General features: G+C 64.4%; 202 protein-coding genes, 5 tRNA genes and 1 pseudogene (1 of these 208 only partly in view). 100 read left to right on the top strand and 108 right to left on the bottom strand.

The genetic code is table 11. The features are described 5' to 3' along the window. A protein-coding gene (gene bkdR / locus F3J45_RS07990; RefSeq protein WP_167059967.1) for a Bkd operon transcriptional regulator BkdR crosses the window boundary here: on the bottom strand, positions 1-40 show its 5' end (the start). It extends 443 nt beyond the left edge of the window; the window shows 40 of its 483 coding nt (coding positions 1-40); its start codon is at positions 38-40; its stop codon lies beyond the left edge, outside the window. Positions 41-237: 197 nt separating this feature from the next. On the opposite strand from bkdR, the gene F3J45_RS07985 reads away from it, so the two are divergent. The 4 genes from F3J45_RS07985 to lpdA are packed head-to-tail and all read left to right on the top strand — an operon-like array spanning position 238 to position 5,175. Beyond that, the gene (locus tag F3J45_RS07985; protein ID WP_167059964.1) at positions 238-1,470 is read left to right on the top strand and encodes a 3-methyl-2-oxobutanoate dehydrogenase (2-methylpropanoyl-transferring) subunit alpha; all 1,233 of its coding nucleotides are present in this window, start codon (positions 238-240) and stop codon (positions 1,468-1,470) included. A 1-nt stretch (position 1,471) separates the two neighbouring features. Beyond that, entirely contained in the window at positions 1,472-2,530 is a 1,059-nt protein-coding gene (locus F3J45_RS07980) for an alpha-ketoacid dehydrogenase subunit beta (protein ID WP_167059960.1), read from the top strand. After that, entirely contained in the window at positions 2,531-3,793 is a 1,263-nt protein-coding gene (locus F3J45_RS07975) for a dihydrolipoamide acetyltransferase family protein (protein ID WP_167059957.1), read from the top strand. A gap of 2 nt (positions 3,794-3,795) precedes the next feature. After that, a complete protein-coding gene (gene lpdA / locus F3J45_RS07970; RefSeq protein ID WP_167059954.1) occupies positions 3,796-5,175 on the top strand; it encodes a dihydrolipoyl dehydrogenase in 1,380 nt (459 codons plus the stop codon). Between the two features lie 94 nt (positions 5,176-5,269). Here lpdA and F3J45_RS07965 read toward each other — a convergent pair whose 3' ends face one another. Continuing rightward, on the bottom strand, positions 5,270-6,268 hold the full coding sequence (locus tag F3J45_RS07965) for a sensor domain-containing diguanylate cyclase (protein ID WP_167059951.1): 999 nt from the start codon (positions 6,266-6,268) through the stop codon (positions 5,270-5,272). Positions 6,269-6,482: 214 nt separating this feature from the next. Between F3J45_RS07965 and F3J45_RS07960 the strand changes: the two genes are divergently transcribed. Further along, entirely contained in the window at positions 6,483-7,055 is a 573-nt protein-coding gene (locus F3J45_RS07960; protein ID WP_167059948.1) for a hypothetical protein, read from the top strand. Positions 7,056-7,089: 34 nt separating this feature from the next. Here F3J45_RS07960 and F3J45_RS07955 read toward each other — a convergent pair whose 3' ends face one another. Further along, entirely contained in the window at positions 7,090-7,968 is an 879-nt protein-coding gene (locus tag F3J45_RS07955) for a LysR family transcriptional regulator (protein WP_167059945.1), read from the bottom strand. 108 nt (positions 7,969-8,076) lie between these two features. Here F3J45_RS07955 and F3J45_RS07950 point away from each other — a divergent pair, with 108 nt between their 5' ends. Both F3J45_RS07950 and F3J45_RS07945 read left to right on the top strand, forming a co-directional pair. Further along, positions 8,077-8,796 carry an AzlC family ABC transporter permease gene (locus F3J45_RS07950; protein WP_167059942.1) on the top strand — a complete coding sequence of 240 codons (720 nt, stop codon included), beginning with the start codon at positions 8,077-8,079 and terminating at the stop codon, positions 8,794-8,796. Then, entirely contained in the window at positions 8,793-9,119 is a 327-nt protein-coding gene (locus tag F3J45_RS07945) for an AzlD domain-containing protein (RefSeq protein WP_167059939.1), read from the top strand. The genes F3J45_RS07950 and F3J45_RS07945 overlap by 4 nt, the downstream gene beginning before the upstream one ends. Here F3J45_RS07945 and F3J45_RS07940 read toward each other — a convergent pair. Then, positions 9,116-10,957, bottom strand: coding sequence for a diguanylate cyclase domain-containing protein (locus F3J45_RS07940; RefSeq protein WP_167059936.1), 1,842 nt, complete (start codon positions 10,955-10,957; stop codon positions 9,116-9,118). The two genes, F3J45_RS07945 and F3J45_RS07940, sit on opposite strands and share 4 nt — an antisense overlap. Before the next feature lie 130 nt (positions 10,958-11,087). Between F3J45_RS07940 and F3J45_RS07935 the strand changes: the two genes are divergently transcribed. From F3J45_RS07935 to surE, 3 genes are all read left to right on the top strand, one after another. Next, on the top strand, positions 11,088-12,032 hold the full coding sequence (locus tag F3J45_RS07935) for an endonuclease (RefSeq protein WP_167059921.1): 945 nt from the start codon (positions 11,088-11,090) through the stop codon (positions 12,030-12,032). Positions 12,033-12,346: 314 nt separating this feature from the next. Next, a complete protein-coding gene (locus F3J45_RS07930) occupies positions 12,347-12,655 on the top strand; it encodes a hypothetical protein (RefSeq protein WP_167059918.1) in 309 nt (102 codons plus the stop codon). Positions 12,656-12,682: 27 nt separating this feature from the next. Beyond that, positions 12,683-13,456 (top strand): 5'/3'-nucleotidase SurE, encoded by a 774-nt coding sequence (gene surE, locus F3J45_RS07925; protein WP_167059915.1) that lies wholly within the window; start codon positions 12,683-12,685, stop codon positions 13,454-13,456. A gap of 3 nt (positions 13,457-13,459) precedes the next feature. Here the strand turns inward: surE and F3J45_RS07920 are convergent, their stop codons facing one another. After that, positions 13,460-13,840, bottom strand: coding sequence for an NUDIX domain-containing protein (locus tag F3J45_RS07920; RefSeq protein WP_205300123.1), 381 nt, complete (start codon positions 13,838-13,840; stop codon positions 13,460-13,462). Positions 13,841-14,062: 222 nt separating this feature from the next. Between F3J45_RS07920 and F3J45_RS29830 the strand changes: the two genes are divergently transcribed. Beyond that, positions 14,063-14,323: a hypothetical protein gene (locus tag F3J45_RS29830; RefSeq protein WP_205300440.1), complete on the top strand. Its 261-nt coding sequence runs from the start codon at positions 14,063-14,065 to the stop codon at positions 14,321-14,323. Positions 14,324-14,690: 367 nt separating this feature from the next. Here F3J45_RS29830 and F3J45_RS07910 read toward each other — a convergent pair. Both F3J45_RS07910 and phnN read right to left on the bottom strand, forming a co-directional pair. After that, positions 14,691-14,767: transfer RNA gene (locus F3J45_RS07910), tRNA-Arg, on the bottom strand. A 113-nt stretch (positions 14,768-14,880) separates the two neighbouring features. Beyond that, positions 14,881-15,468 (bottom strand): phosphonate metabolism protein/1,5-bisphosphokinase (PRPP-forming) PhnN, encoded by a 588-nt coding sequence (gene phnN / locus F3J45_RS07905; RefSeq protein WP_167059909.1) that lies wholly within the window; start codon positions 15,466-15,468, stop codon positions 14,881-14,883. Positions 15,469-15,813: 345 nt separating this feature from the next. Between phnN and F3J45_RS07900 the strand changes: the two genes are divergently transcribed. After that, positions 15,814-16,140: an Arc family DNA-binding protein gene (locus tag F3J45_RS07900; protein ID WP_003254499.1), complete on the top strand. Its 327-nt coding sequence runs from the start codon at positions 15,814-15,816 to the stop codon at positions 16,138-16,140. Between the two features lie 205 nt (positions 16,141-16,345). Here the strand turns inward: F3J45_RS07900 and mgtE are convergent, their stop codons facing one another. The 21 genes from mgtE to acs form a co-directional block, all read right to left on the bottom strand. Beyond that, positions 16,346-17,788: a magnesium transporter gene (mgtE, locus tag F3J45_RS07895; protein ID WP_167059906.1), complete on the bottom strand. Its 1,443-nt coding sequence runs from the start codon at positions 17,786-17,788 to the stop codon at positions 16,346-16,348. A gap of 437 nt (positions 17,789-18,225) precedes the next feature. Next, positions 18,226-18,302: transfer RNA gene (locus F3J45_RS07890), tRNA-Arg, on the bottom strand. A 74-nt stretch (positions 18,303-18,376) separates the two neighbouring features. After that, positions 18,377-18,453: transfer RNA gene (locus F3J45_RS07885), tRNA-Arg, on the bottom strand. A gap of 73 nt (positions 18,454-18,526) precedes the next feature. After that, positions 18,527-18,603: transfer RNA gene (locus F3J45_RS07880), tRNA-Arg, on the bottom strand. A 106-nt stretch (positions 18,604-18,709) separates the two neighbouring features. Further along, positions 18,710-18,800, bottom strand: a tRNA-Ser gene (locus F3J45_RS07875). Positions 18,801-18,872: 72 nt separating this feature from the next. Then, positions 18,873-19,061, bottom strand: coding sequence for a carbon storage regulator CsrA (gene csrA, locus F3J45_RS07870; RefSeq protein WP_003254503.1), 189 nt, complete (start codon positions 19,059-19,061; stop codon positions 18,873-18,875). Between the two features lie 164 nt (positions 19,062-19,225). Then, the gene (locus tag F3J45_RS07865; RefSeq protein WP_167059903.1) at positions 19,226-20,461 is read right to left on the bottom strand and encodes an aspartate kinase; all 1,236 of its coding nucleotides are present in this window, start codon (positions 20,459-20,461) and stop codon (positions 19,226-19,228) included. An 85-nt stretch (positions 20,462-20,546) separates the two neighbouring features. Further along, positions 20,547-23,171 (bottom strand): alanine--tRNA ligase, encoded by a 2,625-nt coding sequence (alaS, locus tag F3J45_RS07860; protein WP_167059901.1) that lies wholly within the window; start codon positions 23,169-23,171, stop codon positions 20,547-20,549. Positions 23,172-23,494: 323 nt separating this feature from the next. After that, the gene (gene astE / locus F3J45_RS07855) at positions 23,495-24,502 is read right to left on the bottom strand and encodes a succinylglutamate desuccinylase (RefSeq protein WP_167059898.1); all 1,008 of its coding nucleotides are present in this window, start codon (positions 24,500-24,502) and stop codon (positions 23,495-23,497) included. Between the two features lie 10 nt (positions 24,503-24,512). Then, a complete protein-coding gene (locus F3J45_RS07850) occupies positions 24,513-24,803 on the bottom strand; it encodes a topoisomerase II (RefSeq protein ID WP_167059895.1) in 291 nt (96 codons plus the stop codon). 14 nt (positions 24,804-24,817) lie between these two features. Next, a complete protein-coding gene (gene astB / locus F3J45_RS07845; protein WP_167059892.1) occupies positions 24,818-26,167 on the bottom strand; it encodes an N-succinylarginine dihydrolase in 1,350 nt (449 codons plus the stop codon). Between the two features lie 23 nt (positions 26,168-26,190). Next, a complete protein-coding gene (gene astD, locus F3J45_RS07840; RefSeq protein ID WP_167059889.1) occupies positions 26,191-27,654 on the bottom strand; it encodes a succinylglutamate-semialdehyde dehydrogenase in 1,464 nt (487 codons plus the stop codon). Next, positions 27,655-28,683 carry an arginine N-succinyltransferase gene (gene astA, locus F3J45_RS07835; protein ID WP_167059886.1) on the bottom strand — a complete coding sequence of 343 codons (1,029 nt, stop codon included), beginning with the start codon at positions 28,681-28,683 and terminating at the stop codon, positions 27,655-27,657. Positions 28,684-28,762: 79 nt separating this feature from the next. Next, complete coding sequence (aruF, locus tag F3J45_RS07830; RefSeq protein ID WP_167059883.1) at positions 28,763-29,782, bottom strand: arginine/ornithine succinyltransferase subunit alpha; 1,020 nt, start codon at positions 29,780-29,782, stop codon at positions 28,763-28,765. A 138-nt stretch (positions 29,783-29,920) separates the two neighbouring features. Beyond that, positions 29,921-31,141: an aspartate aminotransferase family protein gene (locus F3J45_RS07825; protein ID WP_167059880.1), complete on the bottom strand. Its 1,221-nt coding sequence runs from the start codon at positions 31,139-31,141 to the stop codon at positions 29,921-29,923. Positions 31,142-31,484: 343 nt separating this feature from the next. Continuing rightward, positions 31,485-32,465, bottom strand: a complete 981-nt coding sequence (gene argR / locus F3J45_RS07820) for a transcriptional regulator ArgR (RefSeq protein WP_167059877.1) — start codon at positions 32,463-32,465, stop codon at positions 31,485-31,487. Between the two features lie 101 nt (positions 32,466-32,566). Beyond that, complete coding sequence (locus F3J45_RS07815) at positions 32,567-33,331, bottom strand: ABC transporter ATP-binding protein (RefSeq protein WP_167059874.1); 765 nt, start codon at positions 33,329-33,331, stop codon at positions 32,567-32,569. Between the two features lie 22 nt (positions 33,332-33,353). Beyond that, positions 33,354-34,052, bottom strand: a complete 699-nt coding sequence (locus F3J45_RS07810; RefSeq protein ID WP_167059870.1) for an ABC transporter permease — start codon at positions 34,050-34,052, stop codon at positions 33,354-33,356. Continuing rightward, positions 34,049-34,738 (bottom strand): ABC transporter permease, encoded by a 690-nt coding sequence (locus F3J45_RS07805; protein ID WP_167059867.1) that lies wholly within the window; start codon positions 34,736-34,738, stop codon positions 34,049-34,051. The genes F3J45_RS07810 and F3J45_RS07805 overlap by 4 nt, the downstream gene beginning before the upstream one ends. Positions 34,739-34,829: 91 nt before the next feature. Continuing rightward, entirely contained in the window at positions 34,830-35,615 is a 786-nt protein-coding gene (locus F3J45_RS07800) for an ABC transporter substrate-binding protein (RefSeq protein WP_167059864.1), read from the bottom strand. A gap of 544 nt (positions 35,616-36,159) precedes the next feature. After that, entirely contained in the window at positions 36,160-38,121 is a 1,962-nt protein-coding gene (gene acs, locus F3J45_RS07795; protein ID WP_167059861.1) for an acetate--CoA ligase, read from the bottom strand. Between the two features lie 419 nt (positions 38,122-38,540). Here acs and F3J45_RS07790 point away from each other — a divergent pair, with 419 nt between their 5' ends. Beyond that, on the top strand, positions 38,541-38,795 hold the full coding sequence (locus F3J45_RS07790) for a DUF2790 domain-containing protein (protein ID WP_167059858.1): 255 nt from the start codon (positions 38,541-38,543) through the stop codon (positions 38,793-38,795). A gap of 139 nt (positions 38,796-38,934) precedes the next feature. On the opposite strand, the gene F3J45_RS07785 is transcribed toward F3J45_RS07790, so the two are convergent. Continuing rightward, entirely contained in the window at positions 38,935-40,494 is a 1,560-nt protein-coding gene (locus tag F3J45_RS07785) for a sigma-54-dependent transcriptional regulator (RefSeq protein WP_167059855.1), read from the bottom strand. Positions 40,495-40,749: 255 nt separating this feature from the next. On the opposite strand from F3J45_RS07785, the gene phhA reads away from it, so the two are divergent. The 4 genes from phhA to F3J45_RS07765 all read left to right on the top strand — a co-directional run bounded on the left by phhA (position 40,750) and on the right by F3J45_RS07765 (position 47,955). After that, positions 40,750-41,538 carry a phenylalanine 4-monooxygenase gene (gene phhA / locus F3J45_RS07780; protein ID WP_167059852.1) on the top strand — a complete coding sequence of 263 codons (789 nt, stop codon included), beginning with the start codon at positions 40,750-40,752 and terminating at the stop codon, positions 41,536-41,538. 38 nt (positions 41,539-41,576) lie between these two features. Further along, positions 41,577-41,933, top strand: a complete 357-nt coding sequence (locus tag F3J45_RS07775; protein WP_167059849.1) for a 4a-hydroxytetrahydrobiopterin dehydratase — start codon at positions 41,577-41,579, stop codon at positions 41,931-41,933. Positions 41,934-42,478: 545 nt separating this feature from the next. Then, complete coding sequence (locus F3J45_RS07770; protein ID WP_167059846.1) at positions 42,479-46,666, top strand: deaminase domain-containing protein; 4,188 nt, start codon at positions 42,479-42,481, stop codon at positions 46,664-46,666. A 92-nt stretch (positions 46,667-46,758) separates the two neighbouring features. Continuing rightward, positions 46,759-47,955, top strand: a complete 1,197-nt coding sequence (locus F3J45_RS07765) for an MFS transporter (protein ID WP_167059843.1) — start codon at positions 46,759-46,761, stop codon at positions 47,953-47,955. 94 nt (positions 47,956-48,049) lie between these two features. Here F3J45_RS07765 and F3J45_RS07760 read toward each other — a convergent pair whose 3' ends face one another. Continuing rightward, positions 48,050-51,070 (bottom strand): FAD-binding and (Fe-S)-binding domain-containing protein, encoded by a 3,021-nt coding sequence (locus F3J45_RS07760; protein ID WP_167059840.1) that lies wholly within the window; start codon positions 51,068-51,070, stop codon positions 48,050-48,052. A gap of 151 nt (positions 51,071-51,221) precedes the next feature. Here F3J45_RS07760 and F3J45_RS07755 point away from each other — a divergent pair, with 151 nt between their 5' ends. Continuing rightward, positions 51,222-52,106 carry a LysR substrate-binding domain-containing protein gene (locus tag F3J45_RS07755; RefSeq protein ID WP_167059837.1) on the top strand — a complete coding sequence of 295 codons (885 nt, stop codon included), beginning with the start codon at positions 51,222-51,224 and terminating at the stop codon, positions 52,104-52,106. 154 nt (positions 52,107-52,260) lie between these two features. Here F3J45_RS07755 and F3J45_RS07750 read toward each other — a convergent pair whose 3' ends face one another. The 6 genes from F3J45_RS07750 to F3J45_RS07725 form a co-directional block, all read right to left on the bottom strand. After that, on the bottom strand, positions 52,261-53,679 hold the full coding sequence (locus F3J45_RS07750; protein WP_240158490.1) for an amino acid permease: 1,419 nt from the start codon (positions 53,677-53,679) through the stop codon (positions 52,261-52,263). Between the two features lie 667 nt (positions 53,680-54,346). Continuing rightward, on the bottom strand, positions 54,347-55,411 hold the full coding sequence (gene rluB / locus F3J45_RS07745; RefSeq protein ID WP_167059834.1) for a 23S rRNA pseudouridine(2605) synthase RluB: 1,065 nt from the start codon (positions 55,409-55,411) through the stop codon (positions 54,347-54,349). Between the two features lie 208 nt (positions 55,412-55,619). Then, complete coding sequence (gene scpB / locus F3J45_RS07740) at positions 55,620-56,360, bottom strand: SMC-Scp complex subunit ScpB (RefSeq protein ID WP_167059831.1); 741 nt, start codon at positions 56,358-56,360, stop codon at positions 55,620-55,622. Then, on the bottom strand, positions 56,347-57,192 hold the full coding sequence (locus F3J45_RS07735) for a ScpA family protein (RefSeq protein ID WP_240164565.1): 846 nt from the start codon (positions 57,190-57,192) through the stop codon (positions 56,347-56,349). Before F3J45_RS07735 ends, scpB begins: the two co-directional genes overlap by 14 nt. A 5-nt stretch (positions 57,193-57,197) precedes the next feature. Next, entirely contained in the window at positions 57,198-57,827 is a 630-nt protein-coding gene (locus tag F3J45_RS07730; RefSeq protein WP_167059825.1) for an L-threonylcarbamoyladenylate synthase, read from the bottom strand. Positions 57,828-57,840: 13 nt separating this feature from the next. After that, positions 57,841-58,701, bottom strand: a complete 861-nt coding sequence (locus F3J45_RS07725) for a PHP domain-containing protein (protein ID WP_167059822.1) — start codon at positions 58,699-58,701, stop codon at positions 57,841-57,843. Between the two features lie 67 nt (positions 58,702-58,768). On the opposite strand from F3J45_RS07725, the gene F3J45_RS07720 reads away from it, so the two are divergent. From F3J45_RS07720 to F3J45_RS07700, 5 genes are all read left to right on the top strand, one after another. Further along, positions 58,769-59,362, top strand: coding sequence for a septation protein A (locus tag F3J45_RS07720; RefSeq protein WP_167059819.1), 594 nt, complete (start codon positions 58,769-58,771; stop codon positions 59,360-59,362). Between the two features lies 1 nt (position 59,363). Continuing rightward, positions 59,364-59,663: a YciI family protein gene (locus F3J45_RS07715; RefSeq protein ID WP_008091826.1), complete on the top strand. Its 300-nt coding sequence runs from the start codon at positions 59,364-59,366 to the stop codon at positions 59,661-59,663. Between the two features lie 130 nt (positions 59,664-59,793). Further along, positions 59,794-60,471, top strand: a complete 678-nt coding sequence (locus F3J45_RS07710) for a response regulator transcription factor (RefSeq protein ID WP_167059816.1) — start codon at positions 59,794-59,796, stop codon at positions 60,469-60,471. 250 nt (positions 60,472-60,721) lie between these two features. Continuing rightward, the gene (locus tag F3J45_RS07705) at positions 60,722-61,138 is read left to right on the top strand and encodes a Spy/CpxP family protein refolding chaperone (RefSeq protein WP_167059813.1); all 417 of its coding nucleotides are present in this window, start codon (positions 60,722-60,724) and stop codon (positions 61,136-61,138) included. Positions 61,139-61,204: 66 nt separating this feature from the next. After that, the gene (locus F3J45_RS07700) at positions 61,205-62,539 is read left to right on the top strand and encodes a HAMP domain-containing sensor histidine kinase (protein ID WP_205300091.1); all 1,335 of its coding nucleotides are present in this window, start codon (positions 61,205-61,207) and stop codon (positions 62,537-62,539) included. A 91-nt stretch (positions 62,540-62,630) separates the two neighbouring features. Here F3J45_RS07700 and F3J45_RS07695 read toward each other — a convergent pair whose 3' ends face one another. Then, entirely contained in the window at positions 62,631-63,188 is a 558-nt protein-coding gene (locus F3J45_RS07695) for an NAD(P)H nitroreductase (protein WP_167059807.1), read from the bottom strand. Positions 63,189-63,290: 102 nt separating this feature from the next. On the opposite strand from F3J45_RS07695, the gene F3J45_RS07690 reads away from it, so the two are divergent. Next, positions 63,291-64,745, top strand: coding sequence for a TrkH family potassium uptake protein (locus F3J45_RS07690; protein ID WP_167059804.1), 1,455 nt, complete (start codon positions 63,291-63,293; stop codon positions 64,743-64,745). Here the strand turns inward: F3J45_RS07690 and F3J45_RS07685 are convergent. Next, positions 64,702-65,766 carry an AraC family transcriptional regulator gene (locus tag F3J45_RS07685; protein WP_167059801.1) on the bottom strand — a complete coding sequence of 355 codons (1,065 nt, stop codon included), beginning with the start codon at positions 65,764-65,766 and terminating at the stop codon, positions 64,702-64,704. The two genes, F3J45_RS07690 and F3J45_RS07685, sit on opposite strands and share 44 nt — an antisense overlap. 155 nt (positions 65,767-65,921) lie before the next feature. On the opposite strand from F3J45_RS07685, the gene F3J45_RS07680 reads away from it, so the two are divergent. After that, the gene (locus F3J45_RS07680) at positions 65,922-66,233 is read left to right on the top strand and encodes a DUF962 domain-containing protein (RefSeq protein WP_167059798.1); all 312 of its coding nucleotides are present in this window, start codon (positions 65,922-65,924) and stop codon (positions 66,231-66,233) included. Between the two features lie 18 nt (positions 66,234-66,251). On the opposite strand, the gene F3J45_RS07675 is transcribed toward F3J45_RS07680, so the two are convergent. Further along, positions 66,252-67,064: a UDP-2,3-diacylglucosamine diphosphatase gene (locus F3J45_RS07675; RefSeq protein ID WP_167059795.1), complete on the bottom strand. Its 813-nt coding sequence runs from the start codon at positions 67,062-67,064 to the stop codon at positions 66,252-66,254. 125 nt (positions 67,065-67,189) lie between these two features. Between F3J45_RS07675 and F3J45_RS07670 the strand changes: the two genes are divergently transcribed. Together F3J45_RS07670 and F3J45_RS07665 are read left to right on the top strand one after the other, a co-directional pair. Next, positions 67,190-67,954, top strand: coding sequence for an AraC family transcriptional regulator (locus tag F3J45_RS07670; RefSeq protein ID WP_167059792.1), 765 nt, complete (start codon positions 67,190-67,192; stop codon positions 67,952-67,954). A gap of 75 nt (positions 67,955-68,029) precedes the next feature. Further along, positions 68,030-68,914: a DMT family transporter gene (locus tag F3J45_RS07665; protein ID WP_167059789.1), complete on the top strand. Its 885-nt coding sequence runs from the start codon at positions 68,030-68,032 to the stop codon at positions 68,912-68,914. On the opposite strand, the gene F3J45_RS07660 is transcribed toward F3J45_RS07665, so the two are convergent. Next, positions 68,915-69,196, bottom strand: a complete 282-nt coding sequence (locus F3J45_RS07660; RefSeq protein ID WP_167059786.1) for a SelT/SelW/SelH family protein — start codon at positions 69,194-69,196, stop codon at positions 68,915-68,917. A 68-nt stretch (positions 69,197-69,264) separates the two neighbouring features. On the opposite strand from F3J45_RS07660, the gene F3J45_RS07655 reads away from it, so the two are divergent. Beyond that, positions 69,265-71,451, top strand: coding sequence for a patatin-like phospholipase family protein (locus F3J45_RS07655; RefSeq protein ID WP_167059783.1), 2,187 nt, complete (start codon positions 69,265-69,267; stop codon positions 71,449-71,451). 179 nt (positions 71,452-71,630) lie between these two features. On the opposite strand, the gene F3J45_RS07650 is transcribed toward F3J45_RS07655, so the two are convergent. Both F3J45_RS07650 and recQ read right to left on the bottom strand, forming a co-directional pair. Then, positions 71,631-72,068 (bottom strand): MarR family transcriptional regulator, encoded by a 438-nt coding sequence (locus tag F3J45_RS07650; protein ID WP_167059759.1) that lies wholly within the window; start codon positions 72,066-72,068, stop codon positions 71,631-71,633. A gap of 139 nt (positions 72,069-72,207) precedes the next feature. After that, positions 72,208-74,355 (bottom strand): DNA helicase RecQ, encoded by a 2,148-nt coding sequence (gene recQ, locus F3J45_RS07645; RefSeq protein ID WP_167059752.1) that lies wholly within the window; start codon positions 74,353-74,355, stop codon positions 72,208-72,210. A gap of 245 nt (positions 74,356-74,600) precedes the next feature. On the opposite strand from recQ, the gene F3J45_RS07640 reads away from it, so the two are divergent. Continuing rightward, positions 74,601-75,188 carry a YecA family protein gene (locus F3J45_RS07640; protein WP_167059747.1) on the top strand — a complete coding sequence of 196 codons (588 nt, stop codon included), beginning with the start codon at positions 74,601-74,603 and terminating at the stop codon, positions 75,186-75,188. A gap of 7 nt (positions 75,189-75,195) precedes the next feature. Further along, on the top strand, positions 75,196-75,561 hold the full coding sequence (locus F3J45_RS07635; protein ID WP_167059743.1) for a YbaN family protein: 366 nt from the start codon (positions 75,196-75,198) through the stop codon (positions 75,559-75,561). 173 nt (positions 75,562-75,734) lie between these two features. On the opposite strand, the gene F3J45_RS07630 is transcribed toward F3J45_RS07635, so the two are convergent. After that, on the bottom strand, positions 75,735-82,838 hold the full coding sequence (locus F3J45_RS07630) for a retention module-containing protein (RefSeq protein WP_167059734.1): 7,104 nt from the start codon (positions 82,836-82,838) through the stop codon (positions 75,735-75,737). Between the two features lie 469 nt (positions 82,839-83,307). Between F3J45_RS07630 and F3J45_RS07625 the strand changes: the two genes are divergently transcribed. From F3J45_RS07625 to F3J45_RS07615, 3 genes are all read left to right on the top strand, one after another. Next, the gene (locus F3J45_RS07625; protein ID WP_167059731.1) at positions 83,308-84,681 is read left to right on the top strand and encodes a TolC family outer membrane protein; all 1,374 of its coding nucleotides are present in this window, start codon (positions 83,308-83,310) and stop codon (positions 84,679-84,681) included. 76 nt (positions 84,682-84,757) lie between these two features. Next, entirely contained in the window at positions 84,758-86,893 is a 2,136-nt protein-coding gene (locus F3J45_RS07620; protein ID WP_167060107.1) for a type I secretion system permease/ATPase, read from the top strand. An 82-nt stretch (positions 86,894-86,975) separates the two neighbouring features. Further along, positions 86,976-88,328: an HlyD family type I secretion periplasmic adaptor subunit gene (locus F3J45_RS07615; RefSeq protein WP_167059728.1), complete on the top strand. Its 1,353-nt coding sequence runs from the start codon at positions 86,976-86,978 to the stop codon at positions 88,326-88,328. 126 nt (positions 88,329-88,454) lie between these two features. Here the strand turns inward: F3J45_RS07615 and F3J45_RS07610 are convergent, their stop codons facing one another. From F3J45_RS07610 to F3J45_RS07600, 3 genes are all read right to left on the bottom strand, one after another. After that, on the bottom strand, positions 88,455-89,054 hold the full coding sequence (locus F3J45_RS07610; RefSeq protein ID WP_167059725.1) for a tRNA-uridine aminocarboxypropyltransferase: 600 nt from the start codon (positions 89,052-89,054) through the stop codon (positions 88,455-88,457). A gap of 245 nt (positions 89,055-89,299) precedes the next feature. Further along, positions 89,300-90,859 (bottom strand): PAS domain-containing methyl-accepting chemotaxis protein, encoded by a 1,560-nt coding sequence (locus F3J45_RS07605; RefSeq protein WP_205300439.1) that lies wholly within the window; start codon positions 90,857-90,859, stop codon positions 89,300-89,302. A gap of 133 nt (positions 90,860-90,992) precedes the next feature. After that, positions 90,993-91,886, bottom strand: a complete 894-nt coding sequence (locus tag F3J45_RS07600) for a LysR family transcriptional regulator (RefSeq protein WP_167059719.1) — start codon at positions 91,884-91,886, stop codon at positions 90,993-90,995. A 227-nt stretch (positions 91,887-92,113) separates the two neighbouring features. Between F3J45_RS07600 and speB the strand changes: the two genes are divergently transcribed. Beyond that, the gene (gene speB, locus F3J45_RS07595) at positions 92,114-93,064 is read left to right on the top strand and encodes an agmatinase (protein WP_167059716.1); all 951 of its coding nucleotides are present in this window, start codon (positions 92,114-92,116) and stop codon (positions 93,062-93,064) included. 146 nt (positions 93,065-93,210) lie between these two features. Then, on the top strand, positions 93,211-94,590 hold the full coding sequence (locus tag F3J45_RS07590) for a sodium:solute symporter (RefSeq protein ID WP_167059713.1): 1,380 nt from the start codon (positions 93,211-93,213) through the stop codon (positions 94,588-94,590). Positions 94,591-94,756: 166 nt separating this feature from the next. Here F3J45_RS07590 and F3J45_RS30285 read toward each other — a convergent pair whose 3' ends face one another. Further along, entirely contained in the window at positions 94,757-94,885 is a 129-nt protein-coding gene (locus F3J45_RS30285; protein WP_255431996.1) for a PA1414 family protein, read from the bottom strand. A 124-nt stretch (positions 94,886-95,009) separates the two neighbouring features. Beyond that, positions 95,010-95,903 carry a LysR family transcriptional regulator gene (locus F3J45_RS07585; protein WP_167059710.1) on the bottom strand — a complete coding sequence of 298 codons (894 nt, stop codon included), beginning with the start codon at positions 95,901-95,903 and terminating at the stop codon, positions 95,010-95,012. Between the two features lie 111 nt (positions 95,904-96,014). Here F3J45_RS07585 and F3J45_RS07580 point away from each other — a divergent pair, with 111 nt between their 5' ends. Further along, positions 96,015-97,184 (top strand): YbfB/YjiJ family MFS transporter, encoded by a 1,170-nt coding sequence (locus tag F3J45_RS07580; RefSeq protein WP_167059707.1) that lies wholly within the window; start codon positions 96,015-96,017, stop codon positions 97,182-97,184. A 52-nt stretch (positions 97,185-97,236) separates the two neighbouring features. On the opposite strand, the gene F3J45_RS07575 is transcribed toward F3J45_RS07580, so the two are convergent. Both F3J45_RS07575 and F3J45_RS07570 read right to left on the bottom strand, forming a co-directional pair. After that, on the bottom strand, positions 97,237-98,163 hold the full coding sequence (locus tag F3J45_RS07575) for a DMT family transporter (RefSeq protein WP_167059705.1): 927 nt from the start codon (positions 98,161-98,163) through the stop codon (positions 97,237-97,239). Positions 98,164-98,269: 106 nt separating this feature from the next. After that, on the bottom strand, positions 98,270-98,665 hold the full coding sequence (locus F3J45_RS07570; RefSeq protein ID WP_167059702.1) for a transcriptional regulator: 396 nt from the start codon (positions 98,663-98,665) through the stop codon (positions 98,270-98,272). Between the two features lie 226 nt (positions 98,666-98,891). Between F3J45_RS07570 and F3J45_RS07565 the strand changes: the two genes are divergently transcribed. Next, the gene (locus F3J45_RS07565) at positions 98,892-99,194 is read left to right on the top strand and encodes a type II toxin-antitoxin system RelE/ParE family toxin (protein ID WP_304623189.1); all 303 of its coding nucleotides are present in this window, start codon (positions 98,892-98,894) and stop codon (positions 99,192-99,194) included. After that, positions 99,187-99,480 (top strand): addiction module antidote protein, encoded by a 294-nt coding sequence (locus F3J45_RS07560; protein ID WP_167059698.1) that lies wholly within the window; start codon positions 99,187-99,189, stop codon positions 99,478-99,480. Before F3J45_RS07565 ends, F3J45_RS07560 begins: the two co-directional genes overlap by 8 nt. 4 nt (positions 99,481-99,484) lie before the next feature. On the opposite strand, the gene F3J45_RS07555 is transcribed toward F3J45_RS07560, so the two are convergent. The 4 genes from F3J45_RS07555 to F3J45_RS07540 form a co-directional block, all read right to left on the bottom strand. Next, positions 99,485-100,288: a LuxR family transcriptional regulator gene (locus tag F3J45_RS07555; RefSeq protein ID WP_167059695.1), complete on the bottom strand. Its 804-nt coding sequence runs from the start codon at positions 100,286-100,288 to the stop codon at positions 99,485-99,487. Positions 100,289-100,374: 86 nt separating this feature from the next. Beyond that, positions 100,375-101,607: an ethanolamine utilization protein EutH gene (eutH, locus tag F3J45_RS07550; RefSeq protein ID WP_167059692.1), complete on the bottom strand. Its 1,233-nt coding sequence runs from the start codon at positions 101,605-101,607 to the stop codon at positions 100,375-100,377. 96 nt (positions 101,608-101,703) lie between these two features. Continuing rightward, positions 101,704-102,468, bottom strand: coding sequence for an SDR family NAD(P)-dependent oxidoreductase (locus tag F3J45_RS07545; protein WP_167059689.1), 765 nt, complete (start codon positions 102,466-102,468; stop codon positions 101,704-101,706). A gap of 241 nt (positions 102,469-102,709) precedes the next feature. Continuing rightward, the gene (locus tag F3J45_RS07540) at positions 102,710-104,032 is read right to left on the bottom strand and encodes a DEAD/DEAH box helicase (protein ID WP_370526358.1); all 1,323 of its coding nucleotides are present in this window, start codon (positions 104,030-104,032) and stop codon (positions 102,710-102,712) included. Positions 104,033-104,177: 145 nt separating this feature from the next. On the opposite strand from F3J45_RS07540, the gene F3J45_RS07535 reads away from it, so the two are divergent. Next, positions 104,178-105,476, top strand: coding sequence for a mechanosensitive ion channel family protein (locus F3J45_RS07535; RefSeq protein ID WP_167059686.1), 1,299 nt, complete (start codon positions 104,178-104,180; stop codon positions 105,474-105,476). Between the two features lie 813 nt (positions 105,477-106,289). Here F3J45_RS07535 and F3J45_RS07530 read toward each other — a convergent pair. From F3J45_RS07530 to F3J45_RS07515, 4 genes are all read right to left on the bottom strand, one after another. Next, positions 106,290-107,225: an AEC family transporter gene (locus F3J45_RS07530; protein ID WP_167059683.1), complete on the bottom strand. Its 936-nt coding sequence runs from the start codon at positions 107,223-107,225 to the stop codon at positions 106,290-106,292. A gap of 1 nt (position 107,226) precedes the next feature. Continuing rightward, complete coding sequence (locus tag F3J45_RS07525; RefSeq protein ID WP_167059680.1) at positions 107,227-108,102, bottom strand: carboxylate/amino acid/amine transporter; 876 nt, start codon at positions 108,100-108,102, stop codon at positions 107,227-107,229. 267 nt (positions 108,103-108,369) lie between these two features. Further along, entirely contained in the window at positions 108,370-108,969 is a 600-nt protein-coding gene (locus tag F3J45_RS07520) for an FMN-dependent NADH-azoreductase (protein WP_167059676.1), read from the bottom strand. A 110-nt stretch (positions 108,970-109,079) separates the two neighbouring features. Further along, the gene (locus F3J45_RS07515; RefSeq protein ID WP_167059674.1) at positions 109,080-109,394 is read right to left on the bottom strand and encodes a 3-phosphoglycerate kinase; all 315 of its coding nucleotides are present in this window, start codon (positions 109,392-109,394) and stop codon (positions 109,080-109,082) included. Between the two features lie 48 nt (positions 109,395-109,442). Between F3J45_RS07515 and F3J45_RS07510 the strand changes: the two genes are divergently transcribed. The 4 genes from F3J45_RS07510 to F3J45_RS07495 all read left to right on the top strand — a co-directional run bounded on the left by F3J45_RS07510 (position 109,443) and on the right by F3J45_RS07495 (position 113,639). Continuing rightward, entirely contained in the window at positions 109,443-110,366 is a 924-nt protein-coding gene (locus F3J45_RS07510) for a LysR family transcriptional regulator (protein WP_167059671.1), read from the top strand. Positions 110,367-110,379: 13 nt separating this feature from the next. Continuing rightward, complete coding sequence (locus F3J45_RS07505) at positions 110,380-111,192, top strand: alpha/beta fold hydrolase (RefSeq protein WP_167059668.1); 813 nt, start codon at positions 110,380-110,382, stop codon at positions 111,190-111,192. Beyond that, positions 111,186-111,743 (top strand): peptidylprolyl isomerase, encoded by a 558-nt coding sequence (locus F3J45_RS07500; protein WP_167059665.1) that lies wholly within the window; start codon positions 111,186-111,188, stop codon positions 111,741-111,743. Before F3J45_RS07505 ends, F3J45_RS07500 begins: the two co-directional genes overlap by 7 nt. Before the next feature lie 63 nt (positions 111,744-111,806). Continuing rightward, positions 111,807-113,639, top strand: coding sequence for an ABC transporter ATP-binding protein (locus F3J45_RS07495; protein WP_167059662.1), 1,833 nt, complete (start codon positions 111,807-111,809; stop codon positions 113,637-113,639). Positions 113,640-113,717: 78 nt separating this feature from the next. Here F3J45_RS07495 and F3J45_RS07490 read toward each other — a convergent pair whose 3' ends face one another. Continuing rightward, positions 113,718-114,845: a GNAT family N-acetyltransferase gene (locus F3J45_RS07490; RefSeq protein ID WP_167059658.1), complete on the bottom strand. Its 1,128-nt coding sequence runs from the start codon at positions 114,843-114,845 to the stop codon at positions 113,718-113,720. Positions 114,846-115,108: 263 nt separating this feature from the next. On the opposite strand from F3J45_RS07490, the gene F3J45_RS07485 reads away from it, so the two are divergent. Next, positions 115,109-116,353 (top strand): putative porin, encoded by a 1,245-nt coding sequence (locus tag F3J45_RS07485; protein WP_167059656.1) that lies wholly within the window; start codon positions 115,109-115,111, stop codon positions 116,351-116,353. 163 nt (positions 116,354-116,516) lie between these two features. On the opposite strand, the gene F3J45_RS07480 is transcribed toward F3J45_RS07485, so the two are convergent. Together F3J45_RS07480 and hrpA are read right to left on the bottom strand one after the other, a co-directional pair. Beyond that, the gene (locus F3J45_RS07480; RefSeq protein WP_167059653.1) at positions 116,517-117,638 is read right to left on the bottom strand and encodes a beta-ketoacyl-ACP synthase III; all 1,122 of its coding nucleotides are present in this window, start codon (positions 117,636-117,638) and stop codon (positions 116,517-116,519) included. Between the two features lie 177 nt (positions 117,639-117,815). Then, positions 117,816-121,721 (bottom strand): ATP-dependent RNA helicase HrpA, encoded by a 3,906-nt coding sequence (gene hrpA / locus F3J45_RS07475; protein ID WP_167059650.1) that lies wholly within the window; start codon positions 121,719-121,721, stop codon positions 117,816-117,818. Between the two features lie 498 nt (positions 121,722-122,219). On the opposite strand from hrpA, the gene F3J45_RS07470 reads away from it, so the two are divergent. Both F3J45_RS07470 and F3J45_RS07465 read left to right on the top strand, forming a co-directional pair. Then, positions 122,220-123,599: a glutamine synthetase family protein gene (locus F3J45_RS07470; RefSeq protein ID WP_205300437.1), complete on the top strand. Its 1,380-nt coding sequence runs from the start codon at positions 122,220-122,222 to the stop codon at positions 123,597-123,599. Between the two features lie 30 nt (positions 123,600-123,629). Continuing rightward, the gene (locus F3J45_RS07465) at positions 123,630-124,937 is read left to right on the top strand and encodes an FAD-binding oxidoreductase (RefSeq protein ID WP_167059647.1); all 1,308 of its coding nucleotides are present in this window, start codon (positions 123,630-123,632) and stop codon (positions 124,935-124,937) included. A 75-nt stretch (positions 124,938-125,012) separates the two neighbouring features. Here F3J45_RS07465 and fadD1 read toward each other — a convergent pair whose 3' ends face one another. Beyond that, positions 125,013-126,707: a long-chain-fatty-acid--CoA ligase FadD1 gene (gene fadD1 / locus F3J45_RS07460; protein ID WP_370526356.1), complete on the bottom strand. Its 1,695-nt coding sequence runs from the start codon at positions 126,705-126,707 to the stop codon at positions 125,013-125,015. 328 nt (positions 126,708-127,035) lie between these two features. Next, positions 127,036-128,724, bottom strand: a complete 1,689-nt coding sequence (gene fadD2, locus F3J45_RS07455) for a long-chain-fatty-acid--CoA ligase FadD2 (protein WP_167059641.1) — start codon at positions 128,722-128,724, stop codon at positions 127,036-127,038. Positions 128,725-128,935: 211 nt separating this feature from the next. On the opposite strand from fadD2, the gene F3J45_RS07450 reads away from it, so the two are divergent. Both F3J45_RS07450 and F3J45_RS07445 read left to right on the top strand, forming a co-directional pair. Beyond that, positions 128,936-129,880, top strand: a complete 945-nt coding sequence (locus F3J45_RS07450) for an alpha/beta hydrolase (protein ID WP_167059638.1) — start codon at positions 128,936-128,938, stop codon at positions 129,878-129,880. 34 nt (positions 129,881-129,914) lie between these two features. Continuing rightward, positions 129,915-130,385, top strand: coding sequence for a MaoC family dehydratase (locus tag F3J45_RS07445; RefSeq protein ID WP_167059635.1), 471 nt, complete (start codon positions 129,915-129,917; stop codon positions 130,383-130,385). Positions 130,386-130,520: 135 nt separating this feature from the next. On the opposite strand, the gene F3J45_RS07440 is transcribed toward F3J45_RS07445, so the two are convergent. From F3J45_RS07440 to F3J45_RS07415, 6 genes are all read right to left on the bottom strand, one after another. Beyond that, positions 130,521-131,759: an RNA polymerase sigma factor gene (locus F3J45_RS07440; protein ID WP_167059632.1), complete on the bottom strand. Its 1,239-nt coding sequence runs from the start codon at positions 131,757-131,759 to the stop codon at positions 130,521-130,523. Further along, entirely contained in the window at positions 131,759-132,244 is a 486-nt protein-coding gene (locus tag F3J45_RS07435; RefSeq protein ID WP_167059629.1) for an SRPBCC family protein, read from the bottom strand. The genes F3J45_RS07440 and F3J45_RS07435 overlap by 1 nt, the downstream gene beginning before the upstream one ends. Positions 132,245-132,265: 21 nt before the next feature. Further along, positions 132,266-132,610 (bottom strand): YciI family protein, encoded by a 345-nt coding sequence (locus tag F3J45_RS07430; protein WP_167059626.1) that lies wholly within the window; start codon positions 132,608-132,610, stop codon positions 132,266-132,268. A 43-nt stretch (positions 132,611-132,653) separates the two neighbouring features. After that, the gene (locus F3J45_RS07425) at positions 132,654-133,079 is read right to left on the bottom strand and encodes a nuclear transport factor 2 family protein (protein WP_167059623.1); all 426 of its coding nucleotides are present in this window, start codon (positions 133,077-133,079) and stop codon (positions 132,654-132,656) included. Between the two features lie 398 nt (positions 133,080-133,477). Further along, a complete protein-coding gene (locus tag F3J45_RS07420; protein ID WP_167059620.1) occupies positions 133,478-134,437 on the bottom strand; it encodes a threonine dehydratase in 960 nt (319 codons plus the stop codon). Between the two features lie 111 nt (positions 134,438-134,548). Further along, positions 134,549-134,806: a DUF2790 domain-containing protein gene (locus tag F3J45_RS07415; protein ID WP_167059617.1), complete on the bottom strand. Its 258-nt coding sequence runs from the start codon at positions 134,804-134,806 to the stop codon at positions 134,549-134,551. Between the two features lie 277 nt (positions 134,807-135,083). Here F3J45_RS07415 and F3J45_RS07410 point away from each other — a divergent pair, with 277 nt between their 5' ends. Beyond that, positions 135,084-135,533, top strand: a complete 450-nt coding sequence (locus F3J45_RS07410) for a GNAT family N-acetyltransferase (RefSeq protein WP_205300436.1) — start codon at positions 135,084-135,086, stop codon at positions 135,531-135,533. On the opposite strand, the gene def is transcribed toward F3J45_RS07410, so the two are convergent. The 3 genes from def to F3J45_RS07395 form a co-directional block, all read right to left on the bottom strand. Continuing rightward, a complete protein-coding gene (def, locus tag F3J45_RS07405) occupies positions 135,488-136,024 on the bottom strand; it encodes a peptide deformylase (RefSeq protein WP_167059614.1) in 537 nt (178 codons plus the stop codon). The genes F3J45_RS07410 and def overlap by 46 nt on opposite strands. Next, the gene (locus tag F3J45_RS07400; protein WP_167059611.1) at positions 136,021-136,974 is read right to left on the bottom strand and encodes a YihY/virulence factor BrkB family protein; all 954 of its coding nucleotides are present in this window, start codon (positions 136,972-136,974) and stop codon (positions 136,021-136,023) included. The genes def and F3J45_RS07400 overlap by 4 nt, the downstream gene beginning before the upstream one ends. A gap of 164 nt (positions 136,975-137,138) precedes the next feature. Beyond that, positions 137,139-137,315: a CsbD family protein gene (locus tag F3J45_RS07395; RefSeq protein ID WP_167059609.1), complete on the bottom strand. Its 177-nt coding sequence runs from the start codon at positions 137,313-137,315 to the stop codon at positions 137,139-137,141. A 223-nt stretch (positions 137,316-137,538) separates the two neighbouring features. Here F3J45_RS07395 and F3J45_RS07390 point away from each other — a divergent pair, with 223 nt between their 5' ends. Further along, the gene (locus F3J45_RS07390; RefSeq protein WP_167059606.1) at positions 137,539-139,008 is read left to right on the top strand and encodes a nitrous oxide reductase family maturation protein NosD; all 1,470 of its coding nucleotides are present in this window, start codon (positions 137,539-137,541) and stop codon (positions 139,006-139,008) included. 159 nt (positions 139,009-139,167) lie between these two features. Further along, positions 139,168-139,548, top strand: a complete 381-nt coding sequence (locus tag F3J45_RS07385) for a hypothetical protein (RefSeq protein ID WP_060510375.1) — start codon at positions 139,168-139,170, stop codon at positions 139,546-139,548. Here the strand turns inward: F3J45_RS07385 and F3J45_RS07380 are convergent, their stop codons facing one another. Continuing rightward, positions 139,549-140,385, bottom strand: coding sequence for a S1 RNA-binding domain-containing protein (locus tag F3J45_RS07380; RefSeq protein ID WP_167059603.1), 837 nt, complete (start codon positions 140,383-140,385; stop codon positions 139,549-139,551). Positions 140,386-140,523: 138 nt separating this feature from the next. Here F3J45_RS07380 and F3J45_RS07375 point away from each other — a divergent pair, with 138 nt between their 5' ends. The 3 genes from F3J45_RS07375 to F3J45_RS07365 all read left to right on the top strand — a co-directional run bounded on the left by F3J45_RS07375 (position 140,524) and on the right by F3J45_RS07365 (position 144,546). Next, a complete protein-coding gene (locus F3J45_RS07375; protein WP_167059600.1) occupies positions 140,524-141,057 on the top strand; it encodes a sigma-70 family RNA polymerase sigma factor in 534 nt (177 codons plus the stop codon). Beyond that, positions 141,054-142,019: a FecR domain-containing protein gene (locus F3J45_RS07370; protein ID WP_167059597.1), complete on the top strand. Its 966-nt coding sequence runs from the start codon at positions 141,054-141,056 to the stop codon at positions 142,017-142,019. Before F3J45_RS07375 ends, F3J45_RS07370 begins: the two co-directional genes overlap by 4 nt. Before the next feature lie 97 nt (positions 142,020-142,116). Then, on the top strand, positions 142,117-144,546 hold the full coding sequence (locus F3J45_RS07365; protein ID WP_167059594.1) for a TonB-dependent receptor: 2,430 nt from the start codon (positions 142,117-142,119) through the stop codon (positions 144,544-144,546). A 51-nt stretch (positions 144,547-144,597) separates the two neighbouring features. Here F3J45_RS07365 and F3J45_RS07360 read toward each other — a convergent pair whose 3' ends face one another. The 3 genes and pseudogenes from F3J45_RS07360 to F3J45_RS07350 all read right to left on the bottom strand — a co-directional run bounded on the left by F3J45_RS07360 (position 144,598) and on the right by F3J45_RS07350 (position 148,724). Next, positions 144,598-147,048: a TonB-dependent receptor gene (locus F3J45_RS07360; RefSeq protein WP_167059591.1), complete on the bottom strand. Its 2,451-nt coding sequence runs from the start codon at positions 147,046-147,048 to the stop codon at positions 144,598-144,600. A 612-nt stretch (positions 147,049-147,660) separates the two neighbouring features. Further along, a pseudogene (locus tag F3J45_RS30475) lies at positions 147,661-148,242 on the bottom strand (FecR domain-containing protein); the annotation flags it as partial. After that, on the bottom strand, positions 148,239-148,724 hold the full coding sequence (locus F3J45_RS07350) for a sigma-70 family RNA polymerase sigma factor (protein WP_167060097.1): 486 nt from the start codon (positions 148,722-148,724) through the stop codon (positions 148,239-148,241). The pseudogene F3J45_RS30475 and the gene F3J45_RS07350, both read right to left, overlap by 4 nt. A gap of 179 nt (positions 148,725-148,903) precedes the next feature. Between F3J45_RS07350 and F3J45_RS07345 the strand changes: the two genes are divergently transcribed. Further along, positions 148,904-149,764, top strand: coding sequence for a DUF6279 family lipoprotein (locus tag F3J45_RS07345; protein ID WP_167059585.1), 861 nt, complete (start codon positions 148,904-148,906; stop codon positions 149,762-149,764). Between the two features lie 105 nt (positions 149,765-149,869). Here F3J45_RS07345 and aceK read toward each other — a convergent pair whose 3' ends face one another. Beyond that, on the bottom strand, positions 149,870-151,585 hold the full coding sequence (gene aceK, locus F3J45_RS07340; RefSeq protein ID WP_167059582.1) for a bifunctional isocitrate dehydrogenase kinase/phosphatase: 1,716 nt from the start codon (positions 151,583-151,585) through the stop codon (positions 149,870-149,872). Between the two features lie 199 nt (positions 151,586-151,784). Here aceK and F3J45_RS07335 point away from each other — a divergent pair, with 199 nt between their 5' ends. The 18 genes from F3J45_RS07335 to F3J45_RS07250 all read left to right on the top strand — a co-directional run bounded on the left by F3J45_RS07335 (position 151,785) and on the right by F3J45_RS07250 (position 169,056). Continuing rightward, on the top strand, positions 151,785-152,660 hold the full coding sequence (locus F3J45_RS07335) for a DMT family transporter (protein ID WP_167059579.1): 876 nt from the start codon (positions 151,785-151,787) through the stop codon (positions 152,658-152,660). A gap of 412 nt (positions 152,661-153,072) precedes the next feature. Further along, positions 153,073-153,924 (top strand): ABC transporter ATP-binding protein, encoded by an 852-nt coding sequence (locus F3J45_RS07330; RefSeq protein WP_167059576.1) that lies wholly within the window; start codon positions 153,073-153,075, stop codon positions 153,922-153,924. A 29-nt stretch (positions 153,925-153,953) separates the two neighbouring features. After that, a complete protein-coding gene (locus F3J45_RS07325) occupies positions 153,954-154,946 on the top strand; it encodes an ABC transporter substrate-binding protein (protein WP_167059573.1) in 993 nt (330 codons plus the stop codon). 27 nt (positions 154,947-154,973) lie between these two features. Further along, positions 154,974-155,750, top strand: a complete 777-nt coding sequence (locus tag F3J45_RS07320; RefSeq protein WP_167059570.1) for an ABC transporter permease — start codon at positions 154,974-154,976, stop codon at positions 155,748-155,750. Then, positions 155,750-156,511, top strand: coding sequence for an SDR family oxidoreductase (locus F3J45_RS07315; protein WP_167059567.1), 762 nt, complete (start codon positions 155,750-155,752; stop codon positions 156,509-156,511). The genes F3J45_RS07320 and F3J45_RS07315 overlap by 1 nt, the downstream gene beginning before the upstream one ends. A gap of 15 nt (positions 156,512-156,526) precedes the next feature. Next, the gene (locus F3J45_RS07310; RefSeq protein WP_167059564.1) at positions 156,527-157,066 is read left to right on the top strand and encodes a cupin domain-containing protein; all 540 of its coding nucleotides are present in this window, start codon (positions 156,527-156,529) and stop codon (positions 157,064-157,066) included. Between the two features lie 4 nt (positions 157,067-157,070). Then, positions 157,071-157,922 carry an alpha/beta fold hydrolase gene (locus F3J45_RS07305; protein WP_167059561.1) on the top strand — a complete coding sequence of 284 codons (852 nt, stop codon included), beginning with the start codon at positions 157,071-157,073 and terminating at the stop codon, positions 157,920-157,922. Continuing rightward, on the top strand, positions 157,919-158,740 hold the full coding sequence (locus F3J45_RS07300) for an IclR family transcriptional regulator (protein WP_167059558.1): 822 nt from the start codon (positions 157,919-157,921) through the stop codon (positions 158,738-158,740). The genes F3J45_RS07305 and F3J45_RS07300 overlap by 4 nt, the downstream gene beginning before the upstream one ends. 2 nt (positions 158,741-158,742) lie before the next feature. Then, positions 158,743-159,540, top strand: a complete 798-nt coding sequence (locus F3J45_RS07295) for an SDR family oxidoreductase (protein ID WP_167059555.1) — start codon at positions 158,743-158,745, stop codon at positions 159,538-159,540. Then, positions 159,533-161,218 carry a thiamine pyrophosphate-binding protein gene (locus F3J45_RS07290; protein WP_167059552.1) on the top strand — a complete coding sequence of 562 codons (1,686 nt, stop codon included), beginning with the start codon at positions 159,533-159,535 and terminating at the stop codon, positions 161,216-161,218. Before F3J45_RS07295 ends, F3J45_RS07290 begins: the two co-directional genes overlap by 8 nt. Before the next feature lie 10 nt (positions 161,219-161,228). After that, a complete protein-coding gene (locus tag F3J45_RS07285; protein ID WP_167059549.1) occupies positions 161,229-162,032 on the top strand; it encodes an aspartate dehydrogenase in 804 nt (267 codons plus the stop codon). Positions 162,033-162,041: 9 nt separating this feature from the next. Continuing rightward, positions 162,042-163,532 (top strand): aldehyde dehydrogenase, encoded by a 1,491-nt coding sequence (locus F3J45_RS07280; protein ID WP_167059545.1) that lies wholly within the window; start codon positions 162,042-162,044, stop codon positions 163,530-163,532. Next, positions 163,529-164,497, top strand: coding sequence for a VOC family protein (locus F3J45_RS07275; RefSeq protein ID WP_167059542.1), 969 nt, complete (start codon positions 163,529-163,531; stop codon positions 164,495-164,497). Before F3J45_RS07280 ends, F3J45_RS07275 begins: the two co-directional genes overlap by 4 nt. Before the next feature lie 10 nt (positions 164,498-164,507). Then, positions 164,508-164,735, top strand: coding sequence for a recombinase-like helix-turn-helix domain-containing protein (locus F3J45_RS07270; RefSeq protein WP_167059539.1), 228 nt, complete (start codon positions 164,508-164,510; stop codon positions 164,733-164,735). A 20-nt stretch (positions 164,736-164,755) separates the two neighbouring features. After that, positions 164,756-165,790 carry an aromatic ring-hydroxylating dioxygenase subunit alpha gene (locus F3J45_RS07265; RefSeq protein ID WP_167059536.1) on the top strand — a complete coding sequence of 345 codons (1,035 nt, stop codon included), beginning with the start codon at positions 164,756-164,758 and terminating at the stop codon, positions 165,788-165,790. 8 nt (positions 165,791-165,798) lie between these two features. After that, positions 165,799-166,758, top strand: coding sequence for a PDR/VanB family oxidoreductase (locus tag F3J45_RS07260; protein WP_167059533.1), 960 nt, complete (start codon positions 165,799-165,801; stop codon positions 166,756-166,758). A gap of 226 nt (positions 166,759-166,984) precedes the next feature. Beyond that, complete coding sequence (locus F3J45_RS07255) at positions 166,985-168,214, top strand: hypothetical protein (protein WP_167059531.1); 1,230 nt, start codon at positions 166,985-166,987, stop codon at positions 168,212-168,214. A gap of 371 nt (positions 168,215-168,585) precedes the next feature. Beyond that, a complete protein-coding gene (locus tag F3J45_RS07250) occupies positions 168,586-169,056 on the top strand; it encodes a DUF4265 domain-containing protein (RefSeq protein ID WP_167059527.1) in 471 nt (156 codons plus the stop codon). Between the two features lie 3 nt (positions 169,057-169,059). On the opposite strand, the gene F3J45_RS07245 is transcribed toward F3J45_RS07250, so the two are convergent. The 3 genes from F3J45_RS07245 to cysK form a co-directional block, all read right to left on the bottom strand. Beyond that, positions 169,060-169,941, bottom strand: coding sequence for a DMT family transporter (locus F3J45_RS07245; RefSeq protein ID WP_167059524.1), 882 nt, complete (start codon positions 169,939-169,941; stop codon positions 169,060-169,062). Positions 169,942-170,372: 431 nt separating this feature from the next. Then, on the bottom strand, positions 170,373-171,308 hold the full coding sequence (locus tag F3J45_RS07240) for an aspartyl/asparaginyl beta-hydroxylase domain-containing protein (protein WP_167059520.1): 936 nt from the start codon (positions 171,306-171,308) through the stop codon (positions 170,373-170,375). Between the two features lie 171 nt (positions 171,309-171,479). Next, the gene (cysK, locus tag F3J45_RS07235) at positions 171,480-172,454 is read right to left on the bottom strand and encodes a cysteine synthase A (protein ID WP_167059516.1); all 975 of its coding nucleotides are present in this window, start codon (positions 172,452-172,454) and stop codon (positions 171,480-171,482) included. Between the two features lie 135 nt (positions 172,455-172,589). Here cysK and F3J45_RS07230 point away from each other — a divergent pair, with 135 nt between their 5' ends. The 3 genes from F3J45_RS07230 to F3J45_RS07220 all read left to right on the top strand — a co-directional run bounded on the left by F3J45_RS07230 (position 172,590) and on the right by F3J45_RS07220 (position 175,914). Next, a complete protein-coding gene (locus F3J45_RS07230) occupies positions 172,590-173,663 on the top strand; it encodes a DUF748 domain-containing protein (protein ID WP_167059511.1) in 1,074 nt (357 codons plus the stop codon). Between the two features lie 213 nt (positions 173,664-173,876). Next, a complete protein-coding gene (locus F3J45_RS07225) occupies positions 173,877-174,722 on the top strand; it encodes a MoxR family ATPase (protein WP_016488585.1) in 846 nt (281 codons plus the stop codon). Between the two features lie 13 nt (positions 174,723-174,735). Then, a complete protein-coding gene (locus tag F3J45_RS07220; protein ID WP_167059508.1) occupies positions 174,736-175,914 on the top strand; it encodes a VWA domain-containing protein in 1,179 nt (392 codons plus the stop codon). 64 nt (positions 175,915-175,978) lie between these two features. Here the strand turns inward: F3J45_RS07220 and F3J45_RS07215 are convergent, their stop codons facing one another. Genes F3J45_RS07215 through F3J45_RS07190 form a run of 6 tightly spaced genes read right to left on the bottom strand, consistent with a single transcriptional unit; the run spans position 175,979 to position 180,208 of the window. Continuing rightward, on the bottom strand, positions 175,979-176,896 hold the full coding sequence (locus F3J45_RS07215) for a biotin-dependent carboxyltransferase family protein (protein WP_167059505.1): 918 nt from the start codon (positions 176,894-176,896) through the stop codon (positions 175,979-175,981). Next, on the bottom strand, positions 176,893-177,579 hold the full coding sequence (gene pxpB / locus F3J45_RS07210; protein ID WP_167059501.1) for a 5-oxoprolinase subunit PxpB: 687 nt from the start codon (positions 177,577-177,579) through the stop codon (positions 176,893-176,895). Before pxpB ends, F3J45_RS07215 begins: the two co-directional genes overlap by 4 nt. Next, positions 177,576-178,349 (bottom strand): 5-oxoprolinase subunit PxpA, encoded by a 774-nt coding sequence (locus F3J45_RS07205; protein WP_205300071.1) that lies wholly within the window; start codon positions 178,347-178,349, stop codon positions 177,576-177,578. The genes pxpB and F3J45_RS07205 overlap by 4 nt, the downstream gene beginning before the upstream one ends. 40 nt (positions 178,350-178,389) lie before the next feature. Continuing rightward, entirely contained in the window at positions 178,390-178,911 is a 522-nt protein-coding gene (locus F3J45_RS07200; RefSeq protein WP_167059498.1) for a DUF2937 family protein, read from the bottom strand. 9 nt (positions 178,912-178,920) lie between these two features. Further along, positions 178,921-179,694, bottom strand: coding sequence for a class II glutamine amidotransferase (locus F3J45_RS07195; RefSeq protein ID WP_167059495.1), 774 nt, complete (start codon positions 179,692-179,694; stop codon positions 178,921-178,923). A 13-nt stretch (positions 179,695-179,707) separates the two neighbouring features. Beyond that, complete coding sequence (locus F3J45_RS07190) at positions 179,708-180,208, bottom strand: MFS transporter (protein ID WP_167059492.1); 501 nt, start codon at positions 180,206-180,208, stop codon at positions 179,708-179,710. Positions 180,209-180,400: 192 nt separating this feature from the next. Between F3J45_RS07190 and F3J45_RS07185 the strand changes: the two genes are divergently transcribed. Beyond that, positions 180,401-182,443 (top strand): S9 family peptidase, encoded by a 2,043-nt coding sequence (locus F3J45_RS07185; RefSeq protein ID WP_167059489.1) that lies wholly within the window; start codon positions 180,401-180,403, stop codon positions 182,441-182,443. A 108-nt stretch (positions 182,444-182,551) separates the two neighbouring features. Here the strand turns inward: F3J45_RS07185 and F3J45_RS07180 are convergent, their stop codons facing one another. Then, positions 182,552-182,830, bottom strand: coding sequence for a hypothetical protein (locus tag F3J45_RS07180; protein WP_167059486.1), 279 nt, complete (start codon positions 182,828-182,830; stop codon positions 182,552-182,554). A 132-nt stretch (positions 182,831-182,962) separates the two neighbouring features. Between F3J45_RS07180 and F3J45_RS07175 the strand changes: the two genes are divergently transcribed. Both F3J45_RS07175 and F3J45_RS07170 read left to right on the top strand, forming a co-directional pair. Beyond that, the gene (locus F3J45_RS07175; protein WP_016391897.1) at positions 182,963-183,334 is read left to right on the top strand and encodes a YajD family HNH nuclease; all 372 of its coding nucleotides are present in this window, start codon (positions 182,963-182,965) and stop codon (positions 183,332-183,334) included. Between the two features lie 74 nt (positions 183,335-183,408). Next, positions 183,409-183,879, top strand: coding sequence for an RNA methyltransferase (locus F3J45_RS07170; protein ID WP_167059483.1), 471 nt, complete (start codon positions 183,409-183,411; stop codon positions 183,877-183,879). A gap of 165 nt (positions 183,880-184,044) precedes the next feature. Here F3J45_RS07170 and F3J45_RS07165 read toward each other — a convergent pair whose 3' ends face one another. The 8 genes from F3J45_RS07165 to F3J45_RS07130 all read right to left on the bottom strand — a co-directional run bounded on the left by F3J45_RS07165 (position 184,045) and on the right by F3J45_RS07130 (position 193,842). Further along, positions 184,045-185,535 carry an aldehyde dehydrogenase gene (locus tag F3J45_RS07165; RefSeq protein WP_167059480.1) on the bottom strand — a complete coding sequence of 497 codons (1,491 nt, stop codon included), beginning with the start codon at positions 185,533-185,535 and terminating at the stop codon, positions 184,045-184,047. 13 nt (positions 185,536-185,548) lie between these two features. Continuing rightward, positions 185,549-186,442, bottom strand: coding sequence for a dihydrodipicolinate synthase family protein (locus tag F3J45_RS07160; protein WP_167059477.1), 894 nt, complete (start codon positions 186,440-186,442; stop codon positions 185,549-185,551). Positions 186,443-186,517: 75 nt separating this feature from the next. Then, positions 186,518-187,846 (bottom strand): MFS transporter, encoded by a 1,329-nt coding sequence (locus F3J45_RS07155; protein ID WP_167059474.1) that lies wholly within the window; start codon positions 187,844-187,846, stop codon positions 186,518-186,520. Positions 187,847-188,029: 183 nt separating this feature from the next. After that, positions 188,030-189,349 (bottom strand): FAD-binding oxidoreductase, encoded by a 1,320-nt coding sequence (locus F3J45_RS07150; protein ID WP_167059471.1) that lies wholly within the window; start codon positions 189,347-189,349, stop codon positions 188,030-188,032. A gap of 60 nt (positions 189,350-189,409) precedes the next feature. Beyond that, on the bottom strand, positions 189,410-190,126 hold the full coding sequence (locus tag F3J45_RS07145; RefSeq protein WP_167059468.1) for a GntR family transcriptional regulator: 717 nt from the start codon (positions 190,124-190,126) through the stop codon (positions 189,410-189,412). Positions 190,127-190,491: 365 nt separating this feature from the next. Next, positions 190,492-191,889 (bottom strand): GABA permease, encoded by a 1,398-nt coding sequence (gene gabP, locus F3J45_RS07140; protein WP_167059465.1) that lies wholly within the window; start codon positions 191,887-191,889, stop codon positions 190,492-190,494. Positions 191,890-192,140: 251 nt separating this feature from the next. Continuing rightward, positions 192,141-193,349: a hypothetical protein gene (locus tag F3J45_RS07135; protein WP_167059462.1), complete on the bottom strand. Its 1,209-nt coding sequence runs from the start codon at positions 193,347-193,349 to the stop codon at positions 192,141-192,143. A 43-nt stretch (positions 193,350-193,392) separates the two neighbouring features. After that, positions 193,393-193,842 carry a YcgN family cysteine cluster protein gene (locus F3J45_RS07130; protein ID WP_167059459.1) on the bottom strand — a complete coding sequence of 150 codons (450 nt, stop codon included), beginning with the start codon at positions 193,840-193,842 and terminating at the stop codon, positions 193,393-193,395. A gap of 146 nt (positions 193,843-193,988) precedes the next feature. Between F3J45_RS07130 and F3J45_RS07125 the strand changes: the two genes are divergently transcribed. Further along, positions 193,989-194,582, top strand: coding sequence for a nitroreductase family protein (locus F3J45_RS07125; protein WP_167059456.1), 594 nt, complete (start codon positions 193,989-193,991; stop codon positions 194,580-194,582). A gap of 112 nt (positions 194,583-194,694) precedes the next feature. Here the strand turns inward: F3J45_RS07125 and F3J45_RS07120 are convergent, their stop codons facing one another. The 4 genes from F3J45_RS07120 to F3J45_RS07105 form a co-directional block, all read right to left on the bottom strand. Next, positions 194,695-195,627, bottom strand: coding sequence for a D-2-hydroxyacid dehydrogenase (locus F3J45_RS07120; RefSeq protein WP_167059453.1), 933 nt, complete (start codon positions 195,625-195,627; stop codon positions 194,695-194,697). A gap of 2 nt (positions 195,628-195,629) precedes the next feature. Then, the gene (locus F3J45_RS07115) at positions 195,630-195,923 is read right to left on the bottom strand and encodes a YcgL domain-containing protein (protein ID WP_167059450.1); all 294 of its coding nucleotides are present in this window, start codon (positions 195,921-195,923) and stop codon (positions 195,630-195,632) included. Continuing rightward, complete coding sequence (gene rnd, locus F3J45_RS07110) at positions 195,920-197,053, bottom strand: ribonuclease D (protein ID WP_167059447.1); 1,134 nt, start codon at positions 197,051-197,053, stop codon at positions 195,920-195,922. Before rnd ends, F3J45_RS07115 begins: the two co-directional genes overlap by 4 nt. An 88-nt stretch (positions 197,054-197,141) precedes the next feature. Further along, positions 197,142-198,779: a phosphoethanolamine transferase gene (locus F3J45_RS07105; protein WP_167059444.1), complete on the bottom strand. Its 1,638-nt coding sequence runs from the start codon at positions 198,777-198,779 to the stop codon at positions 197,142-197,144. A gap of 244 nt (positions 198,780-199,023) precedes the next feature. Here F3J45_RS07105 and F3J45_RS07100 point away from each other — a divergent pair, with 244 nt between their 5' ends. After that, entirely contained in the window at positions 199,024-199,260 is a 237-nt protein-coding gene (locus F3J45_RS07100) for a YdcH family protein (protein WP_027918648.1), read from the top strand. 107 nt (positions 199,261-199,367) lie between these two features. Here the strand turns inward: F3J45_RS07100 and F3J45_RS07095 are convergent, their stop codons facing one another. Beyond that, on the bottom strand, positions 199,368-200,540 hold the full coding sequence (locus tag F3J45_RS07095; RefSeq protein ID WP_205300435.1) for a PLP-dependent aspartate aminotransferase family protein: 1,173 nt from the start codon (positions 200,538-200,540) through the stop codon (positions 199,368-199,370). A 136-nt stretch (positions 200,541-200,676) separates the two neighbouring features. On the opposite strand from F3J45_RS07095, the gene F3J45_RS07090 reads away from it, so the two are divergent. Beyond that, a complete protein-coding gene (locus F3J45_RS07090) occupies positions 200,677-201,138 on the top strand; it encodes an Lrp/AsnC family transcriptional regulator (protein WP_167059440.1) in 462 nt (153 codons plus the stop codon). A gap of 102 nt (positions 201,139-201,240) precedes the next feature. On the opposite strand, the gene F3J45_RS07085 is transcribed toward F3J45_RS07090, so the two are convergent. Continuing rightward, positions 201,241-203,571 (bottom strand): FdhF/YdeP family oxidoreductase, encoded by a 2,331-nt coding sequence (locus F3J45_RS07085; protein ID WP_167059437.1) that lies wholly within the window; start codon positions 203,569-203,571, stop codon positions 201,241-201,243. 296 nt (positions 203,572-203,867) lie between these two features. Between F3J45_RS07085 and moaA the strand changes: the two genes are divergently transcribed. Further along, complete coding sequence (gene moaA, locus F3J45_RS07080) at positions 203,868-204,872, top strand: GTP 3',8-cyclase MoaA (protein ID WP_167059434.1); 1,005 nt, start codon at positions 203,868-203,870, stop codon at positions 204,870-204,872. A 20-nt stretch (positions 204,873-204,892) separates the two neighbouring features. Next, positions 204,893-205,792, top strand: a complete 900-nt coding sequence (locus F3J45_RS07075) for a bestrophin family protein (protein WP_167059431.1) — start codon at positions 204,893-204,895, stop codon at positions 205,790-205,792. A 105-nt stretch (positions 205,793-205,897) separates the two neighbouring features. On the opposite strand, the gene moaB is transcribed toward F3J45_RS07075, so the two are convergent. Continuing rightward, entirely contained in the window at positions 205,898-206,437 is a 540-nt protein-coding gene (gene moaB / locus F3J45_RS07070; protein ID WP_167059428.1) for a molybdenum cofactor biosynthesis protein B, read from the bottom strand. 140 nt (positions 206,438-206,577) lie between these two features. Here moaB and F3J45_RS07065 point away from each other — a divergent pair, with 140 nt between their 5' ends. Beyond that, positions 206,578-207,465 (top strand): LysR family transcriptional regulator, encoded by an 888-nt coding sequence (locus F3J45_RS07065; protein WP_167059425.1) that lies wholly within the window; start codon positions 206,578-206,580, stop codon positions 207,463-207,465. Here F3J45_RS07065 and F3J45_RS07060 read toward each other — a convergent pair. Further along, on the bottom strand, positions 207,453-208,235 hold the full coding sequence (locus F3J45_RS07060; RefSeq protein ID WP_167059422.1) for an AraC family transcriptional regulator: 783 nt from the start codon (positions 208,233-208,235) through the stop codon (positions 207,453-207,455). The two genes, F3J45_RS07065 and F3J45_RS07060, sit on opposite strands and share 13 nt — an antisense overlap. Positions 208,236-208,613: 378 nt before the next feature. On the opposite strand from F3J45_RS07060, the gene F3J45_RS07055 reads away from it, so the two are divergent. From F3J45_RS07055 to F3J45_RS07035, 5 genes are all read left to right on the top strand, one after another. Continuing rightward, the gene (locus F3J45_RS07055) at positions 208,614-210,227 is read left to right on the top strand and encodes an APC family permease (RefSeq protein WP_167059418.1); all 1,614 of its coding nucleotides are present in this window, start codon (positions 208,614-208,616) and stop codon (positions 210,225-210,227) included. A 22-nt stretch (positions 210,228-210,249) separates the two neighbouring features. Next, a complete protein-coding gene (locus F3J45_RS07050; RefSeq protein WP_167059415.1) occupies positions 210,250-211,176 on the top strand; it encodes a 4-hydroxyproline epimerase in 927 nt (308 codons plus the stop codon). A gap of 44 nt (positions 211,177-211,220) precedes the next feature. After that, positions 211,221-212,168, top strand: coding sequence for a dihydrodipicolinate synthase family protein (locus tag F3J45_RS07045; protein WP_167059412.1), 948 nt, complete (start codon positions 211,221-211,223; stop codon positions 212,166-212,168). Positions 212,169-212,303: 135 nt separating this feature from the next. Then, positions 212,304-213,881, top strand: coding sequence for an aldehyde dehydrogenase (NADP(+)) (locus tag F3J45_RS07040; protein WP_167059409.1), 1,578 nt, complete (start codon positions 212,304-212,306; stop codon positions 213,879-213,881). A gap of 2 nt (positions 213,882-213,883) precedes the next feature. After that, a complete protein-coding gene (locus tag F3J45_RS07035; RefSeq protein ID WP_167059406.1) occupies positions 213,884-215,131 on the top strand; it encodes an FAD-binding oxidoreductase in 1,248 nt (415 codons plus the stop codon). Between the two features lie 230 nt (positions 215,132-215,361). Here F3J45_RS07035 and F3J45_RS07030 read toward each other — a convergent pair whose 3' ends face one another. Both F3J45_RS07030 and xenA read right to left on the bottom strand, forming a co-directional pair. Next, positions 215,362-215,664: a hypothetical protein gene (locus tag F3J45_RS07030; RefSeq protein WP_167059403.1), complete on the bottom strand. Its 303-nt coding sequence runs from the start codon at positions 215,662-215,664 to the stop codon at positions 215,362-215,364. Between the two features lie 445 nt (positions 215,665-216,109). Continuing rightward, positions 216,110-217,201 (bottom strand): xenobiotic reductase XenA, encoded by a 1,092-nt coding sequence (xenA, locus tag F3J45_RS07025; RefSeq protein WP_167059400.1) that lies wholly within the window; start codon positions 217,199-217,201, stop codon positions 216,110-216,112. A gap of 77 nt (positions 217,202-217,278) precedes the next feature. Here xenA and F3J45_RS07020 point away from each other — a divergent pair, with 77 nt between their 5' ends. Continuing rightward, positions 217,279-217,587: a helix-turn-helix transcriptional regulator gene (locus F3J45_RS07020; RefSeq protein WP_167276281.1), complete on the top strand. Its 309-nt coding sequence runs from the start codon at positions 217,279-217,281 to the stop codon at positions 217,585-217,587. Positions 217,588-217,680: 93 nt separating this feature from the next. Here the strand turns inward: F3J45_RS07020 and F3J45_RS07015 are convergent, their stop codons facing one another. Then, on the bottom strand, positions 217,681-218,550 hold the full coding sequence (locus F3J45_RS07015) for a LysR family transcriptional regulator (RefSeq protein WP_167059394.1): 870 nt from the start codon (positions 218,548-218,550) through the stop codon (positions 217,681-217,683). A gap of 204 nt (positions 218,551-218,754) precedes the next feature. Here F3J45_RS07015 and F3J45_RS07010 point away from each other — a divergent pair, with 204 nt between their 5' ends. The 5 genes from F3J45_RS07010 to F3J45_RS06990 are packed head-to-tail and all read left to right on the top strand — an operon-like array spanning position 218,755 to position 221,409. Then, the gene (locus F3J45_RS07010) at positions 218,755-219,501 is read left to right on the top strand and encodes a 2OG-Fe dioxygenase family protein (RefSeq protein WP_167059391.1); all 747 of its coding nucleotides are present in this window, start codon (positions 218,755-218,757) and stop codon (positions 219,499-219,501) included. Continuing rightward, on the top strand, positions 219,485-219,967 hold the full coding sequence (locus F3J45_RS07005) for a GNAT family N-acetyltransferase (protein WP_167059388.1): 483 nt from the start codon (positions 219,485-219,487) through the stop codon (positions 219,965-219,967). Before F3J45_RS07010 ends, F3J45_RS07005 begins: the two co-directional genes overlap by 17 nt. Continuing rightward, positions 219,964-220,665 (top strand): AzlC family ABC transporter permease, encoded by a 702-nt coding sequence (locus F3J45_RS07000; RefSeq protein ID WP_370526326.1) that lies wholly within the window; start codon positions 219,964-219,966, stop codon positions 220,663-220,665. The genes F3J45_RS07005 and F3J45_RS07000 overlap by 4 nt, the downstream gene beginning before the upstream one ends. Next, positions 220,644-220,964, top strand: coding sequence for an AzlD domain-containing protein (locus F3J45_RS06995; RefSeq protein WP_167059384.1), 321 nt, complete (start codon positions 220,644-220,646; stop codon positions 220,962-220,964). Before F3J45_RS07000 ends, F3J45_RS06995 begins: the two co-directional genes overlap by 22 nt. Positions 220,965-220,995: 31 nt before the next feature. After that, positions 220,996-221,409 carry a hypothetical protein gene (locus F3J45_RS06990; protein ID WP_167059381.1) on the top strand — a complete coding sequence of 138 codons (414 nt, stop codon included), beginning with the start codon at positions 220,996-220,998 and terminating at the stop codon, positions 221,407-221,409. 58 nt (positions 221,410-221,467) lie between these two features. Here F3J45_RS06990 and mqo read toward each other — a convergent pair whose 3' ends face one another. Further along, positions 221,468-223,105: a malate dehydrogenase (quinone) gene (gene mqo, locus F3J45_RS06985; protein WP_167059378.1), complete on the bottom strand. Its 1,638-nt coding sequence runs from the start codon at positions 223,103-223,105 to the stop codon at positions 221,468-221,470. 63 nt (positions 223,106-223,168) lie between these two features. Further along, entirely contained in the window at positions 223,169-223,396 is a 228-nt protein-coding gene (locus F3J45_RS06980; protein WP_167059375.1) for a hypothetical protein, read from the bottom strand. Positions 223,397-223,436: 40 nt separating this feature from the next. Here F3J45_RS06980 and F3J45_RS06975 point away from each other — a divergent pair, with 40 nt between their 5' ends. The 4 genes from F3J45_RS06975 to F3J45_RS06960 all read left to right on the top strand — a co-directional run bounded on the left by F3J45_RS06975 (position 223,437) and on the right by F3J45_RS06960 (position 228,211). Beyond that, positions 223,437-223,967: a sigma-70 family RNA polymerase sigma factor gene (locus F3J45_RS06975; RefSeq protein WP_167059372.1), complete on the top strand. Its 531-nt coding sequence runs from the start codon at positions 223,437-223,439 to the stop codon at positions 223,965-223,967. 4 nt (positions 223,968-223,971) lie between these two features. Next, positions 223,972-224,937 carry a FecR domain-containing protein gene (locus tag F3J45_RS06970; protein ID WP_167059369.1) on the top strand — a complete coding sequence of 322 codons (966 nt, stop codon included), beginning with the start codon at positions 223,972-223,974 and terminating at the stop codon, positions 224,935-224,937. A gap of 222 nt (positions 224,938-225,159) precedes the next feature. Beyond that, on the top strand, positions 225,160-227,601 hold the full coding sequence (locus F3J45_RS06965; RefSeq protein ID WP_167059366.1) for a TonB-dependent siderophore receptor: 2,442 nt from the start codon (positions 225,160-225,162) through the stop codon (positions 227,599-227,601). 265 nt (positions 227,602-227,866) lie between these two features. Then, a complete protein-coding gene (locus F3J45_RS06960; RefSeq protein ID WP_167059363.1) occupies positions 227,867-228,211 on the top strand; it encodes a calmodulin in 345 nt (114 codons plus the stop codon). Positions 228,212-228,408: the final 197 nt, after the last annotated feature.

Raw genomic sequence — 228,408 nt, 5'->3', positions numbered from 1 at the left:
TGTTGAGAATGCCGATATCGGTACGATCGAGCTTGCGCATGAGACAAATTCACCGGTTTCTTGTGTTTATACGGAATGTTTATCTTCCCAGCCCGGCAAAGGCAATCAACTAGAGAGAAAAATTCTCCCGCCCTGCCACTAAGATGTAGGTGACGCTGACCTGCCAGTCACAAGCCGGTGGCCAGCGGCGGCCGCTTCAGAGCTCACAAAAACAACATCCGAGCGAGCGTAAAAAGCATGAACGAGTACGCCCCCCTGCGTTTGCATGTGCCCGAGCCCACCGGCCGGCCAGGCTGCCAGACCGATTTTTCCTACCTGCGCCTGAACGACGCAGGGCAAGTCCGTAAACCGCCCATCGATGTAGACGCCGCCGACACCGCCGACCTGTCCAACAGCCTGGTCCGCGTGCTCGACGCCCACGGTAATGCCCTTGGCCCGTGGGCCGAGGACATCGACCCGCAGGTGCTGCGCCAGGGCATGCGCGCCATGCTCAAGACGCGCATTTTCGACAGCCGCATGGTGGTTGCCCAGCGCCAGAAGAAGATGTCGTTCTACATGCAGAGCCTGGGCGAGGAAGCCATCGGCAGCGCCCAGGCGCTGGCGCTGAACCGCACCGACATGTGCTTCCCCACCTACCGCCAGCAGAGCATCCTGATGGCCCGCGAGGTATCGCTGGTGGAGATGATCTGCCAGTTGCTGTCCAACGAACGCGACCCCCTCAAGGGGCGCCAACTGCCGATCATGTATTCGGTGCGCGAGGCCGGCTTCTTCACCATCAGCGGCAACCTGGCGACGCAGTTCGTACAGGCCGTAGGCTGGGCCATGGCCTCGGCGATCAAGGGCGATACCAAGATCGCCTCGGCCTGGATCGGCGACGGCGCCACGGCCGAATCGGACTTCCACACCGCCCTCACCTTTGCCCACGTGTACCGCGCCCCGGTGATTCTCAACGTGGTCAACAACCAGTGGGCGATCTCCACCTTCCAGGCCATCGCCGGCGGCGAGCAAACCACCTTCGCCGGGCGCGGCGTGGGTTGCGGCATCGCCTCGCTGCGGGTGGACGGCAACGACTTCGTCGCCGTGTACGCCGCCTCGCGCTGGGCCGCCGAACGTGCCCGCCGTGGCCTTGGCCCATCGCTGATCGAGTGGGTCACCTACCGCGCTGGCCCCCACTCCACCTCCGACGACCCATCCAAGTACCGCCCGGCCGACGACTGGAGCCACTTCCCGCTGGGCGACCCGATCGCCCGCCTGAAGCAGCACCTGATCGCCATCGGCCAGTGGTCCGAGGACGAACACCAGGCCACCACCGCCGAGTTCGAGGCCGCCGTGATCGCCGCGCAGAAGGAGGCCGAGCAGTACGGCACCCTGGCCAACGGCCATATCCCAAGCGCCGCGTCGATGTTCGAGGACGTGTACAAGGACATGCCCGACCACCTGCGCCGCCAGCGCCAGGAACTGGGGGTTTGAAATGAACGACCACAACAGCAGCATCAACCCGGAAACCGCCATGGCCACCAGCACCCTGACCATGATCCAGGCCCTGCGCTCGGCCATGGATGTCATGCTAGAGCGCGATGACAATGTGGTGATCTACGGCCAGGACGTCGGCTACTTCGGCGGCGTGTTCCGTTGCACCGAGGGCCTGCAGGCCAAGTACGGCAAGTCGCGCGTGTTCGATGCGCCCATCTCGGAAAGCGGCATCGTCGGCACCGCCGTGGGCATGGGCGCCTACGGCTTGCGCCCGGTGGTGGAAATTCAGTTCGCCGACTACTTCTACCCGGCCTCCGACCAGATCGTCTCGGAGATGGCACGCCTGCGCTACCGCTCTGCCGGCGAGTTCATTTCCCCGCTGACCCTGCGCATGCCCTGCGGCGGCGGCATCTACGGCGGCCAAACCCACAGCCAGAGCCCGGAGGCGATGTTCACCCAGGTTTGTGGCCTGCGCACGGTGATGCCTTCCAACCCCTATGACGCCAAGGGCTTGCTGATTGCCTCGATCGAGTGCGACGACCCGGTGATCTTCCTGGAGCCCAAGCGCCTGTACAACGGCCCGTTCGACGGCCACCACGACCGCCCGGTAACGCCCTGGTCAAAACACCCGCAAAGCGCCGTGCCGGATGGCTACTACACGGTGCCGCTGGACAAGGCCGCCATCACCCGCCCCGGCAACGATGTCACCGTGCTGACCTACGGCACCACGGTGTACGTGGCCCAGGTGGCCGCCGAGGAAACCGGCGTGGACGCCGAGGTGATCGACCTGCGCAGCCTCTGGCCGCTGGACCTGGACACCATCGTCGAGTCGGTGAAGAAGACCGGCCGCTGCGTGGTGGTGCATGAAGCCACCCGCACCTGCGGCTTCGGTGCCGAACTGGTGGCACTGGTGCAGGAGCATTGCTTCCATCACCTCGAAGCGCCGATCGAGCGCGTCACCGGCTGGGACACCCCCTACCCCCACGCACAGGAATGGGCCTATTTCCCCGGCCCTTCGCGGGTAGGCGCGGCATTGAAACGGGTCATGGAGGTCTGAATGGGCACGCACGTCATCAAGATGCCGGACATTGGCGAAGGCATCGCGCAGGTCGAGTTGGTGGAATGGTTCGTCAAGGTCGGCGATGTGATTGCCGAGGACCAGGTAGTGGCCGATGTCATGACCGACAAGGCCACCGTGGAAATCCCCTCGCCGGTCAGCGGCAAGGTGTTGGCCCTGGGCGGCCAGCCAGGTGAAGTGATGGCGGTGGGCAGCGAGCTGATCCGCATCGAGGTGGAAGGCGGCGGCAACCATGTGGACGTGCCGCAGCCAAAGGCCATTGAAGCCCCCGTGGCAGCCAAGCCAGTGCCGCCAGCCGAACCGCAGCCCACGGCCTACACGGCGCCGGTGGTGCATGAGGCCGCGCCAATCGTGCCGCGCCAGCCGGGCGACAAGCCGCTGGCCTCGCCGGCCGTGCGCAAACGCGCCCTGGATGCCGGCATCGAGCTGCGCTACGTGCACGGCAGCGGCCCGGCCGGGCGCATCCTGCACGAAGACCTCGACGCCTTCATCAGCAAGCCCCACAGCGCGGCCGGCCAGGCCCCAGGCGGCTACGGCAAGCGCACCGACAGCGAGCAGGTGCCGGTGATCGGCCTGCGCCGCAAGATCGCCCAGCGCATGCAGGACGCCAAGCGCCGCGTCGCCCACTTCAGTTACGTGGAAGAAATCGACGTCACTGCCCTGGAGGCCCTGCGCCAGCAGCTGAACGCCAAGCATGGCGACAGCCGCGGCAAGCTGACCCTGCTGCCGTTCCTGGTACGCGCCCTGGTCGTGGCCCTGCGCGACTTCCCGCAGATCAACGCCACCTACGATGACGAGGCCCAGGTCATTACCCGTCATGGCGCGGTGCACCTGGGCATCGCCACCCAGGGTGACAATGGCCTGATGGTGCCGGTGCTGCGCCACGCCGAGGCCGGCAGCCTGTGGGCCAACGCCGGCGAGATCTCGCGCCTGGCCAACGCCGCGCGCAGCAACAAAGCCAGCCGCGAGGAACTGAGCGGCTCGACCATCACCCTGACCAGCCTCGGCGCCCTGGGCGGCATCGTCAGCACCCCGGTGGTCAATACCCCGGAAGTGGCGATCGTGGGGGTGAACCGCATGGTCGAGCGGCCGGTGGTGATCGACGGCCAGATCGTCGTGCGCAAGATGATGAACCTGTCCAGCTCGTTCGACCACCGGGTGGTCGATGGCATGGATGCCGCACTGTTCATTCAGGCCGTGCGCGGCCTGCTTGAACAACCTGCCTGTCTGTTCGTGGAGTGAGCATGGCCCAGATCATCGATACAACCCTGCTGATCATCGGCGGCGGCCCCGGCGGCTACGTGGCCGCCATCCGCGCCGGGCAACTGGGCATTCCCACCGTGCTGGTCGAGGGCCAGGCCCTGGGCGGCACCTGCCTGAACATCGGTTGCATCCCGTCCAAGGCACTGATCCACGTGGCCGAGCAGTTCCACCAGGCCTCGGGCTTTGCGGGCCAGTCGGCGCTGGGCATCAAGGTCGACGCCCCGCGCCTGGAGATTGGCCAGAGCGTGGCCTGGAAGGACGGCATCGTCGACCGGCTGACCACCGGGGTTGCCGCCCTGTTGAAGAAACATGGGGTCAAGGTGATCCACGGCTGGGCGCAGATCGTCGACGGCAAGCATGTGGATGTCGACGGCCAGCGCATCCGCTGCGAGCACCTGCTGCTGGCCACCGGCTCAAGCAGCGTGGAGCTGCCAATGCTGCCATTCGGCGGGCCGATCATTTCCTCCACCGAAGCGCTGGCGCCAAGCACCCTGCCCAAGCACCTGGTGGTGGTCGGCGGCGGCTATATCGGCCTGGAGCTGGGCATCGCCTACCGCAAGCTGGGCGCGCAGGTCAGCGTGGTGGAAGCGCGCGAGCGCATCCTGCCGACCTACGACAGCGAACTGACCGCGCCAGTGGCCGAGGCGCTGAGGAAGCTGGGCATCGCCCTGCACCTGGGCCACAGCGTGGAAGGCTTTGAGCATGGCTGCCTGCTGGCCGGCGACGGCAAGGGCGGGCAACTGCGCCTTGAGGCCGACCGAGTGCTGGTGGCCGTGGGCCGGCGCCCGCGCAGCCAGGGCTTCAACCTGCAATGCCTGGACTTGAAGATGAACGGCGCGGCCATCGCCATCGACGAGCGCTGCCAGACCAGCATGCGCAACGTCTGGGCCATCGGCGACGTGGCGGGCGAACCGATGCTCGCCCACCGGGCCATGGCGCAGGGCGAGATGGTGGCTGAAATCATCGCGGGCAAGGCTCGGCGCTTCGAGCCTGCGGCGATTGCCGCGGTGTGCTTTACCGACCCGGAAGTGGTGGTGGCCGGCAAAACGCCGGAGCAAGCCAGCCAGCAAGGGCTGGACTGCATCGTCGCGCAGTTCCCCTTTGCGGCCAACGGCCGGGCCATGAGCCTGGAGTCCAAGAGCGGTTTCGTGCGCGTGGTGGCAAGGCGTGACAACCACCTGATCGTCGGCTGGCAGGCGGTGGGGGTGGCGGTTTCCGAGCTGTCCACGGCGTTTGCCCAGTCGCTGGAGATGGGCGCACGGCTGGAGGATGTGGCGGGCACCATTCATGCCCACCCGACCTTGGGCGAGGCAGTGCAGGAAGCGGCACTGCGGGCGCTGGGGCATGCGCTGCATATCTGATAAGGCCTGCGGCGTATCGCGAGCTGCGCTCGCTCCTACGGGACCGTCACCGGCCTGGTAGGAGCGAGCGTAGCTCGCGATGGGCCCTGCGGGCCTACTCGGAAATGGCGTTCTTGCCGCAATCCTTGGCCCGGTACAGGGCCTTGTCGGCCCGGGCCAACAGCGCCTGGGCATCCTCTGCGTCCTGGCGCTGGACCACGCCATAGCTCATGGTCAACCGGCAATCCCCCTCCGGCGCGACCTGCGCCATCAAGTGACGCAACCGCCCCGCCACCTCCAGCGCCTCGCCCAGGGCCGTGTGCGGCAGCACCATCACGAACTCATCGCCGCCCCAGCGCGCCAGCAGGTCCTGCTCGCGCAGGCTGGCGCGCAGGGTGTCCACCACCCGCAGCAGCGCCGCATCGCCACGGGCATGGCCATAGCGGTCGTTGATCGGCTTGAAGTCGTCCAGGTCCATGGCGATTACCGCCAGCGGCTGGCGGAAGCGCTGGGCGCGCTCGCACTCCTCGCGCAAGGTTTTCTCCAGCCGGTAGCGGTTGGCGATGCGCGTCAACGTATCACGCTCGGCCAGTTCGCGGTTCTCGTCCAGCTGGCGCTGCAACTGCTGGTTGACCCACGACAGCTCGCGGGTACGCTCGGCAACCTGGGTTTCCAGCGACTGGGTTTTCTGCTCCAGCTGTGCCACCAGGCGCTTGCCGGCATCGATGTTGCGGTGGGCACCAAGCATCCGTGCCACCGAGCCGTCTTCGTTGCGGGCGATGACATGGCCGCTGTCCTCGACCCACAGGTAGCTGCCATCGGCGCAGCGGCAGCGGTATTCGACACGGTAGCGCTCATTGCGCTGGTTGATATAGGCCTCGAAGTGCGCCATCACCCGCGGGTAGTCCTCCGGGTGAATCACGCTCTCCCAGGTGAGCACGCTGTTGGCCAGGGAATGGCTGGCATAGCCGAGCATGGCGTACCAGCCGGGGTTGCGATAGACGTAGCCGCTATTGGCGTTCCAGTCCCAGATGCCATCACTGATCAGCTCGAACAACAGCTGCAACTGCTGCTCGCTGAAGCCGGCGGGGACTGGCCGTGGTTCATGACTCATTGACGCTCCCTCTGCTGGCCAGCAACTGCGCCCGGGTTCAGGGCTGCCGACAACGGTCGTTTTGCCGAAGGCGGCAACATGCTGCCTCCAGCGGGCAAGCATATGCCTGCACAACGGCCACCGGAATAGTCGCCATGCCCTATTTTCGCGGCCCGCACCGCTGGCATGGGTTTTGCCCTTCTACCCAGGCTTTGCAACGCCCATGGAGGAGCATATGGCAATTACCCTCAACGGCCTCGGTTGGCAGGCCTCCGTGCAACAACAGCAACGCATCAACCACGAACAGGCCCAGGCCGCGCTGGTGCCGGTGCGCGCGCCCCTGGCCACCAGCAACACCGCCAGCCAGCAGAACAGCCAGGGCAGCACATCCCAGCAGAAGGCCGACGACGCCCGCGAGGAGGCCTTCGCCAAACTCAAGGTGCTGCTGCAAAACCCGGATGCCGCGGCTCGCCTGCAGGCCAGCGCCAGCGACAGCACCGCGGAAAGCGGCAATGCGACCCAGCAATTCAAGGACTACATGGCCAAGTCGCCCGAGGAGAAGATCAAGGAGAAGTTCCTGCAGGAACTGGGCATGACCGAGGACGAGTACAACGCCCTGCCGCCTGAGCAGCAGGCCAAGGTCGATGAACAGATTGCCAAGCGCATGCAGGAAGACGTCCAGATGAAAACCCAGGCGAAGGTCGCCGAGCAGCAATTGCGCGCCGAACAGGCCCGCAATGGCACCGACATCGCCGCTTCGCAAGGCACGGACGAGCGCGAGAAAGCGCTGCAAGCCGGCCAGGTCTGAGCCCAGGGGGTGGCCGGTGCAATGCCGGCTTCCCTTACGCCAGCTGGCTGAGCGCCTCTTCCACCGCCACCACCCGCGGGTTGCTGCCTGCGCTGGGCAGCCGCCAGGCGGCAATGGTCAGCCCCAGGGGCACCGAGCGGCCCATGGGGGCGACCAGTTCGCCGCTGTCCAGGAAGGGCCGTACCAGGGTTCGGCGCCCGATCAGCACCCCGGCGCCGAGCAAGGCCTGCTGCACGGCAATCGAATACAGCGAAAACCCTGGCCCCCGGGCGGCGAAAGGCGCGTCGGGCATGGCCGCCGCCGACCAGACGTCCCAGTCCTGCCACCCCACATCCTGGATGCAGCACGCGCCGGCCAGGTCCTGCGGGCTGCTGACCTGCGCCGCCAGGGCCGGGCTGCACACCGGCAATATGTCCTCATCGGCCAGCTTGCGCTGGCCGCGTTCAAGCCTGTCGACATAGAACAGGCACAGGTCGAAGGGGCTGCGCTTGAGGTTGGGCGGCTCGTCCATGGCCGTCACGGAAATTTCGATGGGCGCCAGCAGCTGGGTCAGGCGTGGCAGGCGCGGGCCCAGCCACAGTTGCGCCAGTGCCGGCGAAGTGACGACATGCACCCGCTGCGGCGCAGCCAGCCGGCGCAGGGTGCGCGCGGCTTCCTCGACCGCATCGAAGGCTTCGGTGAACTGCGCCTTCACACTGTCGCCAAGCGGGGTAAGGCGCACACCCTTGGCGTGGCGTTCGAACAACGCGGCGCCGCACTGGGTTTCCAGGGTCTTGATCAGTGCGGCGATGGCCCCAGGGGTGACCTTCAGCTCATGGGCGGCGCGGGCGAAACCGCCTAGCCGCGCCGAGGCCTCGAAGGCGCGCAGGGCATTGAGCTGCAGGGTGTGGCGAGTGGGCGTATCGATTGGCATGGTTTCAGGCCTATTTTTTTTAGGCCTACTATTTCAGAAATCTGCGTTGTGACCAAGCCTTGGCGGTTTTAACGTGAGCTGGCCAGTCAACCATTGCAAGGAATTCACATGCATTACACCAGCGCGAAGCACGCCTTCAGCGACGGTGCCCGCGCCGTTCTGCCGCTGACCACCGGGGTGGTGCCATTCGGCCTGATTACCGGCGTCACCGCGGTCAGCATGGGCATGTCGCCGCTCGACACCCTGGGCATGACCCTGTTGTTCTACTCGGGTTCAGCGCAGATGGTGGTGCTGCAGTTGCTGCAAAACGGCGCACTGCCACTGACCATGGTCGCCACCGCGCTGGTCATCAACCTGCGCTTTCTGATGTACAGCGCCGCCCTGGCGCCGCACCTGCACGGCCTGCCCCGGCGTGGCAGTTGGCCGCTGGCGTACCTGCTGTCGGACCAGTCATTCGCCCTTTGCAGCCTGAAATTCGGCGCAGGTGGGCTGGGGCGCTTTGCCTTTCCCTACTACATCGGCACGGCCGTGCCGATGTGGCTGGGCTGGAACCTGGCCGTGATGGCCGGCGTGTACCTGGGCACTGGCATTCCGGAGTCCTGGTCGCTGGGCTTCGCCATTCCCTTGTCGTTCCTTGCCTTGCTGGTGCCAGGCATCCGCAACCCGGCGACCCTCGGTGCGGCCATCGCCGGCGGCACCCTGGCCGTGCTGGCCCATGGTTTGCCGTATAACCTGGGGCTGTTGGTCGCGTCCGTGGGCGGCGTGAGCGCCGGCCTTGCCATCGAGCAACTGCGCAAAGGCGCGAACCTGGCAGCGGAGGCCCCATGACCGACATGAGCCAATGGATCACCTTCGTCCTGGTCGGGCTGGGCACCTTCGCCATCCGCCTGTCGTTCATCGAGTTCTACGGCGCCTTGCGCATTCCACCGTTGCTGCGCCGTGCGCTGGTGTACGTGCCGGCCAGCGTGCTGGCTGCCCTGGTATTGCCCGCGGTGATGTTCCAGAGCGGCCAGGCGGCCATCGACTGGAGCAACCCACAGATCCCGGCAGCCGTAGTGGCAGGCCTGGTTGCCTGGCGTACCCGTAGCACCCTGCTGACCCTGGCGGTGGGCATGGGCGTGTTGTGGGGGCTGCGGCACTGGGGCTTCTAGTGCTCGGGCACCATGCAGAACTGGTTGCGGCCGCTGCGCTTGGCCTCGTACATGGCCTTGTCGGCCAGGGCCAAGGCATCGTCGGCGGTCTGCGGGTCGTGCCCGCCGAGGTTGAGGTAAACCCCGATGCTGGCGCCCACCGCCACCTGCACGCCCTCCACCTCCAAGGGCGCTGACAACACGTCGCACAGCTTGCGCGCGATGTCCTGGGCCGAAGCCTGGTTGGCCACGGCCTGGGCCACCACCACGAACTCGTCACCGGCAAGGCGCGCAACGATATCGTCGGCGCGCATGATCGCCAGCATGCGCCCTGCCGCGGTCTGCAGCACCTGGTCGCCGGTTTCATGGCCGTACTGGTCGTTGACCTGCTTGAAGCCATCCAGGTCGATGAAGAACAGCGCGAAGGCCGCCCGCTGCTGCAGCGAGTAACCCAGTTCCTGGTGCAACGCCACGCGGTTGGGCAAGCCGGTCAGGGCATCCAGGGTGGCCTGGTCGAGCAGGTTCTTTTCCTTGCGCTTGCGCTCGGTCACATCCAGCGACATGACGAAAAAGCCCTCGACCTTGCCGTTACGGATGTCCGGCACGTAGGAGGCATGCCAGATCCGCGTATCGTCCGGGCTGTAGCGCACGTTGTCGGCCTCCACCCGCTCGCCGGCCAGCGCCCGGCGAAAACACGGCAGCAGTTGCCGATAGACGTCCGCCGGCAGTACGTCCTGCACCTTGCGGCCCTTGAGCTGGGTAGGCTCCATGCCGAAAATCTGCCGGTACACGGCGTTGTTGAAGCGGTACTCCAGTTCGGTGCCGATATGGGCGATCAATACCGGGATGTTGTCGGCGATGGCCTGCAGGGTTTCCTGGCTGCGCGCCAGCTCCTCGGTGCGCTGCGCCACTTGCTGCTCCAAGGTGGCCTGGTAGCGCTGCAACTGCTGCTGGCGGCGCTTGCGTTCGCTGATGTCGCGCACGAATACCACCAACTGCTCGGCATGCCCGCGCTCGTTGCGCAGGGCCGACAGGCTGAGCTCGGTCCATAGCGCCGGGTTGCCCGGGGTAACCAGGCGCACTTCGGTGACCAGCGACTCCTGGGCGCCGCTGACCACCGCCTGCCAGGGCACGCTGACGTTACCCAGGTCCTGGGCATCGATCAGTTCGCCCAGCGGCATCAGCACCAGCCATTCCCGGGTTTTGCCCACCAGCTGGCAGAACTCGCGGTTCGGCTCCTGGATGCGCCCGTCCAGCCCGAGCAGCGCCTTGCTGGTGGGGCTGTTGTCGAACACCCGCTGAAAACGCGCCTCGGAAGACAGCAGCGCACTGTGCCCGGCGTCCTGCACCGCACTGCCCGAATCGATCGCCAGGCTGCGGTGCAGCATCTCGCGCTCGACGATGCGCGCCAGGTCGCGCAAGTGCGCCAGGTGGGTTTCGCTGACCTGGCGGGGTTTGCTATCGAGCACGCACAAGGTGCCCACCGTCAGTTCGCCGGCAAAGCGCAGCGGCACCCCGGCATAGAAGCGGATGCCCGGCCCGCCGGTAACCAGCGGGTTGTCCTTGAAGCGCGGGTCGGCGGTGGCATCGGGGATCACCAGGATGTCCTCGGCGTGCAGGGCGTGGGCGCAGAACGCCAGGTCCCGCGGCGTTTCGGTCGCATCCAGGCCTTGGCGCGACTTGAACCACTGGCGGTTCATGTCGACCAGCGACACCAGCGCCATGGGCACATCGAGCAGCACGCAGGCCAACCGGGTAAGGCGGTCGAAGGTTTCCTCGGCTGGGGTGTCGAGAATGTTCAGGCTCTCGAGGAAACACAGCCGGGCAGCTTCGTTGAGGGGGGACGGTGCGCTTTGCATGACGACTCGCTCGACAAAATCCTAACCGGCAACGATAGCGCTGCCATGCTCAAGCGCAAGCCTTGGCACGCTTCAATCGCGTTCGACAAGCTGTACAATCGGTTTTTTTGCAAGCCGAAGATGTTCTTTCATGAAGAAATTGCTTTACGTCGTCGCCCTCACCTTCGCCGCCCTCCCCGCCGCCTTCGCCACCCCACCCGCCACCTTCACCGAAGCCAAGGTGGTGGCCAAGCAGAAGATCTACAACGACCAGGCCAGCAGCGCCATGGGCGAGCTCTACTGTGGCTGCAAGTGGACCTGGGCGGGCAAGTCGGGCGGGCGCGTCGACCTCAAGTCGTGCGGCTACCAGGCACGCAAGCTGCAAACCCGCGCCGAGCGCACCGAGTGGGAACACATCGTGCCGGCCTGGACCTTTGGCCACCAACGCCAGTGCTGGCAGAACGGCGGGCGTGAGCAATGCGTGGACAGCGACCCGACCTTCCGCGCCATGGAAGCCAACCTGTTCAACCTTTACCCGTCCGTGGGCGAGGTCAACGGTGACCGCAGCAACTTCAACTACGGCATGGTGTCGGGCGTGGCGCCGCAGTATGGGCAGTGCACCACCAAGATCGACTTCCAGCAGAAAGTCGCCGAACCGCGCGACGAAGTGAAAGGCCTGGTGGCGCGCACCACGTTCTACATGTTCGATCGCTACAAGCTGAACATGTCGCGCCAGCAGCAACAGGTGCTGATGGCCTGGGACAAACAGCACCCGGTGACCGCCTGGGAGAAGCAGCGGGAACAGCGCATTGCCGCGATCATGGGGCACGACAACCCGTTCGTGACCGGCGAGCGCAAATGGACCTTGGGTTATACGCCGCAAGGCGCGGGCAGCGCGCCCGTGGCCACGGCCACGCCGCCTTTGGCCAGCGCCACGCAAACAGGCGCGGTACTGGGCAACAAGAACAGCCACGTGTACCACCTGGCCAGCGGCTGCCCGGGTTATGCGCAGGTGTCGCAGAAGAACCAGGTCGCGTTTGCCAGTGAAACGGAGGCCCAGGCTGCGGGGTATCGCAAGGCCGGGAATTGTAAATAACACGCAGGGCGAACGCTTTGGGGTACGCGGGTGTTCGCCGGTGGGGATGCAGCGCCTTCGAGATCGAGCGCCGCCTGCGCGGCGCTTCGCGAGCTGCGCTCGCTCCTACAAAGGGCAGGCCGCGTGCGGTGGCTACATGAACATTGGCCCGAAAAACGTAGGAGCGAGCAAAGCTCGCGAAGCGCCGTGCAGGCGGCGCTCGATCTCAAAGGCACTACAAATCCCAAACCCAGCCCCCAATCCCCTCCCCAAACCGGCGAACCCAGCGAAACGGGCTAGGCTCTTCTGATTGGAGTTTCGATCAGGAGGCAAGGATGCGACATCGAGGCGAGGTATTCTGGGCGTGGGCCGACCCTAACCTAAAGCACCACTCCCACCAGGAAGTGCTGGCCGACGGTGCACGGCTGGACATTCAGGTACGCCTGTCGCGCACTGGCGACGTGCAACTGTTCATCGGCATCTACGAACCCTCCGGCCTTGCCCGGCTGGAAGAAGCCTACGCCAAGCGGCCCGGCGAAACGATGACCCGGGCCCTTGCCTGGGGTGCCGGGCGCGGCCGCGAGCTTGCCCGCACCCAAGCCACCGGCCTGGCGAAACCTGGCAAACACCACTCCCTGAACTAACCGCCCTGCACCAGGAGATGCCTGCGCATGACCCAGCCCACGCACCGCTTCGAACGGATTCTTCTCACCAACGACGACGGCATCGATGCCCCCGGCCTCAAGGCCTTGGAACAGGTGGCCGCGCAGCTGGCCGACGAGGTCTGGGTGGTGGCCCCGCGCGACGACCAGAGCGGCACCTCGCATTCCCTCAGCCTGCACGCACCGCTGCGTATCAGCCAGCATGGAAACCGGCGCTTCGCCGTCACCGGCACGCCGGGCGACTGCGTGATCATGGGGGTGCAGCACCTGCTCAAGGATGCCAGGCCCCAGCTGATTCTTTCCGGCATCAACCGTGGCGCCAACCTGGGCATGGAAACCGTGTTCTCCGGCACCGTGGGCGCGGCCATGACCGGTATGTTGCTGGGCATTCGTTCAATCGCCCTGAGCCAGGCCTACATCGACCGGGCAAATGCGCCCTGGGACACCGCACTGGCCCAGGCCCCTGGCGTTCTGCAACAACTGCTGAGCATGGACTGGCCCACCGACGTGTGCCTGAACGTCAACTTTCCCAGCTGCAGCGCCCAGGCCGCCCTGCCCCTCACGATCACCCGCCAGGGCGCCGGCCCCTTGAGCAGCATGTCGGTGCGCAAGGAGGTGGACCCACGCGGGTTCGATTATCACTGGATCAAGCTGGACAACGCGCGCGACGCGGACGCGCCCGGCACCGAAATGGCGGAACTCAAGGCCGGCCACATCACCGTCACCCCGCTGCAGTTCGAACGCACCCACCTGGCGGCGTTCAACGACGCCACCGGGCGCTAACCATCAGGCGCAGCGTTTGAGGATGGTCTTGATCGGGCGCCGCACGCGGCGCTTGGACACATGCCGGGGCTTGATCCAACGGCAGGCCTCGATCTCGTTGCAGGGGCGAGGCCGCGACGAGGTTTTCCGGGCTTCGAACAGGTAGTGAATGACCTTGTCCTCACGAAACTCGGAAATGTAGCGCAGCTCATCGAAGGCCAGCCCGGTTTCCTCGGCCATTTCCCGGCGTGCGGCCTGCAGAGGCGTTTCATCGCGCTCCACGGTGCCGCCAGGCAGGTTCCACTTCGAATTGCGCTTGCGCACGAACAGCACCTCGCCATCCTTGCGGTAGATCACCGTGGCGCGAAGCTTGATACCTTTTCTTCTGGCTGTTGCAGTGTCCATTGCCTTCATGAATTATCCCGAATCGACTGAACGGACCGGAGCACAGGGACATCTCCGGTATCGAGCTTATAGTGGTCATGTGTCGGTTGAATGACCGTGTCGGGTGGGGGATGGTTCGGATTGAATTGGCGCCAGGCTGGCGTTGGGGTGTGATCCTCAATGAGTAACTCACCACAATGCAATCTCATAGGTCAGATACCTGCCAATGCCCAAGGAGAATCCATGATGGCCGCCCAAGTCCGAAACTCACCTGCCCTCACCACCGTTTACCTGTCCGGCCCACTGATTCGTAAATTCTTCCGAAAGAAGGATTACCTGCTGGATAGTCAAAACACCTGGGAGGTATTCCGAGCCTTGAAGGCAACGCTGGAAGGCTTCGAACAGGAGATCACGCTCAATCAAGCGCTCAGAAGCGAACTACCTGCTGAGCATTGCGGAGTCATTGACCTACACCCAGCTATGCATACTCGGGCTTTGCTCTGAAAAGCAAAAGCGACAGTACAAGCTTCGGGAAAGGTGCTGGGTTATTGGAGAAGAGGTTTCGCCAGAAACCGAGAGCTTGGCCGTCCAGGCTGGGGATCTCAATCTACGACAGCTGTTCTTTAAGCGCCCGCCATCCCCCTTTGATAAAAAGTTCAAGGACACCGTCACGCTCCCAAGGTACACAAGCCTTTCCACTGTGGGTGAGCGCCTGGCAAACCTGATGGAGCTTCACAACATCGAGAATGAAGTGCTTAAAGCTGTTGCAGACACCTGGTGAGGGGGCGAAACGAAACAGCAACTGCACCCACTCTGCACCCATGGTTTAGTTTGCTTAGGTATCAGGTCTAGCTACAAGCAGCAGAATATGTGGCGTCCCAGGCAGGAATTGAACCTGCAACCTTCCCCTTAGGAGGGGGATGCTCTATCCAATTGAGCTACTGAGACGAGAAGAACGGGCAACGGGCGTTGCACGGCTGGATGGCGAGCATGTTAACCAGCGCACTGCCGTTTGTCATGCTTCAATCGGGCTTTTTGCACGTAGGCCATTTCTGAACCCGTTAATGGATCACCCCTTCCCTGCGCAGCAACGCCAGCAGCGCGGCCACCGCCTCGTCCAACGCCCCGGAGTTGTCCAGCCGATGCACCGCCCCGTCGGCTTCGCCCTGGAGCCTGGCATTGCGTGCCAGGCGCTGGTCGACTTCCTGCGGCGTTTCCCGCCCGCGGGCCAACAGCCGCTCACGCAGCACGGCGGTTTCGACTTCCAGGCACACAGCCAACAGGTTGGGATAACGCCGGCGAGCTTCGGGCAGGTAAGCGCGCGAGCCATTGACCAGCACGCTATGGCCTTGGGCAAGCCACTGGTCGACCTGGGCCAGGATGCCATAGTCCAGGCCATTGGCCCGCCAATGCATGGCAAAGGCACCCTCTGCGCGCAGCTGCTCGAAGCCCTGCGCCGTAACGCCGTGGGCCGCTTCGCCCTTGGCTTCGGCAGAGCGGGTAATCACACGCCGGGCAATTTCCACCCCCGCCTCGGCCAATGGCCCACGGGCGGCATCGATCAGGGAATCTTTTCCCGAACCGGACGGTCCTATCAGGAATACCAGGCGACCAGCGGTGTCGCCTCCAGTGCTTGCGTCATGTTGCATAGCCACTATGCTCTATGAAAGGAAACCCGCGCATTCTAGGTGTTTTCTTAGCGCTTTGCTGCGTTTTACAGGTTTTTGACGGCAAAGGTCTGACGGTGAAAATGGTGTGACTGGAGTAAAACTTTTCAAACCAGTGCTCATTTCTGATAATTGGTACTGGCAAAAAGCCTTTATCCCACTCACTATTTGTCACAGAATTGACGCCAAGGAAACGGCGACCTGAGGCAAGATGACACCAATATTTTGATGACGGTTGAACATTTTGTCGTCGCCACGGTCGTAGCTCCATCCCGTGCGGCCAATTTGAGAACCGCTTTCCCCTGAACCAAAAACCGGTCAATTTATATGCGCCCAATGAAACAGGCTATTTATTCCAGCCGCACCGCAGACAAATTCGTCGTCCGCCTGCCAGACGGAATGCGTGAGCGCATTGCCGAGGTAGCGCGCAACCACCACCGCAGCATGAACTCCGAAATCATCGCACGCCTGGAGCAGAGCCTTATCCAGGAAGGCGCGCTGGGTGACGAGCTGAGCATGCGCCTGGACAGCCCGGAGCTGTCACTGCACGAGCGCGAGCTGCTGCAGCGCTTCCGCCAACTGTCCCACCGCCAGCAGAACGCGCTGGTGGCCCTCATCGCTCACGATGTGGAAATGGCCGCCGACGCCTCCTGAGGTCGGTAGCAAGCAAACACGAAAAAGCCAGCGTAAGCTGGCTTTTTTCGTTGCGCTGATCCAGGCCCTCTGTAGGAGCGGGCTTGCCCCGCGAACACCGGCGTAGCCGGTGCCATGCACCGCGGTGCCTGCTTCGCGGGGCAAGCCCGCTCCTACAGAAATATCATTTAAGCCAGATAGTTATATTCCATAGGAGCGTGGCGTATCAGAGCAGGAACAGCGTCGCCAGCCCCAGGAAGATGAAGAAGCCGCCGCTGTCGGTCACCGCGGTAATCATCACGCTCGAGCCCATGGCCGGGTCGCGGCCAAGGCGCATCAGCGTCATCGGGATGAATACGCCCATGAACGCGGCCAACAGCAGGTTCAAGGTCATCGCCGCGGTCATGACCACACCCAGCGACCAGCTGCCGTACAGCAGGTACGCCACAATACCGATCACACCGCCCCAGATCAGGCCATTGAGCAGCGAAACCGCCAACTCCTTGCGCATCAGCCGGCTGGTGTTGCCTGGCGACACTTGGTCCAGCGCCATGGCGCGAACGATCATGGTGATGGTCTGGTTGCCGGAGTTGCCGCCAATGCCCGCCACGATCGGCATCAGCGCCGCCAGGGCCACCAGCTTCTCGATCGAGCCTTCGAACAGGCCAATCACCCGCGACGCCACGAAGGCGGTAATCAGGTTGATGGCCAGCCACGCCCAACGGTTGCGCAGCGAACGCCAGACCGAGGCGAAAATATCTTCCTCCTCGCGCAGGCCCGCCATGTTGAGCACTTCGCTCTCGCTCTCCTCACGGATCAGGTCGACCATCTCGTCAATGGTCAAACGGCCGATCAGGCGCTCGCTCTTGTCCACTACCGGCGCCGATACCAGGTCGTAACGCTCGAACGCCTGGGCCGCGTCGTAGGCATCTTCCTCGGGGTGGAAGGACACAGGGTCGGTCGCCATGACCTCTGCCACCTTCTTCTCCGGGTCGTTGACCAACAGGCGCTTGATCGGCAGCACACCTTTGAGGATGCCGCCGTAGTCGACCACGAACAGCTTGTCGGTGTGGTTGGGCAGCTCCTTGAGGCGGCGCAGGTAGCGCAAGACCACTTCCAGGCTGACATCCTCGCGGATGGTCACCATCTCGAAGTCCATCAATGCACCCACTTGCTCCTCGTCGTAGCTCAGCGCCGAGCGCACGCGCTCACGCTGCTGGGCATCGAGGCTTTCCATCAGCTCGTGGACAACGTCTCGCGGCAGCTCGGGGGCCAGGTCAGCAAGTTCGTCGGCGTCCATTTCCTTGGCGGCGGCCAGCAGCTCGTGATCGTCCATGTCGGCAATCAGCGACTGGCGCACAGCGTCGGAAACTTCGAGGAGGATGTCGCCGTCGCGGTCCGAGCGCACCAGCTGCCAGACCGTCAGGCGGTCTTCCAGGGGCAAGGCTTCGAGGATGTAGGCGATGTCGGCGGGGTGCAGGTCATCGAGCTTGCGTTGCAGCTCGACGAGGTTCTGCCGGTGGACCAGGTTTTCCACCAGGTCGTTGTGCTGCCCTTCCTGACGGTGCGTCAGGTCTTCCACCACACGTTGACGCTGCAGCAGTTCGACCACCTGGGCCAGGCGATCCTGCAGGCTGTCTTGGGCTTTCTTTACTTCTACTTCGGTCATAGGCGTACTCCACTCCCAGCAGCGGAGCACGCCGGGAGAATCAATCGGTCAGATCTGGCTGTATGAATCTTGTTAGGGAGTAACTACTGGGTAAGTCCATGGTGGTATTCCACAAGCCCCGGCGGGGCTGACGGGCGCAATCATACACTGCCTAAGCTGTCAGATCGCTTAAAATTTTGGCCAGAACAAGCGTTTGCGTCATAAAGCTAGGACAACGCTCGAAGCCATCAGTGCGACGGTGCGTTTCGCGTTTGAAGCACATTTGCATGTGCCTGGGTGCATTTGCGGCGCTGGGTTGCTCGCCAGCCGTCTTGCACCCCTTTCGCGACACCCGGCTGCGCCATGGTTCATACAGGAGAGCTTAGATGGACATCGGCAACAATTCAGCGGGCCGAAAAAACAAAAAGCCCGCTCAAATGAGCGGGCTTCTTGATGTATGGCGGACTCAGCAGGATTCGAACCTGCGACCGCTCGGTTCGTAGCCGAGTACTCTATCCAGCTGAGCTATGAGTCCGTGGTTGGTAATTTTAGACCAGGTTACCACTGGTGGGCTTGATGCAGCCTTGCAAGCAAAGCCACTTCAAAAAGTGGCGGACTCAGCAGGATTCGAACCTGCGACCGCTCGGTTCGTAGCCGAGTACTCTATCCAGCTGAGCTATGAGTCCGTGGTTGGTAGTTTTAGACCAGGTTACCACTGGTGGGCTTGAAGCAGCTTTGTAAGCAAAGCCACTTCAAAAGTGGCGGACTCAGCAGGATTCGAACCTGCGACCGCTCGGTTCGTAGCCGAGTACTCTATCCAGCTGAGCTATGAGTCCGTGTCTTGCCGCGCATAATAGACCGCTGAAACATTTTTGCAAGAACTTTTTCGTTTAACTTCAACGACTTAGCGTTCTTACCGTTTACAGCGACCTAAGCAAATAATGGCGGTGAAGGGGGGATTCGAACCCCCGATACCCTTATGAGGTATACTCCCTTAGCAGGGGAGCGCCTTCGGCCACTCGGCCACCTCACCGCAACACGAGGCGAATATTAAAGAAGCTCTTCCTCGTTTGCAACCCTTTTTTTGAAAAAAACTTCAAAAAAATTAAAGGCTTGGCTCCTCGTCCTTCTCTTTCTTGATCCGCAGGTAGATTTCCTCGCGGTGAACGGCCACTTCCTTAGGGGCGCTGACGCCAATACGCACCTGGTTTCCCTTGACGCCAAGCACCGTCACGGTGATCTCGCCGTCTCCAATGATCAGGCTCTCGGCGCACCGGCGAGTCAGAATCAACATAGCTTTCTCCTTACACGAACATTCAGGGGTAACAGTCTTTGGATGACAGCCCTGGGGCGCGGACGACGCCCCAGGGCCCTTGGCCACCCCGCCGACAGGACAGGGCCTGCGTGGCAGCCAGAAACGCGAAGGGCGCGGCCTTGCCGCGCCCTCCTGGCAACGCCTTATTCGCCCTGTCGGGCAGGGGCGTCGAGCTCGAACGCGGTGTGCAGCGCACGCACGGCCAGTTCCAGGTACTTCTCCTCGATCACCACCGAGACCTTGATCTCGGACGTGGAGATCATCTGGATGTTGATGCTCTCCTTGGCCAGGGCTTCGAACATGCGGCTGGCAACACCGGCGTGGGAGCGCATGCCAACGCCGACGATCGACACCTTGGCGATCTTGGTGTCGCCGATCACTTCACGGGCACCGATCTCGCGCGCGGTGTTTTCCAGCACGCTGAACGCCTTCTCGTACTCGTTGCGGTGTACGGTGAAGGTGAAGTCGGTGGTGTTATCGTGCGCGACATTCTGCACGATCATGTCCACTTCGATGTTCGCGGCGCTGATCGGGCCGAGGATCTTGAAGGCAACGCCCGGGGTGTCCGGCACGCCGCGAATGGTCAGCTTGGCTTCATCACGGTTGAAGGCGATACCGGAAATGATCGGCTGTTCCATGGATTCCTCTTCATCAATGGTAATGAGGGTCCCTGGACCCTCTTTGAAGCTGTGCAGCACGCGCAGCGGAACGTTGTACTTGCCGGCGAACTCCACCGAGCGGATCTGCAGCACCTTGGAACCGAGGCTGGCCATTTCCAGCATCTCTTCGAAGGTGATCTTCTCCAGGCGGCGGGCCTGCGGCACAACGCGCGGGTCGGTGGTGTAGACGCCATCGACATCGGTGTAGATCTGGCACTCGTCAGCCTTCAGCGCGGCCGCCAGGGCCACGCCGGTGGTGTCGGAGCCGCCACGGCCAAGGGTGGTGATGCTGCCGTGCTCGTCGACGCCCTGGAAACCGGCAACCACGACCACCCGGCCTTCCTTGAGGTCGGCGCGAATCTTCTGGTCGTCGATTTGCAGGATGCGCGCCTTGTTGTGCGCGCTGTCGGTGAGGATGCGCACCTGGTTACCGGTGTAGGACACCGCTGGCACACCGCGCTTGATCAAGGCCATGGTCAACAGCGCGATGGTGACCTGCTCACCCGTCGACACGATCACATCCAGTTCGCGAGGAACCGGCTGATCGGTAATCTGCTTGGCCAGGTCGATCAGGCGATTGGTTTCACCGCTCATGGCCGACAGCACGATCACCAGGTCGTCGCCCGCCTCACGGTGTTTCTTGACCTTTTCGGCTACCTGCTCGATCCGCTCGATGGAACCGACAGAGGTGCCGCCAAATTTCTGTACGATCAACGCCATTTCAATGGTGCCTCAGCCCATACAGGGCCTCAAAAAAACCATCCAACATGACGGGGCGGATGACTAGACCACCCGCCCCCTCATCTCAAAGTCCCTGCTCTGCGAACGGCACGGCCAGCGCCAGGGCCTGGTCCAGCGCGGCGACGTCGACGCCACCGCCCTGGGCCATGTCCGGACGGCCACCGCCCTTGCCACCCACTGCCGCAGCGGCTTGTTTCATCAGGTCACCAGCCTTGAGTTGGCTGGAGAGGTCCTTGGTCACGCCGGCCACCAGCACGACCTTGCCCTCATGCTCGCTGCCCAGCAGGATCACTGCGTGGCCGAGCTTGTTCTTCAGCTGATCGACCAGGGCCAGCAGGGCCTTGCCATCCTGCCCATCCAGGCGGGCGGCAAGCACCTTGGCACCCTTGACCTCAACGGCCGCGTTGGAGAGATCATCCCCGGCGGCGCTGGCGGCCTTGGCCTGCAGCTGTTCAAGCTGCTTTTCCAGCTGGCGGTTGCGCTCAAGCACAGCCGACAGCTTGTCGATCAGGTTGTCGCGGTTACCCTTGACCAGCTGCGCGGCTTCCTTGACCTGCTCTTCGGCAGCGTTCAGGTAGGCCAGGGCAGCAGCACCGGTGACCGCTTCGATACGGCGCACGCCCGAGGCCACGCCGCCTTCGCTGATGATCTTGAACAGGCTGATATCGCCGGTGCGCTTGGCGTGGATACCGCCGCACAGCTCAACGGAGAAATCACCGCCCATGCTCAGTACGCGCACGGTATCGCCATACTTCTCGCCGAACAGCGCCATGGCGCCCTTGGCCTTGGCGGTTTCGATGTCGGTCAGTTCGGTTTCAACCGGGGTGTTCTTGCGCACTTCACGGTTGACGATGTCTTCCAGGGCCTTGATCTGCTCTGGCTTCACCGCCTCGAAGTGGCTGAAGTCGAAACGCAGGCGCTGGCTGTCGACCAGCGAACCCTTCTGCTGTACGTGCTCGCCCAGCACCTGGCGCAGCGCTTCGTGCAGCAGGTGGGTCGCGGAGTGGTTCAGCGAGGTGGCGTGCTGCACGTCGGCATCGACCTTGGCCTGGACCGGCGAGCCGATCACCAGCGCACCGCTGGCGACCACGCCGTGGTGCAGGAAGGCACCGCCAGTCTTGGTGGTGTCGCGCACGTCGAAGCGCGCAGCGCCCGCCTGCAGGAAACCGGTGTCGCCCACCTGGCCGCCGGACTCGGCGTAGAACGGGGTGCGGTCGAGCACCACCACGCCCTGCTCGCCTTCACCCAGCTGGTCGACGGACTGGCCGTCCTTGTACAGGGCGATGATCTTGCCCTGGCCTTCGGTGGCGTCGTAACCCAGGAATTCGGTGGCGGTGTCGACCTTGACCAGGCTGTTGTAGTCCATGCCGAAGGCGCTGGCGGAACGGGCACGCTCGCGCTGGGCTTCCATTTCACGCTCGAAGCCGGCTTCGTCGATGGTCAGCTCGCGCTCGCGGGCGATGTCGGCAGTCAGGTCCATGGGGAAGCCGTAGGTGTCGTACAGCTTGAACACCACGTCGCCCGGAACCACGTCGCCCTTGAGCTGGGCCAGGTCCTGCTCAAGGATGCGCAGGCCTTGTTCCAGGGTCTTGGCGAACTGCTCTTCCTCGGCCTTGAGCACGCGCTCGATGTGCGCTTGCTGGCTCTTCAGCTCAGGGAAGGCCTCGCCCATCTCGGCGGCCAGGGCGGCGACGATCTGGTGGAAGAAGCTGCCCTTGGCACCCAGCTTGTTGCCGTGGCGGCAAGCGCGGCGAATGATGCGGCGCAGCACGTAGCCACGGCCTTCGTTGGACGGCAGCACGCCGTCGGCAATCAGGAAGCCGCAGGAGCGGATGTGGTCGGCGACCACTTTCAGCGACGCCTGGCCATCATTGCTGCAACCGATGGCCTTGGCCGCGGCGCCCAGCAGGTTCTGGAACAGGTCGATCTCGTAGTTCGAGTGCACGTGCTGCATGACCGCACTGATGCGCTCAAGACCCATGCCGGTGTCCACCGACGGTGCTGGCAGCGGGTGCAGCACGCCGTCGGCAGTACGGTTGAACTGCATGAAGACGTTGTTCCAGATCTCGATGTAGCGGTCGCCGTCTTCTTCCGGCGAGCCGGGTGGGCCGCCCCAGATGTCCGCGCCGTGGTCGTAGAAGATCTCGGTGCAAGGGCCGCATGGGCCGGTGTCACCCATGGTCCAGAAGTTGTCGGAGGCGTACGGGGCGCCTTTGTTGTCACCGATGCGCACCATGCGCTCGGCTGGCACGCCGACTTCCTTGGTCCAGATGTCGTAGGCTTCGTCGTCGCTGGCGTAGACGGTGACCCAGAGCTTTTCCTTGGGCAGGTTCAGCCACTTGTCGGAGGTCAGGAAGGTCCAGGCGAAGGTGATCGCGTCGCGCTTGAAATAGTCGCCGAAGCTGAAGTTGCCCAGCATTTCGAAGAACGTATGGTGGCGCGCGGTGTAGCCGACGTTTTCCAGGTCGTTGTGCTTGCCGCCGGCGCGCACGCACTTCTGGCTGCTGGCGGCACGGGTGTAGGCGCGCTTCTCGGCACCCAGGAAGCAGTCCTTGAACTGGTTCATGCCTGCGTTGGTGAACAGCAGGGTCGGGTCGTTGTTCGGGATCAGCGAACTGGAGGCGACTCGGGTATGTCCCTGCTCTTCGAAGAAGCGAAGGAAGGCTTCACGGATTTCTGCGCTTTTCATAGGTTCTTCCACGGAAACGGCGGCCCTTGGGGGCAAACACGTCGACGAAACGACGGCAAAGGGCCGCATTATATCGGTCCTGCAAGCAAGGTGCAGTGTGTTTATGCGATAGATAGCGTCGTTTGGACGGCTTTTGGGGCGCTTGCAAACGAAAACGACATGAACGGATGCTAAATGCTGCCTTTCGCCACTGGCAAGCCCATTACCGCCCAAGGGAAGGGAAAATGGAACAGACGGTGAATTAAAAGGTTTTCATGGGCGAGCGCCGCGCAGCGGCGCATCGCGAGCTACGCTCGCTCCTACCCGTTCAGCGCGGCTGCTGGCTAGGCCAGGCGCTGGCCTGAATCGGGCACGATCAGGATACCCGCCCGCAAACCATTCTTGACCTTGGGGTTGGGGAAGATGATCCGTGCGCCCTCCTCCTCCACCACCCAGCGCATTTCCGCCAAGTCTTCGGCCAACAGGTAACCCTTGCTCAGCTCGGAGAAGTTCTCGATGTCCGCTGGCAGGTGCAGGTGGAAGCTGTCGCTGTGCTTGATGATCTCGCGGGCCACGCTGAACAGCTTCAAGCCATCGAGCGAGGCTTCGGGCTCGGGCTCGGTGCCCTCGATGATCTGGATCAGGCGCAGCTCCAGGCGGTCGAGGTTGACCTGCTCGTTCTGCCCGAATGGCCGCGCCTTGCCCAGCTCCAGGGTAAAGGCCTCGGCGCCGAGTTGTTCATAGGTGAAGGCACTGAAGGTGATCGATGACTTGCTTTGCAGCAGCACCGCCTCCATGCCGGCCGCCGCCAGGCGTGCCAGCTCACGGCGCGAATGCTGGCGCCCCTCCTTGTAGGGGTACAAGGCGAACTGCTCGATCTTCGAGCCACGGATGGCGGTATGCAGGTCGTAGTGCAGGCGGGTGCGCTCGGGCTTGCTGAAAAACACCCGGGCGAACTGCTCCAGTTCTGCAGCACGCAGCGCCTCGAAACCACTGGACAGCTCGTGGCGGCCATTGAACAGGCGGTTGATGTCCTGCTCGATGTAACGCTCGCCCTTGCGGATCGCTGCCGGGTTGCCGAACAGGAACAGCACCCGCGCCCTGGGCTTGATCTTGCCATTGGCCACGCCGTGCAGCAGCCGTTCGAGCAATTCGATCGGCGCCGTCTCATTGCCATGGATGCCCGCCGACAACAGCAGGTCGAGCCCGCAGTCCTCGGCTTCGGCGGGGCGAACTTCCAGGGCGCCCTCGCCCAGCCAGCGCAGGCGCACGCCCTTGGGTGTCACTTGGGTCTTCTCGGCCGGTTCGTGATCGGTGAGGGTCAGCTCAAGCAATTTGCCAAGGGCGAGCATAGGCGCTTCCTTAGTGGTGGTGGCCGCAGTCGGGGCCGTGGACGTGGTCGTCATCTTCACCGGCTTCGGCCGGTTCCATTTCCAGCTGCAGGCTGACCAGGTTGGTGGCCATCGGGCGCAGCAGCAGGTTGGCGTACTCGGTGTCGTCTTCCTCGACATCCACGCCGATCAGCAGCTGGCCACGGCCGTCCTGCTGAATCCACACTTCCTTGCCTTGCCAAACCACAGCAAAGCGGGTGCAGGAAGTTTCCAGTTGGGTGCCGTCTTCATCTTCCAGGATAAGGCGCAGGGCGTCGGTCATTGCAAAGTCTCTCTTCAAGGTTGGCGTTGGAACGGATAGACCGAACCCAGCTTGAGGATCTGGGTCAACTCATCCAGTGCCGTACGGCACTCCACCAGCAACTGCGGGTCGGCAAGGTCGGCTTCGCCGAGGCGGTCGCGGTAATGCTTGTCGACCCACTGCAGCAGGGTGTCGTACAGCGTGGCGGTCATGATAACGCCTTCGTTGACCGCCGCCAGTTCCGTTTCCTTCAAGGCCACGCGCAAGCGCAGGCAAGCCGGGCCACCGCCGTTCTGCATGCTCTGCTTGAGGTCGAACACCTTGACCTCCTTCACCGCGCCGCCCTGGGCGGTAAGCTGGCCCAGGTACGCCCAGACCCGCTCGTTGTTACGGCACTCTTCCGGCACCACCAGCAACATCGAGCCGTCCTCACGGCTGAGCAACTGGCTGTTGAACAGGTAGGAACGCACGGCGTCCTCTACCGCAACCGCCGCCCGCGGCACGCGAATGGCCTGGAAGTTGCCGCCCTTGCTGGCCAGTTTAGCCTGCAGTTGGCCCAGCACCGTATCGGTGTCGAGGAAGGCATCCTCGTGGTAGAACAGCACCTCGCCATTGCCTACCGAAATCACATCGTTATGGAACACGCCCTGGTCGATTACCGCCGGGTTCTGTTGAGCGTAGACCACGCCCCCCTCGCTCAGCCCGTGCAGCCGGGCAACGGCCTGCGAGGCTTCCAGGGTCTGGCGGGCCGGGTACTTCTGCGGCGCCGGGTAGCGGCTGTCGAAGGCGCTACGGCCATACACGAAGAACTCGACGCCGGGCTCGCCATAGGCGCGGCAAAAGCGCGTGTGGTTGGCCGCGCCCTCGTCACCGAACTGTGCCACAGCTGGCAGCGCCGGGTGATGGGCAAAGTGTTGCTCATTGTTGAACATGGCCGCCAGCACACGGCTGGTGGTCGGGTGCTCGATGCTGCGGTGGTACTTGCAGTTGAGGTTGGCGGCGGTGAAATGCACACGGCCATCGGCGGTGTCGGCACTGGGGCTGACCGTGGCGGCATTGGCCACCCACATGCTCGATGCCGAGCAACTGGCCACCAGCAGCGGCATGGCTTCCCTGGCCGCGCGCTGGATCACCTCGGCGTCGCTGCCGGCAAAGCCCAGGCGGCGCAGGGCGGCCACGTCAGGGCGCTCCTGGGGCGCCAGCACGCCTTGCTTGAAGCCCATGTCGGCCAGCGCTTTCATCTTCGCCAGGCCCTGGCGCGCCGCTTCCCGGGGGTTCGAACCTTGCTGGCTGTTGCTCTGCGATGCCACGTTGCCGTAGGACAGGCCGCCGTAGTTGTGGGTTGGCCCCACCAGGCCATCAAAATTCACTTCATAGGATTTCATCGGCTAGGCTCCGTGACCTGTTGTTATAGGGTGACGCCCGGCGTCAGGGTCGCCGGCAGGGCAAGGCTGGCGGTCTCCAGCGAAGCCACGGGGTACGCGCAGTAGTCAGCGGCGTAGTAGGCGCTGGCGCGGTGGTTGCCACTGGCGCCGACACCGCCAAACGGGGCACTGCTGGCGGCACCGGTGAGTTGCTTGTTCCAGTTGACGATGCCGGCACGGCTGCGCAGCCAGAAGTACTGGTAGCGTGCGCGGGAGTCGGACAACAGGCCGGCAGCCAGGCCGTACTGGGTATTGTTGGCCTCGTCGATGGCGGCATCGAAGTCGGCGTAGCGAATCACCTGCAGCAGCGGGCCGAAGAACTCTTCATCCGGGCGCTCGGCCACCGCCGTCACATCCACGATGCCCGGGGTAAGCAGCGCGGCGTCAGCCTGCGGCTGGGTCATTCCCAGCAGCGTCAGCCCACCCTTGGCAACCAGCTCGGCCTGGGCCGCGAGCAATGCCCGCGCCGCCTGCAGGGAAATCACCGACCCCATGAACGGTGCCGGCTGGGCATCGAAAGCGCCGACCGTGATGGCCTTGCACACCTCGACCAGGCGCGCCAGCAGCGCGTCGCCCCAGGCGCCCTGCGGCACCAGCAGGCGGCGCGCACAGGTGCAGCGCTGGCCGGCGGAAATGAACGCCGACTGGATGATGGTGTACACCGCCGCGTCCAGGTCCTTGACCTCATCCACCAGCAGCGGGTTGTTGCCGCCCATTTCCAGGGCGAGGATTTTGTCCGGGCGGCCCGCGAACTGCTGGTGCAGCAGGTTGCCGGTGCGGCTGGAGCCAGTGAAGAACAGGCCATCGATGCCAGGGTTGGCGGCCAGCGCCACGCCTGTTTCGCGCGCCCCCTGCAGCAGGTTCAGCACGCCTGGCGGCAAGCCGGCGGCAACCCAGCAGTTGACGGTCAGCTCGGCAACCTTGGGGGTCAACTCGCTGGGCTTGAACACGACGCAGTTGCCTGCCAGCAGCGCCGGCACGATATGCCCGTTGGGCAGGTGGCCGGGGAAGTTGTACGGGCCGAACACCGCCACCACACCGTGGGGCTTGTGCCGCAACACAGCGGTAGCGTCGGCCAGCGGGCCACTTTTCTCGCCCGTGCGCTCGCGGTAGGCCTGCACCGAGATCGCCACTTTGTTGACCATGCTGGTCACTTCCGTGGCCGACTCCCACAACGGCTTGCCGGTTTCTTCACCAATGCAGTGGGCCAGCGCCTCGGCATGCTGGCGCAGCTGGTCAGCGAACCGCTCCAGCACGTCGATGCGCGCCTCCAGGCTCAGTTGCGCCCAGGCTGGAAAGGCCTGGCGCGCCGCCTTGACGGCAGCCTCGACCTGGCTGGCATCAGCACCCTGCCCGGCCCACACCACGGCCTGGCTGACCGGATTGAGCGATTCCAGGGCTTCACCCTGGCCGGCCTGCCACTGGCCGCCAATGTAATGCGTGGTCATTTACGAGGCCTCCCGGCTGGCCGACAGCGGCACGGCGCGCACGTTGTCGCCAGCGCCCATGCGCAGGCGCTTGGCGGTCAGCGGGTCGACCACCAGGGTGCCCGCGGCCAGGCGCGCTGGCGCTGCGGTGATGCGGCAGTCGTCACGCTTGCGGTTGTGAATGATGTAAGGGGTGGCGTCATCGCCTGGCGTGCCCACGGCCAGCACCAGGGTCTGGCTGTCGCGCACCGCGCGGATCTTCGAGGTTTCGCACTCGATGGCCGGGCCTGCGTCGAAGATGTCGACGTAGCCCTGGTAGTTGAAGCCTTCCTGCTTGAGCATCGCCAGCGCAGGCTCGGTGTCGGTGTGCACGCGGCCGATGACATTGCGCGCATCCTCGGACAGGAAGCAGGTGTACAGCGGGAACTTGGGCATCAGCTCGGCGATGAACGACTTGTTGCCCACGCCGGTGAGGTAGTCGGCCTGGCTGAACTCCATCTTGAAGAAGTGCCGGCCCAGGCACTCCCAGAACGGCGAGCGGCCGTGCTCGTCGGACATGCCGCGCATCTCGGCGATGATCTTCTTGCCAAACAGCTCGGGGAACTCGGCGATGAACAGCATGCGCGCGCGGGACAGCAGGCGGCCATTGAGCCCGGAGCGGTAGTCGCTGCGCAGGAACAACGAGCACAGCTCGGAGTTGCCGGTCAGGTCATTGGCCAGGAACAGGGTCGGGATCTCGCGGTAGATGTTCAGTTCCTGCGAGGCGCTGACGGTGAGGCCAACCCGGTAGTTGTACCAGGGCTCGCGCAGGCCGACGGCACCCGCGATGGCACTGATGCCCACCACCAGCCCTTCGTCGTTTTCCAGCACGAACAGGTAGTCGGTGTCGCCGCGCTCGGCCTCGCCACGGAAGCTTTTCTCGGCCCAGCCAACACGGTGGCCCAGGCGCTGCTCGTTGGCCGGCAAGGTGGTCAGGCCGGTGGTGCCGGTGCTGCGTGCCAATTCGATCAGCGCGGGTAAATCGCTGCTGCGTACGGGACGGACGATCATGCTATCTCCTTGTGCGGCGGCCAGTGCCGGCCGCATGACTCTCTATACTCGCCAAGCGCTGTTCCTGGCGCGGCGCGGCTCAGGCAGCGACCAGGCGCACGCTGGCGCCTTCGCCAACCCCCAGGGCATCGGCCGCCTGGCTGCTCAGGATGACCGGCTTGCCCGGCACCCAGTCCAACTCCAGCAGCACGGCGCGGTAATCCTGCAACTGGCCGTTGCACACCAGGTACGGGCGCCCGCCCTTGACCGGGGTGTCGTCCACTTTCACCGGCACCACGCGGCTCTGGGCAATCGAGCGAATGCCCGAGGCACGGGCATGCAGGGTTGGCCCGCCATCGAAGATGTCGATGTAGTGCTCGGTCTCGAAGCCTTCGCGCATCAGGATGTCGAACGTGATTTGCGCTCGCGGGTGCACCTGGCCCATGGCCTCCTGGGCCTCGTCGGGCAGCAGGGGCACGTAGATCGGGTAATGCGGCATCAGCTCGGCAAGGAAGGTGCGGCTCTTGAGCCCGCACAGGCGCTCGGCATCGGCGTAGTTGAGGTCGAAGAAGTTGCGGCCGATGGCATCCCAGAACGGCGACTCGCCCTGCTCGTCGCTGAAGCCGACGATTTCGGTCACCACCGAATCGGCAAAGCGCTCGGGGTGCGCGGCCATGAACAGCAGGCGCCCACGCGAGTTGAGCTCGGCCCAGCCGCTGTTGACCAGCTCCGGCAGCACATAGAAGCTGGTGAGCAGGCTGTTGCCGGTGAGGTCATGGCACAGCGACAGCACGTGGATTTTGTTGTGGATCTTCAGCTCGCGCGAGGCGTGCACGAAGGTTTCATTGCGAAAGCTGTAGAACGGCTCGGAATAGCCGGCCGAGGCGACAATGGCCGAGCAGCCAACGAGCTTGCCGGTGTCGCTGTCCTCCAGCACGAAGAAGTAGCTCTCTTCGCCATTGAAGCTGACTTCGGCGGCGAAGGAGGTTTCCGAGGCGGCAATCTTGTCGCCCAGGCGGGCGGCATCGTCCGGCAGCGAGGTGACACCAACGGGGCTGTCGGCAGCCATGCGCTGCACTTCGTTCAGGTCAGCCATTTGCGCGGGGCGCATCACCAGCATGGTGTCACTCCTTTGGAAAAACGGGCCATTCGTGACGGCACGGAAAAACGGCGGGCACGCTGGCGCCCGCACTGGAATTCGGGGTTCACCGGCCGCGCGCCTTGTCCAGGCGCGGCCGGTGAAGGGACCGCAGGCAAATCAGGCCTGGGTCAGTTGCGCCACGGCGCGCTCGAAGCGGTTCAGGCCTTCGTCGATGTCGGCGTCTTCCACCACCAGGCTTGGGGCGAAGCGGACCACATCGGGGCCAGCCTGCAGCACCATCACACCTTCTTTTTCAGCAGCATTGAGCACGTCCTTGGCCTTGCCATGCCAGGCGTCGCTCAGCACACAGCCGATCAGCAGGCCGACGCCACGCACCTGGGTGAACAGGCCATATTGCTGGCCGATCTTTTCCAGGCGGGTTTTGAAGCGCTCGTGCTTGGCCTTGATACCGGCCAGGGTTTCTGGCGTGTTGACCACATCCAGCACCGCGCAGGCAACGGCGCAGCCCAGTGGGTTGCCACCGTAGGTGGTGCCGTGGGTGCCGACTGCCAGGTGCTTGGCCAGCTCGCTGGTGGTCAGCATGGCGCCGATCGGGAAGCCGCCGCCCAGGCTCTTGGCGCTGGTGAGGATGTCGGGGGTTACGCCGAAGTGCTGGTAGGCGTACAGCGAGCCGGTACGGCCAACGCCGGTTTGCACTTCATCGAAGATCAGCAGGGCGTTGTGCGCGTCACACAGCTTGCGCGCGCCTTCCAGGTAGGCCTTGTCGGCCGGCACCACACCGCTCTCGCCCTGGATCGGCTCGATCACCACGGCGCAGGTCTTGTCGGAAATCTGCGCCTTCAGCGCTTCCAGGTCGTTGTACGGCACGTGGCTGATGCCGGTGATCTTCGGGCCGAAGCCGTCGGAATACTTCGGCTGGCCACCGACGCTGACGGTGAACAGGGTACGGCCGTGGAAGCTGTTCACGGTGGCGATGATTTCATGCTTCTCGGGGCCGAAGCGGTCGTGGGCAACGCGGCGGGCCAGCTTGAAGGCGGCCTCGTTGGACTCGGCGCCGGAGTTGCAGAAGAACGCGCGGTCGGCAAAGGTGGCGTCAACCAGCTTGTGGGCCAGGCGCAGGGCCGGCTCGTTGGTGAAGACGTTGGACACGTGCCAGAGGGTGTTGGCCTGTTCGGTCAGGGCCTTGACCAGCGCCGGGTGGCAATGGCCCAGGGCGTTCACCGCGATGCCGCCGGCAAAGTCGATGAGTTCGCGACCGGACTGGTCCCAAACGCGGGAGCCCTCGCCTCGCACAGGAATGAAGGCCGCCGGAGAATAGTTGGGGACCATGACCTGGTCGAAATCGGCACGTTGCACCGGGGCTTGCTCAACGGACATCTGAGTCTCCTGAAGAGGAACGCTGGCCTGGAAATGGCGAGCGATGGGGGGATTGTAAGGACTGATCCACGCCTGTCCTTGCGGCCAAGCGACAACTTGTTACAGCGCAAAACCCAGTTTTACCAAGGCTTTCGGCAATGCGACAAACACTGTCGCAATCGCGCAGTGTACGGGAGAGAGGGGGCTGGGTGAACGGGTGTGCACAAGGATTGAGGGGGATTGGTTAGACGCGGGGGTATGTCGATATTTTTGTGTCGCCTGGGAGATCGAGCGCCGCGCGGGCGGCGCTCGGTATCCGCACCACCATCAATCCCAAGGCATACACCCCGGCCCCAACAGAATCTCAGCCCTTCTCAGCCGGCGCCGAGCTCAACTCGAACGGGCTGCTGCTGCGCCGCTGGTTGCGGTCTTCCCGCGGCGTGGCGCCGAAGAAGTTGCGGTAGGCACTGGAAAAATGCGGCCCAGAGGAGAACCCGCACGACAAGCCGATCTGGATGATCGACTTGCTGGTCTGCATCAGCATCTGCCGCGCCTTGTTCAGCCGCAGCTCCAGGTAATACTGGCTCGGCACGCGGTTCAGGTACTGCTTGAAGATACGCTCCAGTTGCCGGCGCGATACGCACACATGCTGGGCGATCTCGTCGGTGGTCAGCGGCTCCTCGATGTTGGCTTCCATCAACAGCACCGCCTGGGTCAGCTTCGGATGGCTGGAGCCCAGCCGGTTCTGCAACGGAATGCGCTGACGCTCGCCCCCTTCGCGAATCCGCTCGACCACCAGCTCCTCGGACACCGCACCGGCCAGTTCCGCCCCATGGTCACGGGCCAGCACCGCCAGCAACAGGTCGGTGACGGCCATGCCGCCACACGCGGTGAGGCGATCACGGTCCCAGTCGAACAGGTGGCTGGTGGCGATCACCTTGGGGAAGCGCTCGGCGAAGTCGTCCTGCCAACGCCAGTGCACCGCCGCGCGGTAGCCATCGAGCAGGCCGAGCATGGCCAAGGGATACACGCCGGCGGACAGCCCACCGATCATGCAACCGCTGCGCGCCAGCTGCTTGAGCGCCGCCGCCAGCGACGAGCCCACCGCCTGGGGCAGGTCGTCGGCCAGCAGAAACAGCTTGTGGCACCCTTCCAGGCGCCCGCTCCACGGCTCGCCCGGCAGGCGCCAGGCGCCCTCCTCGGCCGGCTCTGCCTGCAGGAAAGCCAGCTCGTAGGCCACCTCGGGATGCACGTGCTGGGCCACCTGCAACACTTCCTCCGCCAGCGCCAGGGTCAAAGGCTTGGTGCTTGGCCAGATGAGAAAACCGATTCGCTGGGTGGTCATAGGGTGCGGTCCGAAACCTTGGGATCGTTCGAGTCTGTGGCGCCAGGGCATGCGGCGCTCGCTGCGCAGCATGCCCTACTTTGGTGCGAAGGTGCAGCCTTTTACTTCAGGCTGCCGGAAAGGAACTGCTTGAGCCGTTCCGATTGCGGGTTGGCCAGCACCTCACGCGGGCAGCCGGTTTCCTCCACCAGGCCCTTGTGCAGGAACACCAGCTGGTTCGACACTTCACGGGCAAAGCCCATTTCGTGGGTTACCACGACCATGGTCCGGCCTTCCTGAGCCAAGGCCTGCATGACCTTGAGCACATCACCCACCAGCTCCGGGTCCAATGCCGACGTCGGTTCGTCGAACAGCATAACCTCTGGCTCCATGGCCAGGGCCCGGGCAATTGCCACACGTTGTTGCTCGCCGCCCGACATATGGCCAGGGAAGGCATCCTTGCGGTGCGCCACGCCCACCTTGTTCAGGTAATGCTCGGCCTTTTCCAGGGCTTCCTTCTTGTTGACGCCCAGCACATGCACCGGTGCCTCGATGATGTTTTCCAGCGCCGTCATGTGCGACCACAGGTTGAAGTGCTGGAACACCATCGACAGGCGCGAACGCATGCGTTGCAGTTGGCGCGGGTCAGCCGCCTTGAGCGCACCGTCCTTGCCAGGCAGCAACTTGAGCTCTTCATTGTTGAGCAGAATCTTGCCTGCGTGCGGCTGCTCCAGCAGGTTGATGCAGCGCAGGAAGGTCGACTTGCCCGAACCGCTGGAGCCGATGATGCTGATCACATCGCCCGCCTTGGCCGCCAGGGACACGCCCTTGAGCACTTCATGGCTGCCATAGCGCTTGTGCAGGTCTTGGACTTCGAGTTTGTACATGCTGTCGGTTCTCACAGAGCGTTCAGTGCTTGCGCGGCGCCAGGTAGCCGAGCCAGCGGCGTTCGGCCATCTTGAACAGGCGCACGAGGATGAAGGTCAGGCACAGGTAGAACACGCCCGCCGTGATATAGGCCTCGAAAGGCAGGTAGTACTGGGCGTTGACCGTGCGTGCGGCACCGGTGATGTCGATCAAGGTGACGATCGACGCCAGGCTGGTGGTCTGCAGCATCATGATCACTTCGTTGCTGTACTGCGGCAGTGCCCGGCGCAAGGCCGACGGCAACAGGATGCGGCGGTACATCTTCATGCGCGACATGCCCATGGCCTTGGCCGCCTCGATCTCGCCATGGGGCGTGGCCTTGAGGCTGCCGGCGATGATTTCCGCGGTGTAGGCACTGGTGTTGATGGCAAAGGCCAGGCAGGCGCAGAAGGTTGCGCTGGACAGCCACGGCCAGAAGATACTTTCGCGCACCACCTCGAACTGGGCCAGGCCGTAGTAGATCAGGAACAGCTGCACCAGCATCGGCGTGCCGCGGATGACGTAGGTGTAGAGCCACGCCGACACGTTCACCAGCGGCCGCTTGGACACGCGCATCAGGCCCAGCGGAATGGCCGCCAGCAGGCCGAACAGCAGCGACAGCGCCAGCAGCTTGAGGGTGGTCAGCAGGCCGCCAAGGTACAGCGGCATGGCCTGCCAGACGACGTTGTAGTCGAAGATCATAGTTCAGCCACCTTGACGCCCACCGAGTAGCGGCGTTCCAGATACTTCAGCGCCAGCAGCGAGATACTGGTCAGCACCAGGTACAGCGCGGCCACTGCCAGGAAGAAGGTGAAGGGTTCGCGGGTGGCGTCGGCGGCCTGCTTGGCCTTGAACATCATGTCCTGCAGGCCGACCACCGAAATCAGTGCCGTGGCCTTGGTCAACACCAGCCAGTTGTTGGTGAAACCCGGGATGGCCAGGCGAATCATCTGCGGCACCTGGATGCGGAAAAACACCTGGCGCGCGCTCATGCCATAGGCCACGCCGGCTTCGGCCTGGCCCTTGGGAATACCGAGGAACGCACCGCGGAAGGTTTCCGACAGGTACGCGCCGAAAATGAAGCCCAGCGTGCCGATACCGGCCACCAGCGGGTTCAGGTCGATGTAGTCGTCATAGCCGAGCAGCGGTGCCACCCGGTTGATGAGGTCCTGGCCGCCGTAGAAGATCAGCAGGATCAGGACCAGGTCGGGGATGCCACGAATCACCGTGGAATACAGATCCCCCAGCCAGGCCAGCCAGCGCACCGGCGACAAGCGCAGCGCCACGCCGATCAGGCCGAGGACAATGGCCAGGGCCATCGACGACAGGGCGAGCTGCAGCGTCAGCCACGCCCCGTCGAGGATGACTGCCCCATAGCCTTTCAACATGATTGGGATTCCTCAGGGCTTGGGAATGAAAAATGGTGCAAACCTCAGAGCTTCTGCTGTTTGCACCATTGCACAGGTGAAACTCGACGTCTTAGTTCGAGTCTGGACCGTAGATGTCGAAGTTGAAGTACTTCTTCTCGATTTCTTTGTACTTGCCGTTGGCGCGGATGGCGTCGATGGCCTTGTTGATGCGCTCGCGGTTGGCGTCGTCGCCCTTGCGCACGGCAATGCCAACGCCGTCACCGAAGTACTTCACGTCGGTGAACGATGGGCCAACGAAGGCGAAGCCCTTGCCGGCGTCGGTTTTCAGGAAACCGTCTTCGAGCAGGGTGGCGTCGGCCACGGTGCCGTCCAGGCGGCCGGCGGCGACATCCAGGTAGATTTCGTTCTGGGTGCCGTAGGGAACGACGGTGGCGCCTTTAGGTGCCAGCACTTCCTTGGCGAAACGGTCGTGGATCGAACCGCGCTGCACACCGATCTTCTTGCCCTTGAGCTCGTCGAGGCTTGCGCTGACGGCGGTACCTTCCTTCATCACCAGGCGCGCCGGGGTCAGGTAGTAGCGCTTGGTGAAGTCGACCGACTTCTTGCGGTCGTCGGTGATCGACATGGACGACAGGATGGCGTCGATCTTGCGCACTTTCAGTGCCGGGATCAGGCCGTCGAACTCCTGCTCCACCCAGGTACACTTGGCCTTCATCTCTTCACACAGGGCATTGCCGATGTCGTAGTCGAAACCGGCGATGCTGCCGTCCGGCTGCTTGAAGGCGAAGGGTGGGTAAGCGGCTTCGATGCCGATTTTCAACGGCTTTTCATCGGCCTGGGATACCAGGGAAAACACGGAAAGCGCCAGGGCGCCAAGCAGTGCGAGCTTCTTCATCAGGTAACTCCATCGGTACGGGGCAATACGAGGCAGGGGTAACAGCTGCCCGATATGCGAATGGGTACAACGCGAGCCGCGCAGGTTCGACCAAGGTCGCAGACCACGAGCGAGTGAGTGGCATTTTAACGACAGCCCGGTAGTCGATATTTCTTCAAAGCGACAACTACTTACAGAAGCGCTTGAAATCGCGGCGGGCGATGTTGACAGCTTTTGCAAAACATGCAAGAGCTCAAGGGAAATAACCTATAGACCTAGCAATTAGCGGGCCTATTATTGGCAAAGCCTTGTAATCCGGCAAGTGTAGCGTGCCGCCTTACAAGAAAAGGTGAAAAATCGCACTGCAATGGCGCAGAACTGTTTCCCTGCGCCCCGACCTTGTGCGTAATCGGTGACAGAACAGTTACCGATGAATGTCGGGTAACAGCCGAGCGCCGCGTATGACGCATCGCGAGCAACGCTCGCTTCTACCAGCCCTGCACAATCCCGGTAGGAGCGAGCAACGCTCGCGATGCGCCGCACGCGGCGCTCATTTGTGCAGCGATCAGGCCGAAGCCAGGTGCATCGCCTTGTGGGTATCGATCAGGTGCTGCACCACCCCTGGGTCGGCCAGGGTCGAGATATCACCCAATGCATCGTACTCGGCCGTGGCGATCTTGCGCAGGATGCGCCGCATGATCTTGCCCGAGCGGGTTTTCGGCAGCCCCGGCGCCCACTGAATCACATCCGGCGAGGCAATCGGGCCGATCTCCTTGCGCACCCAGTTCTTCAACTCAAGGCGCAGTTGCTCGCTCGGCTCGGTGCCGGCATTGAGGGTGACGTACACATAGATACCCTGCCCCTTGATGTCGTGCGGCACACCCACCACGGCCGCCTCGGCCACCTTCGCGTGGGCGACCATGGCGCTCTCGATCTCGGCGGTCCCCATGCGGTGGCCCGACACGTTCAGCACGTCATCCACACGGCCAGTGATCCAGTAGTAGCCGTCTTCGTCGCGGCGCGCACCGTCGCCGGTGAAGTACATGCCACGGAAGGTCTTGAAGTAGGTGTCGACGAAACGGTCGTGGTCGCCGTACAGCGAACGCGACTGGCCTGGCCAGGAGTCGAGGATCACCAGGTTACCCTCGGCGGCGCCTTCGATCAGGTTACCCAGGTTGTCCACCAGCGCAGGCACCACGCCGAAGAACGGGCGGGTCGCCGAGCCTGGCTTGAGCCCGGTGGCGCCCGGCAGCGGGCTGATCAGGATGCCGCCGGTTTCGGTCTGCCACCAGGTGTCGACGATCGGGCAGCGCTCCTTGCCCACGGTCTTGTAGTACCAGTTCCACGCCTCCGGGTTGATCGGCTCGCCCACCGAACCCAGCAGGCGCAGGCTGGAACCGTCGGCGCCTGCGACGGCAGCTTGGCCTTCGGCCATCATCGCGCGGATGGCAGTGGGCGCGGTATAGAGGATATTGACCTTGTGCTTGTCGACGATTTTCGACACACGGGTGATGTCCGGGTAGTTCGGCACGCCTTCGAACAGCACGGTGGTGGCGCCATTGGCCAGCGGGCCGTAGACGATGTAGCTGTGGCCGGTGACCCAACCAACGTCGGCGGTGCACCAGTACACCTCGCCCGGGCGGTAGTCGAAGACGCGCTCATGGGTCAGCGCGGCGTACACCAGGTAGCCGCCGGTGGTGTGCAGCACGCCCTTGGGCTTGCCGGTGGAGCCGGAGGTATAAAGGATGAACAGCGCCTCTTCGGCGCCCATTTCCTTCGGCGCGCAGTGGCTGGAAGCAACCTTCATCAGGTCTTCGTACCAGATGTCGCGGTGCTGGTGCCAGGCGATGTCGCCACCGGTGCGCTTGCACACGATGATCTTCTGCACGCTGTTGGTTTCCGGGTTGGTCAGCGCCAGGTCGACGTTGGCCTTCAGCGGGGTACGGCGCCCGCCTCGCACGCCCTCGTCGGCGGTGATCACCACCTTGGACTTGCAGTCGATGATGCGCCCGGCCAGGGCTTCGGGCGAGAAGCCGCCGAACACCACCGAATGGATCGCGCCGATGCGCGCGCAGGCCAGCATGGCCACCACGGCTTCGGGAATCATCGGCATGTAGATGGTGACCACGTCGCCACGGTGCACGTCCTGGCCACGCAGGGCGTTGGCGAACTTGCAAACCTGCTCGTGCAGCTCGCGGTAGGTGATATTGCGGTGTTCGGAAGGGTCATCGCCTTCCCAGATGATGGCCAGCTGGTCGCCACGTTCTTCCAGGTGACGGTCCAGGCAGTTGGAGGACACGTTCAGGGTGCCGTCCGCGAACCACTTGATGTCGACGTGGTGGTCGTCGAAGGACGTCTGCTTGACCTTGGTGAATGGCTTGATCCAGTCGATGCGCTGGGCCTGCTCGCGCCAGAAGCCGTCCGGGTTGATCACCGATTGCTGGTACATGGCCTTGTAGGTGGCCTCGTCGGTCAGGGTAGTGGCCGCAACCTCGGGACGAACGGGATACAGTGGAGCCGCACTCATCTGTGTTACCTCGGTGTAATAGTTGTTTTTGTATGGAACCGTTTGTAACTGTACCAGAGCGGCAAAAGCCATTCGACGATGGTAGTAGCGCGCGGGGCAAATCTTCACGCAACGCACGGCAAAGGCTCTAACCCGCAGCCGGCGGCGTGGCGAAGGAAAAAGGCAGGGGATTTTGCCGGGGGATTGTTACAGATTCTGGCAAAAGGCGAAAAAACTTTATCAAAACGCAGTCTGTTTCCTTTAGTTGCCCAGGCATAAGATTCACCTCGCCAGCAACGGCAAGGCGATTAACCACTGGAAACAGCCCCCACGAAGGCAAACGTTAATCCCCCTCTTATTTCGCTAGTTGAACTGAAGCTGTACCCGCGGCGCCACAAGCGCCGCGTGCCCCCTCACGACCTTAGACAGGTAAATAGAAAATGAAAGCTTTACTGGTATTGGTACTTGGCGGTCTTTGCAGCGCGGCCATGGCCGCCGAGGCAAACGATGTCGAGCAGATTCCGGTTGAACAGTACAGTTACTCGCAGCACCTGGACATCGCCCGCGTCATTTCCATGAGCGAAGTGCCCAATGTCTGCGAAGTGGTGCCAGCGCGCATGACCTATGAAGACTCCAAGGGTCAGAAGCACATTCTCGAATACCGCGTGATGGGGAACGGCTGCTCCAACGGTTGAGCCCAGTGAACGGGGCCCCCATGGCCCCATTCGCAATGGCAAGCCCGCCCCTACGCAATGGCGTCGCGCTGCACCTGTAGGAGCGGGCTTGCCCCGCGAAGAAGTTCACACCCAACTAACAATTTAAAAACAACCTTACTTAATCCGCCGACTTACCCAGGGAATAATCCCGCAACTTGTTGGCAATGGTAGTATGCGAAACCCCTAATCTTTTCCCCAAGGCCCGGCTACTTGGAAACTCGCCCATCAGGCTTTCCAACACCGCCTTTTCAAAACGCCCAACAATCTGCGCCAAGTCGCCGTCCAGGGAAAACTCGCCCAACGGTTGCCGCACGCCATAATCCGGCAGGCGTATATGTTCGCTTTTCACCACCCCGCCTTCACATAAAGAAACGGCCTGGAACAATACGTTTTCCAGTTGCCGTACATTACCCGGCCAATGGTAGTGGCCAAGTTTGTCCATCGCCGCCGGCGCCAGGCGCGGCAGGGCGCAGCCGATTTGCCGGCTGGCCTGGTCAAGAAAGTGCTGCACCAGGCCTTCAAGGCCGTCCATGCACTCACGCAGCGGCGGTATGTGCAACGACAGCACGTTGAGCCGGTGGTACAGGTCCTGGCGAAACTCGCCACGGGCGCAGAGCTCGGACAGGTCCACCTGGGTGGCGCAGATCACCCGCACATCCAGGTACACCTCTTCATCGCTGCCTACACGGCGAAAGCACCCATCCTGCAGGAAGCGCAGCAATTTCACCTGTAGGCGCGGGCTCATCTCCCCTACGCCGTCGAGGAACAGCGTGCCGCCGGCAGTCAGCTCCAGCAGCCCCAGCTTGCCCTCGGCACGCGCTCCCTCGAATGCACCGGGGCCATAGCCGAACAGTTCGGTTTCCGCCATCGACTCCGGCAGGCCGGCGCAATTGAGCGCCATCAGCGGCGCCTGGCCACGGGGGCTGGCCAGGTGGCAGGCACGGGCCAACAGCTCCTTGCCGGTGCCAGTCTCGCCCTCGATCAGCAAGGGCGCATCCAGCGGCGCCATCCGCCGTGCCTCGCGCACCACCGCAGCCATCACCCGCGAGCTTTGGAAGATGCTGTCGAAGCCGCGCAGCTCCTGCTTGCGCACGTTGTAGATACGCTCACCGATACGGTCGGCGCGGTGCAGGGTCAGTACGGCGCCGGCCAGGGCTTCGCTGTCGTCATGCTCGGACTGCAAGGGCGCGATGTCGGCCAGGAACACATCGCCCTTGACCTTGATGCGCAGGCCGTTGATGCGCGACTTGTTGGCCCGCACCAGCTCCGGCAGGTCGAAGTCTTCCACGTAACGCGCCAGCGGCATGCCCGGCACTTCATCCACCCGCACCCCGAGCAGCTGCGCAGCAGTGCGGTTGGCGGCAACGATGCTGCCGCCCATGTCGATCGACAGCACCGGAAAGTCCAGTGCGCCGAGCAAGGCGTTCAGTTCCATGTGCCGGCGTTCGCTGGGCATCAGCCCTACCCGCTTGACGCCAAACACCCCGGCAATCGCCTCGAACTTGGGCCGCAGCGCCTGGAACTGCAGGTTGATCAGGTTCGGGCAGTGCAGGTAGATGGCGTTGCCATGGTCGCCGCCGACTTCGCCGCGCAGCACGTTGATGCCGTACTCCACCAGCAGGTTGAGGATGTCGCGAAGAATGCCGATGCGGTTCTGGCAGTGCACTTTGATGCGCATGGAAGCTCTCGAAGCGGCGAAGTTTTTCAACTGCCCGCAGAAAAGTCGTAAAGATAAGCTGACAAAAACACAGGTTCTGCCCGCCTGACGAGGCGAATTTTCCGATACTCGGCCGCTTTTGTAAAATTATCGTTACAAAAATACCGAAATCAAGCACCCGGCTACCCTATCACCCCCTGTGCAAATGCTCCCGTGAAGGGCTATTTCTGATGCATGTCGTGGACATAACAAGAAAGCCCTCACCAGGAGAGCCACATGAAACAGACGCAGTACGTGGCACGCGAGCCCGATGCGCATGGTTTTATCGACTACCCGCAGCAAGAGCATGCGGTGTGGAACACGCTGATTACCCGCCAACTGAAGGTCATCGAAGGCCGTGCGTGCCAGGAATACCTCGACGGCATCGACCAGCTCAAGCTGCCCCATGACCGCATCCCGCAGCTGGGCGAGGTGAACAAGGTGCTGGGCGCGACCACGGGCTGGCAAGTCGCCCGGGTGCCGGCGCTGATCCCCTTCCAAACCTTCTTCGAACTGCTCGCCAGCAAGCGCTTCCCGGTCGCGACGTTCATCCGCACCCCAGAAGAACTGGACTACTTGCAGGAACCGGACATCTTCCACGAGATCTTCGGCCACTGCCCACTGCTGACCAACCCGTTCTTCGCCGAATTCACCCACACCTATGGCAAGCTCGGCCTGGCCGCGACCAAGGAACAACGGGTGTACCTGGCGCGTCTGTACTGGATGACCATCGAGTTCGGCCTGATGGAAACCGCCCAGGGGCGCAAGATCTACGGCGGCGGCATCCTCTCCTCGCCGAAGGAAACCGTCTACAGCCTGTCGGCCGCGCCTGAGCACCAGGCCTTCGACCCGGTCGAGGCCATGCGCACGCCGTACCGCATCGATATCCTGCAGCCGGTGTACTTCGTGCTGCCGAACATGAAGCGCCTGTTCGACCTGGCCCACGAAGACATCATGGCCATGGTCCACCAGGCCATGCAGCTGGGGCTGCACGCACCGAAATTTCCACCCAAGGCCGCTGCCTGAGCACCTTGCCGATAACAACTCGAACGGAAAAACCCACCATGAATGCCTTGAACCAAGCCCACTGCGAAGCCTGCCGCGCCGACGCGCCGAAAGTCACCGACGATGAACTGGCCGAGCTGATCCGCGAAATTCCGGACTGGAACATCGAAGTCCGCGACGGCCATATGGAGCTTGAGCGCGTGTTCCTGTTCAAGAACTTCAAGCACGCCCTGGCATTCACCAATGCCATCGGTGAAATCGCCGAGGCCGAAGGCCATCACCCCGGCTTGCTGACCGAATGGGGCAAGGTCACCGTGACCTGGTGGAGCCACTCGATCAAGGGCCTGCACCGCAACGATTTCATCATGTGCGCACGTACCGACAAAGTGGCCGAGGGCGCTGAAGGGCGCAAGTAACTGCATTGTCTGAGCGCACGCATCGCGAGCTGTGCTCGCTCCTACCGGGGGTGTGCGACCCTTTCGTAGGAGCGAGCAAAGCTCGCGATGCACCGCACATGCGGTGCCTCTATGCGTCCGGTATCCGCCCGCAAAACCGACAGGCGACCGGGAAAAAATACAAACTGTCATCCAGACTTGTGTATCCTGCCCGAGCTTTTCGAAGCCCCGAACGCGCCTGGCGCAGACTTTTCACTCACACTTGCGAGGAACGACGAGATGCATGAAATCCCGAATCTTCCCTTCCCAAGCCTGAACCCAGAAGAGCCAACCGTTGCTGCCCACTCCGAACCGACGCCTGGCGTCGAGGATGGCGACGATCAATCCAGCGCTGACCAGGAATAACTGCGCAATCCCTGCGACTGTGTGAAAACGGCTGACCTGCGGGCCACCGCCGTCCTCGCGTTTTCACACCGTCCCGATCAGCGCCTGCGCAACAACCTGCTACCACCTGCGCGGCTCAGCCCTCGACAGACTCATGCCTCCACACATCGAGAGGTTGAGCCATGTCACCCAGCACCGACCCCACCCCACTGTTGGCCCGAATAAAGGCCCTGGACATCGAAAGCGTGCGCCTGCATAGCGCAGTGTCCGGCCCGCTAACCCTGCAAACCTCGCTCAGCCGGCATTTTGACCAAGCGCTGGGTTTGGGCGTCTTGTTCCCCACCGACCTGCGCGATCACACCCTGCGCCAGCAACTGACTGACGCCTTTGCCAGCGAAGCGGCGCGCGAGCATTTCAACCGTATTCTGCAGCGCCCCGTCGATAGCCTGGCGCCCCCAGAACTGGTGGCACGCCTGCACGCCAAGCTGGCCAGTACCGTCATCGCCGCTACCGACAGCACATTGATCGCAGGGCTGGCCGAAGGCCCCACCCTCACCCAGCCCTATGCCAGCTGCAGCCTTGCCCAGTCACTCTGGGCCCGCCAGGCCTGCGCGAGCCGCCGCGACTGCTTCCTGGCCGCTGCCATATTGCTGTACCCGCGCCTGCCCCTGGTCGAGCTGCCACCCCGGGCACCGGCCTCCCCCCTGGCACTGGACGACTACCTGGCACTGCCAACGCTGGTCGCCCACCTTTTGCCTGCCGCCCACGGCGAACACCAGGCCGTGCGGCTGTTCAACACCCTGGGCGCAGATGCCTACGCACAAGGCACGCGCTATCGCCGGCCGACCACGCGGGAACTTCAGGCAGGCGCGACGCCCAACCAGCACGGCAAGGTGTTGCTGCCGGGCGCGGCGTTGAACGCGCCAGCGGCCCAGGCGCTCGATGCCCTGCTGCAGGGGGCTGAGTTCAGCCAATGGGCCAGGCAATTGGCCGACGCCGCAGAATGGGCGGCCGGGTCGGACGTGCTTGCCCTGGCCGAACAGGCGTTGATCGATGTGCTCTACCCGCCCGAAACGCGCCAGCCAGGGTTCATCAAGGACTTCGACCTGTTCAGCCCCGAGCATGCCGGCTTGGCGATCGAGGACATCCGCCTCGACCTGCTCAACAGCCTCCAGGCCAGCCTCGATTGCACCCCCGCGTTGGCGGCACTGGCCGGCGAGCTGCTGATGCGCCGTTTCGCCCCCGAGCTGCTGCTGGCTGATTGCCCAGCCGACTTCACCCTCGAACCCGACCTGCGCTGGATGGCAATCCACCAGGGTGCGCTGATTGTGCAGGCGCGCCAGCAGCCAATGACCTTCGACAACGCAGAGCAAGTGCTGTACTCACTACCCGCAACCGATGACCCGGTTCCCGAGCAGGCGCTGCGCCAGGCCCTTGGCGTATGGGCGCCGCTGCGTGGCGGGTTCGAGCAGTCCCCGCCCTGGTCGGACCAGCAATGGCAACTGGCCCTGCACCGCTACCTGGCAATCAGGGATGTGGCGAGCCTGGACGACCTGCCCGACCGCTTCGAAGAGGCCCGCCGCCAACTGCTCCAGGTCCGCATCGACCCCGACTCTCGCGATGTGGACAACCAGCTGCACCTGCTCAGGTACCTCGACCACGGCGCCGGCTACGCTCACATCGACCGGCTGCCAGACCCAAGCGCCTGGTACGAGTCGGCATTCAGCACCTGGGAAGCACGCGCCATCACCGTCTACCAAACCACCCTGCAGCGCTGCCTGAGCCACCTGCCGCAAGACCTGCACGAACAACTGGGCGATACCGCCTGGACAGCCTACGCGGTAACCTGGCCCGTCTACATCGGCCGGCAAGGGCGACCGGACTATGGCGCCAGCCCCGAAGCCGACTGGCAGCAACAGACGGCCACCCAAGGCTTGGTAATCCATGCCGGCGACACGCTCTACGAGCTGTTCCCGGAGCGCATGGCATGGCGAACCCACACCGTTACCGATACCTCGCCACAGGGCCTGGCCGAGCGCCTGACACTGCGCTACAGCGAATACAACCAAACAGCACTGCCCTGGCTGGCCGCAGACTTTCCCCGCCTGCAGCCCATTGGCGAAGCCCCCACGCAAGACCGCCTTGGCGCCCTTGCCCGGCTTTACGCCAGCGCCATCGCCCTGGGCAACCGCGAGCTGCTGCATGCCCTGGGCAAAGGTGCCACCCCGCATGAGCAATTCCTCGCCGAACGCCAGTCGGTCAGCCTCTGGCGCTACCTGCAGCGCGTGTTCGCCAACCTGATTCCCGGCCTTGACTGCATAGCGCCAGACAGTGAAATCGATGCCGCAGCGTGCATCATGGATATCGCCACTTTGAAAGGGTCGGTCATTTCGCTGGGCGGGCGCCAGTTCAAGGCATTGGCCAGGCTGCCTGGCATCCTCGGCCAAAGCGCCGCCAGCTCGCGCCTGAGTGCCATTCGCGCCGCCCGGCGCTGGAGCAATGTACCGGTACCGACGAGTTTCAACGCGCCGCCCACAAGCCCCAGGCGCTGGCACAGCGCACCTGAATTGGCCCAAGTGACGCCACAGGCCGGGGAACTGACGGTGCAGCGCAAGGCACTGCCGGGCCAGACGCCCGATGCCCTGCTGCTCGAACGGATACCCGGCAATGAAGCATCAGCGGCCTGGAACCTGCCTGGGTCAGCCACGCTGATTCCCCGTGACGACCATACTCTGGACATGATCGTGCAGGGCGCGGCCTATCGCCTCCCGCCTGCGAACAGCACCGGGCTGGCACGCCGCCTGGCCCATGAGCCGCTGCTGGGCCACCCCCCCACCGAGGTGCCAGTGCCCTACCCCAACCTGGAAGCACAGATCGCCTTGAATTTTTCCCCGCCCCCCCATGATGCTGGTACTCCGCGGTCCGGGCAAAAAGTCAGTTACGCCTTCCAGACCGTTCGGATCGAACCCGCTCCGATGCGCTACAGGCCACAGAACACCCGTTTCGATATCTGGGCGCAGGTCATGGTGCGCGAAGGCAAGGTGGTGGTTCACGCACCCAGGACACCCAAAGGCGTGAGGCCTTTGCCAGCCGAGCAAGGCCAGTTGCGCCTGGGCATTCTCTCTCCCCCTGTTTATCACCGGCGCATCGTGGTCGATCCGTCACCTGAACTGCGCTTCGGCCTACCGCTAGACATGCCAGCCGAGTACGTCAGGACAGTCACCGAGCACTGCCCGCCAGTGCGCCTCGGCGGGCTGGCACGCACCATCCCGGATCGCCGCACCCTGCGCGGTGCGTTGATCGATTGGCAAGATGAGCAGTGGCTGGTGGTCGAGGCCGACCTGGGGGTGTTCTATGGCGCGCCTTACCAGCCCTGGGCGTGGCAAATGCGCTTGCTGGACGCCCCGGCACAGCCGCACAGGCTGCCACAACCACCCCGGGCGCTTCGCCGCAGGCTGCAGAGGATTACCGACGAGCACGCCATCGAGAAATACCTGGAGATCAGCGAAACCTACCGCATCGTGGCCGAGCACCCTGACTTGCAGCGCGATATCGACAACCTGGCCCAGTTGCTGCGCGACTGGATCGCCCAGCGGCGGGCATTCGCCCCCTACCTACCCTCGGAGTACCAAGCGTTTTTCGACTCCGTGCAGGACGAACTGATCCCGGATTACGCAGCCAACATCCTGACCCAGAACTCGGCCCAGGACGCCCTGGCCGGGCTTGCCAAGCGGGGCGCCATTGGCTTGAACAAGGAGATCATCCCCGACTGGTGGCAATTCAACGACGCCAGCGCCCCAAGGCGCCAGCGAGTACTGGATATTCTCGACCACTTGCTACCGGCCCAAGGCAGCCACTCGGCCTACACCCCCATGGCCGGGCTGGAGCGACTCGATGACGGCGCCCTTCAGGCCCTGCGCCAGCATCTTTATCCCGCCAACCTGGCCTTCGCCAGCGTCACCCTGAAGGACCAGAGCCGCGTGGTGTTCTTCGCCTTGTCCGGCACCCCTGGCAGGCGCGCATTGGAGATTGCGCCCCAGGCCAGCGCCGCTGGCGCCGTGCGCTATATCGATGCACGCCAGCAGAACCACGGGCTGCCATCAGACCCTCGGTTCAGCGAGCTGACCACCCTGCGCCGTGCGGACTTCCTGTCGATACGCCACCACCAGCGCCACCTCGATGCCGAGCGGCATATCGCGGCCGCGCTGAACCGCAGCCTGCTTGAGCGCCGCGACGAGGTGCAGCGCATCGAGGTATTCACCCTGCTCGATGCCTGCCGCTCGTGTGGGGGCTTCGTCCTGCCGCGCTTGCGGCTGGATTACCCACACGCCAGCTTCAGTGTGACCTGGATGATCGAATATCCGGATTGAGCCATTGCTGAAAAGCTTCACCCGCAAACGGCCATGCTGTGGTTAAGATGGCGGCTCTTACCGCCAGCCTTACCGCAGCAATGGACCCCGCAATGCCAGCACGCACGCCCACCAACCTTGCCATCACCGGGCAAGTCGTCTCCATCGTCCTGTTCACCTTCATCGGCTACCTGAACATCGGCATTCCCCTGGCCGTACTGCCCGGCTACGTGCACAACGACCTGGGCTTCAGTGCCGTGATCGCGGGGCTGGTGATCAGCGTGCAGTACCTGGCCACCCTGCTCAGCCGCCCCACTGCCAGCCGCATCATCGACAACCTCGGCAGCAAGAAGGCGGTGATGTATGGCCTGCTCGGCTGCGGCCTGAGCGGCGTGTTCATGCTGGCCTGCGCCTTCCTCACCCACCTGCCCTGGGTCAGCCTGGCCTGCTTGCTGGTCGGCCGGCTGGTGCTGGGCAGTGCCGAGAGCCTGGTCGGCTCTGGCTCGATCGGCTGGGGCATCGGCCGGGTCGGCGCCGAGCACACGGCCAAGGTCATCTCCTGGAACGGCATCGCCAGCTACGGCGCACTGGCCATCGGCGCCCCGCTGGGAGTGCTGATGGTCAAGGGCCTGGGGCTGTGGAGCATGGGCGTGAGCATCCTGGCGCTGTGTGGCCTGGGGTTGCTGCTGGCCTGGCCGAAACGGGCGGCGCCCATCGTCAGCGGCAAGCGCCTGCCGTTCATGCAGGTATTGGGCAAGGTGTTCCCGCACGGGTCGGGGCTGGCCCTGGGCTCCATCGGCTTCGGCACCATCGCCACCTTCATCACCCTGTACTACGCCAGCCGCGGCTGGGCCAACGCAGCGCTGACCCTGAGCCTGTTCGGCGCCAGTTTCATTTGCGCGCGGCTGTTGTTCGGCAACCTGATAAACCGCATTGGCGGGTTCCGCGTGGCGATTGCCTGCCTGTCGGTGGAAACCGTGGGGCTGCTGATGCTGTGGCTGGCGCCCAATGCCGAACTGGCCCTGGCGGGCGCGGCGCTGAGCGGGTTCGGGTTCTCGTTGGTGTTCCCGGCGCTGGGGGTGGAGGCGGTGAACCAGGTATCGGCGGCCAACCGCGGGGCGGCGGTGGGGGCATACTCGCTGTTCATCGACTTGTCGCTGGGGATCACCGGGCCGCTGGTGGGGGCGGTGGCATCGGGGTTTGGGTTTGCCTCGATATTTCTGTTCGCGGCAGCGGCGGCGTGTTGTGGGTTGGGGTTGAGCCTGTACCTGTATCGGCAGGCTAAGCACCGGCGCAGGCCAACCGAATGATGCGGGGGCTGCACCGGCCTCATCGCGAGCGTTGCTCGCTCCTACGGGGGACTGCGTAACCCTGGTAGGAGCGAGCGAAGCTCGCGATAGGGCTTCAGCGCCTGGCGTACTGCAACACCACTTCCAACGGGTGGCGCATCTGCCGCTCGGTCATGCGCTTGACCTGGCTGCGGCAGGAATAACCGGTCGCCAGCGCCTCACCTTCCTTGTCCAGCTTGGTGGCCCACGACTGCTCGAAGATGGTCCGCGAAGTCGCCTGGTTGCGCGCCTCATGCCCGTAGGTTCCGGACATGCCGCAGCACCCGGTCGCCTCGGTCACCAGCTTCAGGCCCAGGCGGGCGAACACCTGCTCCCACTGCTTGGTGCTGGCCGGCACGTTGGTCTTCTCGGTGCAGTGGGCCATCAGGCGGAAGCTGCCGGATGCAGCAGCGGCCTGCTCGGGCAGCACGTTCATCAGCCATTCCTGGGGCAACTGCACCTGTGGGCAGCCTTCCAGGCCCGGCACCTTCTGGTACTCCTGGCGGTACACCAGGGTCATTGCCGGGTCCAGGCCCACCAGCGGCACGCCGCAGTCGGCCAGGGCCTTGAGCTGGGTAGCGTTGCGAATCGCCGCCTTGGCGAAGGCGCCGAGGAAGCCCTGCACGTGCAGCGGCTTGCCGTTGGCGCTGTAGGGAGCAAGGAATACCCGATGGCCCAGGCGATGGGCCAGCTCGATGAACGCCGCCAACAGCGGCGTTTCGAAGTAGCGGGTAAACGCATCCTGCACCAGCACGATACTGCGCTCGCGCTGGGCCGGGGTCAGCTCGCGCAGGGCCGGCACGCTGGCCACGCCGACGCGGCAGCGGGTCAGGGTGGACTGGAAGTTGAAGCGGCTGATAAGCGGGCTGTCGACCATGCCGACCTTGTCGGCCAGCAACCGGCTGACCCACTTCGAGCCCATCACCGCGTTGTACAGCCCCGGCGCATGGGCCAGGTACGGGATGGTGAACTCCAGCGAGCCAATCAGGTAATCGCGCAGCGGGCGCTGGTAACGACCGTGGTAAAGCTCCAGGAAGCGCGAGCGGAAGTCCGGCACGTTGACCTTGATCGGGCACTGCCCGGCGCACGACTTGCACGCCAGGCAGCCGGCCATGGCGTCGTACACTTCATGGGAGAAATCTTCCTGGCCCTGGCTGCGCGCCCGGTTGTTGCGCAGCCGCGCCGGCAGGCCCTTGAGCCACGACACCTTGTTGCGCGCCGCCGCCAGCACGTCGATATTGGCTTCACCCTGCAGGCGCAGCCATTCGCGCATCAGCGAGGCACGGCCCTTGGGCGAATGCTGGCGCTCGCGGGTGGCCTTCCACGACGGGCACATGGCGTCGTTGGGGTCGTAGTTGTAGCAGGCGCCGTTGCCGTTGCAGTGCACGGCGCTGGGGAAGTCCTGCCACACGCGTTCATCGATGGTGCGGTCAAGGTCGCCGCGCAGGGTCACGCCATCGACCTTGGTCAGGCCTTCGGCGCTGTCTGGCGGGGTGCAGATCTTGCCGGGGTTGAGCTGGTTGTGGGGGTCGAAGGCGCCCTTGAGGCGTTGCAGAGCCGGGTACAGCTCACCGAAGTATTCCGGCACGTATTCCGAACGCAGGCCCTTGCCGTGCTCGCCCCACAGCAGGCCGCCGTAGCTTTTGGTCAGCGCCGCCACGGCGTCGGAAATCGGCTTGACCAACGCGGCCTGGGCCGGGTCTTTCATGTCCAGCGCCGGGCGCACGTGCAGCACGCCGGCATCGACGTGGCCGAACATGCCATAGGCCAGGCCATAACCGTCGAGCAGCGCGCGGAAATCGGCGATGTAGTCGGCCAGCTGCTCAGGCGGCACGGCGGTGTCTTCCACGAACGGCTGCGGGCGCACTTCACCCTCGACGTTGCCCAGCAGGCCCACCGAGCGCTTGCGCATGGTGTAGACGCGGGTCACCGCCTCGGCGCCCTCGGCCAGGGTGTGGCCCAGGCGCTCGACGCTGGTGTCGCGTTGCAGGTGATCGATGAACCCCTGCACCCGCGCATTGACCTCGGCTGGCTCGTCACCGCAGAACTCCACCAGGTTGATGCCCAGGGTCGGGCGCTCGGGGTCGGCCGGGAAGTATTCGGCCACGCTGTGCCAGACGATGTCCTTCATCGCCAGCATCAGCACCTTGGAATCCACCGTCTCGATCGACAGTGGCTTGAGCGCCATCAGTGCGTTGGCATCGCGCAGGGCATCCATGAAGCTGGTGTAGCGCACGTTGACCAGCACCGCGTACTTCGGAATCGGCAGTACATTGAGCTTGGCCTCGACCACGTAGCCCAGCGAGCCCTCGGCGCCGCACAGCACGCTGTTGAGGTTGAAGCGGCCCTGCTCGTCGCGCAGGTGCGCCAGGTCGTAGCCGGTCAGGCAGCGGTTGAGCTTGGGAAAGGTGCTTTCGATCAGCTCGGCCTGGGTTTCCTGAATCTCCCGGGCCATGCGGTACACCTCACCCACCCGGCCAGGGGCGGCGCAGGCCTGCTCCAGCGCGGCATCGTCCACCGGCAGGCTGTGCAGGCGCTCGCCACCGAGCAGCACGCTGTGCAACTCCAGCACGTGGTCGCGGGTTTTGCCGTAGGTGCAGCTGCCCTGGCCGCTGGCGTCGGTGTTGATCATGCCGCCAACGGTGGCGCGGTTGGAGGTGGACAGCTCGGGGGCGAAGAACAGGCCATGGGGCTTGAGCGCGGCGTTGAGCTGGTCCTTGACGGTGCCGGCCTGTACACGCACCCAGCGCTCCTCGACGTTGATTTCGAGGATCTTGTTCATGTGCCGCGACAGGTCGACGACGATGCCGTCGGTCAGCGACTGGCCATTGGTGCCGGTGCCGCCGCCGCGGGGGGTCAGCTTGACCGCCTTGAAGCGGGGCTCGCCCATCAGCGTGGCGACCCGCGCCACATCGTCGGCGTCCAGCGGGAACACCGCGGCCTGGGGCAGGCGCTGGTAGATCGAGTTGTCGGTGGCCAGCACCGTGCGGGTGCCGTAGTCGGCGCTGATCTGGCCGCGGAAGCCGCTGTTGCGCAGGGCTTCGAGGAATTCGGGGTAGTTGGCGCTCGGCGCAAGGGTCGACAGCTGGGCGATCATCGAAGGATGGCCTCTTGATATGGGCTAATTCACGGAAATCCTGTCGCCCCGGCATGGGTAGCTTGCACGGGGGTGACGTGTAGGCCAATGTTCCTGTAGTTTCGCCCCAGGGGCAAACGGATAATCCTGCCGCTATCAATGACTTTTATGAATGAATTACCGCCACCTGACACCGTCCATGTCACTGCTGCTGGCTTTCGAGGCCGCCGCCCGGCATGAAAGCTACACCCGCGCCGCCGCCGAGCTGTCGTTGACCCAGAGCGCGGTCAGCCGCCAGGTGCAGGCGCTGGAGCAGCAACTGGGCCTGACCCTGTTCCGCCGCGAAGGCCGCCAGGTGCAGCTGACCGACGTCGGCCGGCTGTATCAGCGCGAGCTGAGCGAGGCCCTGGGGCGCATCCGCAGCGCCACGCTGCAGGCCCTGGCCTACCAGTCCGGGGTCGGCACCCTGCGCCTGGCCACCCTGCCCACCTTTGGCTCGAAGTGGCTGCTGCCACGCCTGCATGCGTTCTATGGCGCGCACCCGGGAATGCTGGTGCATATTCACTCGCGCATCGAAGCGATCAACTTCGACACCAGCGAGATCGATGCCGCCATCGGTGTGGCCAGCCATGACTTGCCAGGGCTGATCTGCCACCGGTTGCACGCCGAGGAACTGGTGGTGATCTTGCCGCCGCAAGCCAGTGCCGATGCCCAGGGCTGGGCGCCGACGCGCATCAGCGAAGAGGTGCTGCTGAACGTGGCCAACAACCCGCATGCCTGGGGCGAATGGTTTTCCCACCACGGCCTGCCGCACCGGGCCATGCGCCTGGGGCCGAGCTTCGAGTTGACCTCGCACCTGATCCAGGCGGTACGGGCCGGTATCGGCATTGGGCTGGTTCCGAGGATTCTGGTGGAAGAGGAGCTGGCCAAGGGCGAGCTGTTCAGCCCAGGGGCGGCGTTTGCCAGCCAGCGCAGTTATTACTTGATCTATCCGCCGCGCAATGAGGCATTGCCTTCCTTGCGAGCGTTTCGTAGTTGGTTGCTGGAGCAGATTTGACACCTGCGCCGGCCCTTTCGCGGGGCAAGCCCGCTCCTACAGGTTGCGCATCGCGTTTTTTGTAGGAGCGGGCTTGCCCCGCGAAAGGGCCGGCACAGGCAACAAAAAACCCGATGCCAGTTCCCTAGCATCGGGTTTCTCAATCAGCGACGACTTATTTGGCGACAGAACCAGCCGCGCCGTTGGCCTGGGCGCCGCGCTTGCCCTTGAGCCAGTAGGCCACCCACATCGCCACCAGCCACACTGGCATCGCGTACACCGACACCTGGATACCCGGAATCATCAGCATGATGCCCAGGATCAGCACCACGAAGGCCAGTACCAGGTAGTTGCCATAGGGGTACAGCAGCGCCTTGAACAACGGCTTCTGCCCGGTGCGGTCGAGGTGCTGGCGGAATTTCAGGTGCGAGTAGCTGATCATCGCCCAGTTGATCACCAGGGTAGCGACCACCAGCGACATCAACAGCTCCAGCGCATTGGCCGGCATCAGGTAGTTGAGCAGCACCGCGATCAGGGTCACGGCAGCCGATACCAGAATCGAGCGCACCGGCACGCCGCGGCGGTCGACCTTGGCCAACGCGGCCGGGGCATCACCCTGTTCGGCCATGCCCAGCAGCATGCGGGCGTTGCAGTAGGTGCCGCTGTTGTACACCGACAGCGCGGCGGTCAGCACCACAAAGTTCAGCAGGTTGGCGGCCACGTCGCTGCCCAGCAGCGAGAACACCTGAACGAACGGGCTGCTGCCGTAGCTGCCGCCGGAGGCATCGATGCTGGCCACCAGGCTGTCCCACGGGGTCAGCGACAGCAGCACCACCAGGGCGCCCACATAGAAGATCAGGATGCGGTAGATGACCTGGTTGATCGCCTTGGGGATCACGGTTTTCGGCTTGTCGGCCTCGGCAGCGGTGAAACCGAGCATTTCCAGGCCGCCGAAGGAGAACATGATGAATGCCAGGGCCATCACCAGCCCGCTGACGCCGTGGGGGAAGAAGCCGCCGTGGCTCCACAGGTTGCTGATCGAGGCATCCGGGCCGCCGTGGCCGCTGGTCAGCAGGTAGGCGCCCAGGCCGATCATGCCGACCACTGCCGCGACCTTGATGATGGCGAACCAGAACTCGGCCTCACCGAAGAACTTCACGTTCATCAGGTTGATGGCATTGATCAGCAGGAAGAACGCTGCCGCCGTGACCCAGGTAGGGATCTCCGGCCACCAGTAGTGCACGTACTTGCCCACCGCCGACAGCTCCGACATGCCCACCAGGATATACAGCACCCAGCAGTTCCAGCCCGACAGGAAGCCGGCGAAGCCGCCCCAGTACTTGTGCGCGAAGTGGCTGAAGGAGCCGGCCACCGGCTCTTCGACGATCATCTCGCCGAGCTGGCGCATGATCAGGAAGGCGATGAAGCCGCAGATGGCGTAGCCGAGGATCATCGACGGGCCGGCGGATTTCATCACGCCTGCCGAGCCGAGGAACAGGCCGGTACCAATCGCGCCACCGAGGGCGATCAACTGGATATGACGGTTCTTCAAGCCGCGCTTGAGCTCGCCTGAAGGCATGTTTTGTCCACTCATGAACGAAGTCACCTGCATTGTTTTTATCTGTGACGGAATCGGACCCACCGCGCTCGTGGCGCAGCGGAATGGGCAAGGTGGTTACCTTGGGTTTCTTACCAACGGGTGGCGCCGGGGCGGATCAACCGGGAACAGGCAAGAGTGCGCGGTACGCAAGGGGGTCACAGGTAAAACGCGGCGCACTGTATACCCCTGCAAACGCGCAGGCGTCAACGCGTTGCATCGTTTCCTTGGGAAAAAACGCAGCGGTCCTGTGGTAGGTGCCTTTGAAGGCGAGCTGATCGGCGTACATGGCGCCTCCATTTGTTGTTCTGTAGGCCCGGCTCTGCGGTCGGGCTTTTGCACGTGGCAATGGCGGCTATAACACCGTGGTACGGGGGTTTGGGCAAGATGGGGTGGGTGCGGCGGCGGGCGCTGGCGGGCGGCGGGGCGGCAAGTTTTGTTTACGCGAATCGGAAAAAACGGGATTGGCGGGGGAAATCGGGGGCTTGTGTATAAATTTCTTTACAGAGTGGTTCGAGAACTTGCCAGTCGTCCGAAAAATTCTTTTTGTTCAATAGGTTGGGGCCGCGTTGCGGCCCGTTCGCGGCACAAGGCCGCTCCTACAGGGGGGCGGGCATAAAAAAACCAGACCGAAGTCTGGTTTTTTCTGGCTTACGCCGGGCGATCAGCCACGCGGCTTGCCGCGGCCACGGCCTGCCGGCTTGTCACCGTCTGGCTTGGCGGGGCGCTTGCGCATCTCGCTTGGGCGTTCGGCCACGGCGCTGCCACGGCTACCCTTGCGCGGCGCCTCTTCGCGCGGCTGACGCGCCGGGCGCTCGCCAGCACCGGCTTCATGGGCCGGGCGCAGGCTGCGCACGCGCTCGTTGCGCCCCATCGGCCGGGTCGACTTGCGCTGCAGGCGCTCCATCTTGTCCTTGGCCTTGAGGTTCATGGCCGGCAGCGCCACCGGCTGCAAGCCCACCTCAGCGGCCAGGATGTCGATTTCGTTCTGGCTCATTTCGCGCCAGCGGCCCATTGGCAGGTCGGAGTTGAGGAACACCGGGCCGAAACGCACACGCTTCAGGCGGCTGACCACCATGCCCTGGGATTCCCACAGGCGGCGGACTTCGCGGTTACGGCCTTCCATCACCACGCAGTGGTACCAGTGGTTGAAGCCTTCGCCACCGGGCGCCTTCTGGATGTCGGTGAACTTGGCCGGGCCGTCTTCGAGCATCACGCCCTGCTTGAGGCGCTCGATCATCTCGTCATCGACCTCACCGCGTACGCGCACGGCGTATTCACGGTCCATTTCGTAGGACGGGTGCATCAGGCGGTTGGCCAGTTCACCGTCGGTGGTGAACAGCAGCAGGCCAGTGGTGTTGATGTCCAGGCGGCCGATGTTGATCCAGCGGCCTTCCTTCGGGCGTGGCAGGCGGTCGAACACGGTCGGGCGGCCTTCCGGGTCGTCGCGGGTGCAGATTTCGCCGTCGGGCTTGTTGTACATGATTACCCGGCGGGTGGCCTCGGCGGCCTCTTCGCGCTTGATCAGCTTGCCGTCAACGGTGATGGCGTCGTGCAGGTCGACGCGCAGGCCCAGGGTGGCCTCTACGCCGTTGACCTTGATGCGGCCCTGGCTGATCCAGGCCTCGACGTCACGGCGCGAGCCGACGCCGATGCGGGCCAGCACTTTTTGCAGTTTTTCGCCGGCTGGCGGGGTGATTTCGGTTGCTTGCAGGTCTTGCTCATTCATCTGGGCACCTCCCGGTGTAGGCATGAAAAAATCGGATTTTGGCGACGAGCGTGCCAAAAGGCCGCGCATCATACGCGGTTCGGTGGGGGAACGCACTGCAGGGTAGAGGGTTTTGTGGGATTTGCGGGTGAATTCTGCCTAATGGTGATGGGCCCTTTCGCGAGCTTTGCTCGCGCCTACCGGGCCTGCGCCGTTCCCGTAGGCGCAATCAAACCTCTGGCTCTTGCTCACGCAAATCATCGAAATCGGTCTTCAACCCCTCCTCCATCTGGTCCAGTTCCACCAGCAGGCTGCGGAAGCTGGTTTCTTCCTTCGGCTCAGCCACTGCTTCCTCCTGCCCGAGGCTGGCATCGGCCAGGGCCTGCAGGTGCGCCGGCACCGGGGCATCGTCCGGGTCGAGCAGCGGCTCCGGTTCCATCTCGCGCAGCTCGGCCAGCGCCGGTAGTTCGTCCAGGCTCTTGAGATTGAAGTGGTCGAGAAACGCCTTGGTGGTGGCGAACATCGCCGGGCGGCCGGGCACCTCGCGGTGGCCCACCACGCGAATCCACTCGCGCTCCATCAGGGTCTTGATGATGTTGCTGTTGACCGCCACGCCGCGCACATCCTCGATCTCGCCACGGGTGATGGGCTGGCGGTAGGCGATCAGCGCCATGGTTTCCAACAGCGCGCGGGAATAGCGCTGCGGGCGTTCCTCCCACAGCCGGCCTACCCAGGGTGCGAAGCTTTCGCGGATCTGCAGGCGGTAACCGCTGGCCACCTCCTTGAGCTCGAAGGCACGGCCCGCGCAGGACTTGCCCAGCACCTCCAGGGCCTTCTTGAATACCTTGGGCTCAGGGCGCTCGGCCTCCTCGAACAGCTCGTACAGGCGCTCCAGGGACTGCGGCTTGCCCGAGGCGAGCAAAAAGGCCTCGATCAGCGACGCCAGGTCGCGGGGTTCATTCAGGTTCATCAGGTTCTTCGACAGACTCGGGGCGCAGCCGCACGTGGATGGGCGCAAAGGGCGCATTCTGCACCAGTTCGACCAGCGATTCCTTCACCAGCTCAAGAATCGCCATGAAGGTCACCACCACGCCCAGCTTGCCTTCCTCGGGCGCGAACAGCGCGACGAAGGGCACGAAGGCACCGCCCTTGAGGCGTTCCAGCACATCGCTCATGCGCTCGCGGGTCGATAACGTCTCGCGGGTGATCTGGTGGCTTTCGAACAGGTCGTTGCGGCGCATCACCTCGGCCATGGACACCAACAGCTCCTCCAGGCTGACCTGGGGCAACAGCTTGCGCACCTTGGCCTGGGGCGCTTCCAGGCGTGGCACCACGACCTCCCGGCCAACCCGTGGCAACGCGTCGATGCCCTCGGCGGCGGCCTTGAACCGTTCATATTCCTGCAGGCGGCGGATCAGCTCGGCGCGCGGGTCGCCCTCCTCTTCCTCCACCTCGGCCGAACGCGGCAGCAGCATGCGCGACTTGATCTCGGCCAGCATCGCGGCCATCACCAGGTACTCGGCAGCCAGTTCCAGGCGCACGCTCTTCATCAGCTCGACGTAGCCCATGTACTGGCGGGTGATTTCCGCCACCGGGATATCGAGGATGTCGATGTTCTGCTTGCGGATCAGGTACAGCAGCAGGTCCAGCGGGCCCTCGAAGGCTTCGAGGATCACCTCCAGGGCATCCGGCGGAATGTACAGGTCCACCGGCATTTCGGTCAGGGCTTCGCCGTAGACCAGCGCCAGCTGCAACTGTTGGGGCGAAGCGGCCTGCTCGGCCGGCGCCTCGGGCACGTCCAGCTGGCTCACACGTTGGCCATGAACGGCGTCGGGTCGCCGCAGCCTTCGCGAATCAGCTCGGGCTGGTCGCCAGACAGGTCGATGATGGTCGAGGCCTTGAGGTCGCCGAAGCCGCCGTCGATCACCAGGTCCACATGGTGCTCCAGGCGCTCGCGAATTTCGTATGGGTCGGTCATCGGCTCGCTGTCGCCCGGCAGGATCAGGCTCACGCTCATCAGCGGCTCGCCCAGCTCGGCCAGCAGCGCCAGGGTGATGGCGTGGTCCGGCACGCGCAGGCCGATGGTGCGGCGCTTTTCATGCAGCAGCAGGCGCGGCACTTCGCGGGTGCCGTTGAGGATGAAGGTATAGGGGCCGGGCACATGGGCCTTGAGCAGGCGGAAGGTGCCGGTGTCGACCTTGGCATACAACCCCAGCTGCGACATGTCGCAGCACATCAGGGTGAAGTTGTGGGTCTTGTCCAGCCCGCGCAGGCGGCGCACCCGTTCCACCGCCGCCTTGTCGCCAATCTGGCAACCCAGGGCGTAGGCCGAATCGGTTGGGTAGACCACCACACCGCCCTTGCGGATGATGTCCACCGCCTGGCGGATCAGCCGCGGTTGTGGGTTTTCCGGATGAATCTGGAAAAATTGGCTCACGAAGTCATCCTGTTCATAGCGCCATAGGCTGTTCATGACGGAATCGACGCCACAGAGGTGGCAAGTCCTCGGGCAATGGCCGGTAGGCACCGATCTCGCCCCAGGTGCCGGGGCCGTGGAAATCGCTGCCAGCGCTTGCCAGCAGGCCGAACTCACGGGTAAGGATGGACATCGTGCCCACCTGCTCGGCCGGCATCATCCCGTTGACCACCTCAAGTGCCTGCCCGCCTGCCTGAATATAGTCGGCAATCAGCCGCCTGCGCTTGCTGCGGGTCAGGTCGTAATGCATTGGATGCGCCAGGCTCACCCAGGCGTTGGACTGGCGCAGGGTGGCGACAGTTTCCTCAAGGGTTGGCCAGTGCAGCTTGACGTCGCCCAGCTTGCCGGCGCCCAACCACTTGCGAAAGGCCTCGCCACGGTCCTTGACGTAGCCTGCGCGCACCATGAACTCGGCAAAATGCGGGCGCGCCGGGGCGTTGCCGCTGTCGCCGAGCTCCTGTTGCACGGCGCGGGCGCCGTTCAGGGCGCCGGGCATGCCCTTGGCCGCCAACCGTTTGTCGATTTCCTCGGCGCGCAGCCAGCGGCCCCGGTGCAACGAGGCGATGGCATCGAGCAGCGGCGGCGCATCGAGCGGGAAATCGTAGCCCAGGACATGGATGGTGGCGCCGCCCCAGGTGCACGACAATTCCACCCCACTGACCCAGCGCATGCCACGCGCCTGGCACGCCTGGCGCGCCTCGGGCAGGCCTTCGAGGGTGTCGTGGTCGGTCAGCGCCAAGGTTTGCACCCCGTGCTCATGGGCCCGGGCGACCAGGTCCGTAGGCGCCAGGGCGCCGTCGGAGGCCGTGCTGTGACAGTGCAGATCAACATTCATGGAGGAGCGCTTTCGCTGGAATCGATGTTTGTTATTATGCCGTCACATCCCGATTCTGGCTGCCATTGTGAAACAATTCATCGATTTCATCCCGCTGCTGCTGTTCTTCATCGTCTACAAACTCGACCCACGCCCGCTGGACGTGGCGGGCCACAGCTTCGAATTCGGCGGTATCTACAGCGCCACCGCCATGCTGATCGCAAGCTCGCTGGTGGTCTACGGCGTGCTGTTCCTGCGCCAGCGCAAGCTGGAGAAAGGCCAGTGGCTGACCTTGGTCGCCTGCCTGGTGTTCGGCGGCCTGACCCTGGCCTTCCACAGCGAAACCTTCCTGAAATGGAAAGCGCCGGTGGTCAACTGGCTGTTCGCCCTGGCGTTCGCCGGCAGCCACTTCATCGGCGACCGGGTGCTGATCAAGCGCATCATGGGCCACGCCCTGACCCTGCCCGATGCCGTCTGGGCCCGCCTGAACCTGGCCTGGATCGCCTTTTTCATCTTCTGCGGCGCGGCCAACCTGTTCGTTGCCTTCACCTTCCAGGACTTCTGGGTGGACTTCAAGGTGTTTGGCAGCCTGGGCATGACCGTGATCTTCCTGGTGGCACAGGGCGTGTACCTGTCGCGCCACCTGCACGATGACCCTTCCACCTCCAAACCCAAGGATTGACATGCTCTACGCCATTATTGCCAGCGACGTCGCGAACTCCCTGGAAAAACGCCTGGCCGCACGCCCGGCGCACATCGAGCGCCTGCAGCAGCTCAAGGCTGAAGGCCGCGTGGTGCTGGCCGGCCCGCACCCGGCCATCGACAGCAACGACCCCGGTGAAGCCGGCTTCAGCGGCAGCCTGATCGTTGCCGAGTTCGACTCCCTGGCCGCCGCCCAGGCCTGGGCCGACGCCGACCCGTACATTGCCGCTGGCGTGTACGACAAGGTCATCGTCAAACCCTTCAAGCAAGTCCTGCCCTGACCTGCAACCGCGCCGCCCGCACAAGGGGCGGCGCGGCCTGCTCCGCTCAAATTGCACGTCCGTCCTCAACCTGCGGTATCTTTGCCACTGGCGCGCGCGTCAGACGCCGTCGATTTGAATTGAGTGAGTCATGAGCGAGCTGTTACTGATTGATGATGACCAGGAACTTTGCGAGCTGCTCGGCAGCTGGCTGACCCAGGAAGGGTTTATCGTACGCGCCTGCCACGACGGCCAGAGCGCGCGTCAGGCGTTGGCCGAACAGGCCCCGGCAGCTGTGGTGCTGGACGTGATGCTGCCCGATGGCAGCGGCCTGGAACTGCTCAAGCAACTGCGCAGCGAGCATGCCGAGCTGCCGGTGCTGATGCTGTCGGCCCGCGGCGAGCCGCTGGACCGGATCCTGGGCCTTGAGCTGGGCGCCGACGACTACCTGGCCAAGCCCTGCGACCCGCGCGAGCTCACCGCCCGCCTGCGCGCCGTGCTGCGCCGCAGCCACCCGACGGCCACCACCACCCAGCTGGAGATCGGCGACCTGGCGTTCAGCCCGGTGCGTGGCGTGGTCAGCATCGATGGCCGCGAAATGAGCCTGACCCTGTCGGAAAGCCGCATCCTCGAAGCGCTGCTGCGCCAGCCAGGCGAGCCGCTGGACAAGCAGGAGCTGGCGCAGATCGGCCTGGGCCGCAAGCTGACCTTGTACGACCGCAGCCTGGACATGCATGTCAGCAACCTGCGCAAGAAAATCGGCCCGCATGCCGATGGCCGGGCACGGATCGTGGCGCTGCGCAGCCGTGGGTACTACTACAGCCTCTGAAGCCCCCGCCCTTACCCGGACTCTGTAGGAGCGGGCTTGACCCGCGAAGCAGGCGACGCAGTTCATGGCACCGGCTGCGCCGGTGTTCGCGGGGCAAGCCCGCTCCTACAAGGGATCGCAGCCTGCAGGGCGGGGTGGCGAAAGCAGCCGCATCTTTACCCTGCCTTTACCCTCTGCTGACTGCGCTTGACCTCTATCTCCCTAGACTGAGCTCATCCGGTAAACACCGGCCCATGACAGGAGAGACACCATGCGCAAGACCCTTATCGCCCTGATGTTCGCCGCCGCCCTGCCGACCGTGGCCATGGCCATGCCTGAAGGCGGCCCGCGTCACGACGGCCCGCATCATCGCGGTGATGCGCCTTTCGCCCAACTGGACCTGAGCCGCGACCAGCGCCAGCAGATCGGCAAGCTGATGGGCGAGCAGATGAAGCAACGCCGCGACATCACCGAACACTACCTGAACAAGCTGCCGGCAGCCGACCAGAAAGCCATGAAGGACGAACTCAAGGCCAGCCACGACAAGACCGACAGCCAGGTACGCGCCCTGCTCAAGCCTGACCAGCAGAAGAAGTTCGACGAGCTGCAAAAGGAACGCGAAGCCCGCAGGGCTGAATGGAAAGAGTTCCAAGCCTGGAAAGCTGCAAAAGCCGCCAAGGCCCAGTAAGCTTCCCGCACAATGCCCGGCCCGCCTCGCGCGGGCCGGGCTTTTCCCGTTTTACAGGAGGTGCTCTTGCGTTCTCTGTTCTGGCGCATCCTGGCGAGCTTCTGGCTGGCCATCACCCTGGTTGCCGGCCTGTCGATCCTGCTGGGCCACATGCTCAACCAGGACGCCTGGATCCTCAGCCGCCACCCGGGCCTCAATACCCTGGCCAGCCACTGGGCCAAGCATTACGAGCAGGAAGGGCTGGACTCGGCACAGGCCTTCCTCGAACGGCGCAAGCAGCGTTACAAGATCGACGTGCAGGTGCTCGACGACAGCGGCGAGGCCTTGGTGCCCGGCACCTTCCCGCGCCGTGCCGCGGCGTTCGAAGCGCGCCAGCACAACGATGAACGCCGCTTGCCCTGGCGCCGCCTGACCGAGGAATACACCAGCCCCGACAGCGGCGAAACCTACCTGCTGATCTACCGCATCCCGCACCCTGAACTGGAAGCCTGGCACCGTGAAAGCCTGCTCTGGCCGCTTAGCGCGCTGGGGATCGCCCTGGTGGTGCTGACCCTGTTCAGCTTGTTGGTGACCCTGTCCATCACCCGCCCGCTCAGCCGCCTGCGCAGCGCGGTGCACGACCTCGGCCAAGCCAGCTACCAGCAGAACAGCCTGGCCCGCCTGGCGGTGCGCCGCGACGAGTTCGGCGTGCTGGCCAAGGACTTCAACAAGATGGGCGCACGCCTGCAGAGCCTGATCGGCAGCCAGCGCCAGTTGCTGCGCGACGTGTCCCACGAGTTGCGCTCGCCCCTGGCGCGCCTGCGCATCGCCCTGGCCTTGGCCGAGCGTGCCGAAGCCGAGCAGCGCCAGGCCCTGTGGCCGCGCCTGACCCGTGAGTGCGACCGCCTGGAGGACCTGATCAGCGAAATCCTCACCCTGGCCCGGGTCGATGCCGAGCAGGCCCACGCCGAAACGGTCGACCTCAACGCGCTGCTGGGCAGCGTGCGCAAGGACGCCCAGCTCAGTGCGCCGGAACAGGAGGTGAAACTCGAAGCACAGCCGGGGCTGACCCTGCAGGGCTGGCCAACGCTGATTGAACGGGCCGTGGATAACCTGGTGCGCAATGCGCTGCGCTTCAACCCGGTGGGGCAACCACTGGAGATTGGCGCGCTGCGTGAGCAGGACAAGGTTGTGCTGAGTGTGCGCGACCATGGGCCGGGGGCGGCGCCGGAACACCTGGCGCAGCTGGGCGAGCCGTTCTTCCGGGCGCCAGGGCAGGAGGCGGCCGGGCATGGGCTGGGGCTGGCGATTGCGCGCAAGGCCGCCGAACGCCATGGCGGCAGCCTGCAGCTGGAGAACCATCCGCAGGGTGGGTTCGTGGCCCGCTTGGAGTTGCCGCTGGTGGTGGCGACGGGCAGTTGAGGTGATGTTGGGTTTGCCGGCCCTTTCGCGGGGCAAGCCCGCTCCTACAGGGCCCTGTGGGAGCGGGCTTGCCCGCGAAGAAGCCTGCGCGTTATTCGCCCCAGGCGCTGACGTACTCTGCCGTTTCCAGAATCGGCGCCGGGCGCGGCTCGGCCATCGGCGTGCCGAGGTACAGGTAGCCGGTCAACTCCTCGTTCTCCGAAAGCCCCAACCCCTGGTGTACATAGGCATCGAAGGCCATGTCGCCAGTGCGCCATACCGCGCCGATGCCCTGGGCATGCGCCGCAATCAGAATGCCATGGGCCGCGCAGCCGGCCGCCAGGCGCTGCTCGGACTTGGGCACCTTGTAATGGTCCTGCAGCTTGGCGATCACCACGATCAGCAGCGGCGCACGCAGTGGCATGGCGCGGGCCTTGTCCAGCGCCGCCGGGGTGGCGTCGCCCTTGTGCTGCAGCGCCTGGGCGAACAGCTCACCGAGCTTCTCGCGCCCCTGGCCCTCGATGGTCAGGAAACGCCACGGCCGCAACTGGCCGTGGTCCGGCGCCCGCAAGGCGGCCTGGAACAGCGCCTCGCGCTGGGCGTCGTTGGGTGCAGGTTCGGTCAGGCGTGGCACGGAAACACGGTTGAGCAATGCGTCGAGAGCCTCCATCGGCTACCCTCCTGGCAGGTAAATGTGCGGCCATTCTAGCGTTTACATCACCAGACCCATAGGTAGAATGGCGCCCTTCCGTTTCGAGTCAGAGCAGATCACATGGCGTTGCCGACCTTAAGGATCATTGGTTTCATCATCGGCATCTTCCTGATAACCCTGGCCGTCGGCATGGCCGTGCCCATGGCGACCCTGGTGATCTTCGAACGCACCGGCGACATGCCGTCGTTTCTCTGGTCAAGCCTGATCACCTTCATCGCAGGCCTGGCCCTGGTGGTTCCCGGGCGCCCCGAGCACGTGCACCTGCGCCCCCGCGACATGTACCTGCTGACGGTCAGCAGCTGGGTGGTGGTGTGCGTGTTCGCCGCCCTGCCCTTCCTGCTGACCCAGCACATCAGCTACACCGACGCCTTCTTCGAAAGCATGTCTGGCATCACCGCCACCGGCGCCACGGTGCTCAGCGGCCTGGACACCATGTCACCGGGCATCCTGATGTGGCGCTCGATGCTGCACTGGCTCGGCGGCATCGGCTTCATCGCCATGGCGGTGGCGATTCTGCCGCTGCTGCGCATCGGTGGCATGCGCCTGTTCCAGACCGAGTCATCGGACCGCTCGGAAAAGGTCATGCCGCGCTCGCACATGGTCGCCAAGTCGATCGTCGGCGTGTATGTCGGCTTCTCGATCTTCGGCGCCCTGGCCTTCTGGTGGGCCGGCATGAGCCCGTTCGATGCCATCAACCACGCCATGTCGGCCATCTCCACCGGAGGCTTCTCGACCTCCGACCAGTCGCTGGCCAAATGGGACATCCCCGCCGTGCACTGGGTAGCGGTGGTGGTGATGATCCTCGGCAGCCTGCCGTTCACCCTGTACGTGGCCACCCTGCGCGGCAACCGCAAGGCACTGATCCGCGACCAGCAGGTGCAGGGCCTGCTGGGCATGCTGGTGGTGACCTGGATCGTGCTCGGCACCTGGTACTGGTACACCACCAACCTGCACTGGCTCGACGCCCTGCGCCACGTGGCACTGAACGTCACCTCGGTGGTCACCACCACCGGCTTCGCCCTGGGCGACTACAGCCTGTGGGGCAACTTCTCGCTGATGCTGTTCTTCTACCTGGGCTTCGTCGGCGGCTGCTCCGGCTCCACCGCAGGCGGCATCAAGATTTTCCGCTTCCAGGTGGCCTACATCCTGCTCAAGGCCAGCCTCAACCAGCTGATCCACCCCCGCGCGGTGATCAAACAGAAGTACAACGGCCACCGCCTCGACGAAGAGATCGTGCGCTCGATCCTGACCTTTTCCTTCTTCTTCGCCATCACCATCTGCGTGATGGCCCTGCTGCTGTCGCTGCTGGGCGTGGACTGGATGACCGCACTCACCGGCGCGGCCGGCACGGTGTCTGGCGTCGGCCCTGGGCTGGGCGAGGTGGTCGGGCCATCGGGCAACTACTCGACATTGCCCGATGCGGCCAAGTGGGTGCTGGCGGCCGGCATGCTGCTGGGCCGCCTGGAAATCATCACGGTGCTGGTGTTGTGCATGCCGGCGTTTTGGCGCCACTGACCTCGGCAGGCTCCGCGCCCAGGCGGCGGGCGCGGTATTCGCTGGGGGTTTCATCGAACCAGCGGCGAAACGCCCGGTAGAAGTTGCTAGGGTCGGCAAAACCCAGCAGGTAGGCGGTTTCCAGCAAGGTCATGCCCGGCTGCGCCAGGTACTGTTCGGCAAGCTCGCGGCGGGTATCGTCGAGCAGCGCCTGGAAGCTCGTGCCCTCCTCCTGCAGCCGGCGCTGCAAGGTGCGCTGGGACAGGTGCAGGGCCTGGGCCAGGGTTTCGCGCTTGGGCTCGCCCTGGGGCAGGATGCGGCACAGCACCTGGCGCACCCGGTGGGTCACCCGGCTTTCGGAAAACCGCGCCAGGTACTCGCCGGCAAAACGGTCATGCAGGATGGCCATGGCTTCGTTGGCGGTGGGCAGCGGCGCCTCCATGTCGGCCCGCTCGAACAGCAGCGCATCGTGCGGCGCATCGAACACCAGGGGTGAATGAAAGGCGACCTTGTAGGGCTCCACGTCCTTGGGCTGCGGCCCCTGCACCAGCACCCGGCGCGGCTGCACCGGCCGGCCGCTGAGCCATTTGCACAGGGCCAGGGCGCACGCCAGCGAGGCTTCGGCACTGTGCCGGGTAGGTGGCAGGTGATCGCCGTGCACGGTCAGGATCAGCGAATAGCCTTCGGCGCCGAGCACGAAGCTTAAGTCAGAGCTTTCGGCAATGATGCGCTGGTAGCGCACCAGGCGCTCGAAGCCTTCGGCCAGGGTGCGGCTGGACATCAAGGCATAGCCGACCACATGGAACGATGCCGGGCGTACCACCCGCGCCATGTTCAGGCCAATTGCCTCGTTGCCCGACAGCTCGACCGCCAGTTGCCAGAGGCGCGTCATCGAGTCTTGCGGGAAGCGCGCATCCGGGTCATCCAGCGCTGCGAAGTCCAGGCCCAGCTGCTTGAACATGGCCGGGCAATCGAGCCCTTCCAGTTCCAGCGCCTTGACAATCCCTGATGCCCAGCTGGCTGAGGTGGTTCTTTCACTCATGACAGACTTCTTATGCTGACCGCTTCGTGCGGTGAACCTCAAGGATACTCATTTGGCGCCCATTGTCACTGGCCGGCACCGCCAATGACTCTAGACTCGATTCAGGCTCCATGCCGTGTATCCTGTACAAGAGCGATCAACCCGGAGCACTGCCCATGACCCCCACCGCGCCGTTTCGCAGTTTCGCCGAGTTCTATCCGTACTACCTGGGAGAACACAACAACCCGACCTGCCGGCGCCTGCACTTCATCGGCACCAGCCTGGTGATTGCCTTGCTGGGCTACACATTGGGCAGTGGCAAGTGGTGGTTGCTGCTGGCGGTGCCGGTGTGCGGGTACGGCTTCGCCTGGGCGGGGCATTTCTTTTTCGAGAAGAACCGACCGGCCACCTTCAGCCATCCCTGGTACAGCCTGGTCGGTGATTTCGCCATGTTCCGCGACATTCTGCTGGGCAGGATAAGCCTGTAGGCCGCGGCCTGCGCCTGCTCAGGCGGGTTCGCGCACGGCTGCCGCCTGCTCGGCCTGGCGTGCCTGGGCATCGGCCAGGCGGTACAGCTCGATGCTGCCGTCCCAGTGTTCGATCAGCGCGGTGCACGATTCCACCCAATCGCCGCAATTGAGGTATTCCACCTCCCCTACCTGGCGGATTTCGGCGTGGTGAATGTGCCCGCACACCACGCCGTGAAAGCCGCGCCGGGTGCACTCGTGGGCAATGGCGTCCTCGAAGTCGCTGATGAAGTTCACCGCGCCCTTGACCTTGTGCTTGAGGTACGCCGACAGCGACCAGTAACCGTAGCCATAGCGGGCACGCCAGTGGTTGAGCCAGCGGTTGAGCACCAGGGTGAATTCGTAGGCGCGGTCGCCCAGAAACGCCAGCCAGCGGTGGTAGCGGGTGATCACGTCGAACTGGTCGCCGTGGATTACCAGCAGCCGGCGCCCGTCGGCGGTCAGGTGCTCGGCCTCGTCCACCAGCTGGATGTTGCCCAGGATCAGCTTCGAGTAGCGGCGCAGGAACTCGTCGTGGTTGCCGGTGACGTAGATCACTTCGGTGCCGCGCTTGCTCATGGTCAGCAGGCGGCGGATCACGTTGGTATGTGCTTGCGGCCAGTAAATGCCCCCGCGCAGCTTCCAGCCATCGATGATGTCGCCCACCAGGTAGACGCGGTCGGCCTGGTAGCCCTTGAGGAACTGCGACAGGTGTTCGGCCTGGCAGTCCCGGGTGCCCAGGTGCACGTCGGAAATCCACAGGGTGCGCACGCGCTGCTTGCGCGACGGGCGTGAGAGTTCGGCATGGGTCATGGGCGGGCTCCGGCGCTGTTTGCTGGAGACTGGCAGGCGCAGATGACAGGTTGGTGGCAGCCTTGTGACGAGTGATGGCGCGCACGCGATGGGGCACAATGGTGGGCAGCCCACGAGGACACCCCATGGCCGGCCCGATACTTTCCTTGCGTCACTACCGCGACGACCTGATCGCCCACAGCCACGAACACCCGCAACTGGTGTTCGGCCTGCGTGGGCGGCTGGACTTCGAGGTGCAGGGCCGGGGCGCCCGGCTCGACCGCCAGGGCCTGATCGTGGTGCCTGCCAGCGCCCACCACACCTGCGGTAGCGATGCCGGCAGCGATTGCCTGGTGCTGGATGTGCCGGGCGAGCATTGGCTGCACGAGCAACTGGGTGCCCATGCCGATGCCAGCCGGCGCCTGCTCGACCAAGCGGGCGCGATTGGCCTGGATCACCGCCAGCAGCAACTGGTGGACTGGCTGGCGGCAAGCCCCATGGACGACCCGCTGATCGCCCGGCAAGGTGCGGTATTGCTGCTGGCCAGCCTCAACTCCACGGCTGCGGCGCAGGTTTCCCCCAGCCCGCGCTTGCCGTATGCCGCGTTCGATGCGCACATCGAGCGGCATGCCGCGCACCCGCTGCAGGTGGCTGACCTGGCGCGGATTGCCGGGTTGTCCGCCACCCGGCTGCATGCGCGCTTCAGCGCTGAATGCGGCATGACGCCGATGGACTATATACGCCAGCGGCGGTTGCTCAAGGCGCGGCGGTTGGTGGAACAGACGCGCTTGCCGATGGGAGAGATTGCGGCGCAGGTGGGGTATGGCTCGCAGAGTGCGTTTTCGGCGGCGATGTTGCGGGCGTTTGGGTGCTCTCCCTTGGGCTTGCGGCGCGAGTCTGGCGATAACTGACGGCAGGATGGCGACAGAAAGGGGCTGACTGAGGGTTTACACTGCGCCTGTGCCGGCCACGATCAAGGACTTGCAATGAACCACCGCACCGCCCTCGGCGCCCTGCACATCGGCGCGCTGTTCTTCGGCCTGACCGGCGTTTTCGGCAAGCTCGCCGCCAGCGCCAGCCCAGCCATCATCGTTTTCGGCCGCGCCGCGTTCGCCGTGCTCGCCCTGGCCCTGTTCGCCAGCCTCACCGGCCCCGGCTGGCAACGCTTGAGCAGCCGCGACGTGCGCCGCCTGCTGCTTGGTGGCGTGCTGCTGGCCGGGCACTGGGTCAGCTTCTTCATTGCCGTGAAGGTCGGTGGCGTGGCCATCGCCACCCTCGGCTTCGCCAGCTTCCCGGCCTTTACCGTGATCCTCGAAGGCCTGCTGTTCCGTGAACGCATCCGCCGCAACGAAGCCGTCCTGGTGCTGCTGGTCAGCATCGGCCTGGTGCTGGTCACCCCGGCATTCGACCTGGCCAGCCAGGCCACCGGTGGCCTGCTCTGGGCGCTGCTCTCGGGGCTGTTGTTCTCGCTGCTGTCACTGACCAACCGCGCCGGCTCCGGGCGCCTGCCGGCGGTGCAGGCGGCGCTGTGGCAAAACCTGGTCGTCGGCCTGTGCCTGTTGCCATTCGCAGCGCCAGGCCTGGGCCAGGTGGCGGCCATGGACTGGCTGTGGATTGCCCTGCTCGGCATTTTCTGCACCGGCGTCGCCCACAGCCTGTTCGTCGCCAGCCTGGCGGTGATCAAGGCGCGCACGGCAGCGGTGGTGTTCGGCATGGAGCCGGTCTACGGGATTGCCGTGGCCTGGCTAGTGTTCGCCGAAACCCCGACCCTGCGCATGCTGCTGGGCGGCGCGCTGATCATCTTTGCCATCGTGCTGTCCAGCCGCCTGGGCGCGGAACCTGCGCCGAAGGCCGTGGCCGAGGGCGCCTGATCAACGGTCGTTGTGGCCCAGGTCGCGCTGCGGGTCGATCTGGTCGCGCACCCGCTGCTTGAGTGCCTTGGCCTCGGGAAAACCGCCGTCGGCCTTGCGCTCCCAGATCTGCACGCCGTCGCAACTGATGTGGAAGACGCCGCCGGTGCCCGGCACCAGCGCCACCCGCCCCAGGTCGTCGGCAAAGGTGCTGAGCAGTTCCTGGGCCAGCCAGGCGGCGCGCAGCAGCCACTGGCACTGGGTGCAATAGGTGATGACAATTTCGGGCTTGCTGTGGGCCATGGCTGAAGCATCTCCAGGTGAGGGGCCGCTTATACTAGCGGTCTTTCGCCTTCGGTTTGAGACTCACGATGCGCCGCCTGCTGTTCTGCTTTCTCATCACGCTGCTCTGCTTCCCCGTACTTGCCGCCGAGGCCAAGCGGCCCAAGGTCGGCCTGGTGTTGTCTGGCGGCGCCGCCAGAGGCCTGGCGCACATTGGCGTGCTCAAGGCCCTGGAGGAGCAGGGGGTGCGCGTCGATGCCATCGCCGGCACCAGCATGGGCGCGGTGATCGGCGGGCTGTATGCCTCGGGCTACAGTGTCGAGGAGCTGCAAACCCTCGCCACCACCCTGGACTGGCAACAGGCGCTGTCCGATGCCCCGCCGCGCAAGGACGTGCCGTTTCGCCGCAAACAGGACGACCGCGACTTTCTGGTCAAGCAGAAGCTGAGCTTTCGCGATGACGGCAGCCTTGGCCTGCCGCTGGGGGTGATCCAAGGCCAGAACCTGGCACTGCTGCTGGAAAGCAAGCTGGCGCACACCGCTGACACCCGCGACTTCGACAAGCTGCCCATCCCCTTCCGCGCCGTGGCCACCGACATCGCCAGTGGCGAAAAAGTGGTGTTCCGCCGCGGCCACCTGCCCCAGGTGATTCGCGCCAGCATGTCGATCCCGGCGGTGTTCGCCCCGGTGGAGCTCGATGGCCGGCTGCTGGTGGACGGCGGCATGACCGACAATATTCCGCTGGACGTGGCCCGCGACATGGGCGTCGACCTGGCCATCGTGGTGGACATCGGCACGCCGCTGCGCGACCGCAAGCAGCTGGCCACCGTGGTGGATGTGCTCAACCAGTCGATCACCCTGATGACCCGGCGCAACTCCGAGGAGCAACTGGCCAGCCTCCAGCGCGACGATATCCTCATCCAGCCGCAGCTTGCCGCCTTCGGCGTCACCGACTTTGGCCGGGCCCAGGACATGATCGACGCCGGCTACCGTGCCACCCAACTGCTCGGCCCACGCCTGGCCGCGCTGCGCCAGCCCGAGGGCGACGCCAGCCTGGCCGTGGCGCGATCACCCCGCCAGCGCACGCCGGTGATCACCGCGATCCGCATCGAAAACGACTCCAAGGTCAGCGACGATGTGATCCGCTACTACATCCGTCAGCCGATCGGCGAACCCCTGCTGCTCGACCGCCTGCAAACCGACATGGGCACCCTGTACGGCCTGGACTACTTCGACCGGGTGCAATACCGCGTGGTGCACAAGGGCGACGACAACACCCTGGTGATCAACGCCCGCGGCAAGCGCGGCGGCACCGATTACCTGCGCCTGGGGCTGAACCTGTCCGATGACCTGCGCGGCGACAGCGCCTTCAACCTCGGCGCCAGCTACCGGGTCAACGGCATCAACCGCCTGGGCGCCGAATGGCTGACCCGCGCCCAGATTGGCGACCAGCAGGAGCTGTACAGCGAGTTCTACCAGCCGCTGGACGTTGGCTCGCGCTACTTCATCGCCCCCTACCTGGACTTCGGCTCGCAGAACATCGAGGCCACCCTGGACAACGACCCCATCGCCGAGTACCGCCTGGAACGCTACGGCTTCGGCCTTAACGTGGGCCGGCAGATCAGCACCTACGGCGAAGTACGCCTGGGCGTGGGCAAGGCCTGGGGCAAGGCCGATGTGCGCATTGGCGACCAGAACGCGCCCAGCGTGAGCTTCAACGAGGGCTTTTATGAGCTGAAGTACTCCTACGACACCTTCGATAACGTGTACTTCCCCCACAGCGGCGAAGACATCAGCCTGACCCTGCGCAAGTACGACAAGTCGCTGGATTCCGACCAGCAATACCGCCAGTGGCTGCTGAACCTGGACAAGGCCCTGAGCAGCGGGCCGGACACCTTCGTGCTCGGCGGGCGCTACGGGCGCACGCTGGACGACTCCGAAGTGGTGACATCGAGCTTCGTGATGGGGGGCGCGCGCGAGCTGTCGGGGTTCCGCCAGGACTCGGTGTCAGGGCAGAACATCAGCCTGGTGCGGATGGTGTACTACCGGCGGCTGACGCCACGGGCGTACCTGCCGCTGGACTTCCCGCTGTACATCGGCGGCTCGCTGGAGCGTGGGCGGGCGTGGAACAACGACAACGAATTCGACAGTGGCTATATCAACGCAGCCAGCGTATTCCTGGGGTTGGAGACGCCGCTGGGGCCGTTGAACCTGAGCTATGGGGCCAACAGTGCCCATGAGCATGCGGTGTACCTGAACCTGGGGCATACCTTCTAGCTCGCGCGCTCCGGGCAGGAGATGGGCGGGTAGGAGATGGGCGGGTAGGAGCGAGCAGAGCTCGCGATGGGCTGCAAAGCAGCCCCGGCATCATGTGCTGCGAGGCTGAAAGCCCGGGGCCGCTGCGCGCCCCATCGCGAGCTCTGCTCGCTCCTACCGGGGCACCGCCAACGGATGCTTCAGGTCTTCTCGAGGTTGGCGAGAATCTTGGCATGCACGCGCATGCACACTTCCAGGTCTGCCTCGTCCACCCCGGTGAACAGCTCCAGGCGCAAGGCGTTGGCGATGGTTTCGATCTGCTCGATCAGCGGCTTGGCCGGTGGGCACAGCTGAATTTTCTTCGCCCGACGGTCTTCCAGCACCGCCTGGCGCCGCACCAGCCCCTGGCTCTCCAGGCTGTCGAGCAAACGCGCCAGGGTTGGGCCCTCGACACCCACGCTCTGCGCCAGCTCACGCTGGGTCGGCGCCTCGTCGAAGCGGGCCAGGTGCAGCAACACCAGCCAACGCGCCTGGGACAGGTTGAGCCCGGCCAGGCGGCGGTCCAGCTCGGCGCGCCAACCCCGGGACATCTGGGCCAGCTGCATGCCGAAGCGGTGTTGGTTGTCGGTCAGGGGCATAAGCAACTCAATTGAATAGAACTAATTATTAGTTAGCTAACCATGCTCCAGCCCTTCAAGCAAGGCTGCCAGCCCCGGAAACGTCCGATAATCGTCAAAAAGGATGACAACGGCCAGCGCTTGCCCGAAATGGCTTCGATCAGAGTTCGAACTCCGCCGCCAACGCCGCGCGCACGCAATACAGCACGCCTTCCGGCACCCGGCCAGCGAACAGCGGGGCAATGGCCGACACCGGCGGCAGCTCGCCCTCGCCGTCCAGGAAGGCGTCCTGCACTTCCATCAACAGGTCTTCGGGCAGATCCAGCGCCTGTTCCAGGCTCAGTTCCTGGCGGCCAAGAGCTTCGGCCAACAGGCTGTAGACATTCTTCTCGCTGCAATTGAGCTGGCCGGCGATTTGCGCCGGGGTCATGCCGGCACGGGCCAGGCTGACCAGCTCGTGGCGCAGGTCGAGCACCACCTTCGGCGCCTCCTCGGTGCCGCCGGCGCCGTTGAGCACTTCGAGGAAGGCCTGGCCATAGCGCTCCAGCTTGCGCGCCCCCACGCCGCTGACCTGGGCCATGTCGCTGAGGCTGGTCGGCTGGCTGCGCAGCATCTCCAGCAGGGTGGAGTCGGGAAAGATGACATAAGGCGGCACGCTGTGCTCCTCGGCCAATTTGCGCCGCAAGGTGCGCAGCGCCTCCCACAACTCGCGCTCTTCGCCGCGCACCAGTTGGCTGGCCGGGCTGCCACCGCTGCTGGAGGACGACTTGGCCACGGTTTGTGGCTTGAGGTCGCGGCGCAACTGCAGGTTCACCTCGCCGCGCAGCAAGGGCCGGCAGCTGTCGGACAGGCGCAGGCCGCCGTAGCCTTCCAGGTCGATGTCCACCAGGCCGCGTGCCACCAACTGGCGGAACAGCGAGCGCCACTCGGCCTCGGCCAGCGCCTTGCCAACGCCGAACACCGAGAGTTTTTCGTGGCCGAAGTTGCGCACCTTCTCGGTGTCCTTGCCCAGCAGCACGTCGACCAGGTGGCCGACGCCATAGCGCTGGCCGGTGCGGAACACCGCCGACAGGGCCTGGCGTGCAGGCTCGGTGGCGTCCCAGGTTTGCACCTGGTCGACGCAGTTGTCGCAGTGCCCGCAGGGTTGTTCGAGGGTTTCGTCGAAGTAGGCCAGCAGCGACTGGCGACGGCAGCGGGTTTCCTCGCACAGCGCCAGCATGGCATCGAGCTTGTGCTGCTCGATGCGCTTGTGGCGCTCGTCGCCCTCGGAGTTCTGCAGCATCTGCTTGAGCATCACCATGTCCTGCAGGCCGTAGGCCATCCAGGCATCCGAAGGCAGGCCGTCACGGCCGGCACGGCCGGTTTCCTGGTAGTAGGCTTCCAGCGACTTGGGCAGGTCGAGGTGGGCGACGAAGCGCACGTTGGGTTTGTCGATGCCCATGCCGAAGGCAATGGTCGCGACCATGATCAGCCCTTCTTCGTTGAGGAAGCGGTGCTGGTTGGCGGCGCGGGTTTCGGCGGCAAGGCCGGCGTGGTACGGCAGCGCCGGGAAGCCTTGGTCGCAGAGAAACGCGGCGGTTTCATCGACCTTCTTGCGCGACAGGCAGTAGACGATGCCGGCGTTGCCGCGGCGCTCGCCAAGAAACGCCATCAACTGCTTGCGTGGCGATTCCTTGGGCACGATGCGGTAGAAGATGTTTGGCCGGTCGAAGCTCGACAGGAAGCGTTCGGCGCCCTGCAGGTGCAGGCGCTGGACGATTTCCTCGCGGGTGCGCATGTCGGCGGTGGCGGTCAGGGCGATGCGCGGCACATGCGGGAACAGCTCGGCGAGCTGGCCCAACTGCAGGTATTCCGGGCGGAAGTCGTGGCCCCATTGCGACACGCAGTGGGCTTCGTCGATGGCGAACAGGGAAATATCGAGGTCGCGCAGGAAATCCAGCATGCGCGGCTGCACCAGGCGCTCGGGGGCCAGGTAGAGCATTTTCACCTCGCCCCGGCGCAGGCGCCCCGCCAGGTCGCGCTGCTGCTCGGCAGTGAGGGTGGAGTTCAGCGCTGCGGCAGCCACACCCAGCTCATCCAGGGTGGCGACCTGGTCGTCCATCAGCGCGATCAGCGGCGACACCACCACGGTTAGGCCCGGGCGCAGCAGCCCCGGCACCTGGAAACACAGCGACTTGCCGCCGCCGGTGGGCATCAGCACCAGCGCATCGCCGCCATTGGCAACGCATTCGATGATCGCAGCCTGGCGCCCACGGAAACTGTCGTAGCCGAAGATATCCTTGAGAACGCGCTGAGCCTGTTCGAGCATGTGCAACTCCAAAATCGCCGTACCATCCTGGACACAGGCTGGACGAAAAGACCGCCCCGCACACGCCTAAAGCGTAAGCGGCTTTTGCCAGCGGGCCGACAAGCGCCGCCCCTGGATGAAAAACGCCGGAGTATACCCCAGTGCCGCGCCGCGCAGGATGCCCGGTGACAGACGTTCCCTTTGCCCCGCTGGCGTCCGCTTGGTGCTAGAATTCATTATCGTTTATTCCCCAAGGTAGCCCTGTAATGTCCTTCGCCGAGCAACTGACCCGCCTGCAAGCCTTCCTCGACGCCGATGAGCTGCACGAAGAAGCGCTGGACTACGTCGCCGCCCACGGCTACCTGACCGCGCTGTCGATCTGCTCGGAGGAGGTGCCCGAGCGTGAATGGATCGACGCGCTGTTCGCCGAAGAACCCCATTACGCAAGCGATGCCCAGCGCACCGAAATCGAAGCGACCCTAGTGGCACTCAAGGGCCACATCGCCCGCCAGCTGGCCAGCGACGAGGAATTCGACCTGCCCTGCGAGCTGGACCTGACCGACGAGCCGGACGATTCCGACCTGCGCGGCTGGTGCATCGGCTTCATGGAGGGCGTGTTCCTGCGTGAAGAGGCCTGGTTCGAGAACGCCGAGGAAGAAGTCAGCGAGATGCTGCTGCCGATCATGGTGGGTTCCGGCCTGTTCGACGAGCAGCCTGAATTCGCCGACATCGCCAGCAACGCCAACCTGCAGGACGACATGATCGTGCAGATTCCAGAGGCGCTGAGCGCGCTGTTCCTGCTGCTGCACGCTCCAGACGAGAAGCCGGCGCTGCTCAAGCCACGCCACCACTGAGCCAGCGGTGCGCTACCTGCTGCTGGCCATCGGCTGGCTCAGCGTTGCGCTGGGGGTGTTGGGGATCTTCCTGCCGGTGTTGCCCACCACCCCGTTCCTGTTGCTGGCGGCCGCCTGCTTTGCCCGCAGTTCACCGCGCTTTCACCACTGGCTGGTCAACCACCCCAGGCTCGGGCCGTGGATACGTGATTACCTCGGTGGCGAGGGCATTCCCCTCAAGGGCAAGGTGTATGCCATCGGCCTGATGTGGGCGAGCATCGGGCTGTCGTGCTACCTGGTGCCGCTGTTCTGGGCCAGGGTGTTCATGCTCACCAGCGCGGTGCTGGTCAGCGCCTACATCCTCAAGCAGAAAACCCTGCGCAGGCCGGGTTAAAAGCACGGACACTGCCCCCCGTAGGAGCGAGCGCAGCTCGCGATGGGCTGCAAAGCAGCCCCGGCATCATGAACCGCGAAGCTGAAACCCTAGGGCCGCTACGCGCCCCATCGCGAGCTACGCTCGCTCCTACCGGGGCGGCGTAGGCCTGGAGAGGGGTGCCTGATGGCCACTCAAACCGTATCCACCTTCAACGAATGGTCATTGATCATGCCGTTGATGATGGTCGCGGTATCGTGCCCCGCCGCAATCACCCCGCCCGCCCCTGCCGTCACCCCGTAATGCTGGGCCAGGTCGACCCCGGCCAGGTCGATGGTCTGGGTCGGCGCCGCACCGGCAACGCTGCTGACTTCGATGGTCGACACCACCTGGCTGCCCGTGCCACTGACCTTGAAGTGCAGGTAGTCGTCCAGCGACGCCGCCGTGGTATTCTCCCCCTGCAACAGTTGCGACAGGTCCAGGTGGTCGCTGCCCGGGGTGAAGTCGGTGACCGTGTCATGCCCGGTATCGCCCTTCTGCCAGACGAAGGTGTCGTTGCCATTGCCACCGGTCAGGGTGTCGTCGCCCGGCCCGCCGATGAGGATGTCGTTGCCATCGCCGCCCTTGAGCACGTCATTGCCCAGGCCACCATTGAGCACATTGTCGCCGGCATTGCCGACCAAGGTGTCGTTGTAGTCCGAGCCGATCAGGTTCTCGATGCTGACCAAGGTATCGACCCCAGCGCCGCCGGTATGCTGCGGCCCGCTGATGCTCAGGTCGACCGTGACCCCTGCGGTGGCCGCCTTGTAGCTGGCGGTATCGTTGCCAGCACCGCCATCGAGCAGGTCATTGCCAGGGCCGCCGATCAGCAGATCATCGCCATTGCCGCCATACAGCTGGTTGTTGCCCGCCCCCGCCACCAGCACGTCGTTGCCATCGCCGCCGTTGAGCACGGTGTCGGCGTTGTTGGCCATCAACACATCGGCGCCTGAGGTGCCGTTGAGGGTCTGGCCGGACTGGTAGCTGATGTCTGCGATGCCGGTGGCACTGCCGCCGTGGCCATCGGTCACCGTATAGCTGGCCTGGTGCACTTCGTTGACCGCATTGCTGTAGTCCAGCACCAGGCTCAGCTTGTAGTTTTCTGCGGCCTTGCTGTTGCCGATGGGGTCGACCTGGTTGGTCACATGGATGCTGTACACCCCATCGTGGCTGGCCGTGAAGCTGCCGCCATCAGCAATTGGCTGGTAGTTGCCGTGGTCGTCCTTCCACTCAAGGCCCAGGTTGCCCGCGGGGCGGTCGTGGTCCAGTTGCAGGGTTTCGCCCTTGCGCAGGCTGACGGTGATCACATCCTCACCGTTGGCATTGGCGGTGGTGACGTTGCCCAGGTAACCCAGCACCATCAGCGCCGCGGTCATGGTGCCGGTGGTGGTGGTGAAGGCGCTGCGGTCAAGGGCCTTGAACTGGTTGTCGAGGGTGTTGCCATGGCCGTCGAACACGATGCTCTTGATCGCACCGCCACTGGTGAAGTCGGCGGCCTTGTCGTCGGCAAAGTGGGTGGTGAAGGTGATGGGCGAGGCATTCAGGCGGTCGTGATCGGCATCGTTGTCATTGGCCAGCAGCACGTCGGCCGCCACGGTGATGCTGGCAGGGCCGCTGATGTTGGTGATGATGTGATCGGCCACGGCCACCGGCGCGTTGTTGGCGTTGACCCGCACCACCAGGCTGGCGCTGCTGGTGTCACCGTCGTTGTCACTGACCGTGAAGCCGAAGCGTTCCACCTGGTTGCTGTCGCTGCTCTTGGGCCCGGTGTAGGTGAAGTCGCCGTTGTCCATGTCGACCACCAGGCTGCCGCCCAGGCTGGTCTTGATGGTGAGGGTGTTGCCGGTGGTGTCGAAGCTGGCCTTGTCCACGCCGCCACTGGCCTGGTAGCCGCCCTGCCCGGCATTGGCTTTCGGGTCGTAGGTGTAGCTGGTGCCATCCACCAACAGCGCCTTGATGAAACCGCCGTCGGCACCGAATGTGCCGCCGCTCATGAGGCTGCCGGTGATCGACGCACCCAGCACGGTGCCCGAGAGCACGCCATTGAGCTGGCTGAGGTCGGTGACCACCACCGAATCGGTATCGGTGTGGGTGGTGCCGTCATAGGCCAGCGGGTTGAGGTTGCCCTCGTTGACATCCTTGCCCAGGCCGATGGCGTAGGACTTGATGCCATTGCTGTCGAGGAAGGATTCCCAGCTGGTTTCGCGCGCCCCGCTGATCGCGTGGCCGTTGGTGGGCGCGCCGTCGGAGAAAAAGTAACTGACGTTCTGCGCACCCGCCAGCTTGCCATCCTCGGCATACGCCGTCTGCGCGGCAGTGGTGGCGGCGTCGTAGTGGGTCACCCCGCTGGCGTGCAAGCCACTGACGATGGCCTTGGCCTGGTCGATGGTCAGCCACTGCGCTGCCTGCACCTGCGCGCCGGTGCCAAAGGTGACGATCTGCACCTTGATGTCGCCCATGTCGTCGTACTTGTCGAGCAGCGCGCTGATCGCCTGCTTGGCCAGGTCCAGGCGGGTCAGGCCCGGCACGCCAGAGGCCGAGGCCATGCTGCTGGACACGTCGATCACCAGCAGGATGTTGGTATCCACCTGGCCCGGGCTGATGCTGCGCTCGGCGCACACCGCCTGGGGAACATCGTCGACGATGGTGATGGCAATGCTGTTGGTGACGCTGTTGCCGTGGGTGTCGGTGGCCTGGTAGGTGAAATACTCGATGGCCGAATCCGCGCCGGGGGTGTTGGCGGGCGAGGTCAGGGTGTAGGTGTAGGTGCCATCGGGGTTGATGCTGATCTGGCCGTAATGGCCCACGGCATCGCCCACCAGGCTGTAGGTCAACGCCCCTACCCCACCCACCACCGAGCCCACCAGGGTGCCGGAGGCGGTTTCACCGGTCGAGCTGGGGTCGCTGCCGGTGACGGTGCCGGCTGCCAGGTCGCTACCGTCCTTGTGCAGGTCCAGGGCTTTCTCGAACACCGTCAGCGTGGGGCTTTCGCACGCTTCCAGGCGCGGGTCATGCACGCTGATGGTGATGGTGGTGGTGCTTTCATCGCCATCGGCATCGCGAATGGTGTAGACGAAGCTGTCGATGGCATCGCGGGGCGACGCCACGTCGGGGCTGGCATGGTATTCGGCATTGCCCTGGGCATCGATGGTCAGGTAGCCGTACTGGCCTTGCACCTGGGTGTTCAGCTGGCCGACGGCCGAGCTGGAGGTATCGCTGCCGGCGCGCACACCCACCACGTAATGGCCGTCGCTGAGTGTGTCGGCCCCCACCACATCGTTGTACATCACGTTGCCGCGCACCACGTCGCCCTTGCCGACGCTGACGTAGTCGGCGTTGGCGTGGGGCACATCGTCGACGATGCTGACGACCAGCGTGCTGGTGGTGGTGTTGCCGAGCGAATCCTGCACTTGGTAGGTGAAGGTTTCAGTGACCGTGTTGGCGCCGTCATTGGCGTGGGGCGAGGAGTTGGCCGGCGAGGTCAGCGTGTAGGTGTAGGTGCCGTCCGGGTTCAGGTGCAGCTGGCCATACTGGCCCGTGGCATCGCCGACCAGGCTGAAGGTCAGGGTGCCGACCCCGCCCCTGGCCGAGTCTGCCAGGGTGCCGCTGGCGGTTTCGGCAGGCGAGTCGGGATCGCTGCCGGTCGCCAGCGCCTTCTCGTAGACCGTGACATCACGGTCCTGGCAGGCCATCAGCGAGTTGTGCACGGTGATGTTGACCGTGGTAGTGCTTTCATCGCCATCGGCATCGCGAATGGTGTAGACGAAGCTGTCCACGGCATCCTGCGGCGCCACGACATTAGGGTTGGAGTGGTATTCGGCGTTGCCTTGGGCATCGATGGTCAGGTAGCCGTACTGGCCCTGCACCTGGGTGTTGAGCTGGCCGATGGCCGAGGTGGAGGTGTCGCTGCCGGCGCGCACGCCAACCACGTAGTTGCCGTCGCTGCGCACATCGGCACCGACCACGTCGTTGTACATCACGTTGCCGCGCACCACGTCGCCCTTGGCAACGCCGGTGTAGTCGGCCACCGCCTGGGGCACGTCGTCGACGATGCTGATGACGATGGTGCTGGTCGTGGTGTTGCCGAGCGAGTCCTGCACCTGGTAGGTGAAGGTTTCGGTCACGGTGTTCGCGCCGTCGTTGGCGTGGGGCGAGGTGCTGGCGGGTGAGGTGAGCGTGTAGGTATAGGAGCCGTCCGGGTTCAGGTGCAACTGGCCGTACTGGCCCGTTGCATCGCTGACCAGGGTGAAGGTCAGGGTACCCACGCCGCCTCTGGCCGAGTCGGCCAGGGTGCCGCTCGCCGTTTCGGCGGTCGAGTTCGGGTCGCTGCCCGTGACCGTGCCGGCGGCCAGGTCGTTGCCGTCCTTGTGGGTGTCCAGGGCTTTTTCGTAGACGGTGACGTCACGGTCTTCGCAAGCCATCAGCGAGTTATGCACGTTGATGCTGATGGTGGTGGTGCTTTCATCGCCATCGGCATCGCGAATGGTGTAGACGAAGGTGTCCACGGCATCGCGCGGCGAGGCGACGTTGGGGTTGGAGTGGTATTCGGCGTTACCCTGGGCATCGATGGTCAGGTAGCCGTACTGGCCCTGCACCTGGGTGTTGAGCTGGCCGATGGCCGAGGTGGAGGTGTCGCTGCCGGCACGTACGCCAACCACGTAGTTGCCGTCGCTGCGCACGTCGGCACCGACCACGTCGTTGTACATCACGTTGCCGCGCACCACGTCGCCCTTGGCCACACCCGTGGAATCGGCCCCGGCCTGGGGCACATCGTCGACGATGTTCACATCCAGGCTGCCGCTGGCGGTGCTGCCGTCGATGTCCTTGGCCACCACTTCGAAGTGCTCGCTGATGACGTTGATGCCATCGGCATTCGGGTGGCTTTCGCTGCCTGTCAGGGTGTAGCTGTAGGTGACGGTGCCTGTAGCTGGATCAAAGCCGAGGATGGTCAGGGTATTGCCTTCAGGGGTCACCGTCGACTGCGGGAAGCCTGCCGCCACGCCACCGCTCACCACGCTGATGCCGCCCACGGTGAGGGTTTGCAGGCCATCGGCTGCGGTGACCTTGAAGGTGCCTTGCTGGGTCAGTGCCGCGGCATCGGGCGAGGAACCTGCGGCCAGGTTTTTCTCGTAGACGGTCAGCTCACCGCCCTGCTGGGCCAGGCCGTCGAGGGTTACCGGGTCGTCGAGGTTGCTGACGTTGAGGGTCAAGGTTGCGCTACTGGTATCACCGTCGGCGTCCTTGATCGTGTAGGTGAAGCGCTCCACGCCATTGCCACCACCACCCAGGTTCTTGAAGTCTGGGTCACTGGTGTTGAGCGTGTAGGTGTAGGAACCGTCGGCCGCCAGTACCAAGGTGCCGTAGGTGCCGATGAAGGTGCCAGCCAGCACGGGGCCACCAGCCACACGATCGGCGCCTTGCACATCGTTGGTCAGCACGTTGCCGGTCAGTTCGGTGTGCTGTTCGGTGGCCGTGACGGCATTGCTGTCGTCCACCGCCTTGGGCACGTCATCGACGATATTCACATCCAGGCTGCCGCTGGCGGTGCTGCCGTCGATGTCCTTGGCCACCACCTCGAAGTGCTCGCTGATGAGGTTGCTGCCGTCGCCGCTCGGGTGGCTTTCGCTGCCCGTCAGGGTGTAGCTGTAGGTGACGGTGCCTGTGGCGGGATCAAAGCCGAGGATGGTCAGGGTGTTGCCTTCGGGGGTCACCGTCGATTGCGGGAAGCCTGCCGCCACACCACCGCTCACCACGCTGATGCCGCCCACGGTAAGGGTTTGCAGGCCATCGGCGGCGGTGACCTTGAAGGTGCCTTGCTGGGTCAGTGCCGTGGCATCCGGCGCGGAGCCGTCGGCCAGGTGTTTTTCGTAGACAGTCAGTTCGCCGCCCTGCTTGCCCAGGCCGTCGAGGGTCACCGGGTCGTCGAGGTTGCTGATGTTCAGGGTCAAGGTTGCGCTGCTGGTATCACCGTCGGCGTCCTTGATGGTGTAGGTGAAGTGCTCCTCGCCACTGCCACCACCGCCGAGGTTCTTGAAGGCGGCGCCGTCGCTGTTGAGCGTGTAGGTGTAGGAACCATCGGTTGCCAATACCAGGGTGCCGTAGGTGCCGGTGAAGGTACCGGCGAGCACGGGGCCACCGGCCACGCGGTCGGCGCCTTGCACGTCGTTGGTCAGCACGTTGCCGGTCAGTTCGGTTTGCTGCTCGGTCGCCGCCACGGGGTTGGTGTCATTCACCGCCGTGGGGGCATCGTCATGGATAACCACGTCCAGCGAGCCCTGGGCCACGTCGCCGTTGCTGTCGCTGACGCGCACCACCAGTTGTTCGCTGAGGGTCTTGGCACCATCGTCTTCGATATGCTGCCCGGCGTCGGTCAGGGTGTAGCTGTAGCTCACCTCGCCGGTGGCGGAGTTGTAACCGGTGACGGTCAACGTGTTGCCCAGCCCGGTGGTGATCGACTGGCCAACACCAGTCACCACGCCACCGGTGACCACGTTGATACCGCCAACGTTGAGGTTGAACACGCCATCCTGCGCCACCACGGTGAAGCTGCCACGCTGGGTCAGCGCGGCGGGGTCGCTGGCCGAGCCCAGGGGCAGGTTGGCCTCGTTCAGGTTGATTTCGGCAGGGCTCAGGTCCAGGCCGATCAGGGTAACCGGGTTATTGACCGGTATCGGTGGCTGGGGCTGTTCAGGGGGCGTACCGCCATCGGGCACGTTGCCGCCATTGGGCGCATCGGGGTTGCCGTTATCCAGGGCGGTACTCAACGCACCGACTTCACGCTGGGCAAATTCGGGAATGCCGTTGAAGCCCGCCGTGGGGAAGCCGATGTGCGGATCGACCCGCGCCCCCACTTCGCTCAGCAGCACGAAACTGTGGCCACCGCCCAGTGCCCCGGACGCGTTGCCGTTGGCGGCCCCGGCCGCCGTCGGCTCGGCAGAGCGGCTTGGGTCGTCACCGCTGGCGATCGCCCGCTGGATACGCTCGACATCACTCAGTTGGTTGTCGCTGGGCGCCACCTCATGCCCAGGGTGGGCCGGGTGGCCGAGCAGGTCCGCGCTCAGCAGCTGGCTGCTGTCGCGCCCCAGGGTCAGCTCACCGCCGTTCTGCAGGCGAACTGCCACGGCCCCTGTCGCGGCGGTTTCCAGTTGTTCGCCGGCATACAGCCGGTCGCCCTCGATCAGTGGACGACGGCTGCCATCGCTGCCAACGGCGAACACTTGCCCGATCACCTTGCTGACCACACCGATTAACTTAGCCATGCGCGCACGCCTCCCCTCACCGATTGGCAATTCAGCCAATGACTGGCCAGGGGCGGTTCAGGGCAAAGAGTTCGGCTGTCTCAACGGTGAGATTCGTTCTCTCAGGCACTGCATTTGGCGAGAGTTCCCGATCTGAATTGGCCATCTTCCAATCGCCAATTTTTTGTCGCCAAATAGTACTTTTACCTAACCGTCCCGCGTCATAGCTGTAAAAAACTGTGGAACTCGCTAGAGTGCTTGCGAAGCTCGGAATACAGCGGCTTGGCAATTCACTTGAATGAAACAATGTCTTGCTTTCGTTAGACCGCATAAGTTTTTTTTTGCATAGGACTTATGAAAAAATCGTCTTAGCTCGCGCCTTAAATGTTCTTAGCTCAACTGTTACAAACTTGATACGGTTAGATTCAAGAATAACGTCATTTAATTGACGAATAAGCAGGACAATTTTGTGACCAGGGAGAAGTACCCGATGCGCGTTTTAAACCCCATCACCAGTGCAATGCTGTTGGCTTTCGCGTGCGCCAACGCGCAGGCGATGTCGCTCAACGAAGCCGTCCAGAACGCCGTGGACCACCATCCAGAAATCAGCGCCAGCCGTAACAGCCGACTGTCGGCTGACGAGGATGTGAAATTCGCCCGTGGCGGGTACTACCCCACCGTCGACCTGGTCGCAGGTTACGGCCGCCAGCGCTCCGACAACCTCAACACTCGGGGCCTGAACGCCGACGGTACGCGCAACCACAACAAGGAAACCCTCAACTACACCCAGTCGGAGCTGCGCCTGCGGCAGATGCTGTTCGACGGCTTCAACACCCCCAACGAAGTGGGCCGCACCCAGGCGGTCGCCAACTCGCGCGCCTACTACACCCAGGCCACGGCCGAAACCGTCGCCCTGCGTGCGGTGGAGGTGTACCTGGAAGTGCTCAAACGCCGTGAGCTGGTGACCCTGGCCAAGAACAACCTGCAAGCCCACCTGCGGGTCAACGACCAGATCGGCCTGCGCAGCGAGCGCGGCGTGGGCAGCACCGCCGACCTTGACCAGTCCAGCGCCCGTCGCGCCCTGGCAGAAAACAACCTGGACACTGCCGAAGTCGACCTGGCCGATGCCGAGGCCAACTTCTTCAGCGTCATCGGGCGCATGCCCGACGAACTGGAAACCCCGGTGACGATCAAGGGTGAAGTACCTGAAGGTATCGCCGACGCACGCCAAGGCATGCTGGAAAACAACCCCTACCTGAAGTCGGCCCAAGCCGACATCAATGCCGCCGAGCAGCAGTACGAAGTGGCCAAGTCGCCCTTCTACCCGCGCCTCGACGCAGTGCTGGCCACCGGCGCCGACAACAACCTCAGCGGTCAGAAGGGCCATGCCAACAACGACTGGCAGGCTGGCGTGGAGCTCAACTACAACCTGTTCCGCGGCGGCAGTGACAAGGCTCGCCTGCAGTCCGACGCGCACAAGATCAACCAGGCCATGGACATTCGCAACAATGCCCTGCGCGAGCTGAACGAAAACCTCAGTCTGTCCTGGAACGCCATGACCAACGCGCGCAAGCAAACCCCGACCGCGCGTGAATACGCCGAAACCACCCAGCGCGTGCGCGCCGCCTACCAGGACCAGTTCGGCCTCGGCCAACGTACCCTGCTCGACGTGCTCGACAGTGAAAACGAGCTGTACAACGCCAACCGCCGTTACGCCGAGGTGCGCTACACCGAGGAGTTCTCGATGTACCGGGTGTTGGCCAACATGGGTGAACTGCTGACCAAGCAGCACATTTCGCTGCCGCCGGAAGCCGTTGCCCAAAGCGAAGTTCGTAACCAGGCGAAACTGCCCGAGATGCGCTGACCGATAGGCACCCAAGGCACGTACGTCCGGTAACTCACTCCATCCACCGCGACGGGAGTAGGCCAACGTGACCAGTATGCAAAGTGCGCAACCGCGCTCCGATGTCGAGGACCCGCTACTCGATGGTTTGCTGATTCTGTGTCACCTGCATGGGCGCCCGGCCAGCCGGGCCAGCCTGTGCAGCGGCCTGCCGCTGGCCCGCCAGCGCCTGGGCGCCGACCTGCTGCCAAGGGCGGCGGCCCGCGCCGGCCTGCAAGGCCGGGTGCTGGAACGCGCGCTGGACGACATCTCGCCGCTCAACCTGCCGGTGCTGCTGTTGCTCGGCAATGGCCGCAGCGCCGTGCTGCAGCGCTGGGGCGAGGATGGCCGGGCGCTGATTCTGCCCAGCGAAGCCGAAGGCGGTGAGCAGTGGGTGGAGCGCGAGGCCCTGCAACAGGCCTACAGCGGCCATGCCCTGTTTGCCCGCCCCCGGCATACCCTGGAAGACCTGCGTTCACCGCTGCTGCCACGGGTCAACGCCTGGTTTCGCGATACCCTGCGCCATTCCCGCAAGCTTTACGGCGATGCCTTGCTGGCCAGCCTGCTGATCAACCTGCTGGGCCTGATGGTGCCGCTGTTCGTCATGCAGACCTACGACCGGGTGGTGCCCAACCAGGCGCTGTCGACCCTGTGGGTGCTGGTGGCCGGGCTGTTCCTGGGCACCGCCTTCGAGCTGGTGCTGCGCATGGTCCGCGCACACCTGCTGGACCAGGCCGGGAAGAAGACCGACCTGATTCTCTCCGCCACCCTGTTCGAACGCATCACCGGCATGGCGATGAAGGCCAAGCCGGCCACCATCGGCGGCTTCGCCCAGAGCATCCACGACTTCCAGGGCCTGCGCGAATTCCTCACCGCGGTAACCCTGACCAGCATCATCGACCTGCCCTTCGTGGCCTTGATGTTGCTGGTGATCGGCCTGCTTGGCGGCTGGCTGGTGCTGATTCCGCTGCTCGCCTTTCCCGTGGCGGTGGGCTTTGCCCTGTTCATCCAGGCGCGCCTGCGCGACACCGTGCAGAAAAGCCTGAGCCTGGGCGCGGTGCGCCAGGCGCTGCTGATCGAAACCCTCGGCGGCCTGGAAACCCTCAAGGCCTGCGGCGCCGAGAGCGAGCGCCAATACCAGTGGGAACATACCAACGGCGCCATCGCCCGCCTCGACGCCCATGCCCGCAACCTGTCCTCGCTGGCCAGCAACGGCACGCTGTTCATCCAGCAGTTCTGCGGCATGGCCACCATCGTCGCCGGGGTGTACAGCATCATTGCCGGCAACCTCAGCGTCGGCGCCCTGGTGGCCAGCTACATGCTCGGCAGCCGGGTGCTGGCCCCGCTCGGGCAGATCGCCGGGCTGATCACCCGCTACCAGCAGGCACAGTTGACCATGCGCAGCACTGACGCCCTGATGGCCCTCCCCCAGGAGCGCCAGGCCGACCAGCAGGCGCTGGAGCACACCACCCTCAAGGGCGGGCTGGCGCTGAGCCACGTGACCTTCCGCTACTCGGGCCAGACCAACCCGGCCCTGCACGATGTGAACCTGAGCATCAAGCCAGGCGAGCGCATCGGCATCATCGGCCGCAGCGGCTCGGGCAAGAGCACGCTGGGCCGGCTGCTGATGGGCTTTCATCACCCCGATGAAGGCCAGGTGCTGCTGGACAACCTCGACCTGCGCCAACTGGACATCGCCGACCTGCGCAGCCAGTTGGGCTACGTTGCCCACGACCTGCCGCTGCTGGCCGGCAGCCTGCGCGACAACCTCACCCTCGGCGCACGCCACATCAGCGATGCACGCATGCTGGAGGTGGCCGAACTGACCGGGGTCAGCGAACTGGCGCGCCAACACCCGCAAGGCTTCGACCGCCCGGTGGGCGAGCGCGGCCAGTTGCTGTCCGGTGGCCAGCGCCAGGCGGTGCTGATGGCTCGGGCGCTGTTGCTGGAGCCGCCGATCATGATTCTCGACGAACCCACCAGCCACATGGACAACAGCAGCGAGGAGCAACTGCGCCAGCGCCTGCTGGCCTGGGTGCCGGGCAAGACGTTGCTGCTGGTCACTCACCGCACGTCGATGCTCAGCCTGGTGGACCGGCTGGTGGTGCTGGACAACGGCAAGGTGGTGGCAGACGGGGCCAAGGACTCGGTCATCGATGCCCTGCGCAAAGGGCGCATTGGCGCCGCTTTGTAGGCCAACACACAAGCCCGCTCCCACAGGGATTGCGCCAGCTGTTGGAAATTGAGCGAGGTCCATGACTCAAGCGAGGTAGGACATGTCCCTGAGCCAGAACATCCGCGGCCCCCACGGCACCGACAAACGTGCCGAGCGCGACTACATGCCGGAGTTGGCCGGCGCCACCTTGCAGGACTCGCCGCGCCTGTCACGCCTGACCGTGTGGCTGGCGGCGGCGTTGCTGTTGGTGGCGCTGGCCTGGGCCAGCCTGGCAGTGCTCGACGAAGTGACCGTGGGCGAAGGCAAGGCGATTCCGTCGAGCAAGGTGCAGGTGGTGCAGAACCTTGAGGGCGGCATCGTCACCGAGATTTTCGTGCGCGAAGGGCAGATGGTGGAAAAAGGCGCCACCCTGCTGCGCCTGGACGACACCCGTTTCAAGTCCAACAAAGGCGAGAGCGAAGCCGACCGCTACGCCCTGACCGCGCAGGTCGAGCGCCTGTCTGCCGAAGCCGAGGGGCGCCCGTTCGTGCTGTCGGAGGAAGTGCGTGCCAAGGCGCCCCAGGTGGCCGAGGACGAGCAGGCCTTGTACGACTCGCGCCAACGGCGCCTGGCCAGCGAGAAGCAAACCCTCAACGAGCAGCTGCGGCAGAAGACCCAGGAACTGGCCGAGTTCCGTTCCAAGGTCGAGCAGTACCGCTCGGCCGTGGCCTTGCTGCAACAGGAAACCGACATGTCGGCACCGCTGGTGAGCAAGGGCGCCATCTCGCCGGTGGAAATCCTGCGCCTCAAGCAGCGTACCGTGGAGGCCCGCGGCCAGCTCAACGCCACCAGCCTGGCCATTCCCCGCGCCGAGGCGGCGGTGGCCGAGATCAGGAGCAAGATCCAGGAGTCCGACGCGGGCTTTCGTTCCGACGCCGCCAAGGAGCTCAACGACAAGCGCACGGAGCTGTCGAAGATCACCGCCACCAGCATCGCCATCGACGACCGGGTCAACCGCACCACGGTGGTGTCGCCGGTGCGTGGCATCGTCAAGTTGCTGAAGGTGAACACCATCGGCGGCGTGGTGCAGCCGGGCAGCGACCTGGTGGAAATCGTGCCGATCGAGGACAACCTGCTGATCGAAGCCAAGGTGCGCCCGCAAGACGTGGCGTTCCTGCACCCGGGGCAGCCGGCGATGGTCAAGTTCAGTGCCTATGACTACACCATCTACGGCGGGCTGAAGGCCAAGCTGGAGCTGATTGGCGCCGACACCGTCACCGATGACAAGGGCAATGCGTTCTACCTGATTCAGGTGCGTACCGAGAAGAACCACCTGGGCGGGGATAACAAGCCGTTGCTGATTATCCCGGGGATGGTGGCCACGGTGGATATCATCACCGGGCAGAAGAGTGTGCTGGATTACCTGCTCAAGCCGGTGCTCAAGGCCCGGACCGAGGCGTTGCGGGAGCGGTGATGGCCTGTGACGGCCCTATCGCGAGCTACGCTCGCTCCTACAGGGATATCACCTGCCTTGAATGCTGCGCCGTACCTGTGGGAGCGGGCTTGCCCGCGAAGAGGCCGGCACACGAAAAACATGTCTTTAACCTTCACCGTGATTGCGGTTGAAGGTCTCATCCCCCATCGCCCTGATCTGCCCTTCGATCAACGCCTCAAACGGCCGCAACAGGCCATCGAAATTCAAAGGCTGCTCCAGCACATTCAACGCCTGCACCACCGCCTCGATGGTCGACACCGCCCCCGGCTCCGGCGCCTTGCGCAGGCGGTAGCGCGACGGTGCCACATCGGCCAGCGTCACACGCGGCAATGCCTGCAGTAGCGGGTTCAGGTACAACAGCTTGCGTGCCTTGCGCCAGGTGCCATCGGGGACGATCAACAACAGCGGGGTATCGTCGGTTTTGCCGTAGGCGGCCAACACCTTGGCCTGCTCGCCGGGGAACAGCAGCGCCGGCCGATAGCCTGGCGTCGCCAGGAGGTCGGCAAGGCCCTCGAACACTTCGCCAATGCGCAACTCGGCATTGACCAGGCCCAGGGCGGCCAGGCGGGCGGTGTTCAGGGCGTGGCTGGCTTCACTGGCGTGCTGCAGCAGGACCACGCGGGTGCGGCTGACGAGCGTTGGGATCAGTGGGCAAAGGCAATGGTCGAGCGGGCGCTGGCAGCGCTCGCAGCGAGGTCTGGGCATGGGGGTCTCCGTTGGCGGAGGGATTTTGCCACAGGCCGAGATTCTGGACCTGCTTTGTGGGCCATTCGCGGGCACTCAATATCGTAGGAGCGAGCGTTGCTCGCGATGGGGCGCGTAGCGGCCCCAGGTTTTCAGCTTCGCAGCCAATATTGCCGGGGCTGCTTTGCAGCCCATCGCGAGCAAGGCTCGCTCCTACAGGGACCGCGCAAACCCGAAGCCCCGCGAATGGGCCTGCAAACCTGGCCCTAGCGGTTGAAGCGCTCCGCCAGGCTATGCAGGTACTCCGCCATGCGCTCCAGGTCCTGGCTGATCTCGGCGCCCTGCTTGGCCTGCCCCGCCGTCTGGTCGCACAACTGGGCAATGCGCACGATCTGCTGGTTGATGTCCTCGGCCACATGGCTCTGCTGCTCCGAAGCCGTGGCCATCTGCTGGCTCATGCCGGTAATACGGCTTACCGCCTGGGCGATGCCGGCCAGCGCCGACTGCACCGCCTCGACACTGTGCACGCTGTCGCGGGATATCTGCTCGCCACGGCTGGCGCTGCTCACCGCGCGCTCGGCGCCAGCGCGCAAGGAGGCGATGATGTGGTGAATTTCATCGGTGGAGGAGCGCGTGCGCTGGGCCAGCGACCGCACTTCATCGGCCACCACGGCAAACCCCCTGCCCTGCTCGCCGGCCCGCGCCGCCTCGATGGCGGCGTTCAGCGCCAGCAGGTTGGTCTGCTCGGCAATCGAGGTGATCACATCCACCACGCTGCCAATCGACTGGGTTTGCTCCGCCAGGGCATTGACCGCCTGGCCAATGTCGCTCACCGCCTCGCTCATGCTGCCCATGGCCTTCAGGCTCTGCTGCGCCAGCTCGCTGCCCTGCTGGGCCAGCTGGTCGGCGTCACCGGCGGCGTGGGCGGTGCTCTGCACGTTGTGGGTGACCTGCTGGATGGTCGCGGCCATCTGCGCGATGGCCGTGGCCGACTGGTCGGTTTCGCTGCGCTGGCGGTCGAGCATCTGCGCCTGGGCATCGGAAAGGTCAGCCGACTGGGCCGCCCGCGACTTGACCCCGACGCCGGCATCCACCAGGCGGGTCAAGGCGGTCTGCAGGCGTGCCTCTTCGCTGAGGATCGCCAGGTCCAGCTGGCCTTGCAGGCCCGGGTTGTCGCTGTAGGTCAGGGCCACCAACGGGCTGGTGAACGCCTTGGGGTGCTCGCCAAGGGTGCGGCGGATCGCCTGGTTGCGCCGCAGCTCGATCAGGTACCAGGCCACCAGCAGGCTCACCGTCAACACGCCCAGCGCGGCAAAGGGCGGTAGCCAGAAGTCGGCCGCGGCCGACAGCAGCCCCGTGCCGATCAACGGCCAGCCATAGCCCAGGCTATGCACGAACCGCGCTACCCAGGGCACTGCCGGCTTGCCCGCACGCAGGCGCGCATACAGCGCCTCGGCGCGGCGGATCTGCTCGCGGCTGGGCACCGAGCGCACCGACTCGTAGCCACTGATGCGGCCATTCTCGTAGATGGCCGTGACGTAGGCGCTGACCCAGTAGTAATCACCGTTCTTCGAACGGTTCTTCACCACCCCCATCCACGGCTTGCCCTGCTTGATGGTTTCCCACATATGGCCGAACACGGACGGGGGCATGTCTGGGTGGCGCACCAGGTTGTGCGGCTGGCCGACCAACTCGTCATAGGTAAAGCCGCTGATCGCCACGAAGGCGTCGTTGCAGTAGGTGATATGGCTGTTGAGGTCGGTGGTGGAGATCAGGCGCTGATCGACGGAGAAGGTTCTCTCGTGCTCGGTGACGGGCAAATTCATGCGCATCTTGGGCTGTCCCTGGCTTGTCTAGATGAAAGGGGAATCATCAAAGCAAGTAGAGGTTTAGCAGAACGCCATCACCCAGGACGTCAGCTTTTCACCGTAAATGCAGCCTTCCGACGGGCTGCATGCCTTAGCCCACGTTAAGCTGGCTCTTGAGCAGATCGCGGAAGGTTTGAATCAACGGTTCGCGGCTGCGGCCACGGCGCACGATCAGCGAAAATGGTGCCTGATAGCCAAACGTTGCCGGCGATAATACCCGTAAATCACCTTTGTCGACCCAGGCCTGGGCGTAGTGCTCGGGCAGGTAGCCAATGTAGGCGCCAGACAAAATTAGTATCAATTGCGCCTCCATGCTCTCCACCGTCGCCGCGCTGTGCTTGAAGCCGTGCCGGGCCAGCTCGGCCTGGCTCCAGTAGCCGCGCCCGACCATGCGCTGCTGGGTCACCACCTGCTCGGGGATGCGCCGCTCGCTGAACAGCGGGTGGCGGCTGCTGCAATATAGCCAGTGCTGCTCGCGGTACAGCGGCAGGTACAAAAGGCCGCTCATGCGCGAGGAAAAGGCGCCGATGGCCAGGTCCAGGCGGTTGTCCTGCACCCCAAGTTGCAGTTCGTAGGGGCTGGACACCGACAGGTGCAGGTGCACCGCCGGGTGTTCCTGGCTGTAGGCGCCAATGGCCTCGGCCAGGGGCAAGGCGCGGTCGCCGACGGTGGAGTCGATCACGCCAAGGTTCAGCGTACCGCGCAATTCGCCCTTGAGCGCCGCCGCGTACTGCTCGAAACCGTCCAGCTCGGCCAAAAGCCGCAGGGTTTCCTGGTGGAACAGCTCGCCTTTGCTGGTGAGGCTGAAGCCACCCCGGCCGCGGTGGCACAGCACGATTCCCAGGGCACCTTCGAGCTGGCTCATGTAGGTACTGATGGCCGACGTCGACAGGTTCAGCTCGCGCTGGGCATTGGCGAAGCCCTGGTGGCGCACCACGCTGACGAAGATGCGCAGCAGTTTCAGGTCGGGCAGGGTCGAGGCCATGGTGCAACGGTTCCACGGAGGGGCAAGTGCGCGCAGTCTACCTGCTCCTGCGGCCATTAGTTCAGAAATTCCTGAAGTAAGTATTTGCCGGTAGCGATTTTTCCTACGCACTACCTTCAGCAGACTTGGCCGAAATGTCCCTGCCCGCCGGCATGACCCCCACTTCAAGGCGCGCGGCGGAACAGGTTCGAACAACCAGAACAATCGACCGACTGATGAGGCCCACCGTGGACAAGATTCTCCACCAACCACTGGGCGGCAACGAAATGCCGCGTTTCGGCGGCATCGCCACCATGCTCCGTCTGCCCCACCTGCAAAGCGCCGAAGGCCTGGATGCCGCGTTCATCGGCGTGCCATTGGACATCGGCACCTCGCTGCGCTCCGGCACCCGCTTCGGCCCACGGCAGATCCGCGCCGAATCGGTGATGATCCGCCCCTACAACATGGCCACCGGCGCCGCCCCGTTCGACTCGCTGTCGGTGGCCGACATCGGTGACGTGGCGATCAACACCTTCAACCTGCTCGACGCCGTGCGCATCATCGAAGAAGCCTACGACGAAATCCTCGAACACAACATCATTCCGATGACCCTGGGTGGCGACCACACCATCACCCTGCCGATCCTGCGCGCCCTGCACAAGAAGCACGGCAAGATCGGCCTGGTGCACATCGATGCCCACGCCGACGTCAACGACCACATGTTCGGCGAGAAAATCGCCCACGGCACCACCTTCCGCCGCGCCGTGGAAGAAGGCCTGCTCGACTGCGACCGCGTGGTGCAGATCGGCCTGCGCGCCCAGGGCTACACCGCCGACGACTTCAACTGGAGCCGCCGCCAGGGCTTTCGCGTGGTGCAGGCCGAGGAGTGCTGGCACAAGTCGCTGGAGCCACTGATGGCCGAAGTGCGGGAAAAAGTCGGTGGCGGCCCTGTGTACCTGTCGTTCGACATCGACGGCATCGACCCCGCCTGGGCGCCTGGCACCGGCACCCCGGAAATCGGCGGCTTGACCACCATCCAGGCGATGGAGATCATTCGCGGCTGCCACGGCCTGGACCTGATCGGCTGTGACCTGGTCGAAGTCTCCCCACCTTACGACACCACCGGCAACACCTCGCTGCTCGGTGCCAACCTGTTGTTCGAAATGCTCTGCGTGCTGCCGGGTGTGGTGCGTCGCTGACGCCTTTGCCTTACCAATTGCTACACCCGGGCAGGAGCCATGAGGGAGGGCCATAGAGGCCCGCCAACACAAGACAAGACCGCCGGGCACCGTGCACTGCCCGCGCGGCCGATCTCGCCATAATAAAGATAATCGGGAGACCCCCAATGGCCTTGGACATCATCGTTGTAATGATCTATGCCGCCGGCATGCTCGGGCTGGGCTGGTACGGCATGCGCCGGGCAAAAACCCACGAGGACTACCTGGTAGCCGGGCGCAACCTGGGCCCGACCCTGTACATGGGCACCATGGCCACCACCGTACTGGGCGGTGCTTCCACCGTTGGCACCGTGCGCCTGGGCTATGTCCACGGCATTTCCGGCTTCTGGCTCTGCGCAGCCCTGGGCCTTGGCATCATCGCCCTCAACCTGTTCCTCGCCAAACCGCTGCTGCGGCTGAAGATCTTCACCGTTACCCAGGTGCTGGAGCGCCGTTACAACCCGCTGGCCCGCCAGGCCAGCGCGGCGATCATGCTCGCCTACGCGCTGATGATCGCAGTGACCTCGACCCTGGCCATGGGTACCGTGCTGCAGGTGCTGCTCGACCTGCCGTTCTGGGTGTCGCTGCTGCTCGGTGGCGGCGTGGTGGTGGTGTACTCGACCATCGGCGGCATGTGGTCGCTGACCCTTACCGACATCGTCCAGTTCGTGATCAAGACCGTTGGCCTGATGTTCATCCTGTTGCCGGTGTGCCTGTACAAGGCAGGTGGCTGGGACATGCTGGTGGCCAAGCTACCGGCCTCCAGCTTCAGCTGGACCACCATCGGCTGGGACACCATCATCACCTACTTCCTGATCTACTTCTTCGGCATCCTGATCGGCCAGGACATCTGGCAGCGGGTGTTCACCGCCCATGACGAGAAGGTCTGCCAGCGCGCTGGCACCACCGCCGGTGTGTATTGCGTGCTGTACGGCCTGGCCTGCGCCCTGATCGGCATGGCCGCGCATGTGCTGATGCCGGACCTGGTCAACCCGAACAATGCCTTCGCCGAGATGATCAAGGGCCAGCTGCCCGAAGGGATTCGCGGCCTGCTGATGGCCGCTGCCCTGGCCGCCATGATGTCCACGGCCAGCGCCGGCCTGCTGGCGTCTTCCACCACCTTGACCGAAGATTTGCTGCCCAAGCTGCGTGGCGGCAAGCAGTCGAGCCTGGGCATCAACCGCCTGTTCACCCTGCTCACCGGCCTGGTGGTGCTGGGCATCGCCCTGGCGGTGAACGATGTGATCAGCGCCCTGACCCTGGCCTACAACCTGCTGGTGGGCGGCATGCTGATTCCGCTGATCGGTGCGATCTTCTGGAAACGCGCCAGCACTGCCGGCGCCATTGCCAGCATGTCGCTGGGCTTTGCTACCGCGCTGCTGTTCATGTTCAAGGATGGGCTGGATGCCAATACGCCGATCTACTACAGCCTGGCGGTTGGCCTGGTGAGCTTCGTGCTGGTGAGCCTGCTGTCGCGCAAGCCGGTGGGTGAGGTGAAGCTGGCCTGATCGGCTGACCTGTGCCGGCCTCTTCGCGGGGCAAGCCCGCTCCTACAGGGGTACGCTATCGGTGTAGGAGCAGGCTTGCCTGCGATGAGGCCGGCCCAGACACTGCAAATGCAACAGAATCAAAAAGGCCGCAGCATCTGTTCAGATGCTGCGGCCTTTTCGCGTATCAGCGGCGGCGCGGCTGGCGCTTGCGCTGTTCTTCATCAGTCGGGATCGGCACCGGCTGCAAGGGTGGTGGAATCAGCCCCAGGGCGACGGCCAGGTCGTGGAGCCAGTTGAACAGTGGGTTTTTCATAATGCCCCCTTGACGGGTCAGCCTCACGGCAATTCAATCCTGCGATGTTTCATACAGATCATAGCCCGATGTCCTGTACTACGCATGCCCTTAATCCTACAGATATGGGCTAGTTTGACGCGGATCAAGCGGAAACGGCGTATTCCGACGATTGGTTAATCGTTTCGCTTTGTTGCATATCGATCCAGGCCTGCAGATTCGCCCCGCGCATGCCCTGGCGCCACATCAGCCAGGTCACCGCCTGGTCGAACGGCGCCTGCAGGCGGTGGGCGCGCACCCGGTCACGCCCCGGCAGGCTGTCGAGCATCGATTGTGCCATCAGCGCTACCCCTGCCCCGGCGATTACGCAGGCCAGCATGCTCTGGTACGACTCAATCTCCATCACCCGCCCCATCGGCGTGTGCGCATCGGCGTACCAGGCCTCCAGGCGCATGCGGTACGAACAGCCCTGGCGGAAGGTGAACACGGCCTTGCCGGCCACATCCTTAGCCGTGCGCACCGGCGGGTGCTCGGGGCTGGTAATCAGCACCAGCACTTCATCGCACAACGGCACGCCATCCAGGCCAGCCAGGCTGGGCGGCCCGTCGATCAGGGCAGCATCCAGGCGGTGGCTGAGCAGGCCTTCGAGCAAGTCACCGCTCGGCGCCGCCTGCACCTGCAGGTTCACCGCCGGGTATTGCTGGTGGTAACGCGCCAGCAGCGCCGGCAAGTGAATGGCGGCGGTGCTGTACATGGTGCCCAGCACGAAATCGCCGGCCGGCTGCCCGCCCTGCACCGCCGCCACCGCTTCATCGCGCAGCGCCGCCAGGCGGTTGGCGTAATCGAGCAGCACCTTGCCCGCCGGGGACAGCTGCAGGCGCTGGCGCTCACGCAAGAACAATTCCACGCCCAGCTGCTCTTCGAGCTGGCGCAGGCGCGTCGACAGGTTCGAAGGCACCCGGTGCAGGCGCTCGGCAGCGCGGGTGATCGAGCCTTCCTCGGCCACGGCCTGGAAGATGCGCAGTTGGCTGAACTCCATGACATTCTCCAAAACAGAACAACTTCATCATCATTATTCAATTTTATTGAAAGTCAACCTGCCCTAACCTGCCATCCATCGCTTCCCTTACACCTGCGCAGGAGAGTTCTCATGTCGCCGCTCGCCCAACTGCTGGCCAGCGCCGTTGCCCTGATGATGGCCATGGGCATCGGCCGCTTCGCCCTCACCCCGCAATTGCCGCAATTGATCGCCGAACACCAGTTCGACCTGACCGCCGCCGGGCTGGTGGCAGCGGCCAGCTACCTGGGTTACTTCCTTGGCGCAGTAGACGCCATGCATGCCCGGCGGCCTGGCCAGGTGCAGGTGCGCCTGCATGGCGGGCTGTGGCTGTGCGTGCTGCTGACCCTGGCATCGGCGGCGGTGGAGGGCTTCTGGAGCCATTTGCTGTTGCGCTTTGGCACCGGCGTGGCCAGTGCCTGGGTGCTGGTGATGCTCACCAGCCTGAGCCAGCAGGTGGCCAGTGCCCACGCTCGCCCACGCAGCGGCGCACTGGTATTCGCAGGGCCCGGGCTGGGCATTGCCCTCACCGGCTTGCTGGCCCTGGGCGCCCACGTGCTGGGGCTTGGTTCGGCGGCGCTGTGGCTGGTGTACGCGGTTGCAGCACTGGTGATGCTGCTGGCGGTGCGCCCCTGGCTGCCCCGTGCCCTGCAACCGGCCGTGGTGCCCGCTGCCGGGCAACAAGGCCCGAGCCGCAGTGTTGGCATAGGCCGCCTGGGCGTGGTCTACGCCCTGTACGGTGTGGGCTACATCCTGCCGGCCACCTTTCTGTCGCAGATGGCCAGCCAGCAGTTTCGCGGCAACTGGATGGCCGACCTGTTCTGGCCGGCATTCGGCCTGGCGGCGGCCTTGGGTGTGGTGCTGGTGAGTGTGCGCCGCGCCGGCAGTACCGCCACCTGGCTGACCGCCACCCTGTGGTTGCAGGGCCTGGGCGTGCTGGCCTGCCTGACGGGCGGTGGCGTGGGCCTGGCGCTGGGCGTGGTGCTGTGCGGCGGGCCGTTCCTGGCCTGCATGATGCTGGTGATGCAGCGCTCGCGGGAACTGGCGCCCCATGCTACCCAGCGCAATGCCGGGCTGCTGACCGCGTGCTTTGCCCTGGGGCAGTTGAGCGGGCCATTGCTGGCGGCGTTGAGCAATCATTACAGCGGCAGCCTGCAAGCGGCGCTGGTGTTGGCGGCGGCCGGGCTGGGGGTGGCGGGGGTGCTGGCCCTGGTGAGTGGGCGGGGGATTCAGGGTTGCCAGGCGGCCACCCGGGTGGCCTGAGGTTTTGGGGTTGCCAGTGCTTGCCCCGCGAAGGGACCGGCACTGGCAACCTTCAACCGACAAACCTGCGCAATTGCTGCTTCACCCAGGGCTCGGCACTTACCAGAATCACCCCCAGCAGCACCATCAACGCCCCAATCACAAAATTCGCACTCAGCGGCTCACCCAACAACACCACGCCAAAGGTCACCCCGAACAACGGCGTGATAAAGGAAAACACCGCCAGGTTCGACGCCAAATACTTGCGCAGCAACCAGAACCAGGTCAGGTAGCTGACGAACGACACCACAATGCCCTGGAACAGCACGCTGCCCACCGCCAGCGGTGTGAGCTTCACCTCACCGATTTGCCCGCTGACCAGGGCAATCAGCAGCAACCCGACAAAACCCACCGCCAGCTGGTAGAACAGGGTCAAGGTCGCCGGTGCCTCGGAAAGCCGCGAGCCACGTACCACCACGGTGGTCGCGCCCCAGGCCAGCCCTGCGAGCACGCCAAAGGCATCGCCCAGCAGCATGCGCCCGTCCATCTCGGCAAACGACACGCCCCCGGCAAAGGCCATGGCGATGCCGCCGAACGCCAGCAGGATACCCAGCCACTGCAGCAAGCGCAGCCGCTCGCTGGGCAGCATGAAGTGCAGGCCCAGCGCCGTGAACACCGGCGCAGTGTAGAGAAATACCGACATGTGGGCAGCGGATGTAAGCTTCAGCCCCTCAGCGATGAACAGGAACTCCAGGCCGAACAGCCCACCGGCCAGCAAACCGCCGCGCCAGGTACTGCCCACCTGCTCCCAACCGCCGCGCCAGCAAATCATCAACCCCACCAGCACTGCTGCGATGCAATTGCGCAACGCCGCCTGCATGACCGGGGCAATGTCCACCGCCGCCGTCTTGATCAGCACCTGCTGGCAGCCCCAGATCAGGCACAGGCCCAGCATGACCTGGAACGCGAAGGCATCGGGGTTCTTGCGGGCCGCACTCATGGGCGGGCCTTTTGGGGCGAAATAGACATTGGCAAGGGCTCGGCAGTGATCGGAAAGTACCGATTATCGGGTTTCCCGGCCTGCCCTTGCCAGCCTCAAAACGACCTCAAGCGATCTGCGCCTTGGCCGACACTTGCTCGAAGGTGGTTTCATCCAGCGCATCGGCCTGCTCATCGAGCACTTGGCGCGGGTGCTCGAAGCCCGGAATGCTGCTGTCGATCAGGCTCAACAGGCGCGAACCGCGCTCGGTGAGCACGAAGTTCTCACCGTTACCGCCCTCTTCCTGTGGCCGGCTTTCGATGAAGCCGCGGGCGAACAACAGCTTTTCGTATTCACAGGCGCGGGTTTTCAGGTGGTCCAGATCCCCTATCGGCTGGCCCGAAGCGGCCTGCGCCGCGGCGTGCTGCTCGGCATAGGGGCGTGGCGTGAAGCTGTGACCGGCGCCGTTCTGCACCTCGTGCAGCAAACGCTCGATCAGGTCCCAGTCGTAGGTGCTGCTCATGGTGATGGCCTCCTGCTGTGGACGAAGGGGGTACACAGGTTGGGACCTATTGGTGAGCGAGAGTGTTCCGAAAGGTTTCCAGACTCCAGTGCAGCTGAATTGGACTACAAAACAGTCCGTACCTTACAGGCCCAGAAACAAGCACCTTACATCGTGAATAGAGTGGCAACAGGCAGAAACCATTTGCCGTACCTCACGAATGTATTTTATAAACTACATTCGCTTGATGAAAAAATTCGAATCCAGCAGTTTCAGAAAATGGGTGATCGGGCTTCGAGATGCAGGTGCGAGGGTCAGAATCATCTCCCGCATCAACCGCCTCATGGAAGGCGTGCCCGGCGATGTATCACCGGTTGGCCATGGCATCAGTGAGCTCAGGATTCACTATGGGCCTGGTTACCGGGTCTACTTTCACCAGTCGGGCGATACCTATGTGATCCTGCTCTGCGGTGGTGACAAAGGTAGCCAGCATCGAGACATCAAAGCTGCCCACCTGATACTGCGTTCGTGGAGGATGCACAATGACTGAAACGTTCTTCGAATTTGATCCCGCTGATTACCTCGACACGCCCGAGGCCATTGCGCAGTTCATGACCGATGCCCTGGAAACGGGCGATGCCAGCTATGTGGCCAAAGCCGTTGGTGTCGTGGCACGAGCCAAAGGGATGAGTGAGTTGGCAAAAGAGACTGGCCTTTCTCGTGAACAGCTCTATCGCTCGTTCAGCGAACACGGCAACCCTACGCTCAAATCCTTTTTGGCCGTAATGAAAGCGCTGGGCATCGACATGACTGCCAAACCGCATCTTGCCCATTGAGCACTCAGCTGTTCTTCACCAGATAATTGATAAACAACCGGAACAACTCCGCATTCCCGGCAATCCCCAGCCGTTGCCAGATATTGTGCCGGTGCACCTTCACCGTTCCTTCGGAGATGCCCAGCTCGCGGGAGATCGACTGGCTGCTGTGCCCTTGCAGAATCAGCTTGGCCACGTGCCGCTGGGTTTCGGTCAACTGCCCCTGGAGGATATCGACGAAGGCGTCTTCCAGCTGGCTGTCCGACTCCTGCGGGTCGGCCAGGGCATCGGCATGGGCCAGGCGCAGGTGCTGGCTGAAAATGGCATCGATCACCGGCGTCAATGCCGCCAGCCGCTGCGCTTCCTCGGCTTCGAAGGCGCCCTTGTCGAGGCCACGCATCAGCGAATACACCAGCGCCGTGCGCGGGCGCACGGGGACGATGAAGCCGATTTCCTCGATCAGGCTGCCGTGGTGCGAGGAAACGCAGGGGTGGATGTCGTGGGAGATGGAAAAGCCCGAGGCGAAGAAACTGTCCGGGGCCAGCTCGCTCATGCGCCACAGGCCTGCGGGGTGGTGGTTGGTGCAGGCGACATAGAACGGGTCGAGCAGGTAACCGCCGCGCAAGTACGCCTTGAGCGTGCGTTCGGCCACGCGCTGGTTGTAGCCGTCGTGAATCAGCAGCGCCGGCTGATTGAAGCGAAACAGGTAGGCGCAGCTCATGTCGAAATCAACCACGCCCTTGAGCGCGCTGTCCAGGGCCGGGCCCAGGGTGTCGCTGCCGATGCTGCGGATGACCGCGCCCAGGCGGTCGGCGTTGTCGCTGTTCATTGCAGAGGCCTGTGCGATAAAGGAAGAAAACGCGAATGCCGCCCGGCTATGAAAGCCCGAGCGGCATTGAACGATGCCTGGCCCTGTCAGTGCAACGCAGGGCTTGCCGGCAGCAGTTCACCCGCCTCTTCCTGGCGGCCCAGCTCCAGCGCCTTGGGCACGGCCAGCCAGTAGGCCAGCGCCATGCCCAGCAGGCCACCGGCCAGCTTGCCGATGATCAGCGGCCCGATCAGGGTCGGCTGGAAGTTGGCCGAGTAGGCCAGGTGGTCACCAAAGGTGAAGGCCGCGCACACGGCAAAGGCGATGACCAGCACCTTGTCCTTGGGCGGCATGTCGGCCACCAGGCGGAACATCGCCAGGATGTTGGCAGAGGCAGCCAGGATCCCGGCCGCACCGACCGGCGACAGGCCAAGCTTTGAGGCCACTTTTTCAATCGGCCGCGAAAGGAAGCGCTTGATCAGGTACACCATCGGGAACGCCCCGCAAAGCATGATGCCCACGTAGCCGGCGATTTCCAGGGCGCGGAACTGGTCGGCCTTGTCGGCGATGATCGGCGCAAAGCCCCAGCCACCGAACAGCGCGGTGAAGGCGCCGGTGAAGTATTCGACGATCGAGGCCACCAGCACCAGGGTCACCGCCGCGTACATCAGCTGGCCCAGCTTGAGGAACAGGCTGACCATCAGGTTGGGGAAGTAGCGCAGCGCCGCGGCCAAGGCCGCGCAGAACAAGATCAGCGGCGACAGGTTGCGCAACAGGGTTGGTAGGGTGAAGTGCAACGCCTGGGTCGCAGCACCGGCCGTGGCGATGTCCGGGCGCACGCCCAGGCCCATGGCCTGCATGCCCATGGCAATCAACACGATGCTGATCGGGATGCTCAAGAGCCCGGCCATGATGCCCAGGGCCATGTACTTGTGGTCGGCCTTGTTGAGCATGGCCAGGCCTACCGGTATCACGAAAATCACCGTCGAGCCGCACTGGAAACCGGTGATCAAACCGAGGATCCAGCCCTCAGGGCTGTGCGACAGGGCCTGGGCCAGCTGGTAGCCGCCCAGGTCCGAGGCGATGAAGATCGGCCCGGCAATCCCGGCATCGGCGCCCATGGCCAGGAACAGCGGGCCAATGATGTGGCTGATGAAGCTGGAAATGAACGGAATGGCCGCCATGATCCCGGCCACCGGGATAAAGATCGGGCCGATGCTGTGCAAGCCGGCGGTGAACTCCTTGGCCAGCTCCGATTCTGCATTGACGATCGAGGCGATTGCACCGATGACGGCGCACACCATGATCACGTAGATGACGTAAGTGCCTATGTTTTCCATCTGCTGCCTCTGTCTTGTTGGAATTGGCTTGGGGGCAGAATTGAAAGTTACTGCTGTTCTTGTTGTGGTGGCTGGCAGCGCGCTGCCAGCCGGGCGTTACATGGCGGTGTAGGCGTTGTCGACGAACAGGTGCGAGCCGCTGACGAAGCTCGATTCATCGCTGGCCAGGAACAGCGCTGCGTTGGCCACCTCGCTCGGGTCGCACAGACGCCCCTGCATGGTCTTGATCGCCTCGTCGGAGGCATCCACGCCAAAGCCACGCAGCAGGTCGAGTTCGCGCCGGCCATGGGCCGTGCCGATGAAGCCCGGGCAGATCGCGTTGCTGCGGATGTTCTGGTCGCGGTACTCCACGGCCAGGGCGCGGGCGAACATGTGGCAGGCGCCCTTGGTGGTGCAGTACAGCACCTCCATGGGCGTGCCGACCACGGCGGAAATCGACGAGGTGCAGATTACGCTGCCGCCACCGGCGGCGAGCATGCCCGGCAGCACGGCCTTGGTGACCAGGAACATGCTTTTCACGTTGACGCTCATCAGCCGGTCCCAGTCGGCCTCGCTGGTTTCCAGGAACGGGCCGGCGGCGATGATGCCGGCGTGGTTCATCAGCACGGTGACCGCGCCGAAATGTGCCTGGGCCTGGCTGACGGCGCGGTGCACCTGGTCGGCCTGCGACACGTCGGCGGCAACGAACAGGGCCTGGCCACCCTCGGCATTGATGCGTGCGGCCACGGCCTCGCCCTGGCTGCTGGGCAAGTCGAGGATCACCACCTTGGCGCCCTCGGCGGCGAACAGCTCCGACGCGGCCAGGCCACAACCGCCTGCGCCACCGGTAATCAGTGCCACCTTGCCTTTCAATCGATCCATGGGAGTGTTCCTCGGTTGTTGTGTTTGTGGGGTTCAAACTAGGGCCGAGGGGGCGTGGGGTAAATATACCCAGGGGTATAGCTGCAGGGTGCGGGGGAAAGGGTTGTGTAGGTGTTGGCCTGTGATGGCCTCTTCGCGGGGCAAGTCGGATCGCCGCACCGCCGCTCCTACAGGGCATGCACGCGGCTCGAAAACCATGCAATACCTGTAGGAGCGAAGCAGTCGACAGCGCTGGCGAAGGTTACTCAGCCGCTGGCTTGCGCTTTTTCAGCGGTGCCAGGCCGTCGGAGCTTGCCAGCGGCGCGTTGGGCCGTGGCTTGGCGGTAGGCTTGCGCTTGGCTGCAGCCTTTTTCTCGCCGGTCTTCTTGTCGACCTTCTTCTTCTTGGCACCCACTGCCTTGCCCGAGGCCTTGACCTTCTTCGGCCCGCTGTAGGTGCCCTTCACTTCCTTGATGACCCGGCGCTCGAACTGCTGCTTGAGGTAGCGCTCGATGCTGGACATCAGGTTCCAGTCATTGTGGGTAATCAGCGAGATTGCCAGGCCTTCGCCACCGGCACGGCCAGTGCGGCCTACGCGGTGCACGTACTCGTCGCCGCTGCGCGGCATGTCGAAGTTGATCACCAGGTCCAGGCCGTCGATGTCCAGGCCACGGGCCGCCACGTCAGTGGCCACCAGCACCTTGGAGCTGCCTTGCTTGAAGCGCTCGATGGCCAGCTTGCGGTCCTTCTGGTCCTTCTCGCCGTGCAACACGAAAGCTTTCACGTCCTTGGCCACCAGGTGGCCATAGATGCGGTCGGCCAAGGCGCGGGTGTTGGTGAAGATGATCGCCTTGTCGAAGGTTTCATTGGCCAGCAGCCACTGCACGATGGCTTCCTTGTGCTGGTCGTGGTCGGCGGTGATGATCTGCTGGCGGGTGCCTTCGGCCAGTTGCGAGACGCTGTTGAGCATCAGGTGTTCAGGGTCTTTGAGCACCTTGCCGATGATGTCGCGCAGGGCTGCGCCGCCGGTGGTGGCGGAGAACAGCAGGGTTTGCTCGCGGTTCTCGCACTCCTTGCACAGGCGCTCCATGTCTTCGGCAAAGCCCATGTCGAGCATGCGGTCGGCTTCGTCGAGGATCATCACTTGCACGTGAGACAGGTCAAGGTTGCCGGCATTGAGGTGCTCAAGCAGGCGGCCCGGAGTGCCGATCAGCACGTCCGGCACCTTGCGCAGCATGGCGGCCTGTTCCTTGAAGTCTTCACCACCGGTGACCAGGCCGGCCTTGATGTAGGTGAACTGCGAGAACAGCTGCACTTGCTTGAGGGTTTGCTGGGCCAGCTCGCGAGTCGGCAGCAGAATCAGCGAGCGGATCTCTACCCGGCCACCTTTCAGGTCGACCAGGCGGTTGAGCAGCGGCAGGACGAACGCGGCGGTTTTGCCACTGCCGGTCTGCGCGGTCACACGCAGGTCGCGCCCTTGCAGGGCCAGGGGGATGGCCGCGGCCTGCACCGGGGTCGGCTCGACGAATTTAAGCTCGGCCACGGCTTTCAGCAGGCGTTCATGCAGGGCGAATTGGGAGAACACGGAGGTAACCTCAGGCAAGTGCGGGAAATTCAGTTGCATAGGGTAACGTTTTCTGCCGCCGGAGCCGAATTTCTTTTGGCAACTTTCTCGCCATCCGCGCTCTAATGGCGCTTCGTTTCGCTGCAATTGGCCGGTTTACAAGCTTATGGACATTCAACGCATCTGGCGTGACAGCCTCGACCTGTGGGGCACCCTCGACCAACACCCGCTGCTCCACGCCGCCATCGGCCTGGCCGTGCTGCTGGTGATTTCCCTGCTGCTGGGCCGCCTGGCACGCTTCCTGGTGCTGCACAGCACCCGCTTGCTGGCCCGGCAATCGGCACTGAAGTGGCTCGACGACCTGCGCCACAACAAGGTGTTCCACCGCCTGGCCCAGACCACCCCATCGCTGGTGATGCAGTTCGGCCTGAAACTGGTGCCGGAGCTTTCCGACACCAGCCAGCATTTTCTCGGCAATGTCGCCCTGGCGTTCAGCCTGCTGTTCCTGACCCTGGCCCTGTCGTGCCTGCTCGATGCCCTGCTGGACATCTATGCCCGCACCGAGCACGCCCGCACCCGCTCGATCAAGGGTTACGTGCAACTGGCCAAGATGATGCTGTGGATTTTCGCCGCCATCGTCATCGTCGCCACCCTGATCGACCGCTCGCCGCTGCTGTTGCTGTCGGGCCTGGGTGCGATGTCGGCGGTGCTGCTGTTGGTGTACAAGGACACCCTGCTGTCGTTCGTGGCCAGCGTGCAGCTGACCAGCAACGACATGCTGCACGTGGGCGACTGGATCGAAATGCCCCAGGTGGGTGCCGATGGCGACGTGGTGGACATCACCTTGCACACGGTCAAGGTGCAGAATTTCGATAAGACCATCGTGTCCATTCCCACCTGGCGCCTGATGAGCGAGTCGTTTCGCAACTACCGCGGCATGCAGCAGTCCGGCGGGCGGCGGATCAAGCGCAGCTTGTTCATCGACGCCGCCGGGGTGCGCTTTCTGACCCATGACGAAGAACAACGCCTGAGCCAGGTAAAGCTGCTGGGTGACTACCTGGCCGGCAAGCGCCAGGAACTGCTGGCCTGGAACGAGGCGCTGGGGCCGGTGGCGGAGCTGTCGGCCAACCGCCGCAAGCTGACCAACATCGGCACGTTCCGGGCCTTTGCCCTGGCCTACCTGAGAAACCACCCGAACGTGCACCCGAACATGACCTGCATGGTGCGACAGATGCAGACCACCGCCGAAGGGGTGCCGCTGGAGATCTACTGCTTCACCACCACCACGGTGTGGGCGGAGTACGAGCGGATTCAGGGGGATATCTTCGATTACCTGCTGGCGGTGTTGCCGGAGTTCGGCTTGAGCCTGTATCAGCAGCCCAGTGGCAATGACATGCGGGTGGGGTTGGCGGGGCGGGCTGTGGAGCCGATGCCGCGTCGGCTGGAAGAGATGAGTGAGATCTGAGATTGTTGGGGCCCTGGCCCTGCTGATCAGTCCCCCATCTCCAGACCGTCCCCGCCCCGGTAGGAGCGAGCGCAGCTCGCGATGGGGCGCGCAGCGGCCCCAGGGTTTCAGCTTCGCGGCTAACTAACGGCGGGGCTGCTTTGCAGCCCATCGCGAGCTGCGCTCGCTCCTACAGAGAAGGGGCCCTCAGCTACCGCGCATAACCCAACAGGTACAGCGCTACACAAGGCTGCTCCCGTATTTTGGGAGCAGCTACGCGGCCTATCTCAATCGGTTTTCATCATCCCCAGCTCGACATCATCAAGCAGAGCCTTGGCCAATTGCAGTTTTACCGACGGTGAATTTGGTTTCTTCGACTTGCTGTCAAACAAAAGGCGGTAGCTGTGCGCGGGTTGACAGACCGGTCAAATTGAGAAACCCGGCGCGCCCGAAAGCGCCCCACGCACAGCCGCCATAGAGGGCAAAGCTATGCATTCGAATTTGAGTCGGCCTGTCAAAGCCGGTCGTTGAATGGCAACGACCAACCGAGACTAGTGGCTGACCCGGGACACCACAATGGGTGGAAGTTTCTTTGGGAAATGCCCTACAAGAAAGCGGCAAAATCTGATTTTTTTAGCCGTTGGGCGTAACAGCATGTAACAGGCCGGCCCCGCCCCGGTAGGAGCGAGCATAGCTCGCGATGGGGCGCGCAGCGGCCCCAGGGCTTCAGCTTCGCGGCTAACTAACGCCGGGGCTGCTTTGCAGCCCATCGCGAGCTGCGCTCGCTCCTACAGGGGTAGGGCCTACGCCATCATGTAGTGAAGGGGCCCTCAGCTACCCCGCATAACCCAACAGGTACAACAAACCGGTCAAGGTCACCAACGAGGCCACGGTCGACAGCAGGATGGTCCGTGAAATCAACCCGGCCTCACGGTTGTAGTATTCGGCCAGCATGAACGGCCCGGTGCCGGTCGGCAGCGCGGCCAGCAACACCGCCGAGGCCGCCCACATGGTCGGCAGGCTGAACACCTTGGACGCCAGCACCCAAGTCAACGCCGGCTGCCCCACCAGCTTCAGGCCCACCAGCGGCCAGGGGCTGGCCTGGGAACCGCTGCGTTTCTCAGCCAGGAACGCCCCCAGCGAGATCAGCGCACAGGGCGTGGTGGCCAGTGCCAGCATGTCGAGAAAATGCATCACCGGCTCGGCCAACCCCAGGCCACCCATGGCCCAGGCCGCCCCTGCCAGCGGCGAAATCACCAACGGGTTCTTCGCCAGCGCCTTGCCCACCAGCAGCATGGCGCGGCCAATCTGCCGTTCTTCCTGCAGGCCGATTTCGATCAGCGTCAGGGAAATCGCGAACACCAGGCACACCACGATCAACGACGAAATCAACGCCGGCTGCAGGCCCGGCTGGCCGAACAGCAGCAGGCACAGGGGAATGCCGATGTAGCCGGTGTTGGCATAACCGGCACTGAGCCCGTCGATGCTCGCTGCCACCAGGCCGTGGCCGCTGAACAGGCGCCAGGCCAGGGTGACGACGAACATCGCCAGTGCCCCGGCACCGAACGCGACGATGAAGCCCGGGTGCCAGATTTCGCTCCAGGTCGCCGTGGCAGTCACCTTGAACAGCAGTGCCGGCAAGCACAGCCAGACCACCATCTTGTTGATCTCGGCAGCGGCCTTGTCGCCCAGCTTGTTGCCCTTGCGGCACAGAAAGCCGACCAGGATCAGCGCGAAGATCGGCGCAACGATGACGAAAATCGTATGCATGTCAGGCCTTGCCCGCCAACGGCACCTGCCCACGGCTGCCCAGGCGGCTGAGCCACACCGATGCCAGGATGATCGCACCGCCGAGCAGCAGCCGCCCCAGCGGTTCATCACGGTTCCAGATCAACAGGTTCAGCAGCAGGCCCACCGGCACGTGCAGGTTGTTCATCACCGCCAGCGTACCGCCGGAAACCAGGCACGCGCCCTTGTTCCACCAATACAGGCCCAGCGCGGTCGGGCACAGGCCCAGGAACAGCAGCACCAGCCACTGCACGTCCGTGGTTGGCAGGTACTGGGCATTGCCAAACAGCAGGAACGCCGGCAGCACCACGATCAGTGCGCCCAGGTAGAAGTAGCCGAAGCGCTTGTAGTGCGGCAGGTCGCTGGGGTGACGGGCCACCAGGTGGCGGTACAGCACCTGGCCGGCGGCGTAGGTGAAGTTGGCCAGCTGCAGCAGCAGAAAGCCCACGAAGAAGTCGCCGCTGATGCTGTCGAAGCGAATCACCCCCGCGCCCGCCACGGCCACCAGGGCCGCCAGCAGTGCCCAGGGGTTGAAGCGCCGGTTCAGGGCGTCTTCGATCAGGGTCACATGCAGCGGGGTGAGGATGGTGAACAACAGCACCTCCGGCACGCTCAGCACGCGGAAGCTCAGGTACAGGCAGACGTAGGTGATGCCGTATTGCAGGGCGCCGATCAGCAACATCGAGCGCATGAAGCGCGGCTCGACCTGGCGCCAGCGGGTCAGCGGCAGGAACACCAGGCCCGCCAGCACCACCCGTGCGAGCACGGCGAAGTAGCTGTCGACGTGCCCGGCCAGGTACTCGCCGATCACGTTGAAGGAAAACGCCTGGATCAGCGCGACGATTATCAGGTAGCCCATGGTTGCCTCTCGTGGATCAAGGCCGCGACCTTAGCGGGTTGCGGCCTTTGTGTTCAACCATGAGTAATGTGGGGCTGTACCGGCCTCTTCGCGGGCAAGCCCGCTCCCACAGGCCTGTGAACCGTACCTGTAGGAGCGGGCTTGCCCGCGAAAGGGCCGGCACAGGCCATACAAAAATCCCAGGCATAAAAAAGCCCGGCCAAAAGGCCGGGCAGGTACACCCAAAGGAGCTACAAACAGGTGTCAGGGTTGGGAATTCGGTAAGGCTCAGGCCACCGCTGCCAGCTTGGCCTTGGCCTGGTTCAGGCCCTTCTCGTGGAACTCGCCACTCATGTTCAGGCCTTCGGCGTGGATGAAGTTCACATCGTGAATGCCGATGAAGGCCATCACCTGGCGCAGGTACGGTTCCTGGTGGTCGCTGGCGGCGCCGGCATGGATGCCGCCGCGGGCAGTCAGCACGATGGCGCGCTTGCCATTGAGCAGGCCCTGCGGGCCGGTTGGGGTGTACTTGAAGGTGATGCCGGCACGCAGCACGTGGTCCAGCCAGGCCTTGAGGGTGCTGGGAATGGTGAAGTTGTACATCGGCGCTGCCATCACCAGCACATCGGCCGCCAGCAATTCATCGGTCAGTTCGTTGGAACGGGCCAGTGCCCCCAGTTCGGCGGCGCTGCGCTGCTCTTCAGGCTTCATCCAGCCACCGAGCAGGTCGGCGTCCAGGTGCGGCACCGGGTTTACCGCCAAGTCGCGTACGGTGATCTGGTCAGCCGGGTGAGCGGCCTGCCACTGCTGGATGAAGTCGCGGGTCAGTTGACGGGAAACGGAATCCTGCTGGCGGGCGCTGCTTTCGATGATCAGTACGCGGGACATGGGGTGCCTCCATCGGCAAAAAGGGGTGCGATTCGATGGAGGTGAGATTAAGGCTTGACCTATCGATAAAAAAGCGTAAAAAGTGGGTTCAATCTATCGATTAATCCGTTTTATTCCGCTTTGCAGTCCAGCGCGATGCGCAGCTTGATGATCTGCCGGTTGAACTTGGCCGTAACGTCCACGCTCTTGCCGGCCGGCACGTTCACCCGCCGCACCCGCGGCGCCTCGGGCCCATTGCGGAACATCACCTTGCAGGCCGCTGGCACTTGCCCATAGTTGTTCAGGGTAATGGCACCGATGTCATAGGCGGTGTCGTAGGTGGTGTAATCCAGCTTGACCCCGGTCAGTTCCTTCTCCACATCGATGGGGTAAGCCATGGCCCCGAGGGGCAGGCACATCAATATTGCCGCACAACATTTCTTCATGGGGCGCTCTCCTTGAAAGAGCGCAGCTTAGGACAACAGGAGCCAAACATGAAAGCGCCGCGCGTGACCCTGGATCAATGGCGAACCCTGCAGGCAGTGGTCGACCATGGCGGGTTTGCCCAGGCCGCCGAAGCCCTGCACCGTTCGCAGTCTTCGGTCAGCTACACCGTGGCGCGCATGCAGGAACAACTGGGCGTGCCGCTGCTGCGCATCGATGGCCGCAAGGCCGTATTGACCGAGGCCGGCAACGTGCTGCTGCGCCGTTCGCGGCACCTGGTGAAACAGGCCAGCCAGCTCGAAGACCTGGCCCACCACATGGAACAGGGCTGGGAGGCCGAAGTACGCCTGGTGGTCGATGCCGCCTACCCCAGCGCCCGCCTGGTGCGTGCCCTGGCCGCGTTCATGCCGCAGAGCCGTGGCTGCCGGGTGCGCCTGCGTGAAGAAGTGCTGTCGGGGGTGGAAGAGGTGATGCACGAAGGCATCGCTGACCTTGCCATCAGCAGCTACAGCATCGGGGGTTACCTGGGCAGCGAGCTCAGCGCGGTGGAATTCGTCGCCGTCGCCCACCCCGAACACAGCCTGCACCGCCTGGGCCGGGAGATCACCTTCCAGGACCTGGAAAGCCAGCTGCAGGTGGTGATTCGTGACTCCGGCCGCGCCCAGCCGCGCGATGTCGGCTGGCTCGGCGCCGAACAGCGCTGGACGGTGGGCAGCCTGGGCACCGCCGCCACCTTCGTTGGCAGTGGCCTGGGCTTTGCCTGGCTGCCCCGGCACATGATCGAACGCGAGCTGCGCGACGGCGTGCTCAAGCCCCTGCCGCTCGATCAGGGTGGCAGCCGCCACCCACTGTTCTACCTTTATTCGAGCAAAGAGAAGACCCTGGGCCCGGCCACGCAGATCCTCATCGACCTGCTGCGCAATTTCGACACCGCGCCGCTGGACGTGCCCTTCGCAGCCCCCCCGCAAGCCTGAGAGGACCGCGCCCATGGCCTATTTCGAACATGAAGGATGCTCGCTGCATTATCAGGAATACGGCCAGGGTGAGCCCCTGGTGCTGCTGCACGGGCTGGGTTCCAGCAGCCAGGACTGGGAACTGCAGGTGCCGGAGCTGGCCCGCCACTACCGGGTGATCCTCATGGACATCCGCGGCCACGGCCGCTCCGACAAGCCCCGCGACGGCTACCAGATCGCCACCTTCAGCGCCGACCTGCTGGCCTTGCTGGAACACCTGCAAACGGGCCCGGTGCACTTCGTCGGCCTGTCCATGGGTGGCATGGTCGGCTTCCAGTTCGCCGTCGACCACCCGCAATGGCTGCGCAGCCTGTGCATCGTCAACAGCGCCCCCGAGGTCAAGCGGCGTACCCGCAGCGACTGGGTCTGGTGGCTCAAGCGCTGGGGCCTGGCGCGCCTGCTCAGCGTCGAGACGGTGGGCCAGGGCCTGGCCGCGCGGCTGTTCCCCAAGCCCGAACAAGGCGAGCTTCGGCGCAAGATGGCCGAACGCTGGGCACGCAACGACAAGCGCGCCTACCTGAAGAGCTTCGACGCCATCGTCGACTGGGGCGTGCAGGAACGCATCGGGCAAATTCGCTGTCCCACCCTGGTGATCGCCGCCGACCATGATTACACCCCGATACAACTCAAGGAGCGCTACGTCGCCCTGATGCCCAACGCCAGGCTGGTCGTCATCGACGATTCCCGGCACGCTACGCCCCTCGACCAACCCGAGGTCTTCAACCAGACCCTGCTGCAGTTCCTCGCAGCGGCATCCACCTCTCAAGGATCATTGAGCCCATGCTGAAAAAACTTCTGCTCACCGCCTGCTCGGTTGCCTTCGCCACCGGCGTCATGGCCTCCGACAAGACCCCGCACGTCCAGCTGGATACCAGCTTCGGCCAGGTCACCATCGAGCTCAATGCCGAAAAAGCGCCGGTCAGCACCAAGAATTTCCTGGCCTACGTGGACAGCGGTTTCTACAACAACACCATCTTCCACCGGGTAATTCCGGGCTTCATGGTGCAGGGCGGTGGCTTCACTGACCAGATGGTGCAGAAAGACACCAAGGACCCCATCAAGAACGAGGCCAGCAACGGCCTGCAGAACACCCGCGGCACCCTGGCCATGGCCCGCACCTCCAACCCCAACTCGGCCACCAGCCAGTTCTTCATCAACGTTGCCGACAATGACTTCCTCAACCCTGGCCGCGACGCTGGTTACGCCGTATTCGGCAAGGTGACCCAGGGCATGGAAGTGGTCGACCAGATCGTCAACTCGCCCACCACCGTGAAGAAAGGCATGCGCGACGTGCCGGCCGACCCGGTGTATATCAAATCTGCCAAACGCATCGACTGACCACGGGACTTCACACGGACGTGAGCCCTTCACCGGTCGGGTCTTACAGGAGTCTTGTCACCCATGTTGTTTCGCCGTTTCGAGCAATTGATCGACATTTTCCGCGACGCGCCCAGCGAGTCGCCGCCCAGCCAGGTCTGGCCGTTCTACCGGTACTACCTGCGCCAGGTGTGGCCCAGCTTTCTCGCCCTGTTGGTGGTCGGCCTGGTGGCCGCGCTGATCGAGGTGGCGATGTTCAGCTACCTCAGCCGCATCATCGACCTGGCCCAAGGCGCGCCCAACCCCAACTTCTTCAGCGAGCACAGCACTGAGCTGATCTGGATGCTGGTGGTGATCCTGCTGCTGCGGCCGCTGTTCTTCGGCCTGCATGACCTGCTGGTGCACCAGACCATCAGCCCCGGCATGACCAGCCTGATCCGCTGGCAGAACCACACCTACGTGCTCAAGCAGAGCCTGAACTTCTTCCAAAGCGACTTCGCCGGGCGCATCGCCCAGCGCATCATGCAAACCGGCAACTCGTTGCGCGACTCTGCGGTGCAGGCCGTCGACGCCCTGTGGCACGTGCTGATCTACGCGATCAGTTCACTGGTGCTGTTCGCCGAGGCCGACTGGCGGCTGATGCTGCCCTTGCTGGCCTGGATCGCCTGCTACATCGCGGCGCTGCGCTACTTCGTGCCGCGGGTGAAGGAGCGCTCGGTGATTTCCTCCGACGCCCGTTCCAAGCTGATGGGGCGCATCGTCGACGGCTACACCAACATCGCCACGCTCAAGCTGTTCGCCCACACCGACCATGAGCAGCAATACGCCCGGGAGGCCATCAGCGAGCAAACCGAGAAAACCCAGCTGGCATCGCGGGTTATCACCAGCATGGACGCCGTCATCACCAGCCTCAACGGCCTGCTGGTGGTGGTGACCACGGGGCTGGCGCTGTGGCTATGGAGCCAGTCGCTGATCAGCGTGGGCGCCATCGCCCTGGCCACGGGCCTGGTGATCCGCATCGTCAACATGGCGGGCTGGATCATGTGGGTGGTCAACGGCATCTTCGAAAACATCGGCATGGTCCAGGACGGCCTGCAGACCATCGCCCAGCCGGTCACCGTCACCGACAAGCCCCAGGCGCCGGCGCTGAAGGTCAGCCGCGGCGCGGTACGCTTCGACGATGTGGACTTCCACTACGGCAAGGCGGCCAACGTGATCGAAGGCTTGAACCTGGATATCCGCCCGGGCGAAAAAATCGGCTTGATCGGCCCGTCCGGGGCGGGTAAATCGACCCTGGTGAACCTGCTGCTGCGCCTGTACGACGTGCAGGGTGGGCGCATTCTGATCGACGGCCAGGACATCGCCGAGGTCAACCAGGCCAGCCTGCGCGCGCAGATTGGCATGATTACCCAGGACACTTCCTTGCTGCACCGCTCGATTCGCGACAACCTGCTATATGGCCGCCCCGACGCCAGTGAGGCGCAGATGCGCGAGGCGGTGCGCCGGGCCCGAGCCGACGAATTCATTCCGCAGTTGTCCGACGCCCAGGGCCGTACCGGTTTCGATGCCCATGTGGGCGAGCGTGGGGTCAAGCTGTCGGGTGGCCAGCGCCAGCGCATCGCCATCGCCCGGGTGCTGCTGAAGAATGCGCCGATCCTGATCATGGACGAGGCAACCTCGGCGCTGGACTCGGAGGTCGAGGCGGCGATCCAGGAAAGCCTGGAAACGCTGATGCAGGGCAAGACAGTAATCGCCATCGCCCACCGGCTGTCGACCATTGCCCGGATGGACCGGCTGGTGGTGCTGGACAAGGGGCGTATCGTCGAAAGTGGCAGCCACAGTGAACTGCTGGAGCAGCGGGGGCTGTATGCCCGCCTGTGGCATCACCAGACCGGGGGGTTTGTCGGGGTCGATTGACACCTTTTGCGGCCCTTTCGCGGGGCAAGCCCGCTCCTACAGGAGCGGGCTTGCCCCGCGAAGAAGCCAACCCAGTGCTCAATCCTTTCGGTACGGCAGCATCGCCCTGGCCTCCTCGGCATACCCCCGCACCCCTTCCCGCTCCTGCACCAGGAATTCCTCCACTGCCCGCCGCAACCCTGGGTGCAGCAGGTAATGCCACGAGCGCGTCAGCACCGGCTCGAACCCGCGAATCAGCTTGTGCTCGCCCTGGGCCCCGGCATCGAAGCGCTGCAACCCCTCGGCAATGGCAAAGTCCATGCCCTGGTAGAAACACGTCTCGAAATGCAGCCGGTCGAATGCGTCCAGGCACCCCCAGTAGCGGCCAAACAGGCTGTCGCCGCCCACCAGGCTCAGGGCCATGGCCACGTCGCGGCCGCCCTGGCGCGCCATCACCACCCGCACCGCCTCGGGCATGCGCTCGGCCAGCAGGCTGAAGAACTCCCGCGTCAGGTAGGGCGAACGCCTGCGCACCGCGTAGGTGTTGGCGTAGCACAGGAACACGAAGTCCCACTGCGCCTCATCCAGCTCATCGCCCCGGTACCAGCGAAAGTCGATGCCCTGCCCCGCCACCTGCTCGCGCTCCTTGCGCATCTGCTTGCGCTTGCGTGAGCTCAAGGTGTCGAGAAAGTCCTGGAAGTCGCGGTAGCCGCGGTTGCGCCAGTGGAACTGGCAGCCCAGGCGCTCCATCCAGCCGGGCAAGCTCGCCATCTGCGTATCCAGCGCCGGGTCGGTGAAGTTGATGTGTGCCCCAGACAAGCCCGCCTTGCCCAGGTACTCGGGCAGGGCCTGCAGAATCAACAGGCCATCAGCCGGGTCACGGGCCAGCAGGCGTGGGCCGCTGACCGGGCTGAACGGTACCGCGCCCAGCAGCTTGGGGTAATAGGCGATGCCGGCGCGCTCGCAGGCGTCGGCCCAGCCATGGTCGAACACGTACTCGCCATAGGAATGCCATTTGCGATAGGCCGGCAGCAGGGCCCGCACCTCGCCCTCGTGCTCCAGCACCAGGTGTTCGGCAGCCCAGCCGGTGCTGCGCGCAACGCTGGCGCTGTCTTCCAGGGCACTGAGAAAGGCATGGCGCAGAAATGGCTGGCCAGCGGGCACCAGGGCATCCCAGGTGGCCGCCGGAATGTCGCGCAGATGGGCAAGGCTGTAGAGGCTGGTCACGGTTTCGGCTCTCCCTTTCAAGCCACCAGTATCGGCGATCAACCGCCCCTCACTCAAATGACGATCTGCCTGCCGTACCCCTTTGCTCTCAATTACTTAACAACAGTGCCACTAATTAGACATTATTCTGTCATTTGCCCCCGCAATACTTGCGCCTGTTTTCCGGAACCCCAGAACCTGTCTAGTCAGGCCCTTTCCGAAGACATGCCAACATGGGGGCGGCCGCTTGAGCCTCCCCAAATCTTTTCAGTAGGGAGAACCTTATGCGTCTTGTTTCTACACTTACCGGAGTGAGCCTCACCGGCATGATGCTGGCTCTGAGCACTCCGGCCAGTGCGGCCGTCGACGCCAAGCTGCTCGAAATGCTCCGCGCCAACGGCTCGATCAACCAGGCGCAGTACAACGAACTGCAGGGCGACCTGGCACAGGAAACCAAGGAAAAGGCCGCGCAAAAAGCTCAGTCCGACCGTATGAGCTCCTTCGAACAGAAAGTGGCATGGGCCGCCAAGACCCAAATCAAGGGTGACGTGCGCCTGCGTTACGAAGACGTCAACGTCGACAACCCGATCTCCCGCAGCCCCAACCAGGACCGCGAGCGCGTACGTGCCCGCGTCGGCTTCTACAGCGAGATCAACCCGCAAGTCGACGCCGGTGTGCGTGTGGCCACCGGCAGCAGCGCCGATGCCCGCTCGACCAACCAGAGCCTGGACAACTACTTCGAGAAGAAATCGCTGTGGGTCGACCTGGCCTACCTCGACTGGCACCCGACTGCCGTCCCGAACCTGCACCTGATCGGCGGTAAGATGAACCAGCCGTGGGTGAGCATGGGCGACATCATCTGGGACAGCGACATCAACCCGGAAGGCGTGGCAGCCACCTACAAGACCAACCTCGGCCCTGCCGAAGTGTTCGGCAGCATCGGCCACTACAACCTGAAGGACAACGTCGACGGCGACGGCGTGCAGTACAAGCACGACGCACAGCTGTACGCTGCCCAGTTGGGTACCAAGTTCAACGCGGCTGACACCGTCAAGGTCACCGTCGGTGCCAGCTTGTATGGCTACGACAACGACAAGGCCTCGGCACTGCTGCGCTCGCTGGGCAACACCACCGACGAGTTCAACCTGGTGGAAGGCTTTGGCCAAGTGGACTTCACCGGCTTCGCCATCCCGCTGTCGGCTTACGGCCAGTACGTGAAGAACACCGAAAGCACCGATGGCAAGGACACTGCCTGGCTGGCCGGTCTGAAGACCAAGCTGGGTGCCTGGAGCCTGGACTACAACTACCGCGACGTACAGCGTAACGGTGTCGTGAGCCTGTTCACCGACTCCGACTTCGGCAACGGCTTCACCGGTTCCCGTGGCCACAAGTTCAAAGTGGGTTACGAAATCGACAAGAACTTCGCCCTGGGCGCGGCCTACCTGATGGCCAAGACCGACTACTCCAACCTGCCGAACAGCGACGCCAGCGTCGACACCCTGCAGGTGGACCTGGAAGCCAAGTTCTAAGCAACACTCTCCTCTGCTTCACTCTGAGGCAGGAAATGCTGACCCCATCCAGCATTTCCTGCCTTTTTTTTGCTTTCGGGCGCATCGCGAGCTTTGCTCGCTCCTACCGGTCCGTGTAGGAGCGAGCGCAGCTCGCGATGCGCCGCACGCGGCGCCCATTCAATCAGCGTTTACGCAGAATCACGCTACCAATCGAATACCCCGCGCCAAACGAGCTCAGCACCGCCAGCGCGCCCTGCGCCAGGTCATCCTGGTACAGGTGGAAGGCAATCACCGACCCCGCCGAACTGGTATTGGCATAACGGTCGAGAATCACCGGTGCCTCGTGCTCGTTCACCTCACGCCCCATCAGCTTCTTGACGATCAGGTGGTTCATGCTGAGGTTGGCCTGGTGCAGCCAGAAGCGCTGCACGTCGCTAGGCTGCAGGTTGTGCTCGCCCAGGTGCGTGCCGATCAGTTCGGCAACCATCGGGCAAACTTCCTTGAACACCTTGCGCCCTTCCTGCACGAACAGTTTGTCGCGCGCACCGATGCCCTCTTCCGCTGCGCGGTTGAGGAAGCCGAAGTTGTTGCGGATGTTGTTGGAGAACGCGGTTTTCAGCTTGGTGCCGAGGATATCGAACTGGTGCCTGGAGCTGGCCTGGTCGGCACGCTCGACCAGCACGGCAGTGGCGGCATCACCAAAGATGAAATGGCTGTCGCGGTCGCGGAAGTTCAGGTGCCCGGTGCAGATTTCCGGGCTCACCACCAGCACGGCGCGGGACTGGCCCAGTTGCACGTTGTTGGCGGCCGTCTGGATGCCGAAGGTGGCCGACGAGCAGGCCACGTTCATGTCGAAGGCAAAGCCGTCGATGCCCAACGCCTGCTGCACCTCGATGGCGATGGCCGGGTACGGGCGCTGCAGGTTGGAGCAGGCAACGATCACCCCATCGACATCGGCGGCAGTACGGCCAGCACGCTCCAGCGCTTGCCGCGCGGCAGCCACACCCATTTCGCAGAGGATCGACTGCTCGTCGTTGGAACGCTCGGGCAGGCGCGGCTTCATGCGTTGCGGGTCGAGGATGCCGGCCTTGTCCATGACGAAGCGGCTCTTGATGCCCGAGGCCTTTTCGATGAAGGCCGCGTCGGAAACCGGGGCAGCTTCCAGTTCGCCACGTTCGATGGCGGCGGCGTTGTCCTGGTTGTACTGCGCTGACCAGGCGTTGAAGGAGGCCACCAGTTCTTCGTTGGAAATGCTCTGGGCCGGGGTATACAGGCCGGTGCCGCTGATCACGACGTTATGCACGATCGATCCTCTGCTCAAAGGCCATCGCCATGGGCGCTGGCTGGGAATATGGCAACTTAATGGCACCTTGGTACCAGTTTGAGAGCGAGGGCGTGGCCCTCGTTCGTGGGTAAACCCGCCCCCACAAGGGCCGCAACGCGGCCCAAATTGCATCAATATTGCCACATCTGCGGAAGTTTATCCCTCCACCTGGCTCCACTGTTTGCTCAAACGCTTGTCGGAAATCGGCACCTTGGTGCCCAGCTGCTGGGCGAACAGCGACACCCGGTATTCCTCCAGCCACCAGCGGTACAAGGTCAATTGCTCGTCGCGCTTGCCTTCCTGGGCGTGCTTGTCGGCCCGGGCCTTGTACTGCGCCCACAAGTTGCTCAGTTCACCGCTCCACACCCGGTCCTTCTGCACCTGGGAGCCGAGTTTTTCCAGGCGCAGTTCCACCGCCTTCAGGTAGCGCGGCAACTCCTTGAACCACACCGCTGGCGTCTCGCGCACAAAGCCCGGGTACACCAGGTTGGCCAGCTGCTGCTTGATGTCATTGAGCGCCACGGCCTGGCTCAGGTCGATCTTGCCCTTGAAGCGCTTTTGCAGGCCGTGCCACAGTTTCAGCACTTCCAAGGTCTGCCGGGCCAGGCGCTCGGCATGCTCGGCCCAACTGCCCCGCTTACGCTCGGCAAGCCCGGCCAAGGCCGCGCCATCACGGGGCAGCGGGGTTTCGCCATCGAGGATGCAGCTGTCCAGGCTGGCCAGCAGAATGTCCTCTACCAGTGCCTCGATACGCCCCAGTTCGCGGTACAACAAGCCCAGTTCGGTCAGCCCCGGCAGCTTGCCGCGCAGGAACTTGGCAGGCTCGGCCAGTTGTTGCAGCAATAGGCGCTGCAGGGCACGGCGGTGCTGGAACTGCGCTTCGGCCTGGGTCGAGAAGCGGCCTTCACGCACGGTGCCGGCCTCTTCCACCAACGCCGGGTACACCGTCATCGACAGGCCGGCGATGTTCTGCTGGGCGGTCTGTTTCACCTCGCTGAAGGCCTTGGCCTGCACCGGCTGCTCGTTCTTTTCAGTACGCGGCACGGCCAGTGCGGCTTGGCTGGCAGCGGCAAAGCGCGCGGTCAGTTCGGCCAGGTCGCGGCCTTCGCCAAGGAACTTGCCCTGGCCGTCGACCACCTCGATGTTCATCCGCAGGTGGCCTTCCACCAGTTCCACCGACTCGGCCCAGGCCTCGTCCGACACCCGCGCCCCGGTCATGCGTAGCAGCTCCTGGCCCAGGGCCTGGGGCAACGCGCCCTGGCCGAAGGTCATGCGCGCCAGGGAGGCCTTGACGAAGTCCGGCACCGGCACGAAGTTCTTGCGCAGGGCCTTGGGCAGGTTGCGCACCAGCGCCACGCACTTGGCTTCCAGCAGGCCCGGCACCAGCCATTCCAGGCGCTCGCCCGGCAGGCTCGGCAGCAGCGGCGCCGGCACCCGCACGGTCACGCCGTCGCGGGGGTGGCCCGGCTCGAAGTGGTAGGTCAGCGGCAGGCGCAGTTCGCCCACCTGCAGGTTGTCGGGGTACTGCGCGGCGGTGACTTCGCTGGCCTCGCGGGCCAGCACGTCTTCCTCGCGCATGATCAGCAGGTTGGCATCCTTCTGGCTGCCCATGCGGTACCAGCTGTCGAAGGTCGCGGCCTGGTGAATTTCCGCCGGCAGGCGCGCCTCGTAGAAGGCGTACAAGGTTTCTTCGTCGGCCAGAATGTCGCGGCGGCGGGCCTTGGCTTCAAGCTCATCGAGCTGTTCGAGCAAGCGCTTGTTCGCTGCCAGGCACTTGGCCCGCGACTGGATTTCGCCGCCGACCAAGCCTTCGCGGATAAACAGCTCGCGCGAAGTGACCGGGTCGATCGGGCCGAAATGCACCGGCCGGCGCCCCACCAGAATCAGCCCGTACAGGGTGATCTGCTCATAGGCCACCACCTGCCCGCGCTTCTTCTCCCAGTGCGGTTCGAAGTGGTTCTTCTTGACCAGGTGCCCGGCCAGCGGCTCGATCCAGTCCGGTTCGATCTTGGCCACCATGCGGGCATACAGCTTGGTGGTTTCCACAAGTTCCGCGGCCATCACCCACTGTGGGCGCTTGCGGCCAATGCCAGAAGACGGGTGCACCCAGAAGCGCCGCTGGCGGGCACCCTGGTAGTCGCCTTCCTCGGTTTTCTGGCCAATCTGGCTGAGCAGGCCGCTGAGGATTGCCTTGTGAACCTTCAGGTAGTCGGACGGCTCCTTGTTCACCGTCAGCTGCAGGTCGCGGCAAATCAGCGCCAGCTGGCGATGGGCATCGCGCCACTCACGCAGGCGCAGGTAATTCAGGAAGTTCTTGCGGCACCAGTTGCGCAGCGGGTTGGCGGTCAGCGCCTGGCGCTGCTCCTCGAAACCGCGCCACAGGTTGACCAGCGCGGCGAAGTCGGAGTCGACGTCCTTCCACTGGGCATGCGCCTGGTCGGCAGCCTGCTGGCGCTCAGGCGGGCGTTCACGCGGGTCTTGCACCGACAGCGCACTGGTGACGATCAGCACTTCCTGCAAGCTGCCCTGGCGGGCGCCTTCGAGCAGCATGCGGCCCAGCCGCGGGTCGATCGGCAGGCGCGCCAGCTGGCGGCCGATTGGCGTCAGCTGGTTCTCGCGGTTGACTGCCGACAGCTCCTGCAGCAGGTTGAAACCGTCACTGATGGCCTTGCCATCCGGCGGCTCGATGAACGGGAAGGCATCGATGGCGCCCAGGCGCAGGTGCAGCATCTGCAAGATCACCGCCGCCAGGTTGGTGCGCAGGATCTCAGGGTCGGTGAACGCCGGGCGGCCGTTGAAGTCTTCCTCGCTGTACAGGCGCACGCAAATACCCGGCTCAACCCGCCCGCAACGGCCCTTGCGCTGGTTGGCGCTGGCCTGGGACACCGCCTCGATCGGCAGGCGCTGAACCTTGGCGCGGTAGCTGTAGCGGCTGATGCGCGCAGTGCCGGTGTCGATCACGTAACGGATGCCGGGCACGGTCAGCGAGGTTTCCGCAACGTTGGTGGCCAGCACCACGCGGCGCCCGGTGTGGGCCTGGAATATGCGCTGCTGCTCGGCCGGCGACAGCCGCGCATACAACGGCAGGATCTCGGTATGGCGCAGCTGCGCCTTGCGCAGGATTTCGGCGGCATCGCGAATTTCCCGCTCGCCCGGCAGGAACACCAGCACATCGCCAGGGCCCTTGCCCACGCTGCGCTCGTGCTGGGCGATCTCGTCGAGGGTGGCAAGGATGGCCTGGTCGACGGTGAGGTCGTCCTCGACCTGGTTGCCCTCCTCGTCCTGCTCGCTGGTCAGCGGGCGGTACCAGGTTTCCACCGGGAAGGTGCGGCCCGACACCTCGATGATCGGCGCGCCGTCGAAGTGCTTGGAGAAACGCTCCAGGTCGATGGTCGCCGAGGTGATGATCAGCTTCAGGTCCGGGCGACGGTGCAGCAGGGTTTTCAGGTAGCCGAGCAGGAAGTCGATGTTCAGGCTGCGCTCGTGGGCTTCGTCGACGATGATCGTGTCGTAGCGTTCGAGGAAACGGTCGTGCTGGGTTTCGGCCAGCAGGATGCCGTCGGTCATGAGCTTGACCAGGGTGTTGGCATCGCTCTGGTCTTCGAAGCGCACCTGGTAGCCCACCAAACCACCCAGCGGTGTGCCCAGCTCCTCGGCCACCCGCGCCGCGACACTGCGCGCAGCAATCCGGCGCGGCTGGGTGTGGGCGATCAGGCCATGGCTGCCACGGCCCAGTTCCAGGCAGATCTTCGGCAACTGGGTGGTCTTGCCCGAACCGGTTTCACCGGCGATCACCAACACCTGGTGCTCGGCCAAGGCCTTCTTGATGTCGTCGCGCTTGGCGGCGATCGGCAGGCTGTCGTCGTAGCGGATACGCGGCACGCTGTTTTGGCGTGCGGTGACCTGGGCGCAGGAGGCCTGGACCTTTTCCACCCACTGGGCAAGCTTGGCCTCGTCTGGGCGCTTGCGCAGTTCATGCAGTTGCCGGCGCAGGCGATGGCGGTCGGCAATCATGGCGTGATCGAGGTTTTGCAGCAGTTTGTCGATGGCGTGGTCAGTCATGGGGCTTTTTAGTGATGCAGGTGGGCCTGCTTTTTCATGATCGGCATTCGGAAAGTTGGGCGATTGTCGCAGATTTGCCGGTTCTCTGCTGCCTGTGCCGGCCCTTTCGCGGGGCAAGCCCGCTCCTACAGATTTTGAATCTGTAGGAGCGGGCTTGCCCCGCGAAAGGGCCGGCACAGGCAAAGAGAATGTTTAGCCAACCACGATGTGAAGGTTGCCATTCACTGCTTTAATCAACCTTACGCCGCATGTGAGTATCAAAGGCATGACCCCCGCCCAGCCGATCGCCCCACCGTCGTCCCGCCCTTCGCTGCCGAAGGCCCGGACCCGTGCCGGGGAAAATCCGCTGGTGCACATCATCCTCGCCTTCTGGGCCCTGTGGCACTGCCGCCACGCCCGCCCACCGGATCATTCGCCCACCTGTTCGTGACCAAACCCGGCCAGCACCTGGCCGTTTGACTCGACTGGACCGCGCCTGCGCGCAGGTTCCATGCCCTCGTGAGCGAAACCATCATGCACTTTGCACCTGTAGAGCAGGCCAGCCGTTTCCTGGCTGAAAACCCCGATATCGAACTGTTCGAGCTGTTCATCCTCGACGCCAACGGCGTGCCCCGCGGCAAGCTGCTGCACCGCGAGGAACTGCTGGCCGTGTTCCAGAGCGGTCGCCCGCTGCCGAGTACCATCCTGGGCCTGACCCTCAATGGCGACGACGTGGAAAACTCAGGCCTGGTCTGGGACGTGGGTGACATCGATTGCCGCGCCTACCCGCTGGAGGGCAGCTTGGTTCGCCTGCCCTGGCGCCGCGTGCCAACCGCGGCGGTACAGGTCAGCATGCACCCCAGCGAGGGCCTGCCGGCCAGCGTCGCCGACCCGCGCCACGTGCTGCTGCGCACCGTCGAAGCGCTCAAGGCCGATGGCTACCACCCGGTGATGGCCTGCGAGCTTGAGTTCTACCTGCTCGACCAGCAACGCGACGCCCAGGGCCGCCCGCAACCTGCGCTGGACAACGACGGCGGCCGCCCGCGCAGCACCCAGGTGTATGGCCTGCGCGAGCTGGAGCAGATCGAACCCTTCCTGGCCGACCTCTACGCCGCCTGCAAGGCCCAGGGCATCCCTGCGCGCACGGCGATCTCGGAATACGCCCCGGGCCAGGTGGAAATCACCCTGGAACACGGCGATGCGCTGGCAGCCATGGACCAGGCCGTGCGCTACAAACGCCTGGTCAAGGGTGTGGCCCATGCCCACGGCATGCAGGCCTGCTTCATGGCCAAGCCGTTCGCGCAACTGGCCGGCACCGGCATGCACATGCACCTGAGCCTGGCCGACAGTGCCGGCAACAACCTGTTCGCCAGCGACGACAAGGCCGGCACCCCGCTGCTGCGCCAGGCCGTGGCCGGCATGCTGCGCCACCTGCGCGAATCGTTGCTGCTGTTCTGCCCCAACGCCAACTCGTTCCGCCGCTTCCAGGCCAACAGCTATGCCCCGCTGGCGCCCACCTGGGGGGTCGACAACCGCACGGTGAGCCTGCGCGTGCCGGGCGGCCCGGCCAACAGCCGGCATGTGGAACACCGCATCTGCGGCGCCGATGCCAACCCCTACCTGGCCGCTGCCGCCATTCTCGCCGCCAGCCACTACGGCATTCGCGAGCAGCTGGACCCCGGCGCCCCGGTCGAGGGCAACGGCTATGCCCAGGCCACCGAACACCTGCCCACCGACTGGCTGACCGCCCTTGATGCCCTGGAACGCTCGGAGTGGGCCCGCGAAGCCCTTGGCGATGCCTTCCTCGGCGTTTATCTGAAGGTCAAGCGCGCTGAGTACCGCCAGTTCATGGCCGAAGTCAGCGAGCAGGACTGGCGCTGGTACCTGCACCAGGCCTGAGCCTTACCCTTTCAAGAACAAGGAACACCCATGAACGCAGCATTGAACGACGGCCCGGCCCAGCGCGCGCCGTCCTATTACAGCGCCACGCTCAACGACCACACCGCCTACCCGCAGCTTAAAGGCACGGTGCAGGTCGACGTGGCGATCATCGGCGGCGGTTTCACCGGCGTCGCCACCGCCGTGGAACTGGCCGAACGCGGCCTGAAGGTGGCCATCGTCGAAACCAACCGCATCGGCTGGGGCGCCAGCGGGCGCAACGGCGGCCAGGTGACCGGCAGCCTGTCGGGCGACGAAGCCATGCGCACGCAGATGCGCAAGCGCCTGGGCAGCGAGGTGGACGATTTCATCTGGCACCTGCGCTGGCGCGGTCACCAGATCATCGAGCAGCGGGTCGCACGCTATGGCATTGACTGCGACCTCAAGCGTGGCCACCTGCATGCAGCGATGAAACCGTCGCACATGCAGGAACTGCGTAGTTTCCAGGCCGAGGCCGAGCGCCGTGGCATGGGCGAGCAGGTTCAGTTGCTCGACCGCGAGGGCGTTGCCGAACACCTGCAGAGCCCGTTGTACCTGGGCGCGCTGAAGAACCTGCGCAACCTGCACCTGCACCCGCTCAACCTGTGCCTGGGCGAAGCCCGCGCCGCCCACGGCCTGGGCGCGCTGATTTTCGAAAACTCCGAAGTGCTGGAGATCGTCCACGGCCCGCGCCCGGCGGTGGTCACCGCCCACGGCCGGGTCGAGGCGCACCAGGTGATGCTGGCCGGGGACGTCTATCACAGGCTGGAAAAACGCCAGCTCAAGGGCAAGATCTTTCCGGCCATGGGTGGCATCGTCACCACCGCGCCGCTGGGTGAGCTGGCCGAGCAGATCAACCCGCAGGACCTGGCGGTGTACGACTGCCGCTTCGTCCTCGACTACTACCGCCTGACGGCCGACAAGCGCCTGCTGTTCGGCGGCGGCGCCAACTATTCGGGCAAGGATTCACGCGACATCGAAGGCGAGCTGCGCCCGTGCATCGAGCGCACCTTCCCCGCACTCAAGGGCGTGCCAATCGAGTTCCAGTGGAGCTGCGCCATGGGCATCGTGGTCAACCGCATCCCGCAACTGGGCAAGCTGTCGGACAACGTGTGGTATTGCCAGGGCTACTCCGGGCACGGCATCGCCACCAGCCACATCATGGGCGAGATCATGGCCAAGGCGTTGACCGGGGCGCTGGAGCAGTTCGACACCTTCGCGGCGTGCAAGCACGTGCGGGTGCCGATGGGAGATTTGCTGGGGAACCCGCTGCTGGCGGCGGGGATGTGGTACTACCAGATGCTGGAGAAATTGCGCTGATTGTACTGGCCCTTCGCGGGGCAAGCCCGCTCCTTGTAGGAGCGGGCTTGCCCCGCGAAGGGCCCACGAGGTCAATCAAGCGATCTTCTTCAGGCCCTGCTTCTTCAGCTCTTCATCGCGCAACTCACGGCGCAGGATCTTGCCCACGTTGGTGGTCGGCAAGGCATCACGGAACTCGATGAATTTTGGCACCTTGTAGCCGGTGACGTTGGCACGCATGTGCTCCATCACCTGTTCCTTGGTCAGGGTCATGCCCGGTTTGACCACGATGAACACCTTGATCACCTCGCCGGATTTTTCGTCCGGCACACCGATCGCCGCGCACTGCAGCACGCCCGGCAAGGCGGCGAGCACGTCTTCGAGCTCGTTGGGGTATACGTTGAAGCCCGACACCAGGATCATGTCCTTCTTGCGGTCGACGATGCGCATGTAGCCGTCGGCCTGAATCAAGGCGATGTCACCGGTTTTCAGCCAGCCTTCGCTGTCGAGAATCTCGGCGGTGGCGTCTTCACGCTGCCAGTAGCCCTTCATCACCTGCGGGCCCTTCACGCACAGCTCGCCGACCTCGCCCAGGGGCAGTTCATTGCCCGCATCGTCGATCACCTTGCACAGGGTAGACGGCACCGGAATGCCGATGGTGCCCACCTGGTTGGCCTCGGCCGGGTTCACCGCTGCCACCGGGCTGGTTTCGGTCATGCCGTAGCCTTCGCAAATGGCGCAACCGGTAACGGTTTTCCAGCGCTCGGCCACGCTCAACTGCAAGGCCATGCCGCCGGACAAGGTGATTTTCAGCGCCGAGAAGTCCAGCGCGCGGAACGCCTCGTTGTTGCACAGGGCGACGAACAAGGTATTCAAGCCAACGAAACCGCTGAACTTCCACTTGCCCAGTTCCTTGACCATGGCCGGCAGGTCGCGCGGGTTGCTGATCAGCACGTTGTGGTTGCCGATCAGCATCATTGCCATGCAATGGAAGGTAAAGGCATAGATGTGGTACAGCGGCAGCGGCGTGATCAGGATCTCGCAGCCTTCCTGCAGGTTCGAGCCCATCAGGGCGCGGCACTGCAGCATGTTGGCCACCAGGTTGCGGTGGGTGAGCATCGCCCCCTTGGCAACGCCTGTGGTGCCACCGGTGTACTGCAGCACCGCCACATCGTTGGCCTGCGGGTTGGCTTCGGTAACCGGCTGGCCCTTGCCCAGCGCCAGGGCGTCGTTGAAGCGCACGGCGCCCGGCAGGTCATAGGCCGGCACCATCTTCTTCACGTACTTGATCACGCTGTTGATCAGCAGGCGCTTGAGCGGTGGCAGCAGGTCGGCCACTTCGGTGACGATGACGTGCTTGACCTGGGTCTTGGGCACCACCTTCTCGGCCAGGTGGGCCATGTTGGCCAGGCACACCAAGGCCTTGGCCCCGGAGTCGTTGAACTGGTGTTCCATTTCCCGCGTGGTGTAGAGCGGGTTGGTGTTGACCACGATCAGGCCTGCACGCAGGGCGCCGAACACGGCGACCGGGTATTGCAGGACGTTGGGCAGTTGCACGGCAATCCGGTCACCCGGCTTGAGGTCGGTGTGCTGCTGCAGCCAGGCAGCGAAGGCGCCCGACAGCGCGTACAACTCGCCGTAGGTGATGGTCTTGCCCAGGTTGCTAAAGGCCGGTTTGTTGGCAAAGCGTTGGCAGGATTGCTTGAGTACCGCCTGGATGTTGGGGAAATCGTCAGGATTGATTTCCGCCGTGATCCCGGCTGGGTATTTATCCTTCCAAAAATGTTCGATCATGGAAGCCCACTCCTTCAGCAACAGCGAAGTTCGATTCACGCGTCGATGCGTTTATTATTGATATGAGATGAGGGTTGGTTGCAAACCTGATCATCTGAAAGCGGGCCGAGAGTAACAGCTTTGTTTGGGGTCGCCTAGGGGCCAAGACAGGCCTTGCAGTCACAAAAATGACTCAATGAACGATACAGGTCATTTTTAGAGTATTTAACCAAAATGTCGCGAATCGGGCTGTGATACGCCTGTTAGAGCACCTGTTGGGCCTTCGCGGGGCAAGCCCGCTCCTACACACCGAGCTAGGTTGCCTCGCGAAGGACTCAACCCGGTATCAGGCGATATCACGCAGCTCCCGCCGCAGAATCTTGCCCACCGGCGTCATCGGCAGCGACTCGCGCAGCACGATGTGCTTGGGCACCTTGTAGCCGGTGAAGTTGGCCTTGCAGTAGGCCTTGAGCTCTTCCACGCTCACCCCGCCCTCGCGCGCGACCACGAACAGTTTCACCGCCTCCCCCGACTTCTCGTCCGGCACACCGATAGCCGCGCAATTGGCCACTTGTGGGTGGCCCATCACCACGTCTTCGATTTCATTGGGGTACACGTTGAAGCCCGAGACGATAATCATGTCTTTCTTACGGTCGACGATGCGGGTGAAGCCGTCCGGGTCGATCACGGCTATATCGCCGGTCTTGAACCAACCGTCGGCGTCCAGCGCCTGGGCCGTGGCTTCGGGCTGCTGCCAGTAGCCCTTCATCACCTGCGGGCCCTGGATGCACAACTCGCCGCGCTCGCCCAGGGGCTGCTCATTGCCTTCGTCGTCGATCACCTTGAACGCCGTGCCCGGCACCGGCATGCCCACCGTGCCCAGGCGCGCCAGCTGGCCGTAGGGGTTGGTGCTGGCCACCGGCGAGGTTTCGGTCAGGCCGTAGCCTTCGACGATGCGGCACCCGGTAAGCTCTTCCCAGCGCTCGGCAGTGGCCTTGACCAGCGCCGTGCCGCCCGAGTTGGTGACCTTCAATGCCGAGAAGTCCAGCTGGCGGAAACCGGGGTGGTCCATCAGCGCGACGAACAATGTGTTCAAGCCCAGCAACGCGGAAAACCGCCACTTGCCCAGTTCCTTGATAAAGCCTGGGATATCGCGCGGGTTGGTGATCAGCACGTTGTGGTTGCCAGTGACCATCATGCACATGCAGTTCGCGGTGAAGGCATAGATGTGGTACAGCGGCAACGGCGCGATCATCACCTCCTGGCCTTCGCGGATCAGCTGCTGGCCGTCCGGGCCGCGCTGGGCAAAGCAGGCCAGCACCTGCAGCATGTTCGCCACCAGGTTGCCATGGGTGAGCATGGCGCCCTTGGCCAGGCCCGTGGTGCCGCCGGTGTACTGCAACACGGCGACGTCGCCCAGCGCCTGCGGCACCGGCGTGTGGGCCAGGTTGCGGCCCTGGCGCAGCACCTGCTTGAAAGGGATGGCCTGAGGCAGGTGGTAGGCCGGCACCATCTTCTTCACCTTGTCGACCACGGTGTTGATCAGCCAACCCTTGGCGGCAGGCAACATATCGCCCATCCTGGCCTCGATCAGGTACTCGATGCCGGTGTCGGGCAACACCTCCTGCACGCGCTTGCCGAACATGTTCAGGTACACCAGGGCGCGGGCACCGGCGTCCTTGAACTGGTGGCGCATCTCGCGCTCGGTGTACAGCGGGTTGGTATTGACCACGACCAGCCCGGCGCGCAGGGCGCCGAACACGGCGATGGGGTATTGCAGGACGTTGGGCATCTGCACCGCGATACGGTCGCCAGGCTTGAGGTCGGTATGCTGCTGCAGCCAGGCGGCGAAGGCTGCCGAGTACTGTTCGAGCTCGGCGTAACTCAAGGTCACGCCCAGGTTGCTGAAGGCCGGGCGGGCGGCGAAGCGCTTGCAGGAGCGCTCGAACACCTCGACCACCGAGGCGTAGGCGTGCATGTCCAGGGTTGAAGGTACGCCCTCCGGGCGCTTGTCGTTCCAGAAGTCGGCTTGCATTTATTATTGTTCCTCTGCCTGAGCCCGTGCTGATTCCCTGCCCCGTCCACCGGGTGGCGAACGGGCGTTGCAGCGACGTTAGCAGGTAACCCCGAGGTGGCATATACGCCAAGTGCCGCCATTAACATTGTGAATCTCTTTTGTGCCCTTCCTGCAATTCGCACGGTTGTGCATACACTGTGCGGGTACCCTTCGCACCCAAGGATTCGCCATGCCCCACGATGCCTTCTGGCTGCCCGCCAGCGCGCACTGCAGCCTGTACGTGCACCAATGGTTGCCGGCCACGCCGGTCAAGGCCGTGGTGCTGCTGGCGCATGGCATGGCCGAGCATGCCGGGCGCTACCAGCGTCTGGGCCAGGCCTTGAGCGAACACGGCTTCGCCCTGCTGGCAGCAGACCTGCGCGGCCACGGGCGCAGCGCCGAGCAGGGCAGCCTCGGCCTGTTCGCCCGGCATCATGGCTGGAATGCCGTGGTCAACGACCTGGGCCTGCTGGCCCAGCACATTGGCCAGCAATTTCCCTGCACGCCCTTGTTCCTGTTTGGCCACAGCATGGGCAGCTACATCGCCCAGGCCTACCTGTTGCACCACAGTGGCAGCCTGCACGGGGCAATCCTCAGCGGCTCCAACTTCCAGCCGCCGGCGCTGTACCGCGTGGCGCGCCAGATCGCCCGGCTGGAAACCTGGCGCCAGGGCCCGCTGGGCCAGAGCGCGCTGATCGAGTGGCTGTCGTTTGGCACGTTCAACAAGGCCTTCAAGCCCAACCGCACGGCCTTCGACTGGCTCAGCCGCGACCCGGCCGAGGTGGACAAGTACATCAACGACCCGCTGTGCGGCTTTCGCTGCAGCAACCAGCTATGGCTCGACCTGCTGCAAGGGCTGGCGCATATCAGCCAGCCACGCAACCTTGCGCAGATCGACCCGAATCTGCCGATGCTGGTCATCGGCGGCGAATGTGATCCGGTGAGTGCCGGCAAGCGTCTCACCCACCTGGCCGATGCCCTGCGCGCGACCGGTAATCGACACGTACGGCTGCGCGTCTATCCTCAAGCGCGGCATGAAGTGCTGAACGAACTCAATCGCGACGAGGTCACCGGCGATATAATCGCCTGGCTGGAGCAGGCGCTGGCCCTAGGCCGCCCTGCCCGCAGTGAATGATAGCGGCCCTCGTCCGCCCTTTAAGGAAGCTCCGATGACCCAGGTCACCAACACGCCTTACGAAGCCCTCGAAGTCGGCCAGAAAGCCGAATACAAGAAGTCCGTCGAAGAGCGCGACATCCAGCTGTTCGCCGCCATGTCCGGCGACCACAACCCAGTGCACCTGGACGCCGAATTCGCCGCCAAGAGCATGTTCAAGGAACGCATTGCCCACGGCATGTTCAGCGGCGCCCTGATCAGCGCGGCAGTGGCGTGCACCCTGCCCGGCCCTGGCACCATCTACCTGGGCCAGCAGATGAGCTTCCAGAAGCCTGTGAAGATTGGCGACAGCCTGACCGTGCGCCTGGAAATTCTCGAGAAGCTGCCCAAGTTCAAAGTGCGCATCGCCACCAACGTGTACAACCAGAACGACGAGCTGGTGGTCGAGGGCGTGGCTGAAATCCTGGCGCCGCGCAAGCAGCAGACCGTCGAGCTGGTGTCGCCGCCGAACTTCGTGGCCGGCTGACAGCCGCGTTGGTACAGCTGTAGGAGCGAGCGCAGCTCGCGATCACCGGCAAGGCCGGTGCCACACACCGCCGGGGCTGCGCTGCAGCCCATCGCGAGCGCTGCTCGCTCCTACCAAACCGACCTCACAAGGCAATCAAGGCAGCTCGCGCAGGCGCCGTTCGATATGCCGCCGCTGCGCCCCTTGCTGGGTCAGCGCCAAGGCCTGCTGCCAGGCCGCCCGCGCCTCATCCACCTTCCCCAGTTGCTGATGCAACTGCGCCCGCGCCGCGTGGGCCAGGTGGTAATCGCGCAACTCTCCCGCTGCCAGAATCGCTTCCACCGCCGCCAGCCCGGCTTCTGCCCCGTCACGCTTGGCCAAAGCCACCGCCCGGTTCAACGCCACCACCGGCGACGGCCAGTGCCGCTGCAGCACGTCATACAGCCCGACAATTTCCCCCCAGTCGGTGGCCTCGGCTGTCGCCGCCTCGGCATGCACCGCCGCAATCGCCGCCTGCACGGTGTAGGCACCGAAGTCCCGGCTGCCCAAAGCGAGGCGCACCAGTTCGCAGCCCTCGGTAATCTGCGCCCGGTCCCACAGGCTGCGGTCCTGCTCATCGAGCAGCACCAAGTTGCCCTCGGCATCACTGCGCGCACGCTGGCGCGACGCCTGCAGCAGCATCAGCGCCAGCAAACCGACCGCCTCCGCATCAGGCAGCAGTTGCACCAGCAGGCGCCCCAGGCGAATCGCTTCGTCGCTCAGCGCCTGCTGCAGCAACGCTTCGCCGCTGGAAGCTGAATAACCTTCGTTGAACACCAGGTAGATCACCCGCAACACGCTATCCAGCCGCTCGGGCAGCTCATGCAGTTCCGGAACCTGGTAAGGAATGCCGGCATCGCGAATCTTGGCCTTGGCGCGCACGATGCGCTGGGCGATAGTCGCCGGGCTCTGCAAAAACGCCCGGGCGATCTGCTCGGTGGTCAGGTCACAGACTTCGCGCAAGGTCAGTGGCACCTGGGCATCGGCGGCCAGGGCCGGGTGGCAGCAGGTGAAAATCAGCCGCAGGCGGTCGTCGGCCAGCAACTCTTCTTCACTGGGGTCGTGCCCCTGGCCTTCGATCAACATAATCAGGTCGGCCTGTGAGCGGTCGAAGCGCGCCCGGCGGCGCAGCGCGTCGATGGCCTTGAAACGCCCGGTAGACACTAGCCAGGCCCGCGGGTTGTCGGGGATGCCATCGCGCTGCCAGCGCTCGACGGCAATGAAGAACGCATCATGCAAGGCCTCCTCGGCCAGGTCGAAGTCCCCCAGCAGGCGAATCAAGGTCGCCAGGATGCGCCGCGATTCGCGGCGGTACACGGCCTCCACTTCGGCACGCACCTGCGCCAGCTCCGCCATCAGTCGGGCATCCGCTGGGTCACCACCTCCACCAGGCGGTCCAGGCTTTCTCCCCAGCCCTGGTGAAAGCCCATCTCTTCATGCGCCCGGCTGTCGGCGGCACTCCAGTGCCAGGCGCGGGCGGTGTAGCGGGTCTTGCCGTGTTCTTCGTCGAAGCTGATCACCGCAGTCATGAATGCCTTGCCCGAGGGCACCCAGCCTGGCAGGAAGGCATCGGTGAACACCAGCCGCCTGGGCGCGGCGATTTCCAGGAAGACGCCCTGGGTCGGGTACTCGGTGCCGTCCGGGGCACGCATCAGGGTGCGGAACAGGCCACCGCTCCACAGCTGCATTTCACACTCCGGGGTGGTCATGCCATGCGGGCCCCACCACTGCATCAACCACTCAGGCTCGGTCCAGGCACGGAACACCTTGGCCGGCGGCGCATCGATCAGGCGGCTGATGGACAATTCGTGTTGGGCAGTCGCAGCGTGGGTCAGGCTCATTCTTGTTGTTCTCCGTTGCTGTCAGGGTTGCAGCTCACGCACAGGGCGCACTTCCACACTGCCCACACGTGCCGCCGGAATGCCCTTGGCGATGCTCAGCGCCTCGTTGAGGTCGCGGGCATCGACCAGGTAAAAGCCGGCCAGCTGCTCTTTGGTTTCGGCGAACGGGCCGTCGGTGATGCTCATTCGCCCGCCGCGCACGCGCACGGTGGTGGCGGCCTGCACGCTTTTCAGCGCCTCTGCCGCAATGATCCGCCCGGCGCCTTGGAGCGACTCGGCATAGGCCAGGCATTCGGCGTCTTCCGGGCTGTCGGGCAGGCTGTGCAGCAGCGCTTCGTCACAATAGACCAGGCACAGGTATTTCATGGTTGTCTCCAGGCGTTGGCAACGTGCGTTTGGCGATAGCGGCTCAAGGTTTCAGATCGAACAGTGCTTTCTGGGTTTGCATGTCGAACGGCGCCGACCAGTGTTCATGGATCACTTGCCAGTGCCCGTCGACCTTGCGATAGCCCACGGTGGCACGCATGAAGCCGCACTGGCTCTCGTCATCGCCCGGGCCACAGCGGTTGAGCCAATGGGCCAGGGCCAACTCGCCGGCGGTGTGCACGGTCAGCTCGGCCAGCTCGAAGACCATCGGGCCGGTGCACATGCCCATGCACATTTCCCAGTGTTTGCGGTAGTTGTCCTTGCCCTTGAACTGCAAGGCCTGGATGGCATCGAAGGCGACGATGTCGTCGGCGTAGGGCGCGGTGATGGCGGGGATGTCACGGTCGCGAACGGCCTGCATCCAGGTATCGATCAACTGGCGGATTTCGCTTTCGGCTGCGGTGTTCATGGGCAGAGCCTCCGGTCGGCACAGGAATGCCCTGTGCCTTCAGCTCATGGTCGAACGGTAGCCGAGAAAATCGACAGGTTGCGGGAATATTTCAGGTCGAATGGTACGCCTTGAGTAGTTCAGCGCCTATGAGATCGAGCGCCGCCCGCGCGGCGCTTCGCGAGCTTTGCTCGCTCCTACGTTATCTCGGGCCAATGTTCATATTGCCTGCGCGCGCGGCCCCTTGGTGCACGCCTCGGTATCGAGGTCAATGTATAAGGCGTTCGCGTGCGATGGCGCAGGCGTAACTGGCCCGAAACAAACGTAGGAGCGAGCAAAGCTCGCGAAGCGCCGCGCGGGCGGCGCCCGATCTCACAGGCGCCACATCACTCCCGCCCTACCCTCCCACCATTATCCATTCAGGATTTTTCAGTCAGCACCTGCGCATACCGCTCTCGGTCGACATTGGCGCCACTGAGCACCACCGCTACCCGCTTGCCCGCCTGGCGTTCACGCTCCTGCAACAGCGCAGCCAGCGCCGCGGCACCGGCGCCTTCGGCGGTGTTGTGGGTGGTTTCGTGATAAAGGCGCATGGCCGCTGCCACCTCAGCATCGGTAACCCGCACGATCCGTGCGGCATGCTCGCGCACCAAGGCGAAGGCATCCGGGTGGGGCACGCGGCAGGCCATGCCGTCGGCGAAGGTGTCGGCAGTGGCGGTGGTGATGATGCGCCCCTGCTCGAAGCTCTGCGCGTAGGCATCGGCAGCGCTGGACACCACGCCGACAATCTCGGTACGCAGGCCCAGCAGGTTACGCGCCTGAATCAGCCCGCAAATGCCCGAACCCATGCCGATCGGCACATACACGCAATCGAGATCGTCCACGCTCTCGAACAACTCCAAGGCGTAGGTGGCCACTCCGCGCACCAGTTCCGGGTGGAACGACGGCACCATGTCGTAACCCAATTCATCCGCCAGCCGCGCCGCCTCTTCACGGGCAACGTCGAAGTCGACGCCATGCTCCACCAACTTCGCGCCCAGGGCGCGCATGGCCGCGTTCTTTTCCTTCGAGTTGCCTTCTGGCACCACGATCACCAGCGGCACGCCGGCCTGGCTGGCCGCCAGCGCCATGCTCTGGCCATGGTTGCCGCGGGTGGCGGTGACCAGCCCACGTGGCGGCTTGCCCTTGGCCAACAGCGAACGCACGTAAACCAGCCCACCGCGCACCTTGAAGGCGCCGGTCGGGGCGTGGTTCTCGTGCTTGACCCACAGCTTGCAGCCCACCTGCTCGGCCAAAAGCGGCCACTCGCGCTGGGGCGTCGGCGGAACATGCTGGTGAACGAAACTGGCAGCTTCGCGCAGGGCGGCGAGGTCGAACATGGCGATCATCCTTCATCGATACGGGTGTGTACCGATCCTAATCGCCAGCGGTGGGTTGGTAAACGCCAATGGCCCTGGCAGCGTTTCACACGGCCAGGGCCATTGGCCACTTCAGCCTTGCTGGCACCCTTCGCCCATTGCCCGGTACTGGATGGTATGCACCTGGCCTTGGTGGTCTTCGTAGGTCATGGTCGCAGGTACCACTTCGCAGACATTGGGGATGGTCGACAGGTGAATCACCCGTTTGATGTCGAGGTTCATCGAATAGTCGTACTGCTGGGCCACAGGCTCGCTGGAGACCGGTTTGGCCTCATCGGCGAGGGCGAACGAGGACATACCGACCAGAGCAAGAATCAGTAATGGTTTCATGGGTTTATGCCTTTGGAGCAATCCAGCTGATCGAGTGACTTCAATAGGCCGTCAATGGCGCGGAGAAGTTGTCATCGTCTACGAAGATGACACGAAGTACCGATCCCGCTTTATCGTACTGCCAGGGGGGATAGCTGAAATTCTACTCCTCGCCTGCAATACTTGAACCCTGAAGTCGGACATTCACCCTTGCAGGATTTGCAACAATCTGCGACAAAGCGAAGCGGCTCGGCAGCCTGGAACCACCGGGCCAGAGCCCCCCACGCCCGGACTCCCGATGACCACCCTGCACTGCACGCCCCTGCTCGGCGCCGAACGCCGGCTGCTCGCACTTTTCTACAAACAGCATGGCTCGCGCATGCGCGCCGCCAACGACGGGCAATTGTGGGTAGCGCGCAGTGACACAATCGTGGCTGGCCTGTGCTTGAGCGCGGTGGCCGACGGCCAGTGGCTCACCGGCCTGTTCGTCGCACCTGCCCAGCGCGGCCGTGGCGCCGGGGCCGCATTGGTAGAGGCGGCCCTGGCGGCGCAGGCGGGCCCGACCTGGTTGTTCTGCCACCCCGACCTTGCCCTTTACTACCAGCGCCTGGGTTTCAACGCCACCACCGCAATGCCCGAAGCCCTAGCCTCACGGCTGCTGCGCTACCAGCGCAGCAAAGCGCTGGTAGCCATGGTGCACGGTCAGTCGTCGCTGGCGTCCAGCCCGGGGAACAGCACCTCGGTGTAGCCGAACTTGGCGAAGTCCTGGATGCGCGAGGGGTACAGCCGGCCGATCAGGTGGTCGCATTCGTGCTGCACCACCCGCGCATGAAACCCCTCGGCAAAGCGGCTCAGCGGGTTACCCTGGGGGTCCAGGCCTTCATAGTTGATGTGCTTGAAGCGCGGCACCACACCGCGCAGGCCCGGCACCGACAGGCAGCCTTCCCAGCCGTCCTCTACCTCGGTGGTGAGCGGCGTGATCACCGGGTTGAGCAAAATGGTCTGCGGCACGGGTTCGGCATCCGGGTAGCGCTCGCTGCGCTCGAAACCGAAAATCACCAGCTGCAAATCGATCCCCACCTGGGGTGCGGCCAACCCTACGCCACCGACGTGGCGCATGGTTTCGAACATGTCGTCGATCAGCCCTTGCAGCTCGGCACTGCCAATCAGGTGCTCAGGCACCGGCTGGGCGATACGCAGCAGGCGCTCGTCGCCCATTTTCAGAATGTCACGGATCATTGCGGGTTCGGCTCGGACGGTTGCGGCTCGACCGGGTGTTCATGGCCGAGCACGGTGACGGTTTCCTTGGGCTGTTCGCCGTTGAAATCCTTTTCGCCCGGGTTCTTGCCTTCGGCCGACATGTGCTCGATCACCGCGTTCATCTCGGCGCCGAGCAGCAGCACGGCAGCGGAAATGTAGAAGTACAGCAGCAGCACGATGATCGCACCGATGCTGCCGTACATGGCGTTGTAGTCGGCAAAGGTCTTGACGTAGTAGGCAAAGCCCAGGGAGGCGATGATCCATACTACTACCGCCAGTACCGAACCGGGGGTGATGAAGCGAAACTTCTGCTTCACATCCGGCATCACGTAGTACATCAGCGCCACGGCCACCATCAGCAGAATGACGATGGCCGGCCAACGCAGGATGGTCCATACCGTGACGATCACTTCCTGCATGCCAACCTGCGCGGCAATCCACTCCATCACCTGCGGGCCCAGCACCATCAGCGCTGCGGCGGCCAGCAGCATGCCGGCGATGCCGATGGTGTAGAAGATCGACAGCGGAATGCGCTTCCACACCGGGCGGCCTTCGGGCACGTCGTAGGCGGCGTTCATGGCGCTCATCATCAGGCGCACGCCAGCCGAGGCGGTCCACAGGGCAATGACGATACCCACCGACAGCAACCCGCCCTTGGACTGCTGCAACTGGTCGATCACCGGATTCACCTGTTCCAACGCCTGGGGCGGCAGCACCAGTTCGGTTTGCAGGCGCAGCCAGGAGAAGAAGTCCGGCAGGTGCAGGAAACCGATCAACGCGATCAGGAACAGAATGAACGGGAACAGCGAGAACAGCATCTGGTAGGCCAGCGCGGACGCATAGGTAGACATCTCGTCGTCGAGGAATTCCTTGACGGTGCGTACCAGTACGCGGTGCATGGGCAGCCCGCGCAGGTCAGGGAAAATCATAGCGTCTCCTTTCGCCGCTTGATTACAACAGGTAAGTCTAATAGACCACGGGGTTGCTGTACTGCTCCCTGGCAATATTCAAAATAAAGGCCTCTTCGCGGGGCAAGCCCGCTCCTGTAGGAGCGGGCTTGCCCCGCGAAGAGGCCGTCACAAGCCGCCTCGAATCAAGGCTTCAGCGCATCTTTCACATTGCCCTTGATCTGCTGCGCCTCGCCCTTCACTTCCTGGGCCTTGCCTTCTGCCCGCAACTTGTCGTTGCCGGTCACCTTGCCGACGCCTTGCTTGATGTTACCCACCGCTTCGTTGGCCAGGCCTTTGGCTTTGTCTTTAGTGCCGCTCATGGCAAATCTCCTGCAAATGGAGACACGTGAACCGTGTCGACAGTCGGTGGACCGGCCGCCTGCGCCAGGAGTTTCAAAGAATTTTCAGGCTTCAAGCCGAACGGCGATTCTGCGGGCGAATACCGCACCGAATCCGGCCAGCGCACTGCGCAAGCCCGGCCGGCTGCCCTACAATCGCAAAAAAACTGCTTATAAAAACAACAGCTTCCGGATACCCACCGCAATGCGCCTGATGCCCCTGTTCGCAGCCTTGTTGCCGCTGCTGCCCCTGCCTGCCCTGGCCGCCGCACCGGCCAACGAAACCCTGAAAGTCGAGCGCTACACCGACGATGGCCAGCCCGGTACCCTGCGCTGGGCCATCGAAACCAGCAACCAGAACCCCGGCCACTACCGCATCGACATCGCCGCGGTGGGCAAACCGCCGTACGTCATCCGCCCCAACCGTGCCCTGCCGGAAATCAAAGGCCCGGTGCAGATCACCGGCTTGCCCTGGGCCCGCGATGGCCAATACATTGCCATCGACGGCAGCGGCTACATCAAGGACCAGGGCGTGCGCACCTGCCCCGGCGCCGTGCCTGGCCAGTTCGGCACCAACGTGCGCACCACCACCAACCCGGGCCTGGTGCTGCGCGACACCCAGGGCGTGCACCTCAGTGGCCTGGAAGTGCGCAACTTCTGCATCGGCATCCTGGTCAACCGCGCCAGCGGCAACGTCATCGAAGACAACCGCATCGTCGCCAACAAGGGCGGGGCTGGCATCATGCTCACAGGGGATGACGGGGCGGGTAACGCAACGGCCACCACCACCGTCAACAACAAGGTGCTGCGCAACCAGTTGATCGACAACGGCGACGGCCTGGAGCTGACCCGTGGCGCGGCCTTCAACCTGGTGGCCGACAACCTGTTCCGCTCCACCCCGGCCAACCCTGAGCCGTCCCAGGGCATCGAAATCCTGCTGGGCAACGACAACAGCGTGGTGCGCAACCGTTTCGAAAACTACTCCGACGGCCTGCAGATCAACTGGGGCAAGCGCAACTACCTGGGCGCCAACACCTTCAGCGGTAACTCGATTGGCGTCAGCGTCACCGGCGAGGGCAACATCCTCGACGGCAACCTGATCCACGGCAACCGCATTGGCGTTGCCCTGCGTCCCGAACCCGAGGTTACCGCCACACGCCTGACCGGTAACCGGATCTGGGCCAACAGCCAGGATATCCGCCGCTGCCAGGCAGGCGGCTCGTGCGTGCCGAACCAGCGCACAGGGGCGATCATCTTCGGCGTACCGGCCCAGGCCCATGCCCTGTACGTGGGCTCGCGTGGGGTCGGGGCCGACTTGCCAAAGCAGGATCAGGCCGTTATTTGCGACGCCAAGGGCGAGCCCAAGCCGTGCCAGCCGCTGCCCAACCATAACCAGCAGCCACCACGGCTGCTGGCGTTGGACGGCAATGTGCTGCGCGGCGAGGTGCAGGGCCCGGCGTCGAGCCTGCTGCGTGTCGAGGTGTTTGGCAATGCCCAGGCCGAGGGCAGCGAGGCGGAGCAATACTTGGGGGATGTGCTGGTGAACAGCGATGCCCAGGGGCTGGCGCGGTTTGCCCAGGTGCTGGAGCAGGCGCAGGGGCTCAAGAGCTTTACGGCGACGGTGACAACGGCGGATGGGGCTACTTCAGAGTTGAGCAGGCCGATCAGCCGTTAAGGCTTCTGGCCTCTTCGCGGGGCAAGCCCGCTCCTACAGGGGTTGTGTGTGGCCTTGTAGGAGCGGGCTTGCCCCGCGAAAGGGCCAGCAAGCCTTGCCGCACACGAGGCCACCCCTCACAATGCAGCCCTAACCAAGCGTCAACCCGCAGGAACCTGCATGAAACTCGACAAACCCGCCGCCATCGCCCGCCGCAACCAGGCCCTGGCCAACCCGGTACTGACCAGTGCCAACACGCTGTTCGCTATCCTCGACCGCAAGCGCAACCTGTGGTGGTTCGAGGTGCCGGTGGCACTGCTGCGCAAGGGCCAGCCCGACTGGGTCAACCTGCTGCTGCACACCCCGGAAAGCGACGAACTGCAGCACCTGAAAGTGCCGGTCAACTTCCTGCGTGCTCACCAGGAGCAAATGGAAGTGCGCAACCCCGGCAAACGCCGCTCGACCATCAGCCTGGCACTGAGCGCCGACCGCGACTCGCTGCTGCGCGACACCCGTCCGGGTGGCGAGCAGCTGGATTTCCGCACCTTCGTCCAGGCCTGATCAGGCCTTTTCGATACGGTCGTCATGGATGACGATACGGCCCTGCTTGAACAACGCGCCAATGGCCTTCTTGAAGTTGCCTTTGCTGACGTTGAACAGCTGGCTGATCACTTCCGGGGCGCTCTTGTCGCACACCGCCAGCACCCCGCCTTCGGCCTCCAGGCGCGCCATGATGCGTTCCTGCAGGTCATCGCCCAGCGCCTGGCCAACCGGCTGCAGGCTCAGGGCGATCTTGCCGTCATGGCGCAGTTCCTTGATGAACCCGTCCACGTGCATGCCTGAGCGCAGGAACTTGAACACCTCATTCTTGTGGATCAGGCCCCAGTGGCGGTTGTTGATGATGGCCTTGAAGCCCATAGGCGTTTCACCCGCCACCAGCAACTGCACCGGCTGGCCGGCCTTGTAGTCGGCCGGGGTGCGGTCCAGGTAGCGGTCCAGGCGCGAGGTGGCGGTGATGCGCCGGGTGCGCTTGTCGAGGTAGGCGTGGACCACGCAGTAGTCGCCGATCTTCAGCTGCCGCGATTCTTCCGAATAGGGCATCAGCAGGTCCTTGGACAGGCCCCAGTCGAGGAAGATGCCGGCACCGTTGATGTCCTTGACCTTGAGGCTGGCGAACTCGCCAACCTGCACCTTGGGCTTCTCGGTGGTGGCGATCAGCTGGTCTTCGCTGTCCAGGTAGATGAACACGTTCAGCCAGTCATCCACCTCGGTTTCGGCGTCTTTCGGGATGTAGCGCCCGGGCAGCAGGATTTCGCCGTCGGCACCGCCGTCCAGGTACAGGCCGAATTCCACGTGTTTCACGATTTGCAAACTGTTGTAACGCCCAAGCAGAGCCATTTCCGATGATCCTCAAGACAAGGGGGCTATTTTCCGGATAGACACGGGTTGGTGTCAAAGCTTCCGGACGGTTGCCCCTCTTGTCCAGCCCCCGGGCGCCCCACATAATGATAAGAGTTCTTATTTGAATCCGAGCGTATGAAAAAGCCTCACCTGGACGTGAATGCCGAAGTCGATGTGCTCTACCGCGCCCACCATCAGTGGCTTCGCGGCTGGTTGCAGCCAAGAATCAACTGCCGGCACCTGGCAACCGACCTGGTACAGGATGTATTCGTGCGCATCCTCAGCGCCGACGACGCCGGCACCCGCCTGCAGGCCATACGCGAGCCCAAGGGTTACCTGGCGACGATTGCCAGGCGCCTGATGATCGACCACCTGCGCCGCACGCGCCTTGAGCGGGCCTGGTTGCAGGCCCTGGCCGAGCAACCCGAGGCATTGGATATTTCCGAGGAAGAGCGGGCAATCTTGCTTGAGGCCCTGTGCCAGCTGGATGCCATGCTCGCCGGCCTGGGCCCCCAGGTGCGCCAGGCATTTCTGCTGTCGCAGCTGGACGGCATGCCCTACCAGGCCATTGCCGAGCAGCTCGGTGTCTCGTTGTCATCGGTCAACCGCTACATGGCCAAGGCCCTGCACCACTGCGTGCTGTTCAGCATCAACCAGGGCCTGCAATGAAACCCTCCGCCGCCCAGCACGCAGCCCTGGAACACGCCGTGCATTGGTATAGCCTGCTGCAGAGCGGCTGTGCCACACCAGAGGACGAACACGGCTGGCAATGCTGGTTGCAACAAAGTGCGGCAAACCAGTGGGCGTGGCAGCAGGTCGAACAACTGCAACAGCGGCTTCAGGGCCTACCGGCCGGCCTGACCGGGCGAACCCTGGCATTGGCCGGGCAAGCCCAGCGCAACAGCCGCCGCAACGTGCTCAAGGGCATTGCCCTGTTGCTCGGCGGCGGCACAGTGGGGTGGGCGGGCTATCGTGAGGTGGGCCAAAGTCCCTGGTTTGCCGATTACCGCACCCGGGTCGGCGAGCAGTTGCCGGTAACCCTGGCCGATGGCGGGCAACTGCTGCTCAATACCGACAGCGCCGCCGATGTGCGCTATGACGCACGCCAGCGGGTCATCCGCTTGCGCCAAGGCGAAGTCATGGTGACCACGGCGGCCGATCCGCTGGGCCGCCCCTTCCTGGTGGAAACCGAACATGGCCGCGCCGAAGCACTGGGTACCCGCTTCTCGGTTCGTATCAGCGCCGGGCACACCCAGGTTGCGGTCTTCGAGCACCAGGTGCGCCTCCTGCCCACACACGGCCAGGCGGTGCTGCTGGCGCCTGGGCAGTGCAGCCGCTTCTCCAGCCAACAGGCCGACACACCGCAGCCACTGCCTGCCGACCAGGATGCCTGGACCCGCGGCCTGTTGGTGGCCAACGCGCAGCGGCTGGATGCGTTCTTGCCGGAACTGGGCCGCTACCGCGCTGGCTGGTTGCGCTGCGACCCGGCCGTGGCAGGGCTGCAGGTCAGTGGCACATTCCCGATAGCCGACACCGACAAGGCATTGCGCGCGATCGCCAGCGTCTTGCCGGTGAAGGTGGAGCGGCGTACTCGCTTCTGGGTCACCCTCAGCCCCTTGGAGGGTGTGTGAAACATTTTTTTGCGGGCAGGTGAGATTTCTTCTTTTTCTCATTCGACTCAGAGGTAACGGGTGCATCACCCGCTTGCCAACATAAGAGAAGCCCTACATGAAAATGCATCACCCACTGCGCCCAGCCGCGGCCGCCGTGCGCAAGGCACTGTTCGTCTCGGTTCTGATGATTCCAGCCCTCCCCTGCACCTCGGCCTTTGCCGACGCCGTCACCCGCGAGTACCACATCGCCCAGGGCGACCTCGGCCAAGCCCTGACCCGCTTCGCCGCCCAGGCTGGCATTGTCCTGTCATTCGACCCCAGCACCCTGGAGGGCCGGAAAACACCTGGGCTGGAGGGTGCCTACAGCGTCGAGCAAGGTTTGCAGGCGTTGCTGGCAGGCAGTGGCATGCGCGTGGTGAAGGAAAACGACGGGCGCTACTTCCTGGCGCCGCCATCGGGTGACAGCACGGCAATGGAGCTGTCGGCGACCCACGTGAACAGTGTGGGCCTGGGTGAAACGACCGAGGGAACGGGGTCGTACACCACGGGCGTTACCAGCACCGCGACCAAGATGAACCTGTCGATTCGCGAAACACCGCAATCGATCAGTGTCATTACCCGCCAGCAGATGGATGACCAGCACCTGGCCAGCGTGACCGACGTGCTCAAGCAGAACCCCGGCATCACCCTGTCCCAGGACGGCGGGGAGCGTTTCCACATCTACTCGCGTGGGTCCGAGATCAGCACGTATCAACTCGATGGCGTAAACACCACCCAGGACTACCTGACGCGCAACATGCCCAGCACACTGATGGACATGGCGATCTTCGACCGGGTGGAAATCGTGCGTGGCGCCACCGGGCTGATGACCGGTGCCGGCGAGCCCAATGGCGTGGTCAACCTGGTGCGCAAACGCCCCACACGTGAGTTCCAGTCCTATGTGCAAGCAGGCATCGGCTCGTGGGACTATTACCGGGCCGAAGCCGATGTCTCCGGCCCCCTGATCGACAGCGGCAAATTGCGTGGCCGGCTGGTCGCTGCCAAGCAAAGCAACCAGAGCTACATGGACTGGTACAGCCAGGACCGCGATCTGCTCTACGGCGTGCTCGAAGCCGACCTGAGCGACAGCACCACCGTGCGCCTGGGCATGGACTACCAAACCTATGACGCCAACGGCGCACCAGGTGTTCCACTGTTCTACAGCAACGGCCAGCCCACCCATTTCTCTCGCGCCACCAGCACCGGCCCGCGCTGGATGTACGAAGACTACACCACGAAGAACTATTCCTTCGGCCTGGACCAGGAACTGGGCCAGGGTTGGCAGTTGAAGGTGGCAGGCAACTACATGGATGTGGATCGCCAATCGCTGTCGTCCTTCTACCGAACCGGCGCGGGCGTCTCGACCCTGGACCAGGCCAGCGGCACCGCCATTGCCGACCGCTTGCAGGTCGATGCCCACCAGGTTCAGCGCGGCCTCAACGTTACCTTGCAAGGCCCCTTCGAGTTGTTCGGCCAGACCCACGAACTGATCACGGGCTTTGATTACCTGGACTACGAAAACAATCACTTCACCGGCACCGCCGGTGCAGCCAGCTTCAACTTCTACACCTGGGGTAACCGCTTGCCGCAACCGGGCAGTTATTCGCCACTGCTGGACTATGACCTGTTCATTCGCCAGACCGGTTACTTCGTTGCCACGCGGCTCAACTTCACCGATGACCTGCACCTTATTCTCGGCGCGCGTACCACCAGCTATCGCTCGGACTCCAATCAGGTGGTTCTGACCACTGGCACCGGTAACCCTTCCCACCTGCAGGAACGTGGCGAGGTCACGCCTTACGCCGGGCTGATCTACGACCTCAATGACGAGCAGTCCGTGTATGCCAGCTACACGGATATCTTCAAGCCACAAACCAGTCGCGACCGCACCGGCAAGGTGCTCGACCCGGTCACCGGGCAGAATTACGAAATGGGCTGGAAAGGGGAATTCTTCAATGGGCGCCTGAACACCAGCGCTGCGCTTTACCTGATTAAGCGTGACAACCTGGCAGAAGATGACACTGGCTTCGCCATCCCCGGCGTCCCCAACTCCACGGCCTCACGGGCAGTCAGCGGCGCCGAAACCAAAGGCGTGGACCTGGAACTGTCCGGCGAAATTGCACGAGGCCTGGAGCTGCACACCGGCTACAGCCATTCACGCACCGAAGATGCCGGGGGCACGCGCCTGACCACCCAATTGCCACTGGACACCTTCCGCCTCTGGACGACTTATCGCCTCCCGGGCGAATGGGAGCGTTTGACCTTGGGCGGCGGCGTGAACTGGAATGCCAAGCAATCCCTGGCCACGCGCTACAACACCCGAATTACCCAAGAGGACTACGCCGTGGCCAGCCTGATGGCCCGCTACAAGATCAGCCAGCAGGTTACCGCCACCTTGAATGTGGAGAACCTGTTCGACAAAAAATACTATGCCGGCCTGGCGGGAAACTATGGGCACTACGGCGCGCCACGCAATGCGACGTTGAATCTGCGTTACGATTTTTAAGCCATCAGCGGGCCCGGCGGCAGGTTGCCGGGCCTCTGTCGAGGAGCAACTTCAGAAGTCGTAGCGCACGCTGAGCGAGGCATTGCGAGGATCACCGTAGTGCCCAACGCTGCCCCCTATGCCCGAATAATACTTCTCGTCGAGGATGTTGTTCAGGTTGACCGTGGCTGCCAACTTTTCAGTCAGCTGATAACGTGCCATGAGGTTGGCGACCCAGTAGTCGTCCTGGGTGGCCCGTGCTTTCAGGCTGCTGTAATAAAGGGAGATACCCGAATTCCAGGAAACGCCTGCGCCTACCGTGAGCTTGTTCAGATCGCCTTGGAAGCGGTAGGTATTCCAGAACCTGAAGGTATCCATCGATAGCTGGGTTAATTGCCGCTCACCCTCTGCATCCTCGGTACGGGCATGGCTGTATCCGGCCATTATCTGCCAGCCTGGCAGCACTTCACCCGACACTTCCATGTCGATCCCTTTGGTTTCGGTGCCCTTGGCGGCCTTGTAGGCTTGCTCGTCCAACGTGCCTTCGACAATCGCATCACCGTCTACCACGGCCAAGTTGTCACGTTTGACCAGGAACAATGCCGTGCTGGCATTCAACCGACCTGAGTAGAACTCCCCCTTCCAGCCCACTTCATAATTGCTGCCGACAACGGGGCCGATCACTGAGCCGCCGCGATCACGGCTGGATTGTGGCTTGAAGATATCCGTGTAGCTGACATAAACCGACTGCTCAGGTGTCAGGTCATAGGTGATGCCTGCATAGGGCGTGACTTCGCCACGTTCGTGCATGCTGGTGTACTGCGGATCACTGGGCGGGCTCTGGTAGACATAGTCATAGTCGTAGTCCGATGCGCGAGCACCAACGATCACGTTCAGGTCATCCATCAGGTTGAATTTGAAGGCCGCATAGGTGCCACGTTGGCGGCTTTCAATGTTGAGAATTTCCCCCACTGCCCCTGTATTGCCCGGGCGCGCCAGGTAGTTGTCCCAGTTGTAGAAGTTGACGAAACTGATCCCGACATCGTAGCCGGTGTGGTCGTTCCTGTAGTCCTGGTAATTGAAGCCGGTAATGAATTGATGGGTGCGGCCCAACAACGAGAAAGGCCCTTGCAGCGTGATATCCGCACCACGCTGGGTTTGGTCGGCCTGGGCGTTATAACGAAGCATCCGCGCTTCACCGGTCGCCTCATTGAGCCAGGCACGCCCAGTCGACGTCTGGTAGGAGCCGTTATAGTTATCACGGTCTGAGTTCATGTAGTTGGCAGCCAGGCTCAGTTGCCAGTCGTTGGCAAAGCGGTGCTCAACGGCCATGAAGTAATTGGTGGTTTCCAGTTCATCGTACATCCACCGTGCGCCAGAACTGGTAGCGCGCGAAAAGTGAGTTTGCTTACCATTGGTGAACATCAACGGCACGCCGGGCGAGCCCGTTCCCTTGAATTTCTGGTAATCAACACCTGCGCGCACCAGCGTGTCATCACTCAGGTCGGCTTCGAGGACGCCATAGAGAATATCTTTGTCTTCCTTGTACCAATCCCGAAAACTGCCATTCTTTTGCTTCGCCGCCACTAATCGGCCTCGCAGGTTGCCACTTTCAACCAAGGGGCCAGCGACGTCCGCTTCGCCGCGGTAATAGTCCCAGGCCCCTACAGTGCCTTGAACATGGGACTGGAATGACCGTGTGGGTCGTTTTCGAATGAGGTTCACTACACCGCCGGGCTCACCTGCGCCGGTCATCAACCCCGTCGCACCACGAACGACTTCGACGCGGTCGTACAGCGTCATGTCCAACAACGTGCTGGGCATGTTGCGTGTCTGGTTTTCCTGAGTCGTGGTAACACCATCGAGCTGATAGGTGTTAATGGCACTTCCACGGGAATAAATGTTGTAACGCAGCCCGCCATCCTGGGACATCGTGATGCCAGGCGTCTGGTTCAATACCTGGGTCACGCTGTTGAGTTGCTGATCATCCATCCGCTGCCGAGTCACCACGCTGATGGTTTGCGGCGTCTCGCGAATCGATAGATTCATCTTCGTCGCCGTGCTGGTCACCCCTGTCGTATAAGACCCCGTCCCCTCCGTGGTGGCCCCCAGCCCGGTAGCATTGATACTGGTGGCCCCCAACTCGAGGGCACCATCCGTCGAACGCGGCAGCAGTACATAGTTGCCATTCCCGGCAACCATCACCTGCAATTCACTGCCTGCCAGCAACCTGGCAAAGCCCTGTTGCACGCTGTACACGCCTTGCAAACCCGAGCTCTGCTTGCCCTGGGTCAGCCCCGCATCGAACGACAGCACCACCCCCGCCTCGCTGGCAAAGCGGCTGAGTACGGCGCCCAGTGGGCCGGCGGCAATGGCGTAGCTGCGGGTGGCCTCTGCGGCGCTGGCCTGGCCTGCGCTGCCCAACGGTTGGACGAAACCGGCCTGGAGCAGCAACGCGGCGCTGAACATGGCAACGACAAGGGGTTTTCTGGGGTAGGCGTGGGATGTAACGCGGCGCTGCATGGGGGGCTCCTTCAATGGCCGTTAGTGGCGGTTTGCAGGAGGGGTCGGGTGAGCGCGCGAAACCGACAATGCAAACGAGAAATATTTTTACAGCACCGGCACTTGACTCTGGTCTAACGGAGAGCCCTGTAGGAGCGGGCTTGACCCGCGAAGCAAGCACCGCGGTACGTGGCACCGGCTTCGCCGGTGTTCGCGGGGCAAGCCCGCTCCTACAAAGGATGGCAGTGCGGCTGGGACGGGGTGGACGGGAGGTCAGCTCAGTGGCCGCACCCGTACCCAGAAGCGCGTGCGGGTTTCGATGCGTACCGGCAACGCCTGGGCGATGGCATCCAGCGCACGCGTGGTGTCATCCAGAGGGAAGGCACCCGATAGCCGCAACTGCGCAACGTCGCTGGCGCACTCGATGAAGCCTGGGCGGTAGCGCTGCAACTCCTCCAGCACCTGGGCCAACGGCCAGTTGTCGATCACCAACCGGCCATTGACCCATTCGCTGCGGTTGACGTCGAGCGCCTGCGGCGCAGGCAGCGGCCCCGGGCCGAAACGCAGGCTCATGCCCGCCTCCACCCGCAGCGGCTGGGCATCGGCGCGGTTGCGCACGGCCACGGCATGTTCCAGCACATCCAGTTCGGTTTGCCCCTGCAGCTGGCGCACGGCAAAGCGCGTACCCAGCGCCTGCATCTCGCCCTGCTGGCTGCGCACGCTCAGTGGGCGAGGGTCCTTGCCGGTGGTCAGCATGATTTCACCGGCGCGCAGGATGATCAGCCGCTGCTGGCGGTCATAGCGGATGTCCACGGCGCTGGCTGTGTTCAAGATAAGCCGCGTGCCATCCTCCAACTGCAACATCCGCCGCTCCCCGGTGCCGGTGCGCACATCCGCCAGCCACAACGGCGTTTGCCGGTAGCCCGTCCAGGCCAGGCCGGACAGCCCCATGCCCAGCACCAACCCCTTGAGCACGGTGCGCCGCCCTGCCAGCACGGGCGCCGTGGCCAAGGTGCGTTGGGCCACGCTCGCCGGCACGCTGCGCAACTCGGCATGAAACGCCTGCAGCCGCTGCCAGGCCCACTGATGAACGGGCGCGCCTTCGTACCAGGCCAGCCAATGCTGGTGGGTTGCTTGGGTATCCTCACCGGCGCTCAGCCGCGCATGCCACTGCGCCGCGTCGCGCAACGCCTGGCGTTGTTGCGCCGGCGTCACAGCTGCGCGTCCAGGGCGAACAGCAGGCACTGTTCGGTGGCCTTGGCGATGTACTTGGTCACCGAACTCACCGACACCCCCAAACGCTCGCCAATTTCGGCATAGCTCAAGCCTTCGAGGTGGGACAGGAACAAGGCCTGGCGCACCTTGTGGTTCAGGCCATCGAGCATGGTATCGAGCTGCAGCAGCGTTTCCAGCAGCACGGCCCGCTCTTCGGGGGAGATCTCCAGCAGCTCCGGCTCAAGCGCCAACGCCTGTAGATAGGCCTGCTCCAGCGAACGCCTGCGCAAATGATCGACCATGACCCGCCTGGCCACGGTCGCCAGGAAATTACGCGGTTCGCGCAGCGGGTGGGCAACCGTGCTGGCGATCAGCCGCACGAAGGTGTCATGGGTCAGGTCCGCCGCTCGTTCCCGGTCCCCCAGGCGGCGCCGCAACCAGCCCTGCAACCAGCCACTGTGGTCGCGGTACAGGCAGTGCATGTCATCGTGCGGCGCGGGCGGAACCTTGTACACGCGATCATCCTTGTTCGATGCAGATAAGAATTAGTCGCAATAGTAGTGAGATTGCCGAGGGATTGAAACTGCCATCAACGCGATGCAAGGGAACCGTGCAGCTACCCTTACGTCTACCGATTGGCCGCCACTGCAAGGATCAGCACATGCCCACTCGCCTGTTCAAAGCCCTGCTCACCGCCCTCGGTTTTGCCCTGGCCCTGGCTGCCTGCAGCCGCATCGACCTGGCCTACCGCAACCTCGACCGCCTGGTGCCGTGGTCGCTGGGGGACTACCTGGCGATGAACCGTGAGCAGAAGAACCTGCTCGACGAACGGTTGAAAGAACACCTGGCCTGGCACTGCAAAACCCAGTTGCCCGGCTACCTCGATTGGCTCGACCGGGTGCGCGACATGGTTGCCGAGGACCAAGTGACCGACCAGGCCCTGCAACAACGTACCGTCGAGGCGCGCCAGGCAATCGGCCGGGTGGCCGAGGAAATCACCCCATCGGCCACCGAGTTGCTGCGTGGCATGAGCGACCAGCAGGTGGCCGAGATGCAGCAGGCGTTTCGCGACGACATCAGCGAACGCCAGAAGGAATATGTCGACACGCCCCTGCCCAAGCAGATCAACAGCCGTGCCGCACGCATGCAGAAGCGCCTGAACGCCTGGTTCGGCGACCTCAACGCGGCCCAGCGCCTGCGCGTGCTGAACTGGTCCCAGGCGCTGGGTGACCAGAACCGCCAGTGGATCGCCAATCGCCAGCACTGGCAGCAACAGCTGATGCTGGCCATGAACCAGCGTGACGACGCCAGTTTCGAGCCGCGCCTGGCCACCTTGTTGCAGCGCAAGGAGAGCCTGTGGACGCCGGAGTACCGGCAGGCGTTTCAGAATACCGAGCAGCAGGCGCGCAGTTTACTGGTGGACCTGGTGCACTTGAGCAGCCCGGCGCAGCGGCAGTTTCTGCAGGACCGGCTGAGCAAGGTGCGGAGTGATTTCAGCGAAATGAAGTGTTTGAAAGGTTGAGGGCAGGCCTGGCCTCTTCGCGGGGCAAGCCCGCTCCTACAAGGTGTGCCAAAATTTGTAGGAGCGGGCTTGCCCCGCGAAGAGGCCGGGCCTGGAAAACCTCAATCACCGCCCCTTGCGCCGATACGGAAATACATCGATCACCTTCCCCTCCCGAATCGCCCCCTGCAGCCCCTTCCAATAATCGGCATCATACAAATCCCCATGCAGCCGGCTAAACAACCGGCGCTGGCCGATATCGGCAAACAGGAACGGCGGAAACTCCTCGGGAAACACATCATGCGGCCCAATCGAATACCAGGGCTCGCCCGACATCTCATCCTCCGGGTAGCGCGGCGGCGGGATGTGGCGGAAGTTCACCTCGGTGAGGTAACTGATCTCGTCGTAGTCATAGAACACCACCCGCCCATGCCGGGTGACGCCGAAGTTCTTGAGCAGCATGTCCCCGGGAAAGATATTCGCCGCCGCCAGCTGCTTGATCGCCAGCCCGTAATCCTCCAGCGCCTCCAGCACCTGCCCTTCGCTGGCGTGCTCCAGGTACAGGTTGAGCGGGGTCATGCGCCGTTCGGTCCAGCAATGGCGGACCAGCACCGTGTCGCCCTCCAGGGCCACGGTGGAAGGCGCCACCTCCAGTAGCTCGGCCAGGCACTGCGGCTCGAACTTGCTGCGCGGAAAGCGGAAATCGGCGAACTCCTGGGTATCGGCCATGCGCCCCACCCGGTCGACGCTCTTTACCAGCCGGTACTTGTCGATCACCGTGGCGCGGTCAACGGTCTTGGACGGGGAGAAACGGTCCTTGATGATCTTGAACACCGTGTTGAAGCCCGGCAGGGTGAACACGCTCATGACCATGCCGCGCACCCCCGGGGCCATCACGAAACGGTCGTCACTGTTGGCCAGGTGGTTGATCAAGGCGCGGTAGAACTCTGACTTGCCCTGCTTATAGAAGCCAATCGAGGTGTACAGCTCGGCAATGTGCTTGCCCGGCAGAATGCGCTTGAGGAAGTTGACGAACTCCGCTGGCACCGGCACATCTGCCATGAAGTAGGAGCGGGTGAAGGAGAAGATCACCGACACCTGCGCCTCGTCGGTGATCAACGCATCGGCCTCGATGCCGTGGCCTTCGCGGTGCAGCAGGGCGATCACCAGCGGCCACTGCTCATCGCTGTTGTACAGGCGCCCCACCAGGTAGGCGCCCTTGTTGCGGTACAGCACCGGCACGAACAGCTCCACGGCCAGGGCCGGGTCCTTGCACACCCAGTCGGGCAGGCATTCGCGCAGCTGCTCTTCCAGCCGGGCCAGGTCGCCCTCCAGGTCGCCGTAAGGAGTGTCGAACGGGTAATCGGCGAAAATCGCCCGCAGCAGGGCCTTAAGGCCGGCGCCCAGGGTATAGGTGCGGGTTTGCGCGGCGCGCTCGTGGGTGCGGATCGAGGGGCGAGTGGTGTGGATGAACATGCAGCCGTCACTGATCTGGTCGTGGCTGAACAGGCTGCAGAACAGCGAGTTGTACCAGGTTTCCGCCAGTTCATCGTCCAGGCGCGGGTCGATCAGGCGGATATAGGCATTCTTCACCAACGGCCATTGCTCCACGTCCAGCAGCACGTCGCAGGGGAACGCCTGACGCAGCCAGCCATTGACCTCGGCCACCTTCTCTTCATACAGGTTGATACGTGCGGCAGAGGCGCGCTGGATGTCCTGCCAACGCGCCTGCTCGAAGCGCTCGCGGGCGCCCAGGGTGATTTGCTGGAAGTGCTCGCGGTAGTTGTCGAAGCCGTCGAGGATTGTCCGGGCAATGTCGGCGGCGGGCCAGGGCTGGGGCATGCGGTGGACCTCGGGCTGGGTGAGCTTATGAGATTAGCCTGTGCCGGCCCTTTCGCGGGGCAAGCCCGCTCCTACACCGCCCTGTAGGAGCGGGCTTGCCCCGCGAAGAGGCCGGCACAGGTTTCCACCGCAAGAAAGCACAAGAATCACCCAGGCCAGTCACGTACACTCGCCCCCTGCCCCCTACCCGGAGACCGTTGTGAGCCCCATCGCCCTAGCCCGCCTGCTGACCCTCGCCGCTGTCTGGGGGGCGAGCTTTCTGTTCATGCGCATCATCGCCCCGGAGCTGGGCACCGTCCCCACCGCCTTCTTTCGCGTGTCCATCGCCTGCCTGGGGCTGGTCGCCATCCTCGCCGCCACCCGCGTGCGCTGGCAATTCGACGGCAAGCTCGGCGCCTGCCTGGTGCTGGGCATGATCAACTCGGGCATCCCCGCCACCTTCTACTCCGTGGCTGCGCAAGTGCTGCCCGCCGGCTACTCGGCCATCTTCAACGCCACCACACCGCTGATGGGCGTGCTGATCGGCGCCCTGTGCTTCCACGAGCGCATGACCCTGCCCAAGCTCGGTGGCATTTTCCTGGGGCTGTTCGGTGTCGGCATTCTCAGCGGTGCAGGCCCGGTGGCGCTGGACATGGCCCTGGTGCAAGGCGCCCTGGCCTGCCTTGCCGCCACCACCTGCTACGGCTTCGCAGGCTTTCTCGCCCGGCGCTGGATCAGCGGCCTGGACAGCCGCCTGTCGGCCCTGGGCAGCATGCTCGGCGCCACCTTGATGCTGACCCCGCTGTTCGCCTGGAGCGCCCTCACCCAGCCACCGGCGAGCTGGGGCGGCTGGCAGGTGTGGCTGTCGTTGCTGGGCCTTGGCCTGCTGTGCACGGCGTTTGCCTACATCCTGTACTTCCGCCTGCTGGCCGAAATCGGCCCGGTCAAGGCCAGCACCGTGACTTTTCTGATTCCTGCGTTCGGCGTGCTGTGGGGGGCGTGGCTGCTGGGCGAGCCGCTGTCGATGGCGCACCTGTATGGCGGCCTGCTGATTGGCGTGGCGCTGTGGCTGGTGCTGCGCCCGGCGCGGAGTTAAACCCGAGGCCTGTATTGGCCTTGTAGGAGCGGGCTTGCCCCGCGAACACGGGCGAAGCCCGTGCCATGCACCGTGGTGCCTTCTTCGCGGGCAAGCCCGCTCCCACAAGCCCGCTCCCACAGAGTTCAGTGCAAGCCCTCCGCACGGTTTCACCTATGAAACCGCCACCCCATCCGCGTTACCCGAAACTGCCCTCTTACCTCGCACGGCCCACTCCGCTGCGCCGCGAATGGGCATTTCCGTGCCATATAGAAAACCTTGTTTCATATATAAAACAAGACGAATTTCGACCTTGTTCTGCAACTAACTAATAACTAACAACTTTTTAATTAAATGAAGGAAATATTCCACCTGGCATTGTTCATGCACTAAACGGCGTATCACCTATAAAACAGACCAGCGAGTTGATCCCATGGCTGTGAAAGAGATGTACGCAATCGCCCCTCAATGGAGTACGCCTCGCCCTTGCGATGCCCAGGCGCCCATCGAAATCGAGTTTCGCAACGTCGGCAAGGCCTTCCCGGCCAAGGGCCAAGCCGACGCACCGTTCGCCATTCGCGGTGTGAACTTCCAGATCCGCCGGGGCGAAGTGGTGTCGATCATCGGCCCCTCCGGCTGCGGCAAGAGCACGATCCTGAACATGGGGTCGGGCCTGTACCGGCCAAGCGAAGGTGAAGTGCTGGTCGCTGGCGAACGGGTCGACGGCCCAGTGCCCAAGGTTGCCTTCATGTTGCAAAAGGACTTGCTGATGCCCTGGCGCAGCATCCGCCGCAACGTCGAACTGGGCCTGGAAATCCAAGGCATGGCCGCCGCCCAGCGCCGGGTGATTGCCGACAACCTGCTCGCCCGCTGCCACCTGCAAGGCTTCGCCGAGCACTACCCGTTCCAGCTGTCCGGCGGCATGCGCCAGCGCGCAGCCCTTGCCCGCACACTGGCCATCGACCCGCAAGTGCTGTTTCTCGACGAGCCATTCTCGGCCCTGGACGCGCAAACCAAGATGATTCTCCAGCAGGACCTGGCGCGCATGTTGTTCGAGGAAAAGAAAACCGCGCTGTTCATCACCCACGACCTGGTCGAAGCCATCGCCCTGTCCGACCGCCTGCTGGTCATGAGCGCCCGCCCCGGCACGATCATCGAGGAAATCGAGGTCGACCTGCCGCACCGCGACAACCCCCTCGAGCGCCGCAAGCTGCCGGAAATCGGCCCGCTGGCCGGGCGCCTGATGGACCTGTTGCACGTCGGCGCCGACCACGAACTGCATTGATCGACGTTCACTACCTCTCGGGAGTCAGCATGTTCAATACACCGCTCAAACGCCTGGCCCTGGCCGCCGTCGGCCTGGCCTTCGCGCTGCAGGCCCAGGCCGCCCCCACCCAGGTCACCTACCTGCTGCCGGCACCACCCAGCCTGCCGGCATTCGCGCCGTGGATCATCGCCAAGGAAAAGGGCTACTACCAGGCCGAAGACCTCGACCTCACCTTCATCGCCGCCAAGGGTGGCGTCGACGTGGCCAAGCAGATCGGTGCCGGCAATGCCCTGGTCGGTGGCGCCATTGGCGACACGCCGATCATCGTGCGCCCCAACGGCATTCCGGTGCGCACCGTGGCCGTGCTCGGCGGCGGCGGGGTCACCATGATCGCCACCAACGCCCGCGCCAACATCCACAACATTCAGGACCTCAAGGGCAAGACCCTGACCGTGATGTCGTACTCCGACACCACCTACTACGCCCTGCTCGCCTCGCTGCGCAAGGCCGGCCTGAACAAGGACGACGTCAACATCCAGGCCGCCGGCCCCGCCGGCGTGTGGCAGCTGTTCTCGGCCAGCAAGGCCGAGGCCATGGCCGGGGTGCCGGACTGGGTGGTCAACGCCGAGGACGCCGGGCTGCAGTACCAGTTGATCCCCCGCGAGCAGGTGTTCGAAAGCATGGCCCAGGCGATTCTCGCCTCGGACGATGCCATCGAGCACCACCCCGAGGTTGTACGCGGCGTGGTCCAGGCCACCCTGCGCGGGCTCAAGGACATCGTCGACGACCCCAAGGCCGCCGCCGCCACCTTCGCCCGTGCAGTACCGGCCTACGCCGGCAAGGAAGCGTCGCTGGAGAAAACCCTGCGCCTCTACGTCGACTACGTCTACGCCGGCCAGCCGGTGCCCGGGCGTATCGACCCGGCGCGCCTGGACGCGGTGCGCAAGTTCTATGTCAGCGAAGGCATCGTGCCCCGCGAGTCGCCACTGGACGAGCTCTACAGCAACCGCTTCATCGACACCCAGACCGCGGCCAAATGAAGCCCCGGCAACCAAGGTAAGCGCCTGATGAAAAACCTCAACACCTCCGTGCTCGGCAGCCTTGCCCTGCTCCTGTTGTTCCTGTTGCTCTGGCAATGGGGCCCGCGCCTGCTCGGCATGCCCGAGTTCGTGATGCCGCCGCTCAGCCGCGTGGCCGAAGAAAGCGTGCTGATGTGGCAGGGCAGCAGCCTGCTCGAACACACCCTGATCACCGCCTTCGAGATCATCGTCGGCTTCGCCCTCGGCGCCCTGCTGGGGGTGTCGATCGGTGTTGCCCTGGGCCTGTCGCCCTCGGCCGAAGCCATGCTCTCGCCCTACATCCTGGCCCTGCAGATCGCCCCCAAGGTGGCCTTCGCCCCGCTGTTCGTGATGTGGCTGGGCTACACCATCTACCCGAAAATCCTCATCGCCATCCTGATCGTGTTCTTCCCGGTGATGATCAACGTGCTGTCGGCCATCCGCACCGTCGACCCCGACATGATCAACCTGGTGCGCACCCTCAATGCCAGCCGCTGGCAAATCTTCCGCCTGGTGGAATTCCCCTCGGCCATGGCCGCGCTGTTCTCGGGCCTGCGCATCGCCTCCACCCTGGCGGTGATCGGGGTCACCGTCGGTGAACTGGTCGGTGGCAACCAGGGCCTGGGCTTCCTGCTGGTGGACGCCGAAGGCCAGGGCAACACCGCCGGTGTGTTCGTGGCCATCGTCCTGCTCACCCTGATTGGCGTGCTGGCCTACGGCGCCGTGGTGTGGGCTGAAAAGCGCGTGCTGCACTACCTCCCCAAAGCCATGCTGAGTAATGCCTGATGAACTACCCCAACCTTCTTCAAGGCCGCCGCGTGCTGGTCACCGGCGGCGCCCGCGGCCTGGGCTATGCCTTCGCCCAAGCCATCGCCCAGGCCGGTGCCCGGGTGGTGATCGCCGACATCCTCGCCGGCCGCGTGCAGCAGGCCGCCTGCGAGCTGAGTGCCCAAGGCCTGGATGTCAGCGGGGTGAGCCTGGACCTGGCTGACCCGGCCTCGATCACCCGCTGCCTGGAACGCACGGTCGAGCGCCTGGGCGGCCTGGACGGCCTGGTCAACAACGCCTCGATCACCAATTCCGGCGGCAAGCGCTGCGAAGAGCTGGACATCGAAACCTGGGACCAGGTGATGCAGGTGAACGTGCGCGGCACCTGGCTGATGACCTGCGCCGCGCTCCCGGCACTGCGCCAAAGCGGCCGCGGGGCCATCGTCAACCTGGCGTCCGACACCCCGCTGTGGGGCGCACCGAACCTGCTGGCCTACGTTGCCAGCAAGGGCGCGCTGATCGCCATGACCCGCAGCCTGGCCCGCGAGCTGGGCGGCGACAACATCACGATCAACGCCATCGCACCCGGGCTGGTGCAAGTCGAGGCCACGGCCTATGTGCCCGAGGCACGCCACCGCCTGTACATCGAGCAACGGGCCATCCAGCGCCCACAGCTGCCCGACGACGTCAGCGGCGCCGTGCTGTTCGCCCTGTCCGACCTGTCGCGCTTCATCACTGGACAAACCCTGCCGGTCAACGGCGGGTTCGTCATGCCCTGAGCAAAGGAGACTGTCATGACTGATCTTTCCGTAGACCAACAAGCCCCGAAAACCTGGGAACAACCCGCAGGCGCCGACCTGGCCGCGTGGATGCAAACCCGCATCGCCCGCTATGAAACCCGCCGCTACGACTGGGATGCGCTGAAGTTCCAGGCCGATCACGACCCCAAGTTCCGCCGCGCGCAGATGCGCTACGTGGGCACCGGCGGCACGGGCGTGAACAGTGACATGAACACCATCCCCTCCGAGCACTTCACCTTTTCCACCATGGTGATCCCCGCCGGCCACGAAGGCCCGCCGCACCTGCACACCGACGTCGAGGAAGTGTTCTTCGTGCTGCGCGGCAAGCTCAAGGTGGTGATCGAGAAGGACGGCGAGCGCTTCGAAACCATCCTCACCGACCGCGACCTGATTTCCGTGCCGCCAGGGGTGTACCGCGAAGAGATCAACATCGGCGATGAAGACGCCTTGATGTGCGTGATGCTCGGCGCCAAGAAGCCGGTCACCCCGACCTACCCGCCAGCCCACCCGCTGGCCTCGATCAAGCGCGGGTAAGCCCATGGCAACGCTCACCAACACCTATGTCAGCCAGCTCCAGCGGCAGTTCGGCGAACGCCTGCTGCAGCTTGGCGATGGCCCGCAGGCGCTGCGCGAAGCCGGCAGCGGCGCGCCAATCGTGCTGCTGCATGGCATCGGCTCGGGCGCGGCGAGTTGGCTGCACGTGGCCTTGGGCCTGTGCCAGCAGGCCCGGGTAATCGCCTGGGATGCACCGGGCTATGGCCAGTCGGCGCCGCTGCCGATGGCCCAGCCAAAGGCCTGCGACTATGCCGCGCGCCTGGCCAGCCTGCTCGATGCCCTGCAGGTGCAGCGCTGCGTGCTGGTGGGCCATTCGCTCGGCGCACTCACCGCCGCCGCGTTCGCCCAGCGCCACCCCGAGCGGGTCAGTGAACTGGTGTTGCTGAGCCCGGCACGCGGCTACGGCGCCCGGCCCGAACACGGCCAGGCGGTGCGCGACAAGCGCCTGCACGACCTGCACAGCCAAGGCATTGCCGGCCTCGCCGAAAGCCGCAGCGCCCACCTGGTGTCTGCCTCCGCCAGCGCCAGTGCCCTGGCCTGGGTGCGCTGGAACATGGCGCGGCTGGCACCGGCCGGCTACCGCCAGGCCATCGAGCTGCTGTGCGGCGATGACCTGCTGCGCTACCGCCAGCAGCAGGTGACCTGCCAGGTACATGGCGGCAGCGCCGACACGGTAACCACGGCCGACGACTGCCGGGCCCTGGCCCAGGCGTTTGCCGCGCCGTTCCAACTGATTCACGGCGCCGGCCATGCCTGCGCCATCGAACAACCCGAAACGGTGACCCGGCGCCTGGCCCGGGCACTGGACGCCTCTTTCACAGGTAGCGTGCAATGAACGATACGGATGCCATGAAGGACAACCAGGACCGCTATACCGTCCCCGGCCTTGAGCGCGGCCTGTTGCTGCTGTGCGAATTCAGCCGGCAGAACCGCACCCTTACCGCCCCCGAGTTGGCCCGCCGCCTGGGGCTGCCACGCTCGACCATCTTCCGCCTGCTGAGCACCCTGGAAGCCATGGGCTTCGTCACCCGCAGCGGCAACGAATACCGCCTGGGCATGTCGGTGCTGCGCCTGGGCTTCGAGTACCTGGCCTCGCTGGAACTCACCGAGCTGGGCCAGCCGATCCTGGCGCGGCTGTGCGACCACATGAACTACCCGAGCAACCTGGTGGTGCGCGACGGCCGCTCGATTGTCTACGTGGCCAAGGTGTCGCCGCCGTCGGTGTTCTCCAGCGCGGTCACCGTCGGCACCCGCCTGCCGGCCCATGCCACGGTGCTGGGGCGCGTGCTGCTGGCCGACCTGAGCCTGGCCGAACTGCGCGAGCTGTACCCCGAGGAGCACCTGGAACGGCACTCGCCCAGCACGCCGAGAACCGTGCTGGAGCTGTTCGACCTGGTGCAGGCCGACCGCCTGCGCGGCTACGTGCACGGCGAAGGCTTCTTCGAGTCGAGCATTTCCACCCTGGCCGCGCCGGTGCGCGACGCCAGCGGGCGGGTCAGCGCCGCGCTGGGCCTGACCATTCCCACCGCCCAGGTTGGCCATATCAATTTCGACAGCCTGCTCGGCCAGGTGCGCACCAGCGCCGATGAGCTGTCGCGGCTGCTCAACTACCGACCCGGCGCCGGCCAGGTCACTGCGCTGATGAGAGACTGAGCATGAACCTCTACCAACTCCACGACAGCACTGCCATCGTCACCGGCGGCTCGTCCGGCATTGGCCTGGCCTGCGTCGAGCTGCTGCTCGAAGCCGGTGCCCGCGTGGCCTTCTGTGGCCGCAACGAAGACCGTCTGCGCAGCGCTGAAACCCACCTGCGCCAGCGCTTCCCCCAGGCCCAGTTGCTGGCCCAGGTGTGCGACGTGCTCGATGCCAACGCCGTGCAGGCCTTCGCCGCCGCCAGCCAGGCCGCGCTGGGGCCGGCGCAGGTACTGGTCAACAACGCCGGGCAAGGCCGCGTGTCGACCTTTGCCGATACCAGCGACGCTGCCTGGGCCGAAGAGCTGCAACTGAAGTTCTTCTCGGTGATCCACCCGGTGCGCGCCTTCATCCCTCAGCTGAAAGGCCAGCCTGGTGCGTCGATCGTCTGTGTCAACTCACTGCTGGCCAGCCAGCCCGAGCCGCACATGGTCGCCACCTCGGCGGCCCGTGCCGGGCTGAAGAACCTGGTGCGCTCAATGGCCTTCGAGTTCGCCGAACAGGGCATTCGGGTCAACGGCATCCTCATTGGCCTGGTGGAGTCCGGCCAGTGGCGCCGGCGCTTCGAGGCGCGCGAGGAGCGTGCCCTGGACTGGGCGCAGTGGACCGCCCACCTGGCCCGCCGCAAACAGATTCCCCTGGGCCGCCTGGGGCTGCCCAAGGAGGCCGCCCAGGCCATCCTGTTCCTGGCCTCACCGCTGTCGTCCTACACCACTGGCAGTCATATCGATGTTTCTGGAGGCTTGTCCCGCCATGCGTAACGAAAACACCGTCACCGTCGGTGCCGTGATCACCGCGTTTCTCGAACAGTGCGAGGTCAAGGCCGCGTTCGGCGTGATCTCGATCCACAACATGCCGATCCTCGACGCCTTCGCCGTGCGCGGCAACATTCGCTTCATCATGGCCCGTGGCGAAGCCGGCGCCACCAACATGGCCGATGCCTACGCCCGCAGCGTCGGCGGCCTGGGCGTGTGCCTGACCTCCACCGGCACCGCAGCCGGCAACGCCGCCGGGGCGATGGTCGAGGCACTGACCGCCGGCACCCCGCTGCTGCACATCACCGGGCAGATCGAAACGCCCTACCTCGACCAGGAGCTGGCCTACATCCACGAGGCCCGTGACCAGCTGACCATGCTCAAGGCGGTGTCCAAGGCGGCGTTTCGCGTGCGCAGCGTGGAAACCGCGCTGAGCACCCTCAAGCTTGCCGTGCAAACCGCCCTGACCGCGCCCACCGGCCCGGTCAGCGTGGAAATCCCCATCGACATCCAGTCGGCGCTGATCCCCATGCCCGGCGACCTGTCGCCGCTGCCAGTGCCGGTCGCCGCCCCGGCCCCCGAGGCGCTGGACCTGGTGGCCGAGCGCCTGGCCAGCGCCACCCGCCCGCTGCTCTGGCTTGGCGGCGGTGCCCGCCACGCCGGTGCGCAGGTCAAGCGCCTGCTGGACATGGGCGTGGGCGTGATCACCTCGACCCAGGGCCGCGGCGTGGTCAACGAGGACGACGAGCGCTGCCTGGGCGCCTTCTCGCAGAACAAGCTGGTCGAAGGCTTCATGCAGACCTGCGACGCGCTGGTGGTGGCCGGCTCCCGGCTGCGCAGCAACGAAACCTTCAAGTACGCCCTGAAGCTGCCACGCACCACCCTGCGCATCGACGCCAACCCGGCCAGCGAAGGCCGCAGCTACCCCAGCGACCTGTTCATCTGCGGCGATGCCGCGCTGGCCCTGGAAGGCCTGGCCGACCGCCTGCAAGGGCGGCTGAACATCGACCCGGCGTTCATCGGCGAGCTCAAGGCCGTGCGCGCCGAGTCTCGCAAACAGCTGGTGGCCGACCTCGGCCCGTATTCGGCCATGGTCGAGCAACTGCAGGCGCAGACCGGGCGCAACTTTACCTGGGTGCGCGACGTGACCCTGTCCAACAGCATCTGGGGCAACCGCCTGCTCAACCTGTACCACCCGCAAGCCGGCGTGCACGCCTTGGGCGGCGGCATCGGCCAGGGCCTGGCCATGGGCATCGGCGCTGCCATCGCCGCCGCCGAAACGGCCCCGGGGCGCAAGGTGTTCGCCCTGGCCGGTGACGGCGGTTTCATCCTCAACCTGGGTGAACTGGCGACCCTGGTGCAGGAAAAAGCCAATGTGGTGATCCTGCTGATGAACGACCAGCGCTACGGGGTCATCCGCAATATCCAGGACGCCATCTACGGCGCCCGCCACGCCTACGTCGAGCTGCACACGCCGGACTACGCCAAGCTCGCCGACGCCCTGGGCCTCAAGCATGGCCTGGTGCGCGACCTCAAGGACTTCGGCACGGTGCTCGAAGGCGCACTGGGCAGCGACGGGCCGTTCCTGCTGGAAGTCGACATGCTCAGCGTCGGCCCCTTCGCCACCCGTTTCGCAGGCCCGCCCAACAGCGAAACCCGCTCGCAGAAAGCCACCGCCGCCTGAGGACTTGCCCATGCTGCATATCACCATGATCGGCTGTGGCGCCATTGGCGTGGCTGTGCTGGAGCTACTGGAGCACGACCGCCAGTTGCAGGTGGACGCGGTCATTGCCTCGCCCGGCTCCGAAGCGCTGGTGGCCGAGCGCCTGGCGCGCCTGCGCCGACCACCGCAGGTGCTCACCGCGCTGCCGGCCGATGCGCGCCCCGACCTGCTGCTTGAATGCGCCGGCCACCGCGCCATCGAAGAGCACGTGCTGCCAGCGCTGGCGCGCGGCATCCCGTGTTTGGTGGTGTCGGTGGGTGCGCTGTCGCAACCGGGGCTGGTCGAGCGCCTGGAAGCGGCAGCGGCGCACGGCAACACGCGCATCGAACTGCTGCCCGGCGCCATCGGCGGCATCGATGCGCTGTCGGCGGCCAAGGTCGGCGGCCTGGACACCGTGGAGTACACCGGGCGCAAGCCGGCCCGTGCCTGGAAGGGCACCCCGGCCGAGCAGGTGTGCAGCCTCGACACCCTGCGCGAAGCCACGGTGATTTTCCAGGGCAGCGCCCGCGAAGCCGCCCGGCTGTACCCGAAGAATGCCAACGTCGCCGCCACCCTGTCGCTGGCAGGGGTTGGCCTGGAGCGCACCTGGGTAACCCTGGTGGCCGACCCGCACGGTGACGAGAACGTGCACCAGGTCAAGGCCCGCGGCACCTTCGGCGGCTTTGAAATGAGCCTGCACGGCAAGCCCCTGCAGGCCAACCCGAAAACCTCGGCACTGACCGTCTACAGCGTGGTCCGCGCCCTGGGCAACCATGCCCATGCCATTTCCATCTAGGGGAACGCCATGACCTTGGAACAGACTTTACCCCTGTGCATCGCCGGCACCTGGCGCCTGGGCGGCGGCGCACGCTACGCCACCTGCTACCCGGCCACGGGCGAGCCGGTGGCCTGGCTCAACGCCGCCAGCCTCGATGACGTCGAGGCCGCCGTGCAGGGCGCGCACCAGGCCTTCCTGCACAGCGGCTGGGCGCAGCGTAAACCCCACGAGCGCGCTGCCGTGCTGTACCGCATTGCCGGGCTGATTCGCGAACGCGCCGAGGAGCTGGCGCAACTGCAACGCCAGGACAACGGCAAGCCGATCAACGAAACCCGCGCCCTGGTAGCCAGCGCCGCCGGCACTTTCCAGTTCTTCGCCGCCGCCTGCGAAACCCTGGAAGAAACCATCACCCCGTCGCGCGGTGATTTCGTCAGCATGAGCCTGTATGAGCCAATGGGCGTGGTGGCGGCCATCACCCCGTGGAATTCACCGATTGCCAGCGAAGCGCAGAAGGTTGCCCCCGCCCTGGCCGCCGGCAATGCCGTGGTGATCAAGCCGGCGGAAATCACCCCGCTGCTGGCCCTGCAACTGGCGCGCATTTGCGACGACGCCGGCCTGCCCAAGGGGCTGGTCAGCGTGCTGCCGGGCAAGGGCTCGCTGCTGGGTGATGCCCTGACCCGCCACCCGCTGGTCAAGCGCGTGTCGTTCACCGGCGGCACCGGCACCGGCAAGCACATCGCCCATATCGCCGCCGACAAGATGATGCCGGTATCGCTGGAACTGGGCGGCAAGTCGCCGACCATCGTGCTTGAAGACGCCGACCTCGACCACGCCGTGGCCGGGGTGCTGTACGGCATCTTCAGCTCCTCCGGCGAGGCCTGCATCGCCGGCTCCCGGCTGTTCGTCGCACGCAAGCTGTACGAACCGTTCATGGCCCGCCTCACCGCCGCCGCCGCGCAACTGCGCCTGGGCGACCCGGCCGACGAACGCACGCAGATGGGCCCGCTGATCAGCGCCGCCCACCGGGAGTCGGTGGAGCGCTACGTGGCCCTGGGCCTGGCCGCCGGCGGGCGCCTGCGCCTGGGCGGCCAGCGCCCGAGTGGCGGGCTGTTCGACCAGGGTTACTTCTACCCACCAACCATCCTCGAAGGCCTGGGCAACCAGCAGCAGGTGTGCCAGGAAGAAATCTTCGGCCCGGTGCTGGTGGCCATGCCGTTCGACAGCGAAGCCGAGCTGGTGGAGCAGGCCAACGACAGCCTCTACGCCCTGGCCGCAGGTATCTGGAGCCGCGACTACAAGCGCGCCTGGGCCCTGGGCCGCAAGCTGCAGGCCGGCACGGTGTGGATCAACACCTACAAGCAGTTTTCCATTTCCACCCCGTTCGGCGGCTGGCGCGACAGCGGCCTGGGCCGGGAAAAGGGCCGCCTGGGCATCCTGCAGTACATGGAACAGAAAAGCCTCTACTGGGGCATGAACGAACAGCCGCTGGCCTGGGCCGGCGTGGAGGCAGGGCAATGAGCGTACTGGGCATCGACGAAGTCACCTACGGCGTGGAGGACCTGGCCACCTGCGCACGCTTCTTCAGCGACTGGGGGCTGACCCAGGTCAGCGCCGCCGAGGATGAAATCGTCTTCGAAACCCTCAACGGCTGCCGCGTGATCCTCGCGGCCATCGACAAACCCGGCCTGCCCCCGGCCATCGAGGCCGGCTCGACCGTGCGCGAAGTGGTGTGGGGCGTGGAAAGCCAGGCCGACCTTGCGCTGTACAGCCAGCGCATCGCCAACGACCCAGGCTTCGTCGAAGGCAATGGCCGCATCGGCTGCACCGACCCCAATGGCCTGGCGATTCGCCTGCAGGTTACCCGCAAGCGGCCGCTGGAGCTCGAATGCAGCGGCCACAACACCTGGCAGACCAAGGGCCGGATCAACAAGCCAGCACCGGTGTACGCGCGCGCCACGCCTATCGAAGTGGGCCACGTGGTGTTCTTCGTCACCGACGTCAACGCCTGCGAAGCCTTCTACCACGAGCGCTTCGGCTTCCAGGCCTCGGACCGCTACCCCAACCGCGGCGCCTTCCTGCGCACCGCCGAGGAAGGCGGCCACCACGACCTGTTCATGCTGCAACTGCCGGCCCCGCGCGCCGGGCTCAACCACGTGGCCTTTACCGTGCGTGACCTGCATGAAGTATTCGGCGGCGGCATGCACATCTCGCGCTGCGGCTGGGCCACCGAGATCGGCCCAGGCCGCCACCCGGTGTCGTCGGCGTTCTTCTGGTATTTCAAGAACCCGGCCGGCGCGCTGGTGGAGTACTACGCCGACGAAGACCAACTGACCGGCGACTGGCAACCGCGCGAATTCGAACCCGGGCCAACAGTGTTCGCCGAATGGGCGATTGCCGGCGGCATCGACGGCAATACCCGGCGCCAGCAACACGCCGAGGCGCCACAAGGCAAATTCCTCACCGACAAACCGAACAACAATTGAGGGCCAAACCATGAGCAGCACCGAGGTCTACCTGCAACCCCACCAGGCGCGCAAACGCCCCAACACGCCCTTCGAGGACCTGCTCGGCGACTCGATCGAGCGTGCCTACGGCAATGGCGTAAGCCAGCTGGGTGAACTGCTCGCCCACCTCAACCTGGCCGGCCCGCCCTGCCCGCTGACCAGCGGCGAGTGGACCGAAGACGCATTCCAAACCCTGATGGCACGGCTGGGCGAATGACCCGCTGGAGGTAGAACAAGATGAACATGCATGTCACCGTCGACCCTGTTGAGCAACACCTGGCCAATGGCCTGAAAGACCTGTGGTTCCCGGTATTGCCGTCGGAACTGCTCACCGACCGGCCGCTGTCGATCCGCCGCCTGGGCTACAAGATCGCCCTGTGGCGCGACAACGATGGCCGCGTCCATGCCCTTGAAGACCACTGCCCGCACCGCGGCGCGCCGTTGTCCCAGGGGCCGGTGCTGGGCGACCGCCTGCAGTGCCCGTACCACGGCGTGGAAGTGCGCTGCGACGGCACCGTCACCAAGGTGCCCGGCAGCCCAGGTTGCAAGCTTGAAGGCAGCCGCCCCACGCGGATGTTCCATACCCGCGAGGCGGCTGGGGCAATCTTCCTGTTCAACGCCAGCGACGCGCACCTGGACACGCCACCGGAGCTGGTACTGCCCGAGCAGCTGACCTCGCCAGAGTGGAGCAGCTTCCTGTGCTACACCGAGTGGAAGGGCGACTACCGCTACGTGCTCGACAACGTCATGGACCCGATGCACGGCACCTACCTGCACAAGATGTCGCACTCGATGAGCGAGGGCGAGGCCACCGCCAAGTTCGTCACCCGAGACACCGAACAGGGCTTTTTCTTCGAGAAGGAAGGCCAGCGCGGGGTCAACTTCGACTGGACCGAATTTCTCGACAACGGCTGCCACTGGCTGCGCCTGGAAATCCCCTACCCGAAAACCGGCGGGCCAGGCGGCAACTTCACCATCATCGGCAGCTACACCCCAAGCAGCCGCGCCCTGGCGGCGGTGTTCCACTGGCGTGCACGGCCACTGACCGGCTGGCAGCGCGACACCTGGCGCTTCCTCTACAAGAACCGCCTGGAGGCGCGCCACTGGGCGGTGCTGGAGCAGGACCGGGTGCTGCTGGAGTTCATGGAACCGGACGCCAACCAGCGCGAGAACCTGTACCAGCACGACCTCGGCGTGGTGCGCCTGCGCCGCTACCTCAAAGGCAAGGCCAAGGAACAGCTGGCCCTGATCGAAGCCAAACAACTGCCGTGAGGTGAGCGATGTCCAACGCATCCACAGTCAGCGCGCTGGTGCATACCCTGCGCCATGAAGCCGACGGCATCATCAGCGTCGAACTGCGCCCTTGGGGCGACACGGTGTTCGCGCCGTTCGAAGCCGGCGCGCACATCGACTTGCACCTGCCCAACGGCCTGGTGCGCAGCTACTCGCTGCTCAATTCGCCAAGCGACCAGGGCCGCTACGTGGTCGGCATTCTGCGCGACCGCGCCAGCCGCGGCGGTTCGCGCTATGTGCACGAGCAGTTGCGGGTGGGCACGCAGCTGAGCATTTCCCCGCCACGCAACAACTTCGCCCTCGACACCCGCGCCAGCCACAGCGTGCTGGTGGCCGGCGGAATCGGCATCACGCCGATCTACTGCATGTTCCGCCAGTTGCTGGCCCTGGGGCGCAGCGCCGAGCTGATCTACTGCGCCCGCTCGCGGCGCGAGGCGGCGCTGCTGGAGCCGCTGGCGGAGCTGGGGGCCAAGGTGGTGTACCACTTCAACGACGAGAAAGGCACACTGCCGGACCTTTCGCATTACCTGGCGGGGCGGTCTGCGGACACGCATTTCTACTGCTGCGGGCCAACCCCCATGCTCGATGCCTTCGAGGCGGTGTGCGAGCAGTTGGGCTACGCCCATGCGCATATCGAGCGGTTCACCGCCGTGGAAGTGGCCGCCGCCGAAGACGCCCTGGACAGCTATAGCGTCGAGCTGAGCAAAAGCGGCAAGACGTTGCAGGTGGAGCCTGGGCTGAACCTGCTGGACGTGTTGCTGGAAGCGGGCTGCGACATCGACCACAGCTGCCGCGAAGGCGTGTGCGGCTCGTGCGAGACGCGGGTGCTGGAAGGCGACATCGACCACCGCGACGGCGTGCTGACCAAGGCTGAACGTGCGGCCAATGGTTCGATGATGGTGTGCGTATCGGGCTGCAAGAGCCGGCGCCTGGTGCTCGACCTCTGAGTGGCCTGTGAGGGCCCTTTCGCGGGGCAAGCCCGCTCCTACAAAGCACATACGATCCTTGTAGGAGCGGGCTTGCCCCGCGAAGAGGCCGCCCCAGGCAACACAAAAAAACAATAAAACCACCCCCAGTTTCCGCGCTCAGCCAGCTATCCCCAAAAACACCCCGGCAAAGGGGTGACGGCCCGCTGCTGCCCGCGAAAACTGCCCCAACCTTGCAGGGCACAACATGAACCAGTACCTGATCACCCTCGGTCTGCTCGTTTGCACTTGCACCACCCTGGCCTCAGAGCCCGGCCCGGCGGCCCCCGACCAGCCGCCCAGCCCCCGCAAGCCCTTCCCCCACATCGCCTGGCGCAGCGACGACGGCCAGAGCAGCCTGGACGTCGGCGGCGCCCTGCGCATCAACTACCGCGACGAGCATTGGGACACCACCGAGAACAACGGCCGCTTGCTCTTCGACACCTTTCGCCTCGACATCCAGGCCCGCCACCGCCAACTGTTCGCCGACGCTGGCTACTGGTTCCAGGACGACGGCAAGCGCGCCATCGACCGTGGTTTCGTCGGCTACCGCATCGACGAGCAGTCCAGCCTGCAACTGGGCGCCCCGCTCAAGCCGTTCGGCCTTGAGCCGTACCCACAGTTCGGCTGGAGCTACCACATCCCGTTCTTCATGGGCTATGGCGTGAGCGCGGGCTCGGGCCTCAAGTACAGCTACAAGGACCGCGACTGGGACCTGCAACTGGGCTATTTCCCGCGCATGCTGCCCTCCGGCATCCGCTACTCGCCGGAAGTCGGCCGTTTCAGCGACCTGGACGACAACGCGGTGGCCGTCACCCAATCGCGCCAGGACAACGAAAAGCGCAACCAGCTCAACGCCCGGGTCGCCCGTACCTTCACAGGCGAGGGCTGGAAGACCGAGCTGGGTGCCTCGCTGGCCAGCGCTGAGTTGTACAACGCCACCACCCACGATGACGGCAGCTACTGGGCGGCGGGCGTGCATGCGCTGGTCAACCGGGGTAACTGGACGGTCACCGGCCAGGCCATTCGCTACGCCTACGACCCGCGCAACCCTGCGGGGGTCAGCGACGATGCCGTGCTGATGGGCGGCAATGGCCTGACCCCGGCGTACCTGATCGCCGCCAGGGCGAGCATCGCCGCGCTCAACGTTGGTTACGACGTGTACACGCCGGGCCTCGGGCAGTTGAAGAAGGTCAAGCTGTACAGCGACTACAGCCGGATGATGAAAGACAAGCGTGGCTGGGACGATTCGCAGATGTTCACCGTGGGTGTGCAGTTCCTGGCGATGCAGGTGATGGCCTGGGTCGACCTGACCTGGGCGCGCAATGCCAACCCGTTTGGTGGGGCGGAGAATGGTACGGGGTGGACCAGCACCGGTTCGGTGGGGAGCAATGACTGGTATTACCGCACCAATATCAATATCGGCTATTACTTCTGAGGCGTACGCCGATAGGCCGGTGTGGTCGTCGAGATCCAGCGCCGCCCGCGCGGCGCTTCGCGAGCTGCGCTCGCTCCTACGTTTGTTTTTGGCCAGTAACGCCTGTGACAGGCGCGCGCGACCGCCTTGTTGGTACGACGCGATATCGCGCCATGCGCCAAGGCGTTCGCGCGCCAATCCCCCAGGACTCACTGGCCCGAAACAAACGTAGGAGCGAGCGCAGCTCGCGAAGCGCCGCGCGGGCGGCGCTCGATCCAACAGGCGCCAAAACCCCCAAGGCATGCACCTCTCACTCGCATCGCAATGCCAAACGGTACAGACACCCGGCCCAAATCCCATTACGATACGCAGCCCTCCCGATCCCCGCTGCCATGCCTTCCGAGCAAACCTGCGACTACAAGATTGTGCTCTGGCGCCTGGCGCAGGACGCCAACGGCTACCCGCCCGCCTCGGTCGAAGGCCTCTGGGCGCAACGCACCGCCAGCGGCTACCGGGTCGACAGCACGCCCTTCTATGCCTACGGCATCGCCCCCGGCGACCTCATCAGCACCACCCAGGACGGCGAACAGGTCTGGTTCCAGGCGCTGCAACGCAGCGGCGGCGCCTCGGTGTTCCGGGTACGGGTAAAGCACGCCGCCGATGTCGAACCGGTACGCGCCGCACTCGAAGAATTCGGCTGCCCGTGCCACGCCGAGCCTGCCGTGCGCATGCTGGCCGTCGAAGTGCCAGCGGCGCAGCCACTGGGCACCCTGCTCTACTACCTGCTGACCCAGCGCGAAGCTGGCACCCTGGACTTCGAGGAAGGCGTGTTGCGCCACGCCATCCCCGAAGAGTTCCGCTAGGCCTTAGGCCTCGGCCAACCGCGCCGCCGGCTTGCGGAACACGAACAACAAGCCGACCACGATCAGCCCCATGCCCAGCAGGCTCAGCGGCGCCAGGCGGTTACCGAAGATCAGCAAATCCATCACTGCAGTCACCGCCGGCACCAGGTAGAACAGGCTGGTGACATTGACCAGATTGCCCTTGGCGATCAGCCGGTACAGCAGCAGGGTCGCCAGCAACGACACCACCAGCCCCATCCACAAAAGCGCACCGACGAAGCCGCCGGTCCACTCCACCTGCAGTGGTTGCATTGGCGCGAACACGGCGCACATGGCGAAGCCTGCGATGTACTGCAGCGGCAAGGTGCCCATGGGGTTGTCGGTGATGCGCTTTTGCAGAATCGAGCCAAAGGTCATGCTGGCCAGTGCCAGCAGGGCGAACAGCATGCCCAGCAGCGACACCCCGCCCAGGTTGATGCCCTGGTACACCACCATCACCAGCCCACCCAGCCCAAGGCCCAGGCCGAACAGGCGGCTCCAGGAGCGCTGGCGCTCCATCAGCACCACGGTAAGGATCGGTTGCACGCCCATCACCGTGGCCATCACGCCGGGGGTGACATGGGTATTGAGCGCCAGCAGGTAGAAGATCTGGTAGGCGCCCAACAGCACGCAGCCGGTGCCCAGGGCCCGCAGGATGGCGCCGCGGCTGCGCGGCCAGCGCAGCCCCAGCAACGGGCCGATCAGCAACAGGCCGGTCAGCGCCAGCACTGAGCGCAGCAGCAGGAAGGCAAACGGGCTGGCATGGGCAAGGCCGAGTTTGGATACGATCGCGCCACTGCTCCAGAGCAGGACGAACAGGCTGGTGGTGGCCGCCGAGGCCACGGATGCTTTGTTGAAGACAGACATGTATTGCCACCTGATAGAAGGCGAAAAAGCCAGACGGCGGGCGTTTACTTCAGCGAGGGAAGCTGCCGACCGTGTTCAGTAGGTTGCGGGTGCGAGGGGTTCGGCAGACGCCGATCAGCCCAGCACGACCACGCAAGGAGGCGGAGCTACGCCGCCTACGACGCCACTGACAGGTGGTGGTGGGTAGTGACTGATCATGGCCGGCTGCTGGCTGCCACGCACGACCGTGCCCGCGACTGGCGCGAGGGCAAAGCAGGTGGTGGAAGGGCTGGCTGGCATGATCGGATCGTTCTTCTGAGAAGAGAAGTGTTTCGGAATATAGCGGTGAAACTGAAGATGGGCAATAGCCTGTTCCGGCCTCTTCGCGGGCAAGCCTGCCCCTACAATCCCTGTAGGAGCGGGCTTGCCCCGCGAAGAGGCCGGACCTGCGATCAAAACAGCCAGCGGTACAGCAGGTAGGCCACCACCACCGCCAGCACCGGCCGCAGGATGCGATAGGCCTTGGGGTTGGCGCGCTTGAACTGCTTCATGCGGGTGCTGAGCTTGTTGCTGAAGCGCTTGCTCCAGGCATAGGCCTGGTTGATACCGCCTACACGCTCGTCATCGGTGTTCTGCGGCGCCGTGGCGCGGCCGAGGAAGGCACTGACCTTGCGGTTGATGCGGGTCATCAGCGGGCTGCTCAGCGGGCGCTCGATGTCGCAGAACAGGATCACCCGGGTAACGTCGGTTTCGTTCTTCACCCAGTGCACGTAGGTTTCGTCGAACATCACGTCCTCACCGTCACGCCAGGCGTATTCCTCGCCATCGACGTAGATGCGGCAAGCATCGGAGTTCGGCGTCGACAGGCCCAGGTGGTAGCGCAGGGAGCCGGCGAACGGGTCACGGTGTGGGTTCAGGTGGCTGCCACCGGGCAGCAACGCGAACATCGCGCCCTTGACGTTGGGGATGCTGCTGACCAGCTCGACGGTTTTCGGGCACAGGGCTTCGGCAGACGGCAGCGGCTTGTCATACCACTTCAGGTAAAAGCGTTTCCAGCCTTTCTTGAAGAACGAGCCGAAGCCTGCGTCGTTGTCCTTTTCCGCAGCGCGGATGTACCCCTCGTCGAACAGGCGCATGGCCTCCTCGCGGATTACCTGCCAGTTGTCCTTGAGCACGTCCAGCTCAGGGAAGCGCTGGCGGTCCAGGTACGGCTTGGACGGCACGCCGGAAAACAGGTACATCAGGCTGTTATAAGGAGCGAACAGCGCCGAATGGTTGACGAATTGGCGCAAAACCGGCAAGCGCGCCTTACCGCGCAGGTGCACGTACAGCACGCTGCCGATGAACACCAGCAGGACACCCGCCTTGGCGAGAAAGGAAAAGGTCATGCAACACTCCTTGCAAAGAAAACAGGCCAGCGCCGCCTGCTCCCAGAAAAATCATCCGGCCATCATAAACCCATCCCGCCCCGGTAAAAACAACCGGGGCCGGATCTCACTCATGAAGATTTTGCAATAAACCCGGCCAGCCAACCTTGCGCCGGATCAGTGGCAAGGCGGTTACTGCTGGTTTTCCTGCTCGCTGAACAGGTCGCTGAACAACATGCTGGACAGGTAGCGCTCGCCCGAATCGGGGAGGATTACGACGATGGTCTTACCTTGCATCTCCGGTTTTTCGGCCAGGCGTACCGCAGCGGCCATGGCCGCACCGCAGGAAATACCGCAGAGGATGCCTTCCTCCTGCATCAGGCGAATGGCCATGGCCTTGGCCTCTTCGTCGGTCACGGTTTCGACCTGGTCGACGATCGACAGGTCGAGGTTCTTCGGCACGAAGCCGGCACCGATGCCCTGGATCTTGTGAGGGCTGGGCTTGAGCTCTTCGCCTGCCAGGGTCTGGCTGATCAGCGGCGACGACACAGGCTCCACCGCCACCGAGAGGATCGACTTGCCCTGGGTGTGCTTGATGTAGCGCGACACGCCGGTGATGGTGCCACCGGTGCCCACGCCCGCCACCAGCACGTCCACCGCACCGTCGGTGTCGTTCCAGATTTCCGGGCCAGTGGTCTTTTCATGGATTGCCGGGTTGGCCGGGTTTTCGAACTGGCCAGGGAGGAAATACTGGGCCGGGTCGGAGGCGACGATTTCATTGGCCTTGTCGATCGCGCCCTTCATGCCCTTGGCAGGCTCGGTCAGCACCAGTTCGGCGCCAAGGGCCTTGAGCACCTTGCGCCGCTCCAGGCTCATGGACGCTGGCATGGTCAGCACCAGCTTGTAGCCGCGGGCAGCGGCGACGAAGGCCAGGCCAATGCCGGTGTTGCCCGAGGTTGGCTCGACGATGGTCATGCCCGGCTTGAGCCGGCCGTTGCTTTCGGCGTCCCAGACCATGTTCGCGCCAATCCGGCATTTGACCGAGTAGCCTGGGTTGCGCCCTTCGATCTTGGCCAGAATGGTCACCCCACGGGGGGCGATGCGGTTGATCTGCACCAGCGGCGTGTTGCCGATGGAATGGGCGTTGTCTGCGTAGATACGGCTCATGGCAGGGTCCTTGACATGAAAAAAAGCAGGGGAAGGTTTCAAGGGTAAGCCCGCCCCGCAAGTGCGTAAAGCCCGTTCGAACTCAGCCGGGCCGGCCGCGGTCAACCGTTACAACCCGCCCCGGAGAGCCTGTGCATGAAAGCGCGCTACCGCTGGCCCCTCATCACCCTGGGCAGCCTCGTCATCTTGCTGGTGGCCTTGCAACTGGCCCTGCCTTACCTGGTGCGCGACTACCTGAACGGCAAGCTCGCCAGCATGGGTGAATACCGCGGCCAGATCGCCGACGTGGACCTGGCCTGGTGGCGCGGCGCCTACCAGATCAATGGCCTGAAAATCGTCAAAACCACCGGCAAGGTGCCCGTGCCGCTGCTCGATGCGCCGCTGATCGACCTGTCGGTGAGCTGGCATTCGCTGATCTACGACCAGGCCGTGGTGGCCCAAGTAACCTTCGTGCGCCCCGAGCTGAATTTCGTCGACGGCGGCAACCAGCAGGCCTCGCAGACCGGCCGCGGCACCAACTGGCGCCAGCAGCTGGAAAAACTGCTGCCCATTACCCTCAACGAGGTACGAATCGACAACGGCACGTTGAGCTTTCGCAACTTCAATTCCAACCCACCGGTGAACCTCAAGGCCACGCAGCTACAGGCCAGCATTCGCAACCTGACCAACGTGCGCGACCAGAAGGGCCGGCGCGATGCGAGCTTCGAAGCCACGGCGCTGCTGCTGGGCGACGCCAAGGCCGAAAGCCGCGCCACCTTCGACCCGTTCAGCGATTTCGACGACTTCGAGTTCCGCCTGCGCGCCACTGGTATCGAATTGCGCCGGCTCAACGACTTCTCCAGCGCCTACGGCAAGTTCGACTTCAATGCCGGGCACGGCGACCTGGTAATCGAGGCCCAGGCCGAGGAAGGCCGGCTGCATGGCTACATCAAGCCGCTGTTGCGCGACGTCGATGTGTTCGACTGGCAGCAGGATGTGGAGAACAAGAACAAGAACATCTTGCGCTCGATCTGGGAGGCCATCGTCGGCGCCGGGGAAACGGTGCTGAAAAACCAGCCGAAAAACCAGTTCGCCACCCGGGTGGACCTCAGCGGCAGCGTGCACCAGCAGAACATCAGCGCGTTCGAGGCGTTCCTGCAGATTCTGCGCAATGGGTTCATTCAAGCGTTCAATGCACGGTATGAGCAGCCTGCGCCTAAATCCGACTGATCCGGCGTGACGGGGCATTCAGGGAATGAATACCCGGTCTGCGTTTTCAGCTGCCTGGGGCCGCGTTATAGTCGGTGGCAAATCACAACTATTGTGTTGTCTGTTCCGGCCCTTTCGCGGGGCAAGCCCGCTCCTACAGATTTCCGCGATTCCTGTAGGAGCGGGCTTGCCCCGCGAAAGGGCCGGCACAGGCCCACTACAGAGGACAGACCCATGAAGTTCGAAGGCACCCGCGACTACGTCGCCACAGACGACCTGAAACTGGCGGTCAACGCGGCCATCACCCTCGAACGCCCGCTGCTGGTCAAGGGCGAACCCGGCACCGGCAAGACCATGCTCGCCGAACAGCTCGCCGCCTCGTTCGGCGCGCGTTTGATCACCTGGCACATCAAGTCCACCACCAAGGCCCACCAGGGCTTGTACGAGTACGACGCGGTGAGCCGCCTGCGCGACTCGCAACTGGGCGTGGACAAGGTCCACGATGTGCGCAACTACCTGAAAAAAGGCAAGCTGTGGGAAGCCTTCGAGGCCGATGAGCGGGTGATTCTGCTGATCGACGAGATCGACAAGGCCGACATCGAGTTCCCCAACGACCTGCTGCAGGAACTCGACAAGATGGAGTTCTACGTCTACGAAATCGACGAAACCATCAAGGCCAGGCAGCGCCCGATCATCATCATCACCTCCAACAACGAAAAAGAGCTGCCCGACGCCTTCCTGCGCCGCTGCTTCTTCCACTACATCGCCTTCCCCGACCGCACCACCCTGCAGCAGATCGTCGATGTGCACTACCCGAACATCAGCCAGTCGCTGGTCAGCGAGGCGCTGGACGTGTTCTTCGATGTGCGCAAGGTGCCGGGCCTGAAGAAAAAGCCCTCCACCTCCGAGCTGGTCGACTGGCTCAAGTTGCTGATGGCCGACAACATCGGTGAAGCGGTGCTGCGCGAGCGCGACCCGACCAAGGCCATTCCGCCACTGGCTGGCGCCCTGGTGAAGAACGAGCAGGACGTGCAATTGCTGGAGCGCCTGGCCTTCATGAGCCGGCGCGGCAACCGCTGACAGGAGCCGGGCCATGCTGCTCAACCTGTTCAATGAAATGCGCGCGGCCAAGGTGCCGGTGTCGGTGCGCGAATTGCTCGACCTGCACCAGGCACTGCAAAAGCACGTGGTGTTCGCCGACATGGACGAGTTCTATTACCTCGCCCGTGCCATCCTGGTGAAGGACGAGCGCCATTTCGACAAGTTCGACCGCGCCTTCGCCGCTTACTTCAAGGGCCTGGAAAACCTCGACCAGCACATCGAGGCGCTGATCCCCGAAGACTGGCTGCGCAAGGAGTTCGAGCGCTCGCTCACCGACGAGGAACGTGCGCAGATCCAGTCCCTGGGGGGCCTGGACAAGCTGATCGAGGCGTTCAAGCAGCGCCTTGAAGAGCAGAAGGAACGCCACGCCGGCGGCAACAAGTGGATCGGCACCGGCGGCACCAGCCCATTTGGCTCGGGCGGTTTCAACCCCGAGGGCATCCGCGTTGGCGAGGCCGGCAAGCGCCAGGGCAAGGCGGTGAAGGTGTGGGACCAGCGCGAGTACAAGAACCTCGACGACCAGGTGGAACTGGGCACGCGCAACATCAAGCTGGCCCTGCGCCGGCTGCGCAAGTTCGCCCGCGAAGGTGCCGCCGAGGAACTGGACATCGACGGCACCATCGACCACACCGCGCGTGATGCCGGGCTGCTGAACATCCAGATGCGCCCCGAGCGGCGCAACACGGTGAAGCTGCTGTTGCTGTTCGACATCGGCGGCTCGATGGACGCCCACGTCAAGGTGTGCGAGGAGCTGTTCTCGGCCTGCAAGACCGAGTTCAAGCACCTGGAGTACTACTACTTCCACAATTGCGTGTACGAGTCGGTGTGGAAGAACAACCTGCGCCGCACCTCGGAGCGCTTCGCCACCTTCGACCTGCTGCACAAGTACGGTGACGACTACAAGGTGGTGTTCGTCGGCGATGCGGCCATGGCGCCCTACGAGATCACCCAGCCCGGGGGCAGCGTCGAGCACTGGAACGAAGAGGCCGGGTATGTGTGGATCCAGCGCTTCATGGCGAAGTTCAAGAAGATCATCTGGATCAACCCGTACCCCAGGCAGGCCTGGGATTACACCGCATCGACGCACTTGGTGCGGGATTTGATCGAGGACAAGATGTATCCGCTGACCTTGCAGGGGTTGGAGGAAGGGATGCGTTACCTGTCCAAGTGATATGGCCTGTACCGGCCCTTTCGCGGGGCAAGCCCGCTCCTACAAAGCGAAAGGGCCGGCAGCCTTACAACCAACGGTCCAGGTATGCCTGCTGCTCCCGCCACGCCTGATCCTGCACCACCGCCCTGAACCGCACCTGCGCCCCCGGCATGCACTGCGCCAGCTGCGCCAACGCCAACGGCGTCAACGCCCCCAACCGCGGATACCCGCCAATGGTCTGCCGGTCATTGAGCAGCACGATCGGCTGCCCATCCGGCGGCACCTGCACCGCGCCCAGCGCAATCCCCTCGGAAATCATCGGCGCGCCCTGGTAGATCAGCTGCGGCCCCAGCAAGCGAATGCCCATGCGGTCGGCGCGGCTGTCCAAGGTCCAGTCACGGTTGAACGCTTCAAACAGGCTGGTGCCACTGAATTCACCAATCTGCGCGCCCATCACCAGGTCGAGCACGGGCTTGGCCACATAGCGCGGGCAAAGCGCTGCCGGTACTTCGCGCAAGGCCGGCGACTCACCGGCGAAGCACAGCACCTGCCCCTTCGCTAACGCTGAACCACGCCCATCGATACCGCCCAGCTCCTCGCGCACGACCGTGGCACAGCTGCCCAGCACATCGTCGCCCAGGAACCCGCCCGGGGCCGCCAGATAGGCCCGCACTCCGTGCTTTGGCTGTTTCAGGATCAACCGCTGCCCTTTTGCCAAGCTGAAGCTGCGCCATGGCAGCAGTGGCTGATCGTCCACCCGTGCATCCAGGTCGGCCCCGGCCAGCGCCAGCACGCAATCCTGCTCCGCCACCCACGCAAAGCCACCCAGCGCCACCTCCACTACCGGTGCACCCAGCGGGTTGCCCAGCAGCCAGTTGGCCCACTGCATCGCCACCCAGTCCAGCGCCCCGCCCTGGGTAACCCCCAGGTGCCGCACGCCAAAGCGCCCGGCGTCCTGCAACTGGCACAGCGGGGTACTGGCCTGGATCATCAATCGCTTCATCCTTGCGCCTCGGCATCACCGCCCATGACCAGAAATTCGTCACGCGACACCGCCACGAAACGCACCCGGTCACCCGGCTGCAACAGGCTGTAGCCCTCCCGTTCACGGTCGAACAGGCGCACCGGGGTGCGCCCGATCAGGTTCCAGCCACCCGGCGACACGGCGGGATAAGCCGCGGTCTGGCGTTCGGCGATACCCACGCTGCCCGCCGCCACGCGCTTGCGCGGCGTGCTCAGGCGCGGGCTGGCCAGGCGTTCATCCACCAGCCCCATGAAGCCGAAGCCGGGGGCGAAGCCAAGGGCGAACACCGGGTATTCGCGCTCGCTGTGCAGGCGGATCACCTCGGCCTCGCCGAGGCCACTGCGCGCGGCCAGCACGGGCAGTTCCGGGCCGACACTGGCGTCGTACCAAACCGGGATTTCATGACGCCGGCCACCCTTGCCGGTGTCCGGCTGCAAGCCGTCGAGTGCCTGCACGATCAACGCCCTCGCCGCCCCGGGCGGCAGGTCGAATTGCACCATCAAGGTGGTGTAGGACGGCACCAGTTCCACCAGGTGCGCCCCGAACGCCTCATTCAGCCGCTGGCTGGCCGCGAGCATCCACGGCATGTTGGCTTCATCGATATGGTCGAACAGGCGCACCATCAGGCAGTCGATGGCCGCCACTTCGATACGCAGCTTCATCGCGCCTCCAGCGCATCCAGGGCCTGGCGGATTTGCCGCACGGCGGCGACCGAACCGTCGTTGTCACCGTGCACGCAGAGGGTGCTGGCTGCCAGGGTCAACGCGCTGCCATCGTCGGCCACCAACGGCTCGCCCCGGGCCAGGCGCACAGCCTGCTCGACCACCCGCGCCGGGTCGTGGTGCACTGCGCCCGGGAGGCGCCGGGACAGCAAGTGGCCACTGGCGGTGTAGGCACGGTCGGCGAAGGCCTCGAACCACAGTGGCACGCCGATTTCATCGCCCAGGGCCTGGGCGGCGCGATTGTCCGCCGTGGCCATGAGCATCAGCGGCAGGTTGCTGCCGTAGGCCGCCACGGCTTCGAGCACACTGCGCAGCGTCTGCGGGTTGGCCATCATGTCGTTGTACAGCGCGCCGTGGGGCTTCACATAGGCCACGCGGCCACCGAGCACCTTGCAGATGCCGTCCAGGGCGCCGAGCTGGTAGTGCAGCAGGTCGCGGATTTCTTCGCCGCTGCAGGCCATGGAGCGCCGGCCGAAGCCGACCAGGTCCGGGTAGGCCGGGTGCGCGCCGATGGTCACGCCGTGGTCCAGCGCCAGGGCCACGGTGCGGCGCATGGTGCCGGGGTCGCCGGCGTGGTAGCCACAGGCGATGTTGGCGCAGTCGATGAAGGGCATTACCTCGGCATCCAGGCCCATGCGCCAGCTGCCGAAACTCTCGCCCATGTCGCAATTGAGTAGCAAGCGTTCCACCACGTCGCCTCCGTTGTTCACGCACACCCCGGTAGGAGCGAGCAAAGCTCGCGATGCGCCCTCAGCGCCAGCTCTCTTTCACCGCCCGGCGTCGCCCGCCCAGGATCACCCAGCCAATCCCCAGCAACAGGCTCTCGACCAGCAAGGCCAGCAGGAACCCGGCACCCACGCCCCAGCCAATGGCTTCTGGCTTGAGCAGGATCTGGTAGCTGTAGCCGTCGAGGGTTTCGTCACGCAGTTGGGGGTCTGCCTGCACCAGCACATGCCAGGTGCGGCTGGCCCACGGGCCTTGCAGCGCCTGCCATTCATCCTCCAGCAACTGGTTGCGCACCAGCAGGCTCTCGATGCTGTTGGCGTCGCTGAGGAACACCGGGTCGTCACTGGTGCGGTAATGGCGCACCAGCGCTTGCAAGTCACCCTTGAAGAACCGCTCGGCGGTCTGCTTGAAGCCATCGAGCGCCTGGCGCGACTCGAACAGGTGCGCCTCGACCCGCTGGCTGTAGTCCTTGACCAGCCCAGGCACCTGGATACCGGCCAGCAGGCCGAAGGTGAACAGCAGCAACCGCAGGTAACTTCTGAACATGCAGCGTCCTTAGCTTTGCCCGTGCGCTACGCATTCGCCGTGCCGCCACAGGGCCCATTGCCCCGGTTCGTAGCGCTGCCAGGTCTCGTTCTCGGTCAGGGCCTCGGTGGCAATCACCGTGACCACGTCGTTGGGGGTCGTTTCGGTGTGAAAATCGACGATCAGGTCGACATCTTTCAAACGAGCCGCACCAAACGGCGCACGCCGGGTAATGTGCACCAGCTTGGTGGAGCAGAAACAGAACAGCCAGTCGCCGTCGCTGAGCAGGCAGTTGAACACCCCCTTGCCACGGAATTCGGCACAGGCTTCAACCAGCACCGGCAGCAGCTGTTCCACGGCAACCGGCTCGGGGAAGGCCGCACGCACACGGTTGAGCAGGTCGCAGAATGCCGCTTCGCTGTCGGTGTCGCCCACCGGGCGGTAGAACGTGGCCTGGCCCTTGAAGTCGCCCAACTGGCCGTTGTGCGCGAAGCACCAGTTGCGACCCCACATTTCCCGCACGAACGGGTGGGTGTTGGACAGGCACACGCGGCCAACGTTGGCCTGGCGGATATGGCCGATCACCACTTCGCTCTTGATCGGGTAGCGCTGCACCAGGTTGGCCACCTCCGACTCGCTGCTCGCGGCCGGGTCCTGGAACAGGCGCAGGCCGCGCCCTTCGTAGAAGCCGATGCCCCAGCCGTCACGGTGCGGGCCAGTACGCCCGCCACGCTGCATCAGGCCGGTGAAACTGAAGACGATGTCGGTAGGGACGTTGGCACTCATGCCCAGCAATTCGCACATGGTCGGGCTCCGCTTACAGACGAGGCTCGACCCGGCCACGGCCACCGGCAGGCGGGGCGGGTGGCGGGTCGTTGCGGTAACGGTCCTGGCGCTCGGCGGCCAGCGAGGTATCGCTGACCATCGCGTTGTCCTCGGCGGCGCGGCGCTGGGCGGCCGCCTCGGCCTGCTCGCGGCGGGCGCGGGCGCGGTTTTCCAGCGGCCAGCGAATCAGCACGAAGACGATGTACAGGGCGAAGGCGATCATGCCGTACATGGCGATGTCCGACACCGCTCGCCAGGCATTGCCACCCACCTTGAAGGCCAGATCCAGGGCGGTGATGGCAATGGCCGGGGCGAAGCTGTCCTTGACCGGGTCGACCACGGTCGGGGTCAGCAGCAGCACCGCCACGATCACCCGCAGCGGTTCACGCAGCCAGCGCCACATCCAGCCGGTGAGCTTGAAAGCCACCAGCAGGCAACCCAGGGCGGCGACGGCGTAGAGCGCCCAGGCGAAGGTATAGTCGTTCTGGATCATGGGGTTCGTGCAAGCCAGGCAAAGAGATGCCTATGATAAACACTTTTCCGGGCGCAGACAGCGTTTGCCTGTGCCGGCCTCTTCGCGGGGCAAGCCCGCTCCTACACAGGCGTCATTGCCGGTGATTCGTTTGTAGGAGCGGGCTTGCCCCGCGAAGAGGCCAGCACAGGCAACCCCATTCAAGGATCCCCAATGCCAATCAAGCCCCAACCCCCCATCGCCCGCCAGGACCAGGCTGCCGACCCCTACGCCTGGCTGCAACAGCGCGACACCCCCGAAGTGCTCGATTACCTGCAGGCGGAAAACGCCTACCAGCAGGCCTGCCTGGCCGACCAAGAGCCCCTGCGCGAACAGCTGTTCGAGGAAATCAAGGGCCGCATCCTGGAAACCGACCTGTCGCTGCCCTCGCCCTGGGGCCCCTACCTGTACTACACCCGCACCACCGCCGGTGACGAATACCCGCGCCATTACCGCTGCCCGCGCCCAGCCGACGACTCCAACACCGTCGATCAAAGCCAGGAACAGCTGCTGCTCGACCCCAATGCCCTGGCCGGCGGCGGCTTCCTGTCGCTGGGCGCGTTCAGCATCAGCCCCGACCACCGCCTGCTGGCCTACAGCCTGGACACCAGCGGCGACGAAATCTACACCCTATACGTCAAGGACCTGGCCAACGGCAGTGTGACCACCCTGCCCTTCGACGACTGCGACGGCAGCCTGACCTGGGCCAACGACAGCCAGACGCTGTTCTTCGCCGAACTGGACGACACCCACCGGCCCTGGCGCCTGCGCCGCCATACCCTGGGCGAAGCCGGGGCAAGCACCGTGTTCGAGGAGGCCGACGGCCGTTTCTTCCTGCACTGCTACCGCACCAGCTCCGAACGCCAGTTGGTGCTGCTGCTCAACAGCAAGACCACCAGCGAGGCCTGGGTGCTCGATGCCCAGACCCCGCAGGCCGCATTCACCTGCCTGGCCCCACGGGTCGAAGGCCACGAATACTTCCCCGACCACGGTCAGCTCGACGGCCAGTGGCGCTGGTTCATCCGCAGCAACCAGGCCGGCATCAACTTCGCCCTGTATCACGCCCCGGCAGCCCCCGTACCAGGCCGCGAGGCGTGGCAGGAGCTGGTAGCGCACCGCGATGAAGTGATGCTCGAAGGCCTGAGCCTGAATGCCGGCGCCCTGACCTTGAGCCTGCGCGAGGGTGGCCTGCCGATCATCGAAGTCCGCCCCCAGGGCCTGGCGCCCTACCGTGTGGAATTGCCAGACGCCGCCTACAGCCTGTATGTGCAAGACAGCCTGGAGTTCGCCAGCACCCGCGTGCGCCTGCGCTACGAAGCGCTCAACCGCCCGGCCCAGGTGCGCCAGCTGGAGCTGGCCAGCGGCGCCCAGCAGGTGCTCAAGCAAACCCCGGTGTTGGGTGAGTTCGACGCCGACGACTACGTCAGCCAGCGCCTGTGGGCCACCGCGGCGGATGGCACCCAGGTGCCGATCAGCCTGGTGCGCCGCCGCCAGGACCTGGACAAGACCGTGCCGCTGTACCTGTACGGCTATGGCGCCTACGGCGAAAGCCTCGACCCGTGGTTCTCCCATGCTCGCCTGAGCCTGCTGCAACGCGGGGTGGCCTTCGCCATTGCCCATGTGCGTGGCGGTGGCGAACTGGGCGAAGCCTGGTATCGGGCTGGCAAGCAGGAGCACAAGCACAATAGCTTCAGCGACTTCATCGCCTGTGCCGAGCACCTGATCGCCGAGGGCGTGACGGCTGCCGAGCGCCTGGCCATCAGCGGCGGCAGCGCCGGCGGCTTGCTGATGGGCGCCGTGCTCAACCTGCGCCCGGCGTTGTTCCGCTGCGCCATCGCCGAAGTGCCGTTCGTCGATGTGCTCAACACCATGCTCGACCCCGAGCTGCCGCTGACCGTCACCGAATACGACGAATGGGGCAACCCCGAGGAGCCCGAGGTGTATGCCCGGATCAAGGCCTATGCGCCGTACGAGAACGTCAGTGCCCAGGCCTACCCGGCCATGCTGGTGGTGGCTGGCTACAACGACAGCCGCGTGCAGTACTGGGAAGCGGCCAAGTGGGTGGCGCGCCTGCGCACGCGCAAGACCGACGACCATTTGCTGCTGCTCAAGACCGAAATGGGCGCCGGGCATGGCGGCATGAGCGGGCGCTACCAGGGGCTGCGGGATGTGGCGTTGGAGTATGCGTTCGTGTTTGGGGAGTTGGGGGTGGAGTGAGGGCTGGGGCGTCCGCCACCAGGCATTCAGTGCCTGTGAGACCGAGCGCCGCCCGCGCGGCGCATCGCAGGCAAGCCTGCTCCTACAGGCGCTGAAATTGTGATGCCGCTAATCATCCTGCACCGGCGGTTTCGGCACCTCCGGGCGCAGGCCCGGTAGTTCCTGATCCTTTGGCGGCCCTGGCAGCGGCATCGGCGGCAACAGCGGCGCACCGGGCTGGCCATCGTCGGCCCTAGGGGGCGCGCTGGGGGTGATCTGCGGGTAAGGCGTAGGCGTTGCCGTGCCGGGTGCACCGGGCACCGGCGTGCTCAACCTGGGCGGCGTGCCGGCCGCCTCGGCCAGGGGCACGGCAGCCAGCAGCAGCGTGGCGAGGATCGCAGGAAACATCAGCAACCTCCTGTCGGGAACCTTCCTACAGGCTACGCCGATATTCGAGTTTTCGCCTGTCCGCCTGCCACGCAAGCGCGCTAGACTCAATGGCATAACCGTCATCTGCCTGATCAGAACAAAGGAAATACCATGAGTTCGGCTTCCACCTCCGCCGCCACCGCCCGCCTCGACCGCATCCTCGCCGACGCCAAGCGCGACAAGGAGATGGGCTACCGCGACAAAGCCCTGAAAATGTACCCGCACGTGTGCGGCCGCTGCGCCCGTGAGTTTTCCGGCAAGCGCCTGAGCGAGCTGACCGTGCACCACCGCGACCACAATCACGACAACAACCCCCAGGACGGCTCCAACTGGGAACTGCTGTGCCTGTACTGCCACGACAACGAGCACTCGCGCTACACCGACCAGCAGTATTTCAGCGAAGGCTCGCTCAGCACCCCAAGCATCGCCAAGGCAACCCACAACCCGTTCGCCGCCCTGGCCGGCATGCTCAAGAAAGACTGACGGTCAGCACACCCCCCGCTGCTGCCGGCAAGCCCGTATAATCGCGCTCTTTTTTTCACGAAGGGCCCCGGCACGTGGCAAACAAACGGTACAGCTGCATCGGCCTGTTCAACCCCAAGTCTGCGGAGAACGTCGGTTCGGTGATGCGCGCAGCGGGTTGCTACGGCGTCAACTCGGTGTTCTACACCGGCAAGCGCTACGAGCGCGCACGCGACTTCGTCACCGACACCAAGCGGGTGCACTACGACATTCCGCTGATCGGCATCGACGACCTGCAACGCATCATTCCCCTGGGCTGCACGCCGGTGGCGGTGGAGTTGGTGGACGGCGCCCGGCCTTTGCCGGAATACACCCACCCAGACCGGGCGATCTACATCTTCGGGCCTGAAGATGGCTCGCTGAGCGAAGAGGTGCGCGGGTGGTGCGAAGAGACGATCTACATTCCCACCCAAGGCTGCATGAACCTGGCGGCGACGGTGAATGTGGTGCTGTATGACCGCATGGCCAAGGGGTTGAATACCCGTTCGGGGCCCAAGTTCAAATAAAAAAGGCCGCCTTTGCGTTGGCAGGGCCAATCGCGACCTGCGGTCGCTCCTACGACGGGAACGCAATTCCCCTGTAGGAGCGACCAAAGGTCGCGATGGGCCCTGCTGACGCAAGGCGGCCGGCTGGTGCTGAGCTCCGTCAGAACAGCACCGGTCTTGCTCAGGTCACGAAGCGTTGATCCAGATGGTCTTCAGCTCCGTGTACTGGTCATGGGCCCAGATGGACTTGTCGCGCCCACCAAAGCCAGACTCCTTGTAGCCACCGAACGGCGTGGTGACATCACCCTCGCCGAAGCAGTTGACCGTCACCACGCCCGCGCGGATTTCACGCGACAGGCGCAGCGCATTGCGCAGGCTGCCGGTGTAGGCCGAAGCGGCCAGGCCGTAGACGGTGTCGTTGGCCAGCTCAATGGCCTCGTCGATGGTTTCGAAGCTGGTCACGCTCAGCACCGGCCCGAAGATTTCCTCGACGAACAGCTTGTTGTCACGGCCCACGTTGTCGACGATGGTCGGCTGGATGAACACGCCGTCCTCGGTTTCGCCACCCTGAACCACCGTGAGCTTCTGCTCGGCGGCGTATTCCAGGTACGACTTGACCTTCTCGAAGTGCGACTTGCTGACCATGGCGCCCAGGCGGTTGTCCGGGTCCAGCGGGTCGCCCAGCTTCCAGTCCTTCAGGTGCTTGGCGATCAGGCCCAGCAGCTCGTCCTTCACGTCCTTGTGGACGATCAGGCGCGAGGACGCCGAGCAGTTCTCACCCATGTTCCAGAACGCACCGGCGGTGACGAACTGAGCCACTTCGTCGAGGTCTTCGCAGTCGTTCATGACCACGGCCGGGTTCTTGCCACCCAGCTCCAGGACGATGCGCTTGAGGTTGGACTCGGCGGCGTATTTCAGGAACAGGCGGCCGGTGTCGGTGGAGCCGGTGAAGCTCACCATCGGGATGTCCATGTGGCGGCCGATGGCCTCGCCCACTTCACGGCCACCGCCAGGCACCAGGTTGAACACACCCGCTGGAATGCCCGCCTCGTGGGCCAGCTCCGCCACGCGCAGGGCGCTGAGGGTGGTTTCCTTGGCTGGCTTGACCACGATCGAGCAACCGGCGGCCAGCGACGGGGCGATCTTCCAGGCCAGCATCAGCAGCGGGAAGTTCCACGGCAGCACCAGGCCGACCACGCCGATGGCTTCACGCACCACCATGGTCACGGCAGCGTTGCCGGTTGGCGCGGTGGCGTCGTAGATCTTGTCGATCAGCTCGGCGTGCCAGCGGATGGTGTGGATGGTTTCCGGCACGTCGACATTCTGGCACTCGCTGACCGGCTTGCCGCTGTCCAGCGCTTCGAGCACGGCCAGTTCGTGGGCGTTGTCTTCGAGCAGCTGGGCGAACTTGAGCAGCACGTGCTTGCGGTCGTTGGGCTGCATCTTCGACCAGCTGCCGTCTTCGAACACGCGCGTGGCGGCAGCCACGGCGACGTTCACGTCATTGACGTCGCAGGCGGCGATTTCAGCCAGCTGCTGGCCGGTGGCCGGGTTAGTGGTGACGAAGGTGCGGCCAGAAATGGCATCGCGGAATTCACCGTCGATGAACGCCTGGGTGCGCAGCTGCAGTTCGGCGGCGATGGCCGCGTATTGTTCCTTGCTCAGCAATTCAGCCATTTTTCCAGCCTCCTTAGTTGATCTGGGCGATGGTGGCCTTCAGCTCGGTGACCACGCGCTTGAGTTCTGCCTTCTCGGCGTCATCCAGGTCGTACAGTGGCTTGCGCACGCCGCCGGTTTTCAGGCCGTTCAGGGCAACGCCGTTCTTGATCGACTGGACGAACTTGCCACCTTCGAGGAAGTCCATCAGCGGCATCATGGCGGCCATGATCTTGCGGCCCTTGTCGAAGTTCTTCTCGATCACGCAGGCCTCGTACAGGGCCACGTGCTCGCGCGGGATGAAGTTGGAGCCGGCACACACCCAGCTCTTGGCGCCCCAGGCGAAGAATTCCAGGGCCTGGTCGTCCCAGCCGCACGACAGCTGGATGTTCGGGCGCTGGATGGCCAGGCGGTGCAGCTGGGCCATGTCACCGGAGCTTTCCTTGATGGCGACGATGTTCTTCACGTCGGCCACAGCGTCGAAGAACTCCTCGCCCATGCTCACGCTCATGCGGCCTGGGTAGTTGTAGAGCATGATCGGCAGGCCGGCAGCGGCGTCGACGGCTTTGACGTGCAGGGCGATTTCCTGTTGGGTCGGCAGGGCGTATGGCGGGGTGCCCACCAGCAGCGCGTCGGCCTTGATTTCCTTGGCGTGCTGGGCGAAGGCCACGGCGTCTTCGGTGCGGATGCCACCGGTGCCGACGATCAGCGGCAGGCGGCCGTTGAGCACGTCCTTGGCCTGGGCGGCCAGCTCGATGCGCTCCTGGGTGGTGTGGGCGTAGTACTCGCCGGTGGAGCCGCCGATGATTACGCCATGGATCTTCGACTCGACCAGGTATTCGAGCACGTCGGCGAACGCCGCCTTGTCGATCGAGCCGTCCGCAGCCAGCGGGGTGATTGCCGGGGTGTAGATGCCTTCGAATTTCACGGTAGGAACTCCTGCGCGTTGATCAGTGTTGTAAAGGCCACGGCGGATTCACGCCGTGGCAGGTTGTCATTCGGTTCAGCCCAGCGAAGCGGCCTGTTGCAGGTTCAGCGAACGGGTTTCCGGCGCCAGCGCAACCGAGAAAGCCAGGCCGACGAACGTCACGGCAGCGGCGGCATACATAGTGGCGCCGATGCCATAGCTGTCCAGGGCGATGGGCACCAGCCAGGTACCGACGGCGGCACCGACCCGCGACATCGAGGTGCCCACGCCCACGGCGCCGGCACGGATTTCGGTGGGGAACAGTTCATTGGGGTACACCAGCTGCAGCACCTGGGCACCGCCGATGAACAGGGCGTAGGCGCCGAACAGCACGAGAATGAGCATCTCGTTGCCGTTGCTGAAAGCGCCAAGGCCAAGCAAGGCCAGCCCCGACCAGAAGAAGCTGTGCAGCAGCGTGGTGCGCCGGCCAATGGTGTTGAGCAGGCGGGTGCCGATGATGCAGCCGACCACGAACAGGCAGGTAATCGCCACCGAGCCGATCGACGCCCAGTCCCCTTTCAGGTTCAGCGCACCCAGCACCTTTGGAGCGAAAGCGTAGACGGCGAACACCGGGATCACCGAGCAAGTCCAGAACATGGTGACGAACAGCATGCGCTTGCCGTAGCCCGAGTGCAGCAGGCTGAGGAACGACAGCTTGCGGGTCTTGGGCTCCTCAGGCAGGTTCTTCAGGCTGAAGCCATTGCCGTAGACTCGCTTGATCACCTGCTCGGCCTCGGCCGAGCGGCCTTTGCTGATCAGCCAGCGCGGCGACTCCGGGGTGCCCAGGCGAAGGGCGAACAGCAGCGCGCCGATCACTGCGGCGCTGGCCAGCACCAGGCGCCAGGCATCATCGCCACCGTGGCGCAGGATCGCCTCGCCCACCATGTAGGCGGTGGCGGCACCGGCGAACCACAGCACGGTCAGGGTGGCCAGGCGTGGGCCACGGTTCTTCTTGGGCAGGAACTCCACCAGCAACGAGGTGGCCACGGGGTATTCGATACCCACCGCAATGCCGATGGCAAAGCGCAGCAGGAACAGGGTGAGCGCCGACTCCACCCAGAATTGCGCGACCGAGGCCAGGATGAACAGGGTCGGGCCAACGAAGAACACGCGCTTGCGGCCGAAGCGGTCGGTCAGCCAACCGCCGAAGAAGCCGCCGAAGAAGATGCCGATCAGTGCCGAGGCGGCGATCATGCCCTGCCAGAAGCTGGTCAGGTTCAGGCCTGCGGCCATCTGCACCATGGCCACGCCGATGATGCTCAACACATAACCGTCGACGAACGAGCCGCCGCCGGAGCGCAGGGTCAACAACTGGTGGAAGTTGCTGATCGGTACATCTTCAATCGAAATATTCGGACTTGTCATTGTTGTTCCTACCACTTCTTCTGCATGCACATATTCAAGGCGAGCGCGTCCGCGACACTGAAAATTCCATTCAGCCCCGGGTGATCGGACGGCGCATCTCGATCATCAAATTCGGGCAAAGGGCGCCCGTGCCGGCTAACTAAAGCCTGCGTCAAACAGTCAATTGGCTACTTCAAGTAACGGTTAGCTTTCCTTGCCAGCGCGGAACTGCCCCCACATCAAGTTGGCGTTCAAGCCCAGGGAAACCAAGGGCTGCGGCGGGTTCGCACAAGGCCCGGGGGCATTGAGCAGAAACTCGATCAATTCGTTCTTGTCGCCGGCCAGCCAGTCGGCCAGCAACTTGCCGGTCACCGTGCCGCGGGTCACGCCCAGGCCGTTACAGCACAGCGCACCGAACACATTGGGGGCCAACTTGCCGAAGAAGCCCATGTGGTTGCGCGACAGGGCCAGTGCACCGCCCCAGGTATATTCGAAGTTCACCCCGGGCAACATCGGGAAGCGCCGGGCGAACGAGTCGCGGTGGCGCTCGACGAAGCGCTCCAGGTACTTGCGGTTGCTGCGCCCGTCGGGGTTGTAGCTGAAGCTGTTGCGAATCAGCAGGCGGTTGTCGACGGTGCGGCGCATGGTGGTGCCGAACGGGTCGGCGGGAATCACGCCCCAGTAGGGCTTGCCGCCCAGGCGCGCCTGTTCGTCCTCGGTCAGCGGGCGGGTGATGCTGCCGTAGGTGAACACCGGCAGCATGCGGCCCTTGAGGAAGCCAAAGCTCATGCCGAAGGCGTTGGTGGTCAGCACCAGCTTGTCGGCGGTGATCGAGCCATTGGCGTGACGCAGCACGACCTTGTCGCCATATTCGACGTCGGTAATGGGCGTGTGCTCGTACAGCGAGACGTTGCTTGGCAGGCTGTCGGCCAGGCCCTTGACCAGCGCCGAGGGTTGCAGCAGCGCGGTGCCAGGAGTGAACAGGCCCTTGCGGTAGAAGTGCGTGCCGATGTGCTCGGGCAGGTCGCGCCCTTCGATCACCTCGTAGGGTTGGCCGAGCTTGTCCAGGCCGCGGCGGTAGGCGTCGAGCACGGCGATGCCGCGGTCTTCGATGGCGGCCTGGTACTTGCCGCAATGGCGGAACTGGCACTCGATGTCGAAGCGCTCGATCAGCTCCTTGAGGTACGACTGGCCGCCCAGGTTGAGCTTGAGCACCGTCTTGGCGATGCCGATATCGCCAATGTAGTCCTCGGCACCGATGTCGTGGGGCAAGTCGATGGCGAACCCGGCGTTGCGCCCGGAGGTGCCGAAACCGACCTCCTGGGCCTCGATCAGCACGATCTCGTCATCGGGGAAGTTCGTTGCCAGCTGGCGCGCGGCGGCAAGGCCGGTGAAACCGGCGCCAACCACAACCCAGCGTGCCTGGCTATGGCCACGGTGGGCCGGCCTTGGCGTGCGGGGTTTGCTCAGGTGATACCAGCCACAGGTGGCATCATCAGCAGGTAACGAACTTATTCTTGTCATGTCACTAACCTGGTGCGTGTTGTTGTCAGTGGCCGACGCCTGGGCGCAGGCCTGGGTGGTTCAAATATGAATCGGCACATCCAGCCCATGCGGGGCGGCGTATTCGGCCATGCGCCGACGCGACAGCTCGAAGTGCTCGCGCACCAACTGGCCGGCAACCTGCGGGTCGCGGCGCTCGATGGCATCGATCATCTGGTCGTGCTGATCGCAGGCGATTTCGAGGTCGCGCTGCATGTCGTCGGTGGTCGGGTGGCGGTAGAAAATCTTGCCCAGGCGGGTATGGTCGATCAGCAGGCGGCGCAGGCTCGGCATCAAGTAGTCGTTGTGCGCCATCTTGCCGATTTCCAGGTGGAAGGCGTCGTTGTAGAGCACGCGGTTTTCCACGTCACGCTGTTCGATGGCCTGGCGGAACAGGGCCTGGATGCCGCGGAGGGTTTCGATTTCCGCGGCCGACGCATAGGTTGCGGCCAGCTGGGTGGTGGCAACGTAGATCAACGGCGCGGCGACGAAGAAGCTGTGCAGCGACTCGTGGTTCATGGCGGCCACGCGCGGGGCGCGGTTGGCTTCAAGCTCGATGTAGCCTTCGGCGGCGATCTGGCGCAGCAGTTCGCGAACCGGGGGGCGCGACAGGCCAAATTCGTCGCACAGGGCCAGTTCATCCACCACGGCGCCTGGGGCCAGCTCCATGCTGAGAATCCGGCGGCGCAGGGCCTCGGCAAGGACGGCTTTGCGGTCCTGCGGCACTTCTGCTGCGAGTGGTTGAACGGTGGCTTTCATGGCGGCCTTCTTTGTTGTCATAGAGCTATGTCTACTATTTGTATAACGACTATAGGGCACTGTTAGACAATGTGTCTACAGCATTTTCGATGAACGGTGAAATCTGTCCGGGCCTTTGTTTTAAAGGGTTTTCGAGGGATTCAGGGGTGAGATTAAACACCCTTGGGGGCTGCATTGCCAAACCAGACAGGTAATTATCCAGACAAGACAGATTGGGCTTTTCAGCGCCTGCACGAACGAGCGCCGCCTGGGCGGCGCATCGCGAGCTGCGCTCGCTCCTACAGGGGATTTGCACCATCCTGGTAGGAGCGAGCAACGCTCGCGATGCGCCGCGCAGGCGGCGCTCGGTCTGGAACGAAGGCGAGTCAGGCAGCCGCCAGCGCCTCCTGCCGCGCATGCCGCTTGCTGGTAATTACCCCCAACACCAGGATCACCAGCGCCAATGCCAGGGTCAACGACACCTCCATCCGGTGCTGCGGCATCACGAACATGGTGCCCAGGGCGAACACGATGAAGCCAATCACCGCATAGGTCAGCCACGGGTACAGCCACATCTTGAAGGCGATTTCGACGTTCTGCCGCTGCAGGATGGCGCGCATGCGCAATTGCGAGAAGGCGATGGCCAGGTACACCAACAGCGCGATGGAGCCGGAACTTGCCAGCAGGAAGGCGAACACCTCGGCCGGGGCGAAATAGTTGACGATGGTGGCCAGCATGCCGATCAGCGTACTGCCGATCACCGCCGCCCGTGGCACGCCCACCTTGGAGGTACGTTGGATGAAGCCCGGCGCATCACCGCGCTTGCTCAGCGAATAGAGCATGCGCGAGGAGATGTAGATCGACGAGTTCAGACAACTGGCTACCGCCACCAGCACCACCATGTCCACCAGCAGCTTGGCGTAGGGGATGTGCATGATTTCCAGTGCGCGCTGGTAGGAACCCTGGACCGGCAGCAGCGGGTCGTTCCACGGCACCACCGAGATGATCACGAAGATCGACAGCAGGTAGAACACGCTGATGCGCCAGATCACCGAGCGGGTGGCCTTGGCGATGTTGCGCGCCGGGTCTTTCGACTCGGAAGCCGCGATGGTCACCGCCTCAGTACCCAGGTAGCTGAACATGGTGGTGAGCAAGGCGCCGATGATCGCCGTCCAGCCATTGGGCATGAAACCGCCCTGCTCGCCCAACAGGCGCGGCAAGCCGCTGACTTCGCGGCCCGGCAGCACACCGGCCAGGGCCGCAGCGCCCAGGGCGATGAAGGCGACGATGGCGATGACCTTGAGCATGGCGAACCAGAACTCGAACTCACCGTACTTGGCCACGCTGAACAGGTTGGTGGCGGTCAGCAGCACGGTCATGCTCAAGGCAAAGAACCAGGCATCGATGTGCGGGAACCAGTTGTTGAGGACCACGCCAGCGGCGATGGCTTCGATGGGGATTACCAGCACCCAGAACCACCAGTACAGCCAGCCGATGGTGAACCCGGCCCAGCGCCCGATGGCGCGGTCGGCGTAGGTGGAGAAGGAACCGGTGTCGGGGCAGGCCACCGCCATTTCGCCCAGCATGCGCATCACCAGCACCACCAGCGCCCCAGCCAGGGCGTAGGCGACGATCGCCGATGGCCCGGCGGCGGCGATGGCATGGCCGGAGCCGATGAACAGCCCGGCGCCGATTACCCCGGCGATGGAAAGCATGGTCACATGGCGTTGCTTGAAGCCTTGCGCCAGCTGATTGCCGGCGCCACTCGCGCTTGTCGTTGTCATCCTGATCCCTGCTGTTGTTTTTTTGTGGAGGGGGACGTGAAGCTCCTGGGTCGAAACCCAGCGTGGATGAGCTTCGCGCGGGTTCAGGTTAATCCTGCGCAGGCTTGGCCCAGTTGCCCGTATCCGCCAGGGAGTTGACCAGACCGGACATTGGCGGGCGCACAAGGCCTATTGCAGAGCCTTTGCGACCGGCGAGAGGGGATGACGGTGACCTGTAGGAGCGGGCTTGCCCGCGATGAGGCCAGTGCAGGCTAGTGCAGGGCTTTGCTCTGCAACACCTCGGACCTTCGCCCCAGCACATTCTCACTGATCTGCACGAACTCCTCGGTGCTCACGCTTGGCAGGCGCATCAGCGCCCGGGTCACGTCGTCCAGCGAACGCTTGGCCTGGGTATGGATGCGGATTTCCTTGTCCAGCGCCTGCAGCAACACCACGCCACGGGCAATCTGCGCCTGGCTGGCGTGCTCGCCACGCAACTGGGTGACCTTGCCGCCATGCTTCTGTAGCCGCGCCTGCCACACTTCATAGCGGTCATCGCTGATCCCCCCGGCGCGGCGCAGCAGTTCGCTGGCGTAATACTCGGTCAGGCTGTGGCCCAGCCAGTCGCTGTTGTCGCGCACGCGAATCTGCGCAAACAGCTGCACCAGTTCGCGCAGCAGCGGGCTGCTGCCGTTTTCGCTGACCATCGGCCGGCTGCTGTGCAGATAGATCGAACCGTTCGCCGCCATCGCCCCGCGCCACAACCCATCGCGCCCGCCCACCAGCAGCAGCTTGGCCGGGTTGCGCGGGAACACCGCCTGCAACTGCGGCCACACGAAGGTCAGCAGGGTCAGGCTGTCCATCCGGCGCATGCCCTGGCCCACTGGCGCGGCCACGGTGACGTCGGTTTCGCCCAGCCGCGCGCGGCGGCTGCCGAGGTCGCCGGCCAGCATCCAGCCGGTGGGGCGGTCGAACAGGCGCGATACGTTGTCGATTCGAAACTTGTCCTTGCCGATGCGGGGCCAGGCAGTCTCGATGCTTTTCCAGCCTTCGGGCAGGTCGACGCTCAGGCGCGCCACCAGCTCGGTGCCGTCCTGCTGGTCGAGGCGGGCCGGCGGCACCAGCTGGTCACCGAGGAACAGCGCCCAGTGCGGGGTAATGCGCGAGGTGAAGGCGCCATTGCGCTGCTTCTGCTCAAGCTTGACCCGGTAGCTGAGGCTGGTCTTGCCCGCCGCCGGGCGCCACACGCCCCGCTCGCCCTGCTGCTGCCATTGGCCATCGGCCTGGAAGCCGCTGTAGGCGCCGGCCTTGCCCAGGTCGAAGTCCAGGCTGCGCACCGCGCCGCCGTCCTCCAGGGTCAGGCGCACTTCGGCCTGGCCACTGGCAGGTAACAGGCGCACCTGGTAGTCGAGGTCGACTTTCTTGGCCCAGGCCGTGGAACTGGCCAACAGGCCAAGGAGCAATACGAGCTGGCAACGCATGCAGAAACTCCTTGTCACTCAAGGGCGACGGCGCCCCACCCGGTTAACTGGCGCGGAAAATCAGGTGGTCTTCCCAGTCGTCTTCATCCACATCATGTTCACTGAGCATACGCCCCGATTGCGAAATACGCTGTTCATGCACCTGCTTGCGGTCACCGCACACCAAGTGATGCCAGGCCGGCAGGTCCTTGCCCTCGCTGACCAGGCGGTAGCCGCAGGTGCTTGGCAACCACTTGAACTGGTCGGCCTTGCCTGGGGTGAGCTGGATGCAGTCGGGCACCTGGGCGAAGCGGTTGGGGTAGTCGCTGCACTGGCAGGTGTGAAGGTCGAGCAGCTTGCAGGCGATGCGCGTGTAATAGACGCTGTTGTCGTCTTCATCCTCTAGTTTCTGCAGGCAGCACAGGCCACAGCCGTCACACAGCGACTCCCACTCTTGCGGGCTGAGTTGTTCGAGGGTCTTGCGCCGCCAGAACGGGGCGTTTTCAGCGATCATCACACGGGGTTCCTGCAGTCATCTCGGCGCCGCGGCGCGCGGCGGCGCCAGTCTAGAGCCTGGCCCGCAGCAACGCTAGACCGCTTGTCAGTGTCAGGGGTAACGCAGTAGCGTTGGCGCTTTGCCACCCACTTGCAGGAGCCACCATGAGTGCTACCCCCCGCATTGCCGACTATGCCATCAACGAGCAGTTCATCAACCGCTGGTCGCCACGCGCCTTCACCGCCGAGCCCATCAGCGAGGAAACCCTGCTGAGCTTCCTGGAAGCCGCCCGCTGGGCACCGTCGGCCTACAACTCGCAGCCCTGGCGCTTCCTTTATGCACGCCGCGACACGCCAAGCTGGGAGCGTTACCTGAGCCTGCTGGTGCCGTTCAACCGCAGCTGGGCGCAGCAGGCGTCGGCGCTGGTGCTGGTGATCTCCAAAACAACCTTCGCAGCGCCTGGCTCGACGGAAGAAAAACCAGCCCTGTGGCACACCTTCGACACCGGCTCCGCCTGGGGCCACCTGGCGCTGCAAGCCAGCATCAGTGGCTGGCACACCCACGGCATGGCCGGTTTCGACCAGGCCCTGGCACGCCAGGAACTGAAGATTCCCGAAGGCTATGAGCTGCATGCCATGGTGGCGATCGGCAAGCTGGGCGACAAGGCCAGCCTGGAAGAGGCGCTGCAGGCGCGTGAAGTGCCAAGCCCGCGCCGGCCGCTGAGCGAGTTGGCGGCTGAAGGGGATTTCAGCCTGTAAGGGTTGTATTGCCGGGGCCGGCCCTTTCGCGGGGCAAGCCCGCTCCTACAAGGGTTGCGATACCTGTAGGAGCGGGCTTGCCCCGCGAAGAGGCCGGCCCAGGTAAAACCAATCAATACCCCCGGTCGAAATCGACCTCGCCCCGCAACCCCTGCCCCGCCCCATACGCCCGCACATTTTCAGCAAACAACCGCACCATCGCCGCCGGCGAGGTCGGCGCCGAGCTGTGCCCGGTCAGCAACAGCCCCCAGGCGGTCCAGAACGGATGCCGCTGGGGCAATGGCTCCTGCCGGCACACATCGATCACCGCGCCCGCCAGGTGCCCTTGCTTGAGCGCCTCGACCAGGTCGGCATCGACCACCGCCACCCCGCGCCCGGCATTGATGAACAACGCCGTGGGCCGGAAGCGCTGGAACAGCGCCGCGTCATACAGGTCGTGGGTAGCCGGGGTATCGGGCAGCAGGTTCAGCACGTAGTCCACCTGCCCAACCAACCGCGGCAAGTCCGCCAGCCCCGCCACCTCAACGAACGGTGCCTGCTCGCGGGCACTGCTGGCAACGCCATACAGGGTCACGCCGAACGGCACGAGGAATTCGGCGACCCGCTGGCCGATATCGCCGGTGCCGACGATCAGCACCTTGCGCCCTTCCAGGCTGCGCCCAGGCCGCTCGTCCCAGCGCCGCTCCACCTGGCTCACCAGGCGCGACAACACCTCGCGCTCGTGGCCAAGCATGTAGGTGAGCATGTACTCGGCCATCACCTGGCCGAAGATGCCCACCGCACGGGTCAGGCGGTAATCACGCGGCAAGCCCTGGGCCAGCAACGGCGTGATCCCGGCCCAGGTCGACTGCATCCACTGCGGCTTGTGGCCCTGGCGCAACAGGCTGGCCAGCAAGTCGGGCTGGCCCAACCAGACCTCACACTGGGGGGCCAGGCGCGCCAGTTCGGCCGAGTCGCCGCTGGTCAGGATGCTCAGCTCGGGCGCCGCCACGCCCAGCAGCTCGGCGTAGCGGGCATGGTCATGCTCAGCGATCAGTACGCGCATGGTCAGGCCGGGTCGTTACGGCGCAGGAGCTCTTCGGGCAGGTGCTCGATGTAATCGTCGTCCGGCGGCGGCATCTGCAGGTGGTAACCCTGGTTGTCGAGGTTTTCCAGGACCTTGTTGATGTCCTCGCGGGCCAGCTTGCGCTCGGGGCTGAGCACCAGGTCGAAGGCGTGCACGGGGGTGCCGAAGAACGGCAGCAGGCCTTCGGGCACCCGCTCCAGGCCATCGGCCTTGAGCACGTAGAGGTACATTTCGTTCTTGCGGGGGCTCTTGTAGATCGAGCAAATGCGTTTCATGGTTTGTCTCCGGCACCTGCCAGGTCATCGAGCAGGGCCTGGCCCATGCGCTCGCGGCGCCAGCCGCGCAGTGCATCGGGCAGTTGATAGGGGCCGTTGGGGTAGCCGCTCTTGAGCAGGGCTTCCAGGGCTTTCTTGCGCAGCATCAGCTCAGGGGCTATGCCTAGGCGCTCGCCTTCGGCCTGGCCGATGGCACGCAGGCGCTTGAGGATACCGGCGGCCTCGATCGGCAGCGGCTCGGGCAGCGGCGCGGGCCATTGCTCCGGCGGCAGGCTGGCGGCACGCTTGATCAGCTCAAGCAGGAAGGCGCCGTCCTGGCGGATGGTGCGCGGGTGCATGTCTTCGATCTTGGCCAGCGCCGAAAGGTTATCCGGCTGGCCCTTGGCCATGGGCCACAGCGAGTGTTCCTTGAGGATGCGGTTGCGCGGCACGTCGCGGCTGCGCGCTTCACGCTCGCGCCAGGCGCACAGTTCGCGCAGCACCGCCAGCTGCTGGCGGCCGAGCTTCCAGGCCAGCTTGACGTCGCGGTACAGGGTTTCGGGTTCCACTTCGCGGCGCAGTGCGGCCACCAGTTCGGCGCCGTCTTCCAGCACCCAGGCGTACTTGTCGTCCGACAGCCGCGGGCGCAGGGCGGTGAACAGCTCGGCCAGGTGCACGGCATCCTCGGCGGCGTAGCTCACCTGGGTGTCCGACAGCGGGCGTTGCAGCCAGTCGGAGCGGGTTTCGCCCTTGGGCAGCTCGATGCCCAGCACTTCCTGCACCAGGCGCGAATAGCCCATGGAGAAGCCCAGGTTCAGGTAGCCGCCGGCCAACTGCGTGTCGAACAGCGGCTGCGGCAACTTGCCGGTCAGGCGCAGCAGCACTTCGAGGTCTTCGCTGCAGGCATGCAGCACCTTGACCACGCCGCTGTCCTCCAGCAGCTCGCCCAGCGGCTGCCAGTTGCGGATCAGCAACGGGTCGATGAGAAAGGCCCGCTGGCCGTCGCCGACCTGTACCAGGCCGGCCTTGGGGTAGAAGGTGTCGACCCGCATGAACTCGGTGTCGAGCGCTACGAAGGGCAGTTCGCGCCACGTACGGCAGTGATCGGCCAGGGTCTGGTCGTCACGGATCCAGTGAATTTCGATGGCCACGAGGCTCTCCCACTAACATTGGCGCGCAGTATATACGGCGCGGGCCCTGCTGGTGAAACCTGCGCCATCCCTGCAATGGATGAACGGCTCAGCGCTTGGCGGTCAGCCAGGGCCGGCAACTGGCAAACAGGTCCAGCGATTGCTGGTAAACCTCGGTGTGCACCTGCAACAGGCCCAGCATCGAGTGGAACAGGTTGTCTTGCGACAGCGGTGCATCGCTGAGCTTGGCCAGGCAGTCGGTGTCGACGCCAAAGTCCTCCTTGTAGTTGTCGGAGAACCAGGCCAGCAACGGCACGTGCTTCTGCTGCTCGGGGGCGATGGCATAAGGGGTGCCGTGCAGGAACAGGTTGTACTCACCCAGCGACTCGCCGTGGTCGGACAGGTAGACCATGGCCGTGTCGACCTTGTCCTGCTTGCTGCGCAGGGTGTCGATCAGCGAAGACAGCACCTTGTCGGTATAGGCCAGGGTGTTGTCGTAGCCGTTGATGATCTCCTGCTCGGTGCACTGGTTCAGCGCATTGCTCTGGCACACCGGGGTGAAGCGCTCGCTGCCGCGTGGGTAGCGCTTGAAGTATTCGGGGCCATGGCTGCCCATTTGGTGCAGCACCAGCACGGTGTCCTGGTCGAGGTTGTCGATCAGTTCGGCCAGGCCCTGCAGCAGGATTTCATCGTGGCACTCGCCACTGGCGCACAGCTGTGGGTCCTTGAGGTTGCTCACGTCGACGAACTGCACGCGGTCGCAGGTGCCCTTGCAGCCGGCCTGGTTGTCCCGCCACTGCACCTGCAGGCCCGCCCGCTGGAGGATGTCCAGCAGCCCTTCGCGGTTCTTCGCCACCCGGGCGTCGTAGTCCTTGCGCTTCATGCCAGAGAACATGCAAGGCACCGACACAGCGGTTTCAGTACCGCAAGAATGCACGTCGGAAAAACTCAGCAAACCTTGTTGCCTGGCCAGGTTTGGGGTGGTGTCGCGGTCGTAGCCGAGCACGCCGAAGTGGTCCGCCCGGGCACTTTCACCCACTACCAGCACGGTGAGCGACTTGCGCTCGTGTTTCTGCCAGGCCACATCGCGCCGGGCATCTTCGCCGTAACTCTGGAACGGGCGGGCGGCGGTGCCGACACGTTCGTTGATATAGCCGATGGAGGCACCGACGATATTGCTCGGGGTGAGCATCAGGCGCAGTTCGTGGTGGTTGCGAAACAGCGAGGACAGGCCCTGGTAGTTGACCAGCGCCACCGAGCCCAGGGCCACCACGCAGGCGCCGCTGACCACCAGCTTGCCCAGCAGCTCGCGGTGCCAGGCGCGGTAGGCGATGGGCGCTTTCCACAACAATACCGAGGGCACGACACCGAGCAGCAGGATATACGCGGCAAACTTCAACGACATCAAGTCGCGGACTTCCGAAACATTGGTTTCGGCCATGTTGCGGAACATGCCGGCATCAATAAGTACGCCATATTGGTTCATGAAGTAAGCGGCGCCGGCACCACTCATGAACAACACGATCAATATGGGTTTGAGTACATAACGGAAGGCAACCAGGGTGAGCACCAGGTTGAAGGCGAACAACATCAGTGCAGCGAACGCCAGGCTCAGCCACAGGCCGGTCAGGCCAGGCGGCACCACTTCTTGCAGGTGCTCCCAGAGGAACATGTTGAAGCCAAGCAGCAGGTAAAGGCTGGCCAGCAGCGTGACCCATTCAGTCCGCAGGGATTTGAAGTTGAGCATCGGTGTTCGCAATCAAGAGTCATTATCAACCCACGGCGTTGAAAACACCGTGGGAAAGTTGGCCGAACTCTAGAAAGGCCACCATGAATTTTTTGTGAAAAAGACGCCAACAAATTCGTGAGCCGGGCTATTTTTCACAATTAATTAAACTTCATTCAGCCGCCGTTCAGCCGCGCCGACCTGCGCAAAGGCGGCTATCCTCAAAGGTCAGGACCTAACCGACTACCCTGACAGAGGTGAAGAAATGCCAGTTCCGCACGATCTGCTCGCTGACCTGCACATTACCGCTGACGCATTCCAGGCGCTCATTGACAAGGACCAGGACCTGCACAAGCTGCACAAGGAATACAACACCAAGGACAAGGAGGTGCTGGCCGCCGAGGCCAATGGCACCAATGACGAGGCGGTGAACCGCCTGCGCAAGGAAAGGTTGCTGCTCAAGGACAAGATCGAGCGAATTATTCATCCGCCCAAGGCCTGATAGATCGCTATCGAATGGACTGGCCGCTTCGCGAGCTTTGCTCGCTCCTACGGGGGATGGCGATCCCTGGTAGGAGCGAGCAAAGCTCGCGATGAGGCCGGTAGCCGCTACACCGCCGCCGAAGCCTTGAGCGCCCCGTCCAGGTCTTCGATCAGGTCACGGTAATCCTCGATCCCCACCGACAACCGCAACAGGTTCTCGCTGATTCCCATCTCGCCTTTCTGCGCCGGGCTCAAGGAATTGTGCGACATGCTCCAGGAGTGGTTGATCATGCTCTCCACCCCGCCCAGCGAGTCGGCCAGCACGAAGATCTGCAGCGCTTCCACCAGCCGGTTCAGCGCCGCACGGTCACCGCCCTTGATCTTCATCGCCACCACCGCGCCGCCACTGCGCATCTGCCGCTTGCACAGCGCATGCTGCGGATGGCTTTCCAGCCCCGGGTAGAACACCTGCTCGACTTGCGGGTGGCTTTCGAGAAAACGCGCCACCTGCAGTGCATTGGCGCACTGGCGCTCCATGCGCACGTCCAGAGTCTTCAGCCCGCGCAGGGCCAGGTAGCAGTCGAACGGCCCCTGAATGGCGCCCACCGCCATGCTGATGCGGCGCAGGCGCTTGTGCAGGGCCTCGCTGGCCGCTACCACCACCCCGCCGGTGAGGTCGGAGTGGCCGCCGATGTACTTGCTGGCCGAGTGCATCACCAGGTCCACGCCGAGGGTGATCGGGCGCTGGTTCCACGGTGAGCAGAAGGTGTTGTCGATACAGGTCAGGATGCCGCGGGCACGGGCCAGGTCGCACACCGCCTTGATATCCACCAGGTGCAGCAGCGGGTTGGTCGGCGATTCGATCCAGATCAGCTGGGTTTCCGGCCTGATGGCCGCCGCCACCGCGGCGATGTCGTTGAGGTCGACATAGGTGGTGGTCAGGCCCGAGGTGTGCCCACGGAAGTCTTCCAGGATGCGGAAGGTGCCGCCGTAGACGCCGTTCATCACCACCACATGGGCATCCTTGGGCAGCAATTCGAGCACCGTGGCGGTGGCGTTCACCCCCGAAGCACACGCCACTGCACCCACGCCCTCCTCCAGCGCTGCCACGCAGCTTTCGTAGGCGTGCCGGGTCGGGTTGCCGACACGGCTGTAGGCGTAGTCGGGGTGGTCGTCGAGGCTGCGCTTGACGTAGGAACTGGCGGTGTAGATGGGCGGGAAGATGGCGTTGTCGGCGACGCTGAACTGATCGCCGGCGTGAATGGTACGGGTGGCGAAACTACGCGGCTTGTCGGACATGGTCGGGCCTATTGGCAGGATTCAAGCCTGCCACTATGGCAACAACCGGGCGCGGCAGCAATGCCGGCACCCTGCGGGAAATTTTCCTGGCCGTGGGGTAATCTGGGGAAAATTTTTCTCGCAGGTTACCCGCCCCATGGACAGTTTCGACCAGCATATTCTCAGCCTGCTGCAGCGTGACGCGGCCATGTCCCTCAAGGACCTTGCCGAAGCGGTGAACCTGTCGACCACACCCTGCTGGAAACGGGTCAAGCGCCTGGAAGAGGAAGGCTACATCATAGGCCGCGTCGCACTGCTGGACCCCGAGCGCCTGGGGCTGGGGCTGACCGTGTTCGTCCAGCTCAAGACCCAGCGCCACGACAGCGCCTGGCTTGAGCAGTTCGCACAGACGGTCAAGGGGTTCGAGGAGGTGATGGAGTTCTACCGCATGTCCGGGGACTGGGACTACATGTTGCGGGTGGTGGTGGGTGATATCGCGGCGTACGACCGCTTCTACAAGAAGCTGATTACCTCTACCGAGGGGTTGTCGAACATTACGTCCAGTTTTGCCATGGAACAGATGAAGTACACCACGGCCTTGCCGGTGCATCGGGCCTGATCGGTGTGGGGCCTCTTCGCGAGCTTTGCTCGCTCCTACAGGGGCCGCATTTCTCTGGTAGGAGCGAGCAAAGCTCGCGAATAGGCCGGCACAGGCAACCCATCAATCGGAAGCCAGCACCGCCGCAATCCGGTTCCCAGCCTTGGCCTTCTCCAACCTGATGGCCACGAACTTCGAGGTCGGCGTGTAGGTGCCTTCGCCATAGCTTTCCAACGGCACCAGTGGGTTAGTTTCCGGGTAGTACGCCGCTGCCTGCCCATCCGGAATGTCGTAGGGCACCAGGCGGAACCCTGACACCCGGCGTTCCACGCCGTCTTCCCACAACGACACCAAGTCCACATGCTCGCCCGGCTCGAAGCCGAGCCGGCGAATGTCGGCCTCGCTGACGAACACCACTTCACGCAGGCCGAACACCCCGCGATAACGGTCGTCCAGGCCGTACAAGGTGGTGTTGTACTGGTCGTGGGAGCGCATGGTCTGCAGGATCAGGTCCGGCTTGTCACCGCGCGCCAGCACCTTGGCGTTGACCAGCTCCTCGGGCAGCGCATGGGGCATGAAACGCGCCTTGCCGGTGGCCGTGCGGAAATTGCGCTCGGCGGCGTTGTTGCCCAGGTGGAAGCCACCCGGGTGCTGCAGGCGTTCATTGAAATTGGCGAAACCGGGGATAACGTCAGCGATCATGCTGCGAATCCGGTTGTAGTCGGCAACCGCATACTCCCAGTCGATCGGCTGGTTGCCCAAGGTGGCCTTGGCCATGCCGGCGATGATCCACGGCTCCGAGCGCATGTGCGGCGAACGCGGGCGTAGCTGGCCGTTGGAGATGTGCACCATGCTGAAGGTGTCCTCCACGGTCACCCCTTGCGGCCCTTCTTCCTGCAGGTCGATCTCGGTACGGCCCAGGCACGGCAGAATCAACGCATCGCGGCCTGTCACCAGGTGCGAGCGGTTGAGCTTGGTGGAAATCTGCACGGTCAGCGCGCAGTTCTGCAAGGCGGCATGGGTACGCGGGGTGTCAGGGGTGGCCTGGGCGAAGTTGCCGCCAAGGCCGATGAACACCTTGGCCCGGCCTTCCTCCATGGCCTTGATCGCCAGCACTGCGTTGTGCCCATGGGCACGCGGCACACGGAACTGGAAGCGTTTCTCGATGGCATCGAGCAGCGCCGCCTTGGGCTTCTCGTCGATGCCCATGGTGCGGTCGCCCTGCACGTTGCTGTGGCCGCGCACCGGCGACAGGCCGGCACCCGGTTTGCCAACGTTGCCACGCAGCAGTTGCAGGTTGACGATCTCCTGCACGGTCGGCACCGAATGGCGGTGCTGGGTAACGCCCATGGCCCAGCACATGATTACCCGCTCGGCCTTGCGGTACATGCGCGCGGCCAGCTCGATCTCGGCCAGGGTCAGGCCCGATTGCTTGACGATGTGCTCCCAGGACGTGGCGTCCACGGCCTTCAGGTAGTCATCGACGCCACTGGTGTGCTCGGCGATGAAGGCATGGTCGAACACCGCCGGCTCACCCTTGGCCTGGGCTTCGCGCTCCCATTGCAGCAGGAACTTGGCGATGCCGCGCATGGCCGCCATGTCCCCACCCAGGGCCGGGCGGAAATAGGCGTTGGTGGTGGGTTCGGAGCCGTTGCTGAGCATTTCGAACGGGTGCTGCGGGTGCTGGAAGCGCTCCAGGCCACGTTCCTTGAGCGGGTTGAAGCACACCACCTGCGCCCCACGCTTGACCGCCTCGCGCAGCGGTTCGAGCATGCGCGGGTGGTTGGTGCCGGGGTTCTGGCCGATCACGAAGATGGCATCGGCCAGCTCCAGGTCGTGAAACACCACGGTGCCCTTGCCAACCCCAAGGGTTTCCGACATGCCCGCGCCACTGGCCTCGTGGCACATGTTCGAGCAGTCGGGGAAATTGTTGGTGCCGTAGGCACGCACGAACAGCTGGTAGAGAAACGCCGCCTCGTTACTGGCCCGGCCAGAGGTGTAGAACTCAGCCTGATCGGGCGATTCAAGCGCGCGCAGGTGCTTGGCCACCAGTTCGAAGGCCTCTTGCCAGGTGGTTTCCACGTAATGGTCGGTGGCGGCGTCGTAGCGCATCGGGTGGGTCAGGCGACCCTGGTATTCGAGCCAGTAGTCGGTCTGGTCCTTCAGCGCGCTGACGCTGTACTTGGCGAAGAATGCCGGGTCTACCGAACGGCCGGTGGCTTCCCAGTTCACTGCCTTGGCGCCGTTCTCGCAGAACTTCACCATGTCGCTTTCCGGCGATTCGCCCCAGGCGCAACCGGGGCAGTCGAAACCGCCGTTCTGGTTGGTCTTGAGCATGGCCCGCAGGTTCTTGAAGGCGTTGTCGCTGCCCAGCCAGCTCTTGGTCACGCTCTTGAGCGCCCCCCAGCCGGCGGCGGGGCCTTTGTAGTCCCTGATGTGTTGGTCCTGGCTCATGGGGCGATTCCTCACGCTTGGGTGCTTTTTTCCAGCGTATGGAGCCAGGGTAGGACCGTCCAATCGAAATGCCTTACCCCTTGATAGGCCGTTTCGATCATCGGAATTCGCCAGGAAATTCGCGAGCTACAGGGCTCGCAATTCCCTGTAGGAGCGAGCGCAGCTCGCGATGCGCCGCCAAACGGCGCCAGCCCTAACCTACGATAGAGCCTATCGATCAACCGGTCGGGCAAAGCAATTTGACGCCCCTGCAGCCAAGTTATAGCTTGGAGTTGTGCCCCCCTTAGAGCGCCAACGTGAACCAGAACAGCCGGGCCCTGATCGACGGCTTCAACCGGAAAATCGACTACCTGCGGATGTCGGTCACCGACCGCTGCGACTTCCGTTGCGTCTATTGCATGGCCGAAGACATGCAATTCCTGCCGCGCCAGCAAATCCTCAGCCTTGAAGAACTGTTCCAGGTGGCCGAGCGCTTCGTCGCCCTGGGCACCCGCAAGATCCGCCTCACCGGCGGCGAGCCGCTGGTACGCCAGGGCATCGTCGACCTCTGCGGGCGCATCGCCGCCCTGCCTGGCCTGCGCGAACTGTGCATGACCAGCAACGGCTCGCAACTCGGCCGCCTGGCCCAGCCGCTGTTCGACGCCGGGGTCACGCGCCTCAACATCAGCCTCGACAGCCTCGACGCCCAGCTATTCAAGCAATTGACCCGTACCGGTGACCTGCACCAGGTGATCGCCGGCATCGACGCCGCACGCCAGGCGGGGTTCACCCGCACCAAGCTCAACTGCGTGGTGCTCAAGGGCCGCAACGACCATGAACTGGTCGACCTGGTGCGCTTTGCCATCGACCGCGAGCTGGACATCACCTTCATCGAGGAAATGCCACTGGGGGTAATCAGCGAGCACCAGCGTGGCGAGTCGTTCTGTTCCAGTGACGAGGTGCGCGAACGCCTGGCCGAGCACTTCACCCTGGTCGAATCGGCCGAATCGTCCCGGGGCCCGGCGCGCTACTGGCGCCTGGCCGAAGCTGCACACACCCGGGTTGGCTTCATCTCACCCCACAGCCACAACTTCTGCGCCACCTGCAACCGCGTGCGCCTCACCGTCGAAGGGCGCCTGCTGCTGTGCCTGGGCAACGAGCACTCGGTGGACCTCAAGCAGGTGCTGCGCGCCCACCCAGGCAATGCCGAGCGCCTGGAAAAAGCCATCCGCGATGCCCTGCCCCTGAAACCCTACCGCCACCACTTCGAAGTGGGCGGCGAGGTGCAGATCCTGCGTTTCATGAACATGACCGGCGGCTGATCGGCCGTCTCTGGATTTCCATGATTGTCCACCCCCACCCCGATGTGCTGCGCGTGCTGTTCACCCTCAAGGGTTCGATCGTCAAGCGCATTGCCCTGCGCTGCCTGATGGTCACCCTGCTGGCCGCGCTGATCGTGCTGGTCGAACGGCATTTCCCGGCGTTCTTCTACCCGGTAAGCGCCACGCCCTTCACCCTGCTGGGCCTGTCGCTGTCGATTTTCATGAGCTTTCGCAACAACGCCTGCTACGACCGCTGGTGGGAGGGGCGCAAGGCCTGGGGCAAGCTGATTATCGAAACCCGTTCGTTCGTGCGGGAAAGCCTGGTGATTGCCGACGAGAAACTGCGTGCCGAGCTGCTGCGCAGCCTGTGCGGCTTTGCCCATGGGCTCAATGCCAGGCTGCGCAATGAGTGCGAGGTCCGCGCCGTGCGCCCTTGGCTGGGCGAAGGCAAGCCGGTGGCGGTGCACAATGTGTGCGATGGCATCCTGCGTGATATCGGCAGCCAGTGCTCGCAACTGGCCGCCCAGGGGCAGATCAGCGAATGGCGCTATACCTTGCTGGAGCAACGCCTGGCGGGGCTGACCGAGGTGCAGGCCACCTGCGAGCGCATCAAGGGCTCGCCGCTGCCGTTCCCCTATACCCTGCTGCTGCACCGCACCATCTATATCTTCTGCCTGTTGCTGCCGTTTGCCCTGGCCGAACCGCTGGGCTGGCTGGCGCCGCTTTTTACCACCATCGTGGGGTACACCTTCTTTGGGCTGGATGCGATTGGCAACGAGCTGGAAGACCCGTTCGGGCGGGATGAGAACGACCTGCCGATGGATGCCATGGTGCGCACCGTGGAGCGCGATGTGCTGGGGGCCCTGGGGGTTGAGCCGTTGCCGCCGGTGTTGTTGCCGGTGGACTATGTATTGAGCTGATGGCCCTTTCGCGGGGCAAGCCCGCTCCTACAACGGTCGCGTTCCCCCGAACGGGCGGGTGCCCCCTGTAGGAGCGGGCTTGCCCCGCGAAAGGGCCCGTACAGGCTAACCCCGGCTCTGGCAAGCCTCGATCGGTTTCAGGTGCTTCACAAAATTACAGGGCCGGTGCCGCGCATCCAGCTGCTCCACCAAAATCCCCTCCCAGGCCGTGCGACACGCGCCCGTCGAGCCCGGCAGGCAGCACACCAGGGTGCCATTGGAAATCCCGGCCAGCGCCCTGCTCTGCACCGTGGAACTGCCGATATCAAGAATCGACAAGGCGCGGAACAGCTCGCCAAAACCGTCCACCTGCCGCTCCAGCAGGCACTGCACCGCCTCTGGCGTGCTGTCCCGCCCGGTAAAGCCGGTGCCGCCGGTAATCAGCACCACCTGCACCTGCTCATCGGCGATCCAGGTGGCAACCTGGGCGCGAATCTTGTACAGGTCATCCTTGAGCAGCGCCCGCGCCACCAGGCGATGGCCCACTTCCACCGAACGGCTGGCCAGCAGCTCGCCAGAGGTGTCGTTGTCAAATGTGCGGGTATCGCTGACAGTCAGCACGGCAATATTGAGCGGTACGAAAACTGCATCGGGTTGAACGCGCACGGTAAAGCTCCTTCAATGGCCTGGCCGCAACGCTAGGGCCAAGCCCGGCAAGCGTCCAATCGAAAAGGCGAACCGGCCGATCAATGGCGTCTATCGCAAACGTGGGTTAAGGTCTGCTCAACCCGCACCCAGGCACCTCCATGGACATCAAGCAGCTCAAGTTCCTCATCGCCCTCGACCAGACCCGCCACTTCGGCCAGGCGGCCGCGCTGTGCCACATCACCCAGCCGACCCTGTCCATGCGCCTGCGCAACCTGGAGGATGAACTGGACCTGGTGCTGGTCAAGCGTGGCCAGCGCTTCGAAGGCTTCACCGAGGCCGGCGAGCGCATCCTGGCCTGGGCCCGCACCCTGCTCGCCGCCCACGACGGGCTGCAGGCCGAGGCCGCCAGCTGCCGTGGCCAGGTGGTTGGCAGCCTGCGCCTGGGCAGCGTGCCGCTGGCCAGCTTCAACCCCATGCACCTGCTGCTGCCGCTGCGCGAGAAATACCCCGAGCTGCAGTTCCAGCTCAGCGCCCACAGCACCGAGCAGATCATGGACGGCCTGAGCCGCAACCAGCTCGACCTGGGCATTTGTTACCTGGACCAGGTCAACGCCAACTTCTTCGAAGTGATCGAACTGGGCACCACCACCATGGGCCTGCTGTACGACACCCAGCACTTCCAGTTCGACGCCGAGCGCCTGCGCTGGGACGAGCTTGGCGATATCCCGCTGGGCCTGCTGAGCAAAGGCATGCATTACCGCCAGTCGCTGGACCTGAGCTTTCGCAGCCGCAGCCTGGAGCCCAACGCCGTGCTGGAAAGCGACTCGACGTTCCAGCTGGTGCAGGCCATCAACACCGGCGTGTGCTGCGCGATCATGCCGCTGGGTTGCGGCCTGGAAGACCTCAGCGAGCACATGCGCATCATCCCCATCGTCGACGCCAGCATCCACAGCCCGGTCGGCCTGTTGCTGCGCCGCAGCGAGCCACGTTCGGCGATTGCCGAGCAGTGTTTCGCCGAGGCCAAGGCCCTGTTTCAGCCGGGCTGACGGGCGGTTGCCTGGCGGTACTGGCGCGGGGTAAAGCCGGTCAGTTGCTTGAACTGGCGGCTGAAGGCGCTGTGGTCGGTGTAGCCGCAGCGCAAGGCCACTTCGGTGATCGGCATGTCCGAAAGCAGCAAGCGGTGGGCGTGTTCCAGGCGCGCCTTGTGGATCATCTGCCGGGGCGTGAGGTGGAACACCCGCTTGCAGTAGCGCTCAAGCTGCGCCACGGAAATGCCGGCGATGCGGGTCAGCTCGATCATGCTGATCGGCTGGTGGAAATGGCAGCGGATGTGTTCATCCACGGCGGCCAGGCGCTGGTAGGCCGGGTGGGTGTCGGCCGCTGACTGCAGGTCTACCGAAATGCCCACCAGGCCGATGATCTCGCCCGCCAGGTTGCGCAGCGGGCGCTTGTGGGTCAGGCACCAGCCCGGTTCGCGGCTGCCGTACAGGTGCAATTCCAGCTGGTCCTCCAGTACCAGGCCATCCTTGAGCACGCGGCGGTCCTGCTCGGTATAGCCGGGGCCCAGTTGCGCCGGAAACACCTCGGCGCTGGTCTTGCCCAGCAGCGGCTGCAGGCGCTTGAGGCCACAACGCTGGACCAGGGTGGTGTTGGCCAGCACGTAGCGGGCGGCCGGGTCCTTGATGAAGATCGCAGCGTTGGGGATCGCGTCGAGGATCGGCAGCAGCAGGCAAACACCGGCCAGCAGGGCCTCCAGGGTGGCGGGGCGGTGCTGGTCGAGGGATTGGTACAGGGTTGCCAGGGGGGTGTCGGTCATTTTGAAATTCTCTACCGGCTGAGCGGGCCCTTTCGCGGGCAAGCCCGCTCCCACAGGGGCTCCACAGATTTCGGATCTTGCGCCGTACCTGTGGGAGCGGGCTTGCCCGCGAAAGGGCCAGCAATGCCCACAGACCTCTAGAGCCCTTGTACGGCAGGCCCTGCAGCCTACCCATCCTGCCTCCACAGCCGCCACTCATTTCTGCAACTGTGCCGATTTCGTCATCCCACCTGCAGAAATCCATCAAGAACCCCTGCCCTGTTCAGGTCCACTCTATGCCCCACGCAAGCCGCCCAACCTTTACAAGAGCGCGGCCGCAATACGCCGCACCACGTGACATCAGACCTGCCTACCCAAAACTTACAAAAAGGCGCACCCATGTCAGGCAAATTCAAGAAACAGCTGTCATTGCTCGACCTCACCTTCATCGGCCTCGGTGCCATCTTCGGCTCCGGCTGGCTGTTCGCCGCCAGCCACGTCTCGGCCATCGCCGGGCCGGCCGGCATACTCTCCTGGTTCCTCGGCGGCTTCGCCGTGCTGCTGCTGGGCATCGTCTACTGCGAACTCGGCGCCGCCCTGCCGCGCGCCGGTGGCGTGGTGCGCTACCCGGTGTACTCCCACGGCCCACTGCTGGGCTACCTGATGGGCTTCATCACCCTGATCGCCTTCTCAAGCCTGATCGCCATCGAAGTGGTCGCCTCGCGCCAGTACGCCGCGGCCTGGTTCCCTGGGTTGACCAAGGCCGGCTCCAGCGACCCTACCGTGCTCGGCTGGCTGGTGCAGTTCGCCTTGCTGGGGCTGTTCTTCTTCCTCAACTACCGCAGCGTGAAGACCTTCGCCAAGGCCAACAACCTGGTCAGCGTGTTCAAGTTCATCGTGCCGCTGCTGGTGATCGGCGTGCTGTTCAGCTTCTTCAAGCCAGAAAACTTCGCCGTCCAGGGCTTTGCCCCGTTCGGCCTGTCTGGCGTTGAAATGGCTGTCTCGGCCGGTGGCATCATCTTCGCCTACCTGGGCCTGACGCCGATCATCTCGGTAGCCAGCGAGGTAAAGAACCCCCAACGCACCATCCCCATCGCGCTGATTCTCTCGGTGCTCCTGTCCACCGCCATCTACGCCCTGCTGCAACTGGCCTTCCTGGGCAGCGTGCCAACCGAGATGCTCAGCAACGGCTGGGCTGCAGTCACCAAGGAACTGGCCCTGCCCTACCGTGACATCGCCCTGGCCCTGGGCGTGGGCTGGCTGGCCTACCTGGTGGTGGCCGATGCGGTGATCTCGCCCAGCGGCTGCGGCAACATCTACATGAACGCCACGCCGCGGGTGGTGTACGGCTGGGCGCAAACCGGCACCTTCTTCAAATACTTCACCCGCATCGACGCCGAGTCCGGCATCCCTCGCCCGGCACTGTGGCTGACCTTCGCCCTGTCGGTGTTCTGGACCTTGCCTTTCCCCTCCTGGGAAGCGCTGATCAACGTGGTATCTGCCGCCCTGGTGCTGAGCTACGCCGTGGCCCCGGTCACCGTCGCCGCCCTGCGCCGCAACGCCCCCGACATGCCGCGCCCGTTCCGGGTCAAGGGCATGGGCGTGCTCGGCCCGCTGTCGTTCATCATCGCCGCGCTGATCGTCTACTGGTCGGGCTGGAACACCGTGTCGTGGCTGCTGGCCCTGCAGATCGTGATGTTCGTGCTGTACCTGCTGTGCGGCCGCTTCGTGCCCACCCAGCACCTGTCGCTGGGCCAGCAAGTGCGCTCCTCGGCCTGGCTGATCGGCTTCTACGCGGTGACCATTTTGCTGTCGTGGCTGGGCAGCTTCGGCGGCCTGGGGGTGATCGGCCATCCGCTCGACACCCTGGCCGTGGCCGCCTGCGCCCTGGGCATCTACTACTGGGGCGCCGCCACCGGCGTGCCGGCCCACCTGGTGCGCCTGGAAGGCGAGGACGAAAGCGAAACGTCCACCGAACCCTACGCCCGCCGCCCGGCCGCCGTCGCCTCCTGACCTCTACGCAATGGACACGCCCATGAAACAGATTCATGTCATCGACTCGCATACCGGCGGCGAACCGACCCGCCTGGTAATGAAAGGTTTCCCGCCACTGCAGGGCCGCAGCATGGCCGAGCAGCGCGACGAACTGCGCGAGCTGCACGACCACTGGCGCCGCGCCTGCCTGCTGGAGCCACGCGGCAACGATGTGCTGGTGGGCGCGTTGTACTGCCCGCCGGTGTCGGCCGACGCCACTTGCGGGGTGATCTTCTTCAACAATGCCGGCTACCTGAACATGTGCGGCCACGGCACCATCGGCCTGGTCGCCTCGCTGCAGCACCTGGGCCTGATCGCGCCCGGCGAGCACAAGATCGACACCCCGGTCGGCCCGGTGAGCGCCACCCTGCACCCAGACGGCGCCATCACCGTCGGCAACGTGCCGTCCTACCGCTACCGCCAGCAGGTGGCGGTCGAGGTGCCTGGCCATGGCCGGGTGTACGGCGACATCGCCTGGGGCGGCAATTGGTTCTTCCTGGTGGCCGAACATGGCCAACGCATCGAGCTGGACAACCGCGAAGCCCTTACCGACTACACCTGGGCCCTGCTCAAGGCCCTTGAAGCCCAGGGCATCACCGGCGAACACGGCGCGCCAATCGACCACGTCGAGCTGTTCGCCGACGACCCCGACGCCGACAGCCGCAACTTCGTGATGTGCCCCGGCAAGGCCTACGACCGCTCGCCCTGTGGCACCGGCACCAGCGCCAAGCTGGCGTGCCTGGCCGCCGACGGCAAGCTCGAAGCCGGCCAGACCTGGGTGCAGGCCAGCATCACCGGCAGCCAGTTCCACGGCCGCTACGAGCGCGACGGCGAGCGTATTCGCCCGTTCATCACCGGCCGCGCCCACATGACCGCCGACAGCACCCTGCTGATCGACGAGCAAGATCCGTTCGCCTGGGGCATCTGACCCCAGCTTCCCTCCCCCACTGAATACCGCCAGGAGTGACAACAATGACCGACAACATCTTCACCGGCACCATGTCTGCCCTGATGACCCCCTGCACCGCCCAACGCAAACCGGATTTCGACGCGCTGGTGCGCAAGGGCCGCGAACTGATCGAAGCCGGCATGAGCGCCGTGGTGTACTGCGGGTCGATGGGCGACTGGCCACTGTTGACCGAGGCCGAGCGCCAGGAAGGCGTGGCGCGCCTGGTGGCGGCGGGTATCCCGACCATCGTCGGCACCGGCGCGGTGAACACCCGTGAGGCCGTCTCCCATGCAGCCCACGCCGCCAAGGTCGGGGCCGCCGGGCTGATGGTCATCCCCCGCGTGCTCAGCCGCGGCGCCTCGCTGATCGCCCAGAAGCACCACTTCTCGGCCATTCTGGCCGCTGCGCCGAAGCTGCCAGCGGTGATCTACAACAGCCCTTACTACGGGTTTGCCACCCGCGCCGACCTGTTCTTCGAACTGCGCCGTGAATTCCCCAACCTGATCGGCTTCAAGGAATTCGGCGGTGGCGCCGACCTGCGCTACGCCGCCGAGCACATCACCTCCCAGGACAACGACGTGACCCTGATGGTGGGCGTCGACACCCAGGTGGTGCATGGCTTCGTCAACTGCGCGGCCACTGGCGCCATCACCGGCATCGGCAACGCCCTGCCGCGTGAAGTGCTGCAACTGGTGAGCCTGAGCAAGCAAGCGGCCAAGGGCGACGCCCGGGCCCGCCGCCTGGCCCGTGAACTGGAAGCGGCGCTGGCGGTGCTGTCGTCGTTCGATGAAGGCTGCGACCTGGTGCTGTACTACAAGCACTTGATGGTGCTTAACGGCGACACCGAGTACAGCCTGCACTTCAACGAAACCGACGTGCTGACCGACGCCCAGCGCAACTATGCCGAGCAGCAGTACGGCCTGTTCCGCAATTGGTATGCAAGCTGGTCGGCGGAGCAGAACTTGGCCTGACTCCTCACCCCCTTGTAGGAGCGGGCTTGCCCCGCGAAGCAGGCAACACGGTACAGGCATGGCACCGGCTTCGCCGGTGTTCGCGGGGCAAGCCCGCTCCTACAGTTCGCTACTCCTGAATTCAAAGGACGCCCCATGACCCTCACAGGCAACCTGCTGCTCGGCCAGCGCGCCGTGGCCGGCAGCCGCGACGCGATCCGCGCCATCGACCCGGCCACCAACCAGGCCCTCGAACCCGCCTACGCCGGCGGCACCGGCGAACACGTGGCCCAGGCCTGCGCACTGGCCTGGGCGGCGTTCGACGCCTACCGCGAAACAGCGCTGGACCAGCGCGCCCAGTTTCTTGAAACCATCGCCGACGAGATCGAAGCCCTCGGCGATACCCTGGTCGAGCGCGCCGTGGCCGAAACCGGCCTGCCCAAGGCGCGCATCCAGGGCGAACGTGGCCGCACCTGCACGCAACTGCGCACCTTCGCCCGGGTAGTGCGCAGCGGTGAATGGCTGGATGTGCGCATCGACCCAGCACAACCTGCGCGCCAGCCCCTGCCCCGCGCCGACCTGCGCCAGCGCCAAGTGGCCCTGGGCCCGGTGGCGGTGTTCGGCGCCAGCAACTTCCCCCTGGCCTTCTCGGTGGCTGGCGGCGACACCGCCTCGGCTCTGGCCGCCGGCTGCCCGGTGGTGGTCAAGGCCCACGCGGCGCACCCTGGCACCAGCGAATTGGTCGGCCAGGCCGTGGCCCGTGCCGTGAAGCGCTGCAACCTGCCCGAAGGCGTGTTCTCGCTGCTGTACGGCGCAGGCCGTGAAGTGGGCATCGCCCTGGTCAGCGACCCGCGCATCAAGGCAGTGGGCTTCACCGGCTCGCGCAGCGGCGGCATCGCCCTGTGCCAGGCCGCCCAGGCGCGGCCGGAGCCGATTCCGGTGTATGCCGAAATGAGCTCGATCAACCCGGTGTTTCTTTTCGATGCCGCCCTGCAGGCCCGCGCCGAACTGCTGGCGCAAGGCTTCGTCGCCTCGCTGACCCAAGGCGCCGGGCAGTTCTGCACCAACCCCGGGCTGGTGATCGCCCGCCAAGGGCCTGGCCTGCAACGCTTCATCGACACCGCCAGCGCGCACCTGCGCCAGGCGCCGGCGCAAACCATGCTCACCCCCGGCATTTTCAATGCCTACCAGGCCGGCGTTGACGCCCTGGCTGCCAACCCCAATGCCCAAGCCGCCGCCAGCGGCGTGCCAGGCCAAGGCCCGAACCAATGCCAGGCGCGGCTGTTCGTGGCCCAGGCCGAGGCGTTTCTGGCCGACCCGCGGCTGCAAGCCGAGGTGTTCGGTGCTGCATCCCTGGTCGTGGCTTGCAGCAGCGACGAGCAGGTACGCCAGGTGGCCGAGCACCTGGAAGGCCAGCTGACCGCCACCCTGCAGCTGGACGATGGCGATATCGACAGCGCCCGCAAACTGCTACCCACCCTGGAACGCAAGGCCGGGCGCATTTTGGTCAACGGCTGGCCAACGGGCGTTGAGGTGTGTGACGCGATGGTCCACGGCGGCCCGTTCCCTGCCACTTCCGACACCCGCAGCACCTCGGTGGGCACGGCGGCGATCCTGCGCTTCCTGCGCCCGGTGTGCTACCAGGACTTCCCCGACGCCCTGCTGCCCAGCGCCTTGCAACACGGCAACCCGCTGCAGCTGCGACGCCTGCTCGACGGCCAACGGGAAGGCTGAGCATGGTCGATACTCCTGAAACCGATATCGCCGTGATCGGCGCGGGCATCGTCGGCATCGCCTGCGCCCTGCAACTGGCCCGCCAGGGCCGCCGGGTGCTGTTGGTCGACCGCCAAGAGCCCGGCATGGGCGCGTCCTACGGCAACGCCGGGCACCTGGCCACCGAGCAGGTATTCCCGATCGCCGACCTGTCGATTCTCAAGCGCCTGCCGCGCATGCTGCTCGACCCCATGGGCCCACTGCGCCTGGACTGGAAATACCTGCCCAGGGCCTTGCCGTGGTTCACCCGCCTGCTGCTCAACCTGCGCCCGGCGCCGTTCCAGCGCAGCGTAGCCGGCATCCGCGCGCTGAACGAAGGCAGCCTGGGCGCCTGGCAGCGCTTGTTGGGGTCGATCGGGCGCGGCGAGTTGTTCAGGCAAGACGGCTCGCTGCTGGTGTACGAGCGGCCCGCGTCGCGTGAGGTACTGGAGGGCTTGCGCTTACGCCTGCAACAGCAGGCGGTGGAGGTGGACTCGTGGTCGGCCGCACAGGTGCGCGAAGCTGCGCCGCAGTTGAACCCTGCGCTGCTGGGCGGCCTGTTCTTCCCGTGCACCGGGCACTTCATCGACCCCTACCAGGTGGTGTCGGCGCTGTACGAGGCCGCCAGGGCCTGCGGCGTGGGGTTCCTGCGCGCCGACGTCAGCGGCGGGCAGGTGCAGGCGGCCGGTGTACGCCTGGCCAGCAGCCAGGGCCCGCTGCAGGCTCGCCAGGTGCTGGTGAGCTGCGGCGCGCATTCGGCGCAGCTCACTGCGGCGCTGACTGGCAAGCGCGTGCCGTTGGACACCGAACGTGGCTACCACCTGATGCTGCCAACTGAACAGCAGAGGTTGCCGTTTGCCGTCACCTCGCTGGAGCGCAAGTTCATCATGACGCCCATGGCTGGCGGCTTGCGCCTGGCGGGCACGGTGGAATTCGCCGGGCTTCACGCGCCGCCGAGCATGCAGCGGGCGTGGCAGTTGCATCGGTTGAGCCAGGGGTTGTTCCAGCGTGACTTGAGTGCTGAAGGGGCGACGCCGTGGATGGGCTTCAGGCCTTCGTTGCCGGACTCGCTGCCGGTGATAGACAGCGTGTGTGATGGGCGCGTGCTGTTGGCGTTTGGGCACCAGCACCTGGGGTTGACCCAGGCGGCGGTAACGGCGGAATGGGTAGGGAAGATGGTGCAGCGACCGGGGGGGCCGGAGGCTGCGGTTTATCGGTTGGATCGGTTTTAGGAAGGGGGCCGCGGGGCGGCCCCAATCGCGAGCTGCGCTCGCTCCTACCACAAGCAACACACGCCCGCCCACCCGGGTAGGAGCGAGCACAGCTCGCGATGGGCTGCAACGCAGCCCCGCCGATCTCAAGATCAACCCTGCCAGCAATCTCCCGATACCCCCCCCTGCACTGCTTTACCTGCGCTAGCGAAACCAGAACGGGCCGCGTCTGCGGCCCTATCAACAACGGCTTACCCCTGCTCCATGCCCTGGAGAACAGCCTCGGCCAATGCCAAGCCCTTCTCCAGCGAATTCTCCGTTGCCGTCAACAAGCTGCGCATCGGCTCTTTCGCTTTCTCCAATGCCAACGCATTGGTTTCGTATGCGGCTTTCAGCGCTGCGACGGCGCAGACCATTGCATCTTCTCCATCGACCCCGGCCTTTACCGAAAACATGGGGGCGTGCGCGTCATGGCACGTGCCGAAGTGAGATTGCACAGTCAGGGGGCGAGGCTTTCGCGTGCTGAGGGTGGTGGTGGGCTTTGCCTGATTCATTGGCAGGTCCCCCTCAACGCCGCGTGGTGCTGTTGCAGTGGTGAGGATGCGGTGCAGTTCAGGGTGAAAGGTGGATCTGGAACGATTTTCTTGAGCATGGTGCGACTCCTTTGCAGCTCTCTGTAATGACGCCCCGAGCCCATACGCCAATATGGGTGGACGGAGCCGTGCGGGTTGGCGTGCCGGACAGAGAACCGGTGAGCCCGAAGGCTCCCACACACGGCCCGCCCATAACGGGTGCAGCCATGCAGAGCGCCACCACTGCAGGTGGAGGTGCCCGGATCTGTAACGGGACGCCAATCCCGAGCCGCAGAATCTACTGCGGTGCGGCAAGGTACTCAACTACCCTTGCCATGTCAAAATGTTACTCGACTCGAGGTCTACGCGCCTGGCACCGGCGCTGCCGGTGATCGCGATGGGGCTGCACAGCAGCCCCCTTGCACGATCAGCGATACCGCTCAAGCCAATGCGCATACGGCGCGGGCAAGGTCCAGGAGGCCTTGTCTACCCCCAGCTCCTTGGCCGCGAAATAAGGCCAGTGCGGGTCCGCCAGGTGCGCACGCCCCACCGACACCAAATCCAGCTGGCGCGACTGCAGCGCCTCCTCCGCCAGCTGCGGCGTACCGAAGCCCCACGCCGAAGTCACCGGCAAGCCCGCTTCACGGCGCACACGTTCGGCAATCGGCCCCATGAACGCAGGCCCCCACGGAATGTTGGTATCAGGAATGGTAAAGCCAACACTGACGCTCAGCAGGTCCAGCCCGCCCGCCTTGAAGCGGCGCGCCAGCTCAATCGACTCTTCCAGGGTTTGCTCGTCACGCCCGTCATATTCCAGCACCCCGAAACGTGCGGTCAGCGGCAGGTTTTCCGGCCATACCTCACGAACGGCGGCCAGGGTTTCCAGAAGGAAACGGCTGCGGTTGTCGAAGCTGCCGCCGTAGGCATCGGTGCGCTGGTTGGAGTGCTCGGAGAAGAAGCTCTGGCCCAGGTAACCGTGGGCGAAGTGCAGTTCGATCCACTCGAAGCCTGCGTCGCGGGCACGGCGGGCGGCATCGACGAAGTCCTGCTTGACCCGGGCGATGTCGTCCAGGGTCATCGCGCGCGGCACCTTGGGCAGGTGCGCACCAAAGGCGATGGCCGAGGGGGCGATGGTTTCCCAGCCACGCGCATCATCGGCGCCGATGTGGTCGTCACCCTCCCACGGGCGGTTGGCGCTGGCCTTGCGCCCGGCGTGGGCGATCTGGATACCCGGCACGGAACCGGCCGCCTTGATCGCCTGCACCACCGGCACGAAAGCCTGGGCATGGGCGTCGCTCCAGATCCCGGCGCAGCCGGGGGTAATGCGCCCTTCCGGCGCCACTGCGGTGGCCTCGACCACCAGCAGGCCTGCGCCGCCACGGGCCAGGCCTGCCAGGTGCACGTGGTGCCAGTCGTTGATCATGCCGTCTTCGGCCATGTACTGGCACATCGGCGGAATGGCGATGCGGTTGCGCACGGTGACGTCTTTGAGGGTGTAGGGTTGGAACAGGGCAGTCATGGGCAAGCTCCGGGTTCGACTGAATACGATTGTTCGATCATAATCGAACTATGGCAATTAGTGGAACCCCCGTTATCATGTCGCCCATGCGAGCCTACCAACACCCCAACCCGGAAGACCTGATTCTCGAGCGCGTGCTTTATGCGTTGAGCGACCCCGTGCGCCTGGGCATCGTCCGCCACCTGGCCGGCGTGGCCGAGGCCAGTTGCGGCGAGCTTGATGGCGGGCGGCCGAAGTCGAGCATGTCGCACCACTTTCGCGTGCTGCGGGATGCGGGGCTGGTGCATACCCGCAATGTGGGTACCACCCACATGAATTCACTGCGCAGCGAGATGCTGGGCGAGCGGTTTCCGGGGTTGTTGGATTGTATTTTGCGCCAGGATTGAGGGTTGGCTGTGCCGGCCCCTTCGCGGGGCAAGCCCGCTCCTACAGGTGATGTGTAGGAGCGGGCTTGCCCCGCGAAAGGGCCCGAACAGGAATCACGCACTGATCGCATCAAAGCTGCGAATCGGCGTGGGCACCGTGCTGAACAGCGGAAACTCATCCTCGATGATCCACGGCTCCTTCATCACCAGGTACACATCCAGGTAATCGGAAAAACCAGGCCAGATGAACAGGTTGTTGGACTCGGCCACCGCCCGCGACAGCACGCCCACCCCGCCAAAGCTCTTGATCATCGAAACGCTGACGATTTCGCTGCCGGAATGAAACACCGTGGCGCCTTCCAGTACACCGGGGCGGCGCTCGGCGAAGCGCGAGAAAATCGAGGAATAAGGGCATTCGGGCAAGGGCTTGATCACCGCGCAAGGCGCGCTGCGGTCACTGCCGGATGACGAGGCGACGACTTCGATACGCAGCCCCTTGAGCGACACCGAGTGATAGCGCTCTGGCACACTGTCGCCCAGCACCACCACCATGTCCGCTTCGTCCTTGGCCAGCTTGGTCAGGTTGTCGGGTGATTCCGAGCAACTGAAAATCGGGCTGTAGCCAGACAACTGGCTGACCACGCCACCCATGATCTGCTGGTTGATTTCCATGGACAGCGTGCTGTTCAAGGCCACCCGCAACGGCAGGCGCTGGTTGCGGTTCTGGCGCAGCTGGTTGATCTTCAACTGCATGCGCTCGGAAGAACGGACGATCTCCAGCACATGGGGCAGGATGCCCATGCCTTCCTGGGTCAGCGAGACGCCTTTGTTGGTGCGGTCGAACAGCTTGAAACCGCAGTGATCTTCCAGCTTTTTCAGCTGGGCGGCCAAGGCCTGGACCGTCACGTGCACCTGCTCGGCGGCATCGGTGATCGAGCCGGTTCGGGCAACGTTCACGATGTTTCTGAGTACCCTGATATCCATTCAAACTCCCCTCCCTTTCCTTTGACGCAGGCCGCCAATGAAGGCTGCGAGAATAGCGCAGAAGGCCTGCCGCTGTCTTGCCAGCCCCGCCACCAGCCGCCCGGTGGCCAGCAAGCAACGGTTGAGGCGCCTGAAAAAAAAGTGAAGTTTCGCCGCGAAGGCCAACTGCTAGATTGCGCCAGCCTTTTATAAGAAGAGATGGCCATGCTGACACTCAACAAGAACATCGACGCCGCCCTGCGGCAACACAAGACCGTCAACGTGCTGGGCAGCGACTACGCCCTGCACGGTGGCTTCAAGGAGTTCGTCGAGTTTTCCAAGAGCTGGGAAACCATGGGCGTGGACCGTTACTACGGCCAGGCCGAAAAGGGTACGCGCTACCGCCGCTACAGCGACTTCGACTTCAACCCGGCAACCGGCGAGCTGTGCCAGCTCAACCACCGCGCCTATGAACAGTCCGAAGCGCACAACACCTACGTTGGCGGCATGGCGCGCCACTTCGACGACATCAGCGCCGAGGTATTCAACTCGCCCATTCTGCGGGCGCTGATCAAGCTCGATTTCGACGTGTACAAAGCCGTGCTGCCGCAGGAGCTGCACAACGTCACCTGGCAGTGCCAGGTGCACCAGATTCGCATCGAGATCAAGCCTGGGCAGGAAATCGAAATCACCCCCGAGGGTATCCACTGCGACGGCTACCCGTTCAGCGGCGTGCACTTCTGGGGCCGCCACAACGTCGAGGGCGCAACCAGCAAGATCTACGACAAGCAGTCGAACGTGATCGATTCCGGCACCTACCTGAATATCCTCGACACCACCTATTTCCTTGACCGGGAACTGCAACATTACGTTACCCCGGCCAACAACCCGAGCACCTCGGAAATGGGTTACCGGCAGATCATCGCGATTTCCTTCTCTCGACCGGGCAGCGAGCATGACATTATCGACTAACTGTATCGGTGCTGCGCCAACGCCGTTCACGGCCGAACGCATCAATGGCCTGAGCATCAAGAAGGCCACGCCGTTCCACGCCCGCAAGCTGGTGGATTTCTTCCGTCGCTTCGAGGAAACCTCGTTCTGCGACTGGCAGGATGAAGCCTTGCTAAAGGGCCTGCTGGGCACGGAGCACACCTATTGCTACGTGGCCGAGAACCCCACCGGCACCATCGTCGGCGCGGTTGCCGGGGGCCTGATGGGCACCCGGGGCACCATCAACCACATGGCGGTGGCACCGGATTACCGCCAGAGCCGAATCGGCACGTCGCTGGCCAATTCCATTCTCAGCGATTTCCGCCAGCATGGGATTCGCCGGGTGTTCCTGTTCGTTGAAGACAACAACCCCAACGCACTGAACTTCTGGCAGAAACAGGGCTTCGCCCAGACCCGCGGCGAAATCACCTGCGAGGTCGACCTGTGACCTCGTCGGCGTTGTTACCCGCGTCTGGCCGCGAAAGCCTGGTAGATGCCCTGCCAATCGTCACCGGCTACTTCGTGGTGAGCTTCGTCTTCGGCGTGATGTGCATCAACGCCGGCCTGCCGTTGTGGCTGCCGGCCGCCATGTGCCTGTTCGTCTACGCCGGTGCCGCGCAATTCGCGGCACTGGCGCTGATGGCCAGCAACGCGCCGCTGGCCACCATTGCCTTGTCGACGCTGCTGATCAACTCGCGGCACATGCTGATGGCCATGTACATGTCCAAGCGCTGTGCGCAGCTGCCGGTGAGCAAGCCGCAGAAGCTGTTGTACGCCTTTGGCCTCACCGACGAGTCGTTTGCCTTTCACAGCCAGCGGCTGGAGAACGGCAGGCCGACCTCGGCCGGCTACCTGCTGCAGTTCAATACCTATTGCCATGCCAGCTGGATCGCCGGCGCGGTGCTGGGCGCGGTGGCCTCGGACGCCTTGAACCGGTTCTCCCAGTTCAAGCTGGACTACGCCCTGACGGCAATGATGATCTTCGTGCTGATCTCGCTGTGCAGCACCCTGACCAAGGCCATCATCGCCCTGGTGGTGATCGCCACCACCTGCGTGCTGAACCTGTATGCGCCCTCGCCCCTGAATGTATTCATCGCAACTGCCGTCGGCTGTGGAGTCGGGTTATGCCTGAAGAGAACTACCTGATCGCCGCGGTGCTGTTGATGGCGGCCATCACCTACCTGACCCGCGCGACGCCATTCCTGCTGAAGATGGAGAAAACCCCCAGGCTGTTCAATGACGTCATCGAATACCTGCCGGTGGCAATCATCGCCAGCATCACCGTGCCCGCGCTGCTGGTGGGCAAGGACGGCACGCTGCTGGGGCTGCATGCCGACCTGCTGGCGGCGGTACCGGTGGTGATCGTCGCCTACTGGACCCGCAGCCTGATCTACAGTGTTTGCGCCGGGGTCGCCGGGCACGTGGCGATCACCTTGCTGGCCTGAGGCCTGGAATCGCTCTGATAAGGAAAATGCTATGAGCCTTGCACGCCGGAAAATCACCCTGCGCAACCTGAGTGAGTTTTCCCGCCTGATGCCACAGGTTCCACGTGACCGGGTGATCGACGCCATGGGTAACCTGTCGCTGGAATGCTCGCTGGCCTATGCCTTGAGCAAGACCTTCCTGCGCGATGGCTGGATCGCCGAGTACCGCCATCTGCAAACGGCCGCCCAGCTGAGCGTGGGCAACGACCTGCTGCTGTTCGCAACCTCCGGCGGCTTGACCTTCGAGATGGACGATGGCTCGCAACGGCACGTCAAGCATGGCGAGCAACTGGTGCTCAAGGCCGCCAGCCAGGCGAAGGTGTTTCCCGTCGGTGAGCAGGGCGCCGTGAGTTTTCTGGCGTTGGCGGTGGACCTCGATTTGAGCGAGGCGCTGCAGGAGCTTTAGCGGCGCAAAAAAAAACCACGGGGGTTACCCGTGGTTTTCCTGACCAACATTGCCCTGATTACAGCGCCATGTCGTTCTCTGGCTTGCTCTCAACCGGCTTGCTCGGCGCAACGGTGGTGCCGACGCTTTCGTCGATCACCGGTGGCTTCTCCAGTTGCAGCACCTCAGCGGTGTAGTTCCACTCTTTCTGGGTGGCCGCTGCCGAATCGTTCAGCTTGGTGCCGTAGCTTGGCACGATTTCCTTGATCTTGGCCTGCCACTCAGGGGTCGCGACCTTCTCCTTGAACACGGTTTCCAGCACGTTGAGCATGATCGGCGCGGCGGTCGAGGCACCTGGCGATGCGCCCAGCAGGCCGGCGATGGTGCGGTCCTGGGAAGCGACGACTTCGGTGCCCAGCTTCAGCACGCCGCCCTTCTCTTCGTCACGCTTGATGATCTGCACGCGCTGGCCGGCCTGCCACAGCTTCCAGTCTTCCTTCTTGGCGTTCGGGAAGTAGGTACGCAGGGCTTCGAAGCGGTCGTCATCCGACAGCATCAGCTGGCCGGCGAGGTATTCCACCAGCGGGTACTGGTCGATACCAACCTTGGTCATCGGCCACACGTTGTGGGTGGTGGTGCTGCTCAGCAGGTCCAGGTACGAGCCGTTCTTCAGGAACTTGGTCGAGAAGGTGGCGAATGGGCCAAACAGGATCACGCGCTTGCCGTCCAGCACGCGGGTGTCCAGGTGCGGAACCGACATGGGCGGTGCACCGGTGGAGGCGATACCGTAGGCCTTGGCCATGTGCTGCATGGCCACGGTTGGGTTCTCGGTCACCAGGAACGAGCCACCCACCGGGAAGCCTGCGTATTCCTTGGCCTCGGGAATGCCCGACTTCTGCAGCAGCTTCAGCGCGCCGCCGCCGGCACCGATGAACAGGAACTTGGCGTCGGTGGCCGACTCGGTGCCGTCCTTCAGGTTCTTGTACTCGACGTGCCAGGAGCCGTCCTTGTTGCGGGTGATGTCCTGCACTTCGCTGGACAGCTTCAGGTCGAAGCCTTTCTGGGTTTGCAGGTGGCCGACGAACTGGCGGGTGATTTCGCCGAAGTTGACGTCGGTGCCGATTGGGGTCCAGGTGACCGCCAGCTTCTGGTTCGGGTCACGGCCTTCCATCATCAGCGGAACCCACTTGGCGATCTGCGCGTGGTCCTCGGAGAACTGCATCGGGCGGAACAGCGGGCTGGCCTGCAGCGCTTCGTAGCGCTTTTTCAGGAACTTGATGTTGTCATCGCCCCAGACGAAGCTCATGTGCGGGGTGGTGTTGATGAACGAGTGCGGGTTCTTCAGCACGCCCTGGCGGACCTGCCACGACCAGAACTGACGGGAGATCTGGAAGGCTTCGTTGATTTCGATGGCCTTGGAGATGTTGACCTTGCCGTCTTTGTCTTCCGGGGTGTAGTTCAGCTCGGCCAGCGCGGAGTGGCCGGTACCGGCGTTGTTCCAGCCGTTGGAGCTTTCCTCGGCGACGCCGTCCAGGCGCTCGACCATCTCCATCGACCAGCTTGGCTCCAGCTCGTGCAGCCACACGGCCAGGGTGGAGCTCATGATGCCGCCGCCGACCAGCAGCACATCGACTTTCTTGGTTTCTGCGGCGTGCGCTTGCATGAAGCTCGCAGCGACAGCCAGACCCAGCAGGGTCTTGCCAGCTTTCTTGAACATTGATCAATTCCAGTCAGTAGAACGGAGGGCGGGCCTGTGGCTGGCCCAGGGGTTCCTTGTTCTTCAGCGCAGGCTTGTTGTAGAAAATTGTTCAGCAGCCAGAGAACCAGAAAAAGACTCAGGCTTTTGTCGAATAGACGGATCAGGCTGAATCGTTTCGCTGATTGTAACCCAATTGCCAGTACAAACAAATTGCGCGGCGATAGGCAAGGCGGCAGGTTGTCTCATGCTGGCCAGTCGCTTTTCAGAACGATTGCAGTATCGCTCCAGCACCCCTACTATTGCGAGCATTTCTCATTCGCACCAGTACGCGCTTGCGCCGGATGCCGCCATGGTTTCGATTCCTGAGCTCAACAGTTCGGTCCATACCCTGTACCAGAGCCATTCGCGCTGGCTGCTGGGTTTTCTTTACCGGCGCCTGGGCAACCGGCCGGATGCGGCCGACCTGGTGCAGGACACCTTCGTGCGCATCCTGCACCGGCCACGCCAGTTCGACGGCCACACCGGTGAGCGCTCGTACCTGGCAACCATCGCCCGGGGCTTGTGCATCGACCACTGGCGCCGGCAGAAGCTGGAGCAGGCCTGGCTGGAACACCTGGCCCTGCAGCCGACCGCCCTGCAGCCCTCCCCCGAGCAGCGCGCGCTGATCGTCGAAACCCTGCACGAAGTCGACGCCATGCTGCTGCGCTTGCCGGCCAAGGTGCGCCAGGCGTTCCTGTTGGCGCAGATCGATGGCATGGCCTACCGCGACATCGCCGCGCACATTGGCGTCAGCGAGCGGATGATCAAGAAATACCTGGCCCAGGCGTTCCTGCACTGCGCCATCCTTGAGGCCGAGCTTGACGGCCTGCTGGTGGAATGAGGCCATGACCCAGCCCGCGCAGAAGCTCAGCCACGCCAGCCTGCAGGAAGCGGCGCACTGGTTCGTCCGCCTGCAGGACGAACAGGCCGGCCCGCAGTTGCAGCAGCAGTGGCAAGCCTGGGTCGAGCAGCACGGCGACCACCAGGCCGCCTGGCATTACGTGCAGCGCGTAGGCCAGCGTTTCGCCCCGCTGCAAGGCGATGGCAGCGGCGCCGGCCGCGTGCTGCGCGAGCATGATGCGCGCCGCTTCAGCCGGCGCAGCGGGCTCAAGGGGTTGCTGGTGCTGGGGGCCAGTTCGCTGCTGGGCTGGAGCACCTGGCGCGGGGCCCCGCTCACCGGCTGGACCGCCGACCTTGCCACCGGCATCGGCGAAACCCGGGAAACCCGCCTGGCCGATGGCAGCCAGCTGTGGCTGGGCGCGCAAAGCGCGGTAGACCTGGACTTCACCAGCCTGGCGCGGGTGCTGCGCCTGCGCTTTGGCGAGATCCTGGTGGAAACCGCCCACGATGCACGTCGGCCTTTCTTCGTCGACACCGAGCAAGGGCGCATGCAGGCCCTGGGCACCCGCTTTGCGGTTTGCCAACAAGGCGAAACCACGCGCCTGGATGTGTACGCCGGCGCCGTCGAGGTGTGCACCGCGCGCAGTGGCGAGCGCTGCGTGGTGCAAGCCGGGCAACAGGTGGACTTCACCGCGCTGGGCATCGGTAGCACACGCCCGGCGCAGAGTGCCGGCGAGTCGTGGATCCACCGGCGCCTGAACGCCGAGGACATGCCCCTGGCGCAGTTGCTGCAGGCCCTGGGCCGCTACCGCCATGGCCACCTGGGCTGGCACCCGGCGGTGGCGCCACTGTCGGTGATGGGCGCGTTCCCGCTGGACGATACCGACCGGGCGCTAGCCTTGCTGCAGGCAGCGTTGCCTATCCGGGTGCAGCGCCTGACGCCCTGGTGGGTGACGGTCGAGCCCGCTTGAAGCCCAGGCCCTGCAAGGCCCCTGTGTAGGAGCGGGCTTGCCCCGCGAACACCGGCACAGCCGGTGCCATCCACCGCGCCGCCTGCTTCGCGGGGCAAGCCCGCTCCTACAAACAGCCCTCGATTGTGAAAAAATCTTCGCCCCCGGTTCCCTTTTTCCAATCTCGTTCGGTTAACCCTGCACAAGCCCCTTCAACTCACCGTACCGACTCCAGGGACCAGCATGCCGAAGCCCCTTCACCCCGCGTTCCGCCTGGCGCTCGCCGCGCCACTTTCGCTCTGCGCCGCCGCCCCACTGATGCTGCCCGCCAGCACCGCCCAGGCCGAGCAGGCGATCACTGCCGAAACCCAGTTCGACATCGCCCCAGGCTCGCTGGCCGCCGCCCTCAACCAGTTCAGCAGCCAAGCCGGCATCTACCTGGCCGGCAGCAATGCCTTGGCCGCCGGCAAAACCAGCCAGGGGCTGCAGGGCCGCTACAGCGTCGCCCAGGGCCTGGCGCGCCTGCTTCAGGGCAGCGGCCTGCAAGCGGTGCCGCAAGGCAATGCCGGGTATGTGCTGCAACCGGCGCCCGATGGCACCGCCCTGCAACTGGACGCCACCACGGTCAATGCTGCCGACCTGCTGGCCAGCAATGGCCAGAGCGACAACGGTTACCGCGCCGTGGCCAGCGCCACCGCCAGCAAAACCAGCAGCGCCCTGGCCGACACGCCGCGCTCGGTGTCGGTGGTCACCCGCCAGCGCATGGACGACCAACAGTCGCAAACCCTCACCGAAGTGCTCGGCTACGTGCCAGGCATCTTCTCACCGCCCTTCGCCGGCGGTGACGGGCAAGCCGGCGACCTGTTCTTCATCCGCGGCTTCAACGCCACCGACTACGGCTACGGCCTGCTGCGCGACGGCCTGCGGGTGCAAGGCAACCGCTACGACACCAGCAGCGAGCCTTACGGCCTTGAGCGGGTTGAAGTGTTCCGTGGCCCAACGTCCATCCTGTACGGTGAAAATGCCCCGGGTGGCGTGGTCAACCTGGTCAGCAAGCGCCCCACCGCCGAAGCCCGGGGCGAGGTGCAGCTCAGCTACGGTTCCCACAATCGCCGCCAGTTGGGCGTCGACGTTTCTGGCCCGCTGACCGACGAGGGCAATATTCTCGGCCGCCTGGTGATGATGGGCCGCAAGGCTGACACCCAGGTCGACCACCAGCCCGACGACCGCCTGTACATTGCGCCGTCGCTGACCCTGAATTTCGACGAATTCAACAGCCTGACCCTGCTGGCCACCTACCAGCGCGACCGCACCTTGATGGAGCTGGGCTACCCAGCCGCCGGCACGCTGTTGCACAACCCCAACGGTAAGATCGACAAGGACCAGCTTTCCGGCAACCCGGACTGGGACAACTTCGAGCGTGAAACCTGGAGCCTGGGCTACGAGTTCAGCCACCGCTTCAACGACACCTGGCAGTTCCGCCAGAATTCGCGCTACCTGCAGTCGCGTATCGACCGCCAGGAAATGTGGCCAGGCAGCCTCAACAACAACGGCTTCGGCACCACGCTGAGCAACCAGGCCTACGACCGCTACAACAAGTCCATCGCCTACTCGCTGGACAACCAGTTCGAAGGCCACTTCGAAAACGGCGCCTTCGAGCACACCGTGCTGGTGGGCGCGAGCCTTGACCGCACCTCGTTCAACCAGGACTGGGACGCGGGCAACGGCGGCAACATCAACGTGTTCAACCCGGTGTGGAACGGCAAGCCGAGCATGATCTACCACGTGCAGAATGCGCTGCTGGAACAGACCATGTATGGCCTCTACAGCCAGTTGCAGACCAAGGTCGACAACTGGGTGCTGCTGCTGGGCGGGCGCCTGGACCGGGTCAACAGCCAGTTCCGCAACAAGGCCGGCACGCTCAATGCACAAGCCGACATGGACAGCTGGGACAGCGACTTCACCTGGCAAACCGGGGTGATGTACCAGTTCGAAAACGGCCTGTCGCCGTACTTCAGCTATTCCACCGCCTTTGCCCCGACCCAGCAGACCGAAAGCAAGAGCGGCGCGCTGGACCCGACCAAGAGCGAGCAGTACGAAGTGGGCATCAAGTACGAGCCCAAGGGCTGGAACACCGCGTTCACGGCCTCGGTGTACGACCTGCGCAAGAAGGATGACGTGCTGTACGACTCTGCCGTGGGCGACTACCGGCAGATCGGCGCCAGCCGCGCCAAGGGCGTGGAGTTGGAACTCAACAGCGACCTGAGCGAAAACCTCAACGTCACCGCGGCCTACACCTACACCGACTCGCGCATCACCAAGGACGTGGCCGGTTCGTTGTATGAAGGCCACCAGATGACCGGCGTGCCGCGCAACCAGGCATCGCTGTGGAGCACCTACCGCTTCCGTGACGGGCTGCTCAAGGGGCTGTCGGTGGGTGGCGGCGTACGCCATTTCGACAGCACCTTCGCCTACACGCCGGCCAGCCTGTACGGCAAGCTCGACACGGGCGACGTGACCCTGGTGGATGCCAAGGTTGGGTATGAAATCGACGACCACTGGTCGGTCGAGGTCAACGCCCGCAACCTGTTCGACAAGGAATACGTGGCCGGCTGCAACAATGCCGGGCGCTGCTACTGGGGCGAGGAGCGTACCTTGCTGGGCACGGTTTCCCTGCGCTGGTAGTTGTTTCTTGTACTGGCCTCTTCGCGGGCAAGCCCGCTCCTACACACCCCCTGTAGGAGCGGGCTTGTCCCGCGAAGAGGCCAGCACAAACAATCACAACCGCAAAAAACACCTCCTGCCCGTGACCCACCTCACAAACCCCCGCCACCCACCGGTCAAAAACGTGAACCGCTCAACGCGGGGCATTTGCCATGGGCTGCTGGGCCTCTATACCTGAGTACGCACCACGCCATTTCGGCACTCACTCAGTTATCAGGAGCTTTGCATGGAAGCCTTTTTCGCACTGACCACCGCCGACCGCGCCCCAGAGTTCGTCTTCAAGCTAACCAACGAAGAGCGCATCGCCGAGGCCCGCCGCATTTTGTCTGGCGAGGAAACCAACAGGGTCCACGTCCATGGCCGCCTGATCAAGCGCCAGCAGCCCTACAACCGGCAATGGAGTTTCTTCCTCGACCCCGACACCATCAACTTCTTCGAAGTGGCGATCGAGGTGTGTGACGCCACCACCCAGTATGTAGAAGACCACCTCGACGAGGCCGGCGGCGCGTTCCTGCCGGGTAACCATTGGTGCCCGTGGTCGTCCAAGCTGACCCGCGAAATCAAAGAGTAAAAATGACGGGCAACCCCCGCCCCTTGTAGGAGCTGGCTTGCCTGCGATGGGCTGCTTGTAGGAGCTGGCTTGATCTGGTCAAGTAATTTTGGACACCGATTAAGGTTTATGCCGCCGCTTTGAGCTTTTCCTCCATGGCTACCGGTGTTTCATAGCCGTTGTAGCTGTGGAGGCGCTTGAGGTTGTAGCGCATCAGA

The organism is Pantoea sp. Ap-967, assembly GCF_011752565.1.
Taxonomy (GTDB): Bacteria; Pseudomonadota; Gammaproteobacteria; order Pseudomonadales; family Pseudomonadaceae; genus Aquipseudomonas.
Note: the sequence above shows the minus strand (reverse complement) of the source record. Positions and strands in the feature narration are given on the sequence as shown.

Coding starts and splice junctions, on each gene's coding strand:
- F3J45_RS07750 (WP_240158490.1), bottom strand. CDS start 53,679: ATGAGTGGACAAAACATGCCTTCAGGCGAGCTCAAGCGCGGCTTGAAG.
- F3J45_RS07465 (WP_167059647.1), top strand. CDS start 123,630: ATGAACGCAGCATTGAACGACGGCCCGGCCCAGCGCGCGCCGTCCTAT.
- F3J45_RS07145 (WP_167059468.1), bottom strand. CDS start 190,126: ATGAAAGCCACCGTTCAACCACTCGCAGCAGAAGTGCCGCAGGACCGC.
- F3J45_RS07650 (WP_167059759.1), bottom strand. CDS start 72,068: ATGCCCCTGACCGACAACCAACACCGCTTCGGCATGCAGCTGGCCCAG.
- F3J45_RS07060 (WP_167059422.1), bottom strand. CDS start 208,235: ATGACCGACACCCCCCTGGCAACCCTGTACCAATCCCTCGACCAGCAC.
- F3J45_RS07130 (WP_167059459.1), bottom strand. CDS start 193,842: ATGATCGCTGAAAACGCCCCGTTCTGGCGGCGCAAGACCCTCGAACAA.
- F3J45_RS07715 (WP_008091826.1), top strand. CDS start 59,364: ATGCTCTACGCCATTATTGCCAGCGACGTCGCGAACTCCCTGGAAAAA.
- F3J45_RS07175 (WP_016391897.1), top strand. CDS start 182,963: ATGAGTTCGGCTTCCACCTCCGCCGCCACCGCCCGCCTCGACCGCATC.
- F3J45_RS06975 (WP_167059372.1), top strand. CDS start 223,437: ATGGTTTCGATTCCTGAGCTCAACAGTTCGGTCCATACCCTGTACCAG.
- F3J45_RS07505 (WP_167059668.1), top strand. CDS start 110,380: ATGGCCTATTTCGAACATGAAGGATGCTCGCTGCATTATCAGGAATAC.
- F3J45_RS07300 (WP_167059558.1), top strand. CDS start 157,919: ATGAACGATACGGATGCCATGAAGGACAACCAGGACCGCTATACCGTC.
- F3J45_RS07640 (WP_167059747.1), top strand. CDS start 74,601: ATGTCCTTCGCCGAGCAACTGACCCGCCTGCAAGCCTTCCTCGACGCC.
- cysK (WP_167059516.1), bottom strand. CDS start 172,454: ATGAGCCGTATCTACGCAGACAACGCCCATTCCATCGGCAACACGCCG.
- F3J45_RS07055 (WP_167059418.1), top strand. CDS start 208,614: ATGTCAGGCAAATTCAAGAAACAGCTGTCATTGCTCGACCTCACCTTC.
- F3J45_RS07290 (WP_167059552.1), top strand. CDS start 159,533: ATGCGTAACGAAAACACCGTCACCGTCGGTGCCGTGATCACCGCGTTT.
- F3J45_RS07010 (WP_167059391.1), top strand. CDS start 218,755: ATGCTGACACTCAACAAGAACATCGACGCCGCCCTGCGGCAACACAAG.
- lpdA (WP_167059954.1), top strand. CDS start 3,796: ATGGCCCAGATCATCGATACAACCCTGCTGATCATCGGCGGCGGCCCC.
- mgtE (WP_167059906.1), bottom strand. CDS start 17,788: ATGACCGAAGTAGAAGTAAAGAAAGCCCAAGACAGCCTGCAGGATCGC.
- F3J45_RS07225 (WP_016488585.1), top strand. CDS start 173,877: ATGAAGTTCGAAGGCACCCGCGACTACGTCGCCACAGACGACCTGAAA.
- F3J45_RS07155 (WP_167059474.1), bottom strand. CDS start 187,846: ATGACAAGTCCGAATATTTCGATTGAAGATGTACCGATCAGCAACTTC.
- F3J45_RS07525 (WP_167059680.1), bottom strand. CDS start 108,102: ATGGGCTACCTGATAATCGTCGCGCTGATCCAGGCGTTTTCCTTCAAC.
- phhA (WP_167059852.1), top strand. CDS start 40,750: ATGAAACAGACGCAGTACGTGGCACGCGAGCCCGATGCGCATGGTTTT.
- F3J45_RS07125 (WP_167059456.1), top strand. CDS start 193,989: ATGAGTGCTACCCCCCGCATTGCCGACTATGCCATCAACGAGCAGTTC.
- F3J45_RS07305 (WP_167059561.1), top strand. CDS start 157,071: ATGGCAACGCTCACCAACACCTATGTCAGCCAGCTCCAGCGGCAGTTC.
- F3J45_RS07485 (WP_167059656.1), top strand. CDS start 115,109: ATGCGTCTTGTTTCTACACTTACCGGAGTGAGCCTCACCGGCATGATG.
- F3J45_RS07850 (WP_167059895.1), bottom strand. CDS start 24,803: ATGACCGACGCCCTGCGCCTTATCCTGGAAGATGAAGACGGCACCCAA.
- F3J45_RS07150 (WP_167059471.1), bottom strand. CDS start 189,349: ATGACAAGAATAAGTTCGTTACCTGCTGATGATGCCACCTGTGGCTGG.
- F3J45_RS07705 (WP_167059813.1), top strand. CDS start 60,722: ATGCGCAAGACCCTTATCGCCCTGATGTTCGCCGCCGCCCTGCCGACC.
- F3J45_RS29830 (WP_205300440.1), top strand. CDS start 14,063: ATGATGGCCGCCCAAGTCCGAAACTCACCTGCCCTCACCACCGTTTAC.
- scpB (WP_167059831.1), bottom strand. CDS start 56,360: ATGAACCTGAATGAACCCCGCGACCTGGCGTCGCTGATCGAGGCCTTT.
- F3J45_RS07315 (WP_167059567.1), top strand. CDS start 155,750: ATGAACTACCCCAACCTTCTTCAAGGCCGCCGCGTGCTGGTCACCGGC.
- F3J45_RS06965 (WP_167059366.1), top strand. CDS start 225,160: ATGCCGAAGCCCCTTCACCCCGCGTTCCGCCTGGCGCTCGCCGCGCCA.
- F3J45_RS07240 (WP_167059520.1), bottom strand. CDS start 171,308: ATGACCTTTTCCTTTCTCGCCAAGGCGGGTGTCCTGCTGGTGTTCATC.
- F3J45_RS07215 (WP_167059505.1), bottom strand. CDS start 176,896: ATGAAGCGATTGATGATCCAGGCCAGTACCCCGCTGTGCCAGTTGCAG.
- F3J45_RS07710 (WP_167059816.1), top strand. CDS start 59,794: ATGAGCGAGCTGTTACTGATTGATGATGACCAGGAACTTTGCGAGCTG.
- F3J45_RS07980 (WP_167059960.1), top strand. CDS start 1,472: ATGAACGACCACAACAGCAGCATCAACCCGGAAACCGCCATGGCCACC.
- F3J45_RS07965 (WP_167059951.1), bottom strand. CDS start 6,268: ATGAGTCATGAACCACGGCCAGTCCCCGCCGGCTTCAGCGAGCAGCAG.
- eutH (WP_167059692.1), bottom strand. CDS start 101,607: ATGGAAAACATAGGCACTTACGTCATCTACGTGATCATGGTGTGCGCC.
- F3J45_RS07410 (WP_205300436.1), top strand. CDS start 135,084: ATGACCACCCTGCACTGCACGCCCCTGCTCGGCGCCGAACGCCGGCTG.
- F3J45_RS07760 (WP_167059840.1), bottom strand. CDS start 51,070: ATGATCGCCCAGCTGTCGACCCTTGCGCCGAGCGCCAACTACCCCGAA.
- F3J45_RS07935 (WP_167059921.1), top strand. CDS start 11,088: ATGAAGAAATTGCTTTACGTCGTCGCCCTCACCTTCGCCGCCCTCCCC.
- F3J45_RS07250 (WP_167059527.1), top strand. CDS start 168,586: ATGCCTTCCGAGCAAACCTGCGACTACAAGATTGTGCTCTGGCGCCTG.
- F3J45_RS07275 (WP_167059542.1), top strand. CDS start 163,529: ATGAGCGTACTGGGCATCGACGAAGTCACCTACGGCGTGGAGGACCTG.
- F3J45_RS07220 (WP_167059508.1), top strand. CDS start 174,736: ATGCTGCTCAACCTGTTCAATGAAATGCGCGCGGCCAAGGTGCCGGTG.
- F3J45_RS07655 (WP_167059783.1), top strand. CDS start 69,265: ATGCGCCGCCTGCTGTTCTGCTTTCTCATCACGCTGCTCTGCTTCCCC.
- F3J45_RS07770 (WP_167059846.1), top strand. CDS start 42,479: ATGTCACCCAGCACCGACCCCACCCCACTGTTGGCCCGAATAAAGGCC.
- F3J45_RS07950 (WP_167059942.1), top strand. CDS start 8,077: ATGCATTACACCAGCGCGAAGCACGCCTTCAGCGACGGTGCCCGCGCC.
- F3J45_RS07940 (WP_167059936.1), bottom strand. CDS start 10,957: ATGCAAAGCGCACCGTCCCCCCTCAACGAAGCTGCCCGGCTGTGTTTC.
- F3J45_RS07085 (WP_167059437.1), bottom strand. CDS start 203,571: ATGAGCCAGGACCAACACATCAGGGACTACAAAGGCCCCGCCGCCGGC.
- F3J45_RS07040 (WP_167059409.1), top strand. CDS start 212,304: ATGACCCTCACAGGCAACCTGCTGCTCGGCCAGCGCGCCGTGGCCGGC.
- def (WP_167059614.1), bottom strand. CDS start 136,024: ATGATCCGTGACATTCTGAAAATGGGCGACGAGCGCCTGCTGCGTATC.
- F3J45_RS07975 (WP_167059957.1), top strand. CDS start 2,531: ATGGGCACGCACGTCATCAAGATGCCGGACATTGGCGAAGGCATCGCG.
- pxpB (WP_167059501.1), bottom strand. CDS start 177,579: ATGAAGCTGCGTATCGAAGTGGCGGCCATCGACTGCCTGATGGTGCGC.
- alaS (WP_167059901.1), bottom strand. CDS start 23,171: ATGAAAAGCGCAGAAATCCGTGAAGCCTTCCTTCGCTTCTTCGAAGAG.
- astA (WP_167059886.1), bottom strand. CDS start 28,683: ATGATCGTCCGTCCCGTACGCAGCAGCGATTTACCCGCGCTGATCGAA.
- F3J45_RS07230 (WP_167059511.1), top strand. CDS start 172,590: ATGAAAGCGCGCTACCGCTGGCCCCTCATCACCCTGGGCAGCCTCGTC.
- aruF (WP_167059883.1), bottom strand. CDS start 29,782: ATGCTGGTGATGCGCCCCGCGCAAATGGCTGACCTGAACGAAGTGCAG.
- F3J45_RS07590 (WP_167059713.1), top strand. CDS start 93,211: ATGGCCTTGGACATCATCGTTGTAATGATCTATGCCGCCGGCATGCTC.
- F3J45_RS07425 (WP_167059623.1), bottom strand. CDS start 133,079: ATGAACACCGCAGCCGAAAGCGAAATCCGCCAGTTGATCGATACCTGG.
- F3J45_RS07555 (WP_167059695.1), bottom strand. CDS start 100,288: ATGAACAGCGACAACGCCGACCGCCTGGGCGCGGTCATCCGCAGCATC.
- F3J45_RS07285 (WP_167059549.1), top strand. CDS start 161,229: ATGCTGCATATCACCATGATCGGCTGTGGCGCCATTGGCGTGGCTGTG.
- F3J45_RS07245 (WP_167059524.1), bottom strand. CDS start 169,941: ATGTCTGTCTTCAACAAAGCATCCGTGGCCTCGGCGGCCACCACCAGC.
- F3J45_RS07520 (WP_167059676.1), bottom strand. CDS start 108,969: ATGTCCCGCGTACTGATCATCGAAAGCAGCGCCCGCCAGCAGGATTCC.
- F3J45_RS07090 (WP_167059440.1), top strand. CDS start 200,677: ATGGACAGTTTCGACCAGCATATTCTCAGCCTGCTGCAGCGTGACGCG.
- acs (WP_167059861.1), bottom strand. CDS start 38,121: ATGAGTGCGGCTCCACTGTATCCCGTTCGTCCCGAGGTTGCGGCCACT.
- F3J45_RS07620 (WP_167060107.1), top strand. CDS start 84,758: ATGCAAAGTGCGCAACCGCGCTCCGATGTCGAGGACCCGCTACTCGAT.
- F3J45_RS07825 (WP_167059880.1), bottom strand. CDS start 31,141: ATGTCCGTTGAGCAAGCCCCGGTGCAACGTGCCGATTTCGACCAGGTC.
- F3J45_RS07370 (WP_167059597.1), top strand. CDS start 141,054: ATGAAACCCTCCGCCGCCCAGCACGCAGCCCTGGAACACGCCGTGCAT.
- F3J45_RS07670 (WP_167059792.1), top strand. CDS start 67,190: ATGGCCGGCCCGATACTTTCCTTGCGTCACTACCGCGACGACCTGATC.
- F3J45_RS07280 (WP_167059545.1), top strand. CDS start 162,042: ATGACCTTGGAACAGACTTTACCCCTGTGCATCGCCGGCACCTGGCGC.
- F3J45_RS07415 (WP_167059617.1), bottom strand. CDS start 134,806: ATGAAACCATTACTGATTCTTGCTCTGGTCGGTATGTCCTCGTTCGCC.
- astD (WP_167059889.1), bottom strand. CDS start 27,654: ATGACCACGCATTACATTGGCGGCCAGTGGCAGGCCGGCCAGGGTGAA.
- F3J45_RS07665 (WP_167059789.1), top strand. CDS start 68,030: ATGAACCACCGCACCGCCCTCGGCGCCCTGCACATCGGCGCGCTGTTC.
- F3J45_RS07345 (WP_167059585.1), top strand. CDS start 148,904: ATGCCCACTCGCCTGTTCAAAGCCCTGCTCACCGCCCTCGGTTTTGCC.
- F3J45_RS07115 (WP_167059450.1), bottom strand. CDS start 195,923: ATGAAACGCATTTGCTCGATCTACAAGAGCCCCCGCAAGAACGAAATG.
- mqo (WP_167059378.1), bottom strand. CDS start 223,105: ATGTTCAAGAAAGCTGGCAAGACCCTGCTGGGTCTGGCTGTCGCTGCG.
- F3J45_RS07435 (WP_167059629.1), bottom strand. CDS start 132,244: ATGAGCCTGACCCACGCTGCGACTGCCCAACACGAATTGTCCATCAGC.
- F3J45_RS07985 (WP_167059964.1), top strand. CDS start 238: ATGAACGAGTACGCCCCCCTGCGTTTGCATGTGCCCGAGCCCACCGGC.
- F3J45_RS07360 (WP_167059591.1), bottom strand. CDS start 147,048: ATGCAGCGCCGCGTTACATCCCACGCCTACCCCAGAAAACCCCTTGTC.
- F3J45_RS07785 (WP_167059855.1), bottom strand. CDS start 40,494: ATGCGCATCAAAGTGCACTGCCAGAACCGCATCGGCATTCTTCGCGAC.
- F3J45_RS07690 (WP_167059804.1), top strand. CDS start 63,291: ATGGCGTTGCCGACCTTAAGGATCATTGGTTTCATCATCGGCATCTTC.
- F3J45_RS07015 (WP_167059394.1), bottom strand. CDS start 218,550: ATGGATATCAGGGTACTCAGAAACATCGTGAACGTTGCCCGAACCGGC.
- F3J45_RS07515 (WP_167059674.1), bottom strand. CDS start 109,394: ATGAAGAAATGTTGTGCGGCAATATTGATGTGCCTGCCCCTCGGGGCC.
- F3J45_RS07380 (WP_167059603.1), bottom strand. CDS start 140,385: ATGGCTCTGCTTGGGCGTTACAACAGTTTGCAAATCGTGAAACACGTG.
- aceK (WP_167059582.1), bottom strand. CDS start 151,585: ATGCCCCAGCCCTGGCCCGCCGCCGACATTGCCCGGACAATCCTCGAC.
- phnN (WP_167059909.1), bottom strand. CDS start 15,468: ATGCAACATGACGCAAGCACTGGAGGCGACACCGCTGGTCGCCTGGTA.
- F3J45_RS07045 (WP_167059412.1), top strand. CDS start 211,221: ATGACCGACAACATCTTCACCGGCACCATGTCTGCCCTGATGACCCCC.
- argR (WP_167059877.1), bottom strand. CDS start 32,465: ATGACCACCCAGCGAATCGGTTTTCTCATCTGGCCAAGCACCAAGCCT.
- surE (WP_167059915.1), top strand. CDS start 12,683: ATGACCCAGCCCACGCACCGCTTCGAACGGATTCTTCTCACCAACGAC.
- F3J45_RS07565 (WP_304623189.1), top strand. CDS start 98,892: ATGAAAAAATTCGAATCCAGCAGTTTCAGAAAATGGGTGATCGGGCTT.
- F3J45_RS07050 (WP_167059415.1), top strand. CDS start 210,250: ATGAAACAGATTCATGTCATCGACTCGCATACCGGCGGCGAACCGACC.
- F3J45_RS07535 (WP_167059686.1), top strand. CDS start 104,178: ATGGACATTCAACGCATCTGGCGTGACAGCCTCGACCTGTGGGGCACC.
- F3J45_RS07390 (WP_167059606.1), top strand. CDS start 137,539: ATGCGCCTGATGCCCCTGTTCGCAGCCTTGTTGCCGCTGCTGCCCCTG.
- F3J45_RS06970 (WP_167059369.1), top strand. CDS start 223,972: ATGACCCAGCCCGCGCAGAAGCTCAGCCACGCCAGCCTGCAGGAAGCG.
- F3J45_RS07365 (WP_167059594.1), top strand. CDS start 142,117: ATGAAAATGCATCACCCACTGCGCCCAGCCGCGGCCGCCGTGCGCAAG.
- F3J45_RS07945 (WP_167059939.1), top strand. CDS start 8,793: ATGACCGACATGAGCCAATGGATCACCTTCGTCCTGGTCGGGCTGGGC.
- F3J45_RS07800 (WP_167059864.1), bottom strand. CDS start 35,615: ATGAAGAAGCTCGCACTGCTTGGCGCCCTGGCGCTTTCCGTGTTTTCC.
- F3J45_RS07960 (WP_167059948.1), top strand. CDS start 6,483: ATGGCAATTACCCTCAACGGCCTCGGTTGGCAGGCCTCCGTGCAACAA.
- F3J45_RS06990 (WP_167059381.1), top strand. CDS start 220,996: ATGAGCCTTGCACGCCGGAAAATCACCCTGCGCAACCTGAGTGAGTTT.
- F3J45_RS06995 (WP_167059384.1), top strand. CDS start 220,644: ATGCCTGAAGAGAACTACCTGATCGCCGCGGTGCTGTTGATGGCGGCC.
- hrpA (WP_167059650.1), bottom strand. CDS start 121,721: ATGACTGACCACGCCATCGACAAACTGCTGCAAAACCTCGATCACGCC.
- F3J45_RS07120 (WP_167059453.1), bottom strand. CDS start 195,627: ATGCGCGTACTGATCGCTGAGCATGACCATGCCCGCTACGCCGAGCTG.
- F3J45_RS07260 (WP_167059533.1), top strand. CDS start 165,799: ATGTCCAACGCATCCACAGTCAGCGCGCTGGTGCATACCCTGCGCCAT.
- F3J45_RS07190 (WP_167059492.1), bottom strand. CDS start 180,208: ATGATCCAGAACGACTATACCTTCGCCTGGGCGCTCTACGCCGTCGCC.
- F3J45_RS07510 (WP_167059671.1), top strand. CDS start 109,443: ATGAAAGCGCCGCGCGTGACCCTGGATCAATGGCGAACCCTGCAGGCA.
- F3J45_RS07600 (WP_167059719.1), bottom strand. CDS start 91,886: ATGGCCTCGACCCTGCCCGACCTGAAACTGCTGCGCATCTTCGTCAGC.
- F3J45_RS07165 (WP_167059480.1), bottom strand. CDS start 185,535: ATGGCTGAATTGCTGAGCAAGGAACAATACGCGGCCATCGCCGCCGAA.
- F3J45_RS07395 (WP_167059609.1), bottom strand. CDS start 137,315: ATGAGCGGCACTAAAGACAAAGCCAAAGGCCTGGCCAACGAAGCGGTG.
- F3J45_RS07725 (WP_167059822.1), bottom strand. CDS start 58,701: ATGAATGTTGATCTGCACTGTCACAGCACGGCCTCCGACGGCGCCCTG.
- F3J45_RS30285 (WP_255431996.1), bottom strand. CDS start 94,885: ATGAAAAACCCACTGTTCAACTGGCTCCACGACCTGGCCGTCGCCCTG.
- F3J45_RS07200 (WP_167059498.1), bottom strand. CDS start 178,911: ATGTTCAGAAGTTACCTGCGGTTGCTGCTGTTCACCTTCGGCCTGCTG.
- F3J45_RS06960 (WP_167059363.1), top strand. CDS start 227,867: ATGGAAGCCTTTTTCGCACTGACCACCGCCGACCGCGCCCCAGAGTTC.
- F3J45_RS07325 (WP_167059573.1), top strand. CDS start 153,954: ATGTTCAATACACCGCTCAAACGCCTGGCCCTGGCCGCCGTCGGCCTG.
- F3J45_RS07075 (WP_167059431.1), top strand. CDS start 204,893: ATGATTGTCCACCCCCACCCCGATGTGCTGCGCGTGCTGTTCACCCTC.
- F3J45_RS07105 (WP_167059444.1), bottom strand. CDS start 198,779: ATGCTCAACTTCAAATCCCTGCGGACTGAATGGGTCACGCTGCTGGCC.
- F3J45_RS07320 (WP_167059570.1), top strand. CDS start 154,974: ATGAAAAACCTCAACACCTCCGTGCTCGGCAGCCTTGCCCTGCTCCTG.
- F3J45_RS07530 (WP_167059683.1), bottom strand. CDS start 107,225: ATGCATACGATTTTCGTCATCGTTGCGCCGATCTTCGCGCTGATCCTG.
- F3J45_RS07610 (WP_167059725.1), bottom strand. CDS start 89,054: ATGCCCAGACCTCGCTGCGAGCGCTGCCAGCGCCCGCTCGACCATTGC.
- F3J45_RS07900 (WP_003254499.1), top strand. CDS start 15,814: ATGCGCCCAATGAAACAGGCTATTTATTCCAGCCGCACCGCAGACAAA.
- F3J45_RS07350 (WP_167060097.1), bottom strand. CDS start 148,724: ATGCACTGCCTGTACCGCGACCACAGTGGCTGGTTGCAGGGCTGGTTG.
- F3J45_RS07035 (WP_167059406.1), top strand. CDS start 213,884: ATGGTCGATACTCCTGAAACCGATATCGCCGTGATCGGCGCGGGCATC.
- F3J45_RS07570 (WP_167059702.1), bottom strand. CDS start 98,665: ATGAGCAGCACCTACGACTGGGACCTGATCGAGCGTTTGCTGCACGAG.
- F3J45_RS07605 (WP_205300439.1), bottom strand. CDS start 90,859: ATGAATTTGCCCGTCACCGAGCACGAGAGAACCTTCTCCGTCGATCAG.
- F3J45_RS07100 (WP_027918648.1), top strand. CDS start 199,024: ATGCCAGTTCCGCACGATCTGCTCGCTGACCTGCACATTACCGCTGAC.
- F3J45_RS07790 (WP_167059858.1), top strand. CDS start 38,541: ATGAAAGCTTTACTGGTATTGGTACTTGGCGGTCTTTGCAGCGCGGCC.
- F3J45_RS07815 (WP_167059874.1), bottom strand. CDS start 33,331: ATGTACAAACTCGAAGTCCAAGACCTGCACAAGCGCTATGGCAGCCAT.
- F3J45_RS07430 (WP_167059626.1), bottom strand. CDS start 132,610: ATGAAATACCTGTGCCTGGTCTATTGTGACGAAGCGCTGCTGCACAGC.
- F3J45_RS07775 (WP_167059849.1), top strand. CDS start 41,577: ATGAATGCCTTGAACCAAGCCCACTGCGAAGCCTGCCGCGCCGACGCG.
- F3J45_RS07095 (WP_205300435.1), bottom strand. CDS start 200,540: ATGTCCGACAAGCCGCGTAGTTTCGCCACCCGTACCATTCACGCCGGC.
- F3J45_RS07400 (WP_167059611.1), bottom strand. CDS start 136,974: ATGATTTTCCCTGACCTGCGCGGGCTGCCCATGCACCGCGTACTGGTA.
- rluB (WP_167059834.1), bottom strand. CDS start 55,411: ATGAATGAGCAAGACCTGCAAGCAACCGAAATCACCCCGCCAGCCGGC.
- F3J45_RS07810 (WP_167059870.1), bottom strand. CDS start 34,052: ATGATCTTCGACTACAACGTCGTCTGGCAGGCCATGCCGCTGTACCTT.
- F3J45_RS07005 (WP_167059388.1), top strand. CDS start 219,485: ATGACATTATCGACTAACTGTATCGGTGCTGCGCCAACGCCGTTCACG.
- F3J45_RS07920 (WP_205300123.1), bottom strand. CDS start 13,840: ATGGACACTGCAACAGCCAGAAGAAAAGGTATCAAGCTTCGCGCCACG.
- F3J45_RS06980 (WP_167059375.1), bottom strand. CDS start 223,396: ATGCTCGCAATAGTAGGGGTGCTGGAGCGATACTGCAATCGTTCTGAA.
- astB (WP_167059892.1), bottom strand. CDS start 26,167: ATGAAATCCTATGAAGTGAATTTTGATGGCCTGGTGGGGCCAACCCAC.
- F3J45_RS07500 (WP_167059665.1), top strand. CDS start 111,186: ATGCTGAAAAAACTTCTGCTCACCGCCTGCTCGGTTGCCTTCGCCACC.
- F3J45_RS07805 (WP_167059867.1), bottom strand. CDS start 34,738: ATGTTGAAAGGCTATGGGGCAGTCATCCTCGACGGGGCGTGGCTGACG.
- F3J45_RS07765 (WP_167059843.1), top strand. CDS start 46,759: ATGCCAGCACGCACGCCCACCAACCTTGCCATCACCGGGCAAGTCGTC.
- gabP (WP_167059465.1), bottom strand. CDS start 191,889: ATGACAACGACAAGCGCGAGTGGCGCCGGCAATCAGCTGGCGCAAGGC.
- F3J45_RS07930 (WP_167059918.1), top strand. CDS start 12,347: ATGCGACATCGAGGCGAGGTATTCTGGGCGTGGGCCGACCCTAACCTA.
- astE (WP_167059898.1), bottom strand. CDS start 24,502: ATGCTCGCCCTTGGCAAATTGCTTGAGCTGACCCTCACCGATCACGAA.
- F3J45_RS07445 (WP_167059635.1), top strand. CDS start 129,915: ATGACCCAGGTCACCAACACGCCTTACGAAGCCCTCGAAGTCGGCCAG.
- F3J45_RS07585 (WP_167059710.1), bottom strand. CDS start 95,903: ATGGAGTTCAGCCAACTGCGCATCTTCCAGGCCGTGGCCGAGGAAGGC.
- F3J45_RS07955 (WP_167059945.1), bottom strand. CDS start 7,968: ATGCCAATCGATACGCCCACTCGCCACACCCTGCAGCTCAATGCCCTG.
- F3J45_RS07255 (WP_167059531.1), top strand. CDS start 166,985: ATGAACCAGTACCTGATCACCCTCGGTCTGCTCGTTTGCACTTGCACC.
- F3J45_RS07755 (WP_167059837.1), top strand. CDS start 51,222: ATGAATTACCGCCACCTGACACCGTCCATGTCACTGCTGCTGGCTTTC.
- F3J45_RS07675 (WP_167059795.1), bottom strand. CDS start 67,064: ATGACCCATGCCGAACTCTCACGCCCGTCGCGCAAGCAGCGCGTGCGC.
- F3J45_RS07330 (WP_167059576.1), top strand. CDS start 153,073: ATGGCTGTGAAAGAGATGTACGCAATCGCCCCTCAATGGAGTACGCCT.
- F3J45_RS07420 (WP_167059620.1), bottom strand. CDS start 134,437: ATGTTCGACCTCGCCGCCCTGCGCGAAGCTGCCAGTTTCGTTCACCAG.
- F3J45_RS07625 (WP_167059731.1), top strand. CDS start 83,308: ATGCGCGTTTTAAACCCCATCACCAGTGCAATGCTGTTGGCTTTCGCG.
- F3J45_RS07385 (WP_060510375.1), top strand. CDS start 139,168: ATGAAACTCGACAAACCCGCCGCCATCGCCCGCCGCAACCAGGCCCTG.
- F3J45_RS07295 (WP_167059555.1), top strand. CDS start 158,743: ATGAACCTCTACCAACTCCACGACAGCACTGCCATCGTCACCGGCGGC.
- F3J45_RS07180 (WP_167059486.1), bottom strand. CDS start 182,830: ATGTTTCCTGCGATCCTCGCCACGCTGCTGCTGGCTGCCGTGCCCCTG.
- F3J45_RS07020 (WP_167276281.1), top strand. CDS start 217,279: ATGTCGCCCATGCGAGCCTACCAACACCCCAACCCGGAAGACCTGATT.
- F3J45_RS07695 (WP_167059807.1), bottom strand. CDS start 63,188: ATGGAGGCTCTCGACGCATTGCTCAACCGTGTTTCCGTGCCACGCCTG.
- F3J45_RS07440 (WP_167059632.1), bottom strand. CDS start 131,759: ATGGCGGAGCTGGCGCAGGTGCGTGCCGAAGTGGAGGCCGTGTACCGC.
- F3J45_RS07195 (WP_167059495.1), bottom strand. CDS start 179,694: ATGTGCGAATTGCTGGGCATGAGTGCCAACGTCCCTACCGACATCGTC.
- F3J45_RS07575 (WP_167059705.1), bottom strand. CDS start 98,163: ATGAGTGCGGCCCGCAAGAACCCCGATGCCTTCGCGTTCCAGGTCATG.
- F3J45_RS07685 (WP_167059801.1), bottom strand. CDS start 65,766: ATGAGTGAAAGAACCACCTCAGCCAGCTGGGCATCAGGGATTGTCAAG.
- F3J45_RS07185 (WP_167059489.1), top strand. CDS start 180,401: ATGCCAATCAAGCCCCAACCCCCCATCGCCCGCCAGGACCAGGCTGCC.
- recQ (WP_167059752.1), bottom strand. CDS start 74,355: ATGCTCGAACAGGCTCAGCGCGTTCTCAAGGATATCTTCGGCTACGAC.
- F3J45_RS07545 (WP_167059689.1), bottom strand. CDS start 102,468: ATGGATCGATTGAAAGGCAAGGTGGCACTGATTACCGGTGGCGCAGGC.
- F3J45_RS07615 (WP_167059728.1), top strand. CDS start 86,976: ATGTCCCTGAGCCAGAACATCCGCGGCCCCCACGGCACCGACAAACGT.
- csrA (WP_003254503.1), bottom strand. CDS start 19,061: ATGTTGATTCTGACTCGCCGGTGCGCCGAGAGCCTGATCATTGGAGAC.
- F3J45_RS07495 (WP_167059662.1), top strand. CDS start 111,807: ATGTTGTTTCGCCGTTTCGAGCAATTGATCGACATTTTCCGCGACGCG.
- F3J45_RS07135 (WP_167059462.1), bottom strand. CDS start 193,349: ATGCGTTGCCAGCTCGTATTGCTCCTTGGCCTGTTGGCCAGTTCCACG.
- F3J45_RS07450 (WP_167059638.1), top strand. CDS start 128,936: ATGCCCCACGATGCCTTCTGGCTGCCCGCCAGCGCGCACTGCAGCCTG.
- F3J45_RS07560 (WP_167059698.1), top strand. CDS start 99,187: ATGACTGAAACGTTCTTCGAATTTGATCCCGCTGATTACCTCGACACG.
- F3J45_RS07865 (WP_167059903.1), bottom strand. CDS start 20,461: ATGGCGTTGATCGTACAGAAATTTGGCGGCACCTCTGTCGGTTCCATC.
- F3J45_RS07265 (WP_167059536.1), top strand. CDS start 164,756: ATGAACATGCATGTCACCGTCGACCCTGTTGAGCAACACCTGGCCAAT.
- F3J45_RS07680 (WP_167059798.1), top strand. CDS start 65,922: ATGACCCCCACCGCGCCGTTTCGCAGTTTCGCCGAGTTCTATCCGTAC.
- F3J45_RS07270 (WP_167059539.1), top strand. CDS start 164,508: ATGAGCAGCACCGAGGTCTACCTGCAACCCCACCAGGCGCGCAAACGC.
- F3J45_RS07660 (WP_167059786.1), bottom strand. CDS start 69,196: ATGGCCCACAGCAAGCCCGAAATTGTCATCACCTATTGCACCCAGTGC.
- F3J45_RS07375 (WP_167059600.1), top strand. CDS start 140,524: ATGAAAAAGCCTCACCTGGACGTGAATGCCGAAGTCGATGTGCTCTAC.
- fadD2 (WP_167059641.1), bottom strand. CDS start 128,724: ATGCAAGCCGACTTCTGGAACGACAAGCGCCCGGAGGGCGTACCTTCA.
- F3J45_RS07580 (WP_167059707.1), top strand. CDS start 96,015: ATGTCGCCGCTCGCCCAACTGCTGGCCAGCGCCGTTGCCCTGATGATG.
- F3J45_RS07030 (WP_167059403.1), bottom strand. CDS start 215,664: ATGAATCAGGCAAAGCCCACCACCACCCTCAGCACGCGAAAGCCTCGC.
- xenA (WP_167059400.1), bottom strand. CDS start 217,201: ATGACTGCCCTGTTCCAACCCTACACCCTCAAAGACGTCACCGTGCGC.
- F3J45_RS07310 (WP_167059564.1), top strand. CDS start 156,527: ATGACTGATCTTTCCGTAGACCAACAAGCCCCGAAAACCTGGGAACAA.
- F3J45_RS07630 (WP_167059734.1), bottom strand. CDS start 82,838: ATGGCTAAGTTAATCGGTGTGGTCAGCAAGGTGATCGGGCAAGTGTTC.
- F3J45_RS07065 (WP_167059425.1), top strand. CDS start 206,578: ATGGACATCAAGCAGCTCAAGTTCCTCATCGCCCTCGACCAGACCCGC.